173 protein-coding genes and 2 pseudogenes (1 of these 175 cut by a window edge) are annotated in these 230,686 nt (G+C 75.0%); 82 read left to right on the forward strand and 93 right to left on the reverse strand.

Features of this window, described 5'->3' with window-relative positions:
* The 9 genes from AB0D01_RS09630 to AB0D01_RS09670 form a co-directional block, all read right to left on the reverse strand.
* On the reverse strand, positions 1-8,243 hold an 8,243-nt coding region (locus AB0D01_RS09630; protein ID WP_363054546.1), incomplete at its 3' end, for a type I polyketide synthase.
* Between the two features lie 43 nt (positions 8,244-8,286).
* Positions 8,287-19,389 carry a type I polyketide synthase gene (locus tag AB0D01_RS09635; RefSeq protein ID WP_363054547.1) on the reverse strand — a complete coding sequence of 3,701 codons (11,103 nt, stop codon included), beginning with the start codon at positions 19,387-19,389 and terminating at the stop codon, positions 8,287-8,289.
* Between the two features lie 97 nt (positions 19,390-19,486).
* On the reverse strand, positions 19,487-42,919 hold the full coding sequence (locus tag AB0D01_RS09640) for a type I polyketide synthase (RefSeq protein WP_363054548.1): 23,433 nt from the start codon (positions 42,917-42,919) through the stop codon (positions 19,487-19,489).
* A 166-nt stretch (positions 42,920-43,085) separates the two neighbouring features.
* Positions 43,086-44,687, reverse strand: coding sequence for a GMC oxidoreductase (locus AB0D01_RS09645; protein ID WP_363054747.1), 1,602 nt, complete (start codon positions 44,685-44,687; stop codon positions 43,086-43,088).
* Between the two features lie 106 nt (positions 44,688-44,793).
* Complete coding sequence (locus AB0D01_RS09650) at positions 44,794-45,006, reverse strand: ferredoxin (protein ID WP_363054549.1); 213 nt, start codon at positions 45,004-45,006, stop codon at positions 44,794-44,796.
* Positions 45,003-46,097 (reverse strand): cytochrome P450, encoded by a 1,095-nt coding sequence (locus AB0D01_RS09655; protein WP_363054550.1) that lies wholly within the window; start codon positions 46,095-46,097, stop codon positions 45,003-45,005. Before AB0D01_RS09655 ends, AB0D01_RS09650 begins: the two co-directional genes overlap by 4 nt.
* A gap of 379 nt (positions 46,098-46,476) precedes the next feature.
* Positions 46,477-49,269, reverse strand: coding sequence for a LuxR family transcriptional regulator (locus tag AB0D01_RS09660; RefSeq protein WP_363054551.1), 2,793 nt, complete (start codon positions 49,267-49,269; stop codon positions 46,477-46,479).
* Entirely contained in the window at positions 49,266-52,481 is a 3,216-nt protein-coding gene (locus AB0D01_RS09665) for an AAA family ATPase (RefSeq protein WP_363054552.1), read from the reverse strand. Before AB0D01_RS09665 ends, AB0D01_RS09660 begins: the two co-directional genes overlap by 4 nt.
* An 86-nt stretch (positions 52,482-52,567) precedes the next feature.
* Positions 52,568-55,444: an AAA family ATPase gene (locus AB0D01_RS09670; protein ID WP_363054553.1), complete on the reverse strand. Its 2,877-nt coding sequence runs from the start codon at positions 55,442-55,444 to the stop codon at positions 52,568-52,570.
* A 370-nt stretch (positions 55,445-55,814) separates the two neighbouring features.
* Between AB0D01_RS09670 and AB0D01_RS09675 the strand changes: the two genes are divergently transcribed.
* On the forward strand, positions 55,815-56,621 hold the full coding sequence (locus AB0D01_RS09675) for a 4'-phosphopantetheinyl transferase superfamily protein (protein ID WP_363054554.1): 807 nt from the start codon (positions 55,815-55,817) through the stop codon (positions 56,619-56,621).
* Between the two features lie 113 nt (positions 56,622-56,734).
* Here the strand turns inward: AB0D01_RS09675 and AB0D01_RS09680 are convergent, their stop codons facing one another.
* The 3 genes from AB0D01_RS09680 to AB0D01_RS09690 all read right to left on the reverse strand — a co-directional run bounded on the left by AB0D01_RS09680 (position 56,735) and on the right by AB0D01_RS09690 (position 58,146).
* Entirely contained in the window at positions 56,735-57,334 is a 600-nt protein-coding gene (locus tag AB0D01_RS09680; RefSeq protein ID WP_363054555.1) for a TIGR03086 family metal-binding protein, read from the reverse strand.
* 135 nt (positions 57,335-57,469) lie between these two features.
* A complete protein-coding gene (locus AB0D01_RS09685) occupies positions 57,470-57,856 on the reverse strand; it encodes a VOC family protein (protein ID WP_363054556.1) in 387 nt (128 codons plus the stop codon).
* Positions 57,853-58,146, reverse strand: a complete 294-nt coding sequence (locus AB0D01_RS09690) for a metalloregulator ArsR/SmtB family transcription factor (protein ID WP_363054557.1) — start codon at positions 58,144-58,146, stop codon at positions 57,853-57,855. Before AB0D01_RS09690 ends, AB0D01_RS09685 begins: the two co-directional genes overlap by 4 nt.
* Before the next feature lie 74 nt (positions 58,147-58,220).
* Between AB0D01_RS09690 and AB0D01_RS09695 the strand changes: the two genes are divergently transcribed.
* The 3 genes from AB0D01_RS09695 (at position 58,221) to AB0D01_RS09705 (ending at position 60,032) form a co-directional block, all read left to right on the forward strand.
* Positions 58,221-58,634 (forward strand): hypothetical protein, encoded by a 414-nt coding sequence (locus tag AB0D01_RS09695; RefSeq protein ID WP_363054558.1) that lies wholly within the window; start codon positions 58,221-58,223, stop codon positions 58,632-58,634.
* Positions 58,631-59,203: a phosphatase PAP2 family protein gene (locus AB0D01_RS09700; protein ID WP_363054559.1), complete on the forward strand. Its 573-nt coding sequence runs from the start codon at positions 58,631-58,633 to the stop codon at positions 59,201-59,203. Before AB0D01_RS09695 ends, AB0D01_RS09700 begins: the two co-directional genes overlap by 4 nt.
* A 160-nt stretch (positions 59,204-59,363) precedes the next feature.
* Positions 59,364-60,032 (forward strand): cutinase family protein, encoded by a 669-nt coding sequence (locus tag AB0D01_RS09705; RefSeq protein WP_363054560.1) that lies wholly within the window; start codon positions 59,364-59,366, stop codon positions 60,030-60,032.
* Positions 60,033-60,059: 27 nt separating this feature from the next.
* Here AB0D01_RS09705 and AB0D01_RS09710 read toward each other — a convergent pair whose 3' ends face one another.
* Positions 60,060-61,223, reverse strand: coding sequence for a BTAD domain-containing putative transcriptional regulator (locus tag AB0D01_RS09710; protein WP_363054561.1), 1,164 nt, complete (start codon positions 61,221-61,223; stop codon positions 60,060-60,062).
* 218 nt (positions 61,224-61,441) lie between these two features.
* Between AB0D01_RS09710 and AB0D01_RS09715 the strand changes: the two genes are divergently transcribed.
* A complete protein-coding gene (locus AB0D01_RS09715) occupies positions 61,442-61,900 on the forward strand; it encodes a flavodoxin domain-containing protein (RefSeq protein ID WP_363054562.1) in 459 nt (152 codons plus the stop codon).
* A gap of 38 nt (positions 61,901-61,938) precedes the next feature.
* Here the strand turns inward: AB0D01_RS09715 and AB0D01_RS09720 are convergent, their stop codons facing one another.
* Both AB0D01_RS09720 and AB0D01_RS09725 read right to left on the reverse strand, forming a co-directional pair.
* Positions 61,939-62,712: a LuxR C-terminal-related transcriptional regulator gene (locus AB0D01_RS09720; protein ID WP_363054563.1), complete on the reverse strand. Its 774-nt coding sequence runs from the start codon at positions 62,710-62,712 to the stop codon at positions 61,939-61,941.
* A gap of 31 nt (positions 62,713-62,743) precedes the next feature.
* Positions 62,744-64,471 (reverse strand): amidohydrolase, encoded by a 1,728-nt coding sequence (locus tag AB0D01_RS09725; protein WP_363054564.1) that lies wholly within the window; start codon positions 64,469-64,471, stop codon positions 62,744-62,746.
* 320 nt (positions 64,472-64,791) lie between these two features.
* Between AB0D01_RS09725 and AB0D01_RS09730 the strand changes: the two genes are divergently transcribed.
* The 3 genes from AB0D01_RS09730 (at position 64,792) to AB0D01_RS09740 (ending at position 67,877) form a co-directional block, all read left to right on the forward strand.
* Positions 64,792-65,688 (forward strand): RNA polymerase sigma-70 factor, encoded by an 897-nt coding sequence (locus tag AB0D01_RS09730; protein ID WP_363054565.1) that lies wholly within the window; start codon positions 64,792-64,794, stop codon positions 65,686-65,688.
* Between the two features lie 335 nt (positions 65,689-66,023).
* Complete coding sequence (locus AB0D01_RS09735; RefSeq protein ID WP_363054566.1) at positions 66,024-66,296, forward strand: hypothetical protein; 273 nt, start codon at positions 66,024-66,026, stop codon at positions 66,294-66,296.
* A gap of 174 nt (positions 66,297-66,470) precedes the next feature.
* Positions 66,471-67,877: an AMP-binding protein gene (locus tag AB0D01_RS09740; protein WP_363054567.1), complete on the forward strand. Its 1,407-nt coding sequence runs from the start codon at positions 66,471-66,473 to the stop codon at positions 67,875-67,877.
* Here AB0D01_RS09740 and AB0D01_RS09745 read toward each other — a convergent pair.
* Entirely contained in the window at positions 67,840-68,316 is a 477-nt protein-coding gene (locus tag AB0D01_RS09745) for a MerR family transcriptional regulator (RefSeq protein WP_363054568.1), read from the reverse strand. The two genes, AB0D01_RS09740 and AB0D01_RS09745, sit on opposite strands and share 38 nt — an antisense overlap.
* A gap of 58 nt (positions 68,317-68,374) precedes the next feature.
* On the opposite strand from AB0D01_RS09745, the gene AB0D01_RS09750 reads away from it, so the two are divergent.
* On the forward strand, positions 68,375-69,331 hold the full coding sequence (locus AB0D01_RS09750) for an SDR family NAD(P)-dependent oxidoreductase (protein WP_363054569.1): 957 nt from the start codon (positions 68,375-68,377) through the stop codon (positions 69,329-69,331).
* Positions 69,332-69,377: 46 nt separating this feature from the next.
* Here AB0D01_RS09750 and AB0D01_RS09755 read toward each other — a convergent pair whose 3' ends face one another.
* The 3 genes from AB0D01_RS09755 to AB0D01_RS09765 form a co-directional block, all read right to left on the reverse strand.
* Complete coding sequence (locus AB0D01_RS09755; RefSeq protein WP_363054570.1) at positions 69,378-70,385, reverse strand: HEAT repeat domain-containing protein; 1,008 nt, start codon at positions 70,383-70,385, stop codon at positions 69,378-69,380.
* A 6-nt stretch (positions 70,386-70,391) separates the two neighbouring features.
* The gene (locus AB0D01_RS09760) at positions 70,392-71,135 is read right to left on the reverse strand and encodes a HEAT repeat domain-containing protein (protein ID WP_363054748.1); all 744 of its coding nucleotides are present in this window, start codon (positions 71,133-71,135) and stop codon (positions 70,392-70,394) included.
* A 130-nt stretch (positions 71,136-71,265) separates the two neighbouring features.
* Positions 71,266-71,949, reverse strand: a complete 684-nt coding sequence (locus AB0D01_RS09765) for a DNA alkylation repair protein (RefSeq protein ID WP_363054571.1) — start codon at positions 71,947-71,949, stop codon at positions 71,266-71,268.
* 246 nt (positions 71,950-72,195) lie between these two features.
* On the opposite strand from AB0D01_RS09765, the gene AB0D01_RS09770 reads away from it, so the two are divergent.
* Positions 72,196-74,976 (forward strand): exo-beta-D-glucosaminidase, encoded by a 2,781-nt coding sequence (locus AB0D01_RS09770; protein WP_363054572.1) that lies wholly within the window; start codon positions 72,196-72,198, stop codon positions 74,974-74,976.
* Between the two features lie 61 nt (positions 74,977-75,037).
* Here the strand turns inward: AB0D01_RS09770 and AB0D01_RS09775 are convergent, their stop codons facing one another.
* The 3 genes from AB0D01_RS09775 to AB0D01_RS09785 form a co-directional block, all read right to left on the reverse strand.
* Complete coding sequence (locus tag AB0D01_RS09775) at positions 75,038-76,210, reverse strand: UDP-N-acetylglucosamine--N-acetylmuramyl-(pentapeptide) pyrophosphoryl-undecaprenol N-acetylglucosamine transferase (RefSeq protein ID WP_363054573.1); 1,173 nt, start codon at positions 76,208-76,210, stop codon at positions 75,038-75,040.
* 111 nt (positions 76,211-76,321) lie between these two features.
* Positions 76,322-78,511 (reverse strand): HEAT repeat domain-containing protein, encoded by a 2,190-nt coding sequence (locus tag AB0D01_RS09780; RefSeq protein WP_363054574.1) that lies wholly within the window; start codon positions 78,509-78,511, stop codon positions 76,322-76,324.
* Positions 78,512-78,553: 42 nt separating this feature from the next.
* Complete coding sequence (locus tag AB0D01_RS09785) at positions 78,554-80,695, reverse strand: SpoIIE family protein phosphatase (RefSeq protein WP_363054575.1); 2,142 nt, start codon at positions 80,693-80,695, stop codon at positions 78,554-78,556.
* 274 nt (positions 80,696-80,969) lie between these two features.
* Between AB0D01_RS09785 and AB0D01_RS09790 the strand changes: the two genes are divergently transcribed.
* From AB0D01_RS09790 to AB0D01_RS09805, 4 genes are all read left to right on the forward strand, one after another.
* On the forward strand, positions 80,970-82,100 hold the full coding sequence (locus AB0D01_RS09790; RefSeq protein WP_363054576.1) for an amidinotransferase: 1,131 nt from the start codon (positions 80,970-80,972) through the stop codon (positions 82,098-82,100).
* Positions 82,101-82,140: 40 nt separating this feature from the next.
* Positions 82,141-82,941 (forward strand): crotonase/enoyl-CoA hydratase family protein, encoded by an 801-nt coding sequence (locus AB0D01_RS09795; RefSeq protein ID WP_363054577.1) that lies wholly within the window; start codon positions 82,141-82,143, stop codon positions 82,939-82,941.
* Between the two features lie 156 nt (positions 82,942-83,097).
* Positions 83,098-83,670, forward strand: a complete 573-nt coding sequence (locus AB0D01_RS09800; protein WP_363054578.1) for a GNAT family N-acetyltransferase — start codon at positions 83,098-83,100, stop codon at positions 83,668-83,670.
* A 98-nt stretch (positions 83,671-83,768) separates the two neighbouring features.
* Entirely contained in the window at positions 83,769-84,203 is a 435-nt protein-coding gene (locus AB0D01_RS09805; RefSeq protein ID WP_363054579.1) for a VOC family protein, read from the forward strand.
* Between the two features lie 40 nt (positions 84,204-84,243).
* Here the strand turns inward: AB0D01_RS09805 and AB0D01_RS09810 are convergent, their stop codons facing one another.
* On the reverse strand, positions 84,244-84,813 hold the full coding sequence (locus AB0D01_RS09810; RefSeq protein ID WP_363054580.1) for a GNAT family N-acetyltransferase: 570 nt from the start codon (positions 84,811-84,813) through the stop codon (positions 84,244-84,246).
* A 114-nt stretch (positions 84,814-84,927) separates the two neighbouring features.
* On the opposite strand from AB0D01_RS09810, the gene AB0D01_RS09815 reads away from it, so the two are divergent.
* Positions 84,928-85,359: a PPOX class F420-dependent oxidoreductase gene (locus AB0D01_RS09815; protein WP_363054581.1), complete on the forward strand. Its 432-nt coding sequence runs from the start codon at positions 84,928-84,930 to the stop codon at positions 85,357-85,359.
* Between the two features lie 25 nt (positions 85,360-85,384).
* On the opposite strand, the gene AB0D01_RS09820 is transcribed toward AB0D01_RS09815, so the two are convergent.
* Together AB0D01_RS09820 and AB0D01_RS09825 are read right to left on the reverse strand one after the other, a co-directional pair.
* The gene (locus tag AB0D01_RS09820) at positions 85,385-85,624 is read right to left on the reverse strand and encodes a hypothetical protein (RefSeq protein ID WP_363054582.1); all 240 of its coding nucleotides are present in this window, start codon (positions 85,622-85,624) and stop codon (positions 85,385-85,387) included.
* A gap of 127 nt (positions 85,625-85,751) precedes the next feature.
* On the reverse strand, positions 85,752-86,342 hold the full coding sequence (locus AB0D01_RS09825; protein WP_363054583.1) for a hypothetical protein: 591 nt from the start codon (positions 86,340-86,342) through the stop codon (positions 85,752-85,754).
* 251 nt (positions 86,343-86,593) lie between these two features.
* Here AB0D01_RS09825 and AB0D01_RS09830 point away from each other — a divergent pair, with 251 nt between their 5' ends.
* On the forward strand, positions 86,594-87,022 hold the full coding sequence (locus AB0D01_RS09830; RefSeq protein WP_363054584.1) for a pyridoxamine 5'-phosphate oxidase family protein: 429 nt from the start codon (positions 86,594-86,596) through the stop codon (positions 87,020-87,022).
* 61 nt (positions 87,023-87,083) lie between these two features.
* On the opposite strand, the gene AB0D01_RS09835 is transcribed toward AB0D01_RS09830, so the two are convergent.
* On the reverse strand, positions 87,084-88,241 hold the full coding sequence (locus tag AB0D01_RS09835) for an epoxide hydrolase family protein (protein ID WP_363054585.1): 1,158 nt from the start codon (positions 88,239-88,241) through the stop codon (positions 87,084-87,086).
* Between the two features lie 63 nt (positions 88,242-88,304).
* On the opposite strand from AB0D01_RS09835, the gene AB0D01_RS09840 reads away from it, so the two are divergent.
* Genes AB0D01_RS09840 through AB0D01_RS09850 form a run of 3 tightly spaced genes read left to right on the forward strand, consistent with a single transcriptional unit; the run spans position 88,305 to position 90,648 of the window.
* A complete protein-coding gene (locus AB0D01_RS09840) occupies positions 88,305-89,303 on the forward strand; it encodes a YafY family protein (protein WP_363054586.1) in 999 nt (332 codons plus the stop codon).
* A gap of 32 nt (positions 89,304-89,335) precedes the next feature.
* Positions 89,336-89,539: a hypothetical protein gene (locus tag AB0D01_RS09845; RefSeq protein WP_363054587.1), complete on the forward strand. Its 204-nt coding sequence runs from the start codon at positions 89,336-89,338 to the stop codon at positions 89,537-89,539.
* The gene (locus AB0D01_RS09850) at positions 89,536-90,648 is read left to right on the forward strand and encodes an ABC transporter substrate-binding protein (protein WP_363054588.1); all 1,113 of its coding nucleotides are present in this window, start codon (positions 89,536-89,538) and stop codon (positions 90,646-90,648) included. Before AB0D01_RS09845 ends, AB0D01_RS09850 begins: the two co-directional genes overlap by 4 nt.
* A gap of 51 nt (positions 90,649-90,699) precedes the next feature.
* Here AB0D01_RS09850 and AB0D01_RS09855 read toward each other — a convergent pair whose 3' ends face one another.
* The 3 genes from AB0D01_RS09855 to AB0D01_RS09865 all read right to left on the reverse strand — a co-directional run bounded on the left by AB0D01_RS09855 (position 90,700) and on the right by AB0D01_RS09865 (position 93,213).
* Positions 90,700-91,173: an NUDIX hydrolase gene (locus AB0D01_RS09855; RefSeq protein ID WP_363054589.1), complete on the reverse strand. Its 474-nt coding sequence runs from the start codon at positions 91,171-91,173 to the stop codon at positions 90,700-90,702.
* Between the two features lie 130 nt (positions 91,174-91,303).
* Positions 91,304-91,861 (reverse strand): DinB family protein, encoded by a 558-nt coding sequence (locus AB0D01_RS09860; RefSeq protein ID WP_363054590.1) that lies wholly within the window; start codon positions 91,859-91,861, stop codon positions 91,304-91,306.
* Positions 91,862-91,869: 8 nt separating this feature from the next.
* Positions 91,870-93,213: an MFS transporter gene (locus AB0D01_RS09865; protein WP_363054749.1), complete on the reverse strand. Its 1,344-nt coding sequence runs from the start codon at positions 93,211-93,213 to the stop codon at positions 91,870-91,872.
* Between the two features lie 248 nt (positions 93,214-93,461).
* On the opposite strand from AB0D01_RS09865, the gene AB0D01_RS09870 reads away from it, so the two are divergent.
* Positions 93,462-93,815 (forward strand): helix-turn-helix domain-containing protein, encoded by a 354-nt coding sequence (locus tag AB0D01_RS09870; RefSeq protein ID WP_363054591.1) that lies wholly within the window; start codon positions 93,462-93,464, stop codon positions 93,813-93,815.
* 79 nt (positions 93,816-93,894) lie between these two features.
* Here the strand turns inward: AB0D01_RS09870 and AB0D01_RS09875 are convergent, their stop codons facing one another.
* Together AB0D01_RS09875 and AB0D01_RS09880 are read right to left on the reverse strand one after the other, a co-directional pair.
* Positions 93,895-94,260, reverse strand: a complete 366-nt coding sequence (locus tag AB0D01_RS09875) for a DUF1801 domain-containing protein (protein ID WP_363054592.1) — start codon at positions 94,258-94,260, stop codon at positions 93,895-93,897.
* Positions 94,261-94,441: 181 nt separating this feature from the next.
* Positions 94,442-95,800: a YhgE/Pip family protein gene (locus AB0D01_RS09880; protein ID WP_363054593.1), complete on the reverse strand. Its 1,359-nt coding sequence runs from the start codon at positions 95,798-95,800 to the stop codon at positions 94,442-94,444.
* 169 nt (positions 95,801-95,969) lie between these two features.
* On the opposite strand from AB0D01_RS09880, the gene AB0D01_RS09885 reads away from it, so the two are divergent.
* The 6 genes from AB0D01_RS09885 (at position 95,970) to AB0D01_RS09910 (ending at position 101,821) form a co-directional block, all read left to right on the forward strand.
* The gene (locus tag AB0D01_RS09885) at positions 95,970-96,626 is read left to right on the forward strand and encodes a MerR family transcriptional regulator (RefSeq protein WP_363054594.1); all 657 of its coding nucleotides are present in this window, start codon (positions 95,970-95,972) and stop codon (positions 96,624-96,626) included.
* A gap of 100 nt (positions 96,627-96,726) precedes the next feature.
* The gene (locus AB0D01_RS09890) at positions 96,727-97,050 is read left to right on the forward strand and encodes a putative quinol monooxygenase (RefSeq protein WP_363054595.1); all 324 of its coding nucleotides are present in this window, start codon (positions 96,727-96,729) and stop codon (positions 97,048-97,050) included.
* A 107-nt stretch (positions 97,051-97,157) separates the two neighbouring features.
* Positions 97,158-97,997 (forward strand): class II glutamine amidotransferase, encoded by an 840-nt coding sequence (locus tag AB0D01_RS09895; protein WP_363054750.1) that lies wholly within the window; start codon positions 97,158-97,160, stop codon positions 97,995-97,997.
* Between the two features lie 162 nt (positions 97,998-98,159).
* Complete coding sequence (locus AB0D01_RS09900; protein ID WP_363054596.1) at positions 98,160-99,557, forward strand: MFS transporter; 1,398 nt, start codon at positions 98,160-98,162, stop codon at positions 99,555-99,557.
* Positions 99,558-99,653: 96 nt separating this feature from the next.
* Positions 99,654-100,400, forward strand: coding sequence for a response regulator transcription factor (locus AB0D01_RS09905; RefSeq protein ID WP_363054597.1), 747 nt, complete (start codon positions 99,654-99,656; stop codon positions 100,398-100,400).
* The gene (locus AB0D01_RS09910; RefSeq protein ID WP_363054598.1) at positions 100,397-101,821 is read left to right on the forward strand and encodes a HAMP domain-containing sensor histidine kinase; all 1,425 of its coding nucleotides are present in this window, start codon (positions 100,397-100,399) and stop codon (positions 101,819-101,821) included. Before AB0D01_RS09905 ends, AB0D01_RS09910 begins: the two co-directional genes overlap by 4 nt.
* 56 nt (positions 101,822-101,877) lie before the next feature.
* Here the strand turns inward: AB0D01_RS09910 and AB0D01_RS09915 are convergent, their stop codons facing one another.
* Positions 101,878-102,849 (reverse strand): TAXI family TRAP transporter solute-binding subunit, encoded by a 972-nt coding sequence (locus AB0D01_RS09915; protein WP_363054599.1) that lies wholly within the window; start codon positions 102,847-102,849, stop codon positions 101,878-101,880.
* 43 nt (positions 102,850-102,892) lie between these two features.
* A complete protein-coding gene (locus AB0D01_RS09920; protein ID WP_363054600.1) occupies positions 102,893-103,219 on the reverse strand; it encodes a hypothetical protein in 327 nt (108 codons plus the stop codon).
* 264 nt (positions 103,220-103,483) lie between these two features.
* Here AB0D01_RS09920 and AB0D01_RS09925 point away from each other — a divergent pair, with 264 nt between their 5' ends.
* Both AB0D01_RS09925 and AB0D01_RS09930 read left to right on the forward strand, forming a co-directional pair.
* Complete coding sequence (locus tag AB0D01_RS09925; protein ID WP_363054601.1) at positions 103,484-104,143, forward strand: GPP34 family phosphoprotein; 660 nt, start codon at positions 103,484-103,486, stop codon at positions 104,141-104,143.
* A gap of 76 nt (positions 104,144-104,219) precedes the next feature.
* A complete protein-coding gene (locus tag AB0D01_RS09930) occupies positions 104,220-104,870 on the forward strand; it encodes a GNAT family N-acetyltransferase (protein WP_363054602.1) in 651 nt (216 codons plus the stop codon).
* Positions 104,871-104,890: 20 nt separating this feature from the next.
* On the opposite strand, the gene AB0D01_RS09935 is transcribed toward AB0D01_RS09930, so the two are convergent.
* Complete coding sequence (locus tag AB0D01_RS09935; protein WP_363054603.1) at positions 104,891-105,118, reverse strand: hypothetical protein; 228 nt, start codon at positions 105,116-105,118, stop codon at positions 104,891-104,893.
* A gap of 206 nt (positions 105,119-105,324) precedes the next feature.
* Between AB0D01_RS09935 and AB0D01_RS09940 the strand changes: the two genes are divergently transcribed.
* From AB0D01_RS09940 to AB0D01_RS09950, 3 genes are all read left to right on the forward strand, one after another.
* On the forward strand, positions 105,325-106,773 hold the full coding sequence (locus AB0D01_RS09940) for a DUF6493 family protein (RefSeq protein WP_363054604.1): 1,449 nt from the start codon (positions 105,325-105,327) through the stop codon (positions 106,771-106,773).
* Between the two features lie 168 nt (positions 106,774-106,941).
* Entirely contained in the window at positions 106,942-107,775 is an 834-nt protein-coding gene (locus tag AB0D01_RS09945; RefSeq protein WP_363054605.1) for a class I SAM-dependent methyltransferase, read from the forward strand.
* A gap of 167 nt (positions 107,776-107,942) precedes the next feature.
* Positions 107,943-109,988 carry a hypothetical protein gene (locus AB0D01_RS09950; protein WP_363054606.1) on the forward strand — a complete coding sequence of 682 codons (2,046 nt, stop codon included), beginning with the start codon at positions 107,943-107,945 and terminating at the stop codon, positions 109,986-109,988.
* Between the two features lie 36 nt (positions 109,989-110,024).
* On the opposite strand, the gene AB0D01_RS09955 is transcribed toward AB0D01_RS09950, so the two are convergent.
* The 4 genes from AB0D01_RS09955 to AB0D01_RS09970 form a co-directional block, all read right to left on the reverse strand.
* Entirely contained in the window at positions 110,025-111,353 is a 1,329-nt protein-coding gene (locus AB0D01_RS09955) for a HAMP domain-containing sensor histidine kinase (RefSeq protein ID WP_363054607.1), read from the reverse strand.
* Positions 111,353-112,060 carry a response regulator transcription factor gene (locus AB0D01_RS09960; RefSeq protein ID WP_363054608.1) on the reverse strand — a complete coding sequence of 236 codons (708 nt, stop codon included), beginning with the start codon at positions 112,058-112,060 and terminating at the stop codon, positions 111,353-111,355. The genes AB0D01_RS09955 and AB0D01_RS09960 overlap by 1 nt, the downstream gene beginning before the upstream one ends.
* 133 nt (positions 112,061-112,193) lie before the next feature.
* Complete coding sequence (locus tag AB0D01_RS09965) at positions 112,194-113,840, reverse strand: alpha/beta hydrolase (RefSeq protein WP_363054609.1); 1,647 nt, start codon at positions 113,838-113,840, stop codon at positions 112,194-112,196.
* A 144-nt stretch (positions 113,841-113,984) separates the two neighbouring features.
* Positions 113,985-114,827 (reverse strand): helix-turn-helix transcriptional regulator, encoded by an 843-nt coding sequence (locus tag AB0D01_RS09970; RefSeq protein WP_363054610.1) that lies wholly within the window; start codon positions 114,825-114,827, stop codon positions 113,985-113,987.
* A 155-nt stretch (positions 114,828-114,982) separates the two neighbouring features.
* Between AB0D01_RS09970 and AB0D01_RS09975 the strand changes: the two genes are divergently transcribed.
* The gene (locus tag AB0D01_RS09975) at positions 114,983-115,741 is read left to right on the forward strand and encodes an SDR family oxidoreductase (protein ID WP_363054611.1); all 759 of its coding nucleotides are present in this window, start codon (positions 114,983-114,985) and stop codon (positions 115,739-115,741) included.
* 95 nt (positions 115,742-115,836) lie between these two features.
* Here AB0D01_RS09975 and AB0D01_RS09980 read toward each other — a convergent pair.
* Positions 115,837-116,337: pseudogene (locus AB0D01_RS09980) on the reverse strand (DinB family protein); the annotation flags it as partial.
* A 442-nt stretch (positions 116,338-116,779) separates the two neighbouring features.
* Between AB0D01_RS09980 and AB0D01_RS09985 the strand changes: the two are divergent.
* From AB0D01_RS09985 to AB0D01_RS10005, 5 genes are read left to right on the forward strand one after another with little or no spacing between them, the layout of a single operon-like run.
* Positions 116,780-118,327, forward strand: coding sequence for an ATP-binding protein (locus AB0D01_RS09985; RefSeq protein ID WP_363054612.1), 1,548 nt, complete (start codon positions 116,780-116,782; stop codon positions 118,325-118,327).
* A gap of 6 nt (positions 118,328-118,333) precedes the next feature.
* Positions 118,334-118,741, forward strand: a complete 408-nt coding sequence (locus AB0D01_RS09990) for a roadblock/LC7 domain-containing protein (protein WP_363054751.1) — start codon at positions 118,334-118,336, stop codon at positions 118,739-118,741.
* Positions 118,738-119,097, forward strand: coding sequence for a DUF742 domain-containing protein (locus tag AB0D01_RS09995; protein ID WP_363054613.1), 360 nt, complete (start codon positions 118,738-118,740; stop codon positions 119,095-119,097). The genes AB0D01_RS09990 and AB0D01_RS09995 overlap by 4 nt, the downstream gene beginning before the upstream one ends.
* Positions 119,078-119,698, forward strand: a complete 621-nt coding sequence (locus AB0D01_RS10000) for an ATP/GTP-binding protein (protein WP_363054614.1) — start codon at positions 119,078-119,080, stop codon at positions 119,696-119,698. Before AB0D01_RS09995 ends, AB0D01_RS10000 begins: the two co-directional genes overlap by 20 nt.
* Positions 119,695-121,110 carry a cytochrome P450 gene (locus AB0D01_RS10005; RefSeq protein WP_363054615.1) on the forward strand — a complete coding sequence of 472 codons (1,416 nt, stop codon included), beginning with the start codon at positions 119,695-119,697 and terminating at the stop codon, positions 121,108-121,110. Before AB0D01_RS10000 ends, AB0D01_RS10005 begins: the two co-directional genes overlap by 4 nt.
* 79 nt (positions 121,111-121,189) lie before the next feature.
* Here the strand turns inward: AB0D01_RS10005 and AB0D01_RS10010 are convergent, their stop codons facing one another.
* Positions 121,190-122,335 (reverse strand): hypothetical protein, encoded by a 1,146-nt coding sequence (locus tag AB0D01_RS10010; protein WP_363054616.1) that lies wholly within the window; start codon positions 122,333-122,335, stop codon positions 121,190-121,192.
* 10 nt (positions 122,336-122,345) lie between these two features.
* Positions 122,346-123,212, reverse strand: a complete 867-nt coding sequence (locus AB0D01_RS10015; protein WP_363054617.1) for a methyltransferase domain-containing protein — start codon at positions 123,210-123,212, stop codon at positions 122,346-122,348.
* A 698-nt stretch (positions 123,213-123,910) separates the two neighbouring features.
* Between AB0D01_RS10015 and AB0D01_RS10020 the strand changes: the two genes are divergently transcribed.
* Complete coding sequence (locus AB0D01_RS10020; protein WP_363054618.1) at positions 123,911-124,729, forward strand: CAP domain-containing protein; 819 nt, start codon at positions 123,911-123,913, stop codon at positions 124,727-124,729.
* Between the two features lie 61 nt (positions 124,730-124,790).
* Here AB0D01_RS10020 and AB0D01_RS10025 read toward each other — a convergent pair whose 3' ends face one another.
* Positions 124,791-125,357, reverse strand: coding sequence for a hypothetical protein (locus AB0D01_RS10025; RefSeq protein WP_363054619.1), 567 nt, complete (start codon positions 125,355-125,357; stop codon positions 124,791-124,793).
* A gap of 232 nt (positions 125,358-125,589) precedes the next feature.
* On the reverse strand, positions 125,590-126,156 hold the full coding sequence (locus tag AB0D01_RS10030; protein ID WP_363054620.1) for a hypothetical protein: 567 nt from the start codon (positions 126,154-126,156) through the stop codon (positions 125,590-125,592).
* 222 nt (positions 126,157-126,378) lie between these two features.
* Between AB0D01_RS10030 and AB0D01_RS10035 the strand changes: the two genes are divergently transcribed.
* From AB0D01_RS10035 to AB0D01_RS10060, 6 genes are all read left to right on the forward strand, one after another.
* A complete protein-coding gene (locus AB0D01_RS10035; protein WP_363054752.1) occupies positions 126,379-126,789 on the forward strand; it encodes a rodlin in 411 nt (136 codons plus the stop codon).
* A gap of 147 nt (positions 126,790-126,936) precedes the next feature.
* Positions 126,937-127,320, forward strand: a complete 384-nt coding sequence (locus AB0D01_RS10040) for a PadR family transcriptional regulator (protein WP_363054621.1) — start codon at positions 126,937-126,939, stop codon at positions 127,318-127,320.
* Positions 127,317-128,195: a hypothetical protein gene (locus AB0D01_RS10045; protein ID WP_363054622.1), complete on the forward strand. Its 879-nt coding sequence runs from the start codon at positions 127,317-127,319 to the stop codon at positions 128,193-128,195. Before AB0D01_RS10040 ends, AB0D01_RS10045 begins: the two co-directional genes overlap by 4 nt.
* Before the next feature lie 159 nt (positions 128,196-128,354).
* Positions 128,355-129,284 (forward strand): Dyp-type peroxidase, encoded by a 930-nt coding sequence (locus AB0D01_RS10050; RefSeq protein WP_363054623.1) that lies wholly within the window; start codon positions 128,355-128,357, stop codon positions 129,282-129,284.
* A gap of 187 nt (positions 129,285-129,471) precedes the next feature.
* The gene (locus AB0D01_RS10055) at positions 129,472-134,292 is read left to right on the forward strand and encodes a hypothetical protein (RefSeq protein ID WP_363054624.1); all 4,821 of its coding nucleotides are present in this window, start codon (positions 129,472-129,474) and stop codon (positions 134,290-134,292) included.
* A gap of 116 nt (positions 134,293-134,408) precedes the next feature.
* Entirely contained in the window at positions 134,409-135,065 is a 657-nt protein-coding gene (locus AB0D01_RS10060; RefSeq protein WP_363054625.1) for a class I SAM-dependent methyltransferase, read from the forward strand.
* A 19-nt stretch (positions 135,066-135,084) separates the two neighbouring features.
* On the opposite strand, the gene AB0D01_RS10065 is transcribed toward AB0D01_RS10060, so the two are convergent.
* From AB0D01_RS10065 to AB0D01_RS10080, 4 genes are all read right to left on the reverse strand, one after another.
* Positions 135,085-135,564, reverse strand: a complete 480-nt coding sequence (locus tag AB0D01_RS10065) for a hypothetical protein (protein ID WP_363054626.1) — start codon at positions 135,562-135,564, stop codon at positions 135,085-135,087.
* 2 nt (positions 135,565-135,566) lie between these two features.
* A complete protein-coding gene (locus AB0D01_RS10070) occupies positions 135,567-136,157 on the reverse strand; it encodes a hypothetical protein (protein WP_363054627.1) in 591 nt (196 codons plus the stop codon).
* 153 nt (positions 136,158-136,310) lie between these two features.
* Complete coding sequence (locus AB0D01_RS10075; protein ID WP_363054628.1) at positions 136,311-136,796, reverse strand: RICIN domain-containing protein; 486 nt, start codon at positions 136,794-136,796, stop codon at positions 136,311-136,313.
* 95 nt (positions 136,797-136,891) lie between these two features.
* Positions 136,892-137,491 carry a hypothetical protein gene (locus tag AB0D01_RS10080; protein WP_363054629.1) on the reverse strand — a complete coding sequence of 200 codons (600 nt, stop codon included), beginning with the start codon at positions 137,489-137,491 and terminating at the stop codon, positions 136,892-136,894.
* Between the two features lie 409 nt (positions 137,492-137,900).
* Between AB0D01_RS10080 and AB0D01_RS10085 the strand changes: the two genes are divergently transcribed.
* Positions 137,901-138,773: an RICIN domain-containing protein gene (locus tag AB0D01_RS10085; protein WP_363054630.1), complete on the forward strand. Its 873-nt coding sequence runs from the start codon at positions 137,901-137,903 to the stop codon at positions 138,771-138,773.
* A gap of 23 nt (positions 138,774-138,796) precedes the next feature.
* Here the strand turns inward: AB0D01_RS10085 and AB0D01_RS10090 are convergent, their stop codons facing one another.
* The 7 genes from AB0D01_RS10090 to AB0D01_RS10120 all read right to left on the reverse strand — a co-directional run bounded on the left by AB0D01_RS10090 (position 138,797) and on the right by AB0D01_RS10120 (position 146,175).
* On the reverse strand, positions 138,797-139,798 hold the full coding sequence (locus AB0D01_RS10090; RefSeq protein WP_363054631.1) for a glycoside hydrolase family 43 protein: 1,002 nt from the start codon (positions 139,796-139,798) through the stop codon (positions 138,797-138,799).
* Between the two features lie 80 nt (positions 139,799-139,878).
* A complete protein-coding gene (locus tag AB0D01_RS10095; RefSeq protein ID WP_363054632.1) occupies positions 139,879-140,688 on the reverse strand; it encodes an IclR family transcriptional regulator in 810 nt (269 codons plus the stop codon).
* A 234-nt stretch (positions 140,689-140,922) separates the two neighbouring features.
* The gene (locus tag AB0D01_RS10100) at positions 140,923-142,497 is read right to left on the reverse strand and encodes an amidase (protein ID WP_363054633.1); all 1,575 of its coding nucleotides are present in this window, start codon (positions 142,495-142,497) and stop codon (positions 140,923-140,925) included.
* Entirely contained in the window at positions 142,494-143,717 is a 1,224-nt protein-coding gene (locus AB0D01_RS10105; protein WP_363054634.1) for an MAB_1171c family putative transporter, read from the reverse strand. Before AB0D01_RS10105 ends, AB0D01_RS10100 begins: the two co-directional genes overlap by 4 nt.
* A 14-nt stretch (positions 143,718-143,731) precedes the next feature.
* Positions 143,732-144,292 carry a hypothetical protein gene (locus tag AB0D01_RS10110; RefSeq protein ID WP_363054635.1) on the reverse strand — a complete coding sequence of 187 codons (561 nt, stop codon included), beginning with the start codon at positions 144,290-144,292 and terminating at the stop codon, positions 143,732-143,734.
* Positions 144,293-144,358: 66 nt separating this feature from the next.
* Positions 144,359-144,901 (reverse strand): hypothetical protein, encoded by a 543-nt coding sequence (locus tag AB0D01_RS10115; protein ID WP_363054636.1) that lies wholly within the window; start codon positions 144,899-144,901, stop codon positions 144,359-144,361.
* A 302-nt stretch (positions 144,902-145,203) separates the two neighbouring features.
* Positions 145,204-146,175 (reverse strand): AraC family transcriptional regulator, encoded by a 972-nt coding sequence (locus tag AB0D01_RS10120; protein WP_363054637.1) that lies wholly within the window; start codon positions 146,173-146,175, stop codon positions 145,204-145,206.
* A 179-nt stretch (positions 146,176-146,354) separates the two neighbouring features.
* Between AB0D01_RS10120 and AB0D01_RS10125 the strand changes: the two genes are divergently transcribed.
* The 10 genes from AB0D01_RS10125 (at position 146,355) to AB0D01_RS10170 (ending at position 160,619) form a co-directional block, all read left to right on the forward strand.
* A complete protein-coding gene (locus AB0D01_RS10125) occupies positions 146,355-150,008 on the forward strand; it encodes a DUF4132 domain-containing protein (protein WP_363054638.1) in 3,654 nt (1,217 codons plus the stop codon).
* Complete coding sequence (locus tag AB0D01_RS10130; protein WP_363054639.1) at positions 150,005-151,123, forward strand: AAA family ATPase; 1,119 nt, start codon at positions 150,005-150,007, stop codon at positions 151,121-151,123. Before AB0D01_RS10125 ends, AB0D01_RS10130 begins: the two co-directional genes overlap by 4 nt.
* 5 nt (positions 151,124-151,128) lie before the next feature.
* Positions 151,129-153,582 carry a DUF5682 family protein gene (locus AB0D01_RS10135; protein WP_363054640.1) on the forward strand — a complete coding sequence of 818 codons (2,454 nt, stop codon included), beginning with the start codon at positions 151,129-151,131 and terminating at the stop codon, positions 153,580-153,582.
* Complete coding sequence (locus AB0D01_RS10140; RefSeq protein ID WP_363054641.1) at positions 153,579-154,787, forward strand: VWA domain-containing protein; 1,209 nt, start codon at positions 153,579-153,581, stop codon at positions 154,785-154,787. The genes AB0D01_RS10135 and AB0D01_RS10140 overlap by 4 nt, the downstream gene beginning before the upstream one ends.
* Positions 154,784-157,408, forward strand: a complete 2,625-nt coding sequence (locus AB0D01_RS10145; protein WP_363054642.1) for a hypothetical protein — start codon at positions 154,784-154,786, stop codon at positions 157,406-157,408. Before AB0D01_RS10140 ends, AB0D01_RS10145 begins: the two co-directional genes overlap by 4 nt.
* Positions 157,409-157,441: 33 nt before the next feature.
* Positions 157,442-157,720: a DUF6400 family protein gene (locus tag AB0D01_RS10150; protein WP_363054643.1), complete on the forward strand. Its 279-nt coding sequence runs from the start codon at positions 157,442-157,444 to the stop codon at positions 157,718-157,720.
* Entirely contained in the window at positions 157,707-157,964 is a 258-nt protein-coding gene (locus tag AB0D01_RS10155; protein ID WP_363054644.1) for a hypothetical protein, read from the forward strand. The genes AB0D01_RS10150 and AB0D01_RS10155 overlap by 14 nt, the downstream gene beginning before the upstream one ends.
* 112 nt (positions 157,965-158,076) lie before the next feature.
* Entirely contained in the window at positions 158,077-158,946 is an 870-nt protein-coding gene (locus tag AB0D01_RS10160) for a polysaccharide deacetylase family protein (RefSeq protein ID WP_363054645.1), read from the forward strand.
* Positions 158,947-159,102: 156 nt separating this feature from the next.
* On the forward strand, positions 159,103-159,516 hold the full coding sequence (locus AB0D01_RS10165; RefSeq protein ID WP_363054646.1) for a rodlin: 414 nt from the start codon (positions 159,103-159,105) through the stop codon (positions 159,514-159,516).
* Positions 159,517-159,635: 119 nt separating this feature from the next.
* Positions 159,636-160,619 (forward strand): DJ-1/PfpI family protein, encoded by a 984-nt coding sequence (locus AB0D01_RS10170; RefSeq protein WP_363054647.1) that lies wholly within the window; start codon positions 159,636-159,638, stop codon positions 160,617-160,619.
* Here the strand turns inward: AB0D01_RS10170 and AB0D01_RS10175 are convergent.
* Positions 160,589-160,732, reverse strand: a complete 144-nt coding sequence (locus AB0D01_RS10175; RefSeq protein ID WP_363054648.1) for a hypothetical protein — start codon at positions 160,730-160,732, stop codon at positions 160,589-160,591. The genes AB0D01_RS10170 and AB0D01_RS10175 overlap by 31 nt on opposite strands.
* On the opposite strand from AB0D01_RS10175, the gene AB0D01_RS10180 reads away from it, so the two are divergent.
* The 6 genes from AB0D01_RS10180 to AB0D01_RS10205 all read left to right on the forward strand — a co-directional run bounded on the left by AB0D01_RS10180 (position 160,731) and on the right by AB0D01_RS10205 (position 169,548).
* Positions 160,731-161,333: an isochorismatase family protein gene (locus tag AB0D01_RS10180; protein ID WP_363054649.1), complete on the forward strand. Its 603-nt coding sequence runs from the start codon at positions 160,731-160,733 to the stop codon at positions 161,331-161,333. The genes AB0D01_RS10175 and AB0D01_RS10180 overlap by 2 nt on opposite strands.
* Before the next feature lie 311 nt (positions 161,334-161,644).
* The gene (locus AB0D01_RS10185; RefSeq protein ID WP_363054650.1) at positions 161,645-161,839 is read left to right on the forward strand and encodes a thiazolylpeptide-type bacteriocin; all 195 of its coding nucleotides are present in this window, start codon (positions 161,645-161,647) and stop codon (positions 161,837-161,839) included.
* A gap of 130 nt (positions 161,840-161,969) precedes the next feature.
* The gene (locus tag AB0D01_RS10190) at positions 161,970-164,666 is read left to right on the forward strand and encodes a lantibiotic dehydratase (protein WP_363054651.1); all 2,697 of its coding nucleotides are present in this window, start codon (positions 161,970-161,972) and stop codon (positions 164,664-164,666) included.
* Positions 164,663-166,576, forward strand: a complete 1,914-nt coding sequence (locus AB0D01_RS10195) for a hypothetical protein (RefSeq protein ID WP_363054652.1) — start codon at positions 164,663-164,665, stop codon at positions 166,574-166,576. Before AB0D01_RS10190 ends, AB0D01_RS10195 begins: the two co-directional genes overlap by 4 nt.
* Entirely contained in the window at positions 166,573-168,486 is a 1,914-nt protein-coding gene (locus AB0D01_RS10200) for a TOMM precursor leader peptide-binding protein (RefSeq protein ID WP_363054653.1), read from the forward strand. The genes AB0D01_RS10195 and AB0D01_RS10200 overlap by 4 nt, the downstream gene beginning before the upstream one ends.
* A gap of 219 nt (positions 168,487-168,705) precedes the next feature.
* Positions 168,706-169,548: a dienelactone hydrolase family protein gene (locus tag AB0D01_RS10205; protein WP_363054654.1), complete on the forward strand. Its 843-nt coding sequence runs from the start codon at positions 168,706-168,708 to the stop codon at positions 169,546-169,548.
* Positions 169,549-169,608: 60 nt separating this feature from the next.
* Here the strand turns inward: AB0D01_RS10205 and AB0D01_RS10210 are convergent, their stop codons facing one another.
* The 6 genes from AB0D01_RS10210 to AB0D01_RS10235 all read right to left on the reverse strand — a co-directional run bounded on the left by AB0D01_RS10210 (position 169,609) and on the right by AB0D01_RS10235 (position 176,471).
* Positions 169,609-170,850, reverse strand: coding sequence for a VWA-like domain-containing protein (locus tag AB0D01_RS10210; RefSeq protein WP_363054655.1), 1,242 nt, complete (start codon positions 170,848-170,850; stop codon positions 169,609-169,611).
* Positions 170,847-172,121, reverse strand: coding sequence for a MoxR family ATPase (locus AB0D01_RS10215; protein ID WP_363054656.1), 1,275 nt, complete (start codon positions 172,119-172,121; stop codon positions 170,847-170,849). The genes AB0D01_RS10210 and AB0D01_RS10215 overlap by 4 nt, the downstream gene beginning before the upstream one ends.
* A gap of 76 nt (positions 172,122-172,197) precedes the next feature.
* Positions 172,198-173,604: a hypothetical protein gene (locus AB0D01_RS10220; protein ID WP_363054657.1), complete on the reverse strand. Its 1,407-nt coding sequence runs from the start codon at positions 173,602-173,604 to the stop codon at positions 172,198-172,200.
* Between the two features lie 116 nt (positions 173,605-173,720).
* Entirely contained in the window at positions 173,721-174,527 is an 807-nt protein-coding gene (locus tag AB0D01_RS10225; RefSeq protein WP_363054658.1) for a peptidoglycan recognition family protein, read from the reverse strand.
* 223 nt (positions 174,528-174,750) lie between these two features.
* Positions 174,751-175,941, reverse strand: a complete 1,191-nt coding sequence (locus tag AB0D01_RS10230; RefSeq protein ID WP_363054659.1) for an MFS transporter — start codon at positions 175,939-175,941, stop codon at positions 174,751-174,753.
* Positions 175,942-176,060: 119 nt separating this feature from the next.
* Positions 176,061-176,471 carry a GNAT family N-acetyltransferase gene (locus AB0D01_RS10235; RefSeq protein ID WP_363054660.1) on the reverse strand — a complete coding sequence of 137 codons (411 nt, stop codon included), beginning with the start codon at positions 176,469-176,471 and terminating at the stop codon, positions 176,061-176,063.
* Positions 176,472-176,669: 198 nt separating this feature from the next.
* Here AB0D01_RS10235 and AB0D01_RS10240 point away from each other — a divergent pair, with 198 nt between their 5' ends.
* Together AB0D01_RS10240 and AB0D01_RS10245 are read left to right on the forward strand one after the other, a co-directional pair.
* Positions 176,670-177,962: a serine hydrolase domain-containing protein gene (locus AB0D01_RS10240; protein WP_363054661.1), complete on the forward strand. Its 1,293-nt coding sequence runs from the start codon at positions 176,670-176,672 to the stop codon at positions 177,960-177,962.
* Positions 177,963-178,115: 153 nt separating this feature from the next.
* On the forward strand, positions 178,116-178,730 hold the full coding sequence (locus tag AB0D01_RS10245) for a hypothetical protein (RefSeq protein WP_363054662.1): 615 nt from the start codon (positions 178,116-178,118) through the stop codon (positions 178,728-178,730).
* Positions 178,731-178,843: 113 nt separating this feature from the next.
* Here AB0D01_RS10245 and AB0D01_RS10250 read toward each other — a convergent pair whose 3' ends face one another.
* Complete coding sequence (locus tag AB0D01_RS10250) at positions 178,844-179,203, reverse strand: hypothetical protein (RefSeq protein WP_363054663.1); 360 nt, start codon at positions 179,201-179,203, stop codon at positions 178,844-178,846.
* A 245-nt stretch (positions 179,204-179,448) separates the two neighbouring features.
* Here AB0D01_RS10250 and AB0D01_RS10255 point away from each other — a divergent pair, with 245 nt between their 5' ends.
* A complete protein-coding gene (locus AB0D01_RS10255) occupies positions 179,449-179,685 on the forward strand; it encodes a hypothetical protein (protein ID WP_363054664.1) in 237 nt (78 codons plus the stop codon).
* A complete protein-coding gene (locus AB0D01_RS10260; protein ID WP_363054665.1) occupies positions 179,682-180,008 on the forward strand; it encodes a type II toxin-antitoxin system PemK/MazF family toxin in 327 nt (108 codons plus the stop codon). Before AB0D01_RS10255 ends, AB0D01_RS10260 begins: the two co-directional genes overlap by 4 nt.
* Before the next feature lie 7 nt (positions 180,009-180,015).
* Here AB0D01_RS10260 and AB0D01_RS10265 read toward each other — a convergent pair whose 3' ends face one another.
* The gene (locus AB0D01_RS10265; RefSeq protein ID WP_363054666.1) at positions 180,016-181,278 is read right to left on the reverse strand and encodes a pyroglutamyl peptidase; all 1,263 of its coding nucleotides are present in this window, start codon (positions 181,276-181,278) and stop codon (positions 180,016-180,018) included.
* 23 nt (positions 181,279-181,301) lie between these two features.
* Complete coding sequence (locus AB0D01_RS10270; RefSeq protein WP_363054667.1) at positions 181,302-181,850, reverse strand: DoxX family membrane protein; 549 nt, start codon at positions 181,848-181,850, stop codon at positions 181,302-181,304.
* 332 nt (positions 181,851-182,182) lie between these two features.
* Between AB0D01_RS10270 and AB0D01_RS10275 the strand changes: the two genes are divergently transcribed.
* Together AB0D01_RS10275 and AB0D01_RS10280 are read left to right on the forward strand one after the other, a co-directional pair.
* Positions 182,183-183,004 carry a PP2C family protein-serine/threonine phosphatase gene (locus AB0D01_RS10275; protein WP_363054668.1) on the forward strand — a complete coding sequence of 274 codons (822 nt, stop codon included), beginning with the start codon at positions 182,183-182,185 and terminating at the stop codon, positions 183,002-183,004.
* A gap of 62 nt (positions 183,005-183,066) precedes the next feature.
* Positions 183,067-184,020 (forward strand): MASE1 domain-containing protein, encoded by a 954-nt coding sequence (locus AB0D01_RS10280; protein ID WP_363054669.1) that lies wholly within the window; start codon positions 183,067-183,069, stop codon positions 184,018-184,020.
* A gap of 28 nt (positions 184,021-184,048) precedes the next feature.
* Here the strand turns inward: AB0D01_RS10280 and AB0D01_RS10285 are convergent.
* Positions 184,049-185,023, reverse strand: a pseudogene (locus AB0D01_RS10285) (aldo/keto reductase).
* Between the two features lie 155 nt (positions 185,024-185,178).
* Between AB0D01_RS10285 and AB0D01_RS10290 the strand changes: the two are divergent.
* The 3 genes from AB0D01_RS10290 to AB0D01_RS10300 all read left to right on the forward strand — a co-directional run bounded on the left by AB0D01_RS10290 (position 185,179) and on the right by AB0D01_RS10300 (position 187,364).
* Complete coding sequence (locus AB0D01_RS10290; protein ID WP_363054670.1) at positions 185,179-185,952, forward strand: dienelactone hydrolase family protein; 774 nt, start codon at positions 185,179-185,181, stop codon at positions 185,950-185,952.
* 90 nt (positions 185,953-186,042) lie between these two features.
* A complete protein-coding gene (locus tag AB0D01_RS10295; protein WP_363054671.1) occupies positions 186,043-186,501 on the forward strand; it encodes a MarR family transcriptional regulator in 459 nt (152 codons plus the stop codon).
* A 200-nt stretch (positions 186,502-186,701) separates the two neighbouring features.
* Positions 186,702-187,364 carry a hypothetical protein gene (locus AB0D01_RS10300; protein ID WP_363054672.1) on the forward strand — a complete coding sequence of 221 codons (663 nt, stop codon included), beginning with the start codon at positions 186,702-186,704 and terminating at the stop codon, positions 187,362-187,364.
* A gap of 52 nt (positions 187,365-187,416) precedes the next feature.
* Here the strand turns inward: AB0D01_RS10300 and AB0D01_RS10305 are convergent, their stop codons facing one another.
* From AB0D01_RS10305 to AB0D01_RS10315, 3 genes are read right to left on the reverse strand one after another with little or no spacing between them, the layout of a single operon-like run.
* Positions 187,417-187,983, reverse strand: a complete 567-nt coding sequence (locus tag AB0D01_RS10305) for a hypothetical protein (RefSeq protein ID WP_363054673.1) — start codon at positions 187,981-187,983, stop codon at positions 187,417-187,419.
* Complete coding sequence (locus AB0D01_RS10310; RefSeq protein WP_363054674.1) at positions 187,980-188,351, reverse strand: hypothetical protein; 372 nt, start codon at positions 188,349-188,351, stop codon at positions 187,980-187,982. The genes AB0D01_RS10305 and AB0D01_RS10310 overlap by 4 nt, the downstream gene beginning before the upstream one ends.
* A gap of 52 nt (positions 188,352-188,403) precedes the next feature.
* On the reverse strand, positions 188,404-188,631 hold the full coding sequence (locus tag AB0D01_RS10315; protein WP_363054675.1) for a hypothetical protein: 228 nt from the start codon (positions 188,629-188,631) through the stop codon (positions 188,404-188,406).
* A 114-nt stretch (positions 188,632-188,745) separates the two neighbouring features.
* Between AB0D01_RS10315 and AB0D01_RS10320 the strand changes: the two genes are divergently transcribed.
* Positions 188,746-189,330, forward strand: a complete 585-nt coding sequence (locus tag AB0D01_RS10320) for a TetR family transcriptional regulator (RefSeq protein ID WP_363054676.1) — start codon at positions 188,746-188,748, stop codon at positions 189,328-189,330.
* A gap of 64 nt (positions 189,331-189,394) precedes the next feature.
* On the opposite strand, the gene AB0D01_RS10325 is transcribed toward AB0D01_RS10320, so the two are convergent.
* Positions 189,395-189,919 carry a GNAT family N-acetyltransferase gene (locus AB0D01_RS10325; protein WP_363054677.1) on the reverse strand — a complete coding sequence of 175 codons (525 nt, stop codon included), beginning with the start codon at positions 189,917-189,919 and terminating at the stop codon, positions 189,395-189,397.
* A 137-nt stretch (positions 189,920-190,056) separates the two neighbouring features.
* Complete coding sequence (locus tag AB0D01_RS10330; RefSeq protein ID WP_363054678.1) at positions 190,057-191,064, reverse strand: MBL fold metallo-hydrolase; 1,008 nt, start codon at positions 191,062-191,064, stop codon at positions 190,057-190,059.
* 106 nt (positions 191,065-191,170) lie between these two features.
* Between AB0D01_RS10330 and AB0D01_RS10335 the strand changes: the two genes are divergently transcribed.
* The 4 genes from AB0D01_RS10335 to AB0D01_RS10350 all read left to right on the forward strand — a co-directional run bounded on the left by AB0D01_RS10335 (position 191,171) and on the right by AB0D01_RS10350 (position 195,020).
* On the forward strand, positions 191,171-192,181 hold the full coding sequence (locus AB0D01_RS10335; RefSeq protein ID WP_363054679.1) for an AraC family transcriptional regulator: 1,011 nt from the start codon (positions 191,171-191,173) through the stop codon (positions 192,179-192,181).
* A 75-nt stretch (positions 192,182-192,256) separates the two neighbouring features.
* Positions 192,257-193,840 (forward strand): alpha/beta hydrolase, encoded by a 1,584-nt coding sequence (locus AB0D01_RS10340; RefSeq protein WP_363054680.1) that lies wholly within the window; start codon positions 192,257-192,259, stop codon positions 193,838-193,840.
* Between the two features lie 109 nt (positions 193,841-193,949).
* Positions 193,950-194,123, forward strand: coding sequence for a hypothetical protein (locus tag AB0D01_RS10345; protein ID WP_363054681.1), 174 nt, complete (start codon positions 193,950-193,952; stop codon positions 194,121-194,123).
* 99 nt (positions 194,124-194,222) lie between these two features.
* Complete coding sequence (locus tag AB0D01_RS10350) at positions 194,223-195,020, forward strand: 3-hydroxybutyrate dehydrogenase (protein ID WP_363054682.1); 798 nt, start codon at positions 194,223-194,225, stop codon at positions 195,018-195,020.
* A 111-nt stretch (positions 195,021-195,131) separates the two neighbouring features.
* Here the strand turns inward: AB0D01_RS10350 and AB0D01_RS10355 are convergent, their stop codons facing one another.
* From AB0D01_RS10355 to AB0D01_RS10370, 4 genes are all read right to left on the reverse strand, one after another.
* Positions 195,132-196,493, reverse strand: a complete 1,362-nt coding sequence (locus AB0D01_RS10355; RefSeq protein WP_363054753.1) for a serine/threonine-protein kinase — start codon at positions 196,491-196,493, stop codon at positions 195,132-195,134.
* A 162-nt stretch (positions 196,494-196,655) separates the two neighbouring features.
* Complete coding sequence (locus tag AB0D01_RS10360; RefSeq protein ID WP_363054683.1) at positions 196,656-197,489, reverse strand: serine/threonine protein kinase; 834 nt, start codon at positions 197,487-197,489, stop codon at positions 196,656-196,658.
* A gap of 162 nt (positions 197,490-197,651) precedes the next feature.
* On the reverse strand, positions 197,652-200,300 hold the full coding sequence (locus AB0D01_RS10365; RefSeq protein WP_363054684.1) for a SpoIIE family protein phosphatase: 2,649 nt from the start codon (positions 200,298-200,300) through the stop codon (positions 197,652-197,654).
* Between the two features lie 175 nt (positions 200,301-200,475).
* Positions 200,476-202,320, reverse strand: a complete 1,845-nt coding sequence (locus AB0D01_RS10370; protein WP_363054685.1) for a VanW family protein — start codon at positions 202,318-202,320, stop codon at positions 200,476-200,478.
* 387 nt (positions 202,321-202,707) lie between these two features.
* Between AB0D01_RS10370 and AB0D01_RS10375 the strand changes: the two genes are divergently transcribed.
* The 4 genes from AB0D01_RS10375 to AB0D01_RS10390 all read left to right on the forward strand — a co-directional run bounded on the left by AB0D01_RS10375 (position 202,708) and on the right by AB0D01_RS10390 (position 208,016).
* The gene (locus tag AB0D01_RS10375) at positions 202,708-205,746 is read left to right on the forward strand and encodes a tetratricopeptide repeat protein (protein ID WP_363054686.1); all 3,039 of its coding nucleotides are present in this window, start codon (positions 202,708-202,710) and stop codon (positions 205,744-205,746) included.
* Between the two features lie 122 nt (positions 205,747-205,868).
* Positions 205,869-206,060, forward strand: a complete 192-nt coding sequence (locus AB0D01_RS10380; protein ID WP_363054687.1) for a hypothetical protein — start codon at positions 205,869-205,871, stop codon at positions 206,058-206,060.
* Positions 206,061-206,236: 176 nt separating this feature from the next.
* Positions 206,237-207,067 (forward strand): proline hydroxylase, encoded by an 831-nt coding sequence (locus AB0D01_RS10385; RefSeq protein WP_363054688.1) that lies wholly within the window; start codon positions 206,237-206,239, stop codon positions 207,065-207,067.
* Positions 207,068-207,176: 109 nt separating this feature from the next.
* A complete protein-coding gene (locus AB0D01_RS10390) occupies positions 207,177-208,016 on the forward strand; it encodes a PhzF family phenazine biosynthesis isomerase (RefSeq protein ID WP_363054689.1) in 840 nt (279 codons plus the stop codon).
* Positions 208,017-208,080: 64 nt separating this feature from the next.
* Here AB0D01_RS10390 and AB0D01_RS10395 read toward each other — a convergent pair whose 3' ends face one another.
* A complete protein-coding gene (locus tag AB0D01_RS10395; RefSeq protein WP_363054690.1) occupies positions 208,081-208,572 on the reverse strand; it encodes a RidA family protein in 492 nt (163 codons plus the stop codon).
* 72 nt (positions 208,573-208,644) lie between these two features.
* Positions 208,645-210,912: an FUSC family protein gene (locus AB0D01_RS10400; RefSeq protein ID WP_363054691.1), complete on the reverse strand. Its 2,268-nt coding sequence runs from the start codon at positions 210,910-210,912 to the stop codon at positions 208,645-208,647.
* 158 nt (positions 210,913-211,070) lie between these two features.
* On the opposite strand from AB0D01_RS10400, the gene AB0D01_RS10405 reads away from it, so the two are divergent.
* Positions 211,071-211,694 carry a nucleoside/nucleotide kinase family protein gene (locus AB0D01_RS10405; protein ID WP_363054692.1) on the forward strand — a complete coding sequence of 208 codons (624 nt, stop codon included), beginning with the start codon at positions 211,071-211,073 and terminating at the stop codon, positions 211,692-211,694.
* A gap of 54 nt (positions 211,695-211,748) precedes the next feature.
* Positions 211,749-213,125: a DUF2252 domain-containing protein gene (locus tag AB0D01_RS10410; RefSeq protein WP_363054693.1), complete on the forward strand. Its 1,377-nt coding sequence runs from the start codon at positions 211,749-211,751 to the stop codon at positions 213,123-213,125.
* On the opposite strand, the gene AB0D01_RS10415 is transcribed toward AB0D01_RS10410, so the two are convergent.
* From AB0D01_RS10415 to AB0D01_RS10485, 15 genes are all read right to left on the reverse strand, one after another.
* Positions 213,119-214,219: a SagB/ThcOx family dehydrogenase gene (locus AB0D01_RS10415; RefSeq protein ID WP_363054694.1), complete on the reverse strand. Its 1,101-nt coding sequence runs from the start codon at positions 214,217-214,219 to the stop codon at positions 213,119-213,121. The two genes, AB0D01_RS10410 and AB0D01_RS10415, sit on opposite strands and share 7 nt — an antisense overlap.
* Before the next feature lie 271 nt (positions 214,220-214,490).
* Complete coding sequence (locus AB0D01_RS10420; RefSeq protein WP_363054695.1) at positions 214,491-215,735, reverse strand: ATP-grasp domain-containing protein; 1,245 nt, start codon at positions 215,733-215,735, stop codon at positions 214,491-214,493.
* Positions 215,736-215,747: 12 nt separating this feature from the next.
* The gene (locus AB0D01_RS10425; RefSeq protein ID WP_363054696.1) at positions 215,748-217,454 is read right to left on the reverse strand and encodes a glycoside hydrolase family 13 protein; all 1,707 of its coding nucleotides are present in this window, start codon (positions 217,452-217,454) and stop codon (positions 215,748-215,750) included.
* Between the two features lie 47 nt (positions 217,455-217,501).
* Entirely contained in the window at positions 217,502-218,086 is a 585-nt protein-coding gene (locus tag AB0D01_RS10430) for a sugar O-acetyltransferase (RefSeq protein WP_363054697.1), read from the reverse strand.
* Entirely contained in the window at positions 218,079-219,089 is a 1,011-nt protein-coding gene (locus AB0D01_RS10435; protein WP_363054698.1) for a methyltransferase, read from the reverse strand. Before AB0D01_RS10435 ends, AB0D01_RS10430 begins: the two co-directional genes overlap by 8 nt.
* A gap of 74 nt (positions 219,090-219,163) precedes the next feature.
* Positions 219,164-219,301, reverse strand: coding sequence for a hypothetical protein (locus tag AB0D01_RS10440; protein WP_363054699.1), 138 nt, complete (start codon positions 219,299-219,301; stop codon positions 219,164-219,166).
* Positions 219,302-219,361: 60 nt separating this feature from the next.
* Entirely contained in the window at positions 219,362-219,649 is a 288-nt protein-coding gene (locus AB0D01_RS10445; protein WP_363054700.1) for a helix-turn-helix transcriptional regulator, read from the reverse strand.
* 123 nt (positions 219,650-219,772) lie between these two features.
* Positions 219,773-220,489: an HAD family phosphatase gene (locus AB0D01_RS10450; protein ID WP_363054701.1), complete on the reverse strand. Its 717-nt coding sequence runs from the start codon at positions 220,487-220,489 to the stop codon at positions 219,773-219,775.
* A 28-nt stretch (positions 220,490-220,517) separates the two neighbouring features.
* Complete coding sequence (locus AB0D01_RS10455; protein WP_363054702.1) at positions 220,518-221,420, reverse strand: endonuclease/exonuclease/phosphatase family protein; 903 nt, start codon at positions 221,418-221,420, stop codon at positions 220,518-220,520.
* A complete protein-coding gene (locus tag AB0D01_RS10460; protein WP_363054703.1) occupies positions 221,417-222,175 on the reverse strand; it encodes a DUF1349 domain-containing protein in 759 nt (252 codons plus the stop codon). Before AB0D01_RS10460 ends, AB0D01_RS10455 begins: the two co-directional genes overlap by 4 nt.
* Positions 222,172-223,005, reverse strand: coding sequence for an SDR family NAD(P)-dependent oxidoreductase (locus tag AB0D01_RS10465; RefSeq protein ID WP_363054704.1), 834 nt, complete (start codon positions 223,003-223,005; stop codon positions 222,172-222,174). The genes AB0D01_RS10460 and AB0D01_RS10465 overlap by 4 nt, the downstream gene beginning before the upstream one ends.
* A complete protein-coding gene (locus tag AB0D01_RS10470; protein ID WP_363054705.1) occupies positions 223,002-224,396 on the reverse strand; it encodes a glycosyltransferase in 1,395 nt (464 codons plus the stop codon). The genes AB0D01_RS10465 and AB0D01_RS10470 overlap by 4 nt, the downstream gene beginning before the upstream one ends.
* Complete coding sequence (locus AB0D01_RS10475) at positions 224,377-226,203, reverse strand: 1-deoxy-D-xylulose-5-phosphate synthase N-terminal domain-containing protein (RefSeq protein ID WP_363054706.1); 1,827 nt, start codon at positions 226,201-226,203, stop codon at positions 224,377-224,379. Before AB0D01_RS10475 ends, AB0D01_RS10470 begins: the two co-directional genes overlap by 20 nt.
* Positions 226,200-227,516 carry an aminotransferase class III-fold pyridoxal phosphate-dependent enzyme gene (locus tag AB0D01_RS10480; RefSeq protein WP_363054707.1) on the reverse strand — a complete coding sequence of 439 codons (1,317 nt, stop codon included), beginning with the start codon at positions 227,514-227,516 and terminating at the stop codon, positions 226,200-226,202. Before AB0D01_RS10480 ends, AB0D01_RS10475 begins: the two co-directional genes overlap by 4 nt.
* Before the next feature lie 200 nt (positions 227,517-227,716).
* Entirely contained in the window at positions 227,717-228,886 is a 1,170-nt protein-coding gene (locus AB0D01_RS10485) for a phosphotransferase (protein WP_363054708.1), read from the reverse strand.
* Positions 228,887-229,073: 187 nt separating this feature from the next.
* On the opposite strand from AB0D01_RS10485, the gene AB0D01_RS10490 reads away from it, so the two are divergent.
* Positions 229,074-229,424, forward strand: a complete 351-nt coding sequence (locus AB0D01_RS10490) for a hypothetical protein (protein WP_363054709.1) — start codon at positions 229,074-229,076, stop codon at positions 229,422-229,424.
* A gap of 63 nt (positions 229,425-229,487) precedes the next feature.
* Here AB0D01_RS10490 and AB0D01_RS10495 read toward each other — a convergent pair whose 3' ends face one another.
* Both AB0D01_RS10495 and AB0D01_RS10500 read right to left on the reverse strand, forming a co-directional pair.
* Complete coding sequence (locus AB0D01_RS10495) at positions 229,488-230,330, reverse strand: methyltransferase domain-containing protein (RefSeq protein ID WP_363054710.1); 843 nt, start codon at positions 230,328-230,330, stop codon at positions 229,488-229,490.
* A 143-nt stretch (positions 230,331-230,473) separates the two neighbouring features.
* Positions 230,474-230,686, reverse strand: partial view of a ribonuclease H gene (locus tag AB0D01_RS10500; protein WP_363054711.1) — the 3' portion only. Its footprint extends 510 nt past the window's final position; 213 of the gene's 723 nt are visible here — the last part of the coding sequence; its start codon lies off the right edge, out of view — the gene reads right to left on this strand; the stop codon is at positions 230,474-230,476.

The following is a 230,686-nucleotide window of genomic DNA, read 5'->3' on the forward strand; positions in this document are numbered from 1 at the left end:
TGCCAGTCGACGGCCGTGCCGTGGACGTGGAGCCGGGCCAGAGCCGTCGTGACGGCCTCCTCCTCGCCCCGGTCCGTACGCAGGACCGGAACCACGACCTCGTCGCCGCCCAGGCTCTCCTGGGCCAAGGCGCCCAGCACACCCCCCGGGCCGACCTCCAGGAACGTGTCCACGCCTTCGTCGGCGAGGGTCCGTACCGCGTCGGCGAAACGAACGGCCTCCCGAACGTGGCGCACCCAGTACTCGACGGAGCGGAACTCTTCCTCCGACACCGGGCACCCCGTGAGCGTGGAGACGATCGGCAGCGTCGGCGTACCGAACGTCACCCCTGCCACGATCTGTCGGAACGCGTCGAGCATGGGTTCCATCAGCGGGGAGTGGAAGGCGTGGGAGACCGTCAGCGGCTTCGTCTTGCGGCCCTCGGCGGACAGCTTCCCGACCACGACCGCGACCGCGTCCGCCTCGCCCGATACCACCACCGACGTCGGCCCGTTGACGGCGGCGATGCCCGCCCGGTCCTCGACACCGGCCAGCAGCGCCCGAACCTCCGCCTCCGAGGCCTGGACGGCGACCATCACGCCGCCTTCCGGCAACTCCTGCATCAGGCGACCCCGCCCGGCCACCAACGCCGCCGCGTCCTCCAGCGACAACACCCCCGCCACATGCGCGACAGCGAACTCCCCCACCGAATGCCCCGCCAGGAAGTCCGGCCGCACCCCCCACGACTCCACCAGGCGGAACAACGCCACCTCGACCGCGAACAACGCCGGCTGCGCGAACTCCGTCCGCTCCAACAGCCCGGCGTCGGCGCCGAACACCACCTCACGCAGGGGCCGATCGAGGTGCCGGTCCAGCTCTGCGCAGGCCTCGTCGAAGGCCCGGGCGAAGGCCGGTCGGGCCGCGTACAGCTCGCGCCCCATGCCGAGCCGCTGGCTGCCCTGCCCGGAGAAGAGGAACGCGGTGCGGCGCCCGCCGGCGGGTGCCGTGCCCGTCGCCGTCCGCGGGCCCGGGGTCTCGCCGTGTGCGAACTCGGCCAGTGCCCGCAGCAGGTCGTCGCCGTCGGTGCCGGTGATCGCGGCGCGGTACGGGAAGGAGGTGCGGGTGGTGGCCAGGGAGAACGCGATGTCCGTCGCGTCGAAGGGCCGGTCGGTCCCGGCCTGGGACCGGGTGTGGGTGAGGAGCCGTTCCGCTTGGGCGCGCAGTCCTTCCTCGTCCTTCGCGGAGAGCAGCCAGGTGACGGGTGCCCGTTCGGTCGTCGTTTCGGCCGGCGCTTCGGCAGCGGCGTCGCCTTCGACCTCGGCTTCGGCTTCGGCTTCGGCCGGTGCCTGTTCGACGATGACGTGCGCGTTGGTGCCGCTGACTCCGAACGAGGACACGCCCGCCCGACGGGGGCGGTTCGGTGCCGCCCACTCCCGCGGTTCGGTCAGCAGGCAGACCGCGCCCGCGGACCAGTCCACGTGCGGTGACGGCTCGTCGACGTGCAGGGTCGCGGGGAGCACCCCGTGGCGCATCGCCATGACCATCTTGATGACGCCGGCGACGCCCGCCGCCGCCTGGGTGTGCCCGATGTTGGATTTGACGGTGCCCAGCCACAGGGGCCGGTCGGCGGGCCGGTCCTGCCCGTAGGTGGCGAGCAGGGCCTGCGCCTCGATCGGGTCGCCGAGCGTGGTGCCCGTGCCGTGCGCCTCGACGGCGTCGACCTCGCCGGCCGTGAGACCCGCGTCGGCCAGGGCCTGGCGGACCACGCGCTGTTGCGCGGGCCCGTTGGGGGCGGTGAGTCCGTTCGAGGCGCCGTCCTGGTTGATGGCGGAGCCGCGTACGACGGCCAGCACCCGGTGCCCGTTGCGGCGGGCGTCGGAGAGGCGTTCCACCAGCAGCATGCCGGCGCCCTCGGCGAGGCCGGTGCCGTCGGCGGAGGCGGCGAAGGCGCGGCAGCGGGCGTCGGGGGACAGCCCGCGCTGCCGGCTGAAGCCGATCAACGCGCCGGGGGTGGACATGACGGTGACGCCGCCGGCGAGGGCGAGGTCGCATTCGCCCCGGCGCAGGGACTGCGCGGCCAGGTGGAGTGCGACGAGGGAGGAGGAGCAGGCCGTGTCGACGGTGACGGCCGGTCCTTCCAGGCCGAAGGTGTAGGCGACGCGGCCCGAGACGACCGAGGCGGAGTTGGCGGTGAGGAGGTGCCCTTCCGTGTCCCGCGTCTCGTGGCGTGACAGGCCGACGGCGTAGTCCTGGCCGTTGGTGCCGGCGAACACTCCGGTGCGGCTGCCGCGCAGCAGGGCCGGGTCGATGCCGGCGCGCTCGAAGGCCTCCCAGGAGGTTTCCAGGAGCAGTCGCTGCTGGGGGTCCATGGCGAGGGCCTCGCGCGGCGAGATCCCGAAGAACTCGGGGTCGAAGTCTCCGGCGTCGTGCAGGAAGCCGCCTTCCCTGACGTAGCTGGTGCCCGGGTGGTCGGGGTCCGGGTGGTAGAGGGCGTCGAGGTCCCAGCCGCGGTTTTCGGGCAGGGCGGTGACGGCGTCGGTGCCGTCCCTGAGGAGGTCCCACAGGTCTTCGGGACTGCGGACCTCGCCGGGCAGTCGGCAGGTCATGGCGACGATGGCGATGGGCTCGTCGTCGCCGGTGACGACGGCTGCGGTGGCGGCGGTGCGGCCTGGGGCGGCGGGGGACGGTTCGGTGCCGGTGCCGGGTATCCGTTCGAGGAGGTGGTCGGTGAGGGCGGCGGGGGTGGGGTGGTCGAAGACGGTGGTCGCGGGCAGGCGTACGCCGGTGGCGGTGGCGAGGCGGTTGCGGAGTTCCATCGCGGCCAGGGAGTCGAAGCCCAGGGAGCGGAAGGCCCGCCCGGGGTCGACGGCCTCGGGGGTGGAGTGGCCGAGTACGGCGGCGACCTGGCCGCGTACGAGCGCGAGCAGGGCGTCGGCGCGGCGGGTGGGCGGGAGGGCGACCAGACGGGCGAGCTCGGCGGGGAGGGCTGCGGGGCCGGTGCCGGACCGGGCGGAGCGTCGGGAGGGGGTGCGGACCAGGCCGCGCAGGAGGGGCGCCGCGGGGGTGGTGGCCGCCTGGGCGCGCAGGGCGGCGAGGTCGAGGCGTACGGGGGCCAGGGTCGCGTCGTCCAGGGTGCGGGCGGTGTCGAGGAGGCGCAGTCCGTCCTCCGCGTCGAGCGGGAGGAGGCCGGCGCGGGCCATGCGGCGCAGGTCTCCGTCCTCCAGGCGGGTCTGGTCGCCGCGTTCGTCCCAGACGCCCCAGGCGAGCGCGGACGCCGGCAGGCCCTGGGAGCGGCGCAGGTGGGCGAGGGAGTCGAGGAAGGCGTTGCCGGCCGCGTAGGCGCCCTGTCCGGCGCCGCCGAGCGTGCCGGCGAGGGAGGAGAAGAGGACGAAGGCGGAGAGGTCGAGGTGTCGGGTCAGTTCGTGGAGGTGGAGTGCGGCGTCGACCTTGGGGCGCAGGACCCGGTCGAGGTCGTCCGGGGTGAGGTGGTCGACGAGTCCGCCGGCGACCACGGCCGCGGCGTGGACGACGGCGGTCAGGGGCCGGTCGTCGGGGAGGCCGGCGAGGAGGGCGGCCAAGGCGTCGCGGTCGGCGGTGTCGCAGGCGGCGAGGGTGACGGTGGCGCCGAGTGCGGCGAGTTCGTCGCGGAGTTCGCTCGCGCCCTCGGCGTCGGGGCCGCGGCGGCTGGTGAGGAGGACGTGGCGGACGCCGTGGGTGGTGATGAAGTGGGCGGCGACGAGCCTGCCGAGGGCGCCGGTGCCGCCGGTGACGAGTACGGTGCCCCGCGGGTCGATCGCGGGTGTGGCGGTGGACGTGGTGCCGTCGGGCGGGGCTGCGGCGGGGTGCGGTGCGACGGGGTGCGGTGCGACGGGGACGCGGGCGAGGCGCGGTACCGACACGCGGCCCGCGCGCAGGGCCAGTTGGGGTTCGCCGGAGGCGACGGCCGCGGCGAGGCGGCCCAGTGATTCGGGGCGGCCGTCGGTGTCGGCGAGGACCATCCGGCCCGGATGTTCGGCCTGGGCGGAGCGGATCAGGCCCCACACGGGGGCGTGCTCGGGCCGGGTGGGCCGTACCCGCGCCCCTTCCTCGTCCTCGGCGGGGACCGCGACGGCGTCCCGGGTGAGGACGACGAGTCGGGAGGCGGCGAGGCGTTCCTCGGCCGGCCAGGCCTGGACGAGGGCCAGCACGTCGCGCGTGAGCGCCCGCACGGCGTCGGCGTCGGGTTCCGCCCCGGCGGCGGACGCGGGGAGGACGGCGGCCACCACGTCGGGGACGGGCGCGCCGGCGGCGAGGGCTCCGGCCAGGGCGGCCAGGTCGGGGTGCGTGTCGGGGTGGAGGCCGGCGGCGCGCAAGGCGGCGGCGGTCTCCCGCGTGTCGTGCGGGTCGGTTCCGGGGGTGGCGCCGATGACGGCCCAGTGCCCGGCGCCGGCGGGTGTGGTGTCCGCGAGCGGGAGCGCCGGCCAGTCCACGCGGTAGAGGTGTTCGTGGTGGTCGGTGAGCGCGGCCCGCAAGTGTTCCTCGCGGACCTCGCGGAAGGTGAGCGTGCCGATCGTCGCCACGGGCCGCCCGCTGTCGTCCCAGGCGGTGACGGCGACGGCCTCGGTGCCGGCGGGGGTCAGGCGGACCCGCAGCCGGGTGGCTCCGGTGGCGTGCAGGCGTACGTCCTCCCAGGCGAAGGCCATCCGGCCGGTGCCCATGTCGCCGAGCGGGCCGAACCCGACGCCGTGCAGGGCCGCGTCGAGGAGGGCGGGGTGGAGGCCGTACCGGCCGGTTTCGGGGTGCTCGGCGCTCTCGTCGGGGAGGGCCACCTCGGCGAACACCTCGTCCCCCAGGCGCCAGGCGGCGCGCAGGCCCTGGAAGAGGGGGCCGTAGGAGAAGGAGCGCGCGGCGAGCCCGGCGTAGAAGCCGTCGAGGTCGACGGGGCTCGCTCCGGCGGGCGGCCAGGGGGTGGGGGCGGGCTCCGCCGTATCGGGCCGGGGTGCGGGGGTGGACGTCAGGACGCCGGTGGCGTGGCAGGTCCAGTCGTCCTCGGGGGCCGCGGTGTCGGGCCGGGAGTGGATGGAGAGCGTCCGGTCGCCGGCCGCGTCGGCCGGGCCGACCGCGACCTGGACGACGGCGCCGCCGTGTTCGGGCAGCACCAGCGGTGCCTGGAGGGTGAGTTCGGCCAGCTCCTCGCAGCCGACGTGGTCGCCTGCGCGGACCGCGAGTTCCACGAACGCCGTTCCCGGCAGGAGGGCCGCGCCCAGCACGACGTGGTCGGCGAGCCAGGGGTGGGTGGGGTGGGCGAGCCGTCCGGTCAGCAGCAGCCCGTCGGAGTCCGCGAGGGAGACGACGGCCCCCAGCAGGGGGTGGTCCGAGGAGGCGAGTCCGAGGCCGGCGGCGTCGGCGGCGGTGTGCGGGGCGTCGAGCCAGTAGCGCTCGTGCCGGAAGGCGTAGGTGGGCAGGGGGATCCGGCGGGCGCCCGTGTCGGCGAAGACGGCCGTCCAGTCGAGGGTGACGCCGTGCGCGTGGGCCTCGGCGGCCGAGCGCAGGAACCGGCCGACGTCCCCTTCGTCGCGGCGCAGCGTCCCCAGGGTGACGGCGTCGGCGCCGAGGTCGTCCAGGGTCTCCTGGATGCCGATCGTGAGGACCGGGTGCGCGCTGACCTCGACGAGGGCGTCGTGGCCGTCCCGGACGAGGGCGCGGGTGACGTCCTCGAAGCGTACGGTCCGGCGCAGGCTGCGGTACCAGTACTCGGCGTCGAGCCCGTCGGTGTCGATGACGGTCCCGGTGACGGTGGAGTAGAACGGTACGTCGCACACCCGGGGGGTGATGTCGGCGAGGGCGTCGAGGACCCGGTCGCGGACGGCTTCGACGTGCGCGGAGTGGGAGGCGTAGTCCACGGCGATCAGTCGGGCCCGGACGTCGTCGGCGTGGAGGGCGTCGCGCAGTTCGGTGAGTGCCTCGGAGTCGCCGGAGACGACGAGGGAGGTCGGACTGTTCACGGCGGCGACCGACAGCCGGTCGCCCCAGGGTGCCATGAGGGGGGTCAGTCGTTGCGGCGGGAGCGCGACCGACAGCATGCCGCCGCGCCCGGACAGCGCGGTCAGGGCCTGGCTGCGCAGGGCCACGACCTTCGCGGCGTCCTCCAGGCTGAGGGCTCCGACGACGCAGGCGGCGGCGATCTCGCCCTGGCTGTGGCCGGCGACCGCCGCGGGGTGCACGCCGTAGGAGCGCCACAGCTCGGCGAGCGAGACCATGACGGCGAACAGGACGGGTTGGACGACGTCGACCCGGTCGAAGCCGGGGGCGTCGGGCGCGCCGCGCAGGACGTCCGTCAGGGACCAGTCGACGTGGGGGGCGAGGGCGTTCTCGCACTGGCGGATGCGTTCGCGGAAGACGGGTGCGGTGTCGAGGAGTTCGACGGCCATGCCCGCCCACTGGGAGCCCTGGCCGGGGAAGACGAACGCGACCTGGCGGGGGTCCGCGGCGGTGCCGCGGACCAGGGCGGTGCCGGCCGTGTCGGGGGCGTCGGCGGCGAGCGCCGCCAGGGCCCGGTCCAGGCCGTCGCGGTCCGCCGCGAGCAGCACGGCCCGGTGGGGGAAGGCGGTACGGGTCGTGGCGAGGGAGTGGGCGATGTCGACGGCGTCGGGGCCGGTGTCGGTGCCGCTTCCGGTGTCGGTGTCGTCGGTGGGCGGTGTGGCGAGGTGGGAGCGGAGCCGGGCGGCCTGCGCGGTGAGGGCGGCGGGGGTCTTGCCCGACACGACCCACGGGATGAGGGGCAGGGCGGGGGCGGCCCGCCCGACGGAGGCGGCTTCGACGGGGGCGGCCTCGACCGGGGTGTCCGTGTCCGTGGTGGGGGTGTCCTCCGCGGCCTGGGGCCCTCCGGAAGCGGCGGCGAGGTGTTGTTCGATGACGACGTGCGCGTTGGTACCGCTGACGCCGAAGGCGGAGACACCGGCGCGCCGGGGCCGGCCGGTCTCGGGCCACGCCGTGTTCTCCGTGACCAGGCGGACGGTGCCGTCCGACCAGTCGACGTGCGGGGTCGCCTCGTCGGCGTGCAGGGTCCGGGGCAGGACCCCGTGGCGCAAGGCCTGCACCGCCTTGATGACGCCCGCGACACCGGCCGCGGCCTGGGTGTGGCCGAGGTTGGACTTGACGGAGCCGAGCCACAACGGTCGCGCCGCGGGCCGCTCCCGGCCGTAGGAGGCGATCAGCGCCTGCGCCTCGATCGGGTCGCCGAGCGTGGTGCCGGTCCCGTGGGCCTCGACGAGGTCCACGTCGGAGGGGGACAGCAGGCCGTTGGCCAGGGCCTGGTGGATGACGCGCTGCTGGGCGGGGCCGTTGGGGGCGGTCAGCCCGTTGCTGGCCCCGTCCTGGTTGACGGCGGAGCCGCGTACGACGGCCAGCACCGGGTGCCCGAGCCTGAGGGCGTCGGAGAGCCGTTCGACGAGGAGCATGCCGACGCCCTCGGACCAGCCGGTGCCGTCCGCCGAGGCGGAGAACGCCCGGCAGCGGCCGTCGGGGGACAGCCCGCGCTGCCGGCTGAACTCGACGAACGTCGTCGGCGCCGCCATCACGGTGACCCCGCCGGCCAGGGCGAGGTCGCACTCGCCCTGGCGCAGGGCCTGTACGGCGAGGTGGAGTGCCACCAGGGAGGAGGAGCAGGCGGTGTCGACGGTGACGGCCGGGCCCTCCAGGCCCAGGGTGTAGGCGATGCGGCCGGAGACGACGCTGCCGGTGTTGCCCGTGCTCACGTACCCCTCGACGCCCTCGGGCATCGAGGGGAGCCGGGAGACGTAGTCGTGGTACATGACTCCGGCGAACACCCCGGTGCGGGTGCCGCGCAGGGACGTCGGGTCCATCTCGGCCCGTTCGACGGCCTCCCAGGAGGCTTCGAGGACGAGCCGTTGCTGGGGGTCCATGGCGAGGGCCTCGCGGGGGCCGATCCCGAAGAACGCGGGGTCGAACGCGGCGGCGTCGTGGAGGAATCCACCTTCCCGCGCGTAGGTCGTGCCGGGGTGCGCGGGATCGGGGTCGTAGAGCGCGTCGAGGTCCCAGCCGCGGTCGGTGGGGAACCCGGAGATGGCGTCGGTGCCCGAGGCCACGAGGTCCCACAGCCCTTCGGGGGTGGTGACGCCGCCGGGGAAGCGGCAGCTCATGCCCACGATCGCGATCGGTTCGTGGTTCTTGCCCTCGGCCTCGCGCAGCCGCCGGCGCGCGTGCCGCAGATCGACGGTGGCACGCTTGAGGTAGTCGCGGAGTTTGGTCACGTCTGTCGTCATCTGGATTCTGTTCCTCAACGCGAAGGGATGTCGTGCCGGTCGATCAGTCGGTGCCGAGTTCGCCGTCGAGCAGGTCGAACAGCTCCTCGTCGGAGGCCTCTTCGACCTCGATCGCGGTGGTGTCGCCGCCCGGCCCGCCGGTCCCGGGGCCGTCCTCCCGCCACTTCGCGAGCAGGACCTCCAGCCGCAGCGCGGCCGTGGCGCGCGCGGCCCGGTCGTACGGGGGCCGGGCGAACGCGGCTTCCAGGCGGTCGATCTCGGCGAGCGGCGAGCGGGCCGTCGGGCCGCCGTCGCCGGTGGGCAGGGCGGTGGCGAGGTGCTCGGCGAGGGCCGCCGGGGTGGGGTGGTCGAACAGGAGGCTCGCCGGGAGGCGCAGTCCGGTGGCCGCGCCGAGGTGGTTGCGCAGTTCCACGGCGGTGAGGGAGTCGAAGCCGAGGTCGCGGAACGCCTGCGCGGCGCCGACCGCTTCGACGGAGGCGTGGCCCAGCACGGCGGCGACCCGGGCCCGGACGAGGCCGAGGAGGATCCGGCGGCGCTTCTCCTCCGAAGCCCCCGCCAGCTGTCCGGCCAGTACGGAGGCCCCGGCCCCGGGGGTCTGCTCGGGGTGGGCGGGCGCACGGACGAGGCCGCGCAGCAGGGCGGGGGGCGGCAGGGTCGCGGCGCGGCGGCGCAGGGCGGGCAGGTTCAGCCGTACGGGCAGGAGCACGGCGTCGGCCGCACCGGCCGCACCGGCCGCACCGGCCGCACCGGCCGCGGTTTCCGCCTCCGACGCCTGCTCCGACGCCTGCTCCGGCTCGGTGGTGGCGAACGCCGCGCCGGCCCGCGCGGTCGCGGCGTCGAAGAGGGCGAGGCCCTCCGCCGGGGACAGCGGTGTCACGCCCGCCCGGGAGATCCGGGCGAGGGCGCCCGCGCCGGCCTCGCCGAGCATCCCGTGCCCGCCCTCCGCGTCCGCCCAGGGCCCCCAGGCCAACGACACGGCGGGCAGTCCGGCCGCCCGACGGGACTGCGCGAGGGCGTCCAGGCAGGCGTTGGCCGCCGCGTAGCCGGCCTGGCCCGCGTTGCCGAACGTACCGGCGAGCGAGGAGAACAGGACGAACGCCGCCAGGTCGAGGTCCCGGGTCAGTTCGTGCAGGTGGAACGCCGCGTCCACCTTGGGTCGCAGTACGCGGTCCAGCCGGTCGGCGGTCAGCGATCCGACGAGGCCGTCGTCGAGGACACCGGCGGCGTGCACCACACCGGTCAGCGGGTGCGCGGCGGGGATCGCGTCGAGTACGGCCGCCAGGGCGGCGCGGTCGGCCACGTCGCAGGCCGGCGTGGAGACCTGGGCGCCCAGCGCCGTCAGTTCGGCCACGAGGTCGGCCACGCCCTCGGCCGCGGCTCCCCGACGGCCGGCCAGCACGAGGTGCCGTACGCCGTGCGCGGAGACCAGGTGCCGGGCCACGAGCCGCCCCAGAGCGCCCGTCCCGCCCGTCACCAGGACCGTGCCCGCCGGGTCCGGTACCGGGACCGGGCCGGCGGGGGCCGGTGTGCCGGTCGTCGCGGTGTCGGCGGCCCGGTCCAGCCGCGGGACGAACGTCCGCCCGCCCCGGAGAGCGCACTGCGGTTCGCCGGTGGCGAGGGCCGCCTCCAGCCCGGCCGGAAGCAGCGCCTCCCCGTCCGCGTACTCGTACTCGTCCACGTCGACGAGGACGAGGCGGTCGGGGTGCTCGGCCTGGACCGCCCTGACCAGGCCCCAGACGGCGGCCCGGGCCGGATCCGGCCGGGTCGCGTCACCCGCGCCGACCCGGACGGCGTCGCGGGTCACCAGGACGAGCCGTCGCCCGTCCTCCTCCCCGGCCGGGAGCGCCGCCAGCCACTCCTGTACGAGTTCCAGGGCGCGGCCGGTCGCGGACCGTACCGCTTCGGCGGCGTTCGCGGACCGGTCGGCACCGGCCTCGTCCAGGATCACGATCCGGTCGGCGCCCGACGGCCGGGGCGTGGTGGTCGGGAGCGCCGGCAGCTCGGTCCAGACGACGCGGAAGAGCGCGTCCTGGAACCTCCCGGCCCGGGCCGCCGCGAGCTGCCGGGCGGAGACCGGCCGCAGGACGAGCGCGTCGACGGACGCGATGGTCCTGCCGGTGGCATCGGCGGCCATCAGGGACACGGCGTCGGGTCCGGCGGGCGTCAACCGGACCCGCAGGGCCGCCGGCCCTCCGTCGGCGGTCCCTGAAGCGGGGTACGCCCTCACCCCGCTCCACGAGAACGGCACCCGCGGCTGATCCGGTCCGGCCCCGGTGCCGGTGCCGGTGCCGGTGCCGCCCAGCAGGTCGGCGTCGAGGGCGACGGCGTGCAGCGCCGCGTCCAGCAGCGCGGGATGCAGACCGAACCCGGCGACGTCGGTCCCGTCGGGGAGTTCCACCTCGACGAACAGGGAGTCGCCGCGGGTCCACGCGGCGCGGACGCCGCGGAAGAGCGGACCGTATTCGAGCCCCAGGCCGGCCATCCGTTCGTAGAGGGAGGCCGGAGACCCGCCCTCGACGGCGACCGCCTGCGCCGGTGGCCACGCGAGGAGTCCGGGAGCGTCACCGTCGTCAGCCGCCGGGGCCTGGGTGGAGGGAGCCACCGACAGGGTTCCGACGGCGTGGCTCGCCCACGGCGCGTCGGACGGTCCGTCGAGGGGACGGGAGTGGATCTCCAGGTGTCGGCGACCGTCACCGTCGGGCGCCGCCACCCGCACCTGCACCCGCACGGCGCCGTCCTCGGGGACGACGAGCGGGGCCCCGAGGGTCAGTTCGTCCAGCCGGTCGCATCCCACGGCCTCGTCGCGGGCGGCGTACAGGGCCAGGTCCAGGAGGGCCGTACCGGGGAGCAGTACGGTGCCCAGCACCACGTGGTCGGCGAGCCAGGGGTGCGTGGCGAGCGACAGCCGCCCGGTGAGTACGAGCCCTTCGCCGTCGGCGAGCGGGACGGAGGCACCGAGCAGGGGGTGCCGTACGGCGGCCAGTCCGGCGGCCGTGACGTCACCCGTGGCGGGGGCCGCCGAGAGCCAGTAGCGGGTGCGTTGGAAGGCGTAGGTGGGCAGGTCCACGCGCTCGGCACCGCGCCCGGCGAAGACGGCCTCCCAGTCGACGGGGGTGCCGTGGACGTGGAGGTGGGCGAGCGCGGCGCTGACCGCGGCCCCCTCGGGCCGGTCCGTCCGCAGCAAGGGGACGGTGAGCGCCTGCCCGTCCAGCGCCTCCTGGGTCATGGCGGTCAGCGCGCCGCCCGGGCCGATCTCCAGGTACGCGCCCACGCCCCGTGCGGCCAGGGAGCGGACCGCGTCGGCGAAGCGGACGGTCTCGCGAACGTGCCGCACCCAGTAGTCGGGGGTACGGAAATCCTCCGCCGACAGGGGCTCCCCCGTGAGCGTGGAGACGATCGGCAGCGTCGGCGTACCGAAGGTCATGCCTGCCGCGATCTGCCGGAACTGCTCCGACATCGGTTCCATGAGCGGGGAGTGGAAGGCGTGCGAGACCGACAGCGCCTTCGTCTTGCGGCCCTCGGCCGCCAGCCGGTCGACGACGGCCGCGACCGCGTCCGCCTCGCCCGAAACCACCACCGACGTCGGCCCGTTGACGGCGGCGATACCGGCCCGGTCCTCGAAACCGGCCAGGAGGTCGCGTACGTCCGCCTCGGAGGCCTGGACGGCGACCATCACACCGCCTTCCGGCAACTCCTGCATCAGGCGACCCCGCGCGGCCACCAACGCCGCCGCGTCCTCCAGCGACAACACCCCCGCCACATGCGCGACAGCGAACTCACCCACCGAATGCCCCGCCAGGAAGTCCGGCCGCACACCCCACGACTCGACGAGCCGGTACAACGCCACCTCGACGGCGAAGAGGGCCGGCTGCGCGAAAGCCGTGCGGTTCAGCAGCTCCGCGTCCTCACCGAACACCACCTCCTTCAACGGCCGATCGAGCTGCCCGTCCAACACGGCGCACACCTCGTCGAAGGCATCCGCGAACACCGGGAAGGTCGCGTACAGCTCCCGCCCCATCCCGAGCCGCTGGCTCCCTTGCCCCGAGAAGAGGAACGCGCGCTTGACGGCCGGCGCGGCGGCCACCGCCCCGACCACGGCCGGTGACGGTTCGCCGTTCGCCAGGGCCGCCAGGCCCTCCAGGGCTCTGGCCGGGTCGGGGGCGATCACGGCCGCGCGGTGCTCCAGGGTCGTGCGGCTCGTGGCCAGCGAGTAGGCGATGTCGGTCGCCGCACGACCTCCGTCGTGCCCTTCCACGCGTGCGCGGGCGTGGGGCAGCAGGGTGCGCGCCTGTGCGCGCAGCGCGTCGGGGCTCTTGGCGGAGAGCACCCAGGGAGCCGGCAGAGGGGGTGTGAGGGAGGGGCGCGTCCCGCTGTCGGGCCCGTCCGTGCCCGGTGCCTGTTCCAGGACGACGTGGGCGTTGGTTCCGCTGAAGCCGAACGAGGAGACCGCCGCGCGACGTGCTCCGCTCCCGTCCGGCCAGTCGACCGGCTCGGTGAGGATGCGTACGGCGCCGGAGGACCAGTCGACGTGCGGGGTCGGCTCCTCGGCGTGCAAGGTCCGGGGCAACACCCCGTGACGCATCGCCTCCACCATCTTGATGATCCCGCCCACGCCGGCAGCCGCCTGCGTGTGCCCGATGTTCGACTTCAACGACCCCAACCACAGGGGCCGATCCACCGAACGACCCTGCCCATAGGTGGCCAGTAGTGCCTGTGCCTCGATCGGATCACCGAGCCGCGTCCCCGTCCCGTGCGCCTCCACCGCGTCGACGTCCGCCGGCGACAGACCGGCCTGCGCGAGCGCCTGACGGATCACGCGCTCCTGCGCCGGACCGTTCGGTGCCGTCAGACCGTTCGACGCACCGTCCTGGTTCACCGCCGATCCCCGTACGACGGCCAGCACCGGGTGGCCGAGACGCCGGGCGTCCGACAACCGCTCCACCAGCAACATCCCCACGCCCTCGCTCCACCCCGTGCCGTCGGCACCCGCGGAGAAGGGCTTGCAGCGGCCGTCCGCCGCCAGGCCGCGCTGCCGGCTGAACTCCACGAAGGCGCCGGGGCCGGCCATCACCGTCACGCCGCCGGCGAGAGCCATCGAGCATTCGCCCCGGCGCAGGGCCTGGACCGCCAGGTGCAGGGCCACGAGCGAGGAGGAACAGGCCGTGTCGACCGTGACGGCGGGGCCTTCCAGGCCGAAGGTGTAGGAGAGCCGGCCGGAGATGACGCTGCCCGAGTTGCCCGTGCCGAGGAACCCTTCGACCCCTTCGGGGACGGTGCGCAGCGAGGAGGCGTAGTCGTGGTACATGACGCCCGTGAACACGCCGGTGTCGCTCCCGCGCAGCGCGGCCGGGTCGATGCCGGCCCGTTCGAAGGCCTCCCAGGAGGTTTCCAGGAGCAGGCGCTGCTGCGGGTCCATGGCGAGGGCCTCGCGCGGCGAGATGCCGAAGAACGCCGCGTCGAACTCGGCCGCGTCGTAGAGGAATCCGCCCTTGAGGGTGGCGCTGGATCCGGTGCCGGTCGCGGAGAGGAGGCCGAGGTCCCAGCCGCGGTCGTCGGGGAAGTCGGAGATGGCGTCGTCCCCCGCCGCGAGCAGCTTCCAGAGGTCTTCGGGCGAGCGCACGGCGCCCGGGTAGCGGCAGCTCATGGCGACGATCGCGACGGGTTCCTCGGTCGCGGCGGCGCGCCCGTCGGGGGTGGCGGTCGTGGGGGCGGCGCCGGTCGGGCGGGCCCCGGCCAGGCGGTGGAGCAGGTGGTGGGCGAGCGCGTCGGGGGTGGGGTGGTCGAAGACCAGCCCGGCGGGCAGGCGCAGGCCGGTCGTGGAGGCGAGGCGGTTGCGGAGTTCGACGGCGGTGAGGGAGTCGAAGCCGAGTTCGCGGAACGCCTGGTCCGCCCGGACGGATTCGGGGCGGTCGTGGCCCAGTACGGCGGCCGCGTGCGTGCGGACGAGCTCGCCGAGGAGGTCGGCCCGTGCCGGCTCGGGCAGGCCCCGTAACCGTTCGGTCAGGGCGGACAGGGCGCTGTCGGGGGCCGGTGGCGCGCCCGCTTCGGCGCGGCGGCGTACGGGTGCGGGGACCAGGTCGCGCAGCAGTGCCGGCAGGGTGCCGGCGCGGGCCTGCGCGCGCAGGGCGGGCAGGTCCCAGTGGGCGGGTACGAGTACGGGTTCGGTGGACTTCAGGGCGCGGTCGAGGAGTTCGAGGCCCTCCCGCGTCTCCAGCGCGAGGAGTCCGGAGCGGCCGATGCGCCGGCGGTCGGCTTCGGCCAGGGTGGCGGTCAGGTCGCTGGTACGGGCCCACAGGCCCCAGGCCAGGGAGGTACCGGGCAGGCCCGCGGCGTGGCGGGCGTGGGCCAGTGCGTCCAGGGCGGCGTTGGCGGCGGCGTAGTTGCCCTGGCCGGCGTTGCCGAAGACACCGGCGGCCGACGAGAACAGCACGAAGGCCGACAGGTCCGTGTGCCGGGTCAGTTCGTGGAGGTGCAGGGCCCCTTCCACCTTGGGGGCGAACACCCGCCGTACGCTCTCCGGGGTGAGGGCCGACACCACGCCGTCGTCGGTCACGCCCGCCGCGTGCACCACGCCCGTCAGGGGGTGTTCGGCCGGGATCGCGTCCAGCAGGCGGGCGAGCGCCTCCCGGTCGGCGACGTCGCAGGCCGCGGTGTCCACGACGGCGCCCCGTGCGGCCAGTTCGGCCGCGAACTCCTCGGCTCCGTCGGCGGTGGGGCCCCGGCGGCTCGCCAGGAGGAGGTGGCGGACGCCGTGGGCGGTGACGAGGTGCCGTGCGACCTCCCGCCCGAGGGTGCCGGACGCGCCGGTCACCAGGACCGTCCCGTGCGCGGGGAAAACCCGCTCGGGGGCGTCGGGGTCGGCCTCGGCGCGCTCGTCGGCGCGTACCAGGCGCGGTACGAGGAGGGCTCCCCCGCGGATCGCCAGCTGCGGCTCGTCGGTGGCGGCGGCGGCCGGGAGTGCCGTCGGGTCGTCGTCCTCGGCGTCGACGAGGACGAAGCGGCCGGGGTTCTCGGCCTGGGCCGACCGCACCAGCCCCCATACGGCGGCCTGCGCGGGGTCCGGGGCGGTCGCCGGGTCGGTGGTCGCCGGGTCGACGGAGACGGCGCCACGGGTCACGATCAGTAGCCGCGAGGCGGCGCGGCGCGGGTCCGCGAGCCACTCCCGCACCAGGGACAGGGCTGCCTGGGCGGCCGTACCGGGCCGGGTCGCGGCGTCGTCGTCCGCATCGGCGTCCGCGTCCGCGGTGTTGTCCGGGGTGCGCAGCGTCACGGCCACCACGTCGGGGACGGGGTCGCCGTCGGGGCCGAGCGCGTGAAGGGTGTCGAGGGAGTCGAGCGGGACGATGCGTACGGCCGGGGAGCCGGCGGCCTCGGCGTCCGGGACGGTGTCCGGCGCGGTCCACTCCAGGCGGAACAGCCCGCCGCCGTTGCCGTCGGCCGCGGCGGCGAGCTGCCGCGCCGTCACGGGGCGCAGGAGCAGGGACTCGACGGTCAGGACCGGCCGGCCGGTGCCATCGCCGAGGTACAGGGAGACGGCGCCGTCGCCGGCCGGGGTGATCCGCAGGCGCAGTGCGGTGGCTCCGGTCGCGTGAAGGGTGACGCCGTGCCACGCGAAGGGGATCCGGGGGCCGTCGCCCGCCACGGGCCCGCCGGTCAGGCCCACGGCGTGGAGGGCGGCGTCGAACAGGGCGGGGTGCAGCCCGAAGCCGGTGGCCTCGGTTCCCTCGGGCAGAGCGATCTCGGCGAAGACCTCTTCGCCGCGCAGCCACCCGGACCGGACGCCGCGGAACAGCGGCCCGTATTCCAGGCCGAGGCCGGCCATGCGGTCGTAGAGGGAGTCGGTGTCGATCGGTGCGGCCCCGGTCGGCGGCCACGCGGTGCTCGCGCGGGCCGGTACCGCCTCCGGGATGGTGCCGGACGACAGGAGTCCGGTCGCGTGGCAGGTCCAGGTGTCCGCCCCGAGGGCGTCGTCCGGCCGCGAGTACAGGCGTACGGCACGCCGGCCGGCCGGGTCCGTGCCGTCCACGACGACCTGGAGCTGTACGGCGTCCCGGTCGGGGAGCACGAGCGGGGCCTCCAGGGCCAGTTCCTCGATCCGGCCGCAGCCCACCTGGTCGCCGGCCCGGATCGCCAGCTCGACCAGTGCGGTGCCGGGCAGGAGCGCGGTGCCCAGCACGTGGTGGTCGGCGAGCCAGGGGTGCGTGCCGAGGGACACCCTGCCCGTCATCAGCACGCCTCCGCCGTCGGCCGGGGTGACGACGGCGCCGAGCAGCGGGTGGTCGGCCGGCCTCAGGCCCGCGCCGGTGAGGTCCCCGGTGGCGGGCCGGGTCGCGAGCCAGTAGTTCTCGCGCTGGAACGCGTAGGTGGGCAGGTCGACGCGGCGGGCGCCGCGACCGGCGAAGACGGCCTCCCAGTCGACGGGGGTGCCGTGGGCGTGGAGGTGGGCGAGGGCGGTGGTGAGCGAGATGTCCTCGGCCCGGTCCGTGCGCAGGGCCGGAACCACGAGCCCGCCGCCGCCACCATCACCGTCACCCTCACCCTCACCGTCACCGTCGCCGTCGATCAGGCTTTGGGTCAGGGCGGTCAGGACACCGCCGGGGCCGACCTCCAGGAACGTGTCCACGCCCTGGTCGACCAGGGAGGCGACGGCGTCGGCGAAGCGGACGGCCTCGCGGGCGTGCCGCACCCAGTGGTCGGCCGCGCGCAGCTCCTCCCCGGAGACCGGCCCGCCGGTGAGGGTGGAGACGATCGGGATGACCGGTGGGCGGAAGGACACGCCGTCGACGGCGTCGCGGAACGCGTCCAGCATCGGATCCATCAGCGGGGAGTGGAAGGCGTGCGAGACCGACAGCGCCTTGCTCTTGCGGCCTTGTGCGGTGAGCCGCTCGACCATCCCGGCGACGGCGTCCGCGTCGCCCGAGACCACGACCGACGTGGGCCCGTTGACGGCGGCGATGCCCGCCCGGTCCTCGACGCCGACCAGCAGCGCCCGTGCCTCCGCCTCCGAGGCCTGGACGGCGACCATCACTCCCCCGGCCGGCAATCCCTGCATCAACCGGCCCCGCGCGGCCACCAACGCCGACGCGTCCTCCAGCGACAGCACCCCCGCCACGTGCGCCGCCGCGAACTCACCCACCGAATGCCCGGCCACCACGTCCGGCCGCACACCCCACGACTCCAACAGGCGGAACAAAGCCACCTCGACGGCGAAGAGCGCCGGCTGAGCGAACTCCGTCCGCTCCAACCGCCCGGCGTCGCCGCCGAACACCACGTCGTACAGCGGGAGTTCGAGGTGGCCGTCCAGTTCGCCGCCGATCTTGTCGAAGGCCTCGGCGAACGCCGGGAAGGCTCCGTACAGCTCCCGCCCCATCCCGAGCCGCTGACTGCCCTGCCCCGAGAACAGGAACGCCACCGTCCGACGGGGGGCGGCCACTGCGGTGGCCATGCCCGCGGCGCCGCCCGCGACGGCCTCGCCGCCGGCCAGTGCCGCGAGGGCGCGGTGCAGTTCCCACCGGTCCGACGCGACGATCGCCGCGCGGTGGTCGAGGGCGGCGCGGGTCGTCGCCGTGGAGAAGCCGAGGTCGGACAGCGGCTGTTCCGGATGGGTCTCGCTGTGGAGCAGGAGGCGGCCGGCCTGCTCGCGCAGTGCGGCTCCGTCCTTGCCGGAGAGCAGTACGGGGGTGGCGGCGGGCGAGGGAAGCTCCGCGGGTGCCCGCCCGGCGTCGGGCGGGCCGGGTTCCGCGCGCGGGGGTTCCTCCAGGAGGACGTGGGCGTTGGTTCCGCTGAATCCGAACGAGGAGACGGCCGCCCGTCGGGGCCGGTCGGACGGCGTCCACGTCACGGGCTCGGTGAGGAGGCGGACGTCTCCCGCCGACCAGTCGACGTGCGGGGTCGGCTCGTCCACGTGCAGGGTCCGAGGCAGGACACCGTGGCGCATCGCCTGCACCATCTTGATCACACCGCCCACACCCGCGGCGGCCTGCGTGTGCCCGATGTTCGACTTCAACGACCCCAACCACAGGGGCCGCTCCGCCGGACGATCCTGCCCGTACGTGGCCAACAACGCCTGCGCCTCGATCGGATCACCGAGCGTCGTGCCCGTGCCGTGCGCCTCCACCACGTCCACGTCACCACCCGACAGCCGGGCGTCCGCCAACGCCTGCCGGATCACCCGCTGCTGCGCGGGACCGTTCGGCGCCGTCAGACCGTTCGACGCACCGTCCTGGTTCACCGCCGATCCCCGTACGACCGCCAACACCTGGTGCCCGTTGCGGCGCGCGTCCGAGAGCCGCTCCACGAGCAGCACGCCTACGCCCTCGGACCAGCCCGTACCGTCCGCCGCGGCCGCGAACGGCTTGCACCGACCGTCCGCCGCCAGCCCGCGCTGCCGACTGAAGTCCACGAAGGACGTCGGGGTGAGCATGGCGGTGACACCGCCCGCGAGGGCCAGGTCGCATTCGCCCTGCCTCAGGGCCCTGACCGCAAGGTGCAGGGCGACCAACGACGAGGAGCAGGCGGTGTCCACGGTCACCGCGGGCCCTTCGAGTCCGAAGGTGTAGGAGACCCGACCGGAGACGACGCTCGCCGCGCTCCCGGTGCCGATGTAGCCGTCGACGTCCTCCACCGCGTGCTGGAGCACCGACGTGTGGTCGTGGTACATCACCCCGGTGAACACACCGGTGCGGCTGCCCTTGAGGGAGGTCGGGTCGATGCCGGCCCGTTCGAACGTCTCCCAGCAGGACTCCAGCAGGATGCGTTGCTGGGGGTCCATGGTCAGGGCCTCGCGGGGCGATATCTCGAAGAGGCCGGCGTCGAAGAGGCCGATCCCGTCGAGGAAGCCGCCTTCCCTGACGTGGCTGGTGCCGCGCCGGTCGGGGTCGGGGTCGTAGAGCCCGTCGAGGTCCCAGCCTCGGTCCGTGGGGAAGCCCGCGACGGCGTCCCCGCCGTCGGCCAGGAACTCCCAGAGACCTTCGGGGGTCGTGATGCCTCCGGGGAACCGGCAGCTCATCGCGACGATGGCGATCGGCTCGTGCTGGGCCGCGTCGACGTCCCGCAGCCGCTCGCGGGCCTCGTGGAGGTCCGCCGATACCCGCTTGAGGAAGTAGCGGAGCTTCTCCTCGTTGTTCTTCGCCTGAAGGTCAGTCACCTGGGGTCACCTTTTGCGTCGAGCCTGTGGGGCCGGTGTTCGGCAGTGGGTCGTGGGTGTGGGGCGGATCTCGGATCTCGGACCACGGATCTCGGATTCAGGAGATCCCGAATTCCTTGCCGATGAACTCGAACATCTCGTCGTCCGTGGCGGAGTGGAGTTCGTCCGCGACTTCGGCGGGGGCCGCCGGGGCGCCGTCCGCGTCCGCTCCTCCCCCGTCGCCGGTGGTGGTCCATCGGTCGAGCAGGTGGCGCAGGCGTGCCGTGACGGCGTCGCGGGCGTCCTCGCCGGTCGTGGAGGTGCTTCCCAGGGCCGTGCCGAGGCGGTCGAGTTCGGCGAGCAGCGCGTGGACGTCCCCGTCGGCCGGGGCCGCCTCGGCCTTGAGGTACTCGACCATGTCGGCGGGGGTGGGGTAGTCGAAGACGAGCGTCGGGGGCAGTCGCAGTCCGGTGTCCTCGCCCAGCCGGTTGCGCAGCTCCACCGCGGTCAGCGAGTCGAAGCCCAGGTCCCGCAGTGCCTGGCCCGGCCGCACCGCCTGGGGTGACGCGAGGTCCAGGACCGCCGCGACGTGCTCGCACACCAGGTCGAGCAGCAGCTTGCGCTGCTCGGGGTCGGAGAGTCCGGTCAGTCGGGCCGTCAGTCCCCCGCCGCCGGTCCCGGGGGGTGTGGACGTGGCGCCCCGGGCCGTCCCCGTACCCGCTCCCCCGGCCGTCGCGGCGGCGGAGCGCCGGGCCGGAACCCCGACGAGGGAGCTGAGCAGGGCGGGCAGCGAGCCCGCGGCGGCCCGTTCCCGTAGGGCCGGCCGGTTCAGGCGTACCGGGACCAGGACGCCGCGCGGGTGCGCGGTCGCGGCGTCGAAGAGGTCGAGGGCCTCCTCGGTGGCCAGGGGCGACACCCCGCCACGGGTCATGCGGGTGCGGTCCGCGTCGGTCAACCCGGCGGTGATGCCGCTGCCTTCGGCCCACAGTCCCCACGCCAGGGACAGGGCGGGCAGGCCTGCCGCGCGGCGCTGCTGGGCGAGCGCGTCGAGGAAGGCGTTGGCGGCGGCGTAGTTGCCCTGGCCGGCCGCGCCGAAGACACCGGCCGCGGAGGAGAACAGGACGAAGGCGGAGAGTTCCGTCCCGCGGGTGAGTTCGTCCAGGTGCAGGGCCCCGTCGACCTTGGGGCGGAACACCCGGTCGATCCGTTCCGGGGTGAGTCCGGTGACGACGCCGTCGTCCGTCACCCCGGCCGTGTGGACCACGCCCGTCAGCGGTGCGTCCTCGGGGACGGCGGCCAGTACGTCGGCCAGGGCCCGGCGGTCGGCGACGTCGCAGGCGGCCAGGGTGACCCGTACGCCCCGCGCCGTGAGTTCCGCCTCCAGTTCGGCCATGCCCTCGGCTCCGCCGCCGCGACGGCTGACGAGCAGCAGGTTCCGTACGCCGTGCCGGTCCGCCAGGTGGCGGGCGACGTGCCGGCCCAGCACGCCCGACGCGCCCGTCACCAGGACGGTTCCGTCGGATGTGAACGCGGGCCGCGCCCGCGCGGCGTCCACCGGCTTCTCGGTGCGTGCCAGCCGGGGTACGAGGACCGTCCCGCCGCGTACGGCGAACTGTTCCTCTCCCGAGGCCGGCAGTGCGGGCAGCATCCGGAAGGAGGCGGGGTCGCGGTCGATGTCGACGAGGACGAACCGGCCCGGGTTCTCCGACTGCGCCGAGCGCACCAGGCCCCAGATCGCGGCCTGGGCCGGGTCGATCTCCTTGTCCCGGTCCTCCTCGTCCCGGTCCCGGGCGACGACCGCGTTGGCCGTGAGCACGACCAGTCGGGCGTCGGAGCGCCGCTCGTCGGCCAGCCAGTGTCGGAGCAGTTCAAGCGCCCGGTACGTCGTCTCGTGGGCGTGTGCCACCGGGTGGTCGCCGTCCGGGTGGACGTCGACGGACGCGAGGACGACCGCCGGCGGTGCCGTCACGCCGTGGAGGTCCGCGCGGAAGGCCACGTCCAGGCCGGAGCCCTCCAGGGCGGCGTGCAGACCGTCGTCGCCGCCGATCAGCAGCCACGGCTCCGTCGGGCCCGTCGGGGCGTGGGCGGCCATGGGCAGGGCGGTCCATTCGACGTGGTGGAGCGGGTCCGGCCCGCCGCGTCCCCGACCGGCCCGGGCGAGGTGCTCCGCCGAGACCGGTCGCAGGACCAGGGAGTCGATGGAGGCCACCGGGTGGCCGGAGTCGTCGGTGACCAGCAGGGCCACCGCGTCGGCGCCGGCGGGTTCGATCCTCACGCGGAGAGCGGTGGCTCCGGTGGCATACAGGGTCACGCCGCTCCAGGCGAACGGCACGCGCCCCTGCCCGGAGTCGGGCAGCAGGCCGCCCAGGCCGATGGCGTGCAGGGCGGAGTCGAGGAGCGCGGGGTGGATCCCGAAGCCCGCCACCGGCGTCTCCACGGGCAGCCGGACCTCGGCGAAGACCGTGTCGCCCCGCTTCCACAGGCCGTGCAGGCCCTGGAACACCGGTCCGTAGTCGAAGCCGAGGTCGGCCAGCCGTGTGTAGGCGTCGGAGAGGTCGAGGGGCTCGGCCCCGGGCGCGGGCCAGCCGACCGGGTGGTGCGGCGGCGCCGTCCGCCCGTGGGCGGCGGCGGAGACGACACCGGTGGCGTGGCAGGTCCACGGCTCGCCGGGCTCGGCCGTCTCGGGGCGGGAGTGGACGGCGACCGTGCGGTGCCCGGTCGCGTCCGGTCCGCCGACGGCGACCTGGAGCCGTACGGCCCCGTCCTCGGGCACGACGAGGGGCGTGCCGAGCGTCAGCTCGTCCACGCGGTCGCAGCCCACCTCGTCGGCGGCGCGGAGCGCGAGGTCGACCAGGGCGGTGCCGGGCAGCAGGGTCGTGCCCATCACGGTGTGGTCGACGAGCCACGGGTGGGTGGTCGCGGACAGCCGCCCGGTCAGCAGGGCTCCGTCTCCGTCGGCGAGGGCGACGGCGGCCCCCAGGAGGGGGTGTTCGGCCGCCACGAGGCCCGCGGCGGCGACATCGGCGGAGGGGGTGCCCGGTTCGAGCCAGTAGCGGCGGTGGTGGAAGGCGTACGTGGGCAGGTCCACGCGCCGCCCGGTGCCGCCGCGCCCGGCGAGGAAGGCCGCCCGGTCGACGGGCGTGCCGTGGACGTGGAGGTGGGCGAGGGCGGTGGTGACGGCCAGGTCCTCGGCCCGGTCGGTGCGCAGCAGCGGGACGGCGACCGCGTCCCGGTCCAGGAAATCCTGTGCGAGGGCGGTCAGGACCCCGCCGGGGCCGATCTCCAGGAAGGTGCCCACGCCGCCCGCGGCGAGGGAGTCGAGGGCGTCGGCGAAGCGGACGGCTTCCCGCACGTGGCGCACCCAGTACTCCGGCGTACGGAAGTCCTCGTCCGAGAGCGGGCGGCCGGTGAGGGTGGAGACGATCGGCAGGGTCGGCGTGCCGAAGGTCATGCCTGCCGCGATCTGTCGGAACTCCTCCGCCATCGGGTCCATGAGCGGGGAGTGGAAGGCGTGGGAGACCGTCAGCGGCTTCGTCTTGCGACCGTCGGCCGCCAGTTTCCCGACCACGGCCGCGACCGCGTCCGCCTCGCCCGAAACCACCACCGAGGAAGGCCCGTTGACGGCGGCGATGCCCGCCCGGTCCTCAATGCCGGCCAGGAGGTGGCGTACTTCCGCCTCGGAGGCCTGGACGGCGACCATCACTCCGCCTGCCGGCAGCTCCTGCATCAGGCGGCCCCGCGCGGCCACCAGACGGGCCGCGTCCTCCAAGGACAGCACCCCCGCCACGTGGGCGACCGCGAACTCACCCACCGAATGCCCGGCCAGCACATCCGGCCGCACCCCCCACGACTCCACGAGCCGGTACAAGGCCACCTCGATCGCGAAGAGAGCAGGCTGCGCGAAGACCGTCCGGTTCAACAGCTCCGCGTCCTCACCGAACACCACCTCCCGCAACGGACGCTCCAGATGCACGTCCACCTGCGCGCACACCGCGTCGAAGGCATCGGCGAACACCGGGAAGGCCGCATACAACTCCCGCCCCATGCCCAGGCGTTGACTGCCCTGCCCCGAGAAGAGGAACGCGGTCCGCCCTTCGGCCGCGGGCGTGCCGGGTTCGACCTCGCCCCTGGTGACGCCGGACGCCGTGCGGCCTTCGGCGATCGCCGCCAAGCCCTCCAGCAGGGCTCCGCGTTCGGCTCCCACCACGGCGGCGCGGCGTTCCATCGACGTACGCGTGACGGCCAGCGACCGCCCGATGTCGGCGAGGTCGAGGTGGGGGTGCTCCGTGACGTGCGAGGCGAGGCGTCGTGCCTGTGCCCGCAGCGACACCTCGTCCTTGGCCGAGAGGAGCCACGGCACCACGTCGGACTCGCTGTCGCTTCCGGCGGCAGGGGCGGGTTCCGGGTCCGCGACGTGTTCCAGTACGACGTGGGCGTTGGTTCCGCTGACGCCGAAGGAGGACACGCCCGCCCGACGCGGCCTGCCGTCCTCCTCCGCCCACTCGCGGGGTTCGGTCAGCAGCCGGACCGCGCCGGCCGACCAGTCGACGTGCGGGGTCGGCTCGTCCACGTGCAAGGTCCGCGGCAACACCCCGTGGCGCATCGCCTGCACCATCTTGATGATCCCGCCCACGCCGGCGGCGGCCTGGGTGTGCCCGATGTTCGACTTCAACGACCCCAACCACAGGGGCCGATCAGCCGGACGATCCTGCCCGTAGGTCGCCAACAGCGCCTGTGCCTCGATCGGGTCACCGAGCGTGGTCCCCGTGCCGTGCGCCTCGACCGCGTCCACGTCGGCCGCCGACAGACCGGCCTGCGCGAGCGCCTGACGGATCACCCGCTGCTGCGCGGGACCGTTCGGCGCCGTCAGACCGTTCGACGCACCGTCCTGGTTCACCGCCGACCCACGCACCACCGCCAACACCCGGTGCCCGTTGCGGCGCGCGTCCGAGAGCCGTTCCACGAGCAGCATGCCCACGCCCTCGGACCAACCCGTACCGTCCGCCGACGCCGCGAACGCCTTGCACCGACCGTCCGCCGCCAGCCCACGCTGCCGACTGAACTCCACGAAGGTGCTCGGTGTGGCCATGACAGTGACACCGCCCACGAGGGCCATCGTGCACTCGCCCTGGCGCAGGGCCTGCGCCGCCAGGTGCAGGGCGACCAGCGAGGACGAACACGCCGTGTCGACCGTCACCGCCGGCCCCTCCAGGCCGAAGGTGTAAGAGAGACGGCCTGAGGCGACACTGCCGGAGGTGCCCATACCCAGGTGGCCTTCGAGTCCCTCGGGTATCGATCCGCCGAGCTGGGATCCGTAGTCGTGGTACATGACGCCCGCGAACACACCGGTACGCGAACCCCGCACCGTCACCGGATCGATCCCCGCCCGCTCGAACACCTCCCACGAGGTCTCCAACAGCAGCCGCTGCTGGGGGTCCATGGCGAGGGCCTCGCGCGGCGAGATCCCGAAGAACCCCGCGTCGAACTCCCCCGCACCATGCAGGAACCCACCCTCACGGGCATAGCTCGTCCCCACGTGATCCGGATCCGGATGGAACAAGCCGTCCAATGCCCAACCCCGATCCACCGGGAACCCGGAAACCGCGTCACCCCCCTCCACCACCAACCGCCACAGATCCTCCGGAGAACCCACCCCACCCGGATACCGGCAGCTCATCCCCACGATCGCGATCGGATCCTCGACCGAAACCGAAACCTCCACGGACGCGACCGACCCGACACCATCAACACCGGTGATGCCCACCAACTCGGACAGCAGGAAACGCGTGAGCGCTTCGGGGGTCGGCTGGTCGAAGACCAGGGTCGCGGGAAGCCTTAGGCCGGTGGCGGCGTTGAGGGCGTTGCGCAGTTCGACGGCGGTCAGCGAGTCGAAGCCGAGGTCCCTGAACTGCCGGTCGACCGCGACGGAGCGGGCCGTTCCGTGGCCGAGGACCGTCGCGACCCGGTCGCGGACGAGGTCGAGCAGGAAGGCGTGACGCTCCTCCGGGGGCAGGTCGACGAGTCGCCCGGCCACCGTGGGGTTCCCCGCCGTCTCGCGGGCGCCGTCGAGGGCGCGTCGCACGGGGGTCCGCACCAGCTTCCGGAGCAGCGGCGGCAGCGTTCCGGCGCGGGCCTGTGCCCGGAGCGCGCCGGTGTCCAGTCGGACGGGGACCGGGGTGGGCAGGGTGGAGCGGCAGGCCGCGTCGAACAGGGCCAGGCCTTCGGCGGCTTCCAGCGCGATCAGTCCGGAGCGGCTGATCCGGCGCCGGTCCGCGTCGGCCAGGCCGGCCGTGAGCGTGCCGGCCTGCGCCCACAGGCCCCAGGCGATGGACACGGCGGGGAGGCCCTGGGCGCGCCGGGACGCGGCGAGACCGTCCAGGAAGGTGTTGGCGGCGGCGTAGTTCGCCTGCCCGGCGCTGCCGAGCGTGCCCGCGGCGGAGGAGAAGAGGACGAACGCCGTGAGGTCCGCGTCGCGGGTCAGCTCGTGGAGGTGCCGGGCCGCGTCGGCCTTGGGACCGAAGACGTGGTCGACGCGCTCCGCCGTGAGCGCGGGTACGGTGCCGTCGTCGGTGACGCCTGCCGCGTGGACCACCCCGGTCAGGGGCCGGTCGGCCGGGATCGCGGCGAGGAGTTCGGCCAAGGCGGCGCGGTCCGCCACGTCGCAGCGGACGGTGTGCGGCTCGGCTCCCAGGGCGCGCAGCTCCGCGTCGAACTCCGCCGCGCCCGGGGCGTCGGGTCCCCGTCGGCCGGCCAGCAGGAGGTGGCGTACGCCGTGCTCGGTGACGAGGTGGCGGGCGACGAGCCGGCCCAGCGCCCCGGAGGCGCCGGTGACCAGGACGGTTCCGTCCGGGCCGAACGGGGCTTCCGTCGCCTCGGGGACGGCGGCCCGTACGAGGCGCGGTACGAGCGCGGCTCCGTCCCGGACGGCCAGCTGCGGCTCGCCGGAGGCCACCGCCGCGGCGAGCCCCGGAGCGGCGTCACCGTCGAGGTCCAGGAGGACGAACCGGCCCGGGTTCTCCGACTGTGCCGAGCGTACGAGGCCCCAGACGGCGGCCTGGGCCGGATCCACACCGGCCCGAGTGCCGGCGTCGGTGTCTGCGGCGGCGGACGCCGGCACGGCGCCCCGTGTCACCACGACCAGGCGGGAGGCGGCCCACCGGTCGTCCGACAGCGACTGCCGCAGCAGGGCGAGCACCCGGTGGACGGCGGCGGCGGCCGTGACGTCGTCGGTGTCGAGCAGCGCGGGTACGGAGACGGCGACGGTCGCCGGGACCGTGGCGCCGTCCGGACCGGGGTCCAGGTCGGCCGGGCTCGTGCACCACGTCACGTCGGCGGGTCCCTCGGCGGGTTCCGCGGCGGGCGGGCACGGTTCCCAGACGACCGTGAACAGCGCGTCGGCGACCGCCGTCGCGGGGTCGGTGGCGGCGTCGGCCCCGACGGGATGTCCGGCGGGCACCGTCCGCAGGACCAGCCCGTCGATCGATGCGACGGGCCGTCCCCGTCCGTCGGTGATCAGAAGGGCCACCGCGTCCGTACCGGCCGTGTCGGCGCGGCTCAGGCGGACCCGCAGGGTCTCGGCGCCGGTGCCGTGGACGCTGGCACCGGTCCAGGAGAAGGGCAGCCGCCCTTCGTCGCCGGCGTCGAGGAAGCCGTCCACGCCCAGGGCGTGCAGGGCCGCGTCGAGGAGGGCGGGGTGGACGGCGAAACCGTCGGTCGTGGTGCCGTCGGGCAGCGCGACCTCGGCGAAGAGTTCGTCGTCCCCTCGGCGCCACGCGCCGCGCAGGCCCCGGAACACCGGCCCGTACGCGAAGCCGGCTTCGGCGAGCGCGGCGTAGCGGTCGCCGATGTCGACGGGGGTGGCGTCGGCGGGCGGCCACGCGCCGTCCGTAGCGGGCGGGGCGGGCAGGTCGGGGGCGAGGAAGCCGGTGGCGTGACGCGTCCAGGCGGTGTCGCCACCGGTCTCGGCGCTGGTCTCGTCGGCGCTCTCGGCGCGCGAGTAGATCTTGACCGATCGGCGGTCCCGCACGTCGTCGGCGCCGCCGACGACGACCCGTATCTGGACCGCTCCGTGCCGCGGGAGCACCAGGGGCGCGGCCAGGGTGAGTTCGTCGACCCGGCCGCAACCGAGCTCGTCGCCGGCGCGTACGGCCATGTCGAGGAACGCGGTGCCGGGGAGCAGGACCGTCCCGGCGACGGCGTGGTCGGCGAGCCAGGGGTGCGTGGCCAGGGACAGTCGTCCGGTGAGCAGCGATCCCGCGCCGTCGGGGAGCAGGGCGGCGGCTCCCAGGAGCGCGTGGCCGGCCGGGGCCAGTCCGGCGGCGGCGACGTCGGCGGGGGCGGTCGGGGCGTCGAGCCAGTAGTGCTCGTGCCGGAAGGCGTAGGTGGGCAGGTCGACGCGGCGCCCGGTGCCGCCGCGGCCGGCGAGGAAGGCCGACCAGTCGACGGGGATCCCGTGGACGTGGAGGCGGGCGAGCGCGGTGGTGACGGCGAGGTCCTCGGTCCGGTCCGTGCGCAGGGTGGGCACGGTGAGGGACCGCTCGTCCAGGTGGTCCTGGGCCAGGGCGGTCAGGACCGCGCCGGGACCGATCTCCAGGAAGGTCCGTACGCCTTCCAGGGCGAGGGCGTCGACGGCGTCCGCGAAGCGGACGGCCTCGCGGGCGTGGCGCACCCAGTAGTCGGGGGTGCCGAACTCCTCGGCGGGGACGATCCGTCCCGTGAGCGTGGAGACGATCGGCAGGGTCGGCGTGCCGAAGGTCATGCCTGCCGCGATCTGCTGGAACTCCTCCAACATCGGTTCCATGAGCGGGGAGTGGAAGGCGTGGGAGACGGCCAGCGCCTTCGTCTTGCGGCCCTCGGCAGCGAGCGTGTCGACGACCGCCGCGATCGCGTCCTCGTCGCCCGAGACCACCACCGAGGAGGGTCCGTTGACGGCGGCGACGTCCGCCCGGTCCTCGAAGCCCACCAGGAGGTCGCGCACCTCCTCTTCGGAGGCCTGGACGGCGACCATCACTCCCCCGGCCGGCAATCCCTGCATCAGGCGGCCCCGCGCGGCCACCAGCCTGGCCGCGTCCTCCAGGGACAGCATCCCGGTCACGTGGGCGGCGGCGAACTCACCCACCGAATGCCCGGCCAGGAAGTCCGGCCGCACGCCCCACGACTCGACGAGCCGGTACAAGGCCACCTCGATCGCGAAGAGGGCCGGCTGCGCGAAGGCGGTGCGGTTCAGCAGCTCCGCGTCCTCCCCGAACACCGCTTCCTTCAGGGGCCGTTCGAGCTGCCCGTCCAGCTCGACGCACACCGCGTCGAAGGCTGCGGCGAACACGGGGAAGGCGGCATACAACTCCCGCCCCATGCCGAGCCGTTGGCTCCCCTGCCCCGAGAACAGGAACGCGGTCCGGTGTCCGCCCACGGGCGCGCCGGACGGCGTTTCGCCGCGTAGGAGCGCCGTGCTCGCGGGCCGCCCGGCGGCGATGGCGGCCAGGCCGTCCAGCAGTTCCTCACGGCTCGTGCCGACGGCCACGGATCGGACGTCCAGCGTGGCGCGGGAGCCGGCCAGGGACAGGCCGATGTCGGCGAGGTCGTGGTCCGGGTGTTCCTCGATGTGGGTGAAGAGGCGCGCGGCCTGCTCGCGCAGGGCGTCCGGGTCCTTGGCGGAGACGGGCCACGCCATCGTCGTGGCGGCGGTCCGGGGGTTCTCGGATCCCTCGCGCGGCTCCGGGAGGTACGGTGCGGGCTGCTCCAGTACGACGTGGGCGTTGGTTCCGCTGACGCCGAAGGAGGACACGCCCGCCCGACGCGGCCTGCCGCCCTCCTCCTCCCACTCGCGGGGTTCGGTGAGCAGCCGGACGGCACCGGCCGACCAGTCGACGTGCGGGGTCGGCTCGTCCACGTGCAAGGTCTGCGGCAACACCCCGTGGCGCATCGCCTGCACCATCTTGATCACACCGCCCACACCCGCGGCGGCCTGCGTGTGCCCGATGTTCGACTTCAACGACCCCAACCACAGGGGCCGCTCCGCCGGACGATCCTGCCCGTACGTCGCCAGCAACGCCTGCGCCTCGATCGGGTCACCGAGCGTGGTGCCCGTGCCGTGCGCCTCAACCGCGTCCACGTCGGCCGCCGACAGACCGGCCTGCGCGAGCGCCTGCCGGATCACCCGCTGCTGCGCGGGACCGTTCGGCGCCGTCAAACCGTTCGAGGCACCGTCCTGGTTCACCGCCGATCCCCGTACGACCGCCAACACCTGATGCCCGTTACGGCGCGCGTCCGAAAGCCGCTCCACGAGCAGCATGCCCACGCCCTCGGACCAGCCCGTGCCGTCCGCCGACGACGAGAACGCCTTGCACCGACCGTCCGCCGCCAGCCCGCGCTGCCGACTGAACTCCACGAAGACGTTGGGGGTCGCCATGACGGTGACGCCGCCGACCAGGGCCATCGTGCACTCGCCCTGGCGCAGGGCCTGCACCGCCAGGTGCAGGGCGACCAGCGAGGACGAGCACGCCGTGTCGACCGTCACCGCCGGCCCCTCCAGGCCGAAGGTGTAGGCGATGCGACCGGAAGCGATGCTGCCCGCGCTTCCGTTGACGAGGTATCCCTCCAGGCCGTCGGGTGCGGTGGACAGGCGCGAACCGTAGTCGTGGTACATGACGCCCGCGAACACACCGGTACGCGAACCCCGCACCGTCACCGGATCGATCCCCGCCCGCTCGAACACCTCCCACGAGGTCTCCAACAACAACCGCTGCTGCGGATCCATGGCGAGGGCCTCACGCGGCGAGATCCCGAAGAACCCCGCGTCGAACTCCCCCGCACCATGCAGGAACCCACCCTCACGGGCATAACTCGTCCCCACATGATCCGGATCCGGATGGAACAACCCCTTAAACCCCCAACCCCGATCCACCGGAAACCCGGAAACCGCGTCACCCCCCTCCACCACCAACCGCCACAGATCCTCCGGAGAACCCACCCCACCCGGATACCGGCAGCTCATCCCCACGATCGCGATCGGATCCTCGACCGAAACCGAAACCTCCACCGCCGCGACCGACCCGACGCCCTCGACAGCAGTGCTACCGACCAACTCGGACAGCAGGAAGCGGGTGAGGGCCAGGGGCGTGGGGTGGTCGAAGACGAGGGTCGCGGGCAGTCGGGTGCCGGTGACGGCGCCCAGCAGGTTGCGCAGCTCGACGGCGGTCAGCGAGTCGAAGCCGAGCTCCTTGAAGGGGCGTTCCGTCTCGACCTGGTCCGGTGTGGCGTGGCCGAGGACCGTGGCGACCTGTCGGCGCACGAGGTCGTTCAGGAGGCGTTCCTGTTCGGCTTCGGGCAGTCCGGCAAGGCTGCTGAGGAGGGCGTCGGCCCGGTCCGCGGGAGCGGCGCCGGTGTCGTCGGGTCGGCCGTGGGCCGGTCGGGCGGGGGGCTTGACGAGGGCCCGCAGGAGGGTGGGCACCTTGCCTTCGGTGGCCTGTACCCGGAGCCCGGCGGTGTCGAGCGGCGCCGGGAACAGGACGTCCTCGTCGGCCGCGCACGCGGCGTCGAAGAGGGCGAGGCCGGTGGCCGAGTCCATGGCGGCGAGGCCCATGCGGCGGATGCGGGCGAGGTCGGCGGAGTGCAGCTTGCCGGTCATCGCGCTGTCTTCGGCCCACAGCCCCCAGCCCAGGGACACGGCGGGGAGTCCGGCGGCGCGGCGCCGCTGGGCCAGGGCGTCCAGGAAGGCGTTGGCGGCGGCGTAGTTGGCCTGGCCGGCGCCGCCGAGGGTCGCGGAGACGGAGGAGAAGAGGACGAACGCGGACAGGTCCGTGTCCCGCGTGAGTTCGTGCAGGTGCAGTGCGGCGTCCACCTTCGGGCGCAGGACGTGGTCGACGCGTTCGGGGGTGAGGGCGGGGACGACTCCGTCGTCGGTGACGCCGGCCGCGTGGATCACTCCGGTCAGGGGGTGTTCGGCGGGGATCGTGGCGAGCAGCGCGGTGAGGGCGCTCCGGTCGGCGACGTCGCAGGCGGCGGTGGTGACCCGGGCGCCGAGTGCGGTGAGTTCGGCTTCGAAGTCGGTCGCGCCCTCGGCGGTGAGGCCCCGTCGGCCGGTCAGCAGAAGGTGGCGTACGCCGTGCTCGGTGACGAGGTGGCGGGCGACGAGCCGGCCGAGGGTGCCGGTGGCTCCGGTGACCAGGACGGTGCCGTCGGCCCGGAACGGCGGCGGCGGGTCGTTCGGCGCGGTGCGGCCCGCCCGCGCGAGGCGGGGCAGCAGTACGGCGTCGGCGCGTACGGCGGCCTGCGGTTCGCGGGTGCGCAGGGCGGCGCGGACGGCGGCGCGTCCGCGGTCCCCGTCGGGGTCCAGGCCGGGGTCCAGGTCGAGGAGGACGAAGCGGCCGGGGTTCTCCGACTGGGCGGAGCGTACGAGTCCCCAGACGGCGGCCTGGGCCGGGTCGAGGTCCGCGCGTTCGGCCGGGTCGGTGGCGACGCCCCGGTGGGTGACCAGGACGAGCGGGGTCGGGTCGGGGTGTTCCTCGGCGAGCGCCCGGCGCAGGAGCCCGAGGGTGTGGTGGACGGCGGCCCGTACGCGTTCGGCCGGGTCGCCCGGCGGGGTCGCGCCGTCAGGGGCGGCGGGGGTCGTCGTGGCCACGACGTGGTCGGGGGTGGGGGCGCCGGCCGGTACGTCGGCGGGGATCCAGTCGAGGCGGAGGAGGGAGTCGACCCGCGGTCGGGTGGCCGCGCGCAGCCGGTCGGCGGAGACCGGGCGCAGGACGAGCGCGCCGATGGAGGCGACGGGCCGGCCCGACCCGTCGGCGACGAGCACCGACACGGTGTCCTTGCCGGCGGGGGTGAGCCTGATGCGTACGGCGGAGGCGCCGCCGGCCCGCAGGGTGACGTCGTTCCAGGAGAAGGGCAGCAGGCCCTGGCCGGTCTCGGAGCCGGAGAGGAGGCCGAGCCAGGAGGCGTGCAGGGCGGAGTCGAGGAGGGCCGGGTGCAGCCCGTAAGCGCCGGCGTCCGGCGCGGAGGATTCGGGGAGGGAAGCGGAGGCGTACACGGTGTCGCCCTGCCGCCACACCTGCCCGAGGCCGCGGAAGACCGGGCCGTAGCCGAATCCGAGGTCGTCGAGGAGGTCGTAGAGGTCGTCGGTGGCGACGGGTACGGCGTCGCGCGGGGGCCATGCGGCGAGTGCGGACTCCGGCTCCTGCGACGGCGTCGCCGTGGGCGCCTCGGCGTGGAGGGTGCCGCCGGCGTGACGCGTCCAGTCCCCGCCTCCGGAGGGGTCCTCCGGTCGGGAGTGCAGTTCCAGCGGGCAGCGGCCGGAGGTGTCCCGCGCGCCGACCGTGAGACGGAGCTGGACCCCGCCGTGTTCGGGCAGGACCAGCGGGGCTTCGAGGGTGAGGTCCTCGATCCGTGCGCAGCCGGCCTCCCGTCCGGCCCGGAGGGCCAGTTCCACGAGGGCGGTGCCGGGGACGAGCACGACTCCGGAGACCGTGTGGTCGGCGATCCAGGGGTGGGTGGTGAGGGAGAGCCGTCCGGTGAGCACGATGCCGCCGTCGGGGAGTACGACGGTGGCGCCGAGCAGGGGGTGCTCGGTGTCGGTGACGCCGATCGCGGTGACGTCGGTGGTCGCGGGGACGTGCAGCCAGTGGTTCTCGCGCTGGAAGGCGTAGGTGGGCAGGTCCACGCGTTCGGCGCCGCGGCCGGCGAGGACGGCCGCCCAGTCGACGGGGGTGCCGTGGACGTGGAGGTGGGCGAGGGCGGTGGTGACGGCGAGGTCCTCGGCCCGGTCGGTGCGCAGCAGCGGGACGGCGACCGCGTCCCGGTCCAGGGACTCCTGGGTCAGGGCGGTCAGGACCCCGCCGGGGCCGATCTCCAGGAAGGTGCCCACGCCCTGTTCGGCAAGGGTGTCGACGGCGTCGGCGAAGCGGACGGCCTCGCGGGCGTGGCGGAGCCAGTAGTCGGGGGTGCCGAACTCCTCGGCGGGGACGATCCGTCCGGTGAGCGTGGAGACGATCGGCAGCGTCGCGGTGCCGAAGGCGACCGTCCGCAGGACCTTCCTGAACTCCTCCGCCATCGGGTCCATGAGCGGGGAGTGGAAGGCGTGGGAGACGGCCAGCGGCTTCGTCTTGCGACCGTCGGCCGCCAGCTTCCCGACCACGGCCGCGACCGCGTCCGCCTCGCCCGAAACCACCACCGAGGAAGGCCCGTTGACGGCGGCGATGCCCGCCCGGTCCTCAATGCCGGCCAGGAGGTCGCGTACTTCCGCCTCGGAGGCCTGGACGGCGACCATCACTCCCCCGGCCGGCAGCTCCTGCATCAGACGGCCCCGCGCGGCCACCAGACGGGCCGCGTCCTCCAAGGACAGCACCCCCGCCACGTGGGCGACCGCGAACTCACCCACCGAATGCCCGGCCAGCACATCCGGCCGCACCCCCCACGACTCCACGAGCCGGAACAAGGCCACCTCGACGGCGAACAACGCCGGCTGCGCGTAGGCCGTGCGGTTCAACAGCTCCGCGTCCTCACCGAACACCACCTCCCGCAGCGGACGCTCCAGATACACGTCCAGCTGCGCACACACCGCGTCGAAGGCGTCCGCGAACACCGGGAAGGCCGCATACAACTCCCGCCCCATGCCCAGGCGTTGACTGCCCTGCCCCGAGAAGAGGAACGCGGTGCGGTCGGCTTCTTCCGCGCCGGCGGATTCGGTGCCGCCCGTGATGACGGTGTGGGGTACGGGGGTCTGCGTACCCGCGCCCTCGCCGGCGAGGGTCGCCAGGCCGCGGAGCAGTTCTTCGCGGCCGGTGCCGATGACGGCGGCCCTGCGCTGGAGGGCCGCCCTGCCGGTGGCGAGGGAGAAGCCGATGTCGAGCGGGGTGGCGTCGTCGTGATCGAGGAGGTACGTGCGCAGGCGGTGGGCCTGTGCGCGCAGTGCGGTGGAGTTCTTGGCGGAGAGCAGCCAGGCGACGGCGGTCGGCTCGGTGGCGCGCTCGTGCGTGGGCTCGGGCTCGGACTCGGGAGCGACCGAGGGGGCGGGGGCGGGCTCGGGGGCCTCTTCGATGATGACGTGGGCGTTGGTGCCGCTCACGCCGAACGCCGAGATGCCGCCCCTGCGGGTGTGGTCGGGTTCGGCGGGCCAGGCCACGGGTTCGGACAGCAGCTCGACCGCGCCCGTCGACCAGTCGACGTGCGGGGTCGGGGCGTCCACGTGCAGGGTCTTGGGCAGTTCGGCGTGGCGCAGGGCCAGCACCATCTTCATCACGCCGGCGATGCCGGCGGCGGCCTGGGTGTGGCCGATGTTCGACTTGAGCGAGCCCAGCCACAGGGGCCGGTCGGCGGGCCGGTCCTGCCCGTAGGTGGCGAGCAGGGCCTGCGCCTCGATCGGGTCGCCGAGCTTCGTTCCGGTGCCGTGCGCCTCCACGGCGTCGACCTCGCCGGCCGTCAGACCCGCGTCGGCCAGGGCCTGGCGGATGACCCGCTGTTGCGCGGGCCCGTTGGGGGCGGTGAGTCCGTTCGAGGCACCGTCCTGGTTGATCGCGGAGCCCCGTACGACGGCCAGCACCCGGCGCCCGTTGCGCCGCGCGTCGGACAGCCGCTCCAGCAGGACCATGCCGGCGCCCTCGCCCCAGCCGGTGCCGTCGGCGGAGGCGGCGAAGGCCTTGCAGCGGCCGTCGGCGGCCAGTCCGCGCTGGCGGCTGAACTCGACGAAGATGCCGGGGCCGGACATGACGGTGACGCCGCCCGCGAGGGCCAGGTCGCATTCGCCCAGGCGCAGTGACCGGACGGCCAGGTGCAGGGCGACCAGCGAGGAGGAGCAGGCGGTGTCGACGGTCAGCGCCGGCCCCTCCAGGCCGAAGGTGTAGGCGAGGCGGCCGGAGACGACGCTGGCGGCCCGGCCGGTCAGCAGGTAGCCCTCCACTCCTTCGGGGGCGCGGCGCAGGCCCGAGGCGTAGTCCTGGCCGTTCGAGCCGACGAACACGCCGGACGGGGTGCCCTTGAGGGTGGCGGGGTCGATGCCGGCGCGTTCGAAGGCCTCCCAGGTGACTTCGAGGAGCAGGCGCTGCTGGGGGTCCATGGCGAGGGCCTCGCGCGGGGAGATCCCGAAGAAGTCGGCGTCGAACGCGCCGGCGTCGTGGAGGAATCCGCCTTCGCGGGCGTAGGTGGTGCCGGGGTGTTCGGGGTCGGGGTGGTAGAGGGCGTCGAGGTCCCAGCCGCGGTTTTCGGGGAAGGCGGTGAGGGCGTCGCGTCCTTGGGTGACGATCTGCCAGAGGTCTTCGGGGGAGGTGACGTTCCCGGGGAAGCGGCAGCTCATCGCGACGATGGCGATGGGCTCGTCGTCGGCCGGTCGGGCGGCGGGCAGGGTCGCCGCGGGGGTGGTGTGCGGGTCACCGGAGATCCTGTCGTGGAGGTGGCCCGCGAGTTCGGTCGGGTTGGGGTGGTCGAAGACGACAGTGGTGGGCAGGCGCAGTCCGGTGGCGGCGGCGAGGCGGTTGCGCAGCTCGATGGCGGTGAGGGAGTCGAATCCGGTCTCGCGGAAGGCGCGTCGGGGCGGGATGGCGTGGGCGCCGGCGTGTCCGAGGACGGCGGCGGCCTGGGTGCGGACGAGTTCGAGGACGGCCCGGAGGCGTTCGGGGGCGGGCAGGTGCGAGAGGGCGGGGACGGTTCCGCCCGCGGTGGTGGGTGTGGTGGGCGCGGCGGCGTCGAGGGCGCGTCGTGCGTCGGGGAGGCGGTCCAGCAGTGGGTAGTGGCCGGTGGGGGCGAAGGCGGGGACGAAGCGGTCCCAGTCGATGTCGGCGACGGTGACGGTGGTGTCGTCGTTGTCCATGGCCCGGCCCAGTGCGGCGATGCCGAGGTCCGCGGCCATGGGGAGGATGCCGCGCCGGGTGAGGTGCTGTTCGGCGTGGTCGCCCATCATGCGGCCGCTGCCCCAGGATCCCCAGGCGATCGCGGTGGCGGGGAGGCCTTGGGCGCGGCGGTGGTGCGCGAGGGCGTCGAGGAAGGCGTTGGCGGCGGCGTATCCGCCCTGGCCTCCGTTGCCGACGACGCCGGCGATGGAGGAGAAGAGGACGAAGAAGTCGAGGTCGTGGCCGGTGGTGAGTTCGTGGAGGTGGAGTGCGGCGTCGGCCTTGGGGCGCAGGACGTGGGCGAGGCGTTCGGTGGTCATGGCGTCGAGTACGCCGTCGTCGAGTACGCCCGCGGCGTGGATGACGCCGGTGAGGGGGTGTGCGTCGGGCAGGGAGTCGAGGAGGCGGGCGAGTGCGTCGCGGTCCGCCGCGTCGCAGGCGGCGAGGGTGACGTGGCAGCCGAGGGCGGCGAGTTCGTCGCGCAGTGCGGTGGCGCCGTCGGCGGCGGGGCCGCTGCGGCCGGCGAGGACGAGGCGGGTGGCTCCGGAGTGTGCGAGCCGGCGTGCGACGTGGGCGCCGAGGGTGCCGGTGCCGCCGGTGATGAGGATGGTGCCGTGGGGGTGGGCGAGGGGGTGTTCGCCGGTGGGGGCCTTGGTGTTCGGTTCCGCGCGGACGAGGCGCCGGGCGAGGGTGCCGGTGGCGCGGACGGCGAGCTCGTCCTCCCCGTCGGGGTCGGCCAGGAGCGCGGTGAGGAGGTCCAGGGCGCGGGTGTCGAGGTGTTCGGGCAGGTCGACGAGGCCGCCCCAGCGCTGGGGGTGTTCGGCGCCGGCGACGCGGCCGAGGCCCCACAGTTGGGCCTGGGCGGGGTGGCGCACGGGGTCCGCGGGGCCGGTGGTGACGGCGCCGGAGGTGGCGCACCACAGGGGTGCGCCGATGCCGGTGTCCCCGAGGGCCTGTACGAGGGTGAGGGTGGCGGCGAGGGCGGTCGGGACGCCGTGTCCGGGGGTGACCGGGGCCGTCGGGTCGTCGGCGAGGAGGGAGAGGACGCCGGTGACCCGGTCGGGGTCGAGGTCGGCTTCGGTGAGCCGGTCGGTGAGGTGGCGGGCCGCGGCGTGCCGGTCGGTGTGGGCGGCGGGGGCGAGGGTGAGGCGTTCGACGCGGGCGCCGCGTGCGGTGAGGGCGTCGTGGACGGCGGTGGCCGTGGCGCCGTCGTGGCGGGCGGTGGTGGTGACGAGGAGCCAGGTGCCGGTGAGCGTCGGCCGGGTGCCGCGCGGGGCCCGGTTCGCGAGGGGGGCCCAGGTGACGCGGTAGCGCCAGTGGTCGACGAGCGCGGTGCGGGTGGAGCGGCGGCGCCAGTGGGCGAGCCGGGTGACCATGGTGTCGAGGGAGGCGTCGGGGGCCAGGTCGAGGGAGCCGGCGAGGGCCTGTACGTCGGCGTTCTCGACGGCTTCCCAGAAGCGGGACTCCTCTTCACCGCCGGTGCCCGTTACGGCGGGGGCGGCCGGGCTTGCGGAGTCGAGCCAGAACCGGCGCCGCTGGAAGGGGTGGGTGGGCAGGTCGACGGTGCGCGGGTGCAGGCCGGCGAAGGCGGCGGACCAGTCGACGGGGACGCCGTGGACGTAGGCCTCGCCGAGCGAGGTGAGGAACCGGGCGGGGCCGCCGTCGCCGCGGCGCAGCGAGGGCAGTACGTCGGCGTCGGCGCCGGCCGCTTCGGCGGTCTCCTGGAGGCCGATGGCGAGGACGGGGTGCGGGTTGCACTCGACGAAGACCCGGTGGCCGTCCTCGATGAGCCGGCGGGTGGCGGGCTCGAAGCGGACGGTGGTGCGGAGGTTGGTGTACCAGTAGGCGGCGTCGAGTCGGGCGGCGTCGACGATCTCGCCGGTGACGGTGGAGTAGAAGGGCACGCGCGGGGTGCGCGGGGTGATGCCGTCGAGGGCTTCGGCGAGTTCGGCCTCGATGATCTCCACGTGGGCGGAGTGGGAGGCGTAGTCGACGGGGACGCGCTTGGCGCGGACGCCGTCGGCGGTGCAGGCGGCGAGGAGTTCGTCCAGGGCGTCGGCGTCGCCGGAGACGACGATGGAGCGGGGTCCGTTGATCGCGGCGATGCCGAGTCGCCCGTCCCAGGGTTCGAGGCGTCGGGTGACGTCGGCGAGGGGTTCGGGTACGGACATCATGCCGCCGAGTCCCGCGAGCCGGCCGAGCAGTCGGCTGCGCAGGGCGACGACGCGGGCGGCGTCGTCGAGGTCGAGGGCGCCGCAGACGGCCGCGGCGGCGATCTCGCCCTGGGAGTGGCCGATGACGGCGGAGGGCTCGACTCCGAAGGAGCGCCAGAGTTCGGCGAGCGACACCATGACGGCCCACAGCGCGGGCTGTACGACGTCGTCGGCACTGTCGAGCGCGGGCGCGTCGGGCGCGCCGCGCAGGACGTCCTCCAGGGACCAGTCCACGTACGGGGACAGGGCGGCGGCGCAGGCGCGGAGCCGTTCGCGGAAGACGGCGGATCCGTCGAGGAGTTCGACGGCCATGCCGGCCCACTGGGAGCCCTGGCCGGGGAAGACGAAGGCGACGCGGCCGCTGTCGGTCGCGGCGCCCCGGACGGTGCGCGGTGAGGGGGCGCCGGCCGCGAGGGCGCGCAGGCCTTCGGTCAGTTCCGTCGTGGTGGCGCCGGTGACGACGGCGCGGTGTTCGAAGGTCGCGCGGGTGGTGGCGAGGGCGTGGCCGATGTCGGCGGGCCGGGTGTCGGTGTGCGCGTCGCCATCGGCATCGGCATCGGTGTGCGCCTCGACGTGGGTGAGGAGGTCGCGGGCCCGGGCGGTGAGTGCCTCGGGGGTGTGGGCCGACAGCACCCAGGGCACCGGAACGGGGGTGACGGCGGCCGGGTCGGTGCCGGTCTGGGCGGCGTCGGCCGGCCCGGGGTCGGCGGGTGCCGTCTCGGCGGGCCCCGTCTCGGCGGGTGCCTGTTCGATGATGGCGTGGGCGTTGGTGCCGCTGATCCCGAACGAGGACACCCCCGCGCGGCGGGGCCGGTCCGCTTCGGGCCAGCGCGTGGCCTCGCCGAGCAGCCGTACCCGCCCGCCGGCCCAGTCGATGCGCGGCGAGGGGGTGTCGGCGTGCAGGGTCTTGGGGAGGACGCCGTGGCGCAGGGCCAGCACCGTCTTCATCACGCCGGCGATGCCGGCGGCGGCCTGGGTGTGGCCGATGTTCGACTTGAGCGAGCCCAGCCACAGGGGCCGGTCGGCGGGCCGGTCCTGCCCGTAGGTGGCCAGCAGGGCCTGCGCCTCGATCGGGTCGCCGAGCTTCGTTCCGGTGCCGTGCGCCTCCACGGCGTCGACCTCGCCGGCCGTCAGACCCGCGTCGGCCAGGGCCTGGCGGATGACCCGCTGCTGGGCCGGACCGCTGGGGGCGGTGAGTCCGTTCGAGGCACCGTCCTGGTTGATCGCGGAGCCCCGTACGACGGCCAGCACCCGGCGCCCGTTGCGCCGCGCGTCGGACAGCCGCTCCAGCAGGACCATGCCGGCGCCCTCGGCGAGGCCGAAGCCGTCGGCGTCCGCGGAGAAGGCCTTCGAGCGGCCGTCCGGAGCGAGGGCGCGCTGCTTGCTGAACTCGATGAAGGAACCGGCGGACGGCAGGACGGTGACCCCGCCCGCCAGGGCGAGGGAGCACTCACCGGTGCGCAGCGACCGGGCGGCCAGGTGCAGGGCGACCAGGGAGGAGGAGCAGGCGGTGTCGACGGTGACGGCCGGCCCCTCCAGGCCGAAGGTGTAGGCGAGCCGGCCGGAGGCGACGCCGGCCGTGTTGCCGGTCAGGAGGTGGCCGCTGACGTCCTCGGGCGCCTCGTACAGCCGGGGGCCGTAGTCCTGGGTCATGGCGCCGACGAAGGCTCCGGTGCGGGTGCCGCGCAGCGTGGCGGGGTCGATGCCGGCGCGTTCGAGCACCTCCCAGCCGGTCTCCAGCAGCAGCCGCTGCTGGGGGTCCATGGCGAGGGCCTCGCGCGGGGAGATCCCGAAGAACTCGGGGTCGAAGTCGGCGGCGTCGTGGAGGAGGCCGGCCTCGCGCTGGTAGTAGCGGCCGGGCCGGCCGGGCTCGGGGTCGTAGAGGCCCTCGACGTCCCAGCCGCGGTCGGTGGGCAGGGCGGAGACGGCGTCGCCGCCGTCGGCGAGGAGGCTCCAGAGGGCCTCGGGCGTGTCGATGCCTCCGGGCAGGCGGCAGCTCATGGCCACGATGGCGACGGGTTCGTCCCAGGCGGTCGTGGAGGTGTCGTCGGCGCTCTCCTGCCGGGTGCCGAGGGCTTCGGCGAGGATCCGGCGGGCCAGGGCGTGCGGGGTGGGGTGGTCGAAGGCGACGGTGTGGGGCAGGGCGAGGCCGGTGGCCCCGCACAGGCGGTTGCGCAGTTCGACGGTGGTGACGGAGTCCAGGCCCAGGTCCCGGAAGGCCTGCCGGGGGTCGACGGCCGCCGGGCCGGGCAGGTCCAGCAGGGCGGCGGTGACGGAGCGGACGAGGTCGGTGGTGGCGTGCTCCCGCTCGGCCTCGGGCAGGAGGGAGAGCCGGCGGGTCAGGGTCGCCCGCTCGGCCTCGGGCGCCGGACCGGGCCGGCGGAAGGGGTAGGTGGGCAGGGCGAGCCGCTCGGAGCCGGCGCCGACCTCGACTGTGGGGAAGAGGGGCGCCCAGTCGACGTCGACGCCGTGGACGTGGGCCTCGGCCAGCGCGGTGCGCAGGCGGCGCGGACCGCCCTGTCCGCGGCGCAGGGCGGCGACCGTGACCGCGTCCCGTCCGGCGGCCGACGCGGTGTCCAGCATGGCGGTGGTGAGCGACGGGTGGGCGCCGATCTCCACGAGGGTGGCCTGGCCGTCGGCGAGGAGCGCGTGGGTGGTCTGCTCGAACCGGACGGGGCGGCGCAGGGCCTCGAACCAGAAGTCGGCGTCCAGGGTGCGGCCGTCGACGAGGCCGCCGGTGGCTCCGGAGTAGAGCGGGGTGTGGCCGGCGCGGGGTGCGAGGGCGCCGAGCTCGGACAGCATCCGGTCGCGGACGGCGTCCACGTGCGGGGAGTGGGCGGCGGCGCCGACGTTGACCCGGCGGCAGCGGACGCCGTCGGCCTCCAGCGCGGCGCCCAGTTCGCGTACGGCGTCCAGGTCGCCGGAGACGACGACCGACGCGGGACCGTTGTACGCGGCGACGGCGAGCCGGCCCTCCCAGGGGCCCAGTCGCTCCGCGAGCCGGTGTCCGGGCAGGGTCACCGCGAGCATGTCGCCGCCGCGCAGCCCGATTTCGGCCAGGGCGTCGCCCCAGGAGGTGATGACCCGGGCGGCTTCGTCCAGCGAGAGGGCCCCGGCCAGGTGGGCGGCGGCGATCTCGCCGACGCTGTGGCCCGCGAAGGCGCGGGGGCGTACCCCGTGGGCCTGCCAGGTCTTCGCGAGCGCGACCTGGAGGGCGAAGGTGGCGGGCGCGTTCACGGCCGGGTCGTCCGGGTCGGGGGCGCCGGGGAGGCCGCGGAGCACGTCGGTCGGCCGTACGCGGGTGAAGGGTGCGAGGGCCCGCTCGCAGCGCAGGACGGCGGCCCGGAAGGGGGGTGAGGAGTCGAGGAGTTCCGCGCCCATGGCGGGCCACTGGCCGCCGAGGCCGGGCAGGACGAAGACGGCCGGCCGGTCGGCGGCCGTGCCGAGGACGGCCTCGGGGGCGAATCCGCCGTCCGCCACGCCGGCCAGGGCGTCGAGGAGTTCGGTGGTGGTGTCGCCGAGCAGGACGGCGCGGTGCGCGAAGCGGTGTCGGGTGGTGGCGAGGGCGTGCCCGACGGCGGCGGGGTCGAGCCCGGGGTGTGCGGTGAGGTGGTCGTGGAGCTTTCGCGCCTGGGCGCGCAGCGCCTCGGGCCCGGCGGCGGACAGGATCCACGGCAACGGTCCGGCGGCGCCGGGTCCCACCTCCGGCCCTTCGTCGGAGCGCTCGGTCGGGCGGGGGGCGGGGTGCGGGGCGGTGTGCCCGTCGCGGTTGCCGTCGGGGGTCGCGGCGCGGTCCCGGTCGGGGCCGGTCCCCGTCCCGACCGGGAGCGTCGGGGCGGTGCGTCCTTCGCCCGCGGGACGGGTGGCGGCGGGGGCGAGCGCGTCGCCTCCGGCAGCGGTGAAGCGTCCGTCGGGGTTCAGGACGGCCCGTACCGGGTCCCCGTCGGCCAGGGCCCGGGCCAGGGGCGCGAGCAGGACGGCCCCGTAGCCGGCGGGGTCGGCGTCGTCCGGGTCCTCGGTCCTCGGCGGGCGGAGGTCCGGCCCGGCGGCCAGGGCGAGGGTGCTCCGGCCCGAGGCGAGGTCGGCGCGGGCCGCGCGCAGCGCGTCGGCGCCGGACGCGAAACGGCGTACCGACAGGGCCGCGTCGGGCGCGGACCGCAGCGCGGCGCCCACCGCCGCCTCGACCTCGGCGTCCCGTGCGGGAGCCGCGTCCTCGGGTACGGCGAGGAAGACGCCGGTGCGCGCGCCCGGCACGGCCGTCCGCGCGGACGGGACCACGCCGGCGTCCTCCAGCGCCTCCCACCACACCTCCGCCGCGGCGGGCCCGTACGGCAGCGCCGCGGTACGGCTGTCGTCGAACGGGCCTCCGGGACGGTTCGCGAGGAATTCCGCGTCGAACGCCTCGAAGTCGAGCGTCCGGGAATCCTCGCTGCCGCCCCGCGGGCGGTGCGCCGACCCGATCGCCACGATCACGTCGTGTTCGCCGGCACCGGATTCGCCCGGCACCGAAACAGACTCGCGCATAGTGTGTGCTCCATCGACCCGTTGAACTACAGCCAATTCGCTTTTTCCGCACCGCTTTTCGGCGTGCGGGCATGCCGGGGAGGGCCCCGTGCCGTTTCCGATGTTCCGTACCGGACGCTCCCCGGCGGGCGGGTGTGGATCGCCGCCGCCGAATTCCCGGCCCGCGTCAGGAGGCGGTGATGTCCTGCCGGATGACGCGTTCGATGTTCCGCTCGGCGAGGGCCGTGATGGTGACGAACGGATTCACGCCGATCGAGCCGGGGATGAGGGATCCGTCGGTCACGTAGAGGTTCTTGTATCCGTTGACCCGGCCGTAGTCGTCCGTGGCCTCGCCGAGGACGCAGCCGCCGAGCGGGTGGTAGGTGAAGTCGTCCGAGAAGGCCTTCATCTGCTTGCCGAAGAGGTCGTAGCGGTACATCGTGACGTTGGCCTTGTTGATGCGGTCGAACAGCGACTTCGCGGCGTTGACGGCCGGGGTGTTCTGGTCGCGGGTCCAGCTCAGGTTCGCCCGGTCGGTGGCCGCGTCGTAGACGAAGGTGCCGCGCTCGGGGTTCTTCGTGATGGCCAGGTAGAGGCTGACCCAGGTCTCCAGGCCGGCGGGCATGGGGGCGATCTCGGCGAACACGGGGTTCGTGGGGTTGTCCCAGTCGTCGATGCCCAGGGCGGGGATGGAGGACTGGTTGGCGCCGGTGGGGTTCCACACGTGGTTGGCGCGGGCGGTCATGATGTTGCCGTTGGGGCCCCAGCCGGTGCCGATGCGGGAGCTGAGGTTCGCCAGCGCGCCGGTCTCGCGGGCGCGCAGCAGCAGTTCGGTGGAGCCGAGGCTGCCGGCGCCGAGGAACAGGTGGCGGCAGGAGATCTCCTTGGTGGCGAGCAGCCGGCCGTCGGCGTCCTTGTGCTCGACGGTCAGCAGGTAGGTGCCGTCCTTCTGCTGCCGGATGGCCTTGACCTGGTGGAGGGTCTCGATGGTGACCTTGCCGGTGCCGAGGGCGGCGGCCAGGTAGGTCTTGTCGAGGCTCTGCTTGCCGTGGTTGTTGCCGTAGATGACCTCGGCGGCCAGTGCGGACTTGGGGACCTCCCCGGCCGCCTCGCGCCGCATGTGGTCGAAGTCGTAGACGTTGGGGACGTGTACGGTGCCCAGTCCGGCCTTCTGCGCCTGGTCCCGGGAGACGCGGGCGAACTTGTACCACTCGGTGCTCTCGAACCAACCGTTGTCGATGTGGTTGACGCGGAGCATGGAGTTGGCGCGGGGGAAGTAGCGGCCGTACATCTCGGCGGCGTCCACGCGCGGGAGGACTTCCTCGAAGTAGGAGCGCTTGGGGGCGACGGCCATGCCGCCGTTGACGAGGGAGCCGCCGCCGACCCCGCGGCCCACGTAGACGGACATCTGGTCGAAGTTGACCCGGTCCAGGACGCCGGCGTAGGGGTCGATGTCGCGGTTGGCCAGGTCGAGCCAGAGGAAGCTGCCGAGCGGTGCCTCGGTGCGGTTCTTGAACCAGCTGGAGCGCTTGTCGGGGGCGAGCATCCCCGAGAAGACCTTGCCGTCGGGGCCGGGCTCGTTCCACAGCCGGCCCATCTCCAGCATGACCGTGCGCACGCCGGCCTCGCCGAGCCGCAGCGCGGACACGGCGGCGCCGTATCCGGTGCCGATGACCACGGCGGGGACGAAGGCCGGGCCGGCGGCGCGGTCGGCGGCGAGGGCCCGGGGCGCGCCGATGGTGGTGCTGCCCGCGACGGCGGCGGCGCCGAGGGCCGCCAGTCCGAGCATGCGGCGGCGTGAGAGGTGCTGTTCCACGGTGTGTACCTGGCTTTCGAGGGAGGGCGAGCGGTGGTGCGGGGGGTGGAGGGCCCCGGATGGGGAGGCGGGTGGGGCCTCAGGGGGTGGTGTGGAGGGTGATGGCCGCGCAGGGGCACTGGTCGGCGGCCTCGCGCACGGCGGCGTGCAGGGCCGCGGGCGGGCGGGGGTCGAGGAGCACGACGACGCCCTCGTCGCTCTGGTCGAAGACCTCGGGGGCGACCAGGGCGCACATGCCGGCGCCGCAGCAGCGTCGTGGGTCGACCTCCACCCGGGGCGGGCCGGCGCTCACCAGGCGACGGGCAGCGCGTACACGCCGTAGACCTGCATGTCGTGGCGCAGGCGGATCTCCTCGGCGGGGCACGCGAGGCGCAGGCGGGGGAAGCGTTCGAGCATCGCGGTGAATCCGACGCGCAGTTCGATGCGGGCGAGTTGCTGGCCGAGGCACTGGTGGATGCCGTGGCCGAAGCCGAGGTGACCGGCGGCTCGGCGGGTCACGTCGAAGGACTCCGGGTCGGGGAAGCGCTCGGGGTCGCGGTTGGCCGCGGCGAGGGAGACCATCACGACCTCGCCCTCCTTGACGAGGACGCCGTCGATCTCGACGTCCTCCAGGGCGGCCCGGGTGGGACCGTGGTGGACGATGCTGAGGTAGCGCAGCGTCTCCTCGACGGCGCCCTCGACGAGGGAGGGGTCGGCGCGCAGCGCGGCGAGCTGGTCGGGGTGTTCGAGCAGGGCGAAGGTGCCGAGGGCGAGCTGGTTGGCGGTGGTCTCGTGGCCGGCGACCAGCAGCAGGAAGGCGATCGAGGTGAGTTCCTCGTCGGTGAGGTCGGGGTCGGCGGCGATCAGCCCGCTGAGGATGTCGTCGGCGGGTTCGGTGCGCTTGAGTCGGACCAGGCCGCCGAGGTAGGCGGCCAGGGCCATGAAGGCCGCGGTGACGTCCTCGGTGGATTCGCCGAAGCTGCTCCAGACGTGGGTGTGGTGCTGGAAGGTGTCGCGGTCGGCGTAGGGCACGCCGAGGAGTTCGCAGATGACCAGGGACGGGATGGGCAGGGCGAAGTGCTCGAAGAGGTCGGCCGGGGAGCCGAGCCGTTCCATCTCGTCGAGGCGTTCCGCGGTGATCTTCTCGATCCAGTCGGTGAGCTGTCGCATGCGTCGGACGGTGAACTGCCCGACGAGGAGCTTGCGGTAGCGGTGGTGTTCGGGGTCGTCGTGCTGGATGAACATGCCGGGCGGTGCGGCGGGGGCCTCGTCGAGGGTCGCGGCGCGGGGCACGGGCGGGTGCTTGAGTTCGCCGCGGGCGCTGAACCGGGGGTCGGCGAGGACGGTGCGGGCGGCGGAATATCCGGTGACGAGCCATCCGAGGTGGCCGTCCGCGAATTCCATGCGGGATATCGGTTCGGTGCGGCGCAGTGATCGCGTCGCCGGCGGCGGGTTGAAGTATCCCTCTCGGACAGTGGAAAAGGTGACCGGTGCGCCCTGGCTCATTTCCGCCCTTCCATGGCTGGCCTCGTTCGACTGGATTTCTTCGGAGGGTCGTCTCGTGGCGGGATGGACACGCCGTCGACGCTTTCCGAGCACGGTGTTCTTCTTCGAACACCGATTTCCGCGCTGTTCGATCACCGTCGAAAATGACGGTATGGAGGCGCGGTGAAGGGTGTCAACGAAATCAATCCGGGGCGGGCTAACCCTGTGGGCGTCGGGCCGGAGGTACGGTTACCGGGGGTACCGGGAGGGCTTCGGTTCGGTTCGGTCGCCCCCGGCCCTACGGGTGGGTGGCGGGGTCGGCGTCGGCCAGCAGCGCGGCCATCGGGGCGAGTTCCGCGCGTCCGTCGATGCGCAGCTTGCGGTAGGCGTGGGTGAGGTGCTTCTCGACGGCCCTCGAACTGACCTGGAGCCGTTCGGCGATGGCCTTGTTGGGGGTGCCGGCCGCCGCGAGGCCGGCGACGCGGCGTTCGGTGCGGGTGAGCGTCGCGACCGCGTCGGCGCCCCGGTGGCCGGCGATGGTGCCCAGGGCCCGGGTGGCGCGTTCGGCGATCCAGGGCGCGCCGCAGGCGAGGCCCTCCTCGCGGGCCCCGGTCAGGCGGTGTTCGGCCTCGGCCTCGCGTCCGGCGGCCAGGAGCCGTCTGCCGAGGAGCAGTGCGGTGCGGGCCCGTTCCAGGGCGTTGGCGGTCCGTTCGAGCGTGGCGGCGGATTCGCGCAGCAGGGCCAGGCCCGGTTCCCCCTCGGTGAGGGCTCCCCTGCCGCGTTGGGCCCGGCCGATGGCCACCGGGCCGCCCCAGTGGACGGCGCGCGCGTACTCCTCGTCCATGAGGTCGTGGGCCCGGTCGGCGCTGCCCATGCGGTGGTGGAGCACGGACGCCGAGGAGCGCCAGGGGCTGATGGCCGGGTTGCGTCGGCCGGTGCCCTCGGCGGTGCGGCCCCAGTCGAGGAAGCAGGCCAGGGCGGTCGGCAGGTCGTCGCGCAGGACGGCGGCGGCGGCCCGGACCAGGGGGCGCAGGGAGGGGCGTTGTCCCTGGCCGGTGTGCTCCCGGCAGCCGGCCAGCAGCCGTTCGCACAGGGTGGCGTCCCGGGCCTCCAGGGCGGCCACCACGACGGGGGCCAGGGTCTGGAGCGCCGCCCAGTCGGTGACGCCCCGGTCGAGCGCCTCCCCGGCGTGGGCGCGCGCACGGGCGAGGTCGCCCCGGGCCAGGGCGAGGCGGGTCAGTTCGACGGCGATGAGGGCGCGCGGTACGTCGACGTTCTCCCGGCGGGCCCGGTCGTACGCGGTGTGCAGCCAGGGGTCGATCGTGTCGAGGGAGCCGGCGGCGGCCAGGACGTCGGTGAGCAGCGGGAGGGCGGTGTGGACGTGGTCGGGGGTGGCGGGCTCGTGTTGGAGGACGCGCTCGGCGAGCGGTACGGCCTCGGCGGCGGTGATCTGTTGGGTGGTGACGGCGTCGTGCAGCAGTACGGTGACCAGTTCGCGTTCGGCCGCGGTGTCCAGGCGGGGGGCGGGCCCCAGGGCGCGCAGTCGGTCCCCGCTCGTGGTGGGCGTCGTGGGGCCGGTCACCGCCGCGTGGCGCAGTCGGGCCTCCAGGCGCAGGGCGTGCCCGCGCGTGGCGGCGTCGGGGGGCGTGGCCGCGAGGAGTTCGGCGGCCGTGCGGACGACGGCTTCGACGGTGGAGGGCGGGCAGCCTTCGAGCAGGAAGGGAGGGATCCGGCCGGCCGCGCGGGCGCGGCGGTCGGTGTCGGGCAGCAGGAGCAGTGCCTCGGCGAAGTGGCGGAGGGCGGCTCTGGGGGCGAAGTCGCGTTCGATCCCGGCGAGTTCGCAGAGCAGTTCGGCGCGCTCGGGTCCGTCGGGGCGGCCGGCGAGGAGGGCGCGGCGCAGGTAACGGGCGGCGTCGTCCGGGGCCGCGCGCCGCAGGGCGGCGTGTGCGGCGGCCCGCAGGACGTCGAGGGCCCAGGCCTGCTCGCAGGGGGCGGCGGCGAGGAGTTGGGCGGCGGCCCGTTCCGCCGGGTGGCCCTCGTGGTGCAGCAGGAGGGCCGCGTGGAGTCGGGTCTCCTGCGCTTCGGCCGGGCTCATCGCCTCCTCGATCGCCTCGCGCACCACCGGGTGGACGAAGCGGGGTCGGGTGTCCTCGGCGAGCAGGCCGAGTCGGCGCAGTACGCGGGCGGATTCGCCGCGTCCGGTGTCGTCGAGTCCGGCGAGGCGGCCGGCGAGTTCCTCGTCGGCGCCCTCGCCGAGGACGGCGAGGGCGGTGGCGAAGGCCCACACCGTGGGGCGGGCGCTGCGCAGGGCCGCGGCGAGGCGTTCGCGCAGTCCGTCCGGCCGGAGCGCGCCGAGGGCCCGCAGGGCGTCGGGGGTCGGTGCGGCGGGTCCGGGGTCGGCGGCGGCGAGGGCGTCGAGGGTGGCGGTGAGCAGCAGCGGATGGCCGCCGGTGGAGGCGTGGCAGGCGTGTGCGAGGGCCTGGTCGACGGGTCGGCCGAGGTGGGCGGCGGCGAGTTCGGCGGTGGCGTCGGCGGGCAGCGGGCCCAGGCGCAGGAGGTGCGCGGCGCGGGCGGTGAGGTGCTGGAGGTGGGGTTCGTCCTCGCCGGGGTCTCCTTCGCGCAGGGCGGCGACCAGGGTGACGCGCAGCCGGGGCAGCCGTGCGGCGAGCCGGCCGAGCCGGTGCAGGGAGGGGAGGTCGGCCCATTGGAGGTCGTCCACGAGCAGGAGCAGCGGTTTGCGCCGGCCGTGTTCGGCGACCAGGGCGAACAGCGCGGCGTCGTGTTCGGCTCCCGCTCCCGGGTCCGCGCGGTCGTCGGGCGGGGCGAGGTCGGTGCCGGGCAACAGGGGGGTGAGGAGTTGGTCGAGCACCCCGAGGGGGAAGGCGCGTTCGTGGACCGACCCGGCGGCGGTGACGACGCGGATGCCGCGGCGTTCGGCGAGCGCCGGCAGGGCCCGTAGCAGGGCGGTCTTGCCCATGCCGATGCCGCCGGTGACCACGATCACGGATCCGCCGCCGGCCGGCCGGGCGATGGCGTCGAGCGCGGCGGTGATCAGGGCGAGTTCCTTGCGCCGGTGGAGCAGTGGCCTCATCGGGTTTCCTCCCTCGTCGTGCGCTCCAGGGCTTCGGCCAACCGGGGTCGTCCTCGGATGCCGAGCTTCCGGTAGGCCTTCGTCAGGTGCAGTTCCACGGTGCGGGGGGTGACGGCCAGTTCCTCGGCGATGGCCCGGTTGGACATGCCGCCGGCGGCGAGCGCGGCGACGCGCGACTCGGCGACGGTCAGCGGCCCGCCCCCGGCCGGGGTGCCGGCCGCGCGGACGCCTGCGCCGGCCGGGGCCGCGGCTCCGGCGGCCCGGGGCGGGGGCCCGGCCGGCGGTGCGGAGGACGGCGCGGGTGGGAGCTCCGTACGGGACGCGGTCGGGGATTGCGTACGGGGCACGGGCGGCGGCGCGGGCGGGGCCTGCGTACGGGACGTGGTCGATATCGGGCGCCGGGGGGCGGGGATCGGCGCGGGCCGGGGGGTGCGGACGGGTGCGGTCGCCCGGGGCGGGGTCGCCGCCGGCTCGGGCGCCTGCGGTCGTGCGGGCCCGACGGCCGGGGGCCGCGGTGCCCCGCCGGGCCTGTCCGCGCCGGGCCGGTCCACGCCGGGCCGGTCCGTGCCGAGCAGGCGGTCGACCGTGAGGTGGCCGGAGAACGGGGCCGTGCCGAGGGCGACCAGTGCCTGCCGGTAGCGCCAGCCGACCGGCGGTGGTGGTGTCGTTCCCCGGGGGGTCTCCCCCAGTGCCGCGGCCAGGGCGGCGGGCGAGCCCCACAGCAGGGCCCGCCTGCGCTCCTCGGCCAGCAGCCGCACCGCCAGCGGGTCCTGGGGGTCCCGGGTGCGCGCTGCGTACGAACGCCAGGGCAGCACGGCGGGGTTGGGCGCCTGCCGGGCCAACAGCTGCCGGCCGCACTCCAGCAGGTCGGCCAGGGCCGCGTCGCGCTGTCCGCGGGCGAGCCGGACCCGGCCGCGGGCGTAGAGCAGGTACGCCCAGGGCAGCCCGCCCTCGGCGCCAGGCGGCAGCCAGGTCGCCAGGGTCCGTTCGGCGGCGTCCGGGTCGCCGCGCCGCAGGTGCAGCAGCGCCCGCAGTGCGAGGGGGCCGGGAGCCATCAGGGGGTGGTGGCGGCGCCTGGGCATGATCTCCTCACACCGGTCGAGGGCGTCCGAGGCGGCGGCGTCGCGCCCGTCGCGCAGTTCGGCGACGCAGGTGACGAGCAGGACGAGACCGGCGACCGGGGCGGCGTCACGGTGTGCGGTGCGCACGAGGATCGCGTCGAGGGCGAGACGGGCCTGCGCGAGGTCCCCGCACAGGACGAGCGCGTACGCGGCCGCCGCCAGGACGGTGCCGGGGACGGGTTCGCGCGCCTCGGGGGCCAGGGCCGTCCGGGCGAGCCGTCGGGCCCCGTCGAGGTCGAGGCCGCGTTGGGCGGTGCGCCAGGCGGCCACGGCGGCCTCGGCGGCCCGCTCCGGGCCGGGGCGGGCGAGGTCGGGCGGGGCCGGGGCGCCGTCCTCCGGGTCGGGGCGGGCGTACTCGGTGATCCGGTACAGGGCCCGCAGGCCGGAGTGTTCGGCGCTGCCCGGCCGCGCCTCGGCGACGGCCCGGGCGATCAGGGGCCGGGGGGTGACGATGTCGCCGCGGGCCACCAGCAGTTCCGCGGCGCGCAGCCGGGCCCCGGACAGCGCCTCGTCGACGGGACCGGGGCCGGAGCCGGGACCAGAGCCAGGGCCGGAGCCGGAGCCGGAGCCAGGACCGAGACCAAGGCCGGAGCCAGGGCCGGGACCAGGGCCGGCACCCGGTGCCGGGACGTGCAGGGCCCGGTGCAGGTGGCGGCTCGCGGCCTCGGGCTCGGTGGGCAGGACGGCCGCGGCGAGTTCGGTCAGCAGCCGTACGCGCAGGGCCGGCGCCACCGGTTCGCGCAGGGCCCGCTCCAGGAGCCGGGCGGCCCGGGCGGTGCGGCCGTCGGCCCGGCACGCGGCGGCCTCGCGGCGCAGGCACTCCACGGCCCAGCCGGCGCCGGTCCTGCGGGCGAGCAGCAGCATCCGGGCCACGGCGCGGTCGGGCAGGGCGGCGCGGTGGGCCCATTCCGCGGCGCGGGCGTGGAGTTCCTCCCGCCGGGCGGTGTCGAGGTCGGCGAGGACGGCGCGGGCGGCGGCCTCGTCCCGGAAGGCGGGGCGCGGTCCGGGGGCCGGCAGGCCCGTGCCGGACAGCAGGGTCAGGGCGCGGGCGGTGCCGAGGGTGCGGTGGGCGGTCAGGGCGTCGATGAGGCCGGGGGTGGCCTCGGGCCCCGCGACGGCGATGGCCCCCAGGACGTCGCGCAGTTCGGCGGGGAGCAGGGCGAGCGTGCGGACGGTGCGTTCCCTGACCGCCTCCGCCGAGCTCTCGGCCAGGTGGTCGAGGTGGTCGGCGTCGTGGCTCCAGCCGTTGCGGACGAACCGTTCGACGACCGAACGGAGCAGGGCGGGGTTGCCCGCCAGGTGGTGGTGGGCGGCGGCGCGGAAGGCCGCGTCGGCGGGGGCGCGCCCGTCGGCGGCGAGGACGGCGGCGACGGCCTCGTCCGACAGCGGGGCCAGTTCCAGCCGGTGGTGGGCGACGGCGCGGGCGTCGGCGAGCGGGCAGGGTTCGATCCGGTCGTCGGGGGCCTGCGGTACCGCGCTGTTGTGGGAGGTGAGCAGCATGAGGGGCGTTCCGGCCAGGCGTCGGGCCAGCGCCTGGAGGCGGCGCAGGGACTGCGGGTCGGCCCATTGCGCGTCGTCGACGACGAGCAGCAGGGGCCGGTCGCGGGCGGCGGCCAGGAAGGAGGCGCCCCGGTCCTCGGCGCGACGGCCCGTCGCCCCGCCCGGGTGGCCGGGGTCGACGGCCGCGCCCGGGCCGGCGGGGGTGGTCGGCGGGGCGTGGCCGGCGGCCGGGCCGGTCACGGTGGGGCGGGGTCGGGCGAGGGGTGCGGCGGGCTGCCGGGCCTGGAGTTGGGCGTGGAGTTGGTCGGTCACGCCGTGGGGCAGGTGGGTCTCCTCGGGCGACGCCTGGGCGGCGGCGACCCGGATCCCCGCTTCCCCGGCCAGGGCCGTCGCGTGGTGCAGCAGGGCGCTGCGTCCGATGCCGGGCGGGCCGTGCACCTCGACGAGCGCGGCCCGGCCCAGGCGTACCTCGCCCAGCAGGCCGCGCAGCAGCCGGTGTTCGGCTTCCCGTCCGGGCGGCGCCGCCGTCGGGTCGCCGGGGGCGTCCGGCCGGTGCCGGCGGGTCGGGGACGCCGATGTGGTGCGTGCCATGGCTGTCCGTCCTCCTGGATCTCGTGGATCGATCGGGCTCCCCGGCGGTCCGCCGGGGCCGCGCCGGCCGCGCGTCCGCGCGGCGTTCAGGACGCCGTCAGCCCGTCCGCGGGTCGGGGCGCGGCGGTGGGCCCGACGGGGCGGGCGCGGGCGTCGAGGCCGTGGTGCAGGTCGGCGCGGCCCCGGACGCCGAGCTTGCGGTAGACGTTGGTCAGGTGCATCTCCACCGTGCGGGGGGTGATGAACAACGTCTCGGCGATCTTCTTGTTGCTGTGGCCGCGCCCGGCCAGCGTGGCGATGCGGCGTTCGCTGTGGGTCAGGGAGTCCAGCGGGCCGGCGGCGAGCTGGGGCATCCGTCCGCCGGCGGTGAGCAGCGCCTCGCGGGCGAGGGCGGTGAGGACGTGGTAGCCGCAGCGGGTGGCGAGTTCGATGGCCTGGCGCAGGTGGCCGCGCGCGGCCCGGGCGTCGCCGAGTTCGAGCAGTTCGCGGCCCAACTGGTAGGCGGCCTTGGCTCGTTCGAGGCGGGCGGGTGAGTCGGCGAGCGTCTCGACGGCCTCGGCGAGCAGGGTCGTGCGGGCGCGCCCCTCGGCGACGGAGGCCGCCGCGACCGAGGCGAGGCCGAGGGCGCGCGCGGTTCCCCAGCGGCGGGCCCGGTCCTGGGCCTCCTCGACGGCCTCGACGGCCTCGTGGGCCCGGCCCAGGCGGGCGAGGGTGGTGGCGGTGGGCAGCCACCAGGGGGCCAGCACGGGGTTGGCGATGCCGGCCTCCCGCTGGCTGCGGCCACAGTGCCGCCACAGTGCGAGCGCGCCTTCGAGGTCGCCCAGTTCCCGCAGGATCCGGCCCTTGGTGTACAGGTAGTGGTGCCATTCCCAGACGCCGCGTTCCAGGTGGGGCGCGGTGCGGGCGAGGGTGTCGAGCACGGCGCCGGCGCGCCGGGCCTCGCCTTGGGACAGGAGTGCGGAGCCGAGCGCGATGTGGGCCAGCGGCGGGACGCCCGCGGGGGCGGTCGCCCCGACGGCCGCCAGCGCGTCGCGTGCGGCGCCGGGCACGTCGCCGATGCCGTGCAGGATGAGGGAGCGGCCGGCGAGGGCGGCGTGCCGCGGCCACAGGGGCGGGTGGGGCCGCGTCGGGGACAGCGCCTGGTCCAGTGCGGCGAGGGCCTCGTCGACGTGGTCGGCGAGCGCGAGGACGGCGGAGGCGCAGAACACCCCCCATCCGGCGGTGCCCGGCTCGTCGGCGCGCAGGGACTGCCGGGCGAGGTCGGCGGCCCGGTCGGCCGCTCCGCCGTCCAGGGCCGCGACGGCGCCGAGGGCCGCGAGGACGCGGCGGTCGGCGGGGCCGTGGCCGCCAGGTACGGCCATGCCGGCGGCGCGGGCCCGGGCGGCGGGCAGGGCGTCCCGGTCGTTCACGGCGGTGGCCAGCAGGGCGGATTCGACGGTGGCGCGGACCTCGCGGTCCGCCGGGTCGGGGGCGTCGCCCGTCGCGGGGGGCAGGTCGTCCAGGAGGCGTTCCAGTAATCGCAGGGCTTCGCGGGCCCGGCGGGTGCCGAGGGCCATCATGGCGTACCGCACGGCGACGGGGGCCCGCTCGCGCGGTTCGGGGGTGAGGGCGAGTGCCCGGCGCAGGTGCCACAGGGCGGGGGCCGGGGCGACGGCGGTGCGGGCGGCCGCTTCGGCCAACTCGACGTGCAGGCTCTTGCGTTCGGTGTCGGTGAGTTCGCGGCCCGCGTCGCGCAGGCCTCGGCCCGCGGCCCGGAGGGTGGCCCGGGTGGGGGCCTCGGCGGCGGCGTCGCGCAGGACCGCGAACATCCAGGGTTCGTCGATCCGGTCCAGCGGGGCGAGTTGCTCGGCGACCTCGGCCGCGGGTCGTCCGGCGTCGTTGAGGACCCGGGCGGCCCGTATCCGCAGGTCGCGCAGTTCGGTCTCGGCGACGCCGGTGAGGACGGCCGTACGGATCTCCTCGCGCATCCGCGGCGGTCCGTCGGCCGGTACGGCCCCGATCCGGCGCAGCCGGGCCAGGGCGGACTCCACGCGTCGGGCGTCCGTACCGCAGAGCGCGGCGAGCGGGTCGACGGTGGTGCGGCCGAGCACCGCGAGGGCGGTGGCCACCCGTCGTACGGATCGGGGTCCGACGGCGAGGAAGCCGGGGACCAGGGGGGTGAGCGCGGTCTGGTGGAGGGTGCCCAGTCGGTGCAGGCCGTCCGCGTCCGGCGGGACGTCGGCGGCGCGCAGGACGGTGAGCAGGCGGTCGAGCAGCAGCGGGTTGCCGCCGGTGAGTTCGGCGCAGCGGCGGGTGAAGGACGCGTCCGCGGGTCTGCCGAGCGTCCGGGTGATCAGGCGTCGGGTGCCGGCCTCGTCGAGCGGGCCCAGGCGCAGCAGGGCGCAGCGGTCCTGGGCGAGGAGCCCGTCGAGTACGGGCGTCCCGGGGCCGGGGGCGTCGGTGCGGTGGGCGAGGAGGAGCAGCAGGGGGTGGCCGGTGGCCCGGCGCAGGATGAAGTCGAGGCAGCGCAGGGAGGCTTCGTCGCACCACTGGGCGTCGTCGACGAGGAGGGCGGTGGGACCGGCCGCCAGGAGGTCCAGGGCGTGTCGTTGGAGCCGCCGCCAGTCGTGGTGGACGTCGTACGGTGCGGGGGCGGTGCCGGTGCCGGGATGTTCGGGGCGGGGGCGTTCGGGGCAAGGCGGGGCGGGTGGCGGTGTGAGGAGGGCGTCGACGGCGCGGGCGCCGGCGCCCTGCGGCCGGCCGGTGACGTGCCGTACGGCGAACGCGTCCGCCGCGAGCCGCTCCCCCGCCGCGGCGAGGAGGCGGGTCCGGCCGATTCCGGCGGGTCCGGCCAGCAGGACGGCCCGGGCGGCTCCCGCGCGGACTTCGGCGGCATGGCGCAGCAGCGCGGCGAATTCGGCGGTGCGGCCGTCCGGGACCGGGGTCCGGGGCGGTTCCTGAACCGTTCCGGGGGTGAACGCCACCGCGGTTGCCTCCTCTTGCGCGAGAGGGCTTCCGGTTCCGGCTCTCCGCATCGCCGGCCGTCGGAATGTCCCTGCCTGACCAGGATCGTAGGGGATGGGATTTACCGACTCAGGGGGGATCCGGCCGATTTGAGACACAATCGGCGGTGGTGTGGCCGAAGTCCGGCGGGCTTCCGGAGGCCGTCGGCGTGCGATCGCGCCGCGTTTCGGACTTTCCCTTTCCTCCCCTTGTCCCGGTCCGGGGGAAACAAAGGGAACGGCTCCGTGAGCGGGTTTCGTCGCGGCCGATATCCGGCCATTGATCGGCCCCCGTTGGGCTGGGTTATCGTGCCCGGGCAGTGGTCCGCCGCCGACCGAACGGAGTGTCCCCGTGCAGTCCTCCTTGGAGCGCGCCTTCCCGCCGCCGGGCTGGACGCCCGCCCCCTGGCCCAGGACGCGGCCCGGCCCCGCGGAGGGCGCGGTGGACCTGTGGCTGTTGCGGGTGCCGGACGCCGGGGCCGCATCGGTGACCTTGGACCGGACCCCGCTGGACGCGGAGGAACGCGCCCGCGCCGCCGGGTTCGCGCGCCCCGTCGACGGGTACCGCTACGCGGCCGCGCACCTGGCCCTGCGCCGGGTGCTGAGCGCCTACCGGGGGGTGGGTCCGGGCGAGTTGGGCTTCGTGCGGGAGCCCTGCCCCGGCTGCGGCGCGCCCCACGGCCGGCCGGCCCTGGCCGGCGCCACAGGGCCGCACTTCTCGCTCTCGCACACCGGCGGCATGGTCCTGATCGCGGTGGCGGGGCGGCCGGTCGGCGCCGACGTGGAGGGGCTGCCGGCCCCGGACCGGGTCGCCGGCGTGGTCGAGGCGCTCCACCCCGCGGAACGCGCCGCCGTCGGGGCCGCGCCGCCGGCCCTGCGCCCCGCGGTCTTCGCCCGTCTCTGGGCGCGCAAGGAGGCCTACCTCAAGGGCCTCGGCACCGGCCTGGGTCGCGGGCCGGACCTCGACTACCTGGGCGACCCCGGCCCCGGCGCACCGCCGCGCCCCTCCGGTTGGACGGTCCGCGACGTAACCGCCGGCCCCGGGCACGCGGCGGCCCTGGCCCTGGCACACCCCCCGGGCGCCCCCGACCTCACGGTCGGCACGTTCTTCCTCGGCACCCTGGACGACACGACGGCCCGAACCCTGTCGGACCGCTAGGCCACCTCTCTCGGATCGGGTCGGAGCGGGTGGATCGGGTGGAGCGGGTCGGGTCGGGTCGGCTCGGCTCGGGGTCGATTCGGTCGGACCCGACACGATCCGGAAGGCACGGCTCAGGCCGGCGGTGTCCAGTCGGGGTCGCGGCCGCTCAGGCCGATCGCCCGGGCGAGCAGTGGGGCGGTGTCCGGTACGGGGAGGGCGGGGCCGAAGAGGCCGTCCGTGCCGTCGGCGGACTCGGCGGCGGCCTCCGCGAGGAAGGCGTGCGCGGCGCGGAGCGCGGCCTGGTCGGGTGCGTACTCCTGGCCGGTGGCGCGGGCCAGGTCCCACCCGTGGACCACCAGTTCGTCGACGGCCACGGCGCCCGCGATCCCGCCGGGCAGGTCCACGCCGCCCGCGCGGGTCATGCCGGTCCAGGCGGCCGGGTCCCGCCAGGCTTCGGCCAGCTCGCCGAGGACCCGGGGCAGCCGCGTGCGCCAGTCCGGGGGCAGGGCGGGGGTGGCCGCGCCCGGGTCCGTGTCCGTCGTGGGGCCCAGGTCCTTGCGGGCGGCGTCGCGGAAGGCGACCGCGAGCCCGGTGAGGTGGCCCAGCAGGTCCGCGACCGAGTAGTCGGGGCAGGGCGTCCGACCGTCGAGCCGGGAGTCGGGGACGCCCTCCGCGAGAAAGGCCACGATCCGGGCCTGTGGTGCGAGGTCGAGCACTGTCGTTTCGGTCATCCGCCGCTGCTCCGCCGCTCTCCCGGACGATGGGGCTGCAGCGTAGGACGCCGGCGCAGGCGGGCCGCGGCGCGACGCGGCCCGGCGCGGGAAGTTCCCCCGGACGGAGCGGCCGGCGCCCGCCGGCCGCTCCGGTCAGCCTCCGTTCAGGATCTGGATCAGGTTGCCGCAGGTGTCGTCCAGAACGGCGGTGGTGACCGGGCCCGTCTCCAGCGGCTGCTGGGTGAAGCGCACGCCCAGCCGGCTCAGCCGCTCGAACTCGGCGGTCACGTCCTCCACGGCGAAGGCGGCGAGCGGGATGCCGTCCTCGGCCAGTCCCTCCCGGTACGCCTTGACCACGGGGTGACGGGCGGGTTCCAGCAGCAGTTCGGTCCCGTCGGGGGCCTCGGGCGAGACCACGGTGAGCCACCGGTCCTCACCCAAAGGGACGTCGTGCTTCTTCACGAAGCCGAGCACCTCGGTGTAGAAGCGCAGGGCCTTCTCCTGGTCGTCGACGAAGACGCTGGTGCGGTGGATCCTCACGGGGCACTCTCCGGGGTGTCGCGCCTGAGCCACCGGGACGCGATGCGCTCAAGGGGTTCGGTGTTCAGGTCGTGGAACTTGTAGCGGCCCTCGCGCCGCGATGCGACGAGGCCCGCGGCCTCCAGTACGGCCAGGTGCTGGCTGATCGCCTGGCGGGAAAGGCCCAGGCCGTGCCGGGTGACCAGTCGCGCGCATATCTCGAAGAGGGTCTGGCCGTCCCGATCCACCAGTTCGTCGAGGATGCGCCGCCGGGTGGGGTCGGCCAGCGCCTTGAAGACGTCTTCCGCCATGACCACCACCATAGGCAAGTGATGACTTGCCTATCAAGTCGGGTGCGGGGGCAGCGGCCGATCGGCCCTGTGACATGATCTTGCCGCCGCGTCCCGCCGCCCCGTCACGGCCGACGCGGCGGTCGGCGTCGTCACCGCCGGCACCCTCCGACCGGGGAGCGCGCGCCATCTCCTTCCACCTGCGGTTCTTCTTCGAGTACGGCGTCGACACCCCGGTGTGGCCGGGCCCCTCGGACGCGCCCGACCTCGACAGCCCCTACGGATACCCCTGCGCTCCGCGGGACCTGCCCGTCACCGCGGCCACCGCGACCGAGCTCGTCCGGCTCGCCGCCCTGTACCAGTCCTCCCTCGACCGGCACGACCCTGCGGGCCCCTCGCCCTGGAGCGCGGAGCGGTGGGAGTCGTTCGGCCGCGAGGCGGACGCGGCGCTGGGGGCGTTGCGCCGCGACCTGGGTGACGGCTGGACGGTCGAGGACCGCAGACGGTGAGCGCCCGGACGGCGCGGCTGGTCACCGATTGGCTCGCCCCCAGGACGTGGATCGCCGCCGACACGGTGATCGTCGGGTGGCACACCGCCGGTCCGGCCGGCGTCGGTTGGGGCCTGGTCGGCGCCCTGTTCGCCGCGGTCCTGCCGTTGGCCTTCATCAAGCGCGGGATGCGGCGGGGTCGTTGGGCGGACCGGCACGTCGCGTCGAGGCGGCAGCGCGTCGTCGTGATCGGCTTCGCCGCCGCCTCGGTCGCCACCGGGGTCCTCGCGCTCTCGGTCCTCGGGGCCCCGCGGATCGTGATCGCTCTGATCGTCGCCATGCTGGTCACCCTCGCGGCCCTCCTCGCGGTGACCCCCCTCTGGAAGATCAGCGTGCACACGGCCGTGGCCGCCGGAAGCGTCGCCCTGCTCGTCATGGTCCTCGGCCCCCTCCCGCTCCTCGCCCTCCCGCTGGTGGCCCTGGTCGGCTGGTCGCGGATCGCGCTGCGGGACCACACGCCCGCCCAGGTCCTCGCGGGAGCCACGGTGGGCGCGACCGTCGCGGCCGGTGCCTTCGCGCTGGTCCGGTAGCCCCGTTCGGAGGCGGCCCGACGCGGCGTTTCATCGGGATGTCATCGCTCCCTGCCACGGTCGTACGGTGCACCGGCCCGGGCGCGCTCCGCGTCGGGGCCGGGACGCGCAGGCCGACGATACGGCGAGATGACGGGACGACGAGATGGGGAGGACGGAAATGCGAGCCAGGAGGATCACGTCCGTGTTGGCGGGGCTTCTGCTGACGGTCGGGCTTTCGGCGGCGCAGGGGACGGGCGCTTCGGCGGCCCCGGCGCGGGCGACGGCTCCGTGCGAGGGCACCTACACGATCGTCGTCGGGGGCACCGGCAGCTCCTGGAACAACGACGGCTTCACCGGCAACATCCAGCAGCACGTCGGATATCCCACCCAGATCCCCAACGGTGCGAGCGCCCGGGCGGGCGTCAACGAACTCAACCGACTGGTGCGCGACCAACGCCGCGCCTGTCCGGGCCAGCACGTCAAGATGGGCGGCTACTCGCTGGGCGCGGCCGTCGTGCACATCTGGGTCACCGAGAACTGGCAGACGTTCGACAACGTCAACGCCATCCTGATCGCGGACCCCAAGCGCCAGGGCGGTCCCGGGGCCAACGGCGGATCGGTGCCGTTCGGCGGCATCGTCGGCGCTCCGCTCGCCGGGGCCGACCGGTTCTTCGGCAACATCCCCGTCAAGTCGATCTGTCACTGGGACTACGTCTGCGACGAGTCCGCCGGGATCTGGACCTACCCCGGCAACCACGTCAGGAACTACCCCATGGACTTCAACATGGACCACCACAACGACGGCGCCCACGAGCAGTGGTACAACGGCGCCTGGTACCCCTGGTAGGCCCGTCGAGCGCGCCGGCCGGACCCCTCACCGCCCGTGGGTGAGCGGTGCCGGCCGGCGCCCGCCGCCGGCCTCGTCGCCGGCCTCGTCGCCGGGTTCGTCGCCGCGCAGGATCCGCGCGTGCGTCCGCTCCAGCATCCGGCTCGGGGGAACCCCGAGGTCGTCCGCGAGACGGCGGCGGACGCGGTCGTACACGGCCGACGCCTCGGTCCGCCGGCCGCACCGGCACAGCGTCCGCATCAACGTCGCGGCCACCGGCTCGTCGAGGGGGTGCGCCGCGTGGAGGGCGAACAGCTCGGCGAGCGCGTCGAAGTGCCGGCCCAGCCGCAGCTGCCACTGCGACTTGCGCCGTACGAGGGCGATCCCGCGCTCGGTGAGCCGCAGCCGCTCCCGCTCGGCCAGCGGTCCGGGCAGTCCGGCCAGCGGTTCCCCGCGGTACAGGTCCAGGGCCTCGGAACACAGGCGGACCACCTCGGCCCCCTCACCCGCCCGATCGGCCCGCCCGATGGCGGTGAGGAGTTCCTCCACGCGCGCCACGTCCACCTCGACCGCGCCGGGGGCCAGCCGGTAGCCGCACCGGTCGTGCTCGATCACCGGTCCCCGCACGTCGCCGATGCCCGCGCCGATGCCCGCGCCGACGCCGTCGCCGCCCTCGCCGACGTGCAGGGTCTTGCGCAGCCGGTAGACGTACACGGGCACCACGTTGGTGAGGGGTGGTTCCATCCCCCATACGCCGTCGAGCAGTTCCCGCCGGCTGACCGTGCGCCCCGCGCCCAGCGCGAGGGCCGCCAGTACGGCCTGCTGGCGCAGGTGGCCCAGGTTCAGGGGGCGGCCGTCCTGCCAGGCCTGGAGCGGGCCGAGCAGGGAGATCCGTACCCTCGGTCCCGGCTCCCGCTCCGGCGTCCGGCCGACGACGGCCCGCGGCGCGGTCCGCACCGCCCGGGTGCGGGGGCCGTGGCCGGGGACGACCAGTCCGCAGTCGAAGGCGTGGACGATGGCGGCGGCCCGGTCGCGCAACCCCAGCGCGGCGAGGATCCGGGCGAGGTGGCGGGCCACGGCGTCCTCGGGGATGGCGAGGTCCGCGGCGATCTCGTCGTCCCGCAGGCCGCACCCGACGGCGTGCAGGACCTCGCGTTCCCGGCCCCGGAGCACGGTGGCGGCCGGCCGGCCGGTGGTGGCGGTCGTCGGCATCGCTGCTCCCCTGGCTCGTCGCCCGGCCCGTCGCTCCGGCCGGCGGGTCGACAAGCTAGCGGCGCCGCCGCCGGTCGAGGCATCCGGAACGCTCCGGGGTGACGGCCTCGGGACCCCGCGCACGCGGCCGGGCGACCTGGGCCCGGTGGGGCGGGGGCTGTCACGTTCGGCGCCGCCGGTCTGTCCCCTCCTCGGAAGCGAGAGAAGGGATCGTCACCGTGAAGGTCGTCATCGTGTGCGTCTCCGTGTCGCACGGCAATACCCTGCGCGTCGCCCGCGCCATGGCCCCGGTGCTGGACGCCCGGGTCGTCGCCCCCGAGGAGGTCGACCCGGCGGAGGCCGCCGCCGCCGACCTCGTCGGTTTCGGCTCGGGAGTCTTCCTCGGCCGGCTCCACCCCCGACTGACCGACTTCGTCCGGGCGCTGCCCGCCGGGCGGGGGCGCGCGTTCACCTTCGCCACCAGCGGGTTCCCCGGGATGCCGGTGGCGCCCTTCGGCGGGCCCCTGGTGCGTCCGCTGGAGGGCAAGGGGTTCGAGGTGGTGGGGAACTTCTCGTGCCGGGCGCACGACACCTGGGGGCCGTTGCGGCTCGTCGGCGGCATCCACGCGCGGCGGCCGGACGCCGACGACCTGGCCGCCGCCCGGGCGTTCGCGCGGCGGCTGCGCGATCGGGGCTGAGGCCCGGGGCCGGTCGCGGTACCCCGCGACGGGCGCCGTCAGGGGGCGGGTTCGATGCCCCAGGCGGCGGCCCGGGCCGCGGCGGCCGCCCGGTTGGGGAGGTCGAGCTTGGCCAGGATGTGCTCGATGTGGGTGCCCACGGTGCGCGGCGTGACGTACAGCCGCGCGGCGATCTCCCGGTTGGTGCGGCCCGCGGTGAGTTCCGCCAGCACCTGGAGTTCACGCGGCGAGAGTCCGCCCGGCCGTCGCCCGGCCGTGCCCGCTCCGGCCCCGGCGGCCGGTTCGGGCGCGGGGCGGGCGCGCGGGGCGACGGCCGCGGCGAAGGCCTCGCTGAGGAGCGTGACCACGGCGTGCGCGGGGTCGGGGGTGCGCCGGGGGCGGCGGGTGCTGACGTTCAGCATGCCGACGTAGCGGCCGTCGCCGTCGAACAGGCACTGGGCCACGCCGTCCTCGATGCCGAGGGGGCGCAACACCTCCTGGAAGCCCGGGGAGGCGGCGAGGAGGCGGCGGGGGACGTCCCTGAGCCAGAGGCCGCCGCTGTCCGGGCTACGGAGCACGGGGAACACCGGGTCGAGGTGCAGACGGGTCTCGATGTAGGCCGTGGCGTCGTCCGGGTAGCTCCCGGCGAGGGTGGTGTGGCGTCCGCGCAGCGGGTCCCAGCGGGTGAGGGAGGCGTGGTCGTACTCCATCACCTCCGACAGGGCCGCCAGGACCGCGTCCACACCGCTCTCGCCGGTCGTGGCGTTCCTGGCGGCTTCACGGACGTGGACGGCCGCGTCGAGGATGTCTGCCGTGCTCCGCTCCGCGCTCATGATCAAACGATCATAAGGTTCCCGAAGAGCGTCAGTCGCCCGGGGTTGCGTGCGCGCCGTCGTGCGCGGCCTCGTACACGATCCGGCCGTTCATGACGGTGAGGACGACGGGCATCGTCGGGATGTCGTGCGGGTCCGCGGCGAGGAGGTCCCCGTCGAGCACGCACAGGTCGGCGACCTTGCCCGGCTCCAGGGAGCCCTTCCAGTCGTCGGCGAAGTCCTGCCAGGCCGCGTCGATCGTGTACGTGCGCAACGCCTCGGCCAGGCCGATGCGCTGCTCCGGGCCGCTGACCCGGCCGGCCGCCTTCGACTCGCGCAGCATCATGGTGGCGACGCCCTGGCGCCAGTCCGGGTGGGTGACGGGGGCGTCGGACCCGCTCGCGACCCGCACGCCGGCGTCGAGGGCGTCGCGGTAGGGCCACGCGTAGGCGGCGCGTCCGGCGCCGACGAACTCCTCCTCCATGTCGGCGACGGTCCACTTGATGGTGGGGTTCATGTTGACGCCGAAGCCGTGCGCGGCCAGCACCTTCATGCTGTGCGCGGTGAGGAAGTCGCCGTGGATGACGTAGTGGCGGGCGTCGGGCCGCGGGTGTTCGGCCATGGCCGCGGCGAAGGAGTCCGCGACGGTGTCGATGGCCCGGTCCCCGGTGACGTGGATGCCCAACTGGTATCCGGCCAGGTGGGCGTGGCGGACGATGGCGTCGATCTCGGCGATGCGCTCGTCGTCGGTGTCGCCGCCGACGCACAGGGAGCCGCAGCCGCCGCCGACGTACGGCTCGTGCATCCAGGCCGTCTTGTTGGGGACGATGCCGTCGGCGAAGACCTTGACCCCGTGGATCGCCAGGAGGCGCGGATCGGCGCCACCGGTGTCGCCGAGCCCGGCGAGGACCTCGGCGAACTCCTCGGCGGTGCTCGCCATCCCGGTGGGCAGGAGCAGGACGCCGAGGCGGGCGGTGAGTTCGCCGGCGGCCAGCAGCTCGCGGTAGACCTCCAGGGTCTGCGCGCCGAGCGCGCCCCGCATGATGCCCTCGCCTCCGGGGCCGAGGCCGGGCTCGGTGTAGCTGGTGACGCCGAGGCGGGCGAGCGTGTCGAGGGTCGACCTGATCGCGTCGGTCCGTTCCCGCCGGTCGAGCGGCGGAAGCGCGTTCTGGACCAGGGCTTGGGCCCCCTCGTGGAGCATGCCGGTCGGCTCCCCGGCCTCGTCCACGACGATGGCCCCGCCGGGCGGTGCGACGGTGTGCCGGTCGATGCCGATGAGGTCCAGGGCCTTGGAGTTGACCCAGGTGGCGTGCCCGGAGAAGGAGTACAGGACGACGGGGTGGTCCGGGCTCACCGCGTCCAGGTCGTGTCGCGAGGGCGTGCGCGAGGGGTCCGCCAGGCATTCGTCGAGGTATCCGGTGTCCCAGCCGTGCCCGGTGATCCACTGCCCGTGCGGGGTGCGTGCGACGGCCTCCTCCACGGCGCCCGCCACGTCCGCCAGGCGGGACACGGCGGGATGGCCGAGGTCGAGGGAGAGCGGCGGCGACGCCATGCCGAAGGCGCAGCCGTGCAGGTGGGAATCGTTGATCCCGGGGAGCAGCGTCGCCCCCCGCAGTTCGACGACGCGGGTGTCGGGTCCGATGAGCGGTGCGACGTCGTCGGGTCCGCCGACGGCGCTGATGGTCCCACCGGTCACGGCGAGGGCCGAGGCGACGGAGAACTCCGCGTCGACCGTGACCACTCGCCCGCCGAGAAACACCAGGTCCGCGTACGTGTCCACAGAAGGTCAGTCCTTTCGAAAACCCGGGCGTGCCGTCTCGACCCCGCCCGCGAACGATCTCCCGAGGACTATGGCGGGGGCGCCGCCCCCGCCACATCGGTCATTCCACCGATGGCGCCGGGCCGTCAGACCCCCGTGCCCGCCCGGGCGCGGGACGTACGGCTCGGGCGCGCGGCCCGTGACACGCCTTCGCCGTGTCGCACGTCACACCACGGCTGGTGTCACAGCTCGGGGCCGGCCGGTGTCCTGTGGGTGATCACACCGGCGGGGGCGACGCCCGATCGACGCCCGACCGACGGTCGAGAGAGTGGAGAGACCCGATGACCGAGGCCGACCGCGCGGACCCCGCCACCGAGGTGTTCGTGGCCCACCGCGACCTGCTGTTCACCCTGGCCTACGAGATCCTCGGGTCGGCCGCCGACGCCGAGGACGTCCTCCAGGAGACCTGGTTGCGCTGGGCGGGCGTCGACCTCGACGCGGTGCGCGACCGGCGCGCCCACCTGGTCCGGATCACCACCCGCCAGGCGCTCGGCAGGCTGCGCGCGCTCGCGCGCCGCAAGGAGTCGTACGTCGGCCCCCGGCTGCCCGAGCCGCTGCTCACAGCGCCGGACGTGGCCGAACAGGTCGAGCCGGTCGAGAACATGTCGATGGCGATGATGCTGGTCCTCGAAACGCTCGGGCCGACCGAACGGGCCGTGTTCGTCCTGCGGGAGGTGTTCGGCGTCGGCTACGAGGAGATCGCGGAGGCCGTCGACAAGACCCCGGCCGCCGTCCGCCGGATCGCCCACCGGGCCCGGGCCCACGTGGCCGCCCGCCGCCCCCGCGCCGCCGCCGGCCCGGACGAGACCCGGGCGGCGCTCGACGCGTTCCGGCGGGCGATCGAAACGGGGGACACACGGGGCCTGTTCGACCTGCTGACGCCGGACGTGGTGGCCCTGAGCGACGGCGGCGGCATCAGGCGGGCCATGCCGCACCCCACGGTGGGGGCCGACAAGGTGGCCCGCCTGCTGGTCGCGGGCGCGGCGGTGTGGGGTCCCGTGGCGACGCTGGAGCCCACCCACGTCAACGGGCATCCGGCCCTGGTCGTCCGGGTCGACGGGGAGGTCGACCTGGTCGTGGCCCTGCGGATCGAAGGCGGACTCGTCACCGGCGTCTACTCCGTGCGCAACCCCGAGAAGCTGACGCGCATGGAACGCGAGACCGGCGTGAGCCTCTGAGCCCCGGGGCGGGGGGCGCACCCAGCGCCCATCGCCCATCGCGCAGCCCCGCGCCCCGGAGGTCGCGCCCCTACCGCCCGCCGCCCCGTCGGGCAGGGCGCCCCGTCGGCCCGCCCACCAGCCGAGCCCGCCCGTTCCCGCCTCCGTAACCGGGAAACCGGCACCATCGGGCTCCCGCACCCCCCGGGCCGGGGGGGGCGGGCGGCGGCGGGCTGCTCTAGCGTCGGAAGAGGGGCGATCGCGGCCGGGGCGAGGCAGGTCCGGCCCCGCTCCCACGCGGATCCGGCACGTCCGGGTGCCGGCCCCGCGCCGATCACGGAGAGCAGGTGCGTCCCATGCGCACGTCGGCCCGTATCGCAAGCGTCCTGACCGGCCTGACCCTCGCCCTCGGCGGCGTCGCCCTCACGGCGCCCGCCGCCCACGCGGACGTCACGGCCTGCATCAACGAGGTCGAACGGGAACTGCGGGGCGGCGAGGCCCCCGACTCCATCCGCATGGCCTGCTACGTCGGCCTGACGGGGGACCACGAACAGTGCGTGACCGGCCTCACCGGGAGCGGCGTGACGAACGGAACCGCCGTGAGCGCGTGCAGGGTGGCCCCCCGGTAGGCGCTCCTCCCTGGGCGTTCTCCCTGGTGAGCGGCGCGCATTGGAGTTTCCGCCGATGCGGTGCGGCGTCCATGGTTCGGTAGGCGCCTTGCGCCCGGACCCGTTCGGGGCTTGGCTTGCCAAGATCAAGAAGGTGGGGCTGCTCCCCTTCGGACACCGGCGTGGGGGAAGCGAATGTCCTACAGGCTCGACGGCGGCACCCCCTGGCCCGAGGAGTTCGTCGACCGCTACTGGATGGCCGGGCACTGGCGCGGCGACACGTTGGACGGCCTCCTGCGCGACCGGGCCCGGTCGTCGGGGCCGCGCACCGCGCTCGTGCACGACGGCGAACGCGTCACGTACGCGGCCCTGAACCGCCGCGTGGACCGCAGGGCGGCGGGCTTCCGGCAGCTGGGCCTGCGACCGGGACAGCAGGTCGTCGTCCAACTGCCGAACGTGCCCGAGTTGGTCGTCGTCCTGTTCGCGCTGATGCGCGCCGGCGTGTTCCCCGTCTTCTGCCCGCTCTCGCACCGCGCGCCCGAGGTGTCCGCGCTCGTCCGGCTCACCGAGGCCGTCGGCTACGTCGGCCCGTCCACCCACCGGGGCTTCGACCACACCGCGATGGTCGCGGAGATCGCCGCCGAAGGCCCCTTCCTGCGGCGGGTGTTCACCTTCGAGGCGCCGGGCGCCTCCTCCCCGTACGGCGGCTTCACGACCGACCCCGCCGGCTGCTACTACGTCCCCCTGCACGCCGTCGACGCCCCGCCCGAGCCCGCGCTCGCCCTGAGCGCCGGCCAGGTGGCGTTCCTCCAGCTGTGCGAAGCCGAGGGCGAGGACGACGACGGGGGCGACGGCGGTGGCACGGAACCCCGGCTCGTGCCGCGCACCCACAACGACTACGCCTACCAGGCGCGGGCCGCCGCCGAGCGGGCCGCGCTCACCGAGGACGACGTGTACCTCGCCGCGCTGCCCGCCGGGGCCGACTTCGCCTTCGGCTGCCCGGGGGTCGTCGGGACCCTCGCCGTCGGCGGCACCGTCGTCCTCTCCGAGAGCGCGGAGCCCGCCGCGTGCCTGCCGCTCATCGAACGGGAAGGGGTCACGGTCACGGCCCTCACGCCCGCCGTCGCAGGATCGTGGCTCGACGCGCTCCCCACGAGCACGGCCGACGTGAGCGGTCTGCGGCTCGTGCAGATCGGCGGCGCGCCCCTGCCGCGCGGCGTGGCCGAGCGCGTCGGTCCCGAACTGGGCTGTCGCCTCCAGCGGGCCTTCGCGCTGCCCGAGGGGGTGCTCACCCTCACCCGGCCCACCGAACCGGACGAGACCGTGCACGCCACGCAGGGGCTCCCGCTCTCACCCGACGACGAGATCCGCATCGTCGACGCGGACGACCGGGACGTGCCCGACGGGGAGAGCGGCGAACTCCTCGCGCGCGGCCCGTACACGCCCCGGGGCTACTACCGGGCGCCGGAACTCAACGCCCGCCGCTTCACCGCCGACGGCTACTTCCGCACCGGGGCCCTCGCCCACCGAGCTCCGGACGGGAACCTGGTGGTGACGGGCCGCGTCACGCCCCGCGCGGGCGCCCGTCCGCGCCGTGCGTAAAACCGCCCCGCGGTGACGGCGGGGGTGACGGCGCCGGCGACCAGAGTCCGGCGGCCGTGCCCTCGCGGAGGTGCCGTTCGTAGGTCACGACCTTGTCGTGGACGACGTCGAGGCTCGCCCGCAGCTCGTCCATCCTGGCGCGTACGGCGTCCTCGTGCGCGCGCAGCAGCGCGAGGCGCTCCGCCTCGTTGCCGGGTCCCGATCGCACGAGTGCGGCGAACTCCCGGATCACGGCGATCGGCATCTCCGAGGCCCGCAGGCGCCGGCACAGCAGCAGCCAGTCCACGTCCGCCTGTTCGTAGACCCGCCGGCCGCCGCCGGAGCGCGGGATCTCCCGCAGCAGCAGACCCTCGCGTTCGAAGAACCGCAGCGCGTCCACGCTCATGCCGGTCATCCCGGCGACCTCGCCTATGGACAGGCCGCCCCGCTCCTCGCTCATCACGGCAACGTACCCCGCCCTTGACCTGGACCGCGCTCCAGCCACCAGCATCGTGTTCATGATCACGAAGCAGACGCGCATCGGCACCGGCTTCGGTGCCCACAGCACGGCCGACGACGTCCTCGCGGGCGTCGACCTCAGGGGCACGACCGCCCTGGTCACGGGCGGCCACTCCGGCCTCGGGCTGGAGACCACCCGCGCCCTGGCCCGGGCGGGAGCGCACGTCGTCGTCCCCGCCCGCCGCCCCGCGACCGCCGAACTCGCCCTCCACGACGTCCCCGGGACGGAGGTGCGCGCCCTCGACCTGGCGGATCCGGCCGGCGTGCGGGCCTTCTGCGCGGGCTTCCTCGCGACCGGCCGCCCCCTCGGCATCCTCGTCAACGGCGCCGGAATCATGGCCTGCCCCGAGACGCGTGTCGGCCCCGGCTGGGAGGCGCACTTCGCCGTCAACCACCTCGGGCACTTCGCGCTGGTGCAGCACCTCCTGCCGGCCCTGACCGCCGGCGGGGCGCGGGTGGTGTCCGTGAGCTCCTCCGGGCACTTCCTGTCCGACATCCGCTGGGACGACCCCCACTTCCGCGCCGGCTACGACCGTTGGCGGGCGTACGCCCAGTCCAAGACCGCCAACGCCCTGTTCGCGGTGGGTCTCGACGGCCTCGCCGCGGACCGGGGGGTGCGCGCCTTCGCCGTGCACCCCGGCAGCATCCTCACGCCGCTGCAACGTCACGTTCCCCGCGAGGAGTGGTCGGCGCTGGGTTGGGTGACCGCGCGGGGCGAGCCGGCCGAGGGGTTCAAGACCCCGGAGCAGGGTGCGGCGACGGCCGTGTGGGCGGCGACGTCCCCCCTGCTCGACGGCCTCGGCGGGGTCTACTGCCAGGACGGTGACGTCGCGGAGCCGGCCGCAGGCGACGACATGCTGATCGGCGGGGTCAAGCCCTGGGCCGTCGACCCCGCCTCCGCGTCCCGGCTCTGGGAGCTCTCAGCCCGCCTCACCGGGCTGGACGCGCTGCGCTGAGACGCGCCGCGAGGCGGCCCGGGCGCCCTTGACGGCCCGGGCGTCCTCACGGCGCGCGCAGGGTGAGGACGTAGGCCGCGGTGAGCGCCACGGCCCGGTCCTCGTCCCGCGACAGTTCCACGAGGGCGCTCGAGGCCGTGGCTCCGGGGACGTCCGCGAGCGCCTGCGTCAGCCGTCGCCGGGCCGCCGGGCCGAGGGCTCCGTGGGCCAGCCGGTCCACGAGCGCGGTCGCGATCCGCTCCGCCGGGGCGGGACGCGTCGCGAGGGCGCCCAGCGCGTCGGCGGCGTCGGCGTCCGCGCCGTTCGTCTCGTCGACGATCATGTCGATGAGCGTGGGGACCGCGTCGACCGCCCCGCGCTCCCCGAGCGCCAGGGCGGCGCGCCGGCGGACGACGACGTCGGGGTGGGTGAGGGCCGCGCGCAGCAGAGCGGTGGCCCCGTCGTGCGGGAGCTCGGCGAGGGACCGTACGGCCCGTTCGCGCACCTCGGCCGACGGGGAGTCCAGCGCCTCCCCCAGCAACGCCGACCCGCCGTCGCCGGACCGTGCCAGGGCCCACCGCAGGGCCCCGGCGACGATCGGGTCCGCCTCTCCGAGGACGGCCTCGACGAGGGCTTCCACCGGCACCGCGTTCGGCTGCGTCGAGGACAGGGCCGCGCGCTGGCGCTTCCCGGCGCTGTCCGAACCCAGGGCCTGGAGGAGCGCCACGATCTGGAGGACGTCCTCCCAGTCGGCGGGTCGGGCGGCGTCGATGCGCCGCAGTCGGGTCAGCAGGTCCGTCTCGGCGGCGATGCGTTCGCGTGTCTGACGGATGAGGTCGTCGACGAGCTCCGAGGGCCTGAAGTCGGGATCGTCCAGCGCGCTCCCGACCTCGCGCAGCGACAGCCCCAGTGTCCGCAGGCTCTCGATGTGGAAGATCCGTCGGATGTCCTCGTCGGCGTACTCGCGGTAGCCGGCGCCGGTGCGGCCGGTCGGGCGCACCAGGCCGAGCGACTCGTAGTGCCTGAGCATGCGGGCGCTGACCCCGGACCTTCGTGCCACGTCACCGATCAGCACCGTGCCTCATTCCTCCTCGCCGCCGCCGCTCTCGCCGCCGCCGGCACCGTCGCCGCCGAGGACCATGATCCGCTTCGCCTCCTCGATCGCGAACTCGAATCCGGCGTCCGGGTCGCGCGCCAGCCGCTCCGTGGCGATGGCGTGGCGGCGCACCTCGGGGTCGGGGTCGGTCGTCGCCCCGCGCAGGGCGGGCGCCGCCGCGTCGCCGAGCGCGATCAGGGCCCGGCTGAGGCTCAACCGGGTCTCCCGCCCGCCGCCGCCGAGCCGTGTCACCAGTACCGCGGCCAGTTCGGCCGCCTCGCCCTCGGGGACGAGGACGACGGCGGCCCGCCACGCGCAGCGTGCCACCTCCTCGTCGGCGTCGGAAAGGAGTTCCCGGGTGATCGCCGGCCACGCCCGCCGGTCGCCGATCTTGGACAGCGTGTGCAGGGCCTGGCTTCGGGCCTGTGCCCGCTCCGCACGCAGTGCCTCCAGCAGCCCCGGCAGCGTCCTCGCCGGCGCGTGGCGGGTGAGCGCCCAGGTGAGCATCTCGCGTACGGAGAAGTCGGGCTCGACCGCGCAGCGCTCGATGAGGCCGTCGACGTGGCTCGGGTGCGGGGTCGTGCCGATCTCCAGCGCCGCCCGCAGCCGCACCGACGGGCGGCCGTCCTCCAGGGCCCGCAGCGCCCGCGGCGCGAACGCCTCCTCCTCCCGCCCCGCTCCGGTGTCCACCCTCGTCCGCGTCTCCGGGTGCGCGTCCTGCCTCGCCATGGTCATCGGGACCACCTCCTCGGACGCAGTGAAGGGCTTGTCACCGTGTCAAGGTCAAGCGCGCGACCCCGAACCGCCGCGGGAAGGGCGCGCCTCCCGCGCGCCTCCCGCGCGCCCGCCGTCGTCCCCGCTACCCCCCGTCGTCCGCCGCACCCTGTCGGCGGACCATCTCGGCGATCCAGGCGGGGGCGAACGGCGACGTGCAGTTCGCGGGAGTCGGGTAGTCCTTGAGCACCTCCAGGCGCTCGCCGATGTCGATCGCGCGGGCCCGGTGTTCCGCGTGCCGGATGCCGATCTCGGCCAGGCAGTGGTTCATGGCCCACTGGAGGCGGTCGGGGGCGTCCTTCATCTCCGCCTCGATGACGTCGAGCAGCCCGGAGAGGTCGAGTCCGTCGGGCTTCCTGACCACGCGGTCGGTGGTCAGGGCCCATCCGGCGCTCGCCACCAACGGATCCGGATCCGTGAACCAGGCGAGGCGCAGTTCCTCCGCGTGCGGGCTCTTCTTGACCACCTGGTTCACGAACCAGTCCTGCACCTTGGGGGTGCGCGCCTCGCGCAGCATGGTGTCCAACCCCTCGCGCGTGAACTGCTTCGGGCGGCAGGTCAGGATGGCGAGGAGCCGGGCGGCGCCGTCCCCGGTGCGCCAGAGCGCGCACGCGAGGTCCTGTGAGGGCCCGAGGCGTTTCGCGAGCGCGCGGAGTCTGCCGAGGTTCACCCCGTGGTCGTCACCGTGGCGTTCGTTCACCTCCCGCGTCCGCGGGTCCTCCATCAGGGCCAGTTCGGCCCTCACCTGCGCCACCGTCGTCCCGGTCACCCCGGCCTCCGTCCGTCGTCCGTGCGGCCGGCCCGCGGGCGGGCCCGTGACCGTACCTCCGCACGTGACCGTACCTCCGCGCCCGCACACGGACACCTCCGCACGTCCGTGCGGTGTTCGTACGACCGGTCGGGTGATCGGGCGGGGGTTCGGGCCGTGGGCGCGGCGGGCGGGCCGGGGGGCGCGCTACGGTGCGTGGCCGAGCGTCGTCCTCGCGGACGCGACGGAGACGAGACGGAGACCACCGTGTCCGATTGCCGGCGCCGGACCCTCCCGTGGTCGCGCCCCCTGTACGTGTCCGCCCTACTGGGAGCCGCGCTGGCGCTCTGCCTGGGCACCGCCCCCTCTACCGCGACGCCCCGCACCCCGGTCGACCCTTCACGCCCGGTCACCGCGGTCACCGCGGCGGCCTCGACGCCGGGCGCCACGACGGCGCTGACCGGGTACGCGATCCAGTCGACCGCGAAGGTCTTCGATCCGGCGTCGGAGGTGTCCGCGCCCGGGTACTCGACGGCCGGCTGGCACCGGGCGGGGCCCCGCTCCACGGTGCTCGCCGCGCTCGTCGCGGACGGCACGCACCCGGACCCGTTCCACTCCACCGACCAGCAGCGCATCCCCGCGAGCGACTTCGCCGTGCCGTGGTGGTTCCGCGCCGACTTCACCCTCGCGGACACCGGCGCCCGCACCCTCCTGGACTTCAGCGGAGTGGTCTCCGCCGCGGACGTGTACGTCAACGGCGAGCGGGTCGCCGACGCGGACACGGTCGCGGGGACCTATCCGCGCCACGAGATCGACGTCACCGCGCGGGTACGGGCCGGCACCAACACCGTCGCCTTCCGGATCCGCCCCAACGATCCGCGCAAGCACCTCACCGTGGGCTGGCTGGACTGGTTGCAGCCACCGCCCGACGCCAACATGGGCATCGTCCGCGACGTCCTCGTCCGCCGTCGCGGACCGGTCTCCCTCCACGACGCGCACGTCGTGACCGCCCTGGACGTCCCCTCCCTCGGCTCGGCCGAACTCACCGTGAAGGCCCGGGTCCGCAACGACTCGGAGCGGCCCGCCACCGTCACCGTCACCGCGGTCGTCCGCGACGGCGAGGAGGACATCGAATCGCGCCAGGACGTCACCCTGGCCGCCCACGAGTCCCGGGCGCTCACCTTCGCGCCCGACCGGCACCCCCGCCTGCGCCTGGACCGACCCCGCGTGTGGTGGCCCGCCGGCATGGGCCCGCAGCACCTGTACGGGCTCACCGTCACGGCGAGCGCGGACGACGCCCCCTCCGACTCCGCGCGGCACGCGTTCGGCGTACGCGACGTCAAGGCCCCCCTGAACGCCGCCGGCGCCCGCCAGTACTCGATCAACGGTCGCCCCCTCCTGATCCGGGGCGCGGGCTGGTCGGCCGACCAGCTCCTGCGCTGGGACACGACCGCCACCGAGGACCGGATGAAGGCGGCGCTCGACGCCGGACTGAACACGCTGCGCCTCGAAGGCCACATCGAACCGGACGAGTTCTTCGACCTCGCCGACCGACACGGCATGCTCGTCCTGCCGGGCTGGGAGTGCTGCGACAAGTGGGAGGGGCCGGTCAACCCCAGCGGTTCGGGCGAGAAGTGGACGGCCGCCGACCAGCGCACCGCCCGCGCCTCCATGGCCTCGGAAGCCGCCCGTCTGCGCGACCACCCCAGCGTGCTGTCCTTCCTCATCGGCAGCGACTACGCCCCCGACCGGCGGACCGAGCGGGACTACCTCGACGCGCTGCGCGCCGCCGACTGGCCCACGCCGGTGATCCCGGCGGCCTCGGCCACCTCCACCGCGCTGAGCGGCCGTTCGGGCATGCGGATGACCGGCCCCTACGACTGGGTCCCGCCCTCGTACTGGTACGACAAGCGCGAGGGCGGTGCGACCGGCTTCAACTCCGAGACGAGCGCCGGCCCTTCGGTGCCCACCCTCGACACCCTGCGCCGCACGCTGTCGCCCGCGGAACTCGAAACCCTGTGGAAGTCCCCTTCCGCCCGCCAGTACCACCGCTCGCCCTCGCCCCACTTCAGCACCCTGAAGCTGTTCGACGACGCGCTGGCCCGCCGCTACGGCGCCCCGCGCGACCTCGCGGACTACGTGGCCACCGCGCAGTTGGCCCAGTACGAGAACGTCCGCGCCCAGTTCGAGGCCTACGCGCGCAACGCGACGGACGCCACGGCCCCGTCGACCGGGGTCGTCTACTGGATGTTCAACAGCGGTTGGACCTCGCTGCACTGGCAGCTCGTCGACCGCTACCTCGACCTGGGCGGCGCCTACCACGGCGCGCGGAAGGCGAACGAGCCCCTGCACGTCCAGTACTCCTACGACGACCGCACGGTGACCGTCGTCAACCGCCGGCCGGCCTCCGCGAGCGGACTCACCGCCCGCGTGACCCTCTTCGACACCGACGGCACCGCGCGCTACGACCGCACCGTGCGCGACCTCGCCGTCGGCGGGAACGGGGCCCGGAGCACCGCCTTGACCGTCCCTCCGGCCGTCCCCGGGCTGAGCACCACCCACCTCGCCCGGCTGACCCTCACCGACCGCGACGGCCGCGAGGTCAGCCGCAACGTGTACTGGCTCTCCACCCGCCCCGACGTCCTCGACTACGCCAAGGGCAACTGGTACCACACCCCCACCACCGCCGACGCCGACCTGACGGGCCTGCGCTCCCTCCCCCGGGCCACGGTGAGCGCCACGGCCCGCAGCGTCCGCGGCGCCGACTCGACCTGGACCACCACGGTCACGCTCCGCAACACGGGTGGCGGCAAGGCTCCCGCGCTCCTGACCGACGTCCACCTCGTCGACGGCCACGACACACCGGTCCTGCCGGTCCGTTGGGACGACAACCAGGTCACCCTGTGGCCCGGCGAGAGCACGGTCCTGACCGCCACGCACCGCTCCGCCGGCCCCGACGGCGCGCTCCCCCGCGTCCGCGTGTCGGGCTGGAACCTGCCCACCACGCACGTGACCGCGCACGTCGCCCCGCCCGGCCGGGCCGGCTGACGCCTTCCCCCTCCCCGAGCGGGGCGAGGGGGAGGCGTCCGTTCACGTCGCGCCGGTCGGGTCAGCCGTTCGCCGCGGCCAGGAGGACGTCCACGAGCCGCTCCGCGGCGTCCGGGCGGCCGTACGCGCGGGCCCGCTCGGCCATCGCGGTCCGTCCGGCCGGGTCGACCAGGAGGGGACCGACGGCCTCGGCGAGGGTCTGGCCGGTGACCTCCCCGAGCAGGGCCACCGCGGCGCCGGCCTCGGCCAGGTGACGCGCGTTGTGGGCCTGCTCGTTGCCGGCCGAGGTGGCCAGCGGTACGAACACGGCGGGCTTGCCGAGCGCGGTCAGCTCGGCCAGGGTGCCCGCGCCGGAGCGGGAGATCACCACGTCGGCGAGCGCCAGCACGTCCGGCAGCTCCGGCCCGACGAAGCCCGTCAGGTGGTAGCGGCCCGCGAGGACCGGGTCGAGCACGGAGGCGGCGGAGCGCAACTCGTCGACGTTGGCGGGACCGCACTGGTGGATCACGTTCGCGTGGCTCAGCAGCCACGGCAGCACCTCGCGCACCACGCCGTTGATCTGCTGGGCGCCCTGGGCCCCACCGGTGACGTACACGGTCGGCAGGCGGCGGTCGAAGCCGGTCAGGTTCAGGGCGTGCAGCGCCTTCTCGGGGTGGCCGGTCAGGACCTCCGGGCGGACCGGGTTGCCGGTGACGACCGCACGGCCGCGCACCTCGGCCGGCAGCAGCGGCAGCGAGGACTCCGAGGACACCGCGATGCTCGTCGCCGAGCCGGCGAGCTTCCGGTTCGCCAGTCCCAGCCGGACCGTCTGCTCGTGCAGCACGAGGGGGCGCTTGCACAGCCGGGCGGCCAGGCCGGCGGGGACGGCCACGTAGCCGCCGGTCGCCAGGACCACGTCCGGCTCGAACTCGGACACGATGGTGCGTGCCTGGGCCACGCCGAGCGGCACGCGCGCCATGTCCTTCATGTTGGCCGCCGACAGCATCTTCAGGGGGTTCGCCGATCGGCGGATCTTCCCGGTGGCGACCGTCTTGAACGCGATGCCCTCGGCGGGGGCGACGCGCGCCTCCAGACCGTCGGCGGTCCCGATCCACAGCACGTCGAGCGTGCCGCCTCGGGCCGCGAGCCGACCGCGCAACGTGCGGATCGCCGTGAGGGCGGGGTACGTATGACCGCCGGTCCCTCCGCCGGTCACGAGCAGGCGGAAGGGACGGGAGAGCGAGGAAGTGTCCATCCGGCGACCCTACCGGCTGCCCCCGCGCCGCCCGCCAACAGCCTCCGGTTCGCCACGACGAGGGCGCCCTCGGGTGGGGGTCGGGCCCCTCCCCGAGGGCGGGTGCTGCGCCTACGGTCGCCCGTCGTGCGCGGTTCCCGTCCCCCGACCGGCCGCCGTGAAGACGGTCAGGAGGTTACGCGCCCGGTCGCGGAAGGCCTCGTCCCGGGGGACGATACGGCCTTCGACGCCCGAGCGGACGGTCCGGGCGTCGCCGTCGGCGAGGCGGGCCAGCCGGCGCAGGTCGTCCGCGGTCGGGGCCCCGTCGCCGCCCGTCGCCAGGAGTTCGAGGGCGTCGAGCGCGCCGGTGGGGTCCGCCTCCCGTTCCGCGGAGTCGAGGACGGCCGCCATCCTCGCGGGCGGGCCTGGCGAGGCGCGGTGCCCGAGGGAGGTGAGGGCCAGGACGGCGGCGGGCGCGGTGACGGGCTCGCCCACGAGCACCTCCAGGCGGGCCGCGAGCGGCCGTGCCCGCGGGCCGAGCAGGGCGGCCGTACGGGCGGCCCGCGCCGCCGACCGGTGGGACCAGGGGCTCGCCGCGGCCCCGTCGAGCACCGCCCCCAGGGCCGCGACCACCGGGGCGGCGTCGCCGGTGACGTGCCACAGGGCCTCCGCCAGAACGGTCACGGTGTCCAGCGCCGGCCCACTCGGGAGGTCCGGGCCGTCGAGGGCCCCGTGCAGCGCGGACCGCAGTGCGGGCGCGAGTGCGGCGGCCCGGGGTCCGAGCGCGGCGAGCGCGTCGACGGAGCCCCGGAGCGCGCCGCCGCCCGCCGCGAGGTCGCGGTCGAGGAGGCGTACGAGGGGCCCGTGTTCGCCGGTGAGCGCGTACGAGGCCCTGGCCGCCGCGATCCCGCCCGCCTCGGCCTCGGTCCGCAACCGCGCCGCCGCGCGCTCGCGTTCGTCGGGCGGGCAGTGCGCGGCGACGGCCGCGACGGCGCGGGCGGCGGCTTCCGGGGCGTGCGGGAGCGCCGCGTACAGCTCGGGCAGCGCCGCCGCCGCGCGGGCCCCCCACCCGGCGAGGAGCCCCGTGAGGCGCGCGGTTTCGTTGCCGGTCAGGTTCCGGGGGTGGGCGAGCACGCGGCGTACGGCGTCGAGGAGTTCGGCGTCGTACGGGAAGGGGGCGCCGTCGGGGCCCGGGAACTCGCCGGTCGCGGCGAGCGCGCGCGGGCGTCGGCCGAGGGCCCGTGCCAGGAGCGGGGCTGCTTCGGCGGGGGCGACGCGCACGAGCGCGGCCAGCGCCCGGTCCGCGAGGTCGTCGTCCCGGTCGGGGTCGCGGCCGGCGAGGGGGGCGAGCACGTCGGCGGCGGGCGCGGCGAGGGTGCCGAGGCCGCGCAGGACGGCGGCCACGGACAGCACCGCGTCCTGGTCGACGGCGGCGGCCCGCAGGGCGGGGAGCAGGTGCGCCGGGGCGGCGCGCGAGTGCGCGCAGGCGCGCTCGGCCGCCCAGATCGCCTCGCCCCGCACCTCGGGGCGGTCGTCCCGCAGGGCGGCGTCGATCAGGGTGAACGCCGCCTCCCGGTGCGTCGCGTCGTCCCGGCGCAGCAGCGTGTCGGTGACGGCCGCCAGGGGTTCGCCGCGCGCGTGGTCGAAGCGGCCGAGGCCGAGCGGGTCGGCGGGCAGGAGGGAGAGCATGACCGCGTGGTCGGTGCCGGTCCAGGGCCGGTCGGCGTCGAGTCGGGCGAAGAGGGCGGCCATGCGCAGGCGGGCGGGGGCGGACGGGTGCGGCACGCCGGCGGCGGCGTCCGCCGCGGCGTCCCGGTCGAGTCGGGAGATCGCGGCCAGGACCTCCGCCCGCACCCGGGGGTCGCTCTCCTCGGTCCAGCGGGCGAGGAGGGCCGGCAGGGCGGTGTCGGCGGCGCGGGTCTGGGACACGGCCCAGGCGGCGGCTTCGCGGACCTCCGGCTCGGGGGCGGTCAACAGCGGCAGGAGCAGAGGCAGTTGTCGGGTCACGGCGGCGCGGACCGCGCCCGGTGCCACCCCGTGCTCGTCCTCGCTCTCCGCCATGCCGCCGAGGAGTTCCACCACGTCCGCCGTGCGGTGACCGGCGGCGGCGATGTCGGCGAGGAAGGGGGCGACCTCCGCGGTGGCCGGGTAGACGGTCCCCTGGTGCAGCACGCATCCGTACAGTTCGGTCAGCGCCTCCCGGGCCTCCTCCTCGTCGTCGCCGGTCAGGGCGTGCAGGAGGGCGGGAAGGTCCTCGGCCGTGCCGTAGGCGTGGGAGAAGGCCCCCCACGGGTGATTATCGAGCATGCGTGCGAATTCCATGGAGGCATCCTGCCGGCCGGGACCGACAGTCGACCTCCGCCGCTACGGGCCCGGGGGCGGACCAGGCTGCGGGTGCGAACCGGGGCCCGGGTGCGGGTGCGGGGCGTGGGCGCGGTGGGCGTGGTTGACCCGGGCGACGAGCAGGGCGATGTCGTCGTCGGCCGAGGCGGGCACGAGGTGGGTGATCAGGGAGTCGCACAGGTGGTCCAACGACTGCTGCGGTTCGGTGAGCAGCCGGGTGAGTTCGCCGAGGCGTTCGTCGATGTCCCTGTTGCGGGCTTCGACGAGTCCGTCCGTGTAGAGCACCAGGAGGCTGCCCGGGGCCAGCGTGAGCTCCGTGGTGGTGAAGGCGGTCCCGCCGACGCCCAGCGGGGTGCCCGGGGGAAGGTCGAGGAGGCGGACGGTGCCGTCGGGGCCCACCGTCGCGGGCGGCGGGTGACCGGCGAGGGTGATGCGGCAGCGGCCGGTCGCGGGGTCGATCACGGCGTACAGGAAGGTGGCGATCATCGGTTCGGCGAGGTCGTCCAGGGCGGCCTCCAGCTGGCGCAGCAGGTCGTCGGCGGCCAGGTCGAGCCGGGCGAGGGCGCGGACGCTGGCGGAGAGCCGTCCCATGACCGCCGCCGCCGCGATGCCGTGGCCCATGACGTCCCCGATGAGGAGGGCGGCCTTGCCCCCGGGCAGGCGCAGGACGTCGTACCAGTCGCCGCCGATCTCGTTGACGTCGCTGGCGGGCAGGTAGCGGTGGGCGACCTCGATGCCGGGCGGGGGCGTGATGTGCTGGGGCAGCATGCTGCGTTGCAGGACGACGGCGGTCTCGTGTTCGCGGTGGTAGAGGCGGGCGTTGTCGATGCTGATGGCGGCGCGGGTGGCCAGCTCGCCCGCGAGGGTGAGGTCCTCGGCCCCGAAGGGTCCGACCGGGCTGGTGCGGTAGAACGTGGCGACGCCCAGCACCAGTCCCCGGGCGATGAGCGGCGCCATCATGAACGAGTGCACGCCGACCGTCAGGAGCTGCGCGGGTCGGCTCGTGTGGCGGGCGGCGGCGGCGATGGACTGCTCGTCGAGGCGGTCGATCAGGAAGGGCCTGCGGTCGGTGAGGGCCTGGGTGTACGGCGCGGCGCCGGGAAAGGTGAGGGTCCTGCCCAGGGGGGCGAGGATGCCGGTGACCTCCGAACCGGTCAGGGGGGCTTTGCCCAGGCGGCGCAGGGCCACGCCCCCGGCCAGCCCCGTGCCGGGCTCGTCGCCGCCGGCGAGGGCGTCCAGTACGTCGACGGTGACGGCGTCGGCGAGGTACGGGACGGCCAGTTCGGCCAGCTCCTGCGCGGTGCGTTCCAGCTCCAGGCTGGCACCGATGCGGACGCTGGCCTCGCTGAGCAGGGCGAGCCGTCGGCGGCCCGCCTCGGCCTCGGTGTGGTCGCGTTGCTGTTCGGTGATGTCGAGCAGGGAGGCGATCACGCCGATGGGGCGCCCTCCGGGGTCCTCCACCCGGACGTACGAGCACGACCACACCCGGTCGTGGTGGGGATCGGCCGGGGTGCGGCCGGAGCGGCGACGGTCCAGCACCGGCTCGCCGGTGGCCAGGACCCGCCGCATCGCGTCCTCCATGTCCTCCGCGTTGACCTCCGGCAGCACCTGTGCGAGACGGCGGCCCACGTGGGCGGACTCCGACAGACCGTTCATGGCCTCCAGGGCCGGGTTGACCTGGAGGAACCGCAGTTGCGTGTCGAGCACGGCGATGCCGACGGGCGAGCGGGCGAACAGCCCGTCCCAGACCGCCGACGAGCCCCGGATGCGGCGGGCGGCGTGGGCGTCGGCGGCGAAGACCAGGATCGCGGACGGGCCGTGGCGGCGGCTGGGGACCGGGCAGGCCCAGATCTCCAGCTCCAGGGGATGCCCGTCCAGGTGCCAGGCGGTGACGGTGCCCATGACCCCGCGCCCGGAGGCCGCCGTCTCCCACAGGGCACGGCCCAGACTGCGGTCGGCGCCGGGGTGCAGGAGGTCGGAGATGTGCCGGCCGACGATCTGGGGCGGCGCGTACCCGAGGAGCTCCTGCGCCGCCAGGTTCCAGCGCACGATCGTGCCGTCCGAACTCGTGGCGACCTGGGCCACCACCAGGGAGCCCAGCCACCCGCCGGCGTCCTGGGCGGCTCCGCTGATCAGCTCCTCGATCGGCGTCTGCTCGTTCATCCGGCCCCCTCGCGGGGGGTCTCGCACACGGGTCTCGCCATCACCAAGCCCTCCAGCGCGCCCCCACCCCTCCAGCACAGACCAGGCGGTGCGTGATCGCATCCGTAGCCCGGCCCCGTGCCCCGGCCGGGGGCGGGAGCGGGGGCGGGCTTCCGGCGTGGCCGGGGCCGGGAGGTGCCGCGATAATGCTGGAGAGGAGTGATCGACCGACCCGCGTCGCGGAAGGTGGTTCGCGCATGGCGATGGACAGCGGTCCGGTGGTGGGCGGCCCCTGATGACGCTCGGGCCCCCCACCGAGGTCGTCACCGACGAGAGCGTGCTCTCACCGGTCTCGCCGGTGAGTTCGCACAACGAGTGGGACCCGTTGGAGGAGGTCGTGGTCGGCCGCCTGGACGGAGCCACGATCCCTTCCAGCCACCCCGTCGTGACCTGCAACATCCCGCCGTGGGCGGCGAGGATGCAGGGCGTCGCCGCCGGCTTCAGGTATCCGCGCGCCCTCGTCGGGCAGGCCCAGGACGAACTCGACGGGTTCGTCGCCCTGCTGCGGTCCCTCGGCGTCACGGTCCGGCGGCCGGACGCCGTCGACCACAGGCAGCGCTTCGCCACCCCCGCGTGGAGTTCCCGCGGCTTCTGCAACACCTGCCCGCGCGACAGCCTCCTCGTGGTCGGCGACGAGATCATCGAGACCCCGATGGCCTGGCCGTGCCGCTACTTCGAGACCCACTCCTACCGCGCGCTCCTCAAGGACTACTTCCGGCGCGGCGCCCGGTGGACCTCCGCGCCCAAGCCCGAGCTCACGGACGAGCTGTTCGACCCGGACTTCACCGTCCCCGGGCCCGGCGAGCCGATGCGCCACATCCTGACCGAGTACGAGCCGGTCTTCGACGCGGCCGACTTCGTCCGGGCCGGCCGCGACCTCTTCGGGACCCGCAGCAACGTCACCAACCGGATGGGCTTCGACTGGCTACGCCGGCACCTCGGTCCCGGCTACCGCGTCCACGAGATCGAGAGCCGCTGCCGCACCCCCATGCACATCGACACCACCTTCCTCGTCCTGGCGCCCGGAAAGGTGCTGGTCAACCCCGAGTACGTGGACGTGGACCGGCTGCCCGCGATCCTGGACTCCTGGGACGTGCTCGTCGCCCCCGAACCCGATCCGATCGACGAGCGGCTGCTCAAGCTCACCTCCATGTGCGGGAAGTGGCTGAGCATGAACGTCCTGATGGTCGACGAGAAGCGGGTCATCGCGGAGCGGCACCACACCGGAATGCTGCGGGCCCTGGAGCGGTGGGGGTTCGAGCCGATCCCGGGCAACCTCCTGCACTACGCGCCGTTCGGCGGCTCCTTCCACTGCGCCACCCTCGACGTCCGCCGTCGGGGCACGCTCGAAACGTACTTCGACTAACCTCCCCCGCATCGACGGCGCGTGGGCGGGAGGGTGCGACATGGAGGACCGGGACCGGATCGTGGACCGGAAGGCCTCGGTACGGGTGGAGCGGGACGGTCCGGTGTTCACGGTGATCCTCGCCCGGCCGGAGGTCCGCAACGCCGTGGACGGTCCGACGGCCGCGCTGCTCGCCTCGGCCTTCCGCGCCTTCGAGGCGGACGAGGAGGCCCGCGTCGCCGTGCTCTGGGGCGAGGGCGGCACGTTCTGCGCGGGCGCCGACCTCAAGGCCGTCGGCGGCGAGCGCGGCAACCGGGTGGAGGCCTCGGGCGACGGGCCCATGGGCCCGACCCGCATGCGGCTCGGCAAACCGGTGATCGCGGCCGTCGCCGGGCACGCGGTGGCCGGGGGCCTGGAGTTGGCGCTGTGGGCCGATCTGCGGATCGCGGAGGAGGACGCCGTCTTCGGGGTGTTCTGCCGCCGCTGGGGCGTGCCGCTGATCGACGGCGGGACGGTGCGGCTGCCGCGCCTGATCGGCGAGAGCCGCGCCATGGACATGATCCTGACGGGGCGTCCCGTCGGCGCCGTCGAGGCCCATGCCATCGGGCTCGCCAACCGGATCGTGGCGACCGGCCGGGCCCGGGCGGAGGCGGAGGCGCTCGCCCGCGAGATCTCCGCGTTCCCACCGCTGTGCCTGCGCCACGACCGGCTGTCGGTACGGGAGCAGCACGGTCTGGACGAGGCGCAGGCGCTGGCGCGCGAGTACCGGCACGGCCTGGTCCCGTTGACGGCGGGCGAGCACCTGAGGGGTGCGGACCGGTTCGCCTCGGGCGCGGGACGGCACGGCTCCTTCGACGGCTGAACGCCGGTCGGCGGAGGGCGGCGGAGGGCGCCGCGGGCCGGGACGCGGGGGTCGGCTCCACGGGGTCACCGGAGGGGTTGTAGAGGTCGCTTGCCGTCCTGCCCGACCCTGCGGAAATCGGTCACGGCGGCCGGTTCTCCGTGACAGGGTGATGCCATGATCATCGAGGTACGCCCCGCCACGGTCTTCGAGGACGTCCGCGCCGTCCTGGGGCCGAAGTCGCCCGGGGCCAACGTGTGCTGGTGCCTGAGCTACCGGCTCCCGTCGAAGCTCAACAACGAGCTGCGGGGGCCGGCCCGCGGGGAGTACGTCGCCGAGCTGTGCGGCGGCGATCCCCCGCCGGGCGTGCTCGCCTACGACGGGGACGTGCCCGTCGGGTGGGCCGCGGTGGCGCCGCGCGCGCAGACCTCCTTCGCGCGCAGCCGCACGATCCCGTACGTCGACGAGCTGCCCGTGTGGTCCGTGTGGTGCGTGCGGGTACGCCCCGGCCACCGCAGGAAGGGGATCACCCACGCCCTGATCGCCGGCGCGGTCGACTTCGCCCGCGCGCAGGGGGCTCCGGCCGTCGAGGCGTACCCCCTCGACAGCGGGGACGCCCGGGTCGACCTGACGATGGCCTACGCGGGGATCCGGCGGAACTTCGAGCGGGCCGGGTTCACCCACGCGGCCGACACCACCTCGGTGTTGGCCGGCCATCCGCGGGTGCTCATGCGGCTCGACCTGCGCTGAGGCCCCTGCCGCGCTTCCCGAACACTGCGGTGGCCGGCGCGGCCCGGCGGGGACGGAACCGCCAGGTCCCGCCCCGGGCCCCGTGGTAGCTTCCGATGATGGAACAGCGCCTCAGTCTGGTCACCCTGGGTGTCACCGACCTCGATCGCTCCCGGAGGTTCTACGAGGCCCTGGGCTGGCGGGGGCAGGAGGTCGAGGAGACGGTGTTCTTCCAGGCGGGCGGCCTCGCGCTGGTGCTGTGGGGCCGTGACCGGCTGGCCCGGGACTGCGGTCTGGACTCCGACCGGGGCAGCGGGTTCGGCGGGATCGTCCTGGCCCACAACACGCGGTCCGCGCAGGAGGTGGACGCCCTGCTCGCCGCCGCGCGGCAGGCCGGCGGAACGGTCACCAAACCGGCCGGACCCACCTCGTACGGCGGCTACGCCGGCTGCTTCGCCGATCCCGACGGCCACCTGTGGGAGATCGCCCACAACCCGGGCTTCCCCCTGGCCGCGGACGGCTCCCTCACCCTCCCGGACTTCGGCACCCCGTAGATTCCCCGACGAGGCGGCCCCGGGACGACGGGGCTCCCGGTCAGCCGGCGGCGTGTCGTACGTGCAGGTGGCCGTCGAGCGGAAAGGCCGGGGGGAAGGCGGGCAGGGTCCGCTCGAACCCGTAGCCGCACTTCTGCGCGACGCGGCAGGAAGCCGGATTGTCCACCTGGTGGAGCAGTTCGAGGCGCACCAGCCCGTCGGCACGGAAGGCGTCCAGCGCCCAGATCGTGAGGGCCTCCAGGGCGCGCGGGGCCACCCCCCGACCCCGCGCGCGTGCCACCGTCCAGTAGCCCACCTCGGCGGAGGACCTGCCGGGCGCGACCTCCTTGAGCACGACGTTGCCCACCGGCCGCCCCGGCGCCCCGCCGTCGGACCTCTCGACGACGGCGAAGGCGAACCGGACACCCGCCCGCCGGTCCCGTTCCTGGGCCCGCACCCACCGCGGGCCCTCGTCCTCGCCCTCCCCGGGAAGGTTCGCCCAGCGGCGCAGGTGGGCGTCCTCGCGGCGGGCGCGGACCACGTCCGGTACGTCTTCCACCCGCCAGGGGCGCAGGAGCAGCGCGGGGGCGTTCGCCGTGGCGGCGGTCTCGATCGTGAGCGGGGCGTCCATCGGCCGATGGTAGGCCGCGGGAGGCGATGCGGTGCGAGGCGTCGGACGTCCGCGCCGGCCGCCGTCCGGGTGGCGCGGGAATAGCCGCCCGGCGGCGGTGACTTGGTACCGGACATGAACGCCACCGCGTACGACCCGCGCACCCTGCTCGCGAAGAGCCGCCTCGGCGTGCTCGCGACGATCAAATCGGACGGACGGCCGCAGCTCTCGCCCGTCATGCCCTTCTACGATCCGGAGTCCGACATCCTCTACGTCTCCATGACGGAGGGACGCGCGAAGACGACGAACCTGCGGCGCGACCCCCGGGCCGCCCTGGAGGTCACCGCCCCCGACGGCTGGTCCTGGGCGACGGCGGAGGGCACCGTCACCCTGACCGGCCCGGGCACCGACCCGCACGGGCCCGAGGTCGAGGAGTTGGTGCGGTACTACCGCGCCGCCGCCGGGGAGCACCCCGATTGGGACGAGTACCGGGCCGTGATGGTCTCCGACCGCCGGGTCCTGATGGCGATGCGGGTCGAGCGCGTGTACGGCGAGCGGGTGCGCTGACCGGCCGGCCGGCGCGGGAGCCCCGTCACCCCATGGCGGAGCGCAGCATTGCGGCCGTCCTGGCCATGGCGTTCCTCGCCGGCTCGTCCGCGGCGCTGCGGGCGGCGTCCTCCAACAGCAGGGCCGCCGCCTGGAGGAGCCCGATGTGTACGGGGACGGTCTCCAGCCCGGTGAGCGCGGCCATGGCCTGATCGGCCGCGCTCTGCGGGATGAGGGTGTTGACGCCGCGTCCGACGCCGCGTGGGGACTGCGATGGTGTGCTCACGGGAGGATTCTCCCGCGTCCGACGGCGCGGCCGAACCGTCGGCGTCGGCCGGACGCGCGGAGGGGGGAACGGCCCGCCGCCGTTCCCCCCTCCACGCCCGATCCGCCCGAGGCGCCCGATCCGGCCGCTAGTCGGCGATGTCGATGTGCATGTTGAACCGCACCCCGCCGACCTTCACGAGCAGGTTGCCCTGGACCCCGCGTTTGGCCAGGCTGGCGCCCACGTTGCCCTTCCCGAGGGCCGCCTTGTCCTGCGGCGGGAAGCTGTGGAATTCCGTGAAGACCCCGCCCGTGGCCAGCGGCGCCGCCTGGTTCCACTCCGTGCGCAGTTCCTCGTACGCGTCCGGGTCCATCGCGGAGCCGCCGAGACCGAGGTTGACGCGCTCCCCGCCCACGTACGTCGCCGCGCACTGCTTGAGGATGGTCAGGATGAGCGAGTCCTTGAGCGAGTAGTGGGTCTGGATCTTGCCGATGAGGTTCGCGGCGTCGTTGTCGACCTTCTTCTTCCGGGCCTCGCGGGCGCCGGCCTTCACCATGTCCGTGCGGTCGGAGTCGATGGCCTTGTAGGCCTCGACGTAGCCCTTGTCCTTGGTCCGGGCGATCCGGATCGTCGTGTCCCACGTGGCGGACGAGATCCACTCGGGGTCGAAGCCGATGGACTCGCAGTACTCCAGGAGGCTCCGGTTCGCGTCCTCGTCGTTCTCGGCGTACTTGGGCATGTGTGGCGTCCCCCTCCGTCGTGCGCGCTGACGGCCCAAAAGTGCCATGCGCGAAGGGAGCTGTCAGCCGTTCCGCGCAGATCGTGAAACGGGTGCCGGACGAGGTGGATGGGGCCCGCGCCGGCCGGCCGGATCGCGACCACGGCACCACCGTCCCCGCGTGTCGCACCCGGTGGTTCGCGGTCCCCGTACGGGGAAGGCGGGAGGATCGAGGAGACCGGCAACCCGTCCGCTCCCGCCCCGGAGGCACCGTGCCCCTGTCCGAAGCCGAGCGTCAGTCCTTCCTGGCCGAGCCCCACATCGGCGCGCTCGCCGTCACCGACCCCCGGCCCGAACGGGCCCCGCTGACCGTCCCCATCTGGTACGCCTACGATCCCGGCGGCGAGCTGTGGATCACCACCGGCCACGACTCCGCCAAGGCGCGCGCCCTCGCCGGGGCCGGCCGGTTCTCCCTGATGGTCGACCGGGTGACTCCGACCGTGCGCTACGTGTCGGTGGAGGGCCCGGTGGTGTCGACCGAACCGACCACCGAGGAGGAGAAGCGGTACATGGCCTCCCGCTACCTCCCTCCCCCGGCGGTGGAACCCTTCCTGCGCCTCGCGGAGCGGGAGCACGGCCCCCAGCTCACGATCCGGATGCGCCCCGCGCACTGGCTCTCGGCCGACCTCGGCGGCGCCTGAACAGGCGCCTGAACCGGCGGCTGAACCGGCGCCCGGACCGGCGCCCGGCCGCCCCCGGCCGTCAGACGTCGAGCGGGACCAGCGTGGCGAAGAAGGCGCGGACGTCGGCGACGAACGCCTCCGGCTGCTCCAGGGCGAGGAAGTTGCCGCCGTGCTCCAGCTCGCTCCAGTACGTGACGTTGTGGTCCCGTTCGGCGAAACGGCGGATGGCGACGTCGGTCTTCAGCGCGACGGCGACGCCGGTCGGTACGGTGCCGCGTTCCTTCGGGGCCCAGGCGTCCGCGTCGTGGCCCGCCTCGTAGTAGAGGTTCGCCGAGGAGCCGGCCGTACCGCTGAACCAGTAGACGCTGATGTTGGTCAGCAGGCGGTCACGGCCCACCGCGTCCTCGGGGAGTTCGGCGGCGGGGTCCGTCCACTCCTTGAACTTCTCGGCGATCCAGGCGAGCTGGCCCACCGGCGAGTCGTGCAGCCCGTAGGCGAGGGTCTGCGGGCGGGTGGACTGGATGGCGTTGAAGCCCATCTTGTCCTGGCGGAAGTCCTCCAGGCGGGCCAGTCGTTCCTGCTCGGCGGCCGTCAGCCCCTCGAATTCGGCGGGGTCCCCGGAGGGGAAGGTGATCAGACCGTTGACGTGGACGCCGATGACGCGGTCGGGCGCCCGGCGGCCCATCTCGGCGACGATCCAGGCCCCGCCGCCCGTCCCCTGCACCCCGTAACTCCCGTAGCCGAGGCGGCTCATCAGCTCGACGAACGCACCCGCGATGCGCCCCGTGTTCCAGCCGGCCTCCCCGAGCGGACCGGAGAACCCGGTGCCGGGCGTGGAGGTCACGATGACGTGGAAGTCCCGCGCCAGCGGGCGGATGACGTCCACGAACTGCACGAACGAGCAGGGCCAGTCGTGCACCAGGAGCAGCGGGACGGCGTCGGCCTTCGGCGAACGGACGTGCAGGAAGTGGATGTTCTGCCCGTCGATCTCGGTGGTGAAGTGGGGGAACCCGTTGAGTTCCGCCTCCGCCGCGCGCCAGTCGAAGCCGTCGGCCCAGTACGCGGCCAGGGCCTTGAGGTAGTCGGTGGGCACACCCCGGCTCCAGCCGGTGCCGGGGACCTCGCCGCCCCAGCGGGTACGCGCGAGCCGCTCGCGCAGGTCGTCGAGATCCTGCTGCGCGATGTCGACGCGGAAGGGGTGGATCCGGGCTTCGGTGGTGCTGCTGCTGGTCTCCATGGGCAAGACACTATGCTCGATATAGGCACGTCACCTTCCTAATAGCCCCTGAGACTCGGTCCCATGTCGGAAACCTCCGCGCGATTGCTGCGCCTGCTGTCCCTGTTGCAGACCCCGCGCTCCTGGCCCGGATCGGAGCTGGCCGAACGCCTGGGGGTGAGCGGACGGACCGTGCGCAACGACGTCGACCGGCTGCGCGAACTGGGCTACCCCGTGGACGCCACGCGCGGAGCCACGGGTGGCTACCGACTGGGCGCCGGAGCGGCGATGCCGCCGCTGCTCCTGGACGACGAGGAGGCCGTGGCCGTGACGATCGCCGTGCGCACCGCCGCGCAGGGCGCCGTCCCGGGTACCGAGGAGACCTCGCTGCGGGCGCTGGCCAAGCTGGAGCAGGTGCTGCCCTCGCGGCTGCGCCGCCGGGTGCGGGCGCTCCAGGCGTACACGGTGGCCGTGCCGGCCGACGGCCCGGCCCCGGCCGTCTCCGCGGAGGTGCTGACGACGCTGGTGGCCGCCTGCCGCGACCGCGAGCGGCTCCGCTTCGACTACCTCGACCACGCGGGAGCCCCCACCCGGCGCGTGGTGGAGCCGCACCGGGCGGTGAACTGGGGGCGGCGCTGGTACCTGGTCGCCTGGGACGTCGAGCGGGAGGACTGGCGGACCTTCCGGGTGGACCGGATCCGCCCCCGCACCCCGGCCGGGCCGCGCTTCGCCCCGCGCGAAGCTCCCGACGGCGACCTCGCGGCGTACGTCTCCCGGCGGGCGTCGAGCGCCGCCTGGCGCCACCACGCCCGGGTGACGGTGCACGCCCCCGCGGCGGCCGTGGTCGAACGGATCAACCCGGCGGTCGGCGCCGTCGAGGCGGTCGACGCGGACACCTGCGTCCTGGTCACCGGCGCCGACACGGTGGGGGCCCTCGCCGTCCATCTGGGCCTGCTCGACCTCGACTTCGAGGTCACCGACCCCCCGGAGCTGGTCGAGGAGCTGCGTCGCCTCGCGGACCGCTACGCGCGCGCCACACCACCGGCCGCCGGGACCTCGGCGCCGGGGTCGGATTCCCGTTGAGACGGCGGGGGCGGACGGGGCAGGATGGCGGGGTGCCTGATCTGTTGTGGGATGACGTCGCGGACCTGTTCGACACCGAGGAGTGGGGGGTGCTGCCGAACGGGCGCGTCCCGGACGCGTCGGTGGAGGACCGACTCGACCCCCAGGGCGAACCCGGCCGGCCGATGCTCGGGTTCGACCCCGGACTCGACCGGGTCGTACGTCTGACGCCCGCGGGGCGGGGAGCCGACGCGTGAACACACCGCCCACGCCGCCCGGAGCGGGCCGCGCCGACGGGTCCTCCCTGCGGGTCGGCGCACTCGCGCCGCTGACCCGACCCGGCTGGGTCGAGGCGGGCAGGCACCTGCTCGCCGGGCTGGAACTGGCCGTCGGCGAGGTCAACGCGGCCGGCGGGATCCTCGGCAGACCGCTGGAGCTGTTGGTCCGCGACACCGCGGCCGATCCGGGGCGGGCCGTGACGGCCGTCGACGAACTCGCCGACCTGGGCGTGGCCGCCCTGGTGGGCGAGTACCACAGCGTCGTCGCACGCGCCGCCGCCTCCCGGGCCGACGCCCTCGGCCTGCCGTTCCTGTGCTCGTCGGCCGTGCTCGACGCGCTGACCGACGGGCCGACCGACCGGGTGGCGCGGATCGCCCCGGCCCAGTCCCACGGCTGGCGGATCTATGCGGACTTCCTCCTCGGCGCCGGCCACGAACGCGTCGCCGTGGCGCTCGACCCGAGCGTCTACTGGGCGTCCGGCACCCGGATCCTGCGGGAGCACCTCGCTCCCCGCGGCGGCACCCTCGTCGAGCTGGACATGCGTACGCACACCCCCGGGGCGGTGTGCGACGCGCTCGTCACCCACCGCGCGACGGCGCTCCTGCTCCTGGTCGGCAGCCCGGAACCGGCGGTGCCGCTCGTCAGGTCCGTCCGTGGCGACCGGCGCCTCGCCGAGGTCCTGATCGGGGCTCCGGCGGGACAACCGGAGTTCGCCGAATGGGCGGAGCTGCTGGGCGACGCCGGCGCCGGGGTCCCGTTCCTGCGCTACCTGCCCGAGCGGCCCGGCCCATTGGGCGCCGGGGTCGGGGCGCGCCTGCGCGAACGGCTGGGCGCGGCCCCCTCCTTCGTGGCGTTCGAGGGCCACGACACGATCGTCGTCCTCGCCGAGGTGCTGCGCGCCCACGGCGCGGGCCGTGCGGACATCGCCGGAGCCTGGCCGCACGTCCGGGTCGAAGGCTCCCGGGGACCGATCCGGTTCTCCCGTACACCCGGCACGGGGGTGTGGCAGTGGGCCTGGCCTCCGGTGCGGGTCGTCGACCGGGACCCGGCGGAGCCCGATCGCTTCCGCGTCCTGCACACCGGCTGAGGGGGCGGGGGGCCGCGCCGGTCGAGGGGCCCGGGTGGGCCGGGGCGTCGCTCAGTGCCGGATCAGGCCGCCGACCGGGACGGGGGCGACGTGACCGCTCGCCGGAAGGGTCCGCTCCAGGGCGAGTCCGACGTCGACCAGCGAGGAACGCCGCAGGCCGGCGACGTCGTGCAGCGGGGTCCAGACCGACTCGGCGGTCTCGCCGTTCGGCTCGGGCCGCAGCCGGCCGCCGGTGACGCGGACCCGGTAGAAGACGCCGACGTTCTGGTGCTCGGATCCGCCGGGCACCAGACGCTCGGCCGCCGGGATCACCCGGGAGTCCACGCCGAGCAGCCGTTCGACGACCGACGCGTAGCCGGTTTCCTCGGCGACCTCCCGGACCACCGCGTCGAAGGGGTCCTCGCCGTGTTCGACCCCGCCGCCGGGCAGGGTCCAGGTGGGTTCGCCCTTCGGCGGTACGTGCCGGGCCAGCAGCACCTCGCCGTCCCTGACGCACACGGCGTACGCCGCCAACCGGAAACTCATCCCCGCCCCTTCCGTCCGGCCGCCGCGACGAACGGGATCCGTGCGTCGCCGGGCCTCCTGCCGTTGCCTGCCACCGGTCCATGGTCCCCGATGGCGGCGGACCGCGCGGGCCCCTCGGCCGGCGCGGTCCCTACTGGCCCACCCGGCCGTCGACGCACTCGCGCAGCAGGTCGGCGTGGCCGCAGTGGCGGGCGTACTCCTCGACCCGGTGGACCAGCAGCTCGCGAATCGAGATCCCGTCCCTGCCCACGCGCTCGCCCAGGTCCGGGTGAGCCGCGAGGGCGGCGTCGGTCAGGGCCTGCTCGCGCTCCAGGTCCGCGTACGAGGCGTCCACCACGGCCTGGTCCGCGACGGCGCCGTCGAAGTCGCCGTCGCGCACGCCGTACAGCTTGGGCAGCGGGTCCCCGTCGACGAGCCAGCTCTGCCAGTCGCGTTCCACTTCGGCGAGGTGGCGCACCAGGCCCAGGAGGGACATCGTCGACGGGGGGACGGAGCGGCGGGCCAGTTGTTCGGGGTCCAGGCCCTGGCACTTCATCAGCAGCGTCTTGCGGTAGTTCGTCAGGAAGTCCTGGATCGTGGCGAGTTCGCCCTCGGGGGACTCCTCGCTCTCGCGGGGGTCGTCCGCCGGGTCGGTCCACATGTCGGGGTACACCGTGGCCTGGGTCCATCGTTCGGGTCGGTCGTTCATGATCCGGATCATCGTCGACGGGGGGACTGCTCCGCCACCCCATTCCCGCCCGTCCCTCGACGTGCCGTCAGGGCGAACACGAGCGCCCCCAGGGCCAGGCAGATCCCGGCGAGCCACCACAGCAGGGTGTGGAACGCCGCGTCGTAGGAGCGCGATGCGGTGAGGGTGGTGAGCACGGAGCCGTACAGCGCCACCGCGACGGCCTCGCTGCCGAGCCTCAGGGTGTTGAGGAAGCCCGCGGCCATGCCCGCCTTCGCGGGGTCGACGAGCGCGAGGGCCTGTCCGTCGACCAGCCCCGCGCCCAGCGCCATGCCCGCCCCGGTGACGATCATCGGCAGGGCCACGACGGCCGCGGACACCTCGGGGCCGAAGAGGGTGAGCCCGAGGACGCCGACGACGAGGGCGGCGAGACTCGCGTGGATGACGCCGAGGGCGGGAACGCCCCGGGCCACCAGCTTCGCGGCGAGCAGCGGGAAGACCAGCATCGGGGCGGTCAGCAGCACCATCAGCAGCCCCGCGGCTCCGCTGCCGCGACCGGTCACGGTGGTGAGGTAGCTCGGCAGGTAGGTGAGCATCGTGACGAAGCCGAAGGATCCCGCGACCGGCACCAGGCAGAGCCCCAGGAACCGGCGGTCGCGCAGCAGTCCGAGGTCGAGGAGGGGATGGGCGCGCCGCTTCTCGACGGCGACGAAGACGATCAGCGCGGCGACGGATCCGGCGAACAGGCCGAGCACCCCCGCACTCCCCCAACCCCACTGCGAGCCCTGCACGATGGCGGTGGTCAGGAGCATCATGGCGGCGACGAAGACCGCGGCGCCCGGGACGTCGACGGTCGCGGAGCCCGGCGCGCCGGCGGGCACGGCCCGCGCGACGATCGGCAGGGCGAGCAGGACGACGCCCAGCGCGAGGGCGTGCAGGGCGAACACCCAGCGCCAGCCGACCGTCTGCAGGAGCGCCCCGGACAGGGAGGGCCCGATCGCGATCCCCACGCCCGCGACGGTGCCGAACAGGGCGAAGGCCCTGGCGCGCCGCGGTCCCTCGTACAGCGTGGAGAGGATCGCGACGCCGCAGGAGAAGACCGCGGCTCCGCCGACGCCGGCCAGGGCGCGGGTCGCGTCCAGCAGGAGGACGCCGGGAGCGAGCGCGCCCGCCAGGGAGGCGACGGCGTAGACGGCGACACCGGCCGTGAAGGCCCTGACCCGGCCGACGATGTCGGCTATCGAGCCCCAGACGAGGGTGCAGCAGGCGAAGGCGACGTTGAAGGCGTTCACCACCCACTGCAACGGGGCCTCGCCGGAGCCGGTGTCGGCACCGATGTCGGGCAGCGCGACGGCGGTTCCCGAGATGGACATGGGGACGACGAAGACCGCGAGCAGGATGACGGCGAGGGGCAGCAGCGCCGGCTCGGGCGCCGACGGGGCGCGGCGCGCTGCGCCCGCCCCGGACCCCGAGGTGGGCTCGGTGATGGACTTGGGCGTGGGCATGACGAAAGGACCCCCTGGGAGGCGGAGAGGTTCGAGCAAGATCGAACCTGACTCTGACACGTCCCGGAGGTACGATGCAAGTAGAACCTCCACGCTCCGATCCAAGGAACGAACCCGTGCCCGACGACGAAGGCCACCCCCGGCCCGACGAGATGGACCTGCGCACGGTCCTGCACGCGCTCGCGGACCCGCTGCGCTTCGCGGTGATCGCCCGTTTCCTGGCCGAACCCGAGGACACCGCGCGCACCTGCGCCTACTTCCGGCTGCCGGTGTCCAAGTCGACGACCTCGCACCACTTCAAGGTGATGCGGGAGGCCGGCCTGCTGCGGATGATCGACAACGGCAACAGTCGGACGGCGACCCTGCGCAGGAGGGAGATCGACGCGCGCTTCCCGGGTCTGCTCGACCTGGTGCGCGCCGAGGCACCGCCCGCCGACCGGGACCGGCCGGCGGCGGAGGAGGAGGACTGACGGTCGGACGACGAGCCCCGCGCGGCGCACCGGCCGCCCCGTGTCAGCAGACCGTGCCGTGTCAGCAGACCGTGCCGTGTCAGCAGACCGCGCCGGGGCCGGCGGCGGTCGCCCTGAGGAGGTCGCGCACCAGGTCGAAGTCGATCCGCTCGGGATTCCTGAAGCGCAGGCAGCCCTTGCCCATGTCCTGTCCGGCCAACCGCTCCGCGAAGGCGTCGCGGACGTCGCCGCGCATGAGGTAGAAGGAGACGTACTGCTTCTGACTGGCGAAGGCGATCTCGGCCGCGCCGTCCCGTTCGTAGACCGGCATGCCGTACGCCATCGCCTCGGTGAAGCCGGGCAGTTCCGCGCGGCACAGGTCCCGCAACCTCCCGAGGGCCCGCCGCCGGGGCTCCGGCAGTTCCGCGAGGTATCCGTCCACGTCTTCCGCTTCGCTGCGCGCCACGCCGCGAGCCTACCGAGCCCGCCCCCTCCCCGCCCGCAGGTCCGACCTTCCGGCCGGGCCGTGACGGCCTACGAGCACGGGCCGTGAACGACGGGCCACGAACGACGGACCGCCCGCCCCGCGCCCCGTGAGGGGCGGGGCGGGCGGTCGGCGGTGTCGACGTCCGGAGCGGGCTCCGCGCTCAGGCCTTGGCGGGCGCCACGGCCTCGGCGGACGGCGCGGAGTCCGCGGCCTCGACCGCCTCGGGGGCCTCGCCGGCTCCGGCGGCCTCGGGGGCCTGCGCCTCGGCACCGGAGCGCGGGATGCGGTGCAGCCCCCGGCGGTCGTAGAGGCGGGCGACGGCGAAGCCGAAGACCAGGGCGGCCACCAGGGCGACGCCCATCGAGATCCAGGCGCGGGTCAGTCCCGCGTCGGCCTGGGCGCCGTAGTACAGCAGCGAGCGCAGGCCCTCGGTGATCTGGCGCAGCGGCTCGAACTCGGCGAGGCCGCGGAAGAACCCGGGCAGGGCCTGGAGGGGCACGGTGGCACCGGAGGAGGGGACCGCCATCGCGATGAAGACGATGGTGGCCACCAGCATGCCCGGGGTGCCGAAGGCGGCGAAGAGGGCCAGGCCGCCGATGCCGACGACGGCGATGGTGGCGACCGAGTAGAGCCACAGCAGGCCGAGGTGGGAGGCGTCCATGTCGAGGATGGCGACGGTGGAGACCTCGACCAGGGTGCCCATGACCAGCGACAGTCCGAGCATGAGGGTCATGCCGATGGCCAGGGTGCGGACGCGGCTGGTGTGCTGGACGGGTTCGCGCTTGCGGATGGGGCCGAAGTCGGCGTGCAGGTAGCCGAGCGCGGTGTCGACCTGGGAGTTCACGAGGTTGGCGCCGAGCAGGCCGCAGACGACCAGGACGAGGGCGTAGTAGAAGGCGCTCAGGCCCATGGCGCTGCGGGATCCCACGGGGTGGCCGTCGGCGACGGTCACGGTCACCGGGTCGGCCAGCTTCAGCTGCGCGGCCGCGGGGAGCGGGGTCTGCTGCGCGCCGGCCCGCTGCAGGAGTTCCTGGCCGATCCGCTCCGAGGCGGCGTGGGCGGCCTTCTGGGCGGCCTGGGAGGACATCGAGGAGCCGATGCTGCCGGCGGCCTGGTTGGTCAACACGGTCAGGGTCGGCGGGGTGACCTTGGCCTGGCCGGCGGCCGGCGGGGCGGTGAGGCCGCCGATCGTGGCGGTGAAGTCCTCGGGGATGACGAGGGCGCCGAAGAGCTTGCCCTGGCCGAGGCGCTTGTCGGCCTCCTCGCGGCTCACGATCTGCCAGTCAATGCTCTTGTCGTCCTTGGCGGCGTTGCGCACGCCCTCGACGACCTGGTCGCCGAAGTTGACGTGCCGGCCGCCCGTGTCGGCGCCCCTGTCGCTGTTGACCACGGCCACGGGCAGGTCGCGCAGGTTGCCTCTGGGGTTGACGTTGCCGCCCACGTAGAGCAGGGCGAACATCATCGACACCACTGCGGCTATGAGGCCCGTACCGATCCACAGCTGGGGTCGGCGGAGCACGGAGGGGGGCGTGGGGTGAGGCATCGACTCTCCGGTGCGGCTGCGTTCCAGTAGCTGGATACTGAAGGTATCCAGCTACTGGATAGTGGCAGTATCTTGTGGAGGTGTCCAATCGCCGACGACGGCGGACGTCGACGGACGTCGGACGCGCGACCAGCAGGGAAGCCGCATGAAGATCTCGGAGCTCAGCCGGCGCACCGGCGTACCGGTCGCCAGCATCAAGTACTTCCGCCGGGAGGGCCTGTTGCCGGCCGGGCGCGCGACGGCGGCGACCCTCGCCGAGTACGGGGAGGAGCACGCGGACCGGCTGCGGCTGATCAAGGCGCTGACCACCCTCGGCGGGCTGTCCATCGCCGCCACGCGCGAGGTGCTCGGAGCCGTCGACCAGGCCCGCACCTCCGAGGGCGCGCTCGGGGCGGTCAGCTACTCCCTTCCGGTGCCGGTGACGGCCCAGCCCTCCGACGACCCCGAGGAGGAGGCCGAGGCCGACGCGGCCGCCGGCGCCGAGGTGGCGGACCTGCTCGCCGCCCTGGACTGGCAGGCCCCCGGGACCTCGCCCCACGTGCGGGGGCTCACGACCGCGCTGAGGGAGCTGCGGCGCCTCGACGCGCCCTACGCCCCCGGCGAGCTGGCCGCGTACGCCCGGCTCGCCGAGTCGGTGGCCCGACTGGACCTGGAGCGGGCGGCCGGCCTGGAGGATCCCGTGGCCCTGGCCGAGCGGGCGGTCATCGTGTTCGCGATCTGCGCGCCGGTCTTCGAGCTGCTGCGCCGCCTCGCCCAGGAGGACCAGGTCCGACGCCGCATCGCGGGCGGCGCCCCCGCCTGATCCCGGTCGCGGCGTCCCGGTCGGCCGGTGCGGACGGCCGGTGCGGACGGCCGGTCCGACCGACCGGGGGCCCGGCCCGGCGGCTGCGTACAATGCACGAATGATCTTCATTGTGGTGAAATTCTCCGTCAAGCCCGAATACGTCGACCAGTGGCCCGAGAAGGTCGCCCCCTTCACCGCCGCGACCCGCGCCGAGCCCGGGAACCTGTGGTTCGAGTGGTCCCGCAGCCTGGAGGAGCCGGACACCTACGTACTGGTCGAGGCCTTCCGGGACGACGCCGCCGAGGCGCACGTGACCTCCGAGCACTTCCGCGACGCGCTGGAGACCATGCGGCCCCTGGTCACGCGCACGCCCGAGATCGTCAGCACCACCATCGAGGGCGCGACCGGCTGGAGCCGGATGGGCGAACTGCAGGTCGACTGAGCGCCGACCGGGTGCCGGCCGAGTGGCGGACCGAGTGGTTCTGCCGGGGAGGTCGGCCGGGGTTAGCCTCGAAGGAGCCACGAAGGAGCACGAAGGAGATGGTGCTCATGTGCCGCTGGCTGGCCTACCACGGCTCACCCGTGCTCCTCGACACGCTGCTCTACCGACCGGAACACTCGCTGATCAACCAGAGCCTGCACGCCCGGATGGGGCTGGAGGCCACCAACGGCGACGGCTTCGGCGTCGGCTGGTACAGCGCGGACGGCGACGGCACCCCCGCGGTCTTCCGCGACGTCGGGCCCGCCTGGAACAACCGGAACCTGCGGGAGCTGGCGGCGCACGTGCGTTCTCCCCTGTTCCTGGCGCACGTGCGCGCCTCCACGGGTTCGGCGGTCCAGCAGACCAACTGCCACCCCTTCCGCCACGGCCGGTGGCTGTGGATGCACAACGGGGCCATCGCGGACTTCAACCGGCTCCAGCGTGACCTGTGCGTGGCGGTGGACCCCGCGCTCTTCCCCTCGATGGAGGGGTCGACGGACTCCGAGGTGATGTTCTACCTCGCGGTGACGTTCGGCCTCGACCAGGACGTGCCGGGGGCGGTGGGGCGCATGGTCGGCTTCGTGGAGGAGCTCGGCAAGGTGCACGGGGTGGCCGAACCGCTCCAGATGACGGTCGCCGTCAGCGACGGGGCGCGGCTGTGGGCCTTCCGGTACTCCAGCCAGGGGAAGTCGCGCAGCCTCTTCTACAGCAACAAGGCCGAGACCGTCCGTCAGCTGTATCCGGAACTCGACTACCTGCGCCACGTCTCCGACGACACCCGCATCGTGGTCTCGGAACCCCTGGGGGACCTGCCGGGCGTCTGGAACGAGCTCCCGGAGGCGAGCTACGCCGTCATCCCCTCCGCGCCCGAGTGCGACTACCTGCCGTTCGAGGTGAGCACGCCCTGAGCCGGCGGGGTCCGACCGCCGTCACGAGGTTCCTTTCTTAACGCGACGTAAGATCTGCGGGCCGCGCGTTGTCCGCCGGCGTCGGCGGGCGCATGCTCTGGGCACTCCCCCATCCCCGGGGCCCTCCCCCTCCCCTGCCGGGGACTTCCCTCCGGAGGCGCCATGCCCTCGTCCGCCGCCGTGCCCGCGACACCGGTCCCCGAAGAGGACCGCAAGAGGCGTCGGCTCGCCCTGATCGGCGGGTCGCTCGGCAACCTCGTCGAGTGGTACGACTGGTTCGTCTACGCCAGCTTCGCGATCTACTTCGCCGACTCCTTCTTCCCCGGCGACAATCCGACGACGCAGCTGATGAACACGGCGGGCATCTTCGCCGTCGGCTTCCTCATGCGTCCCGTGGGCGGCTGGATCCTCGGACGGGCCGCCGACCGGCACGGGCGCAAGAGCGCGCTCACGCTCACGGTCACCATGATGTCGGTGGCAGCCCTGCTGATCGCCGTCGCCCCGACGTACGGTCAGGCCGGCTACTTCGGCGCGCTGGTGCTGCTGCTGGCCCGCCTGCTCCAGGGCCTGAGCATCGGCGGCGAGTACGCGGCCAGCGCCACCTACCTCACCGAGGCCTCCGCCCGCGACCGGCGCGGTCTCGGCTCCTCGTTCCAGTACGTGTCCATGACCTGCGGCCAGCTCCTGGGGCTGGGCATCCTCATCACCATGCAACACACGCTCACCACCGCCCAGTTGGAGAGCTGGGGCTGGCGCGTGCCGTTCCTGCTCGGGGCGTTGTTCGCGGTCGTCGTCTTCTGGATCCGCCGACGTCTCCAGGAGACCGACGCCTTCCGCGAGGAGTCCTCGCGGGAGGGCGCCGACGACGACGGCGCGCGCGGCACCCTCAAGGTCCTGTGGCAGCACCGGCGGCAGGCCGGGCTGGTCATGGCGCTGACCCTCGGCGGCACGGTGGCCTACTACACCTACACCACCTACCTCACCAAGTACCTGGTCGGCAGCGCCGGCATGGCCAAGACCACCGCCACCCTGGTCAGCTTCACGGCGCTGGCGGTCTTCGCCGTGCTCCAGCCCTTCGCCGGGATGCTGTCCGACCGGATCGGCCGCCGCCCCCTGCTGATCACGTTCGCGGTGGGGTGCACCGTCGGCACCTACCCGATCATGTCCGCCCTGGGAACGGCCTCCTCGTACTGGTCCGCGCTCGGGCTGTCACTGCTCGCCCTGGTCATCGTCACCGGCTACACCTCGATCAACGCCGCCGTGAAGGCCGAGCTGTTCCCGACCCGGGTGCGGGCCCTCGGGGTGGCGCTGCCCTACGCCGTCGCCAACGCGCTGTTCGGCGGCACGGCCGAGTACGTCGCCCTGTGGTTCAAGAGCGGCGGCCACGAGAAGCTGTTCTTCTGGTACGTGTCGGGGTGCGCGCTCGTCTCCCTCGTGACCTACGTGCTGATGCCCGACACCCGTGCCGTCGCCCTCAGCCGCGCGGAGGCGGAGGCCGACGAGAAGGGCGCCGGGCACGACCCGCGGGAGCCGGCGAGCGCCGTGGAGGCGGCCCGCTGACCTCCGTCCCACCGCCGGTGCGGCCGTTCCCGTAGGCTGCCGCACCGGAACACCGGGCGAGGACCGGTACGGGGACGGGGACGAGGGGGACGGGCCGTGCACGCGCTTCTCGTCGAGGACGACGACCGCATGGCCCAGGCCCTGGGCACCGCCCTCGCCCAACGGGGCCACACCGTGCGCCGCGTCGACCGCGCCCTGGACGCCCTGCTGCACCTGCGCGAGGCCCAGTTCGTCCTGCTGGACCTCGGACTGCCCGACCTGGACGGGCTCGAACTGCTGCGCCGGCTGCGGACCGTCTGCGACGCGCCGCTGATCGTGGTGACCGCGCGGTGCGAGGAGCGCGACATCGTGCAGGGCCTGCGGGCGGGAGCCGACGACTACGTCGTGAAGCCGTTCCGGATGGCCGAGTTGATGGCCCGCATCGACACCGTGCGCCGCCGCACCGCCCGCCGCACCGACCCCGCGGGCGGCGCGGTGGGCGGCCCGGACGCGGCGGGCTCCGGGCCGGGCGGGGCCCGTACCGTGTGCAGCGGGGACGTCGAGGTGGATCCGGCGGGCCGTACCGTCACCGTGGCCGGACGCGAGGTCGCCCTGACGCGGCGGGAGTTCGACGTGCTGGCGTTCCTGGCCGTACGGCCGGACGAGGCGCGCTCCCGCGAGGAGATCCTGGACCGGATCTGGGGCGACGCCTTCCTCGGCAGCTCCCGCTCCCTGGACGTCCACGTGGCGGGCATCCGCGCCAAGACGGGCCGGCCCGACCTGGTGCGGACGGTGCGCGGCTTCGGATACCGCCTCGGCCTCGCGCGGCCCCCGGCCGAGGACGCGGAGCGCGGGGCGCGGTGAGGCGCAGGCTCCTCGCCGTGCTGCTCGTCCTCACGGGGACGGCCACGCTGCTGCTGTGCGTACCGCTGGCCGAGTCCTACGCGCGCGGGCGGACCGAGCACCTGCTGTTGCAACGGCGTTCGGAGGCGGTGCGGTTCGCGGACCTCGCCGAGCGGATGCGCACCGGGGCCGATCGCTCCGAGCTGTCCCGCGAGATCGACCGGTACGCGCAGTTGTACGGGGCCGAGGTGGTCGTCGTCGACACGGCGGGCGCGCCGCTGGCGCGGGCGGGCGGCGCCGGCCGTGACGGCAGCGGCGACGGCCCGGCGGGCGGGGCGACGGGCGGGGCGGCGCCGTCGGACGCGGTGGCCGAGGCCTTGGACCGCGCCCTCACCGGGCGCTCCACCGACCGGCTGCCGACGATCCGGCCCTGGGGGCCGCGCGAGGTCGTGCTGGCCGAACCGGTGGGCCGGGACGAGCGGGTGAGCGGGGCGGTGCTGTTGACCCTGCCCACCGCCACCGCCCGCGGGGACGTGGCCCTGCGCTGGGGCCTGCTCTGCGCGGGGGCGTTCGCCGCCTTCGCGGCCGCCGCCCTGGTGGCCGTGGGGATCGCCCGCTGGCTGCTGCGCCCCGTGCTCGAACTCGACCGGGCCGTGGAGGAGCTGGCCGCCGGAAGCTTCGGGGCGGCGCGCACGGACGCCGACACGGGGCCGCCCGAACTCCGGCGACTTCGACGCCACTTCGACGGCATGGCGCGGGCCGTCGCCGAATCCATCGGGCGCCAGCGCGACTTCGTCGCCGACGCCTCCCACCAGTTGCGCAACCCGTTGGCCACGCTGGTGCTGCGGATGGAGAACGTCGAACCGTACGTCGCCCCGGGGCCGGGCCGCGGCGAGCACGCCCGCGCCCTGGAGGAGGCGGAGCGCCTGGAGGAGCTGCTGGACGGACTGTTGGCCCTCGCCCGGGTGGAATCGGCCACGGCGGAGCTGCGGGAACAGGACGTCGTACGGGCGGTACGGGAACGGGTGGCGGCCTGGGAGCCGGTGTTCCACGCCGCCGGACTGGAACTGGCGGTCGGTCCGGTCGCGCAGGAACCGGTGGTGCGGGCGCTGCCCGATGCCGTGGGCCGGGTCCTGGACGCCCTCCTCGACAACGCCGTGAAGTTCGTGCCGCCCGGCGGGCGGGTGGAGGTGTGCGTCGCGCGGGCCGCGTCCGGGGAGGCGGTCGTCCGGGTCCGGGACGACGGGCCGGGCGTGACACCGGAGCAACTGCCCCTGCTGACGCGGCGTTTCGCCAGGGCGCCGGAACACCAGAACGTACGGGGCACCGGCCTGGGGCTGGCCATCGCCGAGGAGATCGCCCGGATCGGCGGCGGCGCCCTGAGGGCGGGAGCCGTCGAACCGCACGGGCTGTCCGTCGAACTGCGTCTGCCGCCCGCGTGAGGGCGGCCGGGCGCCGTCGGCCGACGGGGCGGGGCGGCAGCGGCGGCGGCGGCGGCTCAGTCGTACACGGAGCGGTAGTGGGCGACCGCGCCCGGGTGCAGGGGCACCCGCCCGGTCGAGATGGCGAACCGGGGCTCCAGCCGGGCCCCGGCCGTCACCTCGCCCATCAGCTCGCGCCACCGGTCGAACACCACGCGCAGCAGCTCCCCGACGGCACCGTCCGGTACGTCGCGTCGGGCCAGGAGGTAGTTGCCGACCCCGACGGTGCCCACCGGTTCCGTCAGTCCGTACACCCCGGCGGGCAGGGTGACCGCGCTGTAGACGGGCCCGTGGCGCTCCCGCAGCGGGCCGACGCGGTCGTCCAACGAAAGGAACCTCAGGGGGCGTTCGCGGGCCAGTGCGGCGAGGGCCGGGGTGGGTACGCCACCGGCCCAGAACAGCGCGTCGACGGAGCCCTCGCGCAGGGCGGTGACGGATTCGGCCAGTCCCAGGGCCCGCTCCCGGGGGGCCTCGGCGCCGCCGGCCCGCCCGGGGTCGCGCAGGATCCGGCCGGCGACCACCTGGACTCCGGATCCCGCCGCGCCGGCGGCCACCGGACGGCCGGCGAGGGCGCCGACGTCGTGCACCGGGCCGTCGGCCGGGACGAGGAGGTGGGTGTAGTTCACGTAGACGCGGGCCAGCGCCGTCAGGGTGGTGAGGGGCGCCGTGAACGGCTCCCGTCCCAGGGCCGCGTCCTCGGCCACGTCGGCCATGGCCAGGGCCAGTTCGACGGAGCCCTCGCGCAGCAGGCGCAGGTTGTCCACACTGGCGGCGGTGGTGACGGGCTCCAGCCGCACCCCCCGCCCGGAGGCGGTGACGGCCCGGGCCAGGGCCTTCCCGAAGGCGTTGTACGGGCCGCCCTCCGGCCCGGTGGCCAGCCGCAACGGCGGCCCGGGAGCGGGGCCGTCGGAGCATCCGGACAGTGCCCCGGCGAGGGCGGCGAGCCCGATGCCCAGGGCCGCGCGACGGCCCGTCCCCGTACGGTTCACGGCGACACCCCGGTGTGGGACGCGGCCCGGGCGTCCGGCGGCGTCAGAGGGAGACCTCGGCCGCGCTCAGGCCGGCCTCGTCGCCCCAGACGAAGGTGAGGTTCCCGGCCTCGGCGAGGTGCCGCAGGCGGATCCTGACGGTGTCCACGGCCAGGGCGAGGGCCTGGAGGCCGTCGACCCCGTGGATCTCCGAGACGGAGGATCCGTCCAGCCCCTCGACGCGGCAGGGGCACACCCAGTCGCCGCCCGGGGTCGGATCGGGGCGGGGCGTACCGACCTGGAGCGAGACGGGGAACGACGATCCGTCGGGCGCGGTGGCGCGCAGATCGCGCCGGGCGACGATCTCGCCGATGTCCTGGGCTTCGGGCATGGGTTCTCGCTCCTGTGGTGCGTCTGCCGCGTTCACTGACTCCTCGCCACTCTAGGGGGCGCGAGGACGAAGCCCACGTGGCCGCTCCTGCCGGGCGGAGCTCTGCCCCGTTCATCGGCGCGCGGGGCCGGCGACATGAGGCCGGGCCCTGATCGGGCGTCCGGGACCGGGCGGGTCCGCGCGGGCGATACTGCTCGTGGTGGTCGCCCCGCGCCCGGGCCGGTGGCGACGCCCCGTTGTCGATGCCTGCGAGGGGAGCCGTTCATGAGTACGGCGAAGGACCTGTTCATCATCGCCATGGATCCGCGGAGTCAGGATCGCGTGGGGCAGGGCGATCTGTCGCTCGCGCTCGCGGGAGCCGAGCTGATCGACCTCATCGGGGCGCGGGCCGTCACCGTGGACGGCGACCGCATCGTGCCGGGCGAGCCGCCGGCGGAGGCGCCGGCCGACGCGTCGGTCCCGGACGACGCCCTCCTCGGGGAGGCGGCTTCGGCGCTGGTCCGCGAGAAGCCGTTCGAGCGGATCGAGGACTGGTTGTGGCGCCGGGGCCGCGACCTGTCCGCCGCGTACCGGAAGGCGTCGGAGGCGGAGGGGCAGCTGCGCCGCAGGCGCGGCGGCCGGCTGCCCTTCGGCCCCGAGCAACTCGAGGTGGTGGACACGCCCGCCCGCCGCCGGGCCGAGGACCGCAAGGACCGGGGCGAGCCCGTCCTCGCCGAACTCGCCTCCGCCGTGGGCGTCGACGGCGCCCGGTCCGCGAGCGAGGAGGGTGGCGGTGCGGAGCCGGGTGCGGGCGCGGACCTCGGCGGCGAGGCGGTGACGACCGTGCTGGCCGTCGTCCACGACGCCGTGATGGAGCTGGAGGCGGTGCGCCGGCGGCGCAACATCGAGAACACGGCGTTCGCCAACATCTGGCGCGTTCCCTGAGCCGTCACGGGAGCCCGCGGCGTGTCCGCGGGCCGTCGGCGGGGGCGGGCGGCGGGCCGCTGTCTACCGTGACGTCATGAACCCACGTACAGCGCCCGCGACGGGCGGCCGGGAGGGCTACGGGATCAGGTGCGGGCGGCGGGCCGAGTCGGCCGCGATCTCCGCGCTCCTGGCCCGGGCCTTCGCGGACGATCCGGTCATGGGGTGGATGTTTCCCGAGCCGTCCGACCGCGAGCGCCGCATCGCCCGCTTCTTCGCGTTGCTCCAGCGCCAACAGCGGCCCCGGACCGGCGGGGTCCGGGTGGCCGCCACCGGCGGGGGTCGGCTGCTGGGGGCCGCGTTGTGGTCGGGGCCCGGCCGGTGGGCGCCGGCCGCGGTGCGGGAGCTGGCGACGCTGCCGCGCTACGCGTACGTGTTCGGCGTGGCCGGCCTGCGCCGGGCCGCCGACGTGGAGAACCACCTCCACGACGCCCACCCGACGGAGCCGCACTGGTACCTGCCGACCCTGGGGACCGAGCCCTCCGACCGGGGGACGGGCGTCGGCTCCGCCCTGCTGCGGGAGCAACTGGCCCACTGCGACCGGCTCGGCGAGACCGCCTACCTGGAGTCCAGCAAGCCGTCCAACGTCCCCTTCTACGAGCGGTTCGGCTTCCGCGTGAGTGGCGAGATCCGGCTCCCCGACGGCGGACCGCCCCTGTGGCCCATGTGGCGCGAGCCCGGACCCTGATCGGTCCGGCCCGGTCGGACTCAGATGATGTGGATGCGCTCCAGGGTGCCCGCGGTGTCACGGATCATCAGGTCGTGTCCCTTGGCGCGCTCCTGCTCGATGAACCCGAGCAGGAGCACGGCCCGGTTGATGACGTCGGACTTGCTGACGCCACTGGCCGCGACGAGTTCGGACACCACCGTCACGGCCGGCGGGCACAGGGTCACGGAGTAGCGCTCCGTATCGGGGTGGGGAGGCAGTTGGTCCACGGGGGTTTCCTTTCCTCTGACTCGTCGGCGAGGCTTCGCCGACGCAACACCGGCGCATCACAGACTCATCACTGACGCATCGCTTTCGCACCACAATCGCACGTCGGTGGTGCGAAAGCGATGCGTTTTCATGCGCCGGTCCCCGCACCGTCCGGTGGGTGGCCGGAGCCCGCCGTCGTGTCAGTGGGTGCGCCTAGCGTGGCGGCATGATCTGGACCACCGCCTCTCAGGACATCCTCCCGACCGTGCCGCCGGTACGGCGGATCGACGCCGCGCCGGACGGGCTCGCCGAGACCGTCGCGGCCACGGCGGACCACCTCGACTCCTGGACGCCCACCGTGGCGGAGTTCGAGCGCGTCCTCGACGGGCTCGTACGGCAGGCGCACCGTGACCGCGTCGCCCTCGTCGTCGCCCTCTGGGAGGCCGTGGGGCACCGCTACGCCGAGGAGGAGACGGAGGCGCACCGGCTCTCCGGGGTGGACGTCGTGGTGGCCACGCTGCTGTCGCGGGTGCCGGGGTACAGCCTGCGGCCCGACCGCGTCCGTCGGTCGAAGGGGCACGAGGAGTGCGCGCAGGGCGGGCTGGAGCTGGTCCTCGCGGCCCGGATGCGCGAGATCGGGTACGCGCTGCTGTGCGGGCACCTCCTGCCGTTCCCGCTGGCGACGCCGACCTGGGACACGGGCGCCCTGGACGCGGCCGAGCTGGTCGAACGGCTCGCGGAGTACCGGCGCCATGGCGCCCGACCGGGGCCCGTCGACTTCGGGCAGGCCCTGCTGCGGGTGCGCCGCCCCGATCCGGCGGCGGCGCGGGCCGCCGCGCGGCTGGGGACCGACGAGGGCGACCGGCTCGCCGCCTGGCTCGGCCCCGACGGCGGGCCGGGCGTCCCCGTACGCCGCGTCGTCGCACCCGATCCGGGGGCGCACCGGGCGTGGACGCGGGCGGGGACGACCGTGCCGCAGGTCGTCCTCGCCAGTGGTCGCCGCCCCCTCCTGCCGGCGGAGTTCCCGGAGGCCTTCCACTGGCTCGACCGGCCGCACGAGGGTTTCACCCGCTGCTACCACTGGCACGCCGGGCACGCGATACGGGCGGCGGTGCTGCCCGAGGACCGGGACACCCAGGCCGGATGGCTGCTCCCCGGCGTCACGCTGGCCGCGACGGCCGGGGACCACGGGGGCTCCTGGATGCTGCCGCACCTCGCCCGCCTCGGCGGGCCCGCCGGGCCGGGGCTGCACGCCGCCGTGGCCGCGGGGCTGGGCGGCAGGTACCCGGACGACCGCGCCCCGGCCGTGGAGGCCCTGCTGGTGCTCGCCGCCCGGGGCGAGCTCGACGTCGTGCTCCTCGGCCGCGAACTGGCCGCGATGGTGGCCCTGGGGACCGTCAAGCCCAACCGCCTCGCGGAAGCGGCCCGTTCGGCGGCGGCCGCGGGGGCGTACGCCACCGTGTGGGCGGTCCTCGCCGAGGTGCTGCCGGCGGTGCTGCCCTCGGTGCGGGGTGCGGGCGAGGTCCTGGCCGTGGCCGCCGACTGCGCGGAGCGCAGCGGAGCCAGGGGACCCGTACCGGCCGCGCTGGCCACCGCGGCGGCCCGCTCCGGCTCCTCCAGGACGGTCACCGAGGCCCGCCGCCTGCGGGCAGCGCTCACGCAGCCGCGCCCGTAGGCCGTGTCCGCCCCCGTAGGCCGTGTCCGCCCCCGCCGGCCGTGTCCGCGCCCGCCGGCGGGACGGGCCCGTCTCCGCGCGCGACCCCGGACGGGGACATCTAGGCTCGAAGGGCGACCGCGCACCGTCAGGGGGGACCGTAACGGTGGGGAAGCGGAGGACTGCGTCATGACCGAGGCGAGCGAAGCGGACCGGGCCGACCACGCCCTGAAGGCCAAACACCGGGCGATGTGGGCCCTGGGCGACTATCCGTCCGTGGCCTCGAACGTCGTCGCGGAACTGGGCGACGTACTGGTGCGGGAGTGCAACGTCCGGCGCGGGGACCGGGTCCTCGACGTCGCGGCCGGCTCCGGGAACGCGGCCATCCCCGCCGCCGCCCTGGGCGCCGACGTCATCGCCTCCGACCTCACCCCCGAGCTGATGGAGGTCGGACGGCGGCTCGCCGAGGAGCGCGGCGCGCGGCTGGAGTGGCGCGAGGCGGACGCCGAGTCGCTGCCTTTCGAGGACGGTGAGTTCGACACGGTGATGTCCTGCGTCGGCGTCATGTTCGCCCCCCACCACCAGCCCGCCGCCGACGAGCTGGTGCGGGTCTGCCGCCCGGGCGGGACCATCGGGCTGATCAACTGGACCCCCGAGGGATTCATCGGGCAGATGTTCAAGACGATGCGCCCCTACGCTCCCCCGCCGCCGCCCGGGGCCCAGCCCCCGCCGCTGTGGGGCGACCCGGAGCACGTGCACACCCTGCTCGGCGACCGGGTCACCGACGTCGACGCCGACCGGCGGATGCTGCGCGTCGACCGGTTCGAGCGCCCCGAGGAGTTCCGCGAGTACTTCAAGGAGTGCTACGGGCCGACCATCGCGACGTACCGCGCCATCGCCGAGGACCCCGAGCGGGTGGCCGAACTGGACGGGGCCCTCGCGGACCTGGCCGCCCGACACCTCGACGGCGGGGCCATGGAGTGGGAGTACCTGCTGGTCACCGCGCACCGGACCGCCGCCTAGCGCGAGCGCGCACCCGCACACGCACGCCTACGGCCCCGCCCGCGCCCCGGGCAGGGCCGTACGGGCGGTTCGGGGGCCGCCCGTACGGCGGGGATCGGCCGCGGACGCCCGCGACGGTGTGACGCTGGCCCGAACGTGTGCTGCGGTCGGGAGGAAGCGCTGTGCGGATGGGGATGCGCCGGGGACGTCGTGGGTCGTGGGCGTGGTCGGCCGCGCTGGTCGCGGCGGCCCTCGCCGTCGGGGCGGGGGCGGCCTCGGGCGACCCCCGGCCGGGCGGCGACGAGGGCCCCGGCGAGGCCCACCGGCGCGGCGTGGTCCGGGGCGCGGACGGGCCGCTCGCGGACGCCGAGGTCACCGTGTACGAGGCGGGCACCCGCTTCGGCGAGCGTCCGCGCCGGCTCGGCACGGGCCGCACCGACGGCAGGGGCCGCTTCGACGTGGCGTACGCGCCGCCCCGCTCGCCGGGCGCGGTGCTGTACCTGACGGCGGACGCCCGCCCGACGCGGGGGCGGGCCGACGCCCGCGTCCCGGAGCCGCTGCCCGTGCGGTTCGCGGCGATGCTGACCGGTGCGCCGCGCGGCGCGGAGCGGGCGGTGACCGTCACGGAGCGGACGACGGTGGCGGCCGGGTTCGCCCTGGCCCAGTTCACGCGGGAGGGCGGCTTCGCCGGCCCGTGGCCCGGCCCCCGCAACGCCGCCTCCGTGGCGCACAACCTGGCGGACGTCACCACCGGCGGGATCTCCCCCTTCCTCGCGGCCCCGCCCAACGGCGCGCTGACGTCGACCCTGCGCACGTTCAACTCGCTGGCCGACGCGGTCGCCGCGTGCACGACGACGCGGCGCGGCTGTACGGAGTTGTTCGACGCGGCCCGCGTCCCGGGCGGCGAGCGGCCCCGCGACACCCTCCAGGCGGTGGCGGACATCGCCCGCGCGCCGGGAACGCGGCCCGAGCGGGTCTTCGCCCTGGCGCGCCGCCACCCGGCGTACGGGCCCGCGCTGGACCGGGCCCCGGCGGCGTGGACGCTCGCCCTGCGCTACGAGGGCAACGGCAGGGAACTGGACGGGCCCGGGAACATCGCCTTCGACCGCGCCGGGGACGCCTGGGTCGTCAACAACTACACCTACGGCGCGGACCCCCGCGATCCGGTGTGCGGCGGCAGGCAGCTCCTGCGCCTGCGCCCCGACGGCCGGGACGCCGCCGGCGCCCCCTATTCCGGCGGAGGCCTCTACGGCGCCGGCTACGGGGTGGCCTTCGACCCCACCGGCGACCTGTGGGCGACGAACTTCGGCTTCCAGGGACAGGGGTGCCCGCTGGACCCGGACCCGCTGTTCCGCAGCGTCTCGCGGTTCGACGCGCGGGGCCGGGCCCTGTCCCCTCCGCAGGGCCTGCGCCGGGGCGACTTCGTACAGCCGCAGGGGGCGCTGTCCGGACGGGACGGCACGCTGTGGGTGGCGAACTGCGGGAGCCGCAGCGTCACGCGGGTTCCCGTCGGGCACCCGGAGCGGGCCCGGAACCTGCCGGTCGGCGGCGGCGCGCTGGTGAAGCCGTTCGGGGTGTCGCTGGACGGACGGGGCCGGGCGTGGGTGACGGGCAACGGCAGCGACAGCGTGGCCGTGTTCGCCCCGGACGGGACGCTGGAGCGGACGGTGACCGGCGGCGGGCTCAGGCGCCCGCTCGGGATCGCCTCGGACAGCCGGGGCAACCAGTGGGTGTCGAACAGCGGGGCCGTGCCGGTGCCCTGTGAGGACGGGACCTCACAGCAGTTGGCGGACGCCGTGGGCCCGGCGGGCGGCCCGCCGGCGGACGGAGCCTCGGTGACGCTGATCGAACCGGACGGGCCGCCGGCGCCGCGCGCGTTCACCGCCGGGAGCCTGACGCTGCCGTGGGGGATCGCCGTGGACGGCTCCGACACGGTGTGGGTGGCCGACTTCTCCGGGCAGCGCGTGACGCGACTGTGCGGGGTGCGGACCGAGGCCTGCCCGCCGGGGCACCGGACGGGGCAGCCGATCTCCCCCGCCGACGCCGGCTACGGGTTCGACGGGCTGGTGCGCAACACCGCCGTGCAGGTCGACCCGTCGGGCAACGTGTGGCTGACCAACAACTGGGAGCTGGTCCCGATCCAGACCAATCCCGGCGGGCGTCAGTTGGTCGTGTTCGTCGGTCTGGCCACGCCGGTCCGCACCCCGCTCATCGGGCTGCCGCGAGGGCTCTGAGACCCGCCGCGGCCCGCAGTACCGCGGGCCGGCGGCTCAGCGATCCGGGGTGTGCGTCGGCAGGTGGAAGCCCACCTCCGCCCCTCCGTCCGGGACGGCGCGGGCGAAGACCGTCCCCCCGTCGGCGGTGACCAGGTCGTGGACGATCGCGAGGCCGAGGCCGGATCCGGCCGTGCCCTGCGTGCCGGCGCCGCGGTGGAAGCGGTCGAAGACGGCCCGTTCCTCGCCCGGGGGGATCCCGGGCCCGTGGTCGCGCACCGACAGCCGTCCGTCCGCGACGTGGACGGTGACGGGCGTACCGGCCGGGCTGAACTTGGCCGCGTTGCTCAACAGGTTGTCCACGCAGCGTTGCAGCGCCCGCGAGCGGGCCCGGACGAGGACCGGGCCGTCGGCGCCGGTCACGGTGACGGTGCGGCCGGTGCGCTGTCGCCACCGTCGGGCGGCGTCCTCGGCCGCGCCGGTCAGGTCGACCGTCCCGGGCTCCTCCCCCGTGTAGCGGTCGGTGGCCAGTTCGACCAGTTCCCGTACGAGGTCGTCGAGGGCGACGGTCTCGGTGACGAGGGTGGCGAGGATCTGCTCCTCGTCCTCGGGGCCGAGCCGTCCCCGGGCCCGTTGCAGGAGTTCGGCGCTGCCGCGCACCGAGGTGAGCGGGGTGCGCAGTTCGTGCCCGGCGTCCTGGACGAGCCGCTGCTGCTGGGCGCGGGAGCGGCGCAGCGCCCGCAGCATGGCGTCGAAGCTGTCGGTGAGTTGGCCGATCTCGTCGCCTCCGGCGGGCGGCAGCGGGGTGGAGAGGTCCTGGGTGGTGGTGATGGTGCGGGTGGCCCGTACGAGCCGGCCCACGGGGCGCAGGATCCGGCCGAGGGCGAGCCGGCTCAGGAGCGCCGCGACGCCGATGGCGGCGGCGGTGGTCCAGGTGATCCGCCACAGGAACACCTCTTCGAGGCGGACGGCTCCCTCGTAGCTCTGCGCGACCATCACGGCGCCACCGGCGGGCAGCGGTCGGGTGAGGACGCCGTACTCGGCGCCGTCGACGACGACGTCCTCCCGGCTGCTCCCGGAGCCGGTCCGGGCCACCTCCAGGGCGGCCGGGGCCACGGGCAGCGGGGCGGCCGGGCTCGCGGTCGGTGGTCCGACCCGCTCCGCGCTGCCGTCGGGGCGCACGATCTGCTCCGTGGTGTCGGGTCGGACGGGCGGGACGCGCCCCGCGTCGAGGAGGGCGACGACGGTGTCGGCGCGGTCCACCAGGCCGCGTTCCAGCTCGTCGGCGACCACCTCGCTGACGTTGCGGAACGACAGGAAGGCGGAGAGGGCGATGGCGAACGCGGCGGCCGCCACGACCACGCACATGATCTTCGTACGGAGCATCAGGCCGGCCGGATCGTGAAGCCGACGTTGCGCACGGTGTGGATGAGCCTCGGTGAGCCGCACTCCTCCGTCTTGCGCCTCAGGTAGCCGATGTACACGTCGAGGGAGCGGGAGGTGGTGTCGAAGTCGAATCCCCATATCCTTTCGTAGATCCGGGTGCGGGTCAGGACCACCCCCGGGTGGCCCAACAGGAGTTCCAGCACGTCGAACTCGGTCTTCGTCAGGTCCAGCGGCCGCGCCCCGCGCCGGACCTCGCGGGTGGCCCGGTCCAGCGTCAGGTCCGCCACCGTGAGGAGTTCGTCGGCGCCGGCGGCGGCCGGGGCCTCGGAGCGGCGCAGCAAGGCGCGGATGCGGGCGAGGAGTTCCTCGGTGGCGAACGGCTTGGCCAGGTAGTCGTCGGCCCCCGCGTCCAGACCGGCCACGCGGTCGCCGATCTGGTCACGGGCCGTGAGGACCAGCAGCGGGAGCCGCTCCCCGCGCCGGCGCAGGGTCCGGCACAGGGCCAGGCCGTCCATGCCCGGCATGACCACGTCGACCAGGGCCAGGTCCGGTTCCTCGTGGTCGAGCAGGGCCAGCGCCGCGAGCCCGTCGGGGGCCTGGAGGACGCGGTAGCCCTCGAAGCGCAGGAGTTGGTCGAGGGTGCTGCGTACGCCGGGGTCGTCCTCGACGACCAGGACCGTGCGGCGGGGCGTGATCACGTCTGTCATGTGATCATCCTGGCGCGTGTGCGGCCCGGACCCCGACCGGCACCCGTCCGATCGTCGGATCGGCACGGGGCGGGCGGGGTCGGGGGCGGCCGGGTCGGGCCGGCGGATCAGGAGGGCCGGTCGGGCGGCCGGGTCAGGGGCGGACCGGCTTCACCGCGATCGGCGGGAGGGCGCCGAGGCACGAGGTGTCGCCGGTGCGGCCGGTGCGGATGAAGCGGGTGGACACGCCGGTCACGCAGCCGCTCGGTTCCAGCTCCGGCACGTGCCCCACGTTCGCGGCGGACAGGAACCGGCTGTCGCGGAACTGCCGGGCCGCCGCGCGGCCGTTGGCGTCGGGGGTGTTGGCGTCGAGGTCGCCGGAGAGCACGAGGACGGGCACGTCGGGCAGTCGGGGGTGCGTGGGCTGCGGTCGCTCGGTGCTCTCCCGGGGCCAGCCGAGGCACACGTCGCCGCCGTCGGTCGGTCCCTCCAGGTAGCCGCGCGCGCCGAACGCGCCGAACGCGCCGGGTCGGGCGGCGTCGAGGGCGGCGCGGTACTGCCGCCGGCGCTCGGCCGGGGAGGCGTCGACCGACCAGGCCTTGCGGTAGTCGTTGCAGACGACGGCCACGTACGGGGCCTGGTCCTCGGCGGAGGCTCCGGCGTAGTCCTCGCGGACCAGCCGCAGCAGCGGGCCCGTGTCCCCGTGCGCGAAGCGGTTCAGGGCGTGCGGGAGGTCACCGAGGAGCCCGGCGGCGGTCGGGTCCGCGCCGACGCCCCGACTGGCGGCCTCGTAGGCGAGGTTGGCGAGCTTGCCCTCGGTGAGGAGCAGGCGGCGCGGGGCCGCGCCGGCCTCGCCGGGCACCTCCACGTCGAGGGGCCGGGCCCGCAGGCGGGAGGCCGCGGTGGCGAGGTCGCGGACGGCGCGGTCGCCGTCGCAGGCGGGTCGCCCGTCGCCGGGCGCGGGGACCGCGCGCCCGCAGACGCGGTGCAGGGCCAGGGAGACGGCCTGCGCGCCGGGGCGGCCCAGCGGGTCGAAGGCCAGCGGGTAGGCCCCCGACAGGACGATCGAGCGGACCCGCTCGGGGTGGCGGCTCGCGTAGACCGGCATGAGGTAGGTGCCGTACGAGAGCCCGTAGAGCGTGAGCTTCGGGACGCCGAGGCGCGCCCGGACGGCGTCGATGTCGTCGGCCGTGGCCGCCGAGGTGTACGCCCGCGCCCGGGGGCCGAGTTCGCGGGCGCAGCGGGCCACCGCGTCGCGCTGCTGTTCGCGGGTCCCGAAGCGGTACTCGGCGTCGGTGAGCCCGCAGGGCATCCGCTGCGAGCGGCCGGTGCCCCGGGGGTCGACGAGCAGCAGGTCGTGGTCGTCGAGCAGGTCGTTCAGGGCGCCGGTGAAGTGCTCGGCGCGGTCGACGGCCACCTCGCCGGGGCCGCCCGGGTTGACGGCGACGGTGCCCTTGGCCGGTCCGGCGGCGCGGTGGCGTACGACCGCGTAGGCCACCTCGATGGTGCCGAGGTCGGGTCGGTCGGCCACCATCGGTCGCCTCACGGTGGAGCAGTCCACGCGGTGACCCTCCACCGGCGGGCACCACGCGGGCCGGCCCTCGACCCCGGACGCCGGGCGCGCGGAGATTCCCGGGAGGCCGTCCTCGGGGGCGGCGGCCCGTGCGACCGCCGTCGTCGAAGCCGTGACGAGGGGTCTGGCGGGGGTCGCCGAGGCCGTCGCGGCCGGCAGGGCCGAGGCCAGCAGCGCGACCACCCCCACAGCCATCGCCGCCCGTCGGATCCCGTTCACCTGTGCCATGCCCGCTCCTCGCCCCTCGTCGTGTGGTGCGCGTGTCGACTCCCGTGTCGTCGACCGCGAACACCACGGTGCGGGGCGTGCCGCACGGCCGCGCAAGAGCGACGGCAAAACCGTGTAAGAAGTGCGGTGGGCGTACGTCCCGGCTCAGCGGTCGGCGCCGGCGGCCCGGCGGCGGGTCGCGTCGAGGCTGCCCAGCAGGGTGAGGGCGTGGGCGCTGCGGCCACCGGGTTCGGCGTGGTAGATCACGAGCTGTTGGCCCGGGGCGCCGCGTACGTCGAAGGTCTGGTAGGTCAGCGACAGGCGGCCCACCTCGGGATGGTGGATCTCCTTGTCGGCGCCCGTCTTGGCCCGGACGATCTGCGCGTCCCAGAGGGCGGCGAACTCCGGGCACGACTCCCGCAGGGCCGCCACGAGTTCCCGCAGCCGCGGGTAGTGCGGGTCGAGGCCGGTGGCCTGGCGCAGGGCGGCCGCGGTGGCTTCGGCCGCCCGCTGCCACGGGGTGTGGAAGGTGCGGGCGGCGGGGTCGAGGAAGGTCATGCGGGCGAGGTTGTCCGCCCTCTCGAACGGTGAGAACAGCGCCCTGGCCAGGGGGTTGAGGGCCAGGAGGTCCAGGGCGGGCCCCAGGACGAAGGCCGGTGTGGTCGCGTAGCCGTCGAGGAGTCGGCGCAGCGCGGCGTCGGTCGTCTCGCGCGGTCCGGGCCGGGGGCCGGCGGGTACGGCGTGGGCCAGGCGGTAGAGGTGGTCGCGGGCGTCGTCGTCCATGCGCAGCGCGCCGCACAGGGCCTCGACGACCTGGGGGGAGGGGTTGCGTTCGCGTCCCTGTTCCAGGCGGGCGTAGTAGTCGGTGTTCACTCCGGCCAGGACGGCGACCTCCTCCCTGCGCAGGCCCGGCACGCGGCGGCGTCCCCAGGAGGGCAGTCCGGCCGGGCCGGGTCGCAGGCGGGCGCGGTGGGCGCGCAGGAAGTCGCCGAGTTCGTTGCTGGTCACCGACCCAGGCTAGGGCGGGGGGCGCGGCGCCGCCTGGGTGCGTCATGCCCCGGCAACACCCGTCCTGGTCGCGGTCCGCGGGGACGGCGAGGCTTCCCGGCGTGACGGTCGCCCCGCCCCGGGGCGGCCGGTCCGCCACCGAGGGGATGAGGAACATGACGCACGACACCACCGACACGGCGCACGACACCGTCAAGACGATCGCGATCACCGGCGCGAGCAGCGGCATCGGGGAGGCGACGGCGCTGCGGCTGGCCGCGGACGGGCACCGGGTCCTGCTCGGCGCCCGCCGCGAGGACCGCCTGGAGCGGCTGGCGGCGCGGATCGGCGCGGCGGGCGGCACGGCCGTCTTCCAGCGCCTCGACGTCACGGACGCGGCGGACGTACGGGCCTTCGTCGCACGGGCCCGCTCGGCGTTCGGCCGGCTCGACGTCCTCGTCAACAACGCGGGGGTGATGCCCCTTTCGCCGCTGGCGGCGCTCAGGACCGACGAGTGGGACACGATGATCGACGTCAACGTGCGCGGCGTCCTGCACGGGATCGCCGCCGCCCTGCCCGTGATGCGCGCCCAGGGCGGCGGCCACGTGGTGAACATCGCCTCCGTCGGCGCCCACGAGGTCTCGCCGACGGCCGCGGTGTACTGCGCGACGAAGTTCGCCGTCCGGGCGATCTCCGAAGGACTGCGCCAGGAGTCCGCGGGGGACATCCGGGTCACGGTCGTCTCCCCGGGCGTGACGGAGTCCGAACTGGCCGACCACATCGGCGATTCGACGGCCCGCAGGGCGATGGTGGCGTACCGCGCGGTGGCGCTCGCGGCCTCGGCGGTCGCGGACGCGATCGCCTACGCGGTGTCCCAGCCGGCGCGGGTGGACGTGAACGAGGTGATCGTCCGCCCGTCACCGGCGGCCCGCTGAATCCGTTCGCGCAGGGCGGTCCCCGCCCCGGGGCCTGGCGTCGAACTCCCGTCGTCGCTCGCCGGACAGGCGGGAGTTCGACGACGGGCCCTAGGGCCTGTCGTGCCGTCGAGCATCTCGCGCAGGATGTCCAGGTGGCCGTTGTGGCGGGCCGTCTCCTCGGTGAGGTGGAGGAGGATCCAGCGCAGGTCGACGTGGAGGCCGCCGCGGACGGGGCGTTCGGCCCGGTCCTCCAGTGCGTGCCCGGCGACCAGTTCGCGGTAGCGGGCGCTCTGTTCGGCGTATTCGTCGAGCAGCCGTGCGAGCGGGAAGTCGACGGCGATCCGCATCTCGCGGTCGGGGTCCTCCTCGGTCCAGGGGCCCTGGTCCGCCTCTCCGAGGAAGACCACCTGGAACCAGTAGTACTCGACCCAGCGGAGGTGGTTGATCACTCCGCTCAGGGTCATCAGCGGTGAGCCCGGCAGGAGGGCCTTGCGGGCGTTCTCCGCGGAGACGCCGTCGCACTTGGCGCGGGCGGTGTCACGGGTGTAGTCGAGGAACGTGGTGAGCTGGGTGCGCTCGTCCCACGCGGGCGGCGTGTCGTCTGTTCTGGTCATCGGGCGAAGCGTCCCCGATCGCCGCCGTCGGTGTCGAGGGATTATCGGGCGCCCCGGCCCGGACGGGGGCCGCCGGGGCGGGTGGGGAGTGGGATCCGCCCGGGGCGTACCGGACCTCCCCGGGGGCTCCCGTGTCGGAAAGGGGAGTTGGGGCCGATTCGCCCCACTCTCTCCCCCACCCGAAGGAACGGCCGAAATCGTTCGTGAAATTCGTTCGAATTCCCGGGCGCGAGAAGAAGCCCACGAGCCCCTCACCTCGGCTTTGAAACAGGCGAGCGAATATCCCGCCGGTCAACCGGAACCACGCGACGGATCCCTTGGCGCGTATGCGATCCTCCGGTCCGATGAACTCCGACGGAATTGCCCGTCCGGGGTTTTGGGCGCGGTTATGCTCCCGCCGACCGGTCATAAGATCGCCTCTTTCGACGCTTCGAGGAACTTGATGGCGCAACAAGAGTCCCCACCAGAATCCGCCCGCCACGGTGCGGGAATAGACTGGACGCTGCCCGTGATCGCGGTCGTGGCCGCCGCCTGCCTGGCCGGAGCCCTCCTCTCCGCCGCCGGCGGACCGCGCACCGTCTGGATCGCCGTCGCGGCCGCCTGCACGGGCGCCGCCCTCCTCGAAGCCGTACGCCGCGGCCGCGCCGTGGCCGCCCGGGACGCCGAGATCGCCGCCTACCGCCACGCCCTGGTCCGACAGGAGCAGGAGGTCGTACGCCTCGCGGAGGTGGTGCTCGGCGAGGCCATCGAGCGGCTGCGCAAGGGCGAGTTGCCCGAGGAGGTCCTCAACTCCCTGGGCGGACGCGGCGGTCCGGGCCACCGCTGGGGCGACGACCCGGCGGTCACCCCCCGCTTCAGGATGGCGCTCCAGGCGGTCCTGGCCCGCGTCGTGGACGCCGTCGACAACGAGGAGAGCCTGCGCGACTCGGCGCAGCGCGCCTTCGTCAACATCGCCCGCCGCGTCCAGGCGATCGTCCACCAGCAGGCGCAGGAACTGCGCGACATGGAGGACCGCCACGGCCGCAACCCGGACGTGTTCGGCGACCTGCTGCGCCTGGACCACGGCACGGCCCTCGTCGGCCGGCTCGCGGACTCCATCTCCGTACTGGGCGGGGCCCGTCCGGGGCGCCAGTGGAGCCGGGCCGTCACCCTGTACAGCGTGCTGCGCGGCGCGATGTCGCGCATCATCGACTACCAGCGCGTGGAGCTGCACTCGGTGGCCGAGGTGGCGGTCATCGGGCCCGTCGTGGAGCCGCTGATCCACGCCCTCGCCGAGCTGCTGGACAACGCCACCCGCTACTCGCCCCCGCACACCCGGGTCCACCTGACGGCCGTCGAGGTGCAGTCGGGCATCGCCGTGGAGATCGAGGACGGCGGCCTGAGCATGAGCGAGGAGGCCCGCCGGCGGGCCGAGGACATGCTCGCCCAGGCACAGAACGGCATCGACCTCAACGACGTCGGCGAGACGCCCCGCCTCGGTCTCGCGGTCGTCGGACGCCTCGCCCAGTCGTACGGGCTCCAGGTGTCCCTGCGCTCGTCCGCGTACGGCGGCGTCCGCGCCGTGGTCATCGTCCCCCAGCACCTGATCACCACGGCCTCGGCCGCGACGGGCCTCGCGCACGGCATCGGCTCCTCGTCGGGCCCCCGGGCCGCCCCCGCCGCCCGGGAACACCCCGCCGAGCAGTCGGTCGCGGCGGCCGTCTCCCGTCCCGCGCCCGTGCCGGCGCCCCTCTCCGGTTGGGACGCGTCCTCCGTCGAGGAGACCGCCCAGGTCGCCGGAATCACCGCCACCGGGCTGCCGCAGCGGCGCCGGAAGAACCGTGCCACCACCCCCGACCCCTTCCCCCTGGCCGCGCCGCAGGCGTCCGCCCCGGCGGAGACCGCGCCCGGCATGTGGCTGGAGGCCTTCCACAGCGGGCTGTCCGGTGCCTCCGGTCAGGACGGCGAGGACACCGGGGACACGTCGGGCACTGCGATCAAAGGGACCTAAGCGATGATGACACAGCGAACCAGCAGCATGGACTGGATGCTCAAGGACCTGGCCGCCGGGGTGCCACAGACCCGGCACGTGGTCGTCCTGTCGGCCGACGGGCTGTGCGTGGCGCAGCACGGGGCGGACACCGACACGGCCGACCGGCTGGCGGCGGCCTGCGCGGGACTCCAGAGCCTGGCCGGGGCGGTCGCCGGCGAACTGCCGCATTCCAACGGCCGGATGCGTCTGGTCGTCATCGAGATGGACGGCGGATTCTTCTACCTGATGGCCGCCGGTGACGGCTCCTACCTCGCGGTCCTCGCCGACGAGGGCGTCGACGCCGGGCTGATGGGCTCCCGGATGCGCGACCTCGTGAGCCGGCTCGGAGAGCACCTGAGCACTCCGCCCCGGCACGACGGGTACCCCGCGTGAGTGAACCGCCCGCGACCTGGGAGGACGGCGGCCCCGAGCGGCTGTACGTCATCACCGGCGGCCGCAGCGGACCGTCCGTCTCCACCCAGCTCGACCTCGTGACCCTGGTCGTCGCCAAGGCGACCGCCCGACCGGAGATGCAGCCCGAGCACGCGGTGATCCTGCGGCTGTGCCGCTCTCCGTTGTCGGTGGCCGAGATCGCCGCGTACGCCGCGCTGCCCGTGAGCGCGGTCACCGTGCTGGTCGGGGACATGGTGGCCGCGCGGCACGTCCAGGTGCGCCCGCCCGTCCCCGCCGCCCAGCTACCCGACGTCGCTCTGATCGAGGCAGTGATCAATGGACTTCAGAAGCTCTGACACGGCCGTGGGGCCGCGGAGCGCGGACGTGCTCCCCCAGTCGGTGACGGCCGCCGTGAAGATCGTCATCGTGGGCGGCTTCGGCGTCGGGAAGACGACGATGGTCGGCGCGGTGAGCGAGATCAAACCGCTCACCACCGAGGAGACGATGACCAGGGCCGGCATCGGGGTCGACGACACCCGCGGGGTCTCCCGCAAGACCACGACCACCGTGGCCATGGACTTCGGCCGCATCAGCATCAACGACGAACTGGTCCTGTACCTGTTCGGCACGCCCGGGCAGGAGCGGTTCTGGTTCCTGTGGCGGGGCCTGTTCGAGGGCGCGCTCGGTGCGGTCGTGCTCCTCGACACCCGCCGGTTGGAGATCAGCTTCGACGTCATCGGCCGCCTGGAGGAGCGGGGCGTGCCCTTCGTCGTGGCGGTCAACTCCTTCCCCGACTCCCCCCATCACCCCGTCGAGGAACTCCGCGAGGCCCTCGACCTGCCCCCCGCGGTACCCATCCTCGCCTGCGACGCGCGCAGGCGGGACTCGTGCCGCGACGTCCTGCTGACCCTCATGCGATACCTGCACGCGCAGGCCGCGACCCCGGAGGCACTGTGACCACCAACCCCACCCCGCCGCCCGGGTGCCCCGCCCACGGCGCGGGCTTCGCGTCGGGCGCGTACCGGCTCCACGGCCCGGAGGCGGAGGCCGATCCGATGGGCCTCTACGAGAAGCTCCGCGCCGAGTACGGACCGGTGGCGCCCGTCCTCGTCAGCGGGGACCTGCCCGCGTGGCTGGTGCTCGGGCACCGCGAGAACCTCGACGTGGCGCGCACCTCGACGCGGTTCGCCCGTGACCCGCGCGGCTGGCGCGACCTGCGGGAGGGTCGGGTGCCGGCGGACACCCCGCTCGGTCCGATGGTGTCCTGGGTGCCCGTGTGCAACTTCACCGACGGGCCCGTCCACGAGCGGTTGCGCGGCGCGGTGGTGGAGTCCCTCAACCGCTTCGACCGGCGCGGCATCCGCCGGTACGTGACGCGCTTCGCCAACCAGCTCGTGGACCGGATGGCCGGCGACGGCTACGCCGACCTGGTGGCCGCCTTCTCCGACGAGTTGCCGATGCTCGTGATGACGCAGCTGGTGGGGGCTCCCGACGAGCACGGGCCGCGCCTGGTGAAGGCGGCTCGGGACATGTTGCAGGGCACGGAGACGGCCCTGGCGAGCGACCGTTACGTCACCTCCACGCTGGAGCAGTTGGTGGCGCAGCGGAAGGCGGAGCCGGCGCACGACCTGGCCTCGTGGCTGCTGGAGCACTCGGCGCAGCTGACCGACACCGAGGTGCTCATGCACCTGCGGGTCGTGCTGATCGCGGCCTACGAGACCACGGCGAACCTGATCGCGAACACCCTGCGCACCGTGCTGACGGACAAGCGGTTCCGTGCCAGCCTGTCGGGCGGCCACATGACCCTGCCGGACGCCATCGAGCAGGTGCTGTGGGACGATCCGCCGATCAACACGGTCATCGGGCGGTGGGCGACGGGTGACACCGTGCTCGGCGGCCGGGAGATCAAGGCCGGGGACATGATGCTGCTCGGTCTGGCGGCGGGGAACGTGGACCCGCAGATCCGGCCGACCCCCGAGACCTCGGTCCGCGGGAACCGCTCGCACCTGGCGTTCAGCAGCGGGCCGCACGAGTGCCCGGGACAGGACATCGGGCGGGCCATCGCGGACACCGGGATCGAGGTGCTCCTCGACCGGCTGCCCGACATCCAGCTGGCCGTGGACTCCGAGGAGTTGCGCTGGCGGGGCACGCTGATGTCACGGCACCTGTTGGCGCTGCCGGTGCGCTTCACGCCGCGGCCGGTGCGCACGCCGTACGAGCGGCCCGAGCAGCCCGCCGGGCATCCGGCGCACCCGCCGCAGCCGGCGATCCCGGCGCAACCGCCGCTCGCTCCGCCGGCCGCGCCGCCCGTCGCGGTGGTCCGGCCGCGGCGGGCGTCGTGGTGGCGCAGGCTGTTGCGGCTGCGCTGAGGTCCGGTCGCCCGGCAGGCGCGACGGCGCGCGTGTGGTGCGGGGCCCCGACGGCGGTCGGTCGGGGCCCCGCCCGCGTTCACTCCCGCAGGTGCGCCCACCAGCCGGCGAGGGCCGGCAGCGGGGGCGGGCCCTGTTCGGGATCGCTCGGCGCGTCGGCGTACCGGATGTCGAACCGCGCCCCCTCGACGGGCAGCGCGTGGCGGTTGCGGGGGGAGGCGTAGCGCGGAGCGCGGTTCTGCCAGGCGAGGGAGCCGGCAACGTAGTGACCGAGCCCCTCGAGGTGCCGGGTCAGGGCCTCGTCCGCGCCCGCGGCCAGCTGCTCGCGCAGGCGCAGGAACAGGCCCATCACCCGGTCGCGCAGGGCGACCGCGAGGGGGACGGCCTCGGCCGGTGTGCGTCCTTCCCGGTGGGCGATGACGTTGACGAGGTTCACCTCCCGGGGTTCGACGTGGTCGTCCTTGTCGTAGGAGAAGAGGTCGTTGTCGGCGCTGACGACGAAGCCGGCGGCGTCGGTCAGGGCCTGGAGGGCGGGGGCGTGGAGGACGTCCGGGGGCAGGCGTACGCCGCCGGCGACGTCGGACCAGGTGAGGGAGAAGCGCGTGCCGTTGGCCAGGGCTCCCAGGGCGGCGAAGTCGTTCAGGTCGGGCATCCTGCGGTGCTCGGCCTGCGCCGACTGCCAGGCCGCGCCGAGCAGCCAGTCGCGGGTCCCTTCCAGGAAGCGGCGCAGTTCGTACGGGGTGAGCAGGGCGTGGGTGCGCTCCAGGAGGTCCTGGAGCGCACGGGTCATGGGGCCGTCGGGCAGCAGGCCGGCTCCGGGGTTCTCCATGGTGCGGAGCAGGCGGGCGCCGTGTTCGGTGACGGCGGCCGTGGAGACCTCGTCGGCGCCCGAGTCCTGCCAGTCGTCGACGGCGTTCGCCCAGTAGTTCCACTCGACGAACAGGAGGAGGGCCTCCGGGTCCCCGCGCGGGACGATGCGGCAGGAGAAGTCGGCGCTGTGGGTGGCCAGCCCCCAGGCGCGCTCGACGGGGTCGGGGTAGATGTCGAACGCGTCCAGCCAGGCGACGGCGCGGGCTTCGACGCTCTTCGCCTCGGGGTGGACGGCGTCGCGTTCGATGGGGCAGAAGAAGGCGGGCAGTCGTGGGCCGAGGCGCGAGGGCCGCGCCGGCGGCCCGGTCGTCTCGCCGGTCGTGTCGGTCACTGTGTCGGTCGTCTCGTCACTCATGCGCTGGTCCTCATCCCCTGAGCCGGAAGCAGAGCAGCCGGGTCTCCACGGCGTGGTCGCGCCACAGGGCCAGGAGGCGGCTCTGGGTCCGCGTCGATTCCCGCAGCCGTTCGCGGCTCCAGCCGCCGACCGCTTCGCCGCCCGCCTGGAGGCGTTCGAGTTCGGCGGTGTTCCACGCCGTGGACTGGGTCCAGAACTCCGCGACCCCGTCGGTGACGTCCTCGTCCCGTACCAGTTCGAAGCCGGCGGCCTCGGCGGCGCTCAGGTACTCCTTGCGGGTGCCGAGTCGTGTTCTGTAGTAGCGGTCGATGAAGCCCCGCCATTGCGGTTCGCACAGGAAGTGTTCCTGGATCCCGAACCAGCCGCCCGGCAGAAGGGCTTCGGCGACGACCTCGAAGAGTCTCGCGCGGTCGGTGTAGCCGCTGCTCTCGTTGGCGTAGGCGGCGTCGTAGGCCTTCTGCTCACGCAGGTCGTGGACGTCCCGCAGGATCGGGACGACCTGGCGGGAGACCCCCGCCCGCCCGGCGAACTCCCGCACGATCGGGATGTGTTCGGGGGCTATGGTCAGACCGGTGACGTACGCGCCGTGTTCCTGCGCCCAGTACAGGGAGCCGCCGCCGAGTCCGCAGCCGATGTCGAGCAGACGGCGCGGGGGCCTCTCGTACGCGCCCCAGGAGCGGGCTGCGTACTCGACTATCGCCTCCTGCGCCTCGGTGATCCGCCGCCTGAGCAGGTCCTGGGGGACGTTCGTCGGCGGGCGGTACCCGCCGGGGAACAGGCCGAGGTGGAAGTGGACGCGTGGGCCGGGGCCGTACTTGTGCAGGATGTCCAGGGTCTTGCGGCTGTAGTAGAGCCGCACCGGATCGTCCGTCCCCACGTCCTGGCCACCGCCTAAGCACGCCGTGGAGGATGAAGCGCTCATATCGAATCCGCCCTTTTCCGATGGAGGGCCGCCGGAGTGCGATGCGTACGCGCGCCGCGCACTACCGGCGCTTTCGCGACACGGGGATCATCGTGGCAGCTCTCCCCGTGCGCCGTCAGCCCGCACGACAAGTCCAATCGTCAAATATCTGTGAAAGTGCTCGACCGCCGGTCCGCGGGCACGTCGGAGCGCAATCCTGTTCGTCGCGCACGCGTTTGCGCGCGGCTCCGAGGGCCGGCGGGATGATCCACGGCCCGGCGCGATCCCGCCGGTGCGGTTCCGTGACATGAGTCACGGCGGGTTCGAGCAACCATGCGGTTCGGAGGCCACGAAAGCCGGTCGACATTTCGTTACTTGTCCGCTTTGGGCTTGACATTCCCCTCACGGCTGGAAACGGAATCGTGACCTTCGGATCCCGCCTCCCCAATCGGACTGGTCACGGCTGATTCTGGTGCCGCATCAGCGGTCGGCCACGCCCTCCCGGGCGACGCCATGCACGATCTTCCGGCCGATTCAAGCCGCGTCGAGGAATTCGGATCCGGCCGAAATCCGGAACTTGCCAGGTCACCGTCGGCCTTCTAAGAATGGCCGCACTCCGGCGCCCCAGGCAGGTCGGACGCCGGGGGCTTCGCGATCACCGAATGAGGTCACGCATGAGGAAGCACCGCAAGAAAACGCACCATAGGAAAATAGCCATCGCCGTTGGCGCCCTGAGCATCGTGGGCCTGCCCACGGCCGCCATGGCGTGCCTCGGCCCGCAGGACACGGGTCCGACGCGGAACGTGAGCCGGCAGGAGAGCCTCTCCTGGCAGGACGCTCCCGTGGGCGCCCCGGGCTTCCCCGACACGGCGGACACGGCGCCGCAGGACGGCCCCTCCCCGCAGGGCGACAACGGGCCGCGGGCCGACGCGGCGCCCGTCGCGCACACCTCCCCCGAGCGACCGCCGACCGAGGACGTGCGTCCCCCGGCGCCGGTCGCCGAGCAGCCGCAGGCCGCTCCCGCGCCCGCCGAGCCCGCCGGCGAGGCGCCCGCCCCCGAGGCACCGGCTTCCGAGGCACCCGCCGCCGAGGCACCCGCGGCCGACGCCCCGGCCTCCGAGGCGGCGGCCCGGATCCTCGAACTCGTCAACCAGGAACGCGCCGCCGTCGGCTGCCCCGCGCTCACCGTGAACGCGAAGCTCACCAAGGCCGCCCAGGACCACAGCGCGGACATGGCGGCGAACGGCAACATGTCCCACACCGGCTCCGACGGCTCCGACCCGGGACAGCGCATCACCCGCGCCGGCTACACCTGGCGCACCTACGGCGAGAACGTCGCCTACGGGTACAGCAGCCCCGAGCAGGTCATGCAGGGCTGGATGAACAGCCCCGGCCACAAGCGGAACATCCTCGACTGCTCCTACAAGGAGATCGGCATCGGTCTCGCCCAGCCGAACAACTACTGGACGCAGAACTTCGGCGCCGCGCGCTGAGGCAGCACCACCGAGGCACCACCACCGAGGGAGGGACCGGCCGTGCGGCCCGGTCCCTCCCTCAGTGGCCTGCGGCCGCCTTGACCAGGGCCACGGCCAAGCCGATGCCCGCGTCGAGGGCGCCCGCCAGCAGGGCGATCGGGGCGCCGCCGCCCATCCGGACGCCGCCGTACCAGCCCCAGCCGAACAGGCTCGCCACGCTCACCCCCGCCGCCGCGTACAGCGCGGTGGTCAGGTACATCACCCCGAGCCCCGCGGAGCCGATCAGGATCAACGGGCCGATCGCCGACAGCAGCAGGGGGCTGCTCACCCACAGCATGCGGCGCAGTTCCCGGCCGGAGCCGAACCGTCCGTGCACCACCCGGTGGGCCTGGCCGTCGGCGACGAGCGTCGCGAGCCACAGTCCGACCGCGGTCGTCAGCACCGTGGCCGCGGCTCCGGGGGCGGTGGCGTGCTCCGCGACGGACAGGCCGATCACCACGGAGATCATGGTGATGGTCGCGTACAGCCGTTCCTTCAGCCGGTCGGCGTCGGCCTGCGGATCCCGTTCCGGTGCGGTCGCCCGGCCGGTGACCCCGCCCGGACCGTCAGGAGCGGGCCCGACTCCCCCGGTGTCCTCGTGACCCATGGCGTCAGGGTAGGCGCTCCCCCCGCGGGGCCCGGCCGTTCGCCGCCCGCGTGTCGGCGCCTACGCGGAGGGCGCGGCCGGATCCGGCGACGTCAGGGCGTGACGCCGCCGGGCCCGGGTCGTTGATCCGGGCGGTCAGCGAAGTGACCACCGGGCCCCGGGACCTGATCGGTCCCGGGGTCCCGTGCCGTGCGGCCCGGCGCGATCCCGTGGATCAGGTGGATCAGGTGGATCAGAGGGCGCTCTTGGAGGCGTCGGAGACGACGCACTCCTTGTACTCGCTGCCGTTGCCCTTGCCCGGGTACGGGGTCGTGGCCTCGGTCTGCTGGGAGGCACCGGCCTTGACCGTGAGCGCCGAGACGCGCGCCGTGGCGGGGATCGCAGTGGGGGCGGCGGTGGCGGTGGAGCTGCCGCGGAACTTCATCGTGATGTTGTAGGTGTAGTCGATCGAGCCGGTGTTGGTGACGGTGAGTCGGGCGACCAGGTTCTTGCCGGAGGCGTCCAGCTTGCAGCCGTCGATCCGGATGTCGCGCTCGGCCTTGTTGCGGCTTCCGGAGCCGCCGGGGACGGAGACGCCGCCCGAGCTCGACGACGAGGAGTCGCCGCCGGTCGTGCTCGTACCGCCGGAGGTGTCACCGCTGCCTCCGGTCGTTCCTCCGGAGGTGCTGCCGGAGGAGCCCGATCCGGAGCTCGAACTGCTGCTGCCGCCGCAGCTGCCGCCGTGGGAGCCGCGGGCTCCGGTGAGGGCTACGACGGCGATGCCGAAGACGGCTATGGCTCGGACATGGCGAAGCTTCACGTTCAACCCCGTTGAAAAATCAGTGTGCGAAATGGGCCCGACTTGACGGGCGCACGTCACCCTAGCAGCGGTCCGCGGGTGCTCCGGCCCACCTCCGCGGCGGCCTGTCGGGCGATCCCCCTCGGCCAGGCGGGTGGCGGATCACAACCCGCGGACCCCGCCCGCCGTTGGTCCGAGCGAGCACCGCACGGTGTTCCACTTCCCACGACGAACAGGATGACCATGCTCAAGAAGGTTGTTGGCACGGCCGCCGTCGCCGCGTCCGTCCTCGGTGTCAGCGCCGCCGTGGCCGCCCCCGCCATGGCCATCGGCAACGACAACGGGATCAACACCGTCAACGGCAACGGCGCCGTCCAGGCGTACGGCAACCAGAAGACCCACGGCGACCTGAGCCCGCAGCTCGGCCTCGTCCAGGGCAGCCTCAACAAGCCCTGCGTCGGTCTCCCGGCCAAGCTCAACGTCCAGTCGGTGGCGGCCCTGCTCAACATCGGCGTCCAGGACGTCAACGTCCTGTCCAACCCGCAGAACCAGCAGTGCACCGAGAACTCCACCCAGGCCAAGGGCGACGAGCCGCTCTCGCACATCCTGGACAACATCCCGGTCCTGTCCGGCAACGTCTCCGCCAACAGCTGACCGCAGCGCGGGCGGTGCGGGCGGGGACCGCACGTCCCCGGCCCGCACCGCCCGTGCCGTCCCACACCCGCCCCACCACCCGCCCCGCCACCGCGCACCACAGATCGGCCGTCGACATATGTCGGACACCGAGCTATGGTGATCATCATGAACGATCAAGCTCTGCGTGAGCCGACCCTGCTCATCCTCACGGCGATGGCCGACTCCCCCCGACACGGGTACGCCATCGCCCGGGAAGTCGAGGAGATCTCGGAAGGGCGCGTGAAGATGCGCACCGGGACGCTCTACGGGGCCCTGGAGCGGCTCCTCGAACAGCGACTCATCGTCGTCCACGAGGAACAGGTGGTCGACGGACGCATGCGCCGCAGCTACGCCCTCGCGCCGCGCGGCCGCGAGGTGCTGGCCGCCGAGGCCGCCCGCATCGCGCGGACCGCCCGCGAGGCCACCCGGCGCCTGGGGCTCGGCGTGACCGGGATCGTCCCCGGCACGACCGCGACCGCCTCCTTCTCCGGCGGGGCGGTGCTCGCGTGACCACGCTGCTGAAGCTCTACCCGGCCGCCTTCCGACGGGAGTTCGGCGAGGAGATGGCGCACGCCTACCACGAGGCCACCGCCGGAGCGGGCCGCACGGAACGGCTGCGCGAGGCAGCCGACGTGATCGGGCACGCGCTGCGCATGCGCCTCGGCCTCGGTTCGACCGGCCGCGCCGGGCGCCTCGTGGCGGCGGTGGCGCCGTTCGCGGCGGTCGCGCTCGGCGGGTACGCGTCCTGGTGGAGCGGGCTCGCCCTGCGTCCCCTGTCCGTCGTGGCCTTCGAGGACCTCGGCGTGACCTTCCCGCTGCTCGCGCTGCACCAACTCGTCACGCTGCTCGGCGTCGTCATGGCGCTCACCGGCCGCTGGACGGCGGGCACCTGGACCGCGTTGGCCGGCATCGTCGCGGGGCTCGGCGTCGACGCCGCGCGGGGCAACCCCGGCGGCTTCGGCTTCACGGCGCTGTTCATCGCCCCGGCCCTGCTCCTGGCCGTGGTGGCGCTGCTCTGCCCGCCCGACCTGCGGCCGGTCGGGCGCGTCCGTACCGTGACCGGGGTGGCGGCCACGACGGTGTGGGCGGCGGCCATGGTGATCGCCCTGGTGGTGCCCTCGCCGGCCTACAACCCGCTCGACGCCCTCCAGACGCTCGTACCGGTCGCCGGCGGACTGCTGCTGGCCGGACGTCAGGCGTTCGCCCGGCTGCGGACCGCGCCGGCGGTGTTCCTCGCGGGGCTGCCGTTCGTCGTGCTCGGGACGATGACCGGGGCGCTGAACGTCCTGGCGGCGGGCCCGGCGCTGGGACTGCTCCTCGGCGCCGCGGTCGTGGTGGGCGTACGCGGCAGGCGCGGCGGTCGGGATCCGCTCGCCGGCGCGTAGCTGCGCGACCGGGGGCGCGTACGGGTTCTTCCGGCGGCGCGGACGGGTTCCATCCGTTCGGTCGGAGTCGGGGTAGGACCGGGCGACGTGGGAAGGCATGGTGGGCCACATCCGCCGGCCACCCGGCCCGCCGCCGGGGCAGACGCCCGAGGAGACGCCGTGCCCGCTCCGACCACCCAGCCCGTGATCGCGCCGCCCGCCCGCGCGGCGCTCTTCCTCGTCCTGAACCTCGCCGAGGGCTCCGAGCGGCTCGTCCGCGAGGTCCTGGCCGACGTACCCGCCCTGGTGCGCTCCATCGGCTTCCGGGTGCCCGGGGAGGAACTCGGCTGTGTGGTGGGCGTCGGATCCGAGGCCTGGGACAGGCTGTACGGCGCACCCCGGCCGGCGGAACTCCACCCCTTCGTCCCGCTGAAGGGGGAACGGCACGCGGCCCCGGCCACGGACGGGGACCTGCTGCTGCACGTCCGGGCGGCCCACGAGGGCACGTGCTTCGAGCTGGCCGCGCTGATCACGCGCCGACTGGGCGCGGCCGCGACGGTGGTGGACGAGACCCGGGGGTTCACCTCGTTCGACCGGCGCAACGTGCTCGGCTTCGCCGACGGCACCGAGAACCCGACCGGCGTGGCCGGCGAGCGCACCGTGTACGTGGGCGAGGAGGACCCCGGCTTCGCGGGCGGCAGCTACGTCCTGGTCCAGAAGTACCTCCACGACGTGGGTGTCTGGGGGGCGTTGCCGGTCGAGGAGCAGCAGCGGGTGATCGGGCGCACCAAGACGGAGGACCTGGAGCTGTCCGAGAAGGACCAGCCGTCGGACTCCCACGTGGCCGTCAACCAGGTCGAGGACGCGGACGGCGAGGAGCTGGAGATCGTCCGCCTGAACATGTCCTTCGGCTCGCTCGCGGCCGAGGAGTTCGGGACGTACTTCATCGGCTACTGCCGTACGCCGTCGGTGGTCGAGCGGATGCTGCGGAACATGTTCCTCGGCACCCCGGACGCCGCGTACGACCGGCTGCTCGACTTCTCCACGGCCGTCACCGGCAGCCTCTTCTTCGTCCCCGCGCCCGACTTCCTGGAGGCCCGCGGCGCCTGAGGCGGGCGGCGGGAACCGGCAGCGGGTGGACGGCGTCCTTCCGGGGCATGAGCACACCCCGAAGGGAACCGGACCCGGGCTTCGTCGGGCCGGGCTCGTAGGCCGTGTCGCGCGGCTCCCAGCGCTCCCCCGAGGGCCTCCCCGAGGGCGGCGGGCGCTGTCGGCGGGCCGTGCGAGGATCACCGGCATGATCGCCTCGCTCGCCTCCCTGTTGCCCACGGCCGGACCGCACACGTCCACCACCTACGCCGACTGGGTCGCGGCCCACGACCCCGGCGCGGCCGGGGCGGCCCGCGAGCTGGTCGAGCGGATGCGCACGGAGTCGGGGCGCTCCCGGAGCAGGCCGGGTGCCTTCGTGGACGCCATGGCGGCGTGCGCCCGGCGGCTGCCGCCGGAGCACCTGCCGTGGTTCTGGGACACCGTGGGGCACCGGCTCATCGGATACGGCAGCCGGCCGGGCGGGCGGGCCTACGCGGCGGCCCGGGCGGCCGAGGCCGCCCGGGGACTCGCGGTGGATCCCGACTACCGCCGGGCCAACGCGCTGCTGTTCGCGGCGGGCGGCGCCATGCCGGCCAAGGAGTTCGGGGCGCACCAGCGCTTCCTCGCGGACACCCTGGAGCCGCACGAGGCGCACACGGCCCTGGAGGCGTTCCTCACCGCGTGGGCGGCCTCGCCCGCGGACCTGCCGGCGGATCTGGTGCGCCGGGTGCGGGCCTCCGCGAAGGCCGCCGGGCACGGGGAGGACGAGGTGGCCCGGATGGTGGCGGCGATCCTGTCGGTGACGCGGGGCAAGTCGGTGCCGGACGCGCTGCTGGACGCCGCGCGGCCGGTGCTGACGGACCGTCCGGTGACCGACGCGCTCGCCGCGGCGCTGGTGGAGGTGTTCCCGGAGGGGGTCACCGACGGCGGCGCCTGGCTGCGGGTGCTGATCGGCTGCGGGGCGACCGGGGCCATGGAGGCCGGGCGGGTGGTGCCGCGGGGCGGACTGCACGGCTGGGTCGGCCGCTTCACGCACATGTACCAGTACACGAAGCGGTCCGGCGGCGGGGTGGGGCGTCAGCCGCTGCCGGCCGAGTTCCTCGACCTGGTGGGCCGGTTGGGGCCCCGGCTGCGTGCGGAGGGCACCCCGGTGACGGTGCACACCACCCGGCACCACTACCAGGGCCTCGACGCGGACGTGCTGGACGCCTTCCTCGCGGCGGGGGTGGCCGTCGTCGACCCGGGTCCGGAGGCGTCGATGCGCTTCTGGGGTGAGCGCTCGCGGCGGGACCTCGCCGCGTTGGCCGCCGATCCGGTCTTCGGCCCCCGGCTGGAGGGGAGCGTCCACGCCGACCTGCTGCCCCGAGGGGGGCCCGTGCCTCGGCGCAGGGCCGGATCGGCGGTGACCCTGCTCCCGGGCAACGAGGGCATCGCCCGCGAGGTCGCCGGGCGGGTCGGCAGGCTCGTGGACACCGTCGCCGGCGGTGGCATGGCGGGCGCCGAGGAGGCCGTGGCCGAGCTGGAGACCGTACTGGACCGGCCGACGGTGACCGCGCTCGGCGGCATCGCCGACGCCCTCGCCGAGGCGGGCGGCCCGGGCGCGCTGCGGCGTTCCCTGGCCGCCGGTCTGCCGCAGGAACTGGCCTGGCCGGCACTGGAGTCGGTGTACGCGGGGTTCGCGGAGCGGGCCGGGGAACGGAAGGAAGAGGAGCCGGAGGGGAACGAGCGGGACGATGACGCGCGGGACGAGCACGCGCGGGAGGGCGACGTGCGGGAGGGCGTCGATCCGCTGCCGGGTGTGGTGGGGGTGACGACGACCTGGCCGGTGCTGACGGTGTTCGGGCACGACCGGGCGGTCGCCGTCGCCCCCGACGGGGTGCGCGGCTCCTGCCGGTTCACGGTGCCCGACGGCGCCACCATGTTCGCGGTGCACTACGTGGGCGGCTCCTTCCTGGTGAGCTGGAGCCTCGGCCGCAACCCCTGGTTCGGCGACACCGCCGTCTGGGCCGATCGGCCCGACGAGCCGTTCACGCCGGACGAGAAGAGCGGCCTGGTGCCCTTCGGCGGCAGTCTGGACGGGGCGTACGGCTTCCAGTTCGAGACCGCCGACGGAGGCGGCCGGCACGGCGGGCGCCGCGCGCTGCGCCCCGGGGGCACCGAGGGCATCGACGGGGACGAACTCCAACTCGGCGACGGCACCCGGATCTGGACGAACGCGGTCTTCGGCAGGCGGCCGTGGCAGGTGGTGGACGCGACCACCGGGGAGCCGCGGGGCGCGGAGGCGCTCCCGGACTTCCCCGGTCGCGCCGTACGGGAGGGCCCGGCGGCGGAGCCGTCCGAGGCGGGCATGAGCCTCGACGTCGAGGCGCTGCAACTGGCGCCGCTGCCCGCCGCCCTGGCGGACTCCCCGCTGGGCAGCCGCGACGGCCTGGTCGGCACCCGGGTGTTGTTCCGCACCCGGCACCGGGCCAACGCGCCCGACCACTTCCTGGTGGAGAGCGTCGACGGGCGCACGGCCCGGTTCGACATCGACCGTCCGGGGCAGGCCCCGTGGGGGTTGTGGGCACCGCCCGGGGGCGCGGCGCAGGACGTCGTCCTCGCCGAGGCGCGGACCCCCACCGGCGTGCGCGCCTACGCCGCCGACGGGTGCCTGCTGTGGGAGCTGGACGGGCACCGCTCGCCCGCCCACCCCCGCGTGGGGCCGGTCCGGCGGTCCACGGTCTCGGCGGGCGTGGCCCTGCCCCCGGCGTTCTGGTACCTGCTGCGCACCCGGGACGAGGCCGGGTCCCGGGCGCTGCGGGCCGTGACGGCCCGGTCGGCACACGCCCTGCTCGCGGCGGCCGCCGCGGGGGACGTGCGGGAGCTGCGCGCCGTCGTGGCCCGGGAGTTGCCCGAGGTCACCGACCCGGTGCTGGTCGACGCGGTGGTGGCGGTGGCCGGGCGGGCGGCCCGGGTGGAGGAGCGCCGGACGGCCCTGCACCGGCGCGTCACCCTGCTCGCGCAGGCTCCGCCGGTGGCGCCGCGCCGTGCGGTGCCCGACACCGAGCTGGTGCCGGCCCTGTTCGGGCTGCTGTCCGACGGGGACGACGGCCGGTCGTCGGGGCGCGGCCCGGTGGCGGCGTTGCCCTCGACGCTGGTCGCGCTGGCCTGTGACGCTGCCTGCCTGGAGGGCTCGATCGAGGAGGAGGTGCGCCGGCTCTCGCCGCCGACGCCGCCGCACGACTGGTCCGGGTTGCTCGGCTCGATCGACGCCGTGGCCTGGCGGGCCGTCGTGGAGCCCACCCCGGAGGCGGAACGCGCCGCGTCGATGGCGCTGCTGGAGACCTGGTCGGCCCTGCCGTTCGCACGCCCGGGCGGGCGTTGGTGGGTGGGCCGCGCGCCCGTCCCGGTCCTGGACGGTCTGCGGGCCGACGGCGTGCCCGTGGCCTCGGGGGCGCCGCGGGCGGGCGGGTCGGTGCACTGGTTCGTCGCGCCCGTCCACGCGGACGCCGCGCTCGACCCGGTGCCCCGGGCGGTCGCGCGGGCGCGGGAGGTCCGTGTCGAGCGGGACGACGCGGCCCGGCTGCGGAGGCTGGTCGAGGCGGTCGAGGGGCGCGGGCCCGTGCCCGTACCGGAGGCGGCGGTGGCCCGGTTCGCCGCACTCACGGGCGTGCGCACGCCGGTGGCCCGGCTCGTGCTGGCCGGTCTCGTCGGCCGCTCCGACCGGGACGAGCACCGCGCGTTGGCGCGCCGGGCCCCCTACCGGGCGTCGCCGATGACGGTGGAGGCGTACGACGGGTTCCGGGACCGGCTGGGCGCCGCGGGCCGTCGGGCCGTCCTGGCGGCGGCGCTGCCCGAGGATCCGACGGAGCTGTGGCGGCCCGGTGGGATGGAGGCGGCCGCGGAGCGGATGGCCGGGGTGTGGCGGGAGCTCCTCGGGGCGCTGCCCGTCGTGGACGACGGGGCCGCCGACGCGCTGGAGGCGGATCTGGGGCTGTCCGAGGTGTGGGCGCGACGGCTCGCGGGCGGGTACGGGGCCGCCGCGGACGGTGGTCTGGAGGCGGTCGGTTGGGAGCTGGCCACGACCCCGTACCGGGCCGGCGTGGAGGTCCGCCCCGTGCCGCCGGCGGGCGTGGAGGTTCCGTACGGCACCCGGGTGGGGATGCCGATCGGGGACGTCGCGAGCGCGCTGGTGTGGGCCTGGACCGATCGGCCCGTCGGTGATCCGGCGGTGGCCTCGGCCCGGGAGGTGTACGAGCGGCTGCGGGCCGAACTGGACCGGCCGGAGCTGCTGTGGGAGCTCCCCACCGCGAGGGTCGAGGACACAGAGGAGGGGATCGCGCGGCGCTTCGGGCCGGTGCGGGCGCCGATCGCGCCGGGCCGCCGGCAAGCGGGGGACGCGGCGCCGGCGACGGCGTACGACACGGGTCCGCTGGTGGTGTGCGCGCCCCGCGGCGCGGCCTTCCTGCGACCGGCCGCCGTGGCCGATCCCCGGGAGTGGCGCCGGGTCCGGGAGGTTACCGGGCTCGCGGAGGACCTGGAGCGGATCGCGCCGCTGCTGGTCGGGGGCGGGCTGGAGCGGATGATGCTGCGGGCCGGGTCGGGTGCGGTGCCGGTCGGGGCGTACGAGGCCGACCCGCGGCGGTCGTGCCCGGAGCTGGTCGAGCGGGTGGCCCGGAGCCTCGGGACGGGTGCGGACGCGGCGGCCCTGTACCTCCAGTTGGCGACGCTGGCCGCGCCGACCGACCGCGACGTGCGGCGGTGGAACGGCTGGTCGACCCGGTCGCACGGTCAGGTGCGGGCCGAGCTGCTCGCGACGGGCGCGGTGGTGGAGGCCAGGCGCGCCCGGGCGGGCCGCACCCTGTTCCTGCCCGGCGAGTGGACCGAGCTGAAGTCCCCGCACCTGCCGGTGGAGACGGCGAAGCTCGGCGCGCACGTGGTCCGGCCGTCGTGGCGGGGCGAGATCCGCTCCCCGTTCGTCCGCGTCCTGCCGACGGCGCCCCTGCACGAGATGTTCGCGCGGGCCTGGGAGCGGGTGTCGGGCACGTAGTCGCCGCGGGGTGCGGCGGTACGCGGGCCCGCCCGCGGGGTAGGCCTGCCCTTGGCCCCGGGTGGTCCGGGGCGGGGCGGGGGCGGACGGTCCGCGCCCGATGAGGGGGTGGCGTCGTGCACGACGAGGTGGCCGGGGAGAAGCGGGAGGCCGTGTCGGCGGCCGAGCTGTTCGACGGGCTGGGCATCGCCTACGAGCGGGCCTTCGGCAGGATCCCGGCGCAGGTGGAGGCCGTCGACTGGCTCGCCGGGCGGCTGGCGCCGGGGGCGCGGGTGTTGGACGTGGGCAGCGGGACCGGCCGGCCCGTCGCCGACCGGCTGGTGCGCGCGGGGTACGAGGTCACCGGCATCGACGTGTCGACGGTCATGGTCGAGCTGGCGCGCGCACAGGTGCCGGGGGCCCGCTTCGAGTGGGTCGACGTACGGGATTTTGAACCGGACGGCCCCTACGACGCCGTGTGCGGGTTCTTCCCGCTGCTGATGATGAGCCGGCGGGAGGCGGCGGCCGCGCTGCGGCGGATGGCCGGCTGGCTCGCGCCCGGCGGTCACCTCGTCACGGCCACCGTGCCGGCCGACGTGGACGGGGTGGAGATCGAGTGGATGGGACGGCCGGTCCGGGTCTCCAGCTTCTCGACCGACGCCTATCTGCGGCTGCTGCGCGAGGACTGCGGTCTGGAGGTGCTGCACGACTCCGTCTCGCTCTTCCTCCCCGACGGCGGCCCGGCCTCCCCCGAGGAGCACCTGTTCTGCTACGCGCGGCGCCCGGACGCGTGACCTCGACGGGGCGCCGGCATCAGGGGCGCAGGGCCACCGCCGCGGCGGCGGACTCCCAGGTGGCGAGCTGTTCGGCGTCCACGGGGCGGTGCGGTCCGCCGTAGAGCTGGGCGTGTCCGTTGGCCCGGTCGGCGGCCGGGTTGGTGGCGAACACGTAGGAGTCGCCGACGTGGTAGCGGCCCCAGTCCGGCCCCTCGTCCTGGAACACCTCCACTTCACCGGAGAGGTCGCCCCGGATGACGTGCCGGACGCGGACCTTCCACGTGGTGGACGGGATCATGTCCACCTCGCGGGGGCCGGTGTCGGCCACGACCGTGCCCGTGAAGATGGCCTCGGCGTCCTGCGCGACCTTCCGCGGATCGGTCACGTCGTATGCGTACAGGGCTTCCGCGTGGCCGCCCGGTTGGACGCCCTGGTAGGCGACCCAGCCCCCGCCGGCCAGCAGGGCGGATCCGGTGGCCGCGCCGGCCACGACGGTCACGACGGTGTGCTGCCTCATGTTCAACCCCACAGCAGGTGGTAGTTCCTGATGTCCCGCTCGGTCGGCGCGGTGCTGCCCGCCGCCTCCAGCGCCCGGTAGTCCGCCCACAACAGGGACCGGCCGTCGCGCTCCGACTTGTGGCAGAACCCGAGCGCGTGGCCCAGTTCGTGCGCCGCCGCGCGACGGCGGTGTTCCGGTGCTCCGTACCGCCGGCCCGCGTCGAGCAGGCCTCGGTTCAGGTAGATGTTGTCGGCGCCGGTGTGCGGCGCCCACTGCGCGAGCCGGTTGGCCCACGAGCCGTCGGTGCGGTCGACGTCGCGCCACTGGAGGTCGGCGATGGCGGTGGTGGTGTCGGCGCGCAGTCTCACCCGTGTGAGGGTGCCCGAGGACCACACCCGGTGGGCGTGCCCGATGGCGTCGTCGAAGCGGGTCTCGTCCTCCCACATGATCTCGCTCCCGTCCACCGAGGAGTTGCCCCGCGAGTCCCGGGCCCCGCCGGACACGCAGGCCGCGGGGGCCGCCGCCGGGGCGCCCGCCGCCGGAGCCGGTGCGGGCAGGGCGAGGAGGACCGCGGCGGCCGTCGCCGCGGCGAGCCCCAGGGGAGAGTGCACGTACCGCGCTCCTTCGACGGACGGACGGACGGAAAGACGGACGGAAGCCGGGCGGAAGGGGGACGCGCCGGCCGACGGACGGACCGGCAGTGTCCCACGTCACGGCCCGGCTTCCGGCCGGGGAGGGCGGTGTTCACCCTCCCGGGCCCGCGCTCAGTGCCAGGTCTGGTAGGGGCTGCGCTGGGCGTGCGTGCCGCACGGGAAGGTGCGCAGCTTGTGCTGCGGGCTGTCGTCGAGGCAGAGCCCGCTCTCCTGGTTCTTGAACTCGACGGCCCCGTCCGGGTAGCGGTGCACGAACCAGCTCTGGTCCTTGGCCTTGTCGCACGGCAGGGCGGTGGCCCGGCCCCGGGGGAAGTCGGTGAGGCAGTTGCCCGTCTGGAGGTTGCGCAGCTCGCGGGTGCCGTCGGCCCACTGGTGGACGTTCCACTTCTGGTGCTGGTTGGCGAAGCACGTGTAGGTGCGGGTGCCGTGCTCGCTGTCGTCCAGGCAGGCTGACGTGGCGCCGTTGCGGAAGGTCTGGACGCTGTCGAGCGCTCCGGCGGCGGTGGCCGTTACGCCGGCGCCGGCGGCCAGGGCGCCGGTGAGCAACAGGCAGGTCAGAGCGGCGCGCAGCCGCTTGGGGGTCGGGACGGTGGTCATGTGGCTCTCCTCGGTCGGTGGGACGGTCGGTGGTGGTGACGCGGGGGTGTGTGCGGGGCGGGCGGGTGCGCCGCCCGCCCGCCCCGGGAGGTGGGTCAGCCCGTGATGTTGACGGGCCGGTAGGCGTGGTAGCCGTCGCGGCCGTTCACCCCGTAGGAGTGCTGCTTCCAGCGGGTCCCGGCGCCGCCGGCCTGCTCGTAGGACTTGTAGGCGGTGCGTGCGCTGTTGGCCCAGCCGTCGAAGATGACGACGTGGCGGTAGTCGGCGCTGCTGCTGTTCGCCTTGATGACGAGGTCGCCGGGTGCCAGGTCCTTCATCGCGATCCGGCGGGTGAAGCCGTTGTTCTTCAGCGCGACGGTGTTGGGTCCCGGCTTGGCCAGACCCAGTGCCATGGAGACGTATCCGGAGCAGTCCTGCCGGTAGCCGTCCTTCCAGTACTTGGTCTGGCTGTAGGGCACGGGGCGGCCGTTGTTGGCGGTCAGCCAGGTCTTGGCACGTGCCAGTACCTGGGCCCGGGTGATCCGGGGCGCCGCCCGGAAGGCGTCGGGGGCGAGGGTGCCCGCCGGCGCCGCCATCGGTGCGGTGGGCGCCGCGGGGGCGGCGGGGGCGGTGGGCGCCGTCAGCGCGAGGGTTCCGGCGGTCAGGACCGCCGTCAACGCCGCCATGTACCACCGGCGGGTGGAGTTGTGGGTCATGGGATCTCCTGGTTCTCGTGTACGTGGTGTGTGTGGTGCGGGGTGGAAGGGCGCTCCGCTCCGCCCCGGCCCCCGGGAAGGGGGTACGGCGGCGCACCGGGGCGACGTCGGGCCCGCCACGGGTCGTGGAGGAGCCGGCCCGGCGCGTTCTCGGGGCGTGGGGAGGGGAGTCCGGTCCGTCCTGGGACGGCGTTCACGCGGTCGGCGTGGAAGACGCGGTGGTGGTCACCGCGGGCCGCCGGACCGGATGGAAAGGAGTCTGCGGGAGCCGGAGCGGGCCCCGCAATGCCATCCCGTTTGCTTCAGCGATGTCGGGATCCCTAAGGTTTTGACCTGCTGGGACATGACCGTCCCGGGACAGGACACGGCCGTTCGGGGGAGCCGCGGACGGCCGGCGAAGGGGGCGACCGTGACGGGCACCGACGATCGACACGCGACTCCGGCGCAGCGACTGGGAACCGCGCTGAAGGAACTGCAACAGCGCTCCGGGCGCACACTGCGCTCGCTGGAGTCGGAGTTGAACATCAGCGACTCGTCGCTCTCGCGCTACTTCCTGGGCCGGACGGTGCCGCCGTGGGCGACGGTCCGCGAGCTGTGCCAGGCGCAGGGCGCGGACCCGGACGCGTACCGCACCCTGTGGGAGGCGGCGGACCGGAGCCAGCCGAAGCAGGCGGGCGCCGAGCCGGAACAGAACGTCAGTTCGCGAACGCGATGGTGGTGGTGGACGTTGCTGCGCCGTCGCGCGGAGCTGTGGGCACGCCGCCGCTGGGTGTGGGTGGTCGGGGGCGCCTGCGGCGGTCTGCTGTGCGGGGGCCTGGTGACGGCGTACCTGCTGTGGCCCGCGGAGTCCGCCCCGGGCCAGGGCGCCGCAGGCGGACAGGCCTCGGCCCGGGCGCTCGGACCGGGCGGTTCGCGGCAGCCCGAAGGGCCGCGGATCTTCGTCAACCGGGCCACGGGGAGCTGCCTGGACCACAGCCTCGACCAGGGGTTGCGCACCTTCGCGCCCAACGGGATGAGCTACCAGCGGTGGACGGTGAACCCGCTCCCCGACGGCGGCAGCGAACTGCGCAACCACGCCACGGGCGCCTGCCTGGACGACCACGCCACCGGGCTGCGCGGGGCGACGTGCGCGCGGACGGCTTCCCAGCGGTGGACGGTGACCTCGTTCGCCGACGCGTCGGCCGAGGTCAAGAGCCGCTCCACGGGGACCTGCCTGGCCGACGGCGAGCAGGGGCTCAGGGCGACGCCCTGCGACGGTTCCGACGCCCAGCGGTGGGGCTGAGGGGGCTCAGCGCCTGAGGGGGCTCAGCGCCGGGTCGCTCCGGCCGCCGGGGCCAGGGCGGGGCGGCCGTCCGTGAAGTCGAGGCCGAGGGCGTGCAGGACGCGTCGCCTCCCGTCGTGGCTCCAGCCGTGGAAGAGGATCCGGTCCCGTCCGTCGGGTCCGGTCACGACGTCCTGGCCGCCGGGGCCCCGTACGGCGTGGCCGAGGGACACGGTGGACATCAGCGGCTCGGGGGCCTTCACGTAGGGGCCGGTGAGGCGGTCGGACACCGCGTGGCCGGTGGAGTAGCCGTGGTCCCCGTAGAAGCCGGCCGAGTAGAACAGGACGTAGCGGCCGTCGCGTCGCACGAGGGTCGGGGCCTCGACGACCTTCCCCTCCCAGTCGAGGTCCTGGCCGATGAGGACGACGGGATCGCCCGTGGTCCGCGTGCCGTCGCGGGAGACGGGTTGCAGGTGGATCCGGGTGGGCAGTTCGCAGCAGTTGCCGTCGCTCTTCCACAGCAGGTAGCGGCGGGCGCCCTCCGTGTAACTCGCCGCGTCGATGGCGCCGCCCTGTTCGACGGGGCAGACCAGCGGCTTGTCGCCGGTGGGCCGGAAGGGCCCGTCGGGCGTGGCGGAGAGCGCGACGCCGACGCACTGCCTGCCGCCGGCCCGGTCGCGGGCGGTGTAGTGCATGGTGAAGCCGCGGCCGTTGTCGAAGACCTCGGGGGCCCAGACGAGCGTGCGCACGGGTTCGGCCCAGGAGCCGAGGTCGGGCAGGACGTCTTCCTCGACCGGCGTCCAGTGGATCAGGTCGGTGGAGGTGGCGTGTTGGATGTTGGTCTTCTCGCCGTGGGTGGCGTAGGCGTGGTAGGTCCGGCCGACCTTCACGACGTCGGGGTCGGGGAAGTCACGGTCCAGGACCACCGGGCCCGGCGCCGGATCCAAGGCGGACGCGGGGGCGGAGGCGGGGGCGCCGGCGGCGAGGAGGCAGGCGGTCACGACCGCGAGCGAGCGTCCGAGGCGGCGTACGGCGGTGCGGGACACCGGGTTCCTCCCTGTGGTGCGGGGGCCTGGGGCGGCCGTGTCGCCGGTTCAACGCCCGGGGCCGCTCCGGGTTTCGGTGTTCACAGCAGCGGGGCCAGGGCCAGGCCGGCGGCGCGCAGGGCCGGGGCGTAGGAGGTGATCTCCTCCAGGGGGACCAGGAAGGTGACGGTGGTGACGCTGACCCCGCCGAGGGGGCGTCCGGCCGGGTCCAGGACGGCGGTGCCGATGCACCGGATGGTCGCCTCGTTCTCCTCGTCGTCCAGCGCGTAGCCCTCCACCCGGGCCAGGGCGCGTTGGGCGTCGAGGGCGTGGCGGGTGGTGAGGGTCCTCGGCGTGCGGGCGGGCAGGCCGGTGGCGGCGACGATCGCGTCGACCTCCTCGTCCGGGAGGTGGGCGAGGAGGCTCTTGCCGATGGCGGTGGAGTGCAGGGGCATCCGCATCCCGATCCGGGAGGCCGTGCGGATGGGTTGGTCGCCCTCCACCTTCCGGATGTAGGTGAGGGTCTCCCCCGTGCGCAGGGCCAGGTGGACCGTCTGTCCGGTCGCGCGGTGGAGGTCGGCGAGGATCCGTTCGATGCTCGCGGGCTCGGCCGCGCCGACCCGGGCGGCGAGGGCGCGCAGCCGGGGTCCCGCCGTGTAGCGGCTGTCGCCGTCCACGCGGACGAAGTCCTGCTCGACGAGGGAGGCCAGGATGCGGAAGGTGCTCGACTTGGGGACCGCGGCGGCGGTCGTCAGGTCGGCGAGGCGGTGGGGGCCGCCGGGCGCCGCGACCGCTTCGAGGACCCGCATCGACTTCTCCAGCGCCGAGCCGGCGGCGGAGGTCCGCCCGCCGGTCCGCGGGGGCGGGGCGTCGGCGGCGGGGCCGCTCGCGGGCTCTTCGTCGGTGGACACGGGCTCTCCCCGTCTGGGTCGGTGCGTCGATCACGTGCCGCTCCAGGGTACGGGGCGGCGGGGGCGGTGATCTCCCGGCCGGCCCGGCCCCGGTGGATCCGGCGCCGGACCCGGCACCGGAGGGTGCGGACGTCGGAGAGGGCCCCGGGCGCGAACGCCCGGGGCCCTCTTCGGTGCGGATTCGCCCCGCCCCACCCCCGTGGGGGCAGAACGAACCCGGTCTCGGTGGCCCGCTCAGGCGGGCGACACGGGCGCGGGGAGGCGGCGGGCCAGGTGCCGCGCCACGTCCACGACCGTGCGGTCGGCCAGATAGGGGCCGATGATCTGGACGGCCAGGGGCAGTCCGGCGGCGGTCCGGCCGGCGGGCAGGACCACGGCGGGCAGCCGGACGTGCCCGGCGAGGTTGAGCCACGCCGTCTGGTCGAAGTACGGGCGCTTCGCGCCGTCGACCGTGATGGAACGCTGCGGGACCGGCGTGCCCGTCTGGTCGTCCACGGCCGCGGTCGGCGCGGCCGCGGTGATGAGCACGTCGTGGGTGGTGAAGTAGTCGGCCCAGCGTCCGCGCAGCTTCTCGCGCTCCTCGTTCGCCCGCAGCCAGTCGCGGTGGTGCATGGTGCGCGAGCGCAGGAACAGCGCGCCGGGGTGGTCCGCGGGCAGCTTGTCGGCCGCCGCGACGTCGTCGGCGAAGCCGTCGTCGGTGGCGGTGGCGCTCGTGGTCGCGTACATGAGGCGCTGGAACAGCCTGTCGCTCGCGGCGAGGTCGACGGGTCGGGTGCTGTCGTCGACGGTGGCGCCCGCGGCGCGTACGAGGTCGGCGACGCGGGCCAGGAGGTCGCGGGTCTCCCGGTCGACGTGGCAGTACGGGTCGTCCTGCCACAGGCCGACGCGGTAGCGGCCCAGGTGTTCGTGGCGGGGCGCCGGCAGTTCGATGCGCCAGGCGGCGGCGTCGGCGGGGGCCGGGGCGGCGAGGACGTCCAGGAGGAGGTCGAGGTCGTCGACGTCGCGGGCGATCGGGCCGAGGCTCAGCATGTCGGAGTCGGTGATCCAGCCGGGCGGGCGGGGGATGTGGCCCCGGGTGGGGACGATGCCGCCGCTGGGGCGCAGCGCGTACACGCCGCAGTAGGCGGCCGGCAGCCGCAGGGAGCCCGCCAGGTCGGAGCCGAGTTCGAGGCTGGTGAGGCCCGCGGCGACGGCCGCCGCGGGGCCGCCGGAGGATCCGCCGGCGGTCTTCGTGTGGTCGTGGGGGTTCTTCGTCGTGCCGAACAGCGGGTTCGAGGTCTGGAGGTCCTGGCACATCACCGGCACGTTCGTCTTGCCGACGATGACGGCGCCGGCGGCCCGCAGCCGTGCCACGGCGTCCGCGTCGCGGTCGGGGACGTGGTCGGCCAGGTCGGGCGAACCGCAGGTGGTGCGCAGGCCCTTCGTCTCCAGGGCGTCCTTGACGGTCATGGGCAGGCCGTGGAGCGCGCCGAGCGGCCTGCCGGTGGTGGCGAGGTGGCGGTCGGCGGCGTCGGCCGCCGCGCGGGCCCCGTCGGCGTCGAGGGTGACGACGGCGTCGAGTCCGGGGTTGGTCTTCTCGATGTGCAGCAGGTACCGCTCCACCAGGGCGCGGCTGGTGACGGTGCGCCGGCGCAGCGCGGCGAGCTGGGCGTGCGCGGGCTCCAGGTGCAGTCGTTCCACGGGTACGGGGTGCGGGGGCGTGGGTGTGCCCTCGCCCGCGCGGGAGCGCCCGGCGGCGGAGGCGGCGGCCATGCCCGCGGCCGCGGCGACGGCCGTGGAGGCGATGAGCAGGGTGCGTCGGAAGATCACGAACGGGCTCCTGAGGTGGTGCCGCGGAGGTCGACGGCGGTGCGGCTCGGGCGCGGGGGGAGGGCGAAGTGGGCGGCGACGCGTTGCAGGTGGAGCAGTTCGTCCTCGGTGGTGGGGAGGGCGAGTTCGGCGTCGGCGTACTCGTCGGGGTGTTCGACGGGGGCGTCGGCGGCGTGCCGTACGAGGGCGTCGCGGATCTGGTCAGCGGTGACGGCGGCCGCGAGTTCGGCTCCGGTGAGGCCTTCGGCGGTGCGCAGGCGCTCGGCCTCCTCGCGGGTGGCGGGGTCGAGGTAGCGGCGCATCAGCTTCTGGCCCTGGCGGATCTCGACCCGGCGGCGCAGCAGGGGGAAGTGGGCGTCCTTGCCGCGCAGCACGTCCTGGAGCTGGCGGGCGGGACGGCGCAGGGTGATGCCGGGGTCGGCCTCGTCGAGCGCGGACCACAGGGCGTTCAGCCGGCGGTAGCGGACGTGCGCGGTGGCCCAGGCGCGGGCGTGGGTGGTGCGCCGGGCCAGGGTGGGGATGAGGTAGCCGATCTGGGTGAGGGTGGCGCCGATGTCGCCGCAGGCCCAGGCGAACCCGTTGAGCCCGGTGACGCCGAAGCCGACCTCGGCCCCGATGATGCCGCTGATGCGGATCCCGCTGTAGCCGAGGGTGATGACGGCTCCGACGGTGACCAGGCGCAGGCTGAAGGCGATGGAGCGGTTCGTGGCGGTGCGGGCGTAGCGCCGGCAGGAGCGCGCCAGGTAGATCTCGGCGACGGTGTAGGTGCCGAAGTAGAGCAGGACGTAAGCCTGGAAGAAGGGGTCGTGCGCGTAGTAGAGGGAGAAGTCGGTGGGCCGGGTGGTGGCCGGGGTGAGCAGGACGAACAGCACGGCCATGGCCGCGATGACGACACCCGCGACGCCGAACAGGAGCGCGCCGCGCCCGCGGGCCTCGCGCGGCGGCTTGGACCAGTGCGCGAGGACGTTGCCCTGGAGGGCGAAGACGAGGATGACGCAGCTCTGGGCGAGGGGGACGACGATGTTCGGGACGCCGAGGAGTCCGTCGACGCGTACCCACACCCAGGTCAGGGAGAGGGCGTAGCTGAGCGCGGAGAAGCCGTAGGTGAAGGCGAGGGCGACGAGCGCGGGCTCGCGGCGGCTCCTGCCGAGGTCGCGCAGGAGTATGAGGAACCCGGTACCGGCGATGGCCAGACACAGGGGGTGAAGGATGTCTTTCACGGAGTCCTGTTCGGTCAGCGCAGCAGCGTGCGGGTGATGGGGTCGGCTTCCTCCCGGGGTGCGCGGGCGCGGGGGGCGCTCACGTGCTCCTGGAGGAGGGACCCGAGCATCTCGGCCTCGAACTCGTCCGGCTCGGTGTAGCGGGTGCGGCCGAGGACGAGTTGGACGGTGGCGGGGTCGATGTCGGTGATGAGGCCGCCGAGGTTGGCGGTGTCCATCGGGGTGTTGCCGCGGTGGTTCCTGAGCATGTGGCCGAACTCGTGGCCGACGATGATCTCGGCGTGGGCGCGGCTGATGGCGGTGTCGTAGAAGACGTAGTCGGTGTCGCCCGTGGCCAGCCACAGGCCGCAGGGGGCGGAGGCGTCCAGGGAGTCGGGGTCGGTGGGGTCGGAGGCGAAGGGCATCAGGCGGATCGACCGGTCGAGGCGTTCCTCCACGAAGGGCACGAGGTCGAGGACGGAGTCGACGGCGGGGAGGTCGAGGCTCTCGACGAACTCCCGCCCCCTGCGCTCGATCTCGTCCGCCGCGCGGTGGGCCTCACGGGCGGTCGCACGGTTACGCCGGCTGAGCCACATGGAGCTTCCCTTCCTCACGGAGCCACCCGATCCGATGGCGGGTCCCACGGTCGGTGCCCGCCGCGGTCACGGCAGGTCCCTCGCGGGCACGCCCGACCCGGCCGGTCCGCCCGCCGCGTCCAGGCCGTCGGACTCCTCGGGCTCGTCGGGCAGGCCTTCTTCCTTGCGTACGGCGTCGAGGGCCGCCAGGACCTTGCGCCGGCCGGCGGCGGAGACGCCCATCGCCCGCAGGGCGATCCGTTCGACGCCGTTCTCCTTCAGCTTGCGCAGGATCTCGAACTGCGTGGCGACCTTCACCGTCACCTCGTCCTCGACGAAGTAGGCGGCCTCCACGCCGAAGAACCTGGCGAGCAGGGGGACCATGGTGATCGTCGGCGTGCGCTTGCCGGCCCGCAGGTAGCTCAGGTGGGCGCGGGTGTAACTGTCCTCGCCGTACGACGAGATGGTTCGGGCGACGTGCGCGTTGGTGTACTCCTCCGCGCCCGGCGGACGCACCCGGTCGAACAGGAAGTTCAGGCGGTCACTGAAGGAAGCGCCTGGTCCCGGTACCGGAAACGGAACCGGCCGGGGCGCTTCGGGCCCGTCGGGGCCCTCTTCTGAATCCACCACTGGGTGCTGCTCCCTCTCCTCGGGCGTAACTATAGTTGACGCCCGCTGTCCGTAACTATAGTTGACGCCGCGGTGGCGCCCGGACCCGGATCGGGATGTGGCCGAAAGATCGCGGTCGAACGGGGACGGGTCCCGGGCGCGGAGGGCACCGGACGGGGACGGACCGAGGGTGCGAACGGGGCCGAAACGGCGGCCCCACCCGCGCGGCAGCGGCGGCGGGTGTGACGGGCCGGACCCCGGGCCGCGGTGGGGCGCGGCGGGGCGGGCGGAGCGGCCGCCCGTGGGGTCCGGGCCCGTCGTCGTCAACCTACGTTCGCGGTGCGGTCGATCGCGAGGGACTCGTACCCGGGATCGTGGTGTTTTTCTCCGGTGTCCGCACCGCTGCCGGTCGAGCCGGCGGCGGGTGGCCGGGCGGTGACGCAGGCACGGTACTCCCCCGGCGAGAGCCCCGTCTCGCGCCGGAAGAAACGGCTGAAGTAGGCCGGATCCGCGAAACCGGTGTCCCGCGCGACCTGCCGAATCGTCAGGTCGGTGCGCGAGAGCAGGCGTTTGGCCTCCAGCGTCTGGCGGCGGCGCATCAGCCGCCCGGGGGTCTGCCCGGTGGCCTCCTTCACCAGGAAGTGCAGGTGGCCGCTGGAGACCCCGAGTTCCCTCGCGACGGAGGACACCGAGCGTTCGGTCCCGCCCGGGGCGGCGATGAGCCGGGTGAAGGCGCCCGCCAGGTCGACGGCGCGGCGCGCGGGCGCCGGCGGCCGGTCGCTCTCCGGCGCCTCGCAGGCGCGCAGCGCCAGGACGATCAGGATGTGCAGGTAGGCGTTGAGGACCCCGGCGTAGCCCTCGCGCAGGGTGCCGTACTCGTGCCGCATCGCCTCCAGCACGCGCGCGAGGGCGTCCTGTCGCCCGCCGAGCCGCAACCAGGGGCGTTCGGCGAGCCGTTCCAGCGCCGCGGCGTCCCCGGGGTGGGTGAGGAGGAAGTCCTCGTTGAAGAGGATCACCTGTCCCGTGAGCCCTTCGACGTCCTGCCAGTGGTGGACCTGGCCGGGGGTGATCACGCACAGGTGGGGCGGGTCCAGGACCCGGTGCGTGAGGTCGAGGACGTGCGTGCCCCGTCCGCCGGTGATGTGGAGGATCTCGTAGAAGGCGTGGCGGTGGGGGAAGTCGGCGCGGGCGAGCGGGCCGATCTCGTCGAAGGATCCGATGGCGAAGGGCAGCAGGTGCGGCAGGGGCACCTCCAGGCGGTGCAGGGGCGGTTCGCCCTTCCGGGAGGTGCTCATGGGGTGATCCGTAACGCGTTCATCGGGCCAGTCTGGAACGGCCCCCGCGCGGTGGTACAGGCCACGGACCGGCCATCGGACGACCGGGGGAAGGGGCCGGTCGGGACCCCTGACACGGGATTGTCAGTACGCACCGTTACTGTTCCGGCAACCGATCACATGGGGAAAGCGGAGGGGCCGTGCAGCGCTGGGAGTTCGTCGGGGACACGTCGTCCAAGTTCTGGGAGGGCGGCGTGGAGGGCACTTCGGTGAGCCTGCGCTTCGGCCGGACCGGCACCACCGGGCAGTCACAGGTCAAGGAGTTCGCCACCCCCGAGGAGGCCGCGGCCTACTTCGCCAAGGCCGTCGCGACCCGTGAGAAGAAGGGGTACGGACGGGTCGGGGAGGCCGCGCCGCAGGCGCCCGCCGAGGCCCCCCGCGCATCGGCCGCCGCCCCCGCCGCGCCCGAACCGACCCCCGGGCCGGCGCCGGACGCGGCGGCCCCCGCGCCCGCCGCCCTCCCCCGGGACGAGGACGTCTTCGTCCTCCCCGAGGCCTGGAAGCGGAACGTCCTTCCGCGCCGGGGCGGGGTGCCCCGACCCACCGCCCCCGACACCGAAGCCGGCGCCCGGACGCGGGCCTGGATCGACGGGGAAATCGGCCACATCACCGACGTACTGGATTGCGCCGACAGCGATCCCGAACTGGTCGAGGCCGCCCGGGCGCACCTGACGGGCGCGACCGACCCCGTCGGCGCCGCCGTACTGGCCCGCCTCGCCCGCCCCGGGGCGAAGGGACTCGGCCCGGAGCTGTTCGTGGACGCGTGGGCGCTCGACCACGGGCTGCCGTTCGCCGCCCGCGCGGCCCTGGAGTACGGGCAGCTGACCCCGGGCTGGTACGGCGACAACGGCAAGGTGACCGTCACCGGCATCGCCCGGAGCCCCGAGAACGGCGGCTGGGGCAGGCCCTCCCAGCCGGTGGCGGAGCGCGCCCGCCGCCTGCTCGCGTGCGCCGACGAGGCGGACTACCGGGCGGCCGTCGCCGTACTGGGCGCACAGCGCGGCAGCCCGCGCCGGCGCATCCACGTCTCCTTCCTGGTCCCGTCCGAACAGGACTGGGTCACCGAGTGCTGCGTCGACCCGGCGACCGCCCGCTACGACTCCCACGCCGAACGCGTCATGCTCGCCTCCTCGCTCGGCACCGCCGAACAGCTCGCCGCGCTCCTGCCCGGAGGCGGCTTCGACCTCGGCTGGCGGGCCTGGTCCGCGCAGCTGGTCGCGACGACCGCCGACGGCCTCGGCGCGGCCCTCACGCCCCTGGTCATCGACAACCTGAACCGGCGTTGGCTCGACGCCGAGACCATCCGCGACCTGTCCGAGGTCCTCGCCGAACTGCCCGGTGACGAAGCCCTCGGGTTCCTGATCGACCGCATCGACGACAAGTCCTCGCGGGCCGGCCTGACCACGGCCGTCCGCCGCTTCCCGGTGCGCGCGATGCGGCTGCTCGCCGAAGCCGCCCGCGGCACCTCCGCGAACGCCGCCCTGGCCGGCCGTCTGCTGCGCACGCACGTCGCCGCCCACCGCGAACTGGCCCTGTCCGTACTGGACGGGCTGCCGGCCCCGGCCGCCGCCCTCATCGGTCCGTGGGCCCGCCGCGAGGGAGCCCTGCCGCCGGCCGACCCGGCCGGGCTGCCCGAGGTGTTCACCAGCCCGCCGTGGACGCGGGGCGGGCCGCGCGCCAAGCCCCGTACGGTCGCCGGGTTGACGGCTCCCGCGGAGCCCCGGATGAGCTGGCGCGACGGGGAGCGCGAACAGTGGAACTCCGTCGACAACGACTTCGTGTCCTGGGCGCGCCACCACGACCTGGAGCGGCTCGCCGCCGAGCGGCGGGCGGGGCGCCTGGACAACGCGTGGGACCTGCTGGCCCTGTTCGGGGCCGGTCCCGCCGAAGTGGTCCGTCCGCTCCTCGCCGAATGGGACGGCCCCGACTGGAGCTACGACGGCGCCTCGACCTTCACCCCGCTGATCGCCCGCCACGACACGGCCGCGCTGCGGATGGCCCTCGGCATCGCGGGCCGGCTCCCCGCCACCATGGGCGTACTGCTCCAGCCCTACGTGGACGTGCGGGTGGCCCGGCTGATGGCCGACTGGCTGGTCCGGCTGAAGTCCGGTGGGCTGCACGGGCGCGCCTGGCTCGTCCGCCACGCCGGCGACGCCGCCCACCTCCTGGTCCCCGATGCCCTCGGCGCGCCGGGCAAGGCCCGCGAGGCCGCCGAGGCGGCGCTGCGCACGATCGCCGGCGCCCACGGCACGCACACCGTCCGGGAGGCCGCGGCCCGGTACGGCCCCGAGGCCGAGGAGGCGCTCGCGGACTTCCTCGCCGTCGACCCGCTGGTGACCGCGCTGCCGGCCCGCCCGACGACGCCCGGGCCCTGGGCCGATCCCGAGGCGCTGCCCCAGGTACGGCTCCTCACCGGCGAGGCCCTGCCCGCGGAGGCCACGCGCACCCTGCTGCGCATGCTGGCGTTCGGTACGCCCGGCGCCCTCTACCCGGGTGTGGAGCAGGTCCGCGAGATCGCCGACCCGGGCTCGCTCGCGGCCTTCGGGTGGGCGGTGTTCGAGGAGTGGCGCATGGCCGGCATGCCCCCGAAGGACGCCTGGGCCCTGCACCAGCTCGGCGGCCTCGGCGACGACGACACCGTCCGGCTGCTGAGCCCCGTCATCCGTGACTGGCCGGGCCAGGGCGCCCACCACCGAGCCGTGGACGGCCTGGAGGTACTGGCCTCGATCGGCAGCGACGCCGCCCTGCTCAGCCTGCACTCCATAGCCCAGCGGGCGAAGTTCAAGGCCCTCAAGGCCCGGGCCGGCGAGAAGATCGCGGAGGTGGCCGCGGGTCTCGGGCTGACCGGGGAGCAGCTGGCCGACCGTCTGGTGCCCGACTTCGGGCTGGACGCGAACGGTTCCACCGTCGTGGACTACGGTCCGCGCCGCTTCACCGTGGGCTTCGACGAACAGCTGCGCCCCTACGTGGCCGACGCCACCGGCAAGCGCCTGAGGGACCTGCCCAAGCCGGGCGTGAAGGACGACCCCGAGCTGGCGCCCGCCGAACGCAAGCGGTTCGCCGCGCTGAAGAAGGACGTACGGGCGATCGCCGCCGACCAGGTGCGCCGCCTGGAGGCCGCGATGGTCGACGGCCGGACCTGGGACGCCGCGGAGTTCCGGCAGCTGTTCGCCGGGCATCCGCTGGTGTGGCACCTGGCGCGCCGGCTGGTCTGGCGGGCCGAGGACGCCGGGAGGACGGTCCACTTCCGGATCGCGGAGGACCGTACCCTCGCCGACGCCGACGACGAGGCCCTCGTCCTGGGCCCCGACGCCGTCGTGAGCCTGCCGCACCCGCTGAACCTGGGGGCGGACGCCCTCGCCGCGTGGTCGGAGCTCTTCGCCGACTACGAGATCGTGCAGCCGTTCCCCCAGTTGGGCCGGACCGTGCACGCGCTCGCCGCGCAGGAGTCGTCGGGCCACCGCCTGACGCGGTTCGAGGGCGTCACCGTCCCCGTCGGCCGGCTGCTCGGCCTCACCAAGCGGGGTTGGGCGCGGGGCGTCCCGCAGGACGCCGGGGTGGAACGGTGGATCTCCCGCCGCCTGGGCAAGGAGCGGTACCTCGTCATCGCCCTGGACATGGGCATCGCCGTGGGCATGGCCGGGGAGTTCCCCGACCAGCTGCTGGAGACGGTCTGGCTGGACACGATGCCCCGCGACTACTGGCGCAGCCAGTCGTACCCGTTGACCTTCGCCGACCTCGACCCGGTCCTGGCCTCGGAGGTCATCGCCGACCTGACGGAGCTGACGGCATGAGCCCCGACCCGCGCGGGACCGCCCGCGACGTCCAGCGCCCGCCCGCCGAGGTCCGCTTCGCCGAGGAGCTCGCGGCGCTGCGGGAGTCCGACGACGCGCCCCGGCCGCCGGGCTGGCGGCTCAGCCTGCGCGCGGCGCTGCGGTTCGTCGCCGGGGATCCGGACACCGGTGTCAGCCGGAAGTTCGTCGGCGACCGTTCCCTCGTCGAACGCGCCCTGGTCGCGCTGGCCACCAACCGCGGCCTGATGCTCGTCGGGGAACCGGGCACGGCCAAGTCCCTGCTGTCCGAGCTGATCGCCGCTGCGGTCAGCGGCGACTCGACGCTCGTCGTCCAGGGCGGCGCGGCCACCACCGAGGACCAGATCAAGTACTCCTGGAACTACGCGCTCCTGGTCTCCGAGGGCCCCTCCGAACGGTCCCTGGTGCCCGCGCCGGTCCTGCGCGGGATGCGCGAGGGCCGGCTGGTCCGGTTCGAGGAGATCACGCGGTGCCCCCTGGAGGTGCAGGACTCGCTGCTGTCCCTGCTGTCCGAGCGGGTGGTCACCATTCCCGAGCTGCCCGGCGAGGCCGGACTGGCCTTCGCCGCGCACGGGTTCAACGTGATCGCCACCGCCAACACGCGCGACCGGGGCGTCAACGAGATGAGCGCCGCGCTCAAGCGCCGCTTCAACTTCGAGACGGTCTTCCCGATCGCGGACCGCGACACCGAGACCGCGCTGGTCGAGGCGGAGGCGAGCGCGCTGCTGCGCGCGTCCGGCGTGGCACTGGCGCCCGACCCCGACGTGATCGAGGTCCTCGTCACCACCTTCCGCGAACTGCGGGCCGGCGCCGACGGCGGGCCCGGCGGACCGGGCGGCGGCTCCGACCGGATGAACGCCGTGATGAGCACCGCCGAGGCGGTCGCCGTCGCCCACGCGGTCGGCGTACGGGGCTGGTTCCTGCGCGGCGAACCGGGCGACGCCTCCGACCTGGTGACGTGCCTGGCGGGCACCGCCGCCAAGGACAGCCCCGAGGACCTGGCCCGACTGCGCCGCTACCTGGAACAGCGCGCGGCCCGGCGCACCGGGGCGGCCTGGCGGGACCTGTACGCCGCCCGGCACCTGCTGGCGGGGTGAGGGCGGTGAGCACCCCGGTCGCCCACTTCCTCGGCGTCCGCCACCATTCGCCGGCCTGCGCCCGGCTGGTCGCGCGCGCCATCGCCGCGCTGCGTCCGACCCACGTGCTGGTGGAGGGGCCCGTCGACCTCAACGACCGGCTCGACGAGCTGCTGCTCGGGCACCGGCTGCCGATCGCCGTGTTCAGCCACCACCGCGACGAGGAGGGCTCCTCCACCACGTGGACGCCCTTCTGCGCCTACTCCCCCGAGTGGGTGGCGCTCACCGAGGGGCGGGCCGCCGGCGCGCTGGTCCGCTTCATCGACCTGCCCGCCTGGCATCCCGCCTGGGCCGGTCGCACCAACCGGTACGCGGACGCCGAGGTGCGCTACGAACGGGCCACGGCCCGGCTGTGCGAGCGGTTCGGGGTGGACTCGCCCGACGCCCTGTGGGACCGGATGTTCGAAGCGGAGGGGGCCGGTGGGCAAGGGGAGTTCCGCGATCACCCGGAGTTCCCGGGGCAGCCGGAGTGCGCGGAGTCCCCGGAGTCCTCCGGGTTCCCGGACGGCGGCTTCGCCGATCGGCTGGCCCTGTACTTCGACGTGGTGCGCGGCGACACCGAGGCCGACGACGCGGACCGGGCGCGCGAGGAGTACATGGCGTCCTGGGTCCGCGCCACCCTGGCGGAGCCGGGCGCCGGGCCCGTGCTCGTCGTCACGGGCGGCTTCCACCGCCCGGCGCTCGTCGCCCTCACCGCAGCGGACGACGCCGGGTCGGAGCCTCCCGAGCTCCCCCGACCGGCACCGGGGGCGCTCGCCGGCAGTCACCTCGTCCCGTACTCGTTCCACCGCCTCGACTCCTTCACCGGCTACCAGTCCGGCATGCCCTCGCCGGGCTACCACCAGAACCTCTGGGACCACGGCGCCCGCGCCGCCGGACGGATGCTCGTGGACGACGTCACGCGGCGGCTGCGCGCCCGGGGGCAGCACGTCTCCACGGCCGCGCTGGTCTCGGCGCGGGCCGGCGCGCAGGGCCTGGCGGCGCTGCGCGGCCACCGCCACCCGGCCCGGCTGGACCTGCTCGACGGGCTCGCCGGCGCCCTCCTCGACGAGGCCGTCGACGCACCCCTGCCCTGGACCCGGCGCGGCCCGCTGCGCCCGGGCACCCACCCGGTCCTCGTCGAGATGGTGGCCGCCGGCTGCGGCGAGCGCACAGGCCTGCTCCACCCGGACACCCCCCTGCCGCCGCTCACGCACGACGTCGCCGAGCAGCTCGCGGCACACGGCCTGGACGTGGACCGGGCCGTGACCCTGCGTCTGACCGAGCCCCGCGGCCTGGCCGCGAGCCGTGTCCTGCACCGGCTGCGGGTCCTCGGCGTCCCCGGCCCGCACCGGACGCGGGGGCCGGTGGACGGCGGCGACCCGGAGTCCGTCGAGCGCTGGGAGCCACGGCCCGAAGCCGACGCCGCCGGCCGGCAGGCCGCGCTGGTCGAGGCGGCCGGGTACGGCATGACCCTGGAGGACGCCGCCGCCCGCGCCCTCGGCGAGCGGATCCGGGACGCCGGCCCCGGGCCCGACGCCCTCGCCGCCACCCTCTTCGACGCCGTCACCTGCGGGGCCACGGACCTCCTGGGTCCGCTCCTCGCGGAGTTGAGGGCCGCCGTGGACCGGGCGGCCGACCCCGGCCCGCTCGGCGCGGCCCTGCACACCGCCCTCGGGCTGTGGCGGCACGACCGGGTGTACGGGGTCGGCGGGGACCCCCTGCTCGGCGCCTTCGTGGACGCGGCCGTCACGCGCGTGCTGTGGCTGGCCGAGGGGCTGCACGGCTCCGGCGGCCCGGACCGGGGACGACTGCGCGCCCTGACCGGCGTCCGGGACGCCCTGCTGCACGCGGCGCCGCTGGTGTCCCTCGACCGGGCCGCGGTGACGGCCGTGTGCGCCCGGATCGCAGCCGACCCGGCCGCGCCCGCGGACCTGCGCGGCGGCGCCTTCGGGCTGTGCCGCGTCCTGGAGGAGACGGGCGGCGGCGTCCGAGCGGCCGGTGACCCCGTCGTCGCGGTGCGCGCCGTCGCCGGCACCGCGGCCCTCGGCGACTGGCTGGCCGGGCTGTTCGCGGTGGCCCGGGAGGAGCTGACCGCGCCGGGAGCGGCCGGTCCCGCGGAGCGGGGCGCTCCGACCGGCACGCTGCTCGGCGTACTGGACGCGCTGGTCACCGAACAGTCCGGGGAGGAGTTCCTCGCCGGACTCCCCGCCCTGCGGCAGGCCTTCGCCTGGTTCCCGCCCCGCGAACGCGAACGGATCGCGGCCAGGCTCATCGAACGCCGCGGGCTGCGCGGCTCCGCCCGGGGGCTGCTGCGGACCTCGGCCGATCCCCTGCTCATCGCCCGGGCCCGGCACCTGGAGGCGGACGTGCGAAGCCTCCTGGACCGCCACGGCCTGGGCGTGACCACGAAGCCGTACGGAACGGGAGCGACCCGATGACCGCGCACGCCTCCACCCCCGACCGCGCGCCCGACCGCGACCCCGCGCCCGCTCCCGCGCCCGTCGAGTCGACCGCCGGCGTGACCGAGCCCCTGCCCGATCCGGGGCTGGAGCGCTGGCGGCTCATCCTCGGCGCCCCCGCCGAACGGCACACGGGCCCCTGCCGCGCCGAAGGCCGGTCCCGCGACCGTGCCCTGGAGTGGCTGTACGGCCGCGACCCCGAGCGGGAGCGGCGGGGCGTGCGCCGGGCCGGCGAAGGCCCCTCGGCCGTGACGGCGGTCGACTGGCTCGACGACGTCCACCGGCTGTTCCCGAGGGAGAGCGTCGAACGCCTCGAACGGGACGCCGTCGAGCGGTACGGGATCCACGAGATCGTCACCGATCCGGCCGTGCTCGAACGCGTACGCCCCAGTCCCGCGCTGCTGCGCGCCGTCCTGCGCACCAAGCACCTGATGAACCCCCGGGTGCTGCGCCTGGCCCGCCGGCTCGTCGAGGCCGTGGTGAAGGAGCTGCTGGCCCGGCTCACCCCGGAGATCCGTCGCTCCTTCACCGGCACCCGCTCGCGCCGGCCGAGCTTCGTCCCCCAGTCCAGGAACTTCGACTTCCACGGCACCGTCCGCGCGAACCTGGCCCACTACCAGCCCGAGCACCGCAGGTTGTCGATCGAGCGGCCCCGCTTCTCCTCCCGTACCCGCCCGCACCTGGAGCGGTGGCAGCTGATCCTCCTCGTCGACCAGTCGGGTTCCATGGCGGGTTCGGTCATCCACTCCGCCGTCACCGCCGCCGCCCTGTGGGGGCTGCCCGGGCTGCGCACGCACCTGGTGGCCTTCGACACGGCGGTGGTCGACCTCACCTGCGACGTCACGGATCCGGTGGAGCTGCTGATGCGGGTGCAGTTGGGCGGGGGTACCGACATCGCCCGCGCCGTGGACTACGGGTCCGGGCTGATCGACAACCCCCGGCGGGCCATCGTCGTCCTGATCACCGATTTCTACGAGGGCGGCGACCGCCACCGCCTGGTGCGCGGCGTACGACGGCTCGTGGAGCAGGGCAGCACCGTGCTCGGGCTGGCCGCGCTCGACGAGGACGCGGCGCCCGCCTACGACCGGGACCTCGCCCAGGAGATCGCCGACGCCGGAGCGCACGTCGGGGCCATGACCCCGGGCATGCTCGCCGCCTTCGTCGCCGAAAGGATCGGCCGATGACCCCGGGCGCGGGTTCCACGACGGGCTCCGGCGGCGCGGGCCGGCGCGCCGACCTCCTGGCCCTCACCCCGGACACGCTCGCCGCGCTCACCAACCGGGGCCTGGTCAAACGCGCCGCGCGGGAACTCGCCTCGGGCGCCGGCGCCGAGGTCTGCCTCGCGTCCGACGGCACCCTCACGGGGCGCTATCCCGACGGCACCGAGACCGTGCTGCCGGCGGGCGCCGGCCTCGACCTGGGCCGGTGCGACTGCGGCGCGATCGGTGCCTGCCGCCACCTGCTCGGCCTGGTCCTCGCCTACCGGGCGGGGAGCGGGGCCGAGGGCCCGCGGCCCACCGCCGGCGACGGCCCGGCGCGGGCGGAGGGCGCGGATCCCGTCGACCCGACCGCCGCGCCGGCCGCTCCGGACGCGCGGTACGAGGCGGAGGCCGGGGCGGCCGGCCGCGGGGACGTCGACGCCGCCGGCCGCGGCCCCGGTGCGCGGGCGCCCGAGGCGGTCGCGCCGGGGTCCGTGCCCGCGGGCGCGACCGTCCCCGCGGATGCCTCCGGCCGCGCGGGTGCCACCGGCCGCACAGACCCGACCGTTCCCGCAGGTACCGCCGGCCGCCCGGATCCCACCGGCCCCGCAGGTACCGCCAGCCCGGCAGATACCGCCGGCCGCACAGATGCCACCGCCCCCGCGGGGGCGACCGTTCCCGCGGGTGCCACCGGCCCCACGGACCCGACCGTGCCCGCAGGTACCACCTCCCCCACAGATCCCACCGTTCCCGCAGGTACCGCCGGTCCCGCAGGTGTGACCGCCCCTTCGGGCGCCACCGGCCGGGCAGGTGTCACCGCCCCCGCCGAGGCCGGCTTTCCCGCAGGTGCGACCGCCCGCACGGGTGTCACCGCCCCGGGCGGCCGGGGCTCGGGCGCGGTGTGGTCCCCCGGGGACGTGAGCGACGAGGAGCTGACCGCCGCGCTGGGGGCGCGGGCCGTCACGGCGGCCCGTCGCGCCTTGGCCCGTGGCTACACGGCCCGACTCACCCACCCGAGCGCCGGGTCGCCCGAGGCCCGGGCCGAGCTGGCGACCGCCACCGTCCGGTTCACCGTTCCGGGCGCGCTGGGCTACGCCCTGTCCGACGCCCGTCCCGAGCACCGCGGCGAGGCCGTGGTCCTCGCCGTGTGGGCGTTCCGGGCGGCGCTGGCCGCCGACCCGGCGGACCCGCCCGCCGAGGTGCGGGCCGGCGGGCCGAAGGCGCCGCGCCGGGACGCCGCCGAGACGGCGCGGGCCGCCGCCGACCTCGCCGCGGACCTCCTGCTGGACGGGGCGGCGCACGCCGGCCCGGTCGTCGTGGCGGGCCTGCGCAGGGTGCACCGCGACCTGGTCGGCCACGGGCTGCACTGGACCGCCGACGCCGTCGCCGACCTCGCCGAACAGCTCGCCGAGCACTCCTCGCGCGGCGCCGGACACCGGCCCGAACGGTTCGCGGAACTCCTCGCCGAGGTGGCCGCGCGGCAGCGCGCCGACCGGCACGGCACGGGCGAACCGGGCACGACCCCGCTGCGCCGGGTGCGGCTGACCGCGCTCGGCTGCCGGATCACGGGGGACGAGCTCTCCCGTACGGCGCGGGTGTACTTCGCGCACGCCGCCGCCGGCACCACGCTGGTCCTGCACCGCCGGTGGGAGCTCGCTCCCGACCCGGCGCGGGGCGGGGGGACCGCCCTGACCGGTCCGGAGCTCGCGGGGCGGCGCGTCGCCGGGGCCGCCCTCGGGGCGCTGGCCGCCGGGAACGTGGTCAGCGAGACCGCCTCCCGTACCCCCGGGCACACCGTGACGTTCGGCACGTCGCGGGTCGGCGGTACGGGCGTCACCCCGCTCGGTGCCTCCTGGGCCGGCCTGCCCGAACCCCTGCTCGTACGGGATTTCGCCGCCGAGGCGGACCGGATGCGGACCCGCCCGCCCCGGCCGGTACGGCCCCGGGTGGCCGCCGACGACCTGCGCGTCCTGGTCGCGCACTCCGTGGAGCAACTCGGCTACGACCCGGCCGAGCAGCGCCTGGAGGCCGTGCTGCGCGACGCGGCGGGCCGGCGGGCCGTCCTGGCGGCGCCGTACAACCCGTACGCGCCCGGCGGGCTCGACGCCCTGGCGGGCGCGCTCGCGGCGGCCGGGGACGGCCCCGTCCACGTGAGCGGCTTCGTCCGGCCGGCCGCCGGCTCCGGGCCGGGCGGGAGCGCCGCCCTGGTGGTCGAGCCGCTCGCGGTGCTCCACGGGGCGACGGTGTCGGTCCCCGACCTGGCGCCCGCCGGGCCGTCGGCCGCGCCGCCGCCGGCGGCGGCGCGCCCCGATCCGGATCCGATCTCCGCCGCGCTGGGCGAGGCGCTCGCCGCCCTGGCCGACACCGCGCACCGGGGCCTGCGCCGGCCGGACCGGGCGGGCCCGGACCGGCTCGACCGGGCCGCGACCGCCCTGGAGCGCACCGGCCTGTCGTCGGCGGCCGCTCTGGTGCGCGCCGTGCCGGCCGCCCTGTCCGGACACGACGACGGGGCCGCCGTGGAGTCCTGGACGCGGGCCCACCTGTTCCTGCTGACGGCCTCGGACCTGCACGGCCCGCGGCCTGTGACACTTCCCACCCTCCCTTGACCTGCGAAGAAAGGGTTACCTAACTTCGATTGCATGACCCCCCACGCCCCCACTCCGCCCTCCGGCTCCGGAAACGACACCCCGGGCCTGGTCGACTTCGCGGTCGACCTCAGCGCCCAGGAGGTCCTCCGACGCGCCCAGGTGATGGCCGCGCTGGGCCCCGACTGGGATCCCGTGGAGGTGCTGCTCGGCGAGGAGGCCGCGTACGACCTGCTGTACTCCGGTCTCGACGAGGAGCAGCAGCGGGTCTACGACGACCTGGTCGCGGCCGGGGTGCTGCCGGAGCGGGGGGACGGCCGTGCTGCCTCTTGATCCGCAGGCCGACGCCGGCAGGCGGGCCTGGGTGGCCTGCCCGAACTGTGACGACGTACGGGGCTGCGCTCCGTGCGAGGAGCGGCGTACGTGTTCCACGCACTGGCGCTACCTGCTCACCAACACGGGCAGCCTGCTCCACCTCCAGTGCCCCGGGTGCACCCACGTGTGGGTGCACGAGAGCGGATTCGGCGCCACCCGCTCGCTGTGGGACCGCCTCGCCGGTGGTCTCACCGGCCGCTGACCGGCGGTCGGACGAAAATGGCCGATCGGAGGAAGAGGGAGCCCTCGGGGGCTTCCTAGCCTGGATCGGCACCGCGCATCGGGGGGACCGAACGCGAAGGAAGATCGCCTCCATGGGCAGCAGCAACAACAGTTCCGTCGGTTCCGTCCGCCGGCGTCGACTCGGTTCCACCGCGGCGGCCACGACGGCCGCCCTCCTCGGCCTGCTGGCCGCGACCGGCGCCCCGGCGTCGGCCGCGCCGGGCGGCTCCGCCGACCAGGCGCCCGACCGGGCGGCGGACCGGACCGCCGCCAGGTCCGAGCGGGCCGGTGCGCCCGCCACGGCTCCCCGGGCCGCTCGGGAGGCCGGCGCGGCGCCCGCCGCGGCGACGGTCCCGCTCGACATCACCCGGCTCGCCCAGGGAACGGGCAAGGACATCGCGATCACCATCGACGACGGTCCCGACCCCCGGTGGACCCCGCAGGTGCTGGGCGTCCTGCGCGAGAACCACGTCAAGGCCACGTTCTGCATGGTCGGCACCCGCGCGCAAGCCCATCCGGAGCTGGTGCGGGCGGTCTCCGCAGACGGCCACAAGCTGTGCGACCACTCCGTCGACCACGACGTCACGATGGACCACAAGCCCGTGGCCTACCAGCGCCAACAGATCCTCGACGGCAAGGCCATGATCCAGAAGGCCGTGCCGGGCGTGTCCGTCGACTACTACCGGGCGCCGGGCGGCGCCTTCACGCCCGAGAGCCGTGCCGTGGCGGCCGCGGCCGGCATGCGACCGCTGGGCTGGAGCGTGGACCCGAAGGACTGGAGCCGGCCGGGCCTGAAGGCCATCGTGTCGGCCGTCGAGGCCGACCTGCCCAGGCAGCCGACGGTCCTCTTCCACGACGGCGGCGGCGACCGCAGCGAAACGGTGGCCGCGCTCAAGGAGTACCTGCCGTGGCTGAAGGAGCGTGGCTACACCTTCACCTTCCCGGAGCGCAACGGGCGTTGACCGGTCACACGGTCGGGTTTGCGGGTTGTCGGTCCGGCGGCAACGGCCGTTGCGCGATCGGGTGACGTACCGTCACGCCCCGCGCCCCTCGCCCGTTACGGAGACGAACGCCCCTGCCAGGGGCCCGTTAACGTTCCAGCGAAGGAATACCCGCACATGCTGAAGAAGATGATGGTCACCGCCGCAGCCACCGCCGCCACGATCGGCGCCGGCGCTGCCGTAGCCGCCCCGGCCATGGCCATCGGCAACGACAACGGGATCAACACCGTCAACGGCAACGGCGCCGTCCAGGCGTACGGCAACCAGAAGACCCACGGCGACCAGAGCCCGCAGCTCGGCGCGGTCCAGGGCACCCTGAACAAGCCCTGCATCGGCCTGCCGGTCAAGGTCAACGCCCAGTCGCTGGTGGCGATCCTCGCCAACGTCGGCGTCCAGGACGTCAACGTCCTCGCCAACCCGCAGAACCAGCAGTGCGCCGAGAACTCCACCCAGGCCAAGGGCGACGAGCCGCTCTCGCACATCCTGGACAACATCCCGGTCCTCTCCGGCAACGTCTCGGCCAACAGCTGACCCGACGGTGAGGCCCGTCGTGGGTGTCCGCACGAACACCCACGACGGGCCTTCGCCATGTCCGGATGTGACAGAACGGCGTCATTGCGGTCGCGTGCGGCGCACGTGACCATGGACGCATGTCCACGAACCGCCGCGTCGTCATCGCGGTCTTCCCCGATGTCGACCTCCTCGACGTCACCGGTCCCGCCGAGGTGTTCGCCCTGGCCAACCGGGAGACCGACGGGCGGGCCGGGTACCGGGTGGAGCTCGCGGGGCCGACGTCCGGCGTGGTCACCACCTCGGCCGGGGTGCGCCTGCTGACCGACCTCTCGTTCGCGGAGGTGGACGGCGTACTGGACACCCTCCTGGTGCCCGGTGCGGTGGACCCGCACCCGGACGGGCCCGTCGCCCGCATCGACCGGGAGGTGGTGGAGTGGCTGAGGACGGCCGCCCCCCTGGCCCGGCGGGTGGCGTCGGTGTGCGTGGGCGCGCACCTGCTGGCGGCGGCCGGTCTGCTGGACGGCAGGACGGCCACCACGCACTGGTCGACCGCTGCGCAGCTGGCGGCGGACCACCCCGAGGTGACGGTGGACCCGGATCCGATCTTCGTGCGGTCCGGGAACGTGTGGACGGGGGCGGGCATCAGCGCCTGCATGGACCTCGCGCTGGCTCTGGTGGCGGAGGACCTGGGCGAGGAGACGGCCCTGGCCGTGGCCCGGCAGCTGGTCATGTACCTGAAGCGCCAGGGTGGCCAGAGCCAGTTCTCGGTCCCGTTGTCCCGGCCTCCGGCGGCCCGTCGGGACATCGACGAACTCCGCATGTTCATCGCGGACCACCTCGACGGCGACCTCTCCGCGGGGGCCCTCGCGGCGCGGATGTGCCTGAGCGAACGTCACTTCGCCCGGGTCTTCCGCAGGGAGACGGGGACCACGCCGGCCGCCTACGTCGAGACGGCGCGGGTGGAGGCGGCCCGCCGCCTGCTGGAGAGCACCGACCAGCCGCTGGACGAGGTGGCCGGGGCCTGCGGGCTCGGCTCGGTGGAGACCCTCCACCGGGCGCTGCGCAAGCGGATCGGGACCGCTCCGGCCGCCTACCGCAGGCGTTTTCGCACCACCGGCTGATCGGGTTCTCCGGCGCGACGGCCACGACACGGCAACAGCAACAGCAACAGCAACAGCAACAGCAACAGCAACAGCAACAGCAACAGCAACAGCAACAGCAAGGATATTGTCATGCCCATTTCCAAGACCCTGCGCGACGTGGTCGGCCTCGACGACACGCTGCCCCGGCTCGCCGACAGCACGCTGATACTGATCGACTTCCAGAACACCTACCGGACGGGCGTCATGGCCCTCGAAGGAGCCGAGGAGGCCCTCGCGGCAGGGGCCCGGCTGCTGGCCGCGGCCCGGGCGGCGGGCAGGCCGGTCGTCCACGTCGTCAACGACGGCGGCGTGGGCAGCCCGTACGACATCCGGGCCGAGACGGGCGCCATCAGCGCCGAAGTGGCGCCCGTCGAGGGGGAGACCGTCGTGGTCAAGCAGGTCCCCAACGCCTTCCACGACACGGACCTGGAGAAGGTCCTGCGGGAGCTGGGCGCGGGCCCCGACCTCGTCCTGGCCGGGTTCATGACCCACATGTGCGTCACCTTCACCGCCCAGGGCGCCTTCAACCTCGGCTACCGCCCCACCGTGGTCGCCGAGGCCACCGCCACCCGGTCGCTCCCCGCCCCGGACGGGTCCGCCGTACCCGCCGCCGCCCTCCAGACGGCGGCGCTGACGACCATCGGCGACCTCTTCGGCCCCGTCGCGCGCACCGTCGAGGAGCTCGTCTCCTAGGCCGTCGGCCCGGTCGTCCCGCCCCGCCGGACACGGGGGTGGCGGCGGGTCGGGGCGGCCGGGCCGGACGGCCGGGGGACCGGGCGGGACAAGAGTCCCGGTGGACGCGGGAGGCGGCGCCACCGGAGTTCTCTCCCGCCCGGTCTTGTCACGCCTCCATCCGGTCAATTTCCTTGAGTTCAATTGGAGTTACACCGGATTGTCCTGAACCGTCCGCTGTGCTCCGCACTCCCTCCGGGCTACGTTCGGCGCGCTCGTCCGTACCACGGCAGCAAGCCATCACAAGTCGTCCCACCACCTTGGGAGTTCTCATGGCAGACATCGACGTGGGCACCACCTTCGACGCCCACGACCTGGACCTCGGCGGCATCACGGTCACCACGATGCGTGACACCTCCGGCGTCTCCTCCTTCGCGGCCAACACCTCCACCTCGGGCTGCGGCATCCCCACGGCCTGCCAGTGGACGTGCAGCCAGATGCCGCAGCACGCGCCCGGCGTGGTCTGAGCCGCCGCCGTCGCGGCCCGTCGCGGCGCCCCGTCGAGGGGCCTCGCGACGGGCCGTGTGCCCCTCCTCACCCTCGCGCCCGACCCCGCCCCTCCCCCGACGGAGTTCGAGCCGGAAAGGACCGGACGCCATGACGCCCCCCGCTCCCGCCGTACGCACGGCCCCGTACGCGCTGGTACGCGCGACGGTGCTCAGCCACCCCGCGCAGTCCCCCGACGCCGCCGTCTTCCGCGCCGGGCTGGAGCGTCTGACGGAGCTGGAGGCGGCGCTGGCGGACCTCCGCCCGCGGCTCGCCGACGCCCTCTACGAGAGCCGGGGCGGCCACGCCGACACCTTCCACCGGGACGTCGTCCTCCCCCTGCGTCGCGCCGTGCACAACGCGCGCGAGCCCCGCCCCGCGCTCCTGGACCGGCTCGGCGACCTGCCCGAACGGGTGCCGCCGTTGCGGGAGTGGCTCCTGCTGCGCGAGAGGCTGGACTCGGTCCGCGCCTGGGTCGCCGAGTCGGCGCCCGGCGCCCTCACCGCGGACCGGGAGGCCCTCGCCGTCCAGTGCCGCGAGCCCGCCTTCGCGCTCGCCGCCTCCTACACCAGCGCCGACCTGCTGGCCGCCGTCGAACGCGCCGCCGGCGGAGCCGGGGTCGGGCCGGACGGCCGCGGGCGCCGGGCCCGCAAGGAGGAACCCGGGGTCCTGCGGCACGCGGTGCGCGCCGCCACCCGCACCAGCCCGCTGTCCTGGTTCACCGCCGTCGGGTGGGGGCCCCTGACCGTCCGCCCGGGCGCCCGCGAGACGGTGGTGGCGGAGTGGGGGGAGGGGGACCTGCTGGGGACCACCCACAACTCCGTCCGCGCCAACCGCACGCTCGTCACCGCCCTGAGCGACGCCCTGACGTCGGATCCGCGCCGACGGGCCCTGCTCCCCCACCGCCTGACGAGCGCCGCCCGTACGGTCGACGGCCGCGCCGTGTTCGCCCGTACGCGCCTGGTCTCCGCCATCGGCCGCGTCGTCCTCGCCGACGAGGACGAGGTCGAGGTCGCGGCGAGCGCGCCGCTGGAGCGCGTGGCCGAGCTGTGCCGCACACCGGTCACCCCGGCGCGGCTGGCGGCCGCCCTGGCCCGGCCCGAGGACCTGGCCGCGGCTTCCGCGTACGTGCAACGGCTCGTGGACACCGGACTGCTGGTGCCCGTACCGCCGGTCGGACCGCAGGATCCCGAACCGCTGGCGGCGCTGGCCGGGTGGCTGCGCTCCCTCGGCGCGGAGGAGGACCGGGCGCTGGCCGGTCTGATCGACGAGGTGGCCGACGCGACGGGGAAGTTCGGCGCCGCCGATCCGGGCGGACGCACGACCCTGCTGCCCCTGCTGCGCGAGCTCTGGAAGGCCCTGCTCGGGGCGGCGGGCCGGCCGCTGCCCGAGGGGGAGCCGGCGCCGATCGTGCTGTCGGAGGACGTGGCGGCCCGCGAGCCGGTGGACACGGAGGGCCTGCTCACCGACGCCGACCACGAGGCGTTGCACGAGGTGGGCGCGCTGGCGGAGTTGTTCGACCTGGGGCACGTCCTGCGGCGCGCCGTGCGCGACCGGTTCGTGGCCCGTCACGGGGTCGGGGGCGTGTGCCACCCGATCTGGGACTTCGCGAAGGAGACCATCGCCGCGCGCGAGGACACCATACGCACGACGGAGCGCGCCCCGGGCGAGGAGGTCGACCTGGCCGCGCTGCCGACGAAGGCTCCCGAACTGGCGCTCCTGCGGCAGGAGTTCGTACGCGACGTGCACGAGCGGGCAGGGGCCCGGGAGGATCCGGACGCCGATGTGGTGCTGCCCTCCTGGCTGGTCACGGACGTGGCCCGCAGGCTGCCCGGCTGGACGGCGAACCGCCCGCTGTCGTACGCGCACTTCCTGCAACGTGACGGCAGGCGCGGCCTGTTGGCCCTCAATCACCTCTACGGCGGCTGGGGGCGGATCGGCAGCCGGTTCCTCGACCAGCTCGACCCCCGCGCCGCCGGGGCCGTCGGGGAGGAGGTCGCGCGCGAGGTGGGGTCCGGCCGCGGGCGCGGCTCCCGGCCCGTGCAGTTCCGCCTCGTCCGCGGGTTCAACGCCAACCTCCAGCCGCTGTTCCTGCCGGACGAGATCACCTCGGACGAGGTCGGACCCGGCGACACCGAGCCGGCGGGGCGCGGGCCGATCTCCGAGTCCGACGTGGAGCTCTTCCACGACGTGGCGAGCGACGAGGTACGCCTGCGCCTGCGGGAGGGCGGCGAGCCGCTGGACGTCTTCTACCCGGGCCTGCTCGTCCCGGACCGGCTGACCACGCGCAGCGCCCCCCTGATCCACGACCATCCGGAGGGCGTCGTCTCCTTCGCCTCGCTGGTCCCCCAGCACGTCAGCCAGGTCCCCGGCGGCGCGTTGGTGCGTACGCCCCGACTTCGGCACCGGCACGTCGTGCTGCGCCGGCGCCGCTGGAAGCTGGCCCCCGGCACGGTCGCCGAGCTGCGCGCCGCGCTGACCGCCGACGGCGAGGTGCCCTTCGAGGCCGCGGCCCGCTGGCGCTCCCTGCTCGGGGTGCCCGACCAGCTGTTCCTGCATCCGGTGCTCGCCCCTCCCGCCGAGGAGGTCGGGCCCGACGGACGGGCGCCGGATCCCACGACGGTGCCCAAGCCGCAGTTCGTGGACCTGGGCAGCGCCCTGCACCTGCGGTGCCTGGACCGCTGGCTCGCCCGGCATCCCGAGGGCGTGGTACTGGAGGAGGCGCTGCCGGCGCCGGGCGGGCGGGCCCGGCCCGCGCGCGCCGTGGAACTCGTGGTGGAGACCTACCGGGCGGGGAGCGGATCGTGACCGACGTACGCACGCACGACCAGGACAGCGCGCCGCCGCGGCGGGCCCCCGACGCACCGGTCGCCCCCGCCCCCGACGCGCTCGACGATCTGGCGCGCCGGCGGCTGCGGCCCGGGGTGGGCGTCAGCCCCCTCGCGGACGGTCTGCACCTGCGCGGGTGGAGCCGCAGCGTCACGCTGGAGGGGAGCCCGGCGCTCCCCGCGCTGTGGCGGATGGTCGCGGACGCCCTGCTGACCGAGGACGGGCCGCGGGCCCTGGCCGACCGGGCCGCGCCCGGCACACCGCTGCGGGCCGCCCTGTGCACGCTGATCGGGCAGTTGCACGGCAACCTGCTGCTGGCCCCGGCCGCGGCCCCGCCCGCCGGGAGCGGCCCGCTCGGCGACTGGCTGTCGCGGTTCGCCGACCGTCCCGCCGAGGCCGCCGCCGCGCTGCGCTCCGTACGGGTGGAGGTGGCCTCGGGCGGGGCCGACGACGGCGCCCTGACGGCGGCGGTGCTGAGCGCGCTGGAGCGCGCCGGGGTCGCGGCCTTCGAGGCGCCGGCCGAGGAGCCGAGCGGCTCCGCGAGCGGGATCGGGGACGGGATCGGGCTCGGGGGCCGGGTGGCGCTGCGGGCCCGGCGGGCCGACGGCACGGAACTCGCGGTCGCGGCGGGCGTCCACCCGGCCGGCGGCTTCGTCACCCCGGTCGGCACCCGCGCCGGGGCCGAGGCGGACGGGGCCGCGCTCGCGGCCCGGACGGCGGGCGCCGCCGGGGAGCACCTCGGCTTCGGCGGCGGGGTACTGCGCGCGCTCGTCGCGGGCAGCGCCGTCCAACGGCTGCTGTGCGCCCTGGCGGGGCTGCCCGACCCGGGGATCGAGGGCGAGGACTCCGAGCCCCGGCTGCGCCTGCCCTCGGCCCTCGTCGCCACCGTGGAACCGCTCCGGTCGGACTACCACCCCTGGCTGGTGGGACCCCCCGGATCCGCCGCGCCGGCCCGGCCGCCCGCCACCCTGGCCGACGCCCTGGCGGGGGTGACCGCGCTGACCGACGAACGCCTCGGCGTGCTGGAAGGCGCCCTGCCGGGGGCGTTGCCGCAGCTGCCGGTGGCCCTGGTCGCCGGTGCGCTGCCGGACGGCGGCCCGCTGACGGCGGGCGGCGCCCGCGCCGACCTCGCGCGGCTGGACGCCCTGTGCCACGGGGCGGAGCTTCGGCTGGCGGGCGCGGTCCCCGGGGTGGTCGTGGGGGCGGGGCCCGGTCACGCGCTCGGCCGGGCGCTGCGCCGTGCGGCGCGGACGGCGCCCGGGCCGCACGGCCCCGCCGTGCCCTTCGACCCGTACACCGCCGGGCACGCGCAGGCCCGCCACTGGTGGAGCGTGCTGACCCGGCGGCTGGGCGTACCAGCCGGGCTGCGGGTGGTCCGGCTCGACGCGGCCGGCGCCGTGCACCGGGCCGACGTGCACGCGGAGTCGGGTACGGGAGAACGGCTGTTGCTGGGGCGGGCGGTGGAGGCCACGGCCGGTGACGCCGTCGCCTTCGCGGCGCTGGCCGCGCTGGTCCGCGTACAGGCGGGCGCGGCGGACGGGGCGGCGGACGGAGCGGCGGACGGCGGGCAGGCCGGGGAAGGGGCGCCGGCGGAGCGTCACACCGTCTCCCCCGGTGGCGAGACCTGCGCGCTCGCCGTGGCCGGGGTGCCGCCGGCGCCGTGGGAGGACGAACGGTGGGCGCAGGGCTGGTGGGCCGCGGTCGCCGCGCGCGAACCGGGGCTGCGCGCCGCGCTCCTGGCCCTGACCCGCCTGCGCGTCTCGCCCGCGACCGTCGCCGGGCCGGCCGACCCGGCGACCCTCCTGACCGCGCTGGCCCGCTGCGGGTTCACCGTCCTGGCGACGAGCGCGCCGCACGAAGACGTCGAGACCCCGAGGACGGCGCGATGACCGACTCCCCGACCGACCGCCACCGCGCCGACGCACTCGACGTGCTCGACGTGCTCGACCTCCGCACGGCGCTGACCACCGTCTCCGGGCGGGCCGTCGTGGTGCTGGACGACTGGACGCCGGCGGACGCCGCCGCGCTGTCGCGGCACGCGCTCGACCACCCCGTGACCCTGGTGCCGGTGCGTCACGACGGCGCGGTCGCCGTGGTCGGCCCCGTACTGCGGCCCGGTGCGCGGGCCTGCGTCTCCTGTACCGAGTACCGGCGGCTCGCCACCATCGGCGGGCGCGTCCCCTGGCACAGCCCCGGGATGCGGCTGACGGGCGCCCCCTCCCCCGCGCTGGCGGACGGCGTCGCGGCGCTGGCCTCGGCGCTGGCGGCCGAGCCCGCCCCGGCGCCCGGGTCCGGTGCGACCGTGGTGGTCGTGCACAGCGGCCGGGGCACCTGGTCGACCCACACCGTCCGTCCCGTCGGCGGCTGCGCGGTGTGCGCCCCGCTCCCCGAGGACGGCGCCGGGGCCGGGGCGGCCTGGTCGCGTCCCGGGGCGAGGCCGCTCCCGGACCCGTCGGTGCTGCGCGGCCCCAACGACCGTACGGGGACGGCCTCCCTGCGGGCGGAGCTGTACGACGAACGGTTCGGGCCGGTCCACCGGGTGACGCGCACCGAGGACTCGGTGCACAGCCTGACGAGCGCGTACGTGACCCTGGGGCGGGCGCAGCGCGACGGCGGGTACGGGCGGGCGCTCGACTACGAGGGCAGTGAGCGCGTGGCCCTGTTCGAGGCGGTCGAGCGGCTCACCGGGATGAGCCCGCACGGACGGCGGACCGTACTGCGCTCCTCCTACGCCGCGTTGGGGCCGGAGCGTGCGGTGGATCCGGCGCGCCTGGGGTTGCCCGATCCCGCCCACCACGGCCGTCCGGGCTCGGCGACGGTGCCCTACGCCCCGGACCTGGAGCTGGACTGGGTGCACGCGTGGTCGCTGACGCACGAGCGGCCCCTGGCCGTGCCCGAGCACGTGGCGTACTGGGATCCAGCGCCGGGGCGGCCCCGCGTGGTGTACGAGAGTTCCAGCGGATGCGGTCTGGGCAACAGCCCCGAGGAGGCGGCGCTGTACGGCCTGTTCGAGGTGGCGGAGCGCGACGCGTTCCTGATGGCCTGGTACGCGCGGACCCCGCTGGGCCGGATCGCCCTGCCGGACGAGGACCCGGAGGTGCTGCACCTCGTCGACCGGGCGGAGACGGCCGGCTACGCCCTGACCCTGTTGGACGCGACGAACGACTTCGGCGTCCCGGCGGTCGTCGCGCTCGCCCGGCACGAGGACGTCGGCTCGGCGGCCCCGCAGGTGTTCCTGGCCGCGGGGGCGCACCACGACCCGCGCGCCGCGATCCGCTCCGCCGTGGTGGAGGCGGTCACGAACGTGTTCAACGCCGCGCAGCGGTTGCGGGCGGAGCCGCAGGAGCACGACCCGCGCCGGTTGCGGCGGATGCTGGAACGGCCGGAGCTGGTCGCCTCGTTGTCCGACCACACCGCGCTCTACGGTCTCGCGGAGGCCCGCCCGCGCGTGGACGTCCTGGACGGCGGCGGCCCGGCGAGGCCCTGGCGCGAGGTCTGGCCGGGGGCGCCGGAGCCGGTGACGGACCTGTCGTCGCTGCTGTCGGCGACGGTACGCCGCCTCGCGGAGGCCGGTCTGGAGGTGCTGGTCGTCGGCCAGGACGAGGCGGGGGTGCGGGAGCGGCTCGGTCTGTTCGGGGCGAAGGCGATCGTGCCGGGGGCGTTGCCGATGACGTTCGGGCACGTCAACCGGCGCACCCTGGGGCTGCCCCGGCTGCTGGAGGTGCCCTACCGCCTGGGTCGCGCCCCGCGACCGTTGCGGCACGAGGAACTGGCGCTGCACCCGCACCCGTTCCCCTGAGCGGGCCGGCCCGGGGGCCGCGCGGGGCGGACAGTCGGCCCGGTCCCGCCCGGCCCGGCCCCGTCCCCCTGCCGGCCGGTTACCGTGGGGTAGGACAGTGGGGGCGCCCTGCTGTACGGTCCCTCGCACGAGGGCGCCGGTACGGGGCGCCCGCCGTGCGGGGACGAGCGGGGTCGCCGTCCCGGCGCGGGTCCGAGTCGAGGAGTGAGGCGGACGCCCATGGCCGACCACGACCTGTCGGGCTTCGAGCACGACGCCTTCGCCCACGGGGGCGCCACGCGGGCCGTCCTGCGGCGTGGCAGCGGACCGGCGGTGATCGTGATCGCCGAGATACCGGGCATCACCCCGAAGGTGTTGGAGTTCGCGGAGCGGGTCGCCGCCGTCGGGTGCACCGCGGTCCTCCCGGTGCTGTTCGGCACGCCCGGCCGCGACCCCCACCCCGGGGCCCACGGCCTGCTGCGGGGCGGGCTCTACACCGCGGCGAGCATGTGGAACGTCTGCGTGAGCCGCGAGTTCACGGTGTTCGCGACCCGACGCGCCTCCCCCGTCGTGACCTGGCTGCGGGCGTTGGCCGCGTCCGAGCACGAGCGGTGCGGCGGGCCGGGCGTCGGGGCCGTGGGCATGTGCCTCACCGGCGGGTTCGCCCTCGCCATGGCCGTCGACGACCGGATGCTGGCGCCCGTCCTGTCGCAGCCGTCGCTCCCGCTGGGCCTGACGCGCAGCCGCCGCGCCGGCATCGACATCTCCCCCGAGGACCTCGCCACCGTACGGGGCCGGTGTGAACGCGAGGGGCTCCAGGTGCTGGGGGTGCGCTTCAGGAGCGACCGCCTCTCCCCCGGCGACCGCTTCGGGTTCCTCCGTCGGGAACTCGGCGACGCCTTCGTGGCCGTCGAGTTGGACGACGCCGACGCCAACCCGGACGCCGTGCTGCCCCCGCACTCGGTGCTGACGGAACACCTCGTCGACCGGCCGGGCGAACGCACCCGGGAGGCCCTGGACCAGGTCCTCGACCTCTTCCGCGCCCGCCTCCTCGACGGGAGGCCCGCCGGGGGAACCGTCTAGCACCGTCCCGGCGAGGTCCGTCCCGAGGAGTTCCCGCCGGAAGGGGGCAGACCGGGCCTGTCAGCCGATGTGCACCACCCGCGCCCACGACGGCGGCTCGTCCGGGACGTGGTCCGGGTCGTCCTCGTCCCACCCGTCGGATTCCCCGCGGGGGAACAGCCCGACCACCGTCCGGCAGGCCGGTCGGGTCGACGGCCAGGGCGTCTGGCCGTCGGTCAGCACGACGACGACGTCCGGGCGCGGCCGGGCCCTCAGCGCGGCGGCGAACCCCAGGCGCAGGTCCGTGCCCCCGCCGCCCACCAGCGGGATCCCCTCGGCACGACACAGCGGGTGGACGACGTGGGCCGCCGCGTCGCACGACACGACGGTGACCAGGTCACGGCGTCCGCCCACGGCCCGGCCGATCGCGGCGACCTCGAGGAGGGCGCTGCCCAGTTCCGTGTCGCAGACCGAGCCGGAGGTGTCGATGACGACGCAGACCCGGGGCGGCATGCGCCGCAGGCTCGGCAGGACGATGCCGGGCAGGGCCGTCGTACGGCGCGCGGGACGCCCGTACGTGTAGTCCGCGCCCGCGCCCGACCCGCCGGCGGCCGCGCGGATCGCCGCGCCCAGCAGGTCCCGCCAGGGCTGCGGCGGGTGGAACGCCTCCTGCGCCCACCGCTTCCACCCCTCGGGGGTGCTGCCGGGACCGCCGGTGATGCCCTGCGCCACCCGGAAGCGGACGGCGTCGCGTTCCTGCGCGGTGAGGCCGCGCGCGCCCTCGGGGCCGAGGTCCCATTCCCGCGCGAGGCCGTCGGCGCCGCTGCCGCAGTCGAGCCAGGCGATGTCCCGGGTGAGCGCGCCGAGATGGATCTCCCACAGGTACTCCTCCATCAACAGGCCCCCGGGCAGGCCCAGGGCGTCGGGGGTCAGCGCGCCCTCGGGCATGGTCAGACCGTCGCCGAAGACGTCGTCGTTGATCTCGCAGTCGGCGGCGATGTTCATCCGCAGCCGCTCGCCCGGGCCGGTGAGACCGCGTTCGCGCGCGACCCGGTCGCCCCGGCCGTGGTGGTCGCGCAGCAGGTGGGACACCTCGTGGACCCACACGCCGGCCAGTTCCTCCACCGGCGTGCGGTCGACGAAGGCGGGTGAGACGTAGCACCGCCAGTGGGCGTCGACGGCCATGGTGGGGACCCGGCGCGTCGCCACCGGGTGCAGGGCGAACAGGGCGGTCGCCAGGTAGGGCCGGACCCGCGCGGCGTGGAGGCGGGCGGCGAAGAGCTTGTCCTGGTCGAGCGCTCCGGCCGGGTCGACCGTGGTCATCGGCCTCCCCCCGGAGTGGCGGCCGCCCGGGACGCGGTGCGGGCGGCGGCCTCGTCGGCGCGCCGGGACAGACCGACGACGCCGGCGAGGCGTTCGATGGCCCGCGGGACGTCCCACTCGTCGCGGCGCAGCGCGGCGAGGGTGGTGGCGGGCACGACGACGAGGTCCGGTGCGCCGGTCTGCGCGGCCTTGACCAGGAGGGCCCACGCGGCGTCCCAGCGGGCCTTGTCCGGGCGGGCGCGTACGGCCGCGACCACCGCGTCCAGGACGGCCTGGCGCAGGTCGCCCCGTTCGGGGAGGTCGGCGGCGGCCGGGTCGGCGAGCAGCGTCTCGGGGTCGGGAAGGTCCATCCGGTCCAGGCTCGCCAGCAGTTCCAGCCCCGGGCCGTCGCCGACCACGCCCCGTACCAGCAGGGAGAGCACCTCGCGGGAGGCGTCGGCGGCGGTGGCGAAGGCGGTCAGGCGCAGGGCCATCTCCCAGGTGCGGGGCGAGGGCCAGGCGCCGCCGCGCCGGGTCTCGGTGCTCGGCAGGCGGTGGACGAGCCCGGGGCGGGCGGCGAGCAGTCCGCACACCGCGCGGCGGGCGAAGTCGACCGCCTCGGTGAGTCGTTCGGGGCGCAGGCGGGGCAGCGTGGCCCGGGGCCAGGTGCCGCCGAGGCCGCGGACGACGACCTCGTGGTCGTGCGTCCACGACAGGTGCACGAAGCGGTTGGCGAGCGGTGGGCTCAGTTCCCAGCCGTCGGCGGCCGAGCCGCGCGGATTGGCGGCGGCCACGATCCGTACGCCGGGCGGCAGTCGGAGCGCGCCGACGCGCCGTTCCAGGACGAGGCGGAGCAGGGCGGCCTGGACGGCCGGTGGGGCGGTGGACAGTTCGTCGAGGAACAGCAGCCCGCGGCCGGCGCGGACCAGGCGCACGGCCCAGTCCGGCGGGGCCATCGGGACGCCCTGCTCGGCGGGGTCGTCGCCGATGACGGGCAGGCCGGAGAAGTCGGAGGGCTCGTGGACGCTGGCGATGACGGTGGTGAGCGGCAGGTCCAGGCTCTCGGCGAGGTGGGTCAGGGCCGCGGTCTTGCCGATGCCCGGCTCGCCCCAGAGCAGGACGGGCAGGTCGGCGGCCACGGACAGGGTCAGGGCCTCCAGCTGCGGATCGGGGCGCGGCTCGGTGGTGGTGTCGGCCAGCAGGGCCAGCAGGGTGCCGGCGACGTCCAGGGAGGCCTCGGGGGCGGACGCCTCGGGCCGTGCGGTGGGGGCGGGAGGGGCGTACGGGGTCATGTTCGATCACCTGTGTGGGTTCGAGGAGGGCAGGGGGTGCCGCGGCGGGCGGCTCGGGCCGGGTCGGGTCCGACAGTCAGCGGTGGGTCGCGCGGCGCGGACGTTCCCGGTGGAGGGTGGAGCGGGCGGCGGCGCGGCTGCGCACGGGTTCGGGTCCCGGCCGGGGCCCGGGGCCGGGTCCCGGGCCCGGGCCGGCGAGTCCGGCCCGGTAGAGGCCGTGGTCGATCCGTCGGCGGGCGGCCGTCTCCAGTTCCTCGCGCAGGGCGCCGCCGCGCAGGACGGCGTCGGGGCCGAGCAGTCCCTCGACGACGGCCAGCGCGCCGCTCACGTCCCCGTGGTCCAGGCGTTCGCGGACCCCGGCGAGGCAGTCGGGACGGCGGTGCGCCTCGTCGATCGCGCGCAGGCAGGGCAGCGGCGTGCCGGTCAGCGCGACGAGCAGTTCCTCGCGCAGCAGCTCCCCGGGATCGTGGTCGAACGGCACCAGGACCCCGTCGCGCAGCCCGATGCGGTGCCGTTCGCCGCGGCAGTCCACGAAGCGGGGCGCGCCCGCCGCGTGCGGGGTCACGGGTGGTCCGGCCGGTACGTGGCCGGGTACCAGGGCCGCGGCGACCAGCGGGTGCAGTCGGTCGGGCCCGATCAGGCCGGCGCGGAGCAGCTCCGCGTCGGGCGGCACCCGCACCGCGGCCTCGGGCAGGACGGGCAGGCCCGGGGTGGGGTCGCGCGGCGCGAGGGGCGTGGTGCGCGGCACGGGCGGCCCGGTGGAGGCGTCCCCGCGCCCGAACGCGTCGAGCAGCAGGCGCCGACGGGAGTCGAGCCGTACGACGACGGGGCCGTCGGGCAGGCCTTCGGCGCGCAGCAGGATCCGCGCCTCGGCCGCCCAGCGGTCGACCGCCCGGGGCGGGGGTTCGGCGCCGCCGGCCGGGCTTGCGGTGCCGGAGCGGGTCCGCAGTTCGGCGGACCGGCTCGCGTCCCACAGGTGGCGGTGCAGGTCGAGGCGGTACCGGGGGTGGGGATGGGGGTGCGGATGGTGGCGGGGCGCGGGCTCGGTGTCGGTCCCGTCCCACAGCCCGAGGGCGATCCGTTGGCCCGCGTCCGCCCAGGCGGGAGGGGTGCGGGCGACCAGGTACAGCGGTCGGGCCCGGTCCGGCGCGGCGTCGTACCGGGCCAGGGCGAGCGTCAGGCCCGGCCGCAGGAGGCCGTCGGGGGCGATCCTGGGCAGGTGCCAGCGCAGCAGGTCGGGTGCCAGGGCGCGCAGGTCCGCCCGGATCAGGGCCGCGCGTTCGCGGCCGTGGACGCGGGCGACGGTCCGCGGGTCGAGATCGACGTCGACGCCCGCCGCGGCGCAGGCGCCCGCCCAGTCCCCGGCGTGCCGGCGGACGGTGGCGGTCTCGATCATGGCGGCGGGCACGGCGTACTCGCGTACGCGCAGCCAGAAGGAGGGGGACGAGGGGCGGGAGGCGCCGTCCGTCGGGTGAGGGTGCATCAGCACTCACCTTGTACGGACGGGACCCCCGATCTGTGAGAGGCGTTCGTGGTCATGGCGGGGAACGTACCGCGCGCCGCCGGGACCCCGCCAGGGCTTTTCGACCGTCGGGCGGTTCAGCCGCGCGGGGTCCAGCGTCCCAGTTCGCGGGTGAGGAAGTCCGGCGGGAGGTACTCCGGGGGACCGGGCCAGGGGTGCCGTTCGGTGGGTTCCTCGGCGGCCGGCCACTGCTGGACGCCGAGCCGCAGGGCGACGTCCTCGCGCAGCTTGGGCAGGAGGGCGTAGAGGCGGTCGCCGGGGCACTGGGTGCTGTTGAAGTCCCGGTGGCCGTGGATCTCCGACGGGGGGATCGCGTACGAGCCGCAGACGTGGGCGCACAGCGACACCAACGCCTCGTACTGGCGGGCCGGGGGCTCCACGCCGGTGTACGTGCCCTCGTTCTCGATGCCGACGGACACGTCGTTCTGTCCGACGCAGTGGGCGGCGCGGACCTGGCGGCGACCGGCGGACAGCTCGGCGAGGCTGTGGTGGCGGCCCTCGGTGATGAACGCGCCGCGGCTGACGGTGAAGTGCTGGCCGGTGTCGATCCAGCCCTGCATGTCCATGTGGTAGTTCTGGATCGCCCGCGCGAGGGCGAAGGCCCGCTTCTGCGAGTAGTCCTCGGTGTTGGCGGTCGCGGTGTGGTGCACGATGATCCGCCGGGGCCGCTGGGCGAGGACCACGACGTCCTCGGACGGCGGACGGGCGCCCCAGGCCGCGCAGTCGAAGATCACCGGGCCGGCGCGGCGGGCGGCGGCGTCCGCACGTGCCCCCGCGCCCCAGACGCCCGCCACCGCGAGGCCGAACGCGCCGGTGAGGAGCCCGCGGCGGGAGACGGGCGCCCGGACGAGGCCGGACTCCGGGGCCAGGGAACGAACACGCATGGGCAGGGCTCCTTCTGACGGACCGACCGTTCGACGGGGGCGCGGGGCGCGCGGCGCGCGCCGGGCGGGCGCGCGGGGCGCCGAGGGCACAACGACCAGCTGATCATCAGGCAACGCCCCTCGGGGCGGCGCTGCGCCGAGCGCGGCCGGCGATCACCCCGACGGCGCAGTCGCGACGGCCCCGGTTCACCCGGCCGGTGCACTCGGCCGGTGGGGCGCCGGTTCACTCCCCCGCGGGGACCGGGCGGCGCAGGAGGTAGCCGGCGGCGATCGTCACCAGGGCGGCCATGCACGCGATGAACACGAGTCCGGCGCCTTCGAGCCCGAGCGGGTCGGAGAGGACTCCGACCCCGATCACCGGCACCGAGATGCCGGTGTAGGCGACCACGAACAGGGCCGAGATCACCCCCGCGCGGTGGTCGGGCGGGGAGGCCGCGGCCACCGCCGCGAGCGCGCCGCGGAAGGCGAGGCCCTGGCCGATGCCGCCGACCAGCGCGCTCGCCGCCACCAGCACCAGGAGCTCCGCGTACAGGGCGCCCGCGAGGAGGGCGAGCCCCGCGAGGAGCAGGGCGCAGCCCAGGGGCAGCGAGCGGCGCACCCCGATCCGGTCGACGACGAGCTGGCCCGCCGTGGAGGCGAAGAAGGCCAGGGCCACGATCGATCCGCTCACGGCGTGGTCGGTGACGTGGAGGGACTGCGCGAGGAAGGCCGGGCTGACCGAGGTGAACACCCCGAACAGGGCGAACCCGACGAACGCGGCGATCGCGGCGGGGGCGAACACGGCCCGTACCCGTTGCGGCAGGTCGGGGCGGCGCGGCCGTACGGCGCCGAGGGAGCGGCGCTCGCGCACGGTCTCCGGCAGGCGCAGCAGGACCAGAGCCGAGGCGGCCACCAGGGCGAGGTGCACGACGAACGGCAGGTACAGCGGGGCGGGCGCGTACTGCGCGAGGAGGCCCGCGAGCAGGGGGCCGCAGCCGAGGCCGCCCATGTTGGCGGCCGTGGCCACGAAGGTGGCCCGGGAGGCGCCGCCGGCCGGCGCGAGTTCCATGACGTAGGCGGTGGCGGCCCCGGTGAACAGCCCGGCGGACAGGCCGGACAGCAGCCGGCCCGCGTACAGCGCGGCGAGGTCGTCCGCGGCGAGGAAGCAGCCGGCCGAGGCGGCGGCGAAGCCGAGTCCGCACAGCAGGACGGGGCGGCGTCCGAGGGTGTCGGAGGCGTTGCCGGCGAGGAGCAGCGCCGCGATGACCCCGAAGGCGTACACGGCGTAGACGACGGTCACGACCAGTTCGGAGAAGTCGAACTTCTGCTGGTAGAGGCCGTAGAGGGGGGTGGGGAGCGTGGTGCCGGCCATGCACACGGCGAACACGGACCCGGCGAGCACGCACTGCCGCCACCCTCGGCGATCACCGTCCATGCCCCGACCCTAGACCGCCGGGAGCCGGGCTCCCGGGATGGCGCGGCCGGGGCGGCGGGCGGCGGGCGGCGGGCGGCGGGCGGCGGCCGAGGGAGGCGGCCCGGGAGCCGGGCGGCGGGTCAGGCTTCTTCGAGGGCTTCCAGCGTCCAGGCCGATTCGTGGCGGCTGAAGCCGACGCGGGGGTAGTAGCCGGTGGCGGCCGGGGCGGCGAGGAGGATCAGGGCGGCCTGCGGGGCGGCCTCGCGCGTGGCGCGGATCAGGTCGCGGCCCACGCCCCGGCCCTGGAACTCCGCGTCGACGGCGAGGTCGCTCAGGTAGGTGGCGTAGGAGCCGTCGGTGAGGGAGCGGGCGATGCCGATGAGCCGGCCGCCGGCGCGGGCGGTGATGACGAGGTTGGCCCCGGCCAACATCCGCGCGAACCGCGCCTCGTCGTCGATCGGCCTGCGCTCGCCGAGGGTCGACGCCCGGTAGAGGTCGATGACCTCCCGGACGTCGAGGCCCGCTCCGACGACGTGTTCACACTTCCACATGGGTGGGCTCCTCGGCCGAGCCCGCGGAATGGTCGACTCCGGGGCAGAGGGGGACATCGGGGGACGGGTGGTGACGCACCCTCACATGATCTTACGTAAGCTCTCGGTCGAACCGGTCTTCGCCGTCGACGGTCTCCGCGACCGATCCTCGGCGTGCCCGGTATCCGGTACCGCATCAAGTGAGTCGAGGAACCCCCCATGATCGCGTCTTTGAACCGCCGCCTCGCCGTGACCATCGCCCTGTCGGCCGTGATGGCGGGCGTCGTCCCCGCCGGCGCCGCCGTGGCCGCTCCGCTCGCCCCGTCCACCCCGGCCTCCGCCCCGACCGACGGCTCCGCGTCCGGCCTCCCGGCGCCGGACCTCGAAGGCCTGGTCAAGGCCCTGGAGAACGCGCGCGCCGCCGGTGCGCCGGGGGCGATGGCCCGCATCAGCGGCCGTGACGGCGTCTGGAACAAGACGGTGGGCGTGCGCGACACGACCACCGGCGCCGCCATGGACACCCGGGCGCGCTTCCGGATCGGCAGCGTCACCAAGACCTTCTCCAGCGTCGTGCTGCTCCAGTTGGTGGCGGAGAAGAAGATCGACCTGGACACCTCGGTCAACCACTACCTGCCGGGGCTGCTGCCGGACGACCGGATCACGGTGCGTCACCTGCTGACCCACCGCAGCGGCCTGGCCGACTACACGAACGCGATGTTCAACGACACCGTTCCCGGCTTCGAGGCCGTCCGCAACAAGGTGTTCACCTACGACGAGCTGCTGAAGCTCTCGCTCGCCGAGCCCCGCACGACCGAACCGGGCGTCTCCTACCAGTACTCGAACGCCAACTTCGTGGTCGTCGGCATGCTCATCGAGAAGGCCTCGGGCCGCCCGGTGGCCAAGGAGTACGAGCGCCGCATCATCAAGCCCCTGAAGCTCCGCGACACCTCCTACGTGCACCCCGACACGAAGATCAGGGGGCTGAACGTCCAGGGGTACCTGACGCCCGACCAGGCCGGTCTCCCGCTGGTCGACTCCACCGAACAGACGGTGTCCTGGGCGCAGTCGGCCGGTGCGATGATCTCCAGCGCGGCCGATCTCAACACCTTCACCTCCGCGCTGGTGACCGGGAAGCTGCTGGCCGCGCCGCAGCTGGACGCGATGCTGACGATGACCCCGACCGACGCGACGAACACCCGCTTCTACGGGCTGGGTCTGCGCCGCTACGACCTGTCGTGCGGGACCTCCGTCTACGGCCACACGGGCACGGTGCAGGGCTTCTACACGTACGCGTTCTCCACCCGTGACGGCAAGCGCAGCCTCGCCGCCCTGGCGAACACCTCGAACCGCGGCGTGGCCAACACCGCGCTCGGCGGCACCCTGGAGGCGGCGTTCTGCGGCAAGAAGCCCGAGCCGAAGGCTCCGGCCGCCGCCAACGCGCGCGGCTTCGCGCTGACCCCGGCCGCGCCGGCGCCGGCCGAGGTCGACCTGCCGGAGCGCAACGCGCGCTGACCCGGTGCGGAGGCCGGCATCACGGGCAACGGGCCCGGGGCGTCGGCCTCCTGTGGTGCGTGAGGCGTGTGTTCAGCATGCGGATCTCGTTACCACCACCGGACATCCGTTCATATGATGTTCCTTCATTTCCGGATTCATGTGGGGGGACCGATGAACACCGCAGAAGGCAACAGAACCGCGTACGACCACCGGCCGCGCCGGCGGCGCGGTCGTCGCAGCACGAGCGCCCTGGTCCGGGGCCTGATCACCGTCGCGGTGGCCGCCGCGGCCGTCGCCTGCGGCCCGACGGAGGGCGGCGGCGCCGCGCTGTCGGCCGCGTCGGGCCTCCCCTCGGCGAGCCCGACGACGCCGCCCCCGCCGACCGGCTTCCCCGGCACGACGCCGAGTCCGGGGCCGACCACGGACCCGACCTCCGTGCCCACGGCGCCGCCGACCGCGCCCCCGACCTCCGGTCCGACGGCCTCGCCGACCCGGCTCCCGTCGATGCCGCCGACGGCCGCCCCGACCGACGGCACGGGCCCGAAGCCGACCGTCGCCCCGACCCGGCCGGCGACCACGCCCGCGCCCCAGCCCACCACGAAGTCCCCCAGCCGGCCGCCGACCGAGGCCGGCACCGCCGACTGCGAGATCGTCTCCAACGCCGGGAACTGCTACAACGCGGGCCAGTTCTGCCGCAAGGCCGACGTCGGCCGCTCCACCCACGCCGCCAACGGCCGCCTGATCCACTGCCGTCAGGACGGCGGCCAGGCCCGCTGGGGCTACTAGGTCGTCACCGGCCTCCGCCTCGCGCGCGATGCGCGACGCGGGGGCCGGGACCCGGTAACGGCAGGGCGCCGCGCCCCCTTCGGGGACGCGGCGCCCTGTCGTGCACGCGGGTGTCAGCAGGTCTGGTAACCGATGCCGAAGTCGCTGATGTTGCCGCCCGCGTAGGAGTTGAAGTCGATCCGCTTGCCCTTCGGACCGACGCGCGGGCCGTGGCTCTCGCCACCGCCGTGGTGGTAGGCGATGACGTACGGGCACCGGCCGTCGGCCTTGTCGTCCTGGATCCAGCCGTTGAAGTTGCGGCCGTCACAGGTCTGCGCCCAGCCGTGCCCCTCGCTGCGGCTGACGCTGCGGCTGATGCAGTTCTGCGAGCCTTCCTCGCCGGTGGTGCCCGTGGTGCCGGCCGAGGCCGGCAGCGCGGTGGCCAACGCGATGGCGGCGGAAGCCAGGGCCGTGGCGACCAAACGCTTCTTCATGCTTCGGGTTCTCCCTTGTTTCCGGTCACGTACAGGTGGGTCCCAGGTACGCAGGTCCGTACCTGACAGGGAGATGTCTACGGCAGCGGCGGGCCCGCCGGGGCTGTCAAGGGGGCCCGTGACCTGGGACTGTCTCGTTCCCCGGGGGTCAACGGCCAGGCGGCCGGCCTTGTGCGGAAGGCGGGTAAGGATCAATGACCTGATTAGCACCGGACAGCTGCACCGTGCATCAGTACCGTTCTCCCGTGCCTTCCCTCAACGTCACGTTCGCCGAGCACGAGCTCGCCCTCCTTCGCGAAGCGGCCGCCACGGCCGGGCAGTCATTGGCCCGGTTCGTCCGCGCGGCCGCCCTCGCCGAGGCCTGGGAGCACCATCTGACGGCCGCCTACCAGGACATGCACCGCAACCTGTCCGGGCAGAGCACGCCGCTCGCGGAGCGGGCCACCTATCTGGCGGTCGTCGCCCAGGAGGGAACCCTGTGACGGAGTTCCGCCGGGGCGACGTGCTCGCCATCGGGGACGAGGGGCGCGGCGGGCTGTGGGTGGTGGTGTCGAACGACACCCGCAACGCCCTGCTCGACACGGTCGTCGTCGCGCAGATCGGCACCGGCTCGGACGCGTGGCCGACGTCGGTGCCCTTCGAGGCCGCCGACGAGGCCCTCGTGGAGGGCGTCGGCGGGCACGTACTGGTGGACTTCCTGACCACCGTCCGGCCCGCCGCGCACTACGTGGAGGCGATGCCGATGCGGCTGAGCCCCGCCGCGCTGGAGGCGGTCGGCGAGGCGCTGCGCCTCGCGCTGCCCTGAGGGCCGGTCAGCGGGAGTGGCGCAGTACCTCCAGCACCTGGGCCGTGATGGCCTTCTCGTTGCGCTCGAAGTCGGGTCCGGTCAGCGCGGCCGGGTCGGCGGGCAGGCCCGTGAGCACGGGGGTGTGCAGATGGCCTCCCGGCAGGTCCGGGCGCAGCTCCAGGCGCAGGCGGTTGGAGCGGTAGGCGACCTCGTTGGAGAGGTAGCCGCCGCCCCCGCCCGCCACGGCGCGCGATCCCGGGGTGGGGCCGTCCTCGCGGGTCACGGGACCCGATCCGCCGGCCGGTATCTCGGTGACGACGGTGTTGAGGCGGACCGGGTAGGGGCTCTGGACGGCGGTCATGGCGTCCGCGGGCAGGGTGGTGCGCAGGAACTCGGCGCCGGGGCCCATGCCGGGCGCGGTGACGGGGTGGTCGGTCGTGCCGCCGGAGAGGGAGCCCGTGTTGTCGGGGTAGGGGTCCGCCGAGCGGGCGCGGCCGGCCCAGGCCTCCAGGGTGAACAGGCCGGGGTAGCCCTGACTGATGCTGGTGATCATGTGTGCGGCGCGGGGGCCGGGGGCCAGGCGGGGGCCGTAGGCGCGCTCGACGATGCCGGCGTCGAAGTCGGCGTAGCGCACGGGCAGGACGACGGCCCGGATCTCGGCCGGGGTGCCGTCGGCGAGCGTGACGCGGCGTCCGTTGAGCTGGAGGGCCGCCGAACCGGAGGGGTTGGCCCGGCGCAGTTCGGCGTCCAGCCCGAAGGGGTCGAAGCCGCTGACGAAGATCCGGCGGACGCCGGGGGTGCCGCGGAAGGCGTTGGAGGTGAGCCCTCGGGAGGAGTCCTCGAAGCGGGAGCGCAGGGCTTGGCGGTCGACGGGGAAGGACGGCTGCCAGCGGTCGAGGTCGACGGTCATGGCGAGCCGGGCCCAGTACAGGGGGCGGTCGTCGCCGGCGGGGAGGTCACCGCCGGGCCGGCGTCCCTGGGCCCGGTTCACGGCGGCCTGCCACAGGGCCTCGCCCCAGGTGTCGAGGAGCCGTTCGGCGCCGACGGGGTCGCGGACGGTGCACAGGGCCGCGGGGAAGCCCCGTACGAAGCCGTCGAGCGCGGCCCGCTGCGGGAGGGCGGCGGTGCGCGGGTCCCGGAGGCGGGCGCGCTCCGGGTCCGTGGCGGCGTGGGTGTCGGCCGCGGCGCGGCAGGCGGGGGCCTGGTCCGCGTGGGCGGTGGTGGGCGGGAGGAGGGCGGAGACGCCGATGAGGGCGGCGGCGAGGGCCGCGCGACGTAAGAGCATCATGCAATGTGACATTACATAGAACATCAGTTCCTGTCAGTCGGCTTACCCTCCTCCTCTTCCTCCCGCGGCCGCTGCTCGACGGCGCGCCCGGCCACGACCGCGTAGGCGGCGACGGCCGTGGCCGCGAAGGCAAGGGCCACCGTCCACGGCTGGTCGTAACGGTGTTCGGTGCCGTGGTCGACGGAGTAGCGGCCCGCACCGGCGAGACCGACGGCCGCCGCCGTGAAACCGAGGAAGGCCGGGTACTCGTAGCCGCCCGCCTGCGCGAAGAAGCCGGCCGGAGCGTGGACCGCGACGGCCCCCGCCATGGCCCCGGCCGCCGCCGCGCCCGCGACCGGAGTCGCGAGCCCCAGCACCAGCAGCGCCCCGCCGCCCGCCTCCCCCAGGCCCGCGGCCAGCGCCGCCGGTCGACCCGGCTTGAAGCCCATGTGTTCCATGGCGGCGGCCGTCCCCTCCAGACCCCCGCCCCCGAACCACCCGAAGAGCTTCTGCGTCCCGTGGGCGATCAGCACGGCGCCGGTGCCGGCCCGCAGGGCCAGCAGGGCGAGGTCACGTCGGTTGATGCGGCTCATCGGAGTCTCCCGGTGGGTGGGGCGGCCGGCCTGGAAGCGGTACGGGGATCCGTAACCGTTCCCGGCCCCCGCGCCCCGGCGCGGGGCGACAGGTCCGCCGTTCGGGCCGCACCCGGCCCAAGGGGCACAGGCCGCCCCGCCCCCGCCCACCCGCCCGTCCGACGTATCCGCTGGTGGGGGCCGCACCCGCGCGGGCAGGCGTACTACAGCGCCCCGAAATATGATGAGCGCGGGCCTCTCGCGCCGCGAAGGGCGAACGAGCGGGGACACATGGACGCAACGCGCAGTGGCCTTCGGAGCGGAGCGCGCGAAGGCCCGCCCGGGAGCGGTCCGTGACGCCCCGCCGCCCCTCCCGGCCGGGCAGCGCCGATCTGCTCACCATGCTCGGGGAGCTCACCGCCCGGGCCCGCGAGGGAGCCGAGTTCCAGCAGGCGCGGGTGGAACTGGCCGAGGCCCTCCAGCGGGAACTGTTGCCGGCTGGCCTGCCCGTGGTCCCCGGACTGCGCAGCGCCGCCCGCTACTCCCCCGCCCGCCAGGGGCTGGAGATCGGCGGCGACTGGTACGACGGCTTCCGGGTGCCGCCGCACACCGTGGCCTTCTCCATCGGCGACGTCCAGGGGCACGACGTGGCGGCGACCGCGTTCATGGGACAGGTCCGCGTCTGTCTGCGGGCGGTGGCCTCCGTGGTCGACGACCCCGGCGAGGTGCTCGGTCGGGCGAACGAGGTGCTCCTCGCGATGGACTGCGAGCTGTTCGCCACGTGCACCCTGCTCCACGTCGACCCGCGCACGGGAGAACTGGTGAGCGCCCGGGCCGGTCACGTCCCCACCGTCTGGGCCACGGTCGACGGCCGGTACGGCATCGCCGAGGACACCGGCGGCCCGCCCCTCGGCACCCTGCCCGAGGCCTCGTACGCGGTGACGCGCCGCCGGCTGACCAGCGCCGGGTCGATCGTGCTGCTCACGGACGGGGTCGTCGAGGGCCCCTCCTTCCCCATCGACGTGGGCCTCGAACGGGTGTCGCGCATCGTCCGGGAGGCGGCGGGCGCCGATCCGGACGAGCTGGCCGCCGAGGTGATGAAGGTGGCCGATTCCACCGGGCACGCGGACGACGCCGCCGTCCTCGTCATCGGCCACGAGGCGATGGGGGCCTGAGGGAGCCCGGGGCGCCCGCGCGTGTCACGTCCTCGCGGACGGCCGCCCTGTTGTCTGATGCTGTGGTGCGCACCCTGGAAGGGCGAGGCCCGTACCGGACCCTCTTACGGATCCTGGCCGTCGCCGTCCTCTACTACGTCGGCGGGCGCCTCGGGCTGCTCCAGCAGGTGGTCCTCGACGGCGCGGTGGTCACCCCGCTGTGGCCGCCGACCGGGATCGCCCTCGTGTGCCTGCTGCGCTTCGGCGCCGGCATCTGGCCGGGGATCGCCCTGGGCACGTACCTGGCGATCGAGCGGATCAGCACCTTCCAGGCCGCCGACCTCATCATCGTCGCGGGCAACGTACTGGCGCCGCTGTGCGCGTACGCCCTGCTGCGCCGGGTGGGGTTCCGCCCTCAGCTGGACCGGCTGCGCGACGGCCTGGCCCTGGTGTTCCTGGGCGGGCCGGCCCCGATGCTGATCAGCGCGACCACCGGGGCACTGACGCTGCTGCTCACGGGCAATCTGACGGGGGCGCGGTTCTGGCCCGCCTGGGGCGCCTGGTGGGCGGGCGACACGATGGGGGTGCTGCTCGTCGCCCCGCTGCTGCTGGCCCTGCGCCGGCCCCGGCTGCCGGTGGACCCGTACCGGGCGGCCGAGGCGGTGGCGCTGCTGGTCACGGCCGGCGCCGTGACGGTGGTGACCACGCACAGCTCCCTGTCGCTGTTGTTCCTCGTCTTCCCGCTGCTGATCTGGGCGGCGGTGCGCTTCCAGTCGGCCGGCAGCGCGCCGTGCGCGCTGCTGGTGTCCGTGCTCGCCATCTCGGCGGCGACGGACCGCGACGGCCCCTTCGCGCGGCACACCCTCTTCGAGGTGATGATCAATCTCCAGGCCCTCAACGGGGCGGCGGCGCTGACCGGGCTGCTGCTGTCCGCGATGGTCACGGAGCAGAACCACATCCGTCAGAGGATCGAGCAGGTCTGCGAGGACCTGGCCGAGGTGGTGGCCCGGCTCTCCCCCGACGGACGCGGGCGCTGACGGGCCGCGGCCCCCTCGGCCGTGCCCGTCAGGGCAGACGGCGTCCGCGCGCCGCCTGCCACAGGCGGTACCACTCCTCGTGGGTGAGGTCCGGCTCGCGCAGGACCGCGTCCCGGCAGGCGCGGACGCGCGCGGGGTGGGAGGTGCCGATGACGGGCGCGATCCGGGCGGGGTGGCGCATGAGCCACCACAGCAGGACGGTCTCGGGCGTGGTGTCCTTGCTCCGCGCGAGCTCGACGAGCAGTGCGGCGGTGGCCTGTTCGGCGGGGGTCTCCTGGAGGCCCGTGTAGCGGCCCTTGGCGAGCGCGCCCCAGGCCTGGAGGCGGATGCCGTGGTCCACGCAGTGTTCGAGGGTCCCGAAAGGGAAACCGTTGGCCGCGCCGGACGGGGTGTTGAGCAGCACGCCCGCCTCGACCCAGTCGCGGCTGCGCAGGCTCATCTCCAGCTGGTTGGCCACCAGTGGCACGTCGAGGCGGGCCTGGAGGTGGGCGATCTGCGCGGCGCCCGCGTTGGAGACGCCGAAGTGCCGTACGAGGCCCTAGCGGTGCAGGGACATCAGCGCGGCGGCGACCGAATCGGGGTCGGCGAGGGGGTCGGGTCGGTGCAGGAGGAGCACGTCGATCACGTCGGTGCGCAGGCGCGTGAGGCTCTCCTCGACGCGGCGGACGATGTGCTCGGGGCGCAGGTCGTACATCTGGGGGTGGTCGGGGCCGGCCAGTCGGATGCCGCACTTGGTCTGGAGGGTGATGCGCTCGCGCAGTCCGGGCGTACGGGCGAGCACCTCGCCGAAGACGGCCTCGGACTTGCCGTGCCGGTAGATGTCGGCGTGGTCGAAGGCCCCGATGCCGATGTCGAGGGCCGCGTGGACGGCCTGTTCGGCGGCGTCGATGTCGTGGGGGGCGTACGGTTCCGGGCCCCAGGTGCCGCCCAGGCCCATGCAGCCGTACAGCAGCCGGTCGCCGCTGGTGTCGTCGGCCCGGCCGGCGTGCTCGTTCGTGTTCATGTCAGTCGCCACGGGCCCACCTTAGAGGGGCGCGCCCCGGGGGTGCGGCCATCCTGATCGCGCCGGCGGATCGCGCTGCCGGGCCGGGCCCGCACGGTTGCGCCGGCGGCGGAACACCGACCGGACCGGGCCGACGCTCCGTACAGTCCGATCCCATGACGACGACAACGACGATGACGGCGACGACGACAACGGCGATGACGACGCGTACGGTCGAGTACCGGGCCGACGGTTTGACGATGATCGGACATCTCGCGCTCCCGGCCGGTGTCGACCGCCGGCCCGCGGTGCTGCTCGGACCGGAGGGGACGGGGCTCAGCGACGTCGAGCGCCGCCGGGCCGACGCCCTCGCCGAACTGGGTTATGTGGCCCTGGCCTTCGACCTCCACGGCGGGGGGCGCTATCTGGCCGACCCCGAGGAGATGCTTGCCCGCTGCCTGCCGCTGCTCGCCGATCCCGACCGGATGCGGGGCATCGGCCACGCGGCGCTCGACGTGTTGCGCGCCGAGCCGCGCACCGACCCCGACCGGATCGCCGCGATCGGCTACGGCACCGGGGGCGCCATCGGGCTGGAACTCGGTCGCGACGGCGTCGACCTGCGCGCGATCGGCACGCTCAACGCGGTGACCACGGGCCGACCGGGCGAGGCGGCGCGCATCGGCTGCCCGGTGTGGGCCGGGGTCGGGTCGCTGGACCCGATCATGACGCCCGCGCAGCGGGAGGCGTTCACCGCCGAGATGGAGGCCGCCGGTGTCGACTGGCGCCTCACCGTCTACGGCGGCGCCCTGCACGCCTTCCACCACCCGCCGGTCGACCACCCCACGGTCCCCGGCGTCGGCCACCACCCCCGGCACGCGCGGCGCGCCTGGCTCGACGTCGTCGACCTGCTCGCCGAATGCCTGCCCCTGGCCGGTGACCCGGGGGCATGATCCGGGCCGGGACACCCTCACCCGCTTGCTTCATAACTCCTTGACTCCTCAAGCTTCAGTCCTGATACTTGAGGAGTCAAGGAGGTTGCGATGAGTGACGCGCTGGACGTATCCCTGCGCTTGGTGAAGGCCCAGACCACCCTGGTCAGGCGGTTCGACTCCCGTTTGGGGTCCCTGTACGGGGTGAGCCTGGCGGATTTCATGACCCTGCTGCACCTGGGGCGCGCGGAAGGGGGCCGGATGCGACGGGTCGACCTCGCGCAGGCCCTCGGCCTGACCGCCTCGGGCGTCACCCGGGGCCTGGGGCCGCTGGAACGGATCGGGCTGGTCGTACGGGAGACGGACGCGCGTGACGCCCGCGTGGCGTACGCGGCGCTGACGGACGTCGGGCGCGAGCGGCTGCGCGACTGCCTCAAGGCGGCCGACCAGGTCGCCGCCGAGGTCTTCGGCGCGCCCGAGTGGACCGCCGAGGAGGTCGCGGCCCTGGGTGGGCTCCTCACCCGGCTCGGCGGCACGGGCCTGCCCGAGGACCACACCGCCGACGCCTGACGGGCGGGCGGGCGGAAGCACGGTCGGGGCCCCCGGTGCGTCAACCCGGGGGCCCCGACCGGCGCGTGAAACGGCCGATCAGGGGTCACTCGTCCGCCATTCGGGGGACGACGCCCCTTCCGCCCCGCGCCCCGTTCCTAGGATGTGGCAGCCGCCCGCCTTCCGGCCGCGGCATCACACGCGCACGGACGGGGACTTGGATGATGAAGCGGTGGGGCGTACTGGTCGCGGCCGGGGTACTGGCGCTGGGGCCGGCGACCACGGGCGCCGCCCAGGCCGGTACGGGGCCCGCGTCCTGCCCGACGGCGGAGATCTTCGCCACCGACAACACCGCGATCATCACCGACCCCGAGGACCCCCGACTGGACCGGGACCTGCGGCACTTCGCGCGGGAGGTGCGCGGGGTGATCCGCGCGCACGGCGCGCGGCCGGGCGCCTCGACCCTGCTGGACGGCGTGTTCTGGTCGGACGAACTGCACCGGACGACCTACGAGCGCTCGCGCGAGTTCGACGTGGACCGGGTCGGCCGCGAAGGCCTGCACGACATCGCCGAGGTCGTGCGCAAGACGTACGACCAGGAGTCGGTACTGACCTTCCGGTGCCTGCCGCGCTCGGCGCCCGACACCGACGCGGTCGAGATCCGGGCCGACGGGGTCAGCGCGACCCGACTGCACGAGGCGCTGGCCGCGGACCCCGAGGCCCGCGAACGCCTCGGCGGCGGCTCGGTGACCCTCGACGGCCGGCTCCTGCTCATCGCCCCGCTGTCCGACCTGCCGTTCGCCCGCACCTTCACCACGGGGCTCGGAGTCGACTGGAACGAGGCCGAGATCCACTACGGGGACCAGGAGTTCGTGGCCCGCTGACGAGCCCGGACACGAGTAACCGCCCGCCGCCCCGAGGCGGCGGGCGGCCTCCTCACGGGCGCGGGCGCTTGAAGTAGTGCCAGGGGAAGGAACCGGGCCCCACGCGCGTCCACCCCTCGGCGGTCAGCCGGCGGCGCTGTCCGACGAGCGCCCGGCGGTGTTCCCAGACCTGGTCGGAGGCCTCCACGACCAGGCGCAGCGGGCCGTAGTCGACCAGGTGCCAGCCGGCGCGCCCCGCCTCTTCGAGGGCGGCCATCTCGGTGAAGGCCGTCACCGGGGTGACGACCCGTCGCTCCGGACCGTCTGCCGACTCCGCCGCGGCCGCGTCCCGCGGCTGCTTGACCGCGAACCGCTGCTGGGCGGCCTGCCGACTCACCCCGAGGACCCCGCCGACCGCGTCCCAGCTGTGGCCGGCCGCCCGCGCCCCCTGGATGGCCTCGCGCAGCAGCCGGCTCGATTCCTCGGCTCCGACGCGGGCGGCGGCCACCAGCCGCAGGTAGCCCTCGGGGTCGTGCTCCAGCGAATCGGCGAGCCCGGCGGGAGATCCCAGGACGGCGCTCGCGATCGACTCGCGGATCCCGTCGGCCTCCTCGGGGCTCAGCAGCTCCCCGCCGGTCACCTTCCGCCGCCGGCGGCAGCGGAGGAAGACGTGGAGGAAGAGGAAGAGGAAGAGGCGGTGGGGCCCAGCGGTTCCAGCGCGTCGAGCAGCTCCTCGTCACGTCGGGACTCCGCGCTCCGCGCGGCGTCCGTCCCCTCCTCGCCCGGGCGGCCGTCGGACCACTCGGCGCGGACGGAGGCCGTCAGGGCGCCCATGGCGGCGAAGAGGACGATGTCCGCGGCGACCAGGGCGGCGGTCACGCCCACCCCGAGGTCGTCCCCGAGCGTCAGGGCGACGCTGATGAGGCTGACGGCGATGGCGAGGAAGCCGAACACCAGCCTGATCGCCTTGGCGGAGGACTCGGACGCGGACTTCGAAGAGAGGTTCATGGCGTCAAGATTTCCTTGACATGATCTTCTTGTCAAGGGTTTCTTGACGCCGCTATCGGGAGCGGGCGGCGAGGGCCGCGTTCACCTTCATCAGCGCCGGCACCACCAGGTACACCACGACCGGAATGGCTATCACCGTCAGGACCAGGGTCTGCACGGGCAGCGGAACGTCCCCCAGCAGCGGGCGCAGCAGGGCCAGGGCGAGGGTGATCGTCGGGTAGACGGCCAGCCAGGTGATCAGCGCGCGACGGTGGATGGACGGCGCGGCGGGTGCGGGCACGGCAACTCCCTTGGGCGGGCGGCTGGATCCTGATTTCCAACCAACTGGTTGGAGTCTTGCACAGCGGGCGGCGCAAATCCAACCGGAAGGTTGGGAATAACGTAGGATGGCCGCATGGCCTGGGACACCGCACGCACGAAACAACTCCTCCTCGACGCGGCCGTCGAGGAGTTCGCCGAATTCGGGCCGGAGGGTGCGCGCGTCGCCCGGGTGGCCACCCGGGCCGGCGTCAACAAGGAGCGGATCTACCAGTACTTCGGCAACAAGAAGAAGCTGTTCGCCTCGGTGCTGGAGAGCGAGATGGCCAAGCTCGCCGTCTCCGTGCCCCTCACCGCCGAGCAGGCCACAGACCTGGGCGAGTACGCGGGCCGGGCGTACGACTACCACCTGAGCCATCCGCACTTCCTGCGGCTGCTGGCGTGGGAGGGGTTGATGTGCCAGGACCGGGTCGTCGCCGAGTACGAGCGCACCGACCACTACGAGCAGAAGGTCGCCGCCATCTCCGAGGCGCAGCGCGCGGGCGCCCTCACCTCGGAGGTGCCGGCCGCGCAGCTCATGCAGACGGTGATCGCGCTCACCAGCAGCTGGTTCACGCTGCCGCAGATCGCCCGCATGCTGGTGCCCGAGGGGCCCGAGGGCGCGGCGGACGTACGGCGCGAGGCCCTGGTGACGCTCGCCCGACGGCTCACCCGGGCCTGAGCCCGCCTCGGCGGCGGGGGGACCCGGGCCGGGGCGATCGCCCCGCAGGGGCGTCCGCCGTCGGTCAGAGGTCGATCCAGTAGCGCCGCTTGGTGCCGATCAGCGTCTCCCGCACGTCCTCCAGGACACCGCCGTTGCGCTCGATGGTGCGCGCCGAGGCCTCGTTGTCGGGGTCGCACGTGAGCAGGACCCGGTCCATGCCCAGCAGGCGCGCCTCGTACAGGGCCTCCCCCAGCGCCCGGGTGGCGACGCCGCGCCCGCGCGCCGAGGGGCGGACGCTGTAGCCGATGTGGCCGCCCGCGTCGAGGAGGAAGGCGTTCAGGTAGTGCCGCAGGTCGATGGCGCCCAGGTAGGTGTCCCCGTCGGCGATCCACCAGTACGTGGCGTGCACGCGCCCCTGCTCCACCGGCACGCCGCGGTCCCCGTACGCGCGCAGCCGCGCGACCCAGGCCGCGAAGCCCTCGGCGCTGCGCACGTCGTCGTCGAAGCCGACGCCCGACCCGTCCAGGTGCGCGTCGGCCCCCCACTCCTCACGGGCGGCGAGCCAGGACGAGTGCAGTCGTGTCGTGGGGGCGATCAGCGCGGACATGCCGTGGACGGTAACAGTCGGATGATCGGACATCGCAATCCGCGCGCCCGCGACCCGGGCCTCGACGGCATCGACGAATCGACGAATCGACGGCATCGACCGCATCGACGGCGGGGACGTCGGCGGCGCGGACGGACTCAGGGGCGGGTCGCGGGGCCGGCCCACCGGGCGGGGGCGAATCCGTCGCCGTCGGCCCGGACCTCCAGCGCTCCGGCTCCGCCGAAGTGCGCGGGCAGGACGAGTTCGCCCTCGGCCGCCGCCCGGGTGAGGATCGCGCGGCGCGTGGCGACCGCCTGCCCGGGGTCCATGCAGAAGCAGCTGTTGTGGGTGGGGTCGAGGACCTGGACCGGGCTGTGGAGGAGGTCTCCGACGAACACGGCCCGTTCGCCGCCGGAGTCGAGGCGCAGCACGCTCGAACCGGGCGTGTGTCCGGGGGCGGATTCCAGGGTGAGGTGTTCGGCGATGCGGTGGCGGCCCTCCCACAGGTCCACCAGCCCCGCCCGGTGCAGGGGCGCGACGCTGTCCTCGTAGATCAGCCGGTCGTCGACGCGCACGCCCCCGCCGTAGTCGCCGCGGGGGCCGAAGTGGAGGTCGTCGGCGGCCGGGACCAGGTAGCGGGCGCGGGGGAAGGTGGGGACCCACGCGCCGTCCCGGTCCATGGTGTTCCAGCCGACGTGGTCGGCGTGCAGGTGGGTGTTGACGACGACGTCCACGTCCCCCGGGCGGACGCCCGCCCGCGCCAGGGCGCCGAGGAAGTCGCTCTCCCGGTGGTGGAAGTGGGGCTCCCCGGGCCTTTCGCGGCCGGCGCCGACACCGGTGTCGATCAGGACGGTGAGGCCGGCGCCGCGCACCACCCAGCTCTGGAGGGCCATGACGGCCAGGTCGCCCTCGGGCTGCCAGTGGCGCGGGGCGAGCCAGTCCTCGTTGTCCCGCCACAGCCGCTCCGGGGAGTCGGGGACCAGGCCCCGGGCGGGCGCGAAGGGGCCCTGCCATTCGAGGACCCGGATGATCTCCACCTCGCCGAGGCGGAGGTTCCCGCCGCCCTCCCCGGCCTCCCCGACCTCCGTGGCCTCCGTGGCCCGCTTCGTCGTGCTGTCCGTGGCGCCGTCCGTCGCGCCGTGGTCCGTGTCCGTGTTCCGCGTCATGGCTCGACCCTAGGGAGGCGGGGATGAGCGTCTCAATGCGTCGGGCGATCTCCTGGATACGCGGAACGCTCACTCCTGACGCACACGCACCGGCTAGGGTCCGGGCATGGATGTGGTGAGCGACGCGATCGCGGCCGTACGGGTGGGCCGCCCCTCCTCGGACCGGGTCAGGGTGCACGGGCGCTGGTGCGCGCGCCTGGCCCCGTACGAGGGGGCGGGTTTCCACGTCGTCCTCGAAGGCGGCTGCCGGCTGTTCCCCGACGGCGGCCCTCCCCTCTCGCTGGGCCCGGGGGACGTGGTGCTGCTGCCGCACGGCACGGGGCACGTCATCTCCGACGCCGGCGCGGAGACGGTGGACCTCTCCCGCGCCGTGCCGTACGAGGAGTTCGCCGCCGGCCGCGAGGGGTCGGGGCCGATCGCGGCCGGGGACGGATCGGCGGTGCTGGAGATGCTGTGCGGGAAGTACAGGCTCGACCGGAGCCGGGCGCACCCTCTGATGGCGGAGCTGCCGGAGGTGGTCCACCTGCCGAGCCGGGTGGGCTCCCACCCGGAACTGCGTTCGGCCGTCGAGCTGTTGGGGCGGGAGCAGGGTGGGCGGCGGCCCGGGTCCCAGGTGGCGGTCACCGCTCTGCTGGACCTCCTCCTCGTCTACATGCTCCGCGCCTGGTTGGCCGAGGGCGCGGGCGGCGCCTGGCCGGCGGTGCTGGGCGACCCGGTGGCCGCCGCGGCGCTGCGGGCCCTGCACGCCGATCCGGCCGCGCCGTGGACCGCCGAGCGCCTCGCCTCGGAGGCGGGGGTCTCGCGGCCCACCCTGGCCCGGCGCTTCACCTCCCTGGTCGGGCGCCCGCCGATGGCGTACCTGACCTGGTGGCGGCTGACCCTGGCCGCCGCGGCGCTGCGGGACACCGACGATCCGTTGGCGACCGTCGCGCGGCACGTCGGCTACGGCAGCCCGTACGCGTTCTCGCACGCGTTCACCCGCGCGTTCGGGACCACCCCCGGCCGCTACCGGGCCGCCGGGGGTGGGCCGGTGGCCGCTCCCCTCGCCGGGACGGGCGCCGGGAGCGGCGTCGGGAGCGGCCTCACCAAGGCCGGACCGGCGGCGGTCGGATCGTAGGACTTGGCGAGAATCCGACCATGGCCTTTACTGTCTGTTTGCCTCATGAAGACCCACCCCGCGCAGGAGCCCCTCATGCCTCAGCCCGCACGTCGTTCCCGTCGCCGGACCGTACGCCTGGCCGCGCTGACCGCCGCCTCGCTGGTGGCGGTGCCCGCCCTGGCGGCGTGCGGCGGTGACGCGAAGGGCAAGGCCGACGCGAAGCCCTCGGGCGGCTCCGCGAGTCCCTCCGCCTCCGCGCCGGTCGTCCTGCCCGCCGCGCTGACGGGGCAGAAGCCCCAGTGGGGCGCCTGCGCCGCGCCGTCCGCCGCGCAGGGGGGCGGGAAGGCGCCGGGGAAGGCCTGGGAGTGCGCCACGATGAAGGCGCCGCTGGACTACGCGAAGCCGGCCGGGGAGACCGTCGACGTCGCGCTGATCCGCAAGAAGGCCACCGACGCGAACAAGCGCGTGGGTTCGCTGGTCTACAACTTCGGCGGCCCCGGCGCCTCCGGCGTCCAGCGGCTCCCCCAGTTCGCGGACGAGTACAAGAAGCTGAACGGGGTCTACGACCTGGTGAGTTTCGACCCGCGCGGGGTCGGCGAAACCGCCCGGGTCACCTGCCTCGACGACAAGACGATGGACGAGGCCACCAACAGCGAGAACCCGCTCGACGACGTCCGGAAGTTCACCGAGGCCTGCAAGCGCAATTCCGCCAAGGTGCTCCCGCACGTGGGCACCGCGGACACGGCCCGCGACATGGACCTCATGCGCCAGGTCCTGGGCGACCAGAAGCTGAACTACTTCGGCATCTCCTACGGCACCCAGCTGGGCGGCGTCTACGCGCACCTGTTCCCGAAGAACGTCGGGCGCACCGTGTTCGACGCGGTCGTGGACCCGACGGCCGACGACGTGCAGAGCGCCCTCGGCCAGACCAAGGGGTTCCAGCTGGCGCTGGAGCACGCCATGAAGTACTGCCGCGACAAGTACACGGCCAACTGCCCGACCGGGCCGAGCGACGCCGAGGGCACCAAGCGGATCACCGCCCTGCTGGAGAAGCTGAAGACGAAGCCCGCCCCCGCGGACGGCGGACGCAAGCTCACCTCCGACGCGGCGGTCGTCGGCATCATCGCGAGCCTGTACGACAAGGAGGCCTGGGAGTACCTCGTGCAGGGCCTGGGCGAGGTCAATCAGCTGGGCACCGGCACCATCCTGCTGTCCCTCGCGGACAGCTACAGCGGGCGCGGCGAGGACGGCCGGTACGACAACTCGGGCGCCGCGCAGGCGGCGATCAGCTGCGTCGACACCAGCCGTCGCCACACGGTGGAGGAGATGAAGGCACAGGAGCCGGCGTTCCGCGCCGCTTCCCCGGTCTTCGGCCCGGCCACGGTGGAGGGCCTGCTCGGCTGCACCGAGTGGCCGGTCCGCGGCACCACCGAGAAGCCGCAGGTCGCGGCGGCCGGCGCGGCCCCGATCGTGGTCATAGGCAACAGCGGCGACCCGGCCACCCCGGTCGAGGGCGCCAAGCGGATGGCGGACGCGCTCGGCCGGGGCGTCGGCGTGAACGTCACCGTCCAGGGCGAGGGCCACGGCACGTACGCGAAGAACGCCTGCGCGACCAAGGCGGTCGACTCGTTCCTGATCGACGGCGCCGTGCCGGCCGACGGCACGGTCTGCAAGTAAGTCCACCGGCGCCCCCCTCGTACGGATCTTCGTTCGGCCGAGGGGGTGGCGCCTCCTACACTGGTCCCGCCCGGCCGAAGGTGCCGGCCTTCAGGGGAGCGAAGTCCTAGTGAGCAGCAGCAGTACCAGCAGCAGCGACGCGCCGATCTACGCCCAGCTCATACGGGAGCGCGGTGACGTCCCGGGGCAGGTCCGGCGGGAAGCGGAAGACATTCTCCACGCGCTCGCGCAGGTGATGGCGGGCCGGGCGCCGTCCGGGCTGCCGAACTGGCGGTCCTCGTAAGGGCCGTCGGTCCGGTGGCCGCGGCCACCACACGAGACCCCTCGACTGTGGGGGTGGGCCACATCGGCAGCGCCGGTGGGCCTGTCTAACGTTCCCGGCATGACAAGCGGACTCACCACGGCTCCCGGGGCAACGGCTTCCGCCTCCGCGGGGGCCGACCTGACCGGGCGCGTGGCCCTGGTGACCGGTGGCGGCAGTGGCATCGGGCGGGCCTGCGCGGTGGCGTTGGCCGGTGCCGGGGCCCTCGTGCACGTCGTGGACGTGGACGCGCGGGCCGCCGCCGCGGTGGCGGAGCTGGTCGAGGGGCGGGCCCACGCCGTCGACCTGGCGGACGCGAAGGCCATCGGGACGCTCCCCACCGACGTGGACGTCCTCGTCAACAACGCAGGCCTCCAGCACGTCTCGGCCATCGAGGAGTTCCCTCCCGAGCGGTTCGAGCTCATGCAGCGCGTCATGGTCGGCGCCCCCTTCCTGCTGCTGCGCCGGATCCTGCCGCACATGTACGGGCGCGGCTGGGGCCGGGTCGTGAACATCTCCAGCGCGCACGGCCTGCGGGCCAGTGCCTTCAAGTCCGGCTACGTCACGGCCAAGCACGCGCTGGAGGGGCTCAGCAAGGTCACCGCCCTGGAGGGCGCGGAGCACGGGGTGACGAGCAACTGCGTGAACCCCGGCTACGTCCGCACCCCGCTGGTGGAGCGCCAGATCGAGGCGCAGGCCCTGGCCCACGGGATCCCGGCCGAGCGGGTCGTCTCCGAGGTGCTGCTGCGCGGCTCCGCGATCAAGCGGCTGATCGAGCCCGAGGAGGTCGCGGCGGTCGCCGTCTGGCTCTGCGGACCGCACACGGGGCACGTGACCGGTTCCTCCCTCCCCATGGACGGCGGCTGGACGGCGGCGTGAGGCCGGTCCGCGCCGCGCCGGCGCGCCCGTCGGGGGCGGCGTACCCGGAACGTTCCGGGTGACGTCTCCCGTGCGGGTGGGGCAGGTTGGGGGTGCGGGGTTCGCCGGCGGTCAGCACGCGGGGACGGCGGGACGGTCGTGGGTGCGGACCGCCGGCAGCCACGCCACGGACGCCGCCGACCCGCGCGGCAGGCGTACGCGCAGCCACTCGACGGACTGTCGGTCGGCCTCGTCGACGATGGGCATCCCCTCGGGCAGCCGGCACTCGGCGGTCAGGACGTCGCCGTGCCAGACCCGGTGCGCGACCACGTTGCCGGCGGTGTAGGGCCGGTGGGGGTCCACGGCCAGCCCGAGGCTGCACTGCGGGTCCCGGTCGGTACGGTCGCGGCAGCGCGGGTCGGCGTTGAACACCCTTACGCGCCGCTCCCCTTCGGGGCGGGTGGTGTCGTACGCCGCCCAGAGCGCGGCGCCCGTGGCGCAGGCGGCGAGGGCCGCGAGCGCGGCGCGCGGCAGCCGGCGGCGGCGCGGTCGCCTCGGGGCGGGCGGCCGGGGGGTCGGGGCGGGCGCGGGGGTGTGGGCCGCGATGCGGGCGCGCAGGCTCTCGGCGGTGTGCGCGGCGCGGGCGGCGTGGGTGGGGGCGAGGCAGTCGGCCACCAGGTCGCGCCAGAAGGGCGGTACCGCGTGGTGGGTGCGCAGCGGGGCGCGGCCTTCGGCGTACTCCTGTACGGCGGCGGCGCGTGCGCCGGGCGTGGCCCCGGGGAAGGGCGAGGCGCCGGCGGCGAAGGCCTCGTGGAGCATGATGCCCAGGGCCCAGATGTCGGCGCTCGGCCGGACCTGTACGCCGTGTTCGCCGAGCGGGGCCCTCCACCGCTCGGGCGGGAGGTAGTCGGGGGTGCCCATCGGGGGTGCGTGGCCGTGGGTCCCGCGGTCCCCGGTGAGTTCCGTGGCCAGGCCGAAGTCGGACAGCCTGACGGAGCCGTCGGCCATCAGCAGGACGTTGTCCGGTTTCAGGTCTCCGTGGACCCAGCCGCTGCGGTGCAGGTGGGCCAGGCCCTCGCAGACGTCGGTGAACAGTCGGACCGCGCGGGCCTCGGTGACACCCGCTTCGAGCAGGGGGCGCAGCGTGCCCGCCGCCCGTTCCATGACCAGGACGAGGGCGCCGTCGAGAAGGGGGCGGTCGGGGGCGTCGAGGACGAGGGATTCCAGCAGGCGGATCAGGCGGGGGTGTCCGGCGCGGCGGCCGAGTTCCACCTCGCGGAGGGCGGTCTCGGCGACCGCGCGGGCCTGGCGCGGTGCGAGGCCCGCGGTCGGCAGGACCTTCAGGGCGACCTCCGCCGGAACCTCCACCGGAACCTCCGTCGGGGCCTGCGCCGCAGCGCCGGCGGCCGGGCGGCCCGCGTAGACCGTGCCCCACCCGCCGGCCGCGATCGGTTCGGTGACCTCCCACGCGCCGATGCGGAAGCCGTGCGGCAGGGGCCGCGCCTGCCCGGTGCCGGAGGTGTCCGAAGTGTCTGAGGTGCCGAAGGTGTCCGAGGTGCCCCGGGCCCCGGGGGTGGGCGGGGTGCCCGGGGACGCCGGTCCGTCCTGCGGTCCCGGCGTGCCCGTGCGGGCCGGCGCGCTCCCCCGGTCCACGGCTCAGCGCGCCGCGGCGCGCGGCGCCCCGCCCGCCCCGGCGCGGGACGGCAGCAGGGCGAGGTGTTCCTCGCGTACGAGGCCGAACCGCAGGGCGAGGCCGACGAGCGCCTCGCGCTTGCCGTTGCGGCGGGCCTCTCGGCGGGCTCCCGGGGCGGCCGGGGCGCCGATGCGCATCTTCTCGTCGGCGAGGTAGTCGATCTGCGAGCTGACCGCGCGGGCCGTCAGCGCGGCGCAGGCCGGGTGGTTGCGCAGGCGGGCGACGATCTCGGGGGTGGTGGGCACGGCGAGCGGCGACTCGTCGCGCAGGCGCGGTTCGCACAGGGCGACGAGCACCAGGAAGTAGCGGGCCGTCTCGTCCAGGGAGTACGCCGTCACGGTGGTGCGGCCCCAGGGGCCGGCGGCGCCCGCGCCGGAGCGGCCGCCCGCTTCGAGGTAGACGTGGTCGGGCGCGAACACCTGGAAGGAGACGGGTGCGGCGCCGCGGGTGGGCAGGACGACCCGGGAGAACTCGAAGGGGATGGGCGCCCCGGCCCGGCGGGGCGGCACGCGCAGGTACTCCCCGGCGCCCTCCGGGTTCTCCACCAGGTAGCTGTGGGTGTCGCTGTGGTTGCTGAGCTGCCAGTGGTCCTCGGTGACGCGGATCTCCCCCGCCAGCCGCGAGATGGCCGCGTCGTCGAGCCGCAGTTCGACGGGAACGGTCGCGGAGCCGCGTCCGAAGCGGGCCACCTGCCCGGGGCCGAGCCGCAGGGTGACGGCCCCGCCGGCCGGCGTGTCACCCGGCTCGCCGCCGTGGGCGCCGCTGCCCCCCGGCAGGTACACCACCACCCCGCTCATCGCCCCTCCTCGCCCCCGCGCGGCGCCGGCCGTGCGGCGGCGCCCCGTCCCTCGCGCACGCCGAACGTTACACAGCGCGGGGCGGGCGCCCGGCCCGGCTTTGGCCGAATCCCCGCCGGTCCGCCGGGTGCCCCGCGAGGGGCCGGGATGGCCCGTGGCGCCTCAGATGGGGTCGACGTCGAGGAAGGCGGAGAGGTCCGGTTCCGGGGCCTCGCGGGTGGGGCCGCCGGTGCCCGGCAGGCCCTGTTCCGCCCAGATGACCTTGCCGTACGGGGTGTAGCGGGTGCCCCAGTGCTCGCTGAGCTGTGCCACGAGGAACAGCCCCCGGCCGCCCTCGTCGGTGGTGGCGGCGTAGCGCAGGTGCGGGGCGATGCTGCTGCCGTCCCAGACCTCGCAGGTCAGGTGGTGGTCGTAGAGAAGTCTGACGCGTACCGGCGCGCTGCCGTGGCGCAGGGCGTTGGTGATGAGCTCGCTGAGGATCAGTTCGGTGGCGAAGCCGAGCTCGGACAGCCCCCAGGCGTCGAGCCGGCGGGCGGCCGAGTTGCGGATGGCGGCGACGGCGTCCGGCTGGAAGGGGACCTCCCACTGGGCGACCCGGTCGGGGCCGAGGGTGCGGGTGCGGGCGATGAGCAGGGCGACGTCGTCGCCGGGCCGCTCGGGGAGGAGCTTTTCCAGGACGGCGGCGCAGCTCTCCTCGGGGTTGCGGCCGGGGTGGCTGAGGGCCACGCGGAGCATTTCGAGGCCCTCGCCGATGTCCCGCGCGCGTTCCTCGACCAGGCCGTCGGTGTACAGGACGAGCTGGCTGCCCTCGGCGAGGTAGATCTCGGCGGTCTCGAAGGGCATGCCGCCCAGGCCCAGCGGGGGGCCGGTCGGCAGTTCCACGATCTCGGTGGTGCCGTCGGGGGCCACCGTCAGGGGCGGGAGGTGCCCGGCGCGGGCCATGGTGCAGTGCTGGGAGACCGGGTCGTAGACGGCGTAGAGGCAGGTGGCGCCGAGGACCCCGCTGCCGTCGGTGTCCTCGGCGTTGCCCTCGCGGTCGTGGTCGATGCGCTGGACGAGGGCGTCGAGGCGGGCCAGGATCTCGTCGGGCGGCAGGTCGAGCGAGGAGAAGTTGTGGACGGCGGTGCGCAGCCGGCCCATGGTGGCGGCGGCGTGCAGGCCGTGGCCGACGACGTCGCCGACGACGAGGGCGACGCGGCTGCCGGGCAGCGGGATCACGTCGAACCAGTCGCCGCCGACGCCGGACTGGGCGGGCAGGTAGAAGTGGGCGACGTCGACGGCGCTCTGCTCGGGCAGGGCGCGCGGGAGCAGGCTGCGCTGGAGGGTCTCGGCGAGGGCGTGCTCGCGGGTGTAGCGGCGCGCGTTGTCCATGCTGACGGCGGCGCGGGCGACGAGTTCCTCGGCGAGGGAGAGGTCGTCCTCGTCGAAGGGCTCCGGCTTCTGCGAGCGCCAGAAGTTCACCACGCCGAGGACCACGCCGCGGGCCTTGAGGGGCGCCGCGATCAGCGAGTGGATGCCGTAGTCGACGATGGCCCGGGCGCGGGGCGGGTCCTGGGCGTGCCAGCCGGTGGCCACGGCGAGGTCGGGCACCAGTTCGGCCCGTCCGCCGGCGTAGCCGCGCGCCTGGGGGGTGGAGGGCAGGAAGTCGATGGTCCGGCCGCGCGGGTAGAGGGGGTGGTCGCGGCGGATGCCGCTGACGGCGGTGCGCCGCATGTCGGCGTCGGGCCCCGGCTCGTCGCCCTCCAGGACCCCCTCGGCCAGGTCGACGGTGACGTAGTCGGCGAAGCGGGGGACGGCGACCACGGCGAGTTCCTCGGCCGTGCGGACCACGTCGAGGGTGGTGCCGACGTCGCCGCCGGCGTCGTAGAGCAGCTTGAGCCTGCGGCGGGCGGTCTCCGCCCGGCTGGTCAGGATCCGCATCTCGGTGGAGTCGCGGATGGTGACGGCGCAGCCCTCGGGCCGGCCGCGGGGGTGGGTGGGGCGCTGGTTGACGACGAGGAGCCGGTCGCCGGTCTCCAGTACCTCGTCGGTGGTCTCCCGGCCGGACAGCAGCAGTTCCGCCATCCGCTGGTCGAGGCACGGGACGTCCCCGATGTGGCGTCCCTCGGCGTCCTCGGGGAGGCCGAGGAGGCGCTTGGCCTCGTCGTTGGCGAGGAGCAGCCGTCCGTCGCCGTCGGTGATGAGCACCCCTTCGCGGACGGCGTGGAGCACCGCGTCGTGGTGTTCGTACATGCGGGTCATCTCGGTGGTGCCGAGGCCGTGGGTCTGGCGCAGCAGGCGGCGGCTGATCAGGGCCGTGCCGGCGGTGGCGAGGGCCAGGCCGATCGCGATGGCGAGGAGGATGACGGGGAGCTGGCGGTCGACGACGCCGCTCACGTTCTTCACGGTCAGGCCCGCCGACACCAGGCCCACGACCTTGCCGTCGGGGGCGGTGACGGGGACGACGGCCTGGATCTCCTTGCCCAGGGGGCCCTGGACGCTCTCGGTGTGGACCTGTCCGGCGAGGGAGGGTTCGATGGTGCCGACGAACCGTTTCCCGATGCGGTCGGGCTGCGGGTGGGTGTAGCGGATGCCGTTGGTGTCCATCACGACGATGAAGTCCACGCCCGCGTCCTTGCGCGTCGCCTCGGCGAGGGGCTGGAGGACGGCGGACGGGTCGGCGGTCTTCAGGGCCGGCTGGAGTCCCAGGGAGTGGGCGAAGGTCTGGGCGACCGACACCGAGCGGTTGCGCGCCTCGCGGTCGATGTCGTGCCGCGACTGCAACAGGAGGGCCAGCAGTGCGCCGGCGGCGAGCAACACCACGATCGCCACCTGGAGGACGAAGACCTGTCCGGCGACGCTCCTGGATCTGTTGCCTAGGGGTGACCGCACCGGCGTGCCCGGCACGGGTGGCGAGGAAGGGTCACGAACCAGTTGTAGCACTTCCGGGGGCCCACGGCCCCCGGCGGGCGCACCGCGCGTCGCGCCGGTGCCCCGCCGTACGGGGCTAGACCGTGCGCGGCGCGGCGGCGGTGACGAGGTCCGGGGCGCCGTCGGCCGGCGGCGTGGCCGTCGGGGTCCCGGCCGCCGGCGCCTGGGGCGCGGGCGAGGCGGGGGCCGTCGGGGAGGCGGTCGGCGGGGTGCAGGTGACCTCGTCGCGCGGGGTGTAGTGGGTGGTGGAGTCCTCGCGCTTGACCTCGCGGCCGCCCTGGACGAAGACGCGGCCCACGGTGACGTCGAAGCCTTCCAGCGGGGTCTGCGCCTCGCAGGTCGGGGCGGGGTCGGTGCGCCGGGCGGGCGGGGTGACGTGGGTGCGGGGGCCCTGGGTGGCGCGGATCTCGTCGTACTTCTTGGTGCCGAGGAGGGTGATGGTCAGCGAGGTGTCGGTGGAAGTGGCCTGGACGTAGATCGCGTGGCCGGAGTCGTTGAGCCAGCGCAGGTCGAGGGTGCCCCAGGCGACGGTGGCCTCGCGGCCCTCGGGGTAGCGCTCGATGTAGAAGGAGTGGGCGCCGTGCTCGACGATCCCCAGGCCGGCGAAGAACGCGGCGTTGTACATGGTGGTGGCCACGGCGGAGACGCCGCCGCCGGGGGACTTCACGTACCGGCCGTCATTGATCATGATGCCGTCGACGAAGCCGTTCTCCGGGGTGCGCTCGCCGACGGTCCGGTTGAAGCTCCACTCCTCGCCGGGCTTGACCACGGAGCCGTTGATGAGCTCCACGGCCCGGCCGATGTTGGTGGTGCGGTACGGGGCGGCCGGGAACTCGACGGTGAAGGAGGAGACCTTCTCCTTGATCCCCAGGCGCTGGGCGTCGGCGTTGCCCAGATCGGGCCGGACCGTCTCGGTGGCCACCTCGGCGCTGCGGGCGGTCGTTCCCGTCCGGGTGAGCAGGGGCATCACGGCGCGGCCGAGGGCCTGCTCGGTGACGCGTACGCCGGGGCTGCTGTCCTCCTCGACGACGACCCGGCCGTCGGGGCCGACGCCGAGGTCGGCGTCGCGCGGGTCGCTCGCGGCCCGCGCGACGGGGCGGGCCACGGCGGGGTCGGCGAGCAGGCCCTTGGAGTCCAGGGCCGGTACGAGGCGTCCCCGGTCGTCGGTGTTCATCTTCAGGTGGGTGCCCAGGACGGCGGCGCTGATGGGTATGCGGGTGCCGGCGACGCTGACCGTGACGGGTCCGGACATCGCGGGGCGCGCGAAGGCGCTCATGGCGCGGTCGGTCTCGGCAGCGCCGACGCGGGGCTCGATGCGGTCGACGGGCAGGGCGAGGGGGCCGTCACCCGGGCGCAGGTAGCCGTCACGGAGGGTGTCGAGCGCGGGGTCCTTGAGGAGGGTGATGCCGGCCTGGGGGGTGACGGCCTTGGCCGCGCCCTTCTCGAAGGTGACCGCGCCGTCGCGGGCGGTGCGCGCGGCGCCGTCGGCGAGGCGGTCGACGGCGGCCCGTGCGGTGCGCTCGTCCATCCGGACCACGGGTTCGACGTCGCGTTCGGCGGAGGTGAAGAGCCTGCCGATGACGGTGGTCGGCGCGTATCCGGTACGCGCGGCGCGGTCGACGGTGGCCCCGGTGTCGAGGGAGAGTCCGAGGCTCGCGGGGGCCGCCCGCTCGACGCGGTCGCCGATCTCCAGGGTCATCGGCGCCGTGGCGATCGGTCCGAGCTCGCGGTCCAGGGTCCGTCGGGCCTCCGCCCGGCTCATGCCGCCGATGTCGACGCCCTGGACCCGGGTGCCGAAGTCGACGTCACCGCCGGTGACGAGGCCGGTGACGTAGAGGCCGCCGAGGCCGAGTACGGCGGCGCCGCCCGCCACCGGGAGGGCGATGCGCCAGTTGACCGTCCGCTTGCCCGCGCGTGCCATGTCTCTCCTGTGACGCCGACCGGTGGACGGTGCGGCGCGGGCCGCGGTGGGCGGCCGTAGACGACGTTTCCAACCACCGATGATTTCGGAATTTCGTCCTATTTGGTGAGGAATGTAAGGATTGCCACACTGATGCGTACGGCGTACGCCGCCTCGTGGCGGGGGGTGCCGCCGATCCGTGGCGGGCGCGTGGCGCCGACCCGCGACGCGGGTGCCCGGCGCGCGGCGCGCGCCCGCCACGGGCCGGGGCGCGCACCCCGGCGGCATCCCGGGTCGTCCCGTTCTGGCTCCCGCCGGCGTGCCTCGTGCATCATTGAGCCGGCTGCTTCTTCACCTGCGACCGAAATCCATCTGCTTCAACACCCTTTCTGGCTGCGGAGGTTCGCGATGGCGGTACGGACGCGCGTCCACCTCGTGCTGGTGCACGGCCTGTTCTCGTCCGCGAAGGTGTGGAAGGCCTTCGAGTCGCTGATCGCCACCGACCCGGAACTGGCCGACTGGGTCAGCGTCCACCCCTTCGCCTACGACTCCCCGCTGGTGCGGCTGCGTCCGGACCGCCGGGTGGCCGAGACCGACGACATCGCCGACCAACTCGGCACCTTCCTGGAGACCCGCCTCGCCGACGCCGAGCGGATCGTGCTGGTGACCCACAGCCAGGGCGGGCTGATCGTGCAGCGCTTCCTGGCGCGCAAGCTGTGGAACGGGGAGGGCGCCGAACTCGCCCGGATCAAGCACTTCACCATGTTCGCCTGCCCCAACACCGGGTCCGGGTTCTTCCTCACCGTCCGCAAGGCCCTCGTCCTTTGGCGCAACCCCCAGGAACAGCAACTGCGGCCCTTCGACCGGTCCGTGACGGAGGCCCAGCGCACGGTGCTCGGCGCGGTGGTGCACGGCCGCGCCCACACCGACCAGGAGTGCCCCATCCCGGTCCGCGCCTACGGGGGCTCCGCCGACGACATCGTGCCGCCGGTCGTGGCCCGCGGCGTGTTCCCCAAGGGCGGGGTGGTCACCGCCGACCACTTCTCCATCGTGCAGCCCGAGGACCGGTCCGCCCCGTCCTACATGGCCGTGCGCGGCGCCCTGCTGGAGGTGGCCGAGGCGGCGGACACCCCGCCGGCGAAGGCCCCGCCCGCCGGGGACTCCCCCGCGACCCTGGTCCCGCTCGAAGCCGCCGCCCTGCCCGCCCGCGGCGGCGCCGGGTCCGACGGCCGCCCCCTGCTGCCCCCGGCCGCCGCGGAGTCCGACCTGCCCTTCCCCGCCCCGCCCTACGCGCGCATGGAGGAGTTCAAGGGACAGGACCGGCAGGACCTCGTCGCCTCCCTGCTGTCCGGGCGGGCCGCCCCGGCGGGACAGCAGGTGCACGTGCTCGCCGGTCTGGGCGGCTCGGGCAAGAGCCGGCTGGCCCTGGAGGTCGCCGACCGCGCCCAGCGCGCCGGGCACCGCGTCTGGTGGGTGTCGATGCCCGAACTGAGCCTGCGCATGCGGATGATGGCCCGCGACCTCGGCGCCCCCTCGATGGTGGTCGAACGGGCCTGGATGCTGGGCACCGCCATGGACCTGGTCTGGGAGCTGCTGAACGCCTGCCCCGACCCCTGGCTGCTGATCTTCGACAACGCCGACGACCCCGCGCGCCTGGGCCCCCGCGACGGCCTGGTCGGCGACGGCACGGGTTGGCTGCGCCGGCCGCGGAACCCCGGCGGCACGGTCCTGGTCACCAGCCGGGTCCGCCGCCCGCAGGCCTGGGGCGACTGGTGCGGGGTCCACCAGGTACTGCCCCTGCACGAGGACGACGGCGCCGCCATGCTGCTGGAGCGCACCGGCGGCCTCGGCGGCACGAACGAGGAGGCGCGCAGGCTCTCCAGGGAGCTGGGCGGCCTGCCGCTCGCCCTGCGGCACGCCGCCGACGTGATCAAGGCGGTCAGCGAGAGCCAGATCTCCCTGGAGGGCGGCATCGCCATCCGGGACTTCGAGACCTTCCGCCGGACCGTCGCCGCCCGGGTCGACACCACCGTGGCCCCGGACACCGCCGACTCCGAGGGCGGGTCGCAGCCGCCCGCCGCGGGCGGCCAGGGCGGACCCGACCTCAGCGAGCTGCTGGGGCGCGAGATCGTGGAGCAGGTCTGCGGCATAGCCCTGGACCTGCTGAGCAAGCGCGACCTGACCCAGGCCGCACCCCTGCTGAAGGTCCTGGCCTGCCTGAGCATCGCCCCCATCCCCTACCGCCGGCTCCTCGGCGGCCCCGCCCTCTCGCGGTCCCCGCTGTTCCCCGGCACCACCCCCACCCGCACCGGCGCGGCGCTCGCGGGCCTGGAGGAGTTCGGGTTGATCGACGCCTACGAGCGCGAGGGCTTCGCGGAACGCGACCTGGCCCACGTACTGACCCTGCACCCGGTGGTCCACGGCGTGCTGCGCGAGGACCGGCAGGTGCGCGAACGGCCGTCCGACTACTACGGGCTCGCCGTGCGGATGGTGTTGTCCACCGTCCACCTGCACAACCCCGACCACCCCGCCAACTGGCCGCTGTGGGCCGCCCTCGCCCCGCACGCCATGGAGGTCTCCCGGGCCTGCCTGCTCGGCGACCCGAGGCCGGCGGACCGCACCGTGCGCACCGAGGCCCTGGAACTGGCCCGGCTCACCGCCCGCTACCTGATCGCCACCGGCCTGCTCGGGCCCGCGTACGACCTCGTCGTGCCCCTCGTCCAGCGCTGCGCCTCCTTCGGCTTCGACGTCGACGACCGCGAGATCCTCGGCCTGCGGCACGAACAGGGCCGCGTCCACCTCGACCGGGAGCAGCTGGCCCGCGCCGAGGAGGTGCTGCAACGGGTGGTGGCGGCCCGCACCGCCCTCTTCGGGGAGATCAACGCCGACACCCTCGCCAGCCGGCACAAGCTCGCCCGCGCCATCAACGAACAGGCCGGCCGGGAGGCCGAGGCGGAGGCGATGCTGCGCTCGATCGTCGAGGCCGAGAACAAGGTGCGCGGCCCCGAGCACTACGACACCCTCGTGGTGCGCCACACCCTGGCCCGCACGATGCTCGCGCTCGGCCGCCACGACGAGGCCATGGAGGAGGCCCGGCAGATCCTGGACATCAGTCGCGGCAACCACTGGCCTCCCTCCACGCCCGAGATCCTGCGGGTGCGCGAGACGCTCACGCACGCCCTGCTCCGCCAGAACCGGGCGCAGGAGGCGGAACGGGTCATCCGCAACGCCCTGCGGGACGCCTCCCAGCCCCCGGACTCCAACCTCGTGATGCGCTTCCGCTTCACCTTCGTGCTCGTGCTCCTCGGGATCCGGGGGCGTACGCCCGAAGCGGTGAACGAACTGCGGGCCCTGGTCGGCGACCTCGACCGGGTCGTCGCCTCCGAACACCCGCTGTCGGTGCAGGCCAGGGCGCTGCTGGCGAAGACGCTGCGTGAGATGCCCTGAAATGCACCGTGTTCGGCGGCAGTTGGGCGGAACCCCACCGGCCGTGGCGGACTTGCGCGTACCCTGACGGTGCATCACCCTGTGTGACGCGTCCCACACCGAACACGCGCGGAGGTCCGCCGATGTCTGCTGTCCCCACCGATACGAACGACGACCAGAACCTGCGATGGGGGGCTCCGGGCAGCGCGCTGGAGGAGGCGCAGGCGGAGGTCGGCAGACGCATCGCGATGGAGGCGCTGGAGGCCGGCCGGCAGGCGCTCGAACTGGACGCGAAGACGGCGTTCCGCGCCACCGGGGCGACACCCGCCGCCTAGACGCCCGCCGCCCGGCGCACCGCACCCACCCGCATCCACCGCACCGCCGACACCTCGCGCCCCACCGGTTCCGCGCCGCGCCGTTCGGTCCCGTACCTGCACCCATCGGTTCCGCTCCGCTCCGTTCTGTTCCGTTCCGCTCTGTTCTCTGTTCTCGATGACCGGGGGGCGATCGCATGACGCCAGAGCAATCCGCACAGGGCGCTTTACCGGGCCCGCGGCACGACCCGTTCTTCCGCGCCGTGACCGCGCCGGCCTTCACCCACGAGGTGCTCGCCGACCTCGCCGCCGGCCGGTGCGCGGCCGTACGGGTACCCGATTTCCTCTCCCCCGAGCGGTGTCGCGAGGTGCTCGACGCCCTGCGGGGGCGGGAGTTCGACTCGTACGGGCAGGCCCGCGTCGATCCGCCGGTGATGCGGTTCGGGGTGGGGGTCAGCGACCACATGGCCGACGGCGGGGTGGCCGACAGCTACTGGAAGGCGCTCGAAGGGCACCACGAGGCCTGGCGGGGGCTCGGCCTGTCCTTCGACCCCTTCCGCTTCGCCCGCGAGGCGCTCGCCGCCCACTGGCCCGCCGGGGCCGCGATCGGCCGCCGGGGCGGACGGGAGCTGGGCGCCGGCGTGGCCCGCGAACCCAACCAGGGCTTCCAGGTCCACTTCGACGACGCGCTGCGCGAGTACACGGGGGACCTGCTGGACGTCCCCCTGGTCGGCCAGTTCGCCTTCAACCTGTACCTCAGCGTGCCCCCCTCGGGCGGGGAGACCGTCCTGTGGCGGCACCGCTGGCAGCCCGAGGACGAGGCGTACCGGCTGCCCGCCTCCTACGGGTACGACGAGGCGGTCGTCCGGGGCGCCGAGTCCTTCGAGCTGTCCCCGAGGGTGGGCGAGGCCCTGCTGATCGATCCGCGCTACTTCCACGCGGTCCGCCCCAGCCGCGGGGACCGCCGGATCGCACTGGGGTTCGCCGTGGGGCTCGGCACGTCCGGGCAGCTCCTCACCTGGGCCTGAGCCGCGGCCCGGGCGGCCCGGAGCAGCGGGTTTCCGTCGCCGACGGCGTCAACTACCTTGCCTGGTGGGGCTTTTGACGCCTCGGCGGCGGAGCCGATAGGTTCGGCCGATGGACCTCTTGCGTTACGTGGCCTTCAGTACCGATCCGCTGGGCGGGAACCCGGCCGGGGTGGTGCTGGACGCCACCGGCCTCGACGAGGCGACGATGGCCGCCACCGCGGCCGAAGTCGGCTACTCGGAAACGGCCTTCGTCGTACCGCGCCGGGACGGCGCGCTCGACATCCGGTACTTCAGTCCCCAGACCGAGGTGCCCTTCTGCGGCCACGCCACCATCGCCACCGCCGTCGCCCACGCCCGGCGCCACGGCGTGGGCGAGCTGCTGTTGCACACCAAGGCCGGGCCGGTCCCCGTGACCACCTCGGCCGGCCCGGACGGAACGGTCGTCGCCACCCTGGTCAGCGTGGAGCCCCGTACGCGGGCCCTCTCCGAAGAGGATCTGGCCGAGCTCCTGGCCGCCCTGCGCTGGTCCCCCGCCGACCTCGACCCGGCCCTGCCGCCCCGGGTGGCCTACGCCGGGGCCTGGCATCCGGTGATCGCGGCGGCGAGCCGCGAGCGCCTCTCGGACCTCGACTACGACATGTCCGCCCTCGGGGACCTGATGGCACGGCGGGACTGGGCCACGGTCGCCCTGGTCCTGCGCGAGACGCCGACCGTCTTCCACGCCCGCAACCCCTTCCCGCCCGGCGGCGTGGTCGAGGACCCGGCCACCGGCGCCGCGGCCGCGGCGTTCGGCGGCTACCTGCGCGCGCTCGGGCTCGTCGAGACGCCCGCCGTGCTGCGGATCCACCAGGGCGTGGACATGGGCCGCCCCAGCCTGATCACGGTGGGCGTGCCCGCGGACCCGACCGCCGGCATCGAGGTCACCGGCACGGCCGTCCCGATCGCCTAGAGACCGATCGCCCGGAGCTCCCCGGCGCCGCTGGGCGGGCGCCGGGGAGCGGTCGGGCGGCGCGTCAGGGCGCGGCTTCGACGGTCGGCCGCAGCTCGGAGACCTGGACGACGATCTCGACCTCCACGGGCGCGTCGAGCGGCAGGATCCCGACGCCGACGGCGCTGCGCGCGTGCCGGCCCGCCTCCCCGAAGACGTCCACGAACAGTTCGCTGGCCCCGTCGACCACGCCCGCCTGGCGGGTGAAGCCGGGCGCGGAGGAGACGTAGCCGACCACCTTCACCACCCGCACCACCGACTCCAGCGGTGCCACCGAGTCCACCGCCGCGAGCGCCGCCAGGGCGCACTGCCGGCACAGCTCCTTGGCCCGCTCCGGATCCACCTCCGCGCCCACCCGGCCGGTGCGGGTCAACTCCCCGTCGGTCATCGGGATCTGGCCCGCCACGAACACGAAGCCGCCGCTGCGCACGGCGGGAACGTAGGCCCCCTTCGGCGGACTCACCTCCGGCAGTCGCAGCCCGAGTTGGGCCAGCCGCCCGCGTACGTCAACGCCCATGGCACCCCCTGGTGACCTCGACATCCGGGCCATCGTCCCACCGGGCCGCGCCCCGTACGGCGATATCCGGCCTTACGGGGACGGACGGGGCGCGCTCGTGGTATCCGCCCCGGGCGTGGCGCGTGCCGCCTCCGGCGGGCCCTGCGCGAGGCGTTCCAGGTCGAGGAGGAGCGAACGCAGCCAGGCGTCGGCCGCGTAGAAGCCTCCGGTGGCGTCGTCCGGTCCGTCGTGGTGGGTCGCCTCCCAGGCCTCGACGCCCGCCGGGCGAAGGGCGGGCGGCGGGGCGCCGCCGAGGGGGTCGAGGGTCGCGGACTGCAACAGCATCCGCCCCGCCACCCGGTCCCCGAGCCGGGTCACGGCCACGGCCGCACGGGGGTCGGGGCCGCGCTTCGAGGTCACGGGCGGCGCGAGCGCGCGTTCCACGCCCCACAGGGTGTGGTGCCCGGTCAGCAGCACCGTCTGCCAGTCGCGCGCCGGCGACTCCTGCCCCGGGGGCTCGCTCTGGAGCTGGGCGAACGCCGACTCGGCCAGGACCAACCAGTGGTGCAGCGTCCCGTACCCCACCGGGCCCTCCCGCGCGGTCGTGCGGGCCGTGCCGGACGCGACGGCGGCGGTGGTGGCCACCACCGTCTCGGCGGCGGCGCGCAGCATCGCGGCGCACGAGCGCCGCACCTCGTCCTGGGCCCCGCGCGGCCAGGCCAGGAGTCCGAAGACGGCGCCGATCGCGCTGCCGATCAGCACGTCCAGCAGCCGGACCTCGGCCAGCCGCCAGGTGGCGGGGGCCAGCTGGGCGAAGACCAGGGCCACCACGATCGCGAACAGGGCCTGCGCCCAGCCGACGCCCTTCACCGGGCCCACGGTGAAGGTGAGGAGCAGCAGGGGGACCATGACGACCGCGTACACGGTGGTGTCCGTACCGACCAGGGCGAGGACCCCGGCGGTGATGAGGGCGCCGATCAGGGTCCCGGTGACGGCCTGGCGGACGGTGGTGCGGGTCGCGACCACGGTCGTGCGGGTCAGGGTCAGGGTCGCGAGCAGCGCCCAGAACCCGTGGGGCAGGGTGGCCATGCCGGCCACGGCCCGGGCGGCGGCCAGGGCGAGGCTGATGCGGACCGCGTTCTGGAAGAAGACGGAGCGGCTGCCCGCGTGCCCGATCAGCCGCCGCCACCACAGGCTCGGGGCCCGCTCGGAGGCGTACGAGAAGCGGTGGGGCGCCACCTCGGAGGCGGCGGCCCGGCCCCGTACGGCCAGCCGTGACGCGCTGGACAGGGCCAGCGCGGCGTCGGCCAGTTCGATCAGGGCCGCGCGGCGGCGCAGCGCCTGCGGGGGTACGTCGCGGGCGGTGGCGCAGGCCAGCAGGGCGCGCGTGCGGGCCGTCGCGGCGTCGTCGGCGTCGGCTCCGGCCCGCGCCGCGTCCCGGGAGGGGTCGGCGCCGGCGCCGCGCAGCCGGGCGGCGGTGTCCGACGTCGAGCGGCCGACGGCGCGCAGGATGTCCAGGCCGTCGTCGGCGGGATCCTCGCCGGGTGGCAGGGCGGGCAGCCGCAGCAGCCGGTTGATCAGGGTGCGGGTGGCCAGGCCGGTGTGGGCGAGGGCCCGGGAGCGGACGCCGGGGCCCGCCGGTCGCTCCGCCTCCGGGACCCGCGAGGGCCGCAGCGTCTCGGCGGCGGCGCCCGCCGCCTCCCGGGTGGCCGGGGAGAGCCCGTACGGGGGCCTGGTCAGCTCGCGCGCGCAGCGTTCGGCGGTGAGGGCCGCGCGGGCGGCGAGTTCCCGGTAGGGGACGGTGGGGGGATCGGGCAGCAGCCAGGCCTCGGCGGCGATCAGCAGGACCAGCCCGACGGTCGCCCCGACGAGGCGTTCGCCCAGGGTGTCGGGGGCGTAGGGCGGGAACGACGGCAGGATGTACATCAGCTGGAGGCCGGGCGCGGCGCCCGCCGGCCGGGGCCCGCCGACGGCGACGAAGGCCAGCGCGAAGCCGATGACCAGCATCCCGAGCACCGCGCTCCAGGTGCGGACGGCGAGGAAGGTGCCCGCCGCGATGAGCAGCCAGACCGCCGGGATCAGGCGGACCAGGACCTCGGCGCGCTGTCGGCCGGTGCCCGGGATGCGTGAGAGGCCCGCGAGGGAGACGGCCGCGAACAGCGCGTAGGTGGCGGCGACGGTCTGCCCGAAGCCGTAGAGGAAGAGGTAGAAGCCGGCGCCCGCGGCCAGGGTGACGCGCAGGGAAATCCTGGCCGCGTGCGCGTAGGCGGCCGGCAGGCGCGGTCGGCGCGGTGCGCCCTTCGCCTGGCCGGGGCGCCCCGGGCGGCCGACCGCCCGGCGGCCGGTACCGGTGGCAGCCATGACACCAGGATCCGGCACCGGCCCCGCACCGGCACCCCGTCGACGCCCGCGCGGCCCGGGGCCCCGTGCGCGGCCCGGGACCCCGTGCGCCGTGCCCGCTCTAGACTCGCGGCATCGGCGCGGGGCGCGGGGTGCGCCGCACGGTCGGAGGAGGACGGATGGGGCGCGCGGATCTGGAACGTCGTGCGGCGGCGCTGGCCGGGGCCGGGGGCCGGCGGATCCTCGGCATCGCCGGGGCGCCGGGCTCGGGGAAGTCCACGCTCGCCGGGCGGCTGGCCGCGGCCCTGGGTCCCCGGCGGGCGGTCGTGGTCCCGATGGACGGGTTCCACCTGGCCGGGCGGGAGCTGGCGCGACTGGGCCGGGCGGAGCGCAAGGGGGCGCCGGACACCTTCGACGTGGCCGGGTACGTGGCGTTGCTGCGGCGGCTGCGGGCCGCGGAACCGGGCGTGGTGTACGCCCCCGCCTTCGACCGGGGGCTGGAGGAGCCCGTCGCGGGCAGTGTGGCGGTGGACGCGGAGGTCCCGCTCGTGATCACGGAGGGGAACTACCTGCTGCACGGGGACGGCGGATGGCAGGAGGTCCGGCCCCTGCTCGACGAGGTGTGGTTCCTCGCCCCGGACGACGGGCTGCGCGTCGGGCGGCTCGTCGAGCGTCACGTCCGGTACGGCAAGGAGCCCGCGCACGCCGCCGCGTGGGTCGCCCGCTCCGACGAGGCGAACGCGGCCCTGATCGCCCCGGGTCGGGCCCGCGCCGACCTCGTCGTCGACCTCGCCGCCGACTGAGGGGGGGTACCGCCTCGGACGGCGCGGACGCGGGGCCGGTGGTATGACTGGGGCATGGCCCGTCCCGGCTCGCCCGAGGAACGGGCCCGGCGCGGCCGGGCCCGGCGCAAGCGGTTGCCCCGCTCGGGCCACGCGCTGACGCCGCCGCTGGAGGAGCGACCCGACCCGGTGGCCGTGCTGGCCGCCCAGGCGGTGGACCGGCTGCCGGACCTGGTGCCGCTGCGCTACGCGCGGATGGCGGCGGGGCCCTTCCCGTTCCTGCGGGGCGCGGCCGCGGTGATGGCGGCGGATCTGGGCGCGCTGCCGCACACGGGGCTGCGGGTGCAGCTGTGCGGGGACGCGCACCTGCTGAACTTCGGGTTGTTCGCCTCGCCGGAGCGGGCGCTGCTGTTCGACCTCAACGACTTCGACGAGACGCTGCCCGGTCCCTTCGAGTGGGACGTCAAGCGGCTGGCGGCGAGCGTGGCGGTGGCCGCGCGGGAGAACGGGCACGGGGACGGGGCCGCCCGGCGGTCGGCGGAGGTCGCGGCGGCGGCGTACCGGCGCACCATGCGGCGGTTGGCCGGGCTCGGTGAGCTGGCCGTCTGGTACGAGCGGGTGGACACGGCCGAGGTGTTGCCGCTGGTGCGGCGGCGCAATCGGGAGCGGGTCGCCGCGGAGCTGGCGCGGGCCCGCCGGCGCACCAGCCTCCAGGCCCTGCAGAAGCTGACGGAGGAGGTCGACGGGCGGCTGCGGATCCGCAGCGACCCGCCGCTGCTGGAGCCGGCGAAGAGCGTCGACGAGGAGACGGTGGAGCGGGTCTTCGCCGACTACCGCGCCTCGCTGCCGGAGGACCGGCGGTTGTTGCTCGACCGGTTCCGGCTGGAGGACACGGCGCGCAAGGTGGTGGGCGTCGGCAGTGTCGGCACCCGCTGCTTCGTGGTGCTGCTGACCGGCAAGGACGCCGGTGACCCGCTGTTCCTCCAGGTGAAGGAGGCCGGCCCGTCGGTGCTGGAGCCCTGGGCCGGTGCCTCCCGGCGCCGGCACGCCGGGCACCGGGTGGTCGCGGGGCAGCGGCTGCTCCAGGCGGCGAGCGACATCTTCCTCGGCTGGGCGACGGGCCCGCTGGGCCGGCACTTCTACTGGCGCCAGTTGCGCGACATGAAGGGTTCGGCGGAGGTGTCCGACATGGACCCGCTGATGCTGGAGGGGTACGCGCGGTTGTGCGGGCGGACCCTGGCGCGCGCCCACGCCCGCACGGGCGACCGGTTCGCGATCGCCGGCTACCTGGGGTCGGGCGACGGCTTCGACCGGGCGGTGGCGGCGTTCGCCCTCGACTACGCGGACCTGACGCTCGCCGACCACGCTGCGTTGACGGCGGCGCTGACCGACACCGACACCCCGACGGGCGCCGCCCACCCCTCTGTGGCCGGCCCGCGGGGCGTTCAGTGAAGCCGCGCCCGCCGGAAGGCGTCGAGGCCGGCCGTGTACCGCTCCTCGGGCCGCTCGTCGGGCACTCCGGCCGCGAGGACGTAGAGCGCCGTCTCGGTGATGCCGTCCACGCCGAGGGCCGCTTCGAGCTCGCCGTCGCGGAACGCGGCGGTCTGGAAGGGGCCGAGGCCGAGCGCGGTGGCGGTGAGGGCGAAGGTCTGGCCGAGGTGCCCGGCGTTCATGAGCATCACGCGGTAGGCGCGCGGCGCCCGGTACTTGCTGCTCATGCGGGAGACGACGGCGGTGACGAAGAACGTGACCGGGGCCTGCGCGACGGCCTCCTGGTCGAAGGACAGGTACGCGGCCCGCTCGCGGGTGAAGCCCTCGTCCAGCAGCTCCAGGGAGTGCTCCAGGACGTTGTAGTGGTAGAGGCCGGGGGTGACGCCCTCGACGTCGAAGACGGCGGCGTAGGCCTCCAGTTCGTGGCGTGAGCCGCCCGCGGCGCTGGTGCGCTTCATGAGGGCGCCGAAGTCGTCGCCGTCGAGGAACTCGCTGGGGCCGAAGACCATGGCGAGCAGGCCCGCCAGGACCGGCAGGGGCAGGGGTTCGCGGCGGAAGCGGCGGTGGGTCCTGCGGCGGTAGAGGGTGCGCACGAAGTCGGCGTCCACGTCCAGGGGGGCCCGGGGAAGGAGGATCCGGTCGGCGTGCGGGAGGGTCTTGAAGAGCGGTGAGCGGGTTCCGGCGCGGAAGTCGGCGTTGACCTCCGGGGAGTCGGTGTAGGCGGCGTCCTTGCTGGAGAAGTGCAGTGCGCTCGCCTCGGGGGACCAGCTCCGCCAGTGCTCGGCGAGGTGGGCGTCCCGTGCGGCCGCGTCCTCGTCGTCGGCGACGAGGAAGCCGAAGCCGTGGAGTTCGGCGACGGCGGCCCGGCAGGACTCCGGGTCGTGGTCGGGGAACGCCTTGGCCACTTCGTCGGCGGTCGTCGGGTCCGTGAACGCCGCGAGGATCTCGACGGCCATCGGGGCCAGCGAGACCTCCGTTCCGCTCAGGTGGTTCTGGATGACGAAGGCCCCGTCGCGCCAGTAGCAGACGAGGTTGTGCGCGCGCCGCAGCAGCATGGGTTCTCCCTGAGGACCAGGGGGGCCGGACGGGCCGGCCCCCCGGTCGGTCGTGTCGTCGGATCAGCGCTGGCGGTGGATCTGGAGGGTGCGGGTCTCGGTGGTCTTGGCGGCGAGGTCCATCTTCTTCATGGTGTTCTCCTTCGTTTTTTGTTGGTTCCGGCTTTCGGATTCCGTTCGTTCCGTCCGCCGTTCATGTATCCACTGTGCGGCCGGGCGGGACCGGATCCAAGTCACGGGATTTCGGGACCGTTTCCGGGGCGAGCGGAGTTCAATCGACCTCGTAGAAGTCCCTGCCGTCGATGTATCGGACGCCTGCGAGGTCGCGCAGGACGCTTTCCAGCACGTCGTGGCTCAATTCGACGAGCATCGGATAGGTGAGGTCGTTGACGGTCGGTTCGATCGGCTCGCCGGGGTGGACGAATTCCCGCAGCCCCTGGAAACTCTCCAGTTTCTTCAGGTCGCCGATCCCCCGATAGGAGCGCAGGGTGCCGGTGACGGGCGAGATCATGGGGGCCCCGGCGAAGAACCGCCGCACGCGGTAGCGCTCCCGGTACCGCGCGAGGAAGCGCTCGGGGTCCGTGTACGCGTCCACCGTCCAGGTCAGTTGGGACTCCCCGATGGCCCCGCCGGCGTAGTGCGAGAGGTTGCCGCCGCCCATGCGGGCGGCGACCTCGATGACGCACGGGCCCGTCGGGGTCACCCTGATCTGGACGTGGGAGGGGCCGGTGCGGATGTCGAGGGCGTCGAGCACGCGCGTGCAGTAGTCCACGATCCGGTCGGCCTCCTCGCCCTCGTAGGGCAGCAGGACCATGCCGTCGCAGAGGTCGAGGACGCCGTTGGCGCTGATGTGGGTGGACTTCCAGAGGTCGCACACGTGGTGCCGTCCGTCCCGGCTCACCAGGTTGACGGCGTACTCGGGGCCGGAGAGGTACTCCATGGCCAGGACCAGGTCGTTGGGTTCGGAGAAGACGTCGCGCGTGCCCACCAGGGACTCGTACGCGCGGACCGACTCCTCGGGGGTGTCGCAGTAGTGCACCCCGTCGCTGCCGGCGCTGCTCAGCGGTTTGACCACGACCCGCGCGCCCAGTTCCCGGTGCCAGCGTTCCAGGTCGGCCGCGTTCTCCACGAGCAGTTGGCGGGCGCCGCGCACGCCCGCGGCCTTGATCTTCTCGGCCATGGCGTACTTGTCGCGCCGCGCGGTGCTGCCCGCCGAGCCGTTGGTCGGCAGTCCCATGCGTTCGCTGAGCAGGTCCGCGAAGGCGACCCCGTACTCGCTGTCGGGGATGACGGCGACCGGTCGGTAGTGGGCCAGGCGGGCGGTCGTGTCGTCGAGGTCGCCGTGGTGGACGACCTCGTCCGCGAAGTCGGTGAGGTCCACCGACCGGTAGAGCGCGGGGCGTTCGGGCGCGATCCGTACGTGGACGCTCTCGTACCCGGCCGCCCGGAACGCGGCGACGAGGCCGCCGGAGAGGTCGGCGGGGCTGGCTTCGACGAGTGCGACGTAGCCTTTCATCAGGGGGTTCCCTCACTGTTGGGTGCTCGCCACCGGGATGGTGCGCAGCCAGACGGCTCCGTGCGGCGCGAGCCGGCGATCGGTCGGGGCGGGGTCGGCGGGGCCGGTCGGGGCGGGGTCGGTCGGGGCGGTGGAGGCCAGCAGGACCTCGTACGCCCGCGGCAGTTCCACCGGTTCGGCGGAGAAGTTCACGACGCACAGCACCTCGCCGCGGCGGAAGGCCAGGACCCGCTCTCCGAGGGTGATCCACTCGAAGGCGTCGCCGCGCAGTCCGGGCAGCGCGGCGCGCAGGCGCAGGGCCCGCCGGTAGAGGTTGAGCATCGACGCCGGGTCGGCGCCCTGGGCCTCCACCGTGTGCGGGGCCCAGTCGTCGGGTTGCGGCAGCCAGGTCCGCGCGCCGGGCGGGGAGAACCCGTACGGGGGCGCCTGCCCGGACCACGGGAGGGGGACCCGGCAGCCGTCGCGGCCCGGGTTGCGTCCCTCGGATCGGAAGTACATGGGGTCGCGGCGGGCGGCGCGGGGGAGGTCCTCCACCTCGGGCAGGCCCAGTTCCTCGCCCTGGTAGACGTACACCGAGCCGGGCAGGGCGAGGGTGAGCAGGGCCGCGGCGCGGGCGCGCGGGGTGCCCAGGCGCGGATCGGTGGGGACGCCCTCGACCGAGGTCTCGAAGTCGAAGGTGGTGTCGGTCCGGCCGTAGCGGGTCACGGTGCGGGTCACGTCGTGGTTGCACAGCACCCAGCTCGCCGGGGCGCCGGCCCTGCGGCCTGCGGCCAGGGAGGAGTTGACGACCTCCTGCATCCGCTCGCGGTCCCATCCGGTGCGCAGGAAGGCGAAGTTGAAGGCGCCGTGCAGCTCGTCGGGGCGCAGGTAGCGGGCGAACTCCTCCTCGTCGCGACTCCAGATCTCGCCGATGAGGATCCGCCCGTCGGGGTACTCCCCCGCGATTCCGCGCCAGGTCCGGTACACGTCGTGGACCTCGGGGCGGTCCACGTACGGGTGCGGTCCGCCGGCGTCCCGGTACAGGTCGGGCAGGGCGGGGTCCTTGGCGAGCAGGTTCGCCGAGTCGACGCGGACGCCGGCGACGCCGCGGTCGAACCAGAACCGCAGGACGTCCTCGAACTCGGCGCGCACGGCGGGGTGTTCCCAGTTGAGGTCGGGCTGTTCGGGGCTGAACAGGTGCAGGTACCACTCCCCCGGCCGGCCGTCGGCGTCGACGGTCCGGGTCCAGGCGGGGCCGCCGAACTCCGAGCGCCAGTTGTTCGGGGGCAGTTCGCCGCGCTCGCCGCGGCCCGCGCGAAAGTGGAACAGGGCGCGGGCGGGGGCGCCCTCGGGGGCGGCGAGCGCGGCCCGGAAGAGGGCGTGCTCGTGAGAGACGTGGTTGGGGACGACGTCGACGATGACGCGGATGCCCCACACCCGTGCTTCGGCGACGAGGCGTTCCGCTTCGTGGAGCGTGCCGAAGACGGGGTCGACGGTGCGGTAGTCGGCGACGTCGTAACCGCCGTCGGCCATCGGGGAGGCGTACCAGGGAGTGATCCACAGGGCGTCGACGCCGAGGTCCGCGAGGTGGGGCAGGCGGGCCCGGAGCCCGGCGATGTCGCCGATGCCGTCGCCGTTGCCGTCCGAGAAGCTGCGCGGGTAGACCTGGTAGACGACGGCGTTCCACCACCAGGCGCGCGGGGGCCCCGGGTCCGCGCGCGGGACCGTGTGTGCACGCATCGTCGGGGTTCCCCGCCTTCCGTCTTCCGGGCTGTGCCGTGGTGGTCCTATGCGAGGTCCCGCACCACGCGCGCGGGGTTGCCCACCGCGACGACGTGGGGCGGGAGGTCCTTGGTGACGACGCTGCCCGCGCCGACGACGGTCTCGGCCCCGATGGTGACGCCGGGCAGGACGATCACCCCTCCGCCGAGCCAGGCGCCGTCCTCGACGGTGATCGGCCGGGCACTCTCCCACATGCCGCGCCGCAGGTCGGGGGCGTGCGGGTGGTTGGCGGTGTAGAGCTGGCAGCGCGGGCCCATGCGGACGTCGGCTCCGATGGTGATCGGGGCGCAGTCGAGCAGGACCGCGTCGAAGTTGATGCGGGACCGCTCGCCGATCTCGATGAAGAAGCCGAACTCGCACAGGAACCGGGGCATGACGCGCACGCCCGGGCGGACGTCGCCCAGCAGGGCGCGCAGGATGCGGTCGCGTTCGCCCTGGTCCCCCAGCGCGGTGGCGTTGAACCGGTCGAGCAGGTCCTCGCAGCGTTTGCGGTAGGGGCGCAGGGCGGGGTCGCTCGCCAGGTAGGGTTCCCCGCTCGCCATGCGGGCCCTGACCTCCTCGAACGCCGCCGGGTCGGCTGCCTCAGTCATGCGCGTGGCCCTTGACGCCGACGACCATCGACTCCGGCCCCGCGAGGTGCTCCACGCGGACGTCGGTGAATCCGGCCTCGCGCAGCCAGCCGGCGCAGTCGGCTCCGGTGTAGTCGAAGCCCTCGGGGACCTCCATGTGCATGATGAGGCTGAGGATCAGGCCGACGGCGTTGTCGCGGCGGGCGTCGTCGATCAGGGTCTCGTAGACGATCACGGCGCCGCCGGGGGGCAGCGCGTCGTGGGCCTTGCGCAGCAGGAGCCTCTTCTCGGGGAGGCCCCAGTTGTGCAGGACGTGGCCGAGGACGAGGACGTCGGCGCGGGGCAGGTCGTCCTCGAAGAAGTTGCCCTCCCGGAAGGTCTGGCGGTCGGTCAGTCCGTGGGCCTCGGTGTAGGCCCGGAAGCCGTCGCGGGCCTGCGGCAGGTCGAACCCGGTCGCGGTGAGGTGCGGGTGGCGGAGCAGGACCCGGGTGGGCAGGGCGCCTTCGGCGGTGCCGATGTCGGCGAGCGAGCGGTACTCCCGCCAGGGGAAGGCCTCGGCGATGGCCTGCGCGGAGTCCAGGCTGAGGGCGGTCATGTCGCGCTGGAAGGCGCGCACGGCCGTCGCGTCGCGGTGGAGCGAGGCGTAGAAGTCGCGACCGGTGCGGGCGCCGCCGAGGGCGGTTCCGGTGCGCAGGACCGCGGTGAGGTCGTCGGCGGTGCCGGCGTTGCGGGCCATGACGCCCTCGCCGAGGTAGGCCTCTTCCCGGGCGGGGTCCAGGTACGCGGCGGAGGCGGGCGAGTTGGCGTAGCGGCCGTCCTCGCGCTCCAGGAGTCCGAGCGCCACGAGGGCGTCGAAGAAGTCCGGTGCGACCCTCGTGTGCACGCCGGTCGCCTCGGCCAGTGCGTCGGCGGCGAGGGGGCCGGTGCGCAGGGCGGGGAAGACGCCGAGTTCGAGGGCGCTCAGCATGGTCTTCGTCTTCCAGTGGGCCCATATGAGATCGAGGACCGGTTGGGCGGACGTCATGCCTGGTACCTCCATGATGCGGGGAATCGGTCGGGGGCCGGGACTCCGGCCCCCGACCGGTGTTTCCCGGTGGATCAGCGCTGGCGGTGGATCTGGAGGGTGCGGGTCTCGGTGGCCTTGGCGGCGAGGTCCATCTTCTTCATGGTGTTCTCCTTCTTCTCGGTTATCCCGATCGGCTCGGGAATCTCTGGTGGATCGAATATCGGGAACAACTCGATTTTCGATCGGATGCGGCTCGCGGATTTCTTTCGGTTCCGTTCGCCGTTTCCTGTTCATACTGTGCCGGTGTCCGACCAGGCGGCCAAGTCACGGGATTTCGGGACCGTCGCCGGTGCCGGGGAGTTTCCCTGGGCGGCACACATGGCGAGAAATGCGAGGTGCATGCGGGTGGTGGCGCCGGTCTTTCCCCGAATGCGCCGGAGGTAGGTGTCGACGGTGTGGACGCTCAGGCCCATGCGGCGGGCTATCTTGCAATAGGTGTGCCCTTCGGCGAGGTGGACGAGGACCTCCCGTTCGCGTCGTGACAGCGTGGAGAGGGATTCCTGAAGGTTGTCGATCATGGCGTCGACTCACATCCTTTCGCGCAAGAATGCTCGTGGTCGGTGCTGGTCTGTACGGGACGGTGCCGGGTGGTGCCCGGCGGTCCGGGCGGTACCGGGTCATGCCCGGGGGTCCGGGCGGTGTCAGGGTCGGGCGCGCACGGCCTTCCCGGCCGGCAGTGCGGCGAGGTCGACGGCCCGCAGGTCGGTCAGGACGTGGTCGGCGGCCGTGTGGTCCAGGAACCGGGTCAGGGCGGTGGGTACGGCCACGACGGTCATGCCGGCGGCGCGGGCCGCCTCGATGCCGGTGAGGGAGTCCTCCACGGCGACGCAGCGGTCCGCCGGCGTGGCCAGGGACGCCGCCGCCGTCAGGTACGCCTCGGGCGCCGGTTTGTGGCGGACGACGTCGTCGCCGGTGACGACGGCGTCGAAGTGGTGCTCGATGTCGTGGTGGCGCAGCCAGCGGCGCACCCACGCCCCGTGGGAGGAGGAGGCGACCGCCAGGCGCAGGCCGGCGGACCGGGACCGCTCCAGGGTTCCTCGCACCCCGGGCAGCAGGCGGACGTGCTCGGGGTTCATGAACTCCTCCCACCGGGCCTCCAGTTCCCTCCGCAGCTCCGCGTCGTCGGGCCCCGCACCGGCGCCCGCCCCGGGACCGAGCCCCTCCCGCAGGAGGGCGAACAGCACGGGGTAGCCCTGCGGCCGGCCGCACACCTCGCGCGCCCACCGCTCCCGCGGCAGGGACAGCCCGTACCGCTCGAACAGGGCGGAGCAGGCGAGGAAGTCGGGGCGTACGGAGTCCACGAGCGTGCCGTCGAGGTCGAAGACGACGGCGTCGTGGTGGCGGGTCCTCGCGGGCACCGGGGTCGCCTGCCTTTCGGGGTACGGGTCACCGGCGGCGGAGCCGGACGGTGACGGGTCGGTGGTCGGAGGCGGGGAGGCGCCCCTCGCGGGGCTCGGGCCACGGGTCGGGAGAGGCGTAGGCGGCCAGCGAGGGCACCAGCGCGGGCGAGAGCAGGAGCAGGTCGATGCGGCGCGCGGCCTCGGTGGGCGGGATCGTCCCGTAGGTCGGCGCCCGGTTCCCGAGGTGGGCGCCCGCGTCCACGAGGAGCGGGTCGCCGCGGTCGCCGAGGAGCCGGGTCAGGGGCGCCCGGTCGGAGCGGTCGGTGCCGTCCAGGAGGTGGTCGGCGCGGCGGTGGCGGGGCACCCGGCGCCAGTCGGGCTCGGGGTCGCCGGGCGGGAGGCTGTTGGCGTCCAGGCCCACCACGAGCGGGGCCCGCGCCGGGTCGGCGTACCGGCGCAGGTGGTCCGACTCGATGCGCCGCCCGGTGGGGCTGAAGGGGTCGAGGTGCGCCACCAGGAACCGCAGTTCGGTGCTCCAGCCGGGCAGCCGCAGGGTGACCAGGCCGTGCCCGTGCCAGTGCGTCAGCGCGTGCGCGGGCCGTTCGTCGGACACCCGCTCGATGTCCCCCTGCCAGAACACGGCCTGGTGGCAGCCGGTCTTCGCGAGGAACAGCTCTCCGTCCATCCCGAAGGCCGCCTTGGCGTCCTCGAACATCGCCCCTCCCTCGCGGTGCCAGCCCCAGCCCTCGGTGGTCAGCAGGACGCGGGGGCGCAGCGCGGTGACGAGGTCGACCTGGGCCCGCCAGCGTTCGTCCCGGCCGGCCAGGCGTTCGATGCCGGCCTCGTACAGGTTCCAGAACATCACCAGGTCGGTCCCGGTGACGCCGGGGGCCGTGGGGGCAGCCGGGGTCGCGGGCTCGGCAGGGGTCGCGGGGTCGGTGGCGCTCACCGGCGGTCCGCCAGGGCGACGGGGGCCCAGCGCACGGAGGTGAAGCCGGCCGCGCACCCCTCGGAGAAGGGCGCCTGCGCGAACAGGCCGACCCGGACCCGGGGTCCGGCGTCGCCGACGAAGGTGCGGACGAACCGCCACGGCTCGTCGGGGTCCTCGCGGCAGAAGACGGCGTGCCGTGCGCCGTCCCGGGTCACGAGCAGCTCGGCCCGGGGGCCGGCCAGGGCGGGGCCCGCGGCCTCGTCGGACAGGGGTCGGGAGACGACCGTGACCACCGCCCAGCCGCCCGCCCGGGTGCGCTCCACGCAGACCTTGAACCAGCCGTCGTCGCCGTGCACGACGATGCCGCCCGCGTCGCCGAAGGTCCTGCCCCGGACGGTGACGTCGGTCCACAGCATGTGGTCGCCGGTGAGCGTCCGGCCGAACAGAGGCACGCCGTCGGCCTCGTACCAGCCGGGCATGGCGAACAGGTCGGCGCCGCATTCCGCGCGGACCTCCAGGCCCGCGGCGTCGCGCAGGGCCGTGCCGCCGGGTCCGGTGAAGGACCAGCCCGGGTCGTCGAAGGGGAGGGCGTGCCCGGCCGGCACCGTGGACAGCGGGGCGGGGCGACGGGCTCCCGCCTCGGCGTCGTCGTCGGCCTCGTCGGCCCCGTCGAGGGGCGCGGCGTGGACGAAGTACGGTCCGGCGTCGCGGTGTTCCCGAGGCTCCGGGCGCTCGGGGCGGTCGGGGACCTCCGGACGGTCGAGGTCGGTCACGGCGCCGACATCCCGCCGTCGACGCTGATGGCCTGCCCGGTGACGCGGGGCGCGGAGGCCAGGTAGAGGACGAGTCCCGCGATGTCCTCGGGGGTCTGGAACTCGCGCTGCGGGACCATCGAGCGCATCCGCTCCCAGCACTCCTCCTCCGTCTCGCCGGGCCGGACGAACTCCGAGAGGAGGTACTGCCACATGTTGGAGCGGACGATGCCGGGACAGACGGCGTTGACGCGGATGTTCTCCTTCGCGACCTCCTGGGCGAGGGCGGCGGTGAAGCCCACGACCCCGAACTTGGCCGCGCAGTAGTGCGCCACCTTCGCGAAGCCCGAACGGCCGGACACGGAGGAGAAGTTGACGATGGAGCCGCCGCCGGAGGCGCGCAGCAGCGGCAGCGCGGCGCGGGAGGAGAGGAACACCCCGTCGAGGTTGCCGGAGACCACGTGCCGGAACTCGGCGAGTTCCATGCTCTCCACGGGGCTGACGTGGGTCACGCCGAAGGCGTTGACAACGGTGTCGAGGCGACCGGGGCCGTCCGCGATCCCCGTGTAGAGGCGGCGTACGGCCTCCTCGTCGGTGGCGTCGACCTCGGCGGCGGTGACGTCGAGGCCCTTGGCCGTGAGCCGGTCGGCCAGTTCGCGGGCCTCCGTGTATCCGGTGACGGCGGTGGAGCGGTAGTGGTTGAACGTGGACGGCAGCCGGTCGGTGTCGGCGGCGACCACGCGGGCGCCGCGCAGGGCGAACGCCTCGGCCACGGCGGCGCCGATGCCGCGTCCGCCGCCGATGACCAGCGCCACCCGTCCCGTCAGGCTCGTGTCGTCGAGCGTCGTCATGCGGTCTCTCCTGTCGGTGCGGCGCCCGTGGGGGCGGCTTCGAGGGTGTAGGCGAGCGGGGGCAGGACCAGGGCGTCCAGCAGGCGCGGGAAGGCCCGGTAGTCGGCGAGGTTGCGCTCGGGCGCGGCGACGATGCGGCGCAGGGCCGGATCGTCCGCTCCCGTACGGGCGGCACGTGCGTCCAGCGCGGCCGTCAGGGCCTCGTCGCGGCGGGCGAAGAAGTCCCGGAACAGGCCGGTGGCCGCCGCCGCGTCGCCGGCGGGGCCGGTGCGGGCGGGTACGCGGACGGCCGCGGGCAGGGTGGTGTCGGCGCCTTCGGGGGGCGCGGGCGGGTGGCCTTCGAGGGCCCGCAGGAAGGCGTCGTCGGTGTAGGGCGTGACGGATCGCAGCGCGGCGGGTGCGAAGTCGCGGGCGAGGAGCCGCTCCAGGAGGAGGTCCTCGTCGATCCGGCCGAGCGGCCCGACGCGCCCCATGTCGAAGGTGGTGGCGGTGTCGAGGGTGGTGGGGAGCAGGTTGCGCGCCGGGAGCAGTTCGACGGCCGGGCCGATGTCGGCGGCCAGGACGGGGACCCCGTGGGTCAGCGCCTCGACCACGACCCTGCCGAGGGTCTCGCGCGAGGCCGTGCTGGGGAAGAGCAGGACGTCGACCGCCTCGAAGAACCCGGTGAGTTCCTCCTGGGCCAGGACGCCCTCCATCCGGACGGCCGTCTCGGGCACGCCCGCGGCGCGCAGGTCGGCGTGGACGCGGGCGCTCTCCCAACGGGGGTCGTTGGGCTTGCCCGCGCAGACCAGGGTCGCGGCGCCGCCGGTGGACCGGTGGAGCCGGGCGAACACCGACAGGACCTGGTCGAAGTTCTTCGCCAGGGACAGCGCCCCCAGGTATCCGACGCGCAGGATCCGGCCGGGCGGCGGTACGGGGCGCGCGGCGCGGCGCGGCAGCCGGTCCAGCATGGGGTAGGCCACGGCGGAGCCGGGGTCCGCTCCCCCGCCGGCGCCGCCGTCGGTGACGGAGTCGAAGTGGCGGGCGAACAGGTCGCGCGTGTACGCGGTGGGGAAGAGGGCCAGGTCGCCGGGGCGGACCAGCGGCGCGCACAGCTCCTCCTGCGCCCAGTAGCCCGACCAGAGGGCGGTGTGCGCCTCGCGGACGATGCGGAAGTCGCCTCCGGTCACCTCCCGCCAGTGGTGGTAGAGGAAGGCGTACGGACCGCTGCCCGCGTACACCACGTCGTCCCCGCCGAGCCCGGCGACGCAGTCGGGTCCCGAGGTCAGGTCGTGGAGGACGACGGAGCCCCGCCGGGCCAGCAGCCGCGCCATCTCGCGGTGCATGAGGACCGCGCCGTCCACGATGCCGTGCGTGTCGGGGGCCCGGTAGTCATGCGTATGCAGGCGCATGGCCGGTCCCCTTCCGCTGGTCGGCCAACCGGGCGAGCCGCTCGCGCAGTTGTCCGGGCCCCATGCCGTGCAGCGGGAGTTGCCGGCGGTGGACGCGGGTGTCGATGTCCGCGCGCACCGCGTGGACCTCCAGGGGCAGCAGGTGGTGGGCGCGCAGGCGTTCGCCGAAGCCGCAGTCGGCGCCGTTGTACTCGACGCTCAGGACGTGCCGCGCCCGGCGCAGGACATCGATGTCAGCGGGGTCGAGTCGGGGGGTGAGCGAGGCGCAGTGCAGGTGGGGAACGCCGAGGCCGCGGTTGGCGGCGTCGACGAGCACGCTCGCGTAGCCGAAGGTGACCACGGCGACCTCGGGGTCGTCGCCGGCACCGGGCGGGGTGAGCCACGCGCCGGCGTCGATGTCGGCGGCGCAGTCCCGGGCGGGCGGCTCGAACGCGGCGTCGGTCATGCTGAGCACGTGGGTGGTCGCCGGGTCGGCGGCGAGCCGGTCGAGGCAGGCGTGGAACTCGGCAGCGGTGACGGGCTCGTACACGCGGGTGTTCAGCAACTGGCCCAGCAGGTTGGTGGCGTTGTGGGCGCCGCCCCACGCTCCCCAGCTGCGTCCGGCGAGGACGAGCAGGTTGCGGACGCTGGTGGTGGCCTCGGTGAGCATGCTCAGGGAGTCCATGTAGTACATGGCGTCGGTGGCGACGACCTTGGTGACCTCGTCGGGCAGGGACAGCGTCATGCCGACGGTCAGGGTCTCGGCGAGTCCGGTGTTGGTGTACGGGACGTGGCCGCGCAGCCCGAACCGGGCGGCCATGTCGGGGGTGAAGACGACGGGTTCCTCGCCGGTGCGCTCGCGGTGGTCGGCGAGGAGCCGTCCGGCGGTCGTGGCGAAGGAGACCGGGCCGGGGGTGGCGGGGGCGCGCCCCGCGTCCGCCGGCTTGAAGCTGTGGTCGCCCTTGCGGGTGCGGCAGACCAGGGCGGCCGGACCGGGTCGGGACAGGAGGTCGCCGAGGGCCTGCTCGACGGCGCCGTCGTCGAGGCCGTCGGCCTCCGTGAGGGTGCCGAGGTAGGCGGCCAGGTAGCCGGTGTTGAGCGGCTTGGACAGCGGTTCGATGCCCTTGCCGTTGGCGTCGACGACCAGCAGCAGGTTGGCGAGGCCGGCGTCGTGGGCGAAGCGCAACGCCTCGAAGGCGGCGCCCTCGTGGAGTTCGCCGTCGCCGGCGAGGCAGACCACCTTGCGGTGCCCGTCGCCGCGTCGGGTCAGCTCCCAGGCGAGGCTGACGGCCTGGGCCACGCCGACGCCGAGGCTGTAGCGCATGGTGTTGCGAAAGCCCAGGTCGCGGTGGACGACGCCGGTCAGTCCGCCCTGGTGGAGGGTGGTGAGCGGGACGTACGGCAGGGAGCCGCGTACGTAGTGTTCCGCGTAGAAGGCGGGCGCGATGTGGCCGCGCCCGACGACGAGTTCGGCCGGGGCGCGGCCGCCCTCGCCGCCGGCGTCGACACCGCCGCCCCCGCCGGGGCCGTCGACGAGGTCGTGGGCGAAGCAGGCACGGACCAGGGGCAGCGAGGACAGGTTGCTCTGGAGGTTTCCGGAGCCCGCGATCTCGTGCATCCGCAGCAGGACTTCGGCGCTGTCGGCGTAGAGGCGTTCGGGGACGCGGGCCGCCGTCTCGCGCAGGCTCTCCAGGAGGGGGGCGCCGGCGCGGCCGTGGCGTTCCAGTTCGGCGAGCTCGCGCAGGACGACGTCGCGCTCCCGGGCGGTGAGGCGGGGCAATGCCTCGCGGGCGGGGGACGCGAAGCGTGCGTAGGGGTCGTCGGTCACCGGCCGGCCCCGCAGACCTCGTCGAGGGCCTCGCCCAGGGTCCCCAGGATCTCGTCCACCTCCGCGGGGGTGGTGACGAAGGCCGGGGCGAGGACCACCCAGTCGTCCTGGCCCCGGATGATCAGTCCCCGGCGCAGGCAGGCGGAGGCCACCCGCTCGCCGAGGCGTTCCCCGTCCGCGACGAGTTTCAGGCCGTACAGCAGGCCGATGGACCGCAGGGTGCCGCGGCCCTCGACGAGCGCGCGCAGCCGGGGCTCGGTGTCGGCGGCGAGGGCGGCGATCCGGTCGAGGTAGCCGCCGTCGCGGAAGTGTGTGACGGCGGCCAGCCCCGCGGCGGCGGCCATCGGGTTGGCGGCGTAGGTGTGGGAGGGGGCGAAGGACACCGGGCCGCCCTTCTCCCCGAGCACCTCGGCGATGTGGCCGCCCATCAGTACGGCGGCCAGCGGGGCGAACCCGCCGGAGATGCCCTTGCCGACGCACAGGATGTCGGGGGTGACGCCGAAGGTCTGCGCGGCGAAGGGGCTTCCGGTGCGGCCGAAGCCGGTGACGATCTCGTCGAAGACCAGCAGGACGCCGTGGCGGTCGCAGACCTCGCGGATCCGGGCGAGGTAGTCGGCGGGGGCGATGGCCATGCCGCGCAGGTGGATGACGGGTTCCATGACGATCGCCGCCACCGAGTCGGGGCCCTCCGCCTCGATGGTCCGCTCGATCATGGCGGCGGCCAGTTCGCCGGAGCGCTCCGCCGGGACGTCCCAGAAGGCCTCCAGGCAGTCCGGCGGCCACACGTGGACGACGCCCGGCAGGCCCGGCCCGAAGCGGGTGACGTCGGGGCGCCCGGTCAGGGACAGGGAGCCGAAGGTGGCGCCGTGGTAGCCGTGGTAGTAGCTGAGGATCTTCACCTTGCCGGGGTTGCCGCGTTCCCGGTGGTAGAGGCGGGACAGGCGGATGGCCGCCTCCACGCTCTCGGAACCGCCGTTGACCAGCTTGGCGGTGGTGATGCCGGGGGGTGCGAGGTCGACCAGGGCGCGGGCGAGTTCCAGGGCCGGCCGGTTGGTGCCGTGCAGCGGCGGGTTGAAGGGCAGGGTGCGCAGCTGGTCGGCGACGGCGCTCACGATGGGCTCGCAGTCGTACCCGAAACAGGTGACGAAGACCCCGGACAGCGCGTCCAGGTAGCCGCGGCCGGTGGTGTCGGTGAGCCGGATGCCCTTGGCGGACTCGAAGAGCAGCGCCTCGGGCGAGTGCGGGACCTCGAACGCGAACGCCGAGAGGTCGGAGGGCCAGGAGGAGAGGGGTTCCGGTCGTACGGCTGTCATGTTCGACTCCTTGACGGACGGGTCCCGCGGGGAGGGCGCGGGAGACGAGGGACCGGTGGTGGAGGTGGTCGGTGGCGGCCGCTGGGGCCGCGGGCGGACGGGGGCAGGTACGGACGCGGCCCGCGCTCGGGCTCGGGGTGCGGGCTCGGATTTCGGGCTCGGGCATCGCGCCCGGCTCGACGTGCCTCGACTCGGGAGGCTCAGTGCGGCGCCGGGTCGGTGAGCAGGGCGTGGACGGCGAGTCTGCGCGCCGGGGAGAGCAGCTCGAAGTAGGCGAGCCACTGGGGTTCGAGGACGTCCCGGTCGAGGATGTCCTTGGCGATGTCGACGATCACCGGCAGCGAGTGCGCGAGCAGCAGCGGCATGAGGAGCCGCTCGTCACCGGGACGCATCAGGCCGCGGCGGTACGCGGAGCGCAGGAGGCCGGCGAGGACCTCGCGGGCGGCGGCGGTGTCGGGGCCGCAGGCGAGGGCCACCGTGTCGGCGGTCCAGGCGAGGTCCAGGAGCGGATCGGCGACCTGGAGGTTGTCGAAGTCGAGCACGGCGCGGACGCGGGCCGGGCCGTCGTCGGTCGCCCCCGGGGGGTGCGCGGGCGTGAGCAGGAAGTGGTGGACGTGCAGGTCCCCGTGGACGACCCGGGGGTGGGTGGGCGCCTGGGGCGCCCCGGGTAACAGCGGCTCCGCGTCGCGCAGTTCGCGCAGCACCCGAGCGGCGGCGCGGCGCCAGGGGTCGTCGCCCGCGCCGCGTTCGGCCGCGGGAAGCAGCCGCCCCAGGGCGTCCCGCAGGGCGGTGGGCCAATGCTCCTCGTCGACGAGGAGCGGCAGGTGCACGTCGGCCAGTTCCGCGGTGACGTCCCGGGGCAGGGAGTCGAGCGCCTCGCGCAGGTCCAGCCCGGTGGCGGCGATGGCCTCGGCCTGGGCGCGGCCATCGCTCGCCCGGCCATCGCTCGCCCGGCCATCGCTCGCCCGGCCATCGCTCGCCCGGCCGCCGCTCGCCCGGGCGCCGGGAGCGTGGGGCAGCAGCTCGCACGGGACCCCGTCGTGACGGACGACGGGGCGGCCGTCGGCGGCCCGTACGGCGGGCAGGACGGGCACGGCCAGGCGGGCGCAGTGGGCGAGGACGCGGTCCTTGAGGGCGTCGAAGCGGGCGGGGCGGACGGCTTCGGCGTGCAGCTGCACCTTGAGGACGTGGTCGCGTCCCGGAGCGGCGTCGGGGGCCGTGACCCGCCAGAGTCCCGCCGTGTGGGTGAGCGGGGCCGCGCCGTCGACGGTGAGCGGGCCGATCACGGCGTCGCCCCAGGCCCCGCCCCAGTGGACGGCGAGGACGTGGCGCACCCACTGTGCCGTTCCTGCCGGGGCCGCGTCGTTCATCGGCGGTGCCTTCTTCCTCAGACGTGCGGGTTGGTGCGCGAGGCCGGCCCGCCGGGGCGGAAGGGCTTCTCTCGGCACTGTTCCGCAGCGGGCTAAGGCACGGCTCACGTTTCCCTCGCGCCGTCCTGGTGTCCGCGGCCGGGCGGGGCGTCGATACTGGCTCGACGTCGACGCGAAGGAGCGCACCGTGAACGAGCACGAGCAGCGCCTGGCCTCCCTCCTCAACGACCTGCCGGGGCGTCACGACGCCCATTTCTGGCGCGCGTTCAAGGCCGGCGCCGGCATGGAACACATACGCGAGAGGATGGCCCTGGCCGTCCGGTCCGCCGAGCGCGGCGACTTCCTGCCGCTGGCCGGGCTCGTCCTGGAGACCTTCGACCACGAGGACCGGTCGGAGGAGCTCGCGGGGGTGCTGTCGAAGCAGCTCGGGGGCGACGCGCGTGCCGGGTCCTGGATCGCCGACGTGGTCGCCGCGGCCCGGGGCGTGACGCGGGCCGACCGGCGAAATCCGCTCGAAGCGCTCGCCCGGAAGTGGTAGGGGCCCCGCGGCCGGTCCCGTGGCGGGGACCGGGTCCGGCGGGGCGGGGTGGGGCGGCGGTTCCTACGGGCGGGTCGCGGTGATCACGTAGTAGTCGAGGAGCCCTTCCCGCCAGGCGCGCAGGAAGTTCCGCGGCCAGGTGCCCGGTTCCCACTGTGCCGACAGCCAGTGGTCCCAGCCGGGCCAGACCGAGGCGCCGATGGACTCGCAGCGGACGTCGGTCAGGCCCGACCGGTCGAAGGCGGCGGTCAGCTCGGTGGGCGGGCGGGCGATGTCCAGGCCCTTGGCGAAGGTGTCCAGCAACGTGGCCAGCCGGGGCGCGGCCCCGGGGTCCGGGGCGAAGAAGCTGGTCACGACGGCCCGGCCGCCGGGGCGCAGGACGCGGGCGGTCTGCGCGGCGAAGGCGGCGAGGTCGTCGAAGTGCTGGGCGGCCTCCACGCTGTACACGGCGTCGAAGCCGCCGTCCTCGAACGGCATCCGCTCCGCCGCGCCGAGCACGAGCCGCAGCCGGTCCGGGTCGGCGGCGTCCGGGTCCGCCGGGTCCCGGTCCTCGGCCCGGGCGCGGCGGGCGCGCTCCAGTTGGCTGGGGTGGATGTCCATGCCGGTGATCCGGGCCGGAGCGTACTCGCGCAGGGCGAGGGCGCAGCCGACGGCGAGACCGCAGCCGACCTCCAGCAGTTCGCCGCCCTCGACGACCTGGCCGGCGGTGTCGAGGACGTGTCGGTACAGGTCCTGCTGGCTGCGGACGCGGTCGGCGACCGTGACGGGCCCCTCCAGGTCCGCGGGCCGCCAGTAGCCGAAGTTGATGAAGCCTCCCGCGAAGACGGGGACCGCGCTGAGGTCGGCCGGCCCGTACGTCTCCCGGACCTCGGGCCGCATTCCGTCGGGCCGTTCGGCGTCCGTCATGTGTGCACCTCCGCGCCCAGTCTGGCCGGGGCCGGGGTTCCTGTCGACGGCGCCTCGCGCGGGAGCCCGAGGCGGTCGGGGCGGCGGCCCGGGCGGGTCGGTCGTCGGGCCCGGGCGGTCGGCCGTCGGGCCCGGTCGCCGGGTCAGGGGGTCGCGGCGGCGCCGGCGCAGGCCGGGTGGCCCCAGCTCTTCCCGTTGTTCGCGATCGACTCTCCGGCGGCGTAGGGCTGCCCGCACGCGCAGCGGCCCGGGTACTTCGCCTTGATGGTCCGTGCGGCGCCGCGGCCCGCCGCCGAGCCGGAGGCCGCCTTCTTCTTCGTCGCGGCCGAGCCGGAGCGCGTGGCCGCGGTACGGGC

Source organism: Streptomyces sp. NPDC048606 (assembly GCF_040650855.1).
Taxonomy (GTDB): Bacteria; Actinomycetota; Actinomycetes; order Streptomycetales; family Streptomycetaceae; genus Streptomyces.

What these genes read in the sequence shown, in the direction of transcription:
- AB0D01_RS09825 (WP_363054583.1), bottom strand. Translation starts at nt 86,342, where the DNA reads ATGCCCAAGTACGCCGAGAACGACGAGGACGCGAACCGGAGCCTCCTG.
- AB0D01_RS09990 (WP_363054751.1), top strand. Translation starts at nt 118,334, where the DNA reads ATGACACAGCGAACCAGCAGCATGGACTGGATGCTCAAGGACCTGGCC.
- AB0D01_RS10080 (WP_363054629.1), bottom strand. Translation starts at nt 137,491, where the DNA reads ATGACCCACAACTCCACCCGCCGGTGGTACATGGCGGCGTTGACGGCG.
- AB0D01_RS09840 (WP_363054586.1), top strand. Translation starts at nt 88,305, where the DNA reads ATGTCGGAAACCTCCGCGCGATTGCTGCGCCTGCTGTCCCTGTTGCAG.
- AB0D01_RS09885 (WP_363054594.1), top strand. Translation starts at nt 95,970, where the DNA reads ATGAAGATCTCGGAGCTCAGCCGGCGCACCGGCGTACCGGTCGCCAGC.
- AB0D01_RS09710 (WP_363054561.1), bottom strand. Translation starts at nt 61,223, where the DNA reads ATGCCGACGACCGCCACCACCGGCCGGCCGGCCGCCACCGTGCTCCGG.
- AB0D01_RS10000 (WP_363054614.1), top strand. Translation starts at nt 119,078, where the DNA reads ATGGACTTCAGAAGCTCTGACACGGCCGTGGGGCCGCGGAGCGCGGAC.
- AB0D01_RS10130 (WP_363054639.1), top strand. Translation starts at nt 150,005, where the DNA reads ATGAGCCCCGACCCGCGCGGGACCGCCCGCGACGTCCAGCGCCCGCCC.
- AB0D01_RS10400 (WP_363054691.1), bottom strand. Translation starts at nt 210,912, where the DNA reads ATGGCTGCCACCGGTACCGGCCGCCGGGCGGTCGGCCGCCCGGGGCGC.
- AB0D01_RS09785 (WP_363054575.1), bottom strand. Translation starts at nt 80,695, where the DNA reads ATGAACGAGCAGACGCCGATCGAGGAGCTGATCAGCGGAGCCGCCCAG.
- AB0D01_RS10025 (WP_363054619.1), bottom strand. Translation starts at nt 125,357, where the DNA reads ATGGGTCACGAGGACACCGGGGGAGTCGGGCCCGCTCCTGACGGTCCG.
- AB0D01_RS09950 (WP_363054606.1), top strand. Translation starts at nt 107,943, where the DNA reads ATGGGGATGCGCCGGGGACGTCGTGGGTCGTGGGCGTGGTCGGCCGCG.
- AB0D01_RS10245 (WP_363054662.1), top strand. Translation starts at nt 178,116, where the DNA reads ATGAACACCGCAGAAGGCAACAGAACCGCGTACGACCACCGGCCGCGC.
- AB0D01_RS10055 (WP_363054624.1), top strand. Translation starts at nt 129,472, where the DNA reads ATGATCGCCTCGCTCGCCTCCCTGTTGCCCACGGCCGGACCGCACACG.
- AB0D01_RS09900 (WP_363054596.1), top strand. Translation starts at nt 98,160, where the DNA reads ATGCCCTCGTCCGCCGCCGTGCCCGCGACACCGGTCCCCGAAGAGGAC.
- AB0D01_RS10220 (WP_363054657.1), bottom strand. Translation starts at nt 173,604, where the DNA reads ATGCACCCTCACCCGACGGACGGCGCCTCCCGCCCCTCGTCCCCCTCC.
- AB0D01_RS10445 (WP_363054700.1), bottom strand. Translation starts at nt 219,649, where the DNA reads ATGATCGACAACCTTCAGGAATCCCTCTCCACGCTGTCACGACGCGAA.
- AB0D01_RS10330 (WP_363054678.1), bottom strand. Translation starts at nt 191,064, where the DNA reads ATGACGCGGAACACGGACACGGACCACGGCGCGACGGACGGCGCCACG.
- AB0D01_RS09660 (WP_363054551.1), bottom strand. Translation starts at nt 49,269, where the DNA reads ATGAGGCCACTGCTCCACCGGCGCAAGGAACTCGCCCTGATCACCGCC.
- AB0D01_RS09665 (WP_363054552.1), bottom strand. Translation starts at nt 52,481, where the DNA reads ATGGCACGCACCACATCGGCGTCCCCGACCCGCCGGCACCGGCCGGAC.
- AB0D01_RS10325 (WP_363054677.1), bottom strand. Translation starts at nt 189,919, where the DNA reads ATGTCCGCGCTGATCGCCCCCACGACACGACTGCACTCGTCCTGGCTC.
- AB0D01_RS09740 (WP_363054567.1), top strand. Translation starts at nt 66,471, where the DNA reads ATGTCCTACAGGCTCGACGGCGGCACCCCCTGGCCCGAGGAGTTCGTC.
- AB0D01_RS09695 (WP_363054558.1), top strand. Translation starts at nt 58,221, where the DNA reads ATGATCTTGCCGCCGCGTCCCGCCGCCCCGTCACGGCCGACGCGGCGG.
- AB0D01_RS10075 (WP_363054628.1), bottom strand. Translation starts at nt 136,796, where the DNA reads ATGACCACCGTCCCGACCCCCAAGCGGCTGCGCGCCGCTCTGACCTGC.
- AB0D01_RS09655 (WP_363054550.1), bottom strand. Translation starts at nt 46,097, where the DNA reads ATGGAATTCGCGGACGGCCACCTCGGATGGCTCGTCACCGGATATTCC.
- AB0D01_RS10465 (WP_363054704.1), bottom strand. Translation starts at nt 223,005, where the DNA reads ATGACGACGCTCGACGACACGAGCCTGACGGGACGGGTGGCGCTGGTC.
- AB0D01_RS10240 (WP_363054661.1), top strand. Translation starts at nt 176,670, where the DNA reads ATGATCGCGTCTTTGAACCGCCGCCTCGCCGTGACCATCGCCCTGTCG.
- AB0D01_RS10270 (WP_363054667.1), bottom strand. Translation starts at nt 181,850, where the DNA reads ATGAGCCGCATCAACCGACGTGACCTCGCCCTGCTGGCCCTGCGGGCC.
- AB0D01_RS09810 (WP_363054580.1), bottom strand. Translation starts at nt 84,813, where the DNA reads ATGGACGCCCCGCTCACGATCGAGACCGCCGCCACGGCGAACGCCCCC.
- AB0D01_RS10020 (WP_363054618.1), top strand. Translation starts at nt 123,911, where the DNA reads ATGAGGAAGCACCGCAAGAAAACGCACCATAGGAAAATAGCCATCGCC.
- AB0D01_RS09775 (WP_363054573.1), bottom strand. Translation starts at nt 76,210, where the DNA reads ATGGACACTTCCTCGCTCTCCCGTCCCTTCCGCCTGCTCGTGACCGGC.
- AB0D01_RS09945 (WP_363054605.1), top strand. Translation starts at nt 106,942, where the DNA reads ATGACCGAGGCGAGCGAAGCGGACCGGGCCGACCACGCCCTGAAGGCC.
- AB0D01_RS10495 (WP_363054710.1), bottom strand. Translation starts at nt 230,330, where the DNA reads ATGACGGACGCCGAACGGCCCGACGGAATGCGGCCCGAGGTCCGGGAG.
- AB0D01_RS09750 (WP_363054569.1), top strand. Translation starts at nt 68,375, where the DNA reads ATGATCACGAAGCAGACGCGCATCGGCACCGGCTTCGGTGCCCACAGC.
- AB0D01_RS10405 (WP_363054692.1), top strand. Translation starts at nt 211,071, where the DNA reads ATGGGGCGCGCGGATCTGGAACGTCGTGCGGCGGCGCTGGCCGGGGCC.
- AB0D01_RS09720 (WP_363054563.1), bottom strand. Translation starts at nt 62,712, where the DNA reads ATGAGCGCGGAGCGGAGCACGGCAGACATCCTCGACGCGGCCGTCCAC.
- AB0D01_RS10420 (WP_363054695.1), bottom strand. Translation starts at nt 215,735, where the DNA reads ATGAAAGGCTACGTCGCACTCGTCGAAGCCAGCCCCGCCGACCTCTCC.
- AB0D01_RS09800 (WP_363054578.1), top strand. Translation starts at nt 83,098, where the DNA reads ATGATCATCGAGGTACGCCCCGCCACGGTCTTCGAGGACGTCCGCGCC.
- AB0D01_RS10235 (WP_363054660.1), bottom strand. Translation starts at nt 176,471, where the DNA reads ATGTGGAAGTGTGAACACGTCGTCGGAGCGGGCCTCGACGTCCGGGAG.
- AB0D01_RS10480 (WP_363054707.1), bottom strand. Translation starts at nt 227,516, where the DNA reads ATGACAGCCGTACGACCGGAACCCCTCTCCTCCTGGCCCTCCGACCTC.
- AB0D01_RS10225 (WP_363054658.1), bottom strand. Translation starts at nt 174,527, where the DNA reads ATGCGTGTTCGTTCCCTGGCCCCGGAGTCCGGCCTCGTCCGGGCGCCC.
- AB0D01_RS10385 (WP_363054688.1), top strand. Translation starts at nt 206,237, where the DNA reads ATGACGCCAGAGCAATCCGCACAGGGCGCTTTACCGGGCCCGCGGCAC.
- AB0D01_RS10375 (WP_363054686.1), top strand. Translation starts at nt 202,708, where the DNA reads ATGGCGGTACGGACGCGCGTCCACCTCGTGCTGGTGCACGGCCTGTTC.
- AB0D01_RS10165 (WP_363054646.1), top strand. Translation starts at nt 159,103, where the DNA reads ATGCTGAAGAAGATGATGGTCACCGCCGCAGCCACCGCCGCCACGATC.
- AB0D01_RS10380 (WP_363054687.1), top strand. Translation starts at nt 205,869, where the DNA reads ATGTCTGCTGTCCCCACCGATACGAACGACGACCAGAACCTGCGATGG.
- AB0D01_RS09690 (WP_363054557.1), bottom strand. Translation starts at nt 58,146, where the DNA reads ATGGCGGAAGACGTCTTCAAGGCGCTGGCCGACCCCACCCGGCGGCGC.
- AB0D01_RS09805 (WP_363054579.1), top strand. Translation starts at nt 83,769, where the DNA reads ATGGAACAGCGCCTCAGTCTGGTCACCCTGGGTGTCACCGACCTCGAT.
- AB0D01_RS10425 (WP_363054696.1), bottom strand. Translation starts at nt 217,454, where the DNA reads ATGCGTGCACACACGGTCCCGCGCGCGGACCCGGGGCCCCCGCGCGCC.
- AB0D01_RS09925 (WP_363054601.1), top strand. Translation starts at nt 103,484, where the DNA reads ATGAGTACGGCGAAGGACCTGTTCATCATCGCCATGGATCCGCGGAGT.
- AB0D01_RS10145 (WP_363054642.1), top strand. Translation starts at nt 154,784, where the DNA reads ATGACCCCGGGCGCGGGTTCCACGACGGGCTCCGGCGGCGCGGGCCGG.
- AB0D01_RS10140 (WP_363054641.1), top strand. Translation starts at nt 153,579, where the DNA reads ATGACCGCGCACGCCTCCACCCCCGACCGCGCGCCCGACCGCGACCCC.
- AB0D01_RS09735 (WP_363054566.1), top strand. Translation starts at nt 66,024, where the DNA reads ATGCGCACGTCGGCCCGTATCGCAAGCGTCCTGACCGGCCTGACCCTC.
- AB0D01_RS10185 (WP_363054650.1), top strand. Translation starts at nt 161,645, where the DNA reads ATGGCAGACATCGACGTGGGCACCACCTTCGACGCCCACGACCTGGAC.
- AB0D01_RS10295 (WP_363054671.1), top strand. Translation starts at nt 186,043, where the DNA reads ATGAGTGACGCGCTGGACGTATCCCTGCGCTTGGTGAAGGCCCAGACC.
- AB0D01_RS09940 (WP_363054604.1), top strand. Translation starts at nt 105,325, where the DNA reads ATGATCTGGACCACCGCCTCTCAGGACATCCTCCCGACCGTGCCGCCG.
- AB0D01_RS10435 (WP_363054698.1), bottom strand. Translation starts at nt 219,089, where the DNA reads ATGACGTCCGCCCAACCGGTCCTCGATCTCATATGGGCCCACTGGAAG.
- AB0D01_RS09890 (WP_363054595.1), top strand. Translation starts at nt 96,727, where the DNA reads ATGATCTTCATTGTGGTGAAATTCTCCGTCAAGCCCGAATACGTCGAC.
- AB0D01_RS10120 (WP_363054637.1), bottom strand. Translation starts at nt 146,175, where the DNA reads ATGAGCACCTCCCGGAAGGGCGAACCGCCCCTGCACCGCCTGGAGGTG.
- AB0D01_RS09745 (WP_363054568.1), bottom strand. Translation starts at nt 68,316, where the DNA reads ATGAGCGAGGAGCGGGGCGGCCTGTCCATAGGCGAGGTCGCCGGGATG.
- AB0D01_RS10410 (WP_363054693.1), top strand. Translation starts at nt 211,749, where the DNA reads ATGGCCCGTCCCGGCTCGCCCGAGGAACGGGCCCGGCGCGGCCGGGCC.
- AB0D01_RS10300 (WP_363054672.1), top strand. Translation starts at nt 186,702, where the DNA reads ATGATGAAGCGGTGGGGCGTACTGGTCGCGGCCGGGGTACTGGCGCTG.
- AB0D01_RS09680 (WP_363054555.1), bottom strand. Translation starts at nt 57,334, where the DNA reads ATGACCGAAACGACAGTGCTCGACCTCGCACCACAGGCCCGGATCGTG.
- AB0D01_RS10010 (WP_363054616.1), bottom strand. Translation starts at nt 122,335, where the DNA reads ATGAGTGACGAGACGACCGACACAGTGACCGACACGACCGGCGAGACG.
- AB0D01_RS09640 (WP_363054548.1), bottom strand. Translation starts at nt 42,919, where the DNA reads ATGCGCGAGTCTGTTTCGGTGCCGGGCGAATCCGGTGCCGGCGAACAC.
- AB0D01_RS09975 (WP_363054611.1), top strand. Translation starts at nt 114,983, where the DNA reads ATGACGCACGACACCACCGACACGGCGCACGACACCGTCAAGACGATC.
- AB0D01_RS10210 (WP_363054655.1), bottom strand. Translation starts at nt 170,850, where the DNA reads ATGACCACGGTCGACCCGGCCGGAGCGCTCGACCAGGACAAGCTCTTC.
- AB0D01_RS10180 (WP_363054649.1), top strand. Translation starts at nt 160,731, where the DNA reads ATGCCCATTTCCAAGACCCTGCGCGACGTGGTCGGCCTCGACGACACG.
- AB0D01_RS09780 (WP_363054574.1), bottom strand. Translation starts at nt 78,511, where the DNA reads ATGGAATTCGCACGCATGCTCGATAATCACCCGTGGGGGGCCTTCTCC.
- AB0D01_RS10200 (WP_363054653.1), top strand. Translation starts at nt 166,573, where the DNA reads ATGACCGACTCCCCGACCGACCGCCACCGCGCCGACGCACTCGACGTG.
- AB0D01_RS10110 (WP_363054635.1), bottom strand. Translation starts at nt 144,292, where the DNA reads ATGTGGCTCAGCCGGCGTAACCGTGCGACCGCCCGTGAGGCCCACCGC.
- AB0D01_RS09855 (WP_363054589.1), bottom strand. Translation starts at nt 91,173, where the DNA reads ATGAGTTTCCGGTTGGCGGCGTACGCCGTGTGCGTCAGGGACGGCGAG.
- AB0D01_RS10170 (WP_363054647.1), top strand. Translation starts at nt 159,636, where the DNA reads ATGTCCACGAACCGCCGCGTCGTCATCGCGGTCTTCCCCGATGTCGAC.
- AB0D01_RS10035 (WP_363054752.1), top strand. Translation starts at nt 126,379, where the DNA reads ATGCTCAAGAAGGTTGTTGGCACGGCCGCCGTCGCCGCGTCCGTCCTC.
- AB0D01_RS10320 (WP_363054676.1), top strand. Translation starts at nt 188,746, where the DNA reads ATGGCCTGGGACACCGCACGCACGAAACAACTCCTCCTCGACGCGGCC.
- AB0D01_RS10340 (WP_363054680.1), top strand. Translation starts at nt 192,257, where the DNA reads ATGCCTCAGCCCGCACGTCGTTCCCGTCGCCGGACCGTACGCCTGGCC.
- AB0D01_RS10395 (WP_363054690.1), bottom strand. Translation starts at nt 208,572, where the DNA reads ATGGGCGTTGACGTACGCGGGCGGCTGGCCCAACTCGGGCTGCGACTG.
- AB0D01_RS10265 (WP_363054666.1), bottom strand. Translation starts at nt 181,278, where the DNA reads ATGATGCTCTTACGTCGCGCGGCCCTCGCCGCCGCCCTCATCGGCGTC.
- AB0D01_RS09645 (WP_363054747.1), bottom strand. Translation starts at nt 44,687, where the DNA reads ATGCTCGGACTGGCGGCCCTCGGCGCCGCCGCCGTCGCGGGCAGCACC.
- AB0D01_RS09865 (WP_363054749.1), bottom strand. Translation starts at nt 93,213, where the DNA reads ATGTCCATCTCGGGAACCGCCGTCGCGCTGCCCGACATCGGTGCCGAC.
- AB0D01_RS10350 (WP_363054682.1), top strand. Translation starts at nt 194,223, where the DNA reads ATGACAAGCGGACTCACCACGGCTCCCGGGGCAACGGCTTCCGCCTCC.
- AB0D01_RS09815 (WP_363054581.1), top strand. Translation starts at nt 84,928, where the DNA reads ATGAACGCCACCGCGTACGACCCGCGCACCCTGCTCGCGAAGAGCCGC.
- AB0D01_RS10415 (WP_363054694.1), bottom strand. Translation starts at nt 214,219, where the DNA reads ATGCTGCTGCGGCGCGCGCACAACCTCGTCTGCTACTGGCGCGACGGG.
- AB0D01_RS10190 (WP_363054651.1), top strand. Translation starts at nt 161,970, where the DNA reads ATGACGCCCCCCGCTCCCGCCGTACGCACGGCCCCGTACGCGCTGGTA.
- AB0D01_RS10175 (WP_363054648.1), bottom strand. Translation starts at nt 160,732, where the DNA reads ATGACAATATCCTTGCTGTTGCTGTTGCTGTTGCTGTTGCTGTTGCTG.
- AB0D01_RS10335 (WP_363054679.1), top strand. Translation starts at nt 191,171, where the DNA reads ATGGATGTGGTGAGCGACGCGATCGCGGCCGTACGGGTGGGCCGCCCC.
- AB0D01_RS09760 (WP_363054748.1), bottom strand. Translation starts at nt 71,135, where the DNA reads ATGGCGAGGCAGGACGCGCACCCGGAGACGCGGACGAGGGTGGACACC.
- AB0D01_RS10430 (WP_363054697.1), bottom strand. Translation starts at nt 218,086, where the DNA reads ATGACTGAGGCAGCCGACCCGGCGGCGTTCGAGGAGGTCAGGGCCCGC.
- AB0D01_RS10250 (WP_363054663.1), bottom strand. Translation starts at nt 179,203, where the DNA reads ATGAAGAAGCGTTTGGTCGCCACGGCCCTGGCTTCCGCCGCCATCGCG.
- AB0D01_RS10360 (WP_363054683.1), bottom strand. Translation starts at nt 197,489, where the DNA reads ATGAGCGGGGTGGTGGTGTACCTGCCGGGGGGCAGCGGCGCCCACGGC.
- AB0D01_RS09920 (WP_363054600.1), bottom strand. Translation starts at nt 103,219, where the DNA reads ATGCCCGAAGCCCAGGACATCGGCGAGATCGTCGCCCGGCGCGATCTG.
- AB0D01_RS10310 (WP_363054674.1), bottom strand. Translation starts at nt 188,351, where the DNA reads ATGAACCTCTCTTCGAAGTCCGCGTCCGAGTCCTCCGCCAAGGCGATC.
- AB0D01_RS10470 (WP_363054705.1), bottom strand. Translation starts at nt 224,396, where the DNA reads ATGCGCCTGCATACGCATGACTACCGGGCCCCCGACACGCACGGCATC.
- AB0D01_RS09705 (WP_363054560.1), top strand. Translation starts at nt 59,364, where the DNA reads ATGCGAGCCAGGAGGATCACGTCCGTGTTGGCGGGGCTTCTGCTGACG.
- AB0D01_RS10290 (WP_363054670.1), top strand. Translation starts at nt 185,179, where the DNA reads ATGACGACGACAACGACGATGACGGCGACGACGACAACGGCGATGACG.
- AB0D01_RS09965 (WP_363054609.1), bottom strand. Translation starts at nt 113,840, where the DNA reads ATGGCACAGGTGAACGGGATCCGACGGGCGGCGATGGCTGTGGGGGTG.
- AB0D01_RS10390 (WP_363054689.1), top strand. Translation starts at nt 207,177, where the DNA reads ATGGACCTCTTGCGTTACGTGGCCTTCAGTACCGATCCGCTGGGCGGG.
- AB0D01_RS10205 (WP_363054654.1), top strand. Translation starts at nt 168,706, where the DNA reads ATGGCCGACCACGACCTGTCGGGCTTCGAGCACGACGCCTTCGCCCAC.
- AB0D01_RS10040 (WP_363054621.1), top strand. Translation starts at nt 126,937, where the DNA reads ATGAACGATCAAGCTCTGCGTGAGCCGACCCTGCTCATCCTCACGGCG.
- AB0D01_RS10485 (WP_363054708.1), bottom strand. Translation starts at nt 228,886, where the DNA reads ATGAACGACGCGGCCCCGGCAGGAACGGCACAGTGGGTGCGCCACGTC.
- AB0D01_RS10160 (WP_363054645.1), top strand. Translation starts at nt 158,077, where the DNA reads ATGGGCAGCAGCAACAACAGTTCCGTCGGTTCCGTCCGCCGGCGTCGA.
- AB0D01_RS10370 (WP_363054685.1), bottom strand. Translation starts at nt 202,320, where the DNA reads ATGGCACGCGCGGGCAAGCGGACGGTCAACTGGCGCATCGCCCTCCCG.
- AB0D01_RS09730 (WP_363054565.1), top strand. Translation starts at nt 64,792, where the DNA reads ATGACCGAGGCCGACCGCGCGGACCCCGCCACCGAGGTGTTCGTGGCC.
- AB0D01_RS09985 (WP_363054612.1), top strand. Translation starts at nt 116,780, where the DNA reads ATGGCGCAACAAGAGTCCCCACCAGAATCCGCCCGCCACGGTGCGGGA.
- AB0D01_RS09795 (WP_363054577.1), top strand. Translation starts at nt 82,141, where the DNA reads ATGGAGGACCGGGACCGGATCGTGGACCGGAAGGCCTCGGTACGGGTG.
- AB0D01_RS10215 (WP_363054656.1), bottom strand. Translation starts at nt 172,121, where the DNA reads ATGACCCCGTACGCCCCTCCCGCCCCCACCGCACGGCCCGAGGCGTCC.
- AB0D01_RS09960 (WP_363054608.1), bottom strand. Translation starts at nt 112,060, where the DNA reads ATGACAGACGTGATCACGCCCCGCCGCACGGTCCTGGTCGTCGAGGAC.
- AB0D01_RS09835 (WP_363054585.1), bottom strand. Translation starts at nt 88,241, where the DNA reads ATGGAGACCAGCAGCAGCACCACCGAAGCCCGGATCCACCCCTTCCGC.
- AB0D01_RS10065 (WP_363054626.1), bottom strand. Translation starts at nt 135,564, where the DNA reads ATGAGGCAGCACACCGTCGTGACCGTCGTGGCCGGCGCGGCCACCGGA.
- AB0D01_RS09895 (WP_363054750.1), top strand. Translation starts at nt 97,158, where the DNA reads ATGTGCCGCTGGCTGGCCTACCACGGCTCACCCGTGCTCCTCGACACG.
- AB0D01_RS09930 (WP_363054602.1), top strand. Translation starts at nt 104,220, where the DNA reads ATGAACCCACGTACAGCGCCCGCGACGGGCGGCCGGGAGGGCTACGGG.
- AB0D01_RS09790 (WP_363054576.1), top strand. Translation starts at nt 80,970, where the DNA reads ATGACGCTCGGGCCCCCCACCGAGGTCGTCACCGACGAGAGCGTGCTC.
- AB0D01_RS09860 (WP_363054590.1), bottom strand. Translation starts at nt 91,861, where the DNA reads ATGAACGACCGACCCGAACGATGGACCCAGGCCACGGTGTACCCCGAC.
- AB0D01_RS09955 (WP_363054607.1), bottom strand. Translation starts at nt 111,353, where the DNA reads ATGCTCCGTACGAAGATCATGTGCGTGGTCGTGGCGGCCGCCGCGTTC.
- AB0D01_RS10150 (WP_363054643.1), top strand. Translation starts at nt 157,442, where the DNA reads ATGACCCCCCACGCCCCCACTCCGCCCTCCGGCTCCGGAAACGACACC.
- AB0D01_RS10230 (WP_363054659.1), bottom strand. Translation starts at nt 175,941, where the DNA reads ATGGACGGTGATCGCCGAGGGTGGCGGCAGTGCGTGCTCGCCGGGTCC.